A 230,686-nucleotide genomic window follows, 5' to 3' on the forward strand; every position below is an offset into this window, starting at 1 on the left:
TTCCGTTTTACAACGTGCTCTCGCGTCACTCGGGAACCCCTCCTGCGGTCCAGTTATTGACCGTACAACAGAATCGTACGCCTACATCCTGTGTTTTGTCACTGTTTTTTATCTGATTAAATTTAAATGAAATCGGAAAGTGAGTCTTTTCAGAGATTTATGCCGCATCTGCGAGATAACTTTTTTCTAATGCAGTGCTTCGGGCGTCCCGGATTGGTGTTTTGGCAGGCCAAAACTGATTATCCAGCCGATCAGAAGGAAGGCGGCCGAGACGGCCAGACAGCCAACCAGACCGCCATACATATAGGCCAGTCCCGACAGGATGGTGCCAGTCAGTCGCCCGACGGCATTGGACATGTAATAGAACCCGACATTCATCGCGACCCTGTCACCATCGGCATAGGCAAGGATCAGATAGGAATGCAGCGATGAATTGACCGCAAAGACCAGCCCGAAGACCATCAAACCGCCCAGAACGGCAATTTCGGGCGAGATATCAAATTGCACGGCGGCCGCAATGCCCGCGGTCACGATGATCAGGGCGAAAATCCACAGGCGCGCACTTTGTCCGTCCGGGGCATGGGTGCCTGCGCGCAGGATTTTGGGCGCAATCGTCTGGATGAAGCCATAGCCGATCACCCACAGCGCCATATAGGTGCCGACCTCGATATGGCCCCAGCCAAGATGGGTTGCCAGAAAGACCGGCAATCCGACGACAAACCAGATATCGCGCGATCCGAACAGGAACATGCGGGCGGCTGACAGGATATTGATCTTGCGATCCTTGGAGAAGACTTCGCGGAATTTGGGTTTCGGTTTGTTGGCCGGGGCGGCCATTTCGGGACCGATGGACAGGGCCACCGCAATCAGGATGACGGTCAGCCCGGTTGCCATCGCGAGCAACGCCCCGCCAAAACCAAGCCAGGCCAGAAGCGCACCGCCCATGAAAAAACCGGCCCCTTTGAGCGCGTTTTTCGATCCGGTCAGTAGGGCCACCCAGCGAAACAATGCCCCGTCGGCATTTTCGGGCACCAGAACCTTGATGGCCGACTTGCTGGACATTTTGGTCAGGTCCTTGGCGACACCCGATGCGGCCTGCAGGCCCATGACATAGGCAACCGATATCCACGGCAGCCAGTTTTCATTGGTCAGGGACAGGGCGGAAAGGGCGGCGATCTGGGTGATCAGCCCGGCAAACAGGGTAAAGCGGAGCCCGCGCGCCTGTGCCAGCCAGCCACCGACCAGATTGGTGATGACCCCGGCACATTCATAAAGGACAAACAGAAGGGCGATTTCAAAGGCCGAATATCCAAGGTCATTGAAATGCAGCAGAACCAGCATGCGCAAAGCCCCGTCCGTCAGGGTAAATCCCCAATAGGCGGATGTGACAAGGGCATAATTGCGAATGGCCGATGACATGAAAATGATCCTAAAGGCTTTGGGCGACTTTGGCGGCCAGATCAACCATCCGGCAGACATAGCCCCATTCATTGTCATACCAGGCGAATATTTTGACCTGCCGTTTGTCGATCACCATGGTTGATCCGGCATCGATGATCGAAGATCTGGGATCGTTCAGATAATCGCAACTGACCAGCGGGCGTTCCTCGTATCCGAGAATCCCGGCAAGATAGGTTTCCGAGGCGGTGTGCAGCAGGTTATTGACCGTTTCGACATCGGTGTCGCAGGCGACTTCGAACACGCAATCGGTCAGGGATGCGTTCAGCAGCGGCACGCGCACGGCAATGCCGTTCAGCTTTCCGGCCAGTTCCGGGTAGATCATGGTGATGGCGGTGGCCGAGCCGGTGCTGGTGGGGATCAGCGATTGCAGGCTGGACCGTGCGCGGCGCAGGTCCTTGTGCGGCAGGTCAACCACGGTTTGGGTGTTGGTCACATCATGGATGGTGGTGATGGCACCATGCACGATACCCAGGTTTTCGTGGATGACCTTGACCACCGGGGCCAGACAGTTTGTCGTGCAGCTTGCCGCGGTCAGAAGGTGATGGATTGCCGGATCATAGAGATCGTCATTGACGCCATAAACGATGTTAAGCGCGCCTTCCTTGACCGGGGCGGCGACGATGACTTTTTTCACCCCCTGATCAAAATAGGGCTGAAGCGTTTCGGGGGTTTTGAATTTGCCGGTACATTCGAAAACGATATCGCAGCCCTGCCCGACCCAGTCGGTATCGCCCGGTGTGGCATTTTCCGAAAAGGTCAGGACGGCTTGGCCATCAATGACAACCGTATCATCGATGCAGGTTACCGGATGATCCCAACGCCCATGCACGGAATCGAATTCCAGCAGGTGGGCGGCGGTTTTCGCCCCGCCGCTGATTTCGTTGATATGGACGAATTCAAGGCCGGGATGGCCCCAGCCTGCACGCAAGGCAAGACGCCCCATGCGGCCAAAGCCGTTGATGCCGATACGGATTTTGCGGCTCATTTCGAGGACTCCTGAATATCAGGTCACTAACGGGGGCCGTTAGTGACCGTTTCGCGTTTTATGCGCTTTCGTTCGCGGGCATTCCGGTTTTGCCAATGTCGTCGAGCTTCTGTTGCAGCGACATCCGGTCAAGGGATGCGAAAGGCAGGCTCATGAAAATTGAAATCCGGTTGCGCAGCATGCGATAGGCATCGGCGAAGGCAAGGCGGATTTCGGCCTCGGTTCCGGTGGCACTTGCCGGATCGGGTACGCCCCAATGGGCGGTCATCGGGGAGCCGGGGAAAATCGGGCAGCTTTCCTTTGCCGTCTGGTCGCAGACCGTAAAGATGAAGTCGAATTTGATTTCGTCCTGCGCGGAATAGACTTCCATCGGCTTGGAGGAAAAGACAGACGGATCATCGCCCAGACTTTTGAGAAGGTCGATTGTATAGGGATGCAGATTGCCGCGCGGATGTGCCCCGGCGCTATAGGCATGAAAATGCCCTGCGCCTTCACGGTTCATGATGGCCTCGGCCATGATGGAACGTGCGGAATTCCCCTGACACAGGAACAGGATGTTATAGGTACCGCCAGTCATGATGATGTCTCCGTCCGGTTATGCCGGTTTGGCGTTTCAACAGCAGGTCGAGGTCGATGTTTCGCCGGAAACCGCGATACCGCAAAGTTCCGGGCGGCCCTGACAGCAATCATCGGCAAGAAATCCCAAAAGATCACGCATAACATCGGGGACGATCCGATAGATGATCGACCGGCCGTTGCGTTGCGATGTGATCAGTCCGGCCTGGCTTAGAACCGACAGATGGGTGGACATGGTGTTGTGCGGGACCACAAGGCTGCGTGCGAGGTCGCCTGCGGCCATGCCGTCTTCGCCCACGCGCACCAGAATCCTGAATGCTGCCAGACGGTGTTCCTGTGCCAGTGCGCCAAGGGCGCTGATTGCTGTGATTATTTCCATATGTCGGGAAATATTGACATAATGAAATGATGGCAAGTGACATTTTTGTTTCCACCTGCCGCGTCGTTAGGCTTGAAAGAGATTCGAAATGTTTTTCAATGGTTTATCAGGACATAATAAAAATATACCAAATAACCGGTTTTTTAGTTATGATGGCGCCATGAAAGAAAAAGACATCGCACCCGCATTCGCCGCATTGGGCCACGAAGCCCGTTTGAAAATCTATCGCCAGCTGATCAAGGCAGGCGACGGGGGGCTTAATATTGGTGATATCGGGCGGCTGATCGGATTGCCGGCATCGACCCTTGCCCATCATCTGGGGGCGCTGGTGCAGGCAGGACTGGTGCATCAGGAAAAGCAGGGGCGTGAAGTGATCAACCGTGCGGATTACGACGTGATGCAACGGGTTGTCGGTTTCATGATGGATGAATGTTGTGCGGGGGTTGATCTGGATGGTGAAAATCCGGCCCGTGCTGACGGAAATCTGGAAACGACCTGACAGGCGGTTCTTTTTGTTTGGTTCAATATAACTATTATTCTAGGGATATAGATATGACCGAAATTTCCCTTCAACTCAGACGCCTTGGGCAGACTGCCTTCCGGATTGACCGTGTGGTCGTGGCCTTCGCGATTGTTGTTGTTCTTGTTGCCCTGCTTGATCCGGCGCAATTGCGGGCGAGCCTTGAATTTACGGCACTTTCTTTGCGTGATACCGCGCCGTTTCTGTTTCTGTCGATCGGCATTGCTGCCTATGCCGGTGCCAGTGGGGCGGACAGCATCATATCGCGGGCCTTTTCCGGGCATCCGGTCAAAATGGTTTTCACCGCCGCGGCGTTCGGGGCGCTGTCGCCGTTCTGTTCCTGCGGGGTCATTCCCCTGATTGCGGCGTTGCTCAGCATGGGGGTGCCGCTGGCACCGGTCATGGCGTTCTGGCTGGCATCGCCGGTGATTGATCCGGCGATGTTTGTTCTGACGGCGGGGACGATCAGCTACGAATTTGCGATCTTCAAGCTGGGGGCGGCCATATTCCTGGGGCTGTCTGGCGGTTTCGTGACCATGTGGCTTGCATCCGCCGGATTGCTGTCAGAGCCGCTGCGCGATGGTGTTGGCAATGGCGGATGCGGCGGGGCAAAAATACGCAGCCCCAAATCCCCGGTCTGGGCGTTCTGGCGGGAACGGGACCGCATTGCGAAGTTTCGCAAAACCGCGATTTCGACCACCCTGTTTCTGGGTAAATGGCTGGCTTTTGCCTTTTTGCTTGAAAGCCTGATGATGGCCTATGTCCCTGCGGACCGGATCAGTGCCCTGTTGGGCGGGGCCGGGATGCTGCCGATTTTGACCGCAACGCTTGTCGGGGTTCCGGCTTATCTGAATGGCTATGCGGCCCTGCCGCTGGTGTCGGGCCTGATGGAACAGGGCATGCAGACCGGGGCGGGAATGGCGTTTCTGGTGGCGGGGGGTGTTTCATCCATTCCGGCGGCGATTGCGGTTTTTGCCTTGGTAAAGCGCCAGATTTTCGTGCTTTATCTGGCCTATGCGCTGATCGGGTCGTTTGTGGTGGGGATATTTGCCCAGATCGGGTTGGGCTGATTGCCCGATCACATGCCCGATATGACGATTTCGGGATGGCACGCGCGCCAAAAATCAGTACAGTGCGCGCCAACCCGAAATCATGATCAATGGATGAACCATGCCGACGATCGACGAGCAGGTATCGCGCCGCCGTACCTTTGCCATCATTGCCCACCCGGATGCGGGTAAAACGACACTGACTGAAAAGCTGCTGCTTTTCGGGGGTGCCATTCAGATGGCCGGTGCGGTGAAGGCGAAAAAGGAACAGCGTGGCGCACGTTCGGACTTCATGAAGATCGAACAGGATCGCGGTATTTCGGTGTCATCCGCCGTCATGACGTTCGAGTTTGAAAAGAACATCTTCAACCTGCTTGATACGCCGGGCCACGAAGACTTTTCCGAAGATACATACCGCGTTCTGACCGCAGTTGATTCCGCCGTCATGGTGATTGATGGTGCCAAGGGGATCGAGGCCCAGACGCGCAAGCTGTTTGAGGTCTGCCGCCTGCGCGATGTGCCGATCACGACATTTGTTAACAAGCTTGACCGTGAATCACGTGATTTCTTTGAACTGATCGATCAGATCGAACGTGACCTTGCGCTTGATGTGTCGCCGGTGACATGGCCGATTGGATCGGGCCGGGATTTCCATGGCTGTTACGATCTGGTCAATGATCAGCTTCTGTTCATGGAAAAAGGCGGCAATGTCGTCAAGGAAGCCATTCCGATCAAGGGGCTTGATGATCCGAAGCTTGATGAACTGATCCCGGATTATCTTCTGGAGAAATTGCGCGAAGAAGTCGAAATGGTGCGCGAAATCTGCCCGCCATTTGATTTGCAAAGCTACCGCGAGGGGCATCTGACGCCGGTTTTCTTTGGCTCGGCGGTCAATAACTTTGGTGTGCGTGAATTGCTGCGCGGACTTGGCGATATCGCACCGACCCCGCGCCCGCAGGAAGCGGCAACGCGGCTTGTTGAGGCCAACGAGACAAAGGTTTCGGGCTTTGTGTTCAAGGTGCAGGCCAATATCGACCCGAACCATCGTGACCGCATTGCGTTCATTCGCCTGTGTTCCGGCCATTTCAAACGCGGCATGAAATTGAAGCACGTGCGCGCGGGCAAACAGATGGCGGTGCATAACCCGATGCTGTTCTTTGCCAATGAACGCGACATTGCCGAAGAAGCCTGGCCGGGCGATATCATCGGCATTCCGAACCACGGCACATTGCGCATCGGCGATACCCTGACCGAAGGCGAAGACCTTCGTTTCCGGGGTGTTCCGGCCTTTGCCCCGGAATTGTTGCAGAAGGTGCGCCTTGATGATCCGCTGAAGGGCAAACATCTTCAGCGCGCGCTTGAACAGCTTGCCGAAGAAGGCGCATCACAGGTGTTCAAGCCGATGATGGGGGCTGACTGGATCGTTGGTGTGGTCGGGCAGCTTCAGTTCGAGGTTCTCAAAGAACGCATCGCGGCCGAATACGGCATCAAGGTGCATTTCGAACCGACACCGGCCTATGCCGCGCGCTGGGTGATGGGCAGCGATCCGCTGGAAATCAAGAAATTCCGCGATGCCAACCAGTCGGCCCTGTTCGAGGATCACGACGAAACGCTGGTGTTTATCGCGCGCAATGCCTGGCATCTTGAAACCACGCAACGCGATTGGCCGAACCTGAAATTCGAAGCCACGCGTGAGCAGAATATGGTTGCGGCTTGACGCGGGACGCAATCGGGATAGCAAAAAGGCCGCCCTGAAAATTTCGGGCGGCCTTTTTGTTTGTCTATTGTTGTGTGTGGTCAGCCGAGGAAATACCGCCCCGCCGCGACAAGCACCATGCCCGCGACCATCGCGGCAAACAGGTTGCGCACGACAATCATCGTAATCACGGTGGCGGCGGCACCGGCGATGCCGATGGGCCCGGCGGACAGGGCGCTTGGCACCCAGACGGAAATCAGGACCGCACCCGGAAGGCGTTCAAGCACATGTGCCCAGCGACCGTGTTGCGGCAGGCGGTCGGCCATCAGAAGGCCGCCAAGGCGCATGCCGTAAGTCACGGCGGCCATGCCAAGGATGGTCAGGACCGAGGCGGTGCTGAAGGTGGTCAGATCAGGGAAACTCATCATTTGCCGGCCTCCGTCGAATAGGTGCCTTCGGGGGCGCCATAAGCATCTGCTGCTATTTCAGTTTCGGGTGCTGTATCGTCCATGTCCTCGCGCCATGTCAGGGCGGCGACAATCACCCCGGCCCCGGCCCCGGCAAGGATCGACCATGTGCCGGGCAAGGTGTAATGCCCGATCAAAGATCCGATAGCGGCGGCCAGCCACGGCAGAAGATCAACCCGGCCCTTCCACATGCCGACCGTGAGTGCGGCAAAGACCGCGGTAAAGGCGAAATCAAGCGCATAGACATTCGGGTCGGGTATGCCCCCGCCCAGCAGATATCCGATGGTGTTGCCCGCCGCCCAGACAACGCCAAGAAAGATCCCGCCGCCCAGCAGGAAGCCCGGATTGGCAAGGTTTTCCTGGGTCATGGTCACCGCCCAGTTTTCATCGGCGACCATATGCATGCCGCAGATTTTGACCCAGAGCGGACGGCCACGAAACACCGGGCGCAGCGACGCGCCAATCAGGACATAGCGCAGATTGATCACCGCAGTGGCGACAATGATCGTCACACTGGGGATGGTTTCGCGCCACAGATCGACCGAAACGAATTGCGCCGATCCGGCAAAGACCGTGAGGCTCATGAACAGAAGTTCACCCAGCGACAGACCGCGCTGGGTGGCAAGCACGCCAAGCACCGCGCCAAAGATCATGGTGCTGGGCAGCAGGGGCAGACAGGCGATGGCACCGCGTCTAATGGTGTCGGCATCGAAATGCCGGGTCGGGGCAGATCCGGGGCGAGACATCTTGTGCGTTTCCGTTTTTTATCGCTGGTGGCGACTTATGACTATTGGTGGTGGGCGAGGAGCCTGCCCTTAATCTAGGGAAGTTCCAAACAGGAATATTGGATAATATTGCTATTGCGATTTAACGGATTTCATCGCCAGCGTGGCCAAAATCATCGATCAGCATGTCGAGAAACAGCTTGGTGATCGGATCGGTCTGTTTGCTGTCATCAAAGCATGCCTGAAAGGTGACTTTGACCGTGAACTGGTCGCGTTGGATCATGCGCATGCGTCCGTCGTCGACGAATTGCCGGGCATAGTGTTCGGGCAGATACCCCAGATACGCCCCTGACAGGATCAGGCGGGCTTCGGCCTCCATATCGGATACGGTTGCATGTGGCCGGGCGATTGCGAATTCCTTTAAATCACGCCCCAGCCAAGGTTTGCGCCCGATCAGGCGATAACGCCGTATTTCATCAATATCGATTTCGGGGTCGGGCCGCGCAAACAGCGGATGCGCCGACCCGCAGTAAAAGCGATGGATTTCGGTATAAAGCGGGATATAGCGCAGGCCGAGAACCGTTTTGGGAAAACTGCAAATCCCGATCTGGATATTGTCGGTCACCACCTCGCGCAGCAGATCATTGGGCGGGAGGGTTTCCACATTCAGTGTGACATCGGGGGCGCGTTCGATGAACCGGGCGATGGTTTTTTCAAATCGGCGCGTGCCAGGATCGGTGATGGTGTTATCGGTCAACCCGATGGTCAGCGTGCCACTTAGCTTGTCACGCAGGGCACGCATCTTGGTTTCATATTGTGCAATAGATTTGAAAATCCGGTGGGCTTCGTCAAATACGACCTGACCCTCGGCAGTCAGGGCAAAGCCGCTGCGCCCGCGTTTGCACAGCGTAAATCCCAAGCGGGTTTCAAGGGCAGTGACATAGCTTGAGATTGTTGAAAGTGAAAGGTTCAGATCGCTTTGCGCGGCGGCAAATCCCCCGGCCTCTACAATGGTTGCGAAGATGCGCAACAGTTTCAGATCGGCCTGTTCTGTGATCACCGGGCGGTTTCCCCACGCAAATGAAATTACTTTGATGGTTACCAAAGTAAAGTTCAGGAATATGTGATTTTTTTAGAGCGTGCAATTTGATCTGATGGCCCGATCAGACAAATTCTGCGGTCCTGCCTGTTTGTGCGGGGTAAAGGGCGTGCAGTGATCAGGAGGTTCCATGTTCACAGATGACAAGCTTGCCAGGCTGCGCGAAAAATATGGCAATGCCAAAGGGGCGGATGTGTTCGATCCGCATTTCAGCGAGGTTGCCCGGTCGCAGTTTTCTGAAAGTGGCGGGCGGAAATGGCCGTTTGCCGGGGTGCCGACCTTTCTGGATGCGCAATATGCCGTCGATGCGGCACAAAACAACTTTGCCGGTCTGGATGTCGTGCTTGTTGGTGTCCCGATGGATTTGGGGGTTAGTAACCGCGCAGGCGCACGCCTTGGCCCGCGCGCCGTGCGCAATATTGAACGGATTGGCCCATATGAACATGTGATGCGCATGGTGCCGGGGGCGATTGCCCGTATTGCCGATATCGGCGATGTGCCATTTCGCAGCCGTTATTCGCTGGAAAAATGTCACGAGGATATCGAGGCCTATTTCAACAGGATTGTTGATGCGGGGGTGATCCCGATTGCAGTCGGCGGCGATCATTCGATCAGCTATTCGATCCTGAAGGCGATTGGCCGGGATCGTCCGGTTGGCATGATCCATCTTGATGCCCATTGTGATACCTGTGGGGCATATGATGGTTCGAAATTCCATCACGGCGGGCCGTTCCGTGAGGCGGTGATGGATGGCGTTCTGGACCCCGAACGCACCATTCAGATCGGTATTCGTGGGCCGTCGGAATATGTCTGGGAGTTTTCCTATGACAGCGGCATGACCGTGATCCATGCCGAAGACGTGCCCCAGATGGGCGTGGAAGCCGTCATTTCCAGGGCTTGCGAAGTTATTGGCGATGGTCCGGTTTACCTGTCGTTTGATGTGGACTGCCTTGATCCGTCCTTTGCGCCGGGTACGGGGACACCCGAAATCGGCGGCCTGACTTCGCGCGAGGCATTGGCGATTTTGCGGGGGTTGCGCGGTCTTGATTTTGTTGGTGCGGATGTTGTCGAAGTTGCCCCGCAATATGACGCGACAAGCAACACGGCCCATGTCGGGGCACAGATTTTGTTCGAGGAACTTTGCCTGATTGCAGACAGCCTGAAGACCCGCGCGGCAAGGTCGGAAGCCTGACGCGGAACATTCCCGGTGCGGTTTAACCCGGTTTGTGGCCCAGATTAGCTATGAAGGCGCCGGGGCTGACACCCCACATGGTTTTGAAATGACGGTTGAGGTGGCTTTGATCGGCATAGCCGGTGGCCGCCGCGACATCGGCGATGCCAAAGCCGTCAAACAGCATCCGTTTTGCCCGGCGCAGACGCATGTGATTGAAATAGGTGTGCGGTGGCAGGCCGGTGGCGTGGCGGAAGACACGCAGCAGGTGAAAGCGGCTGAGCCCGGTCAGGCTTGCCAGTTCATCAAGCGATATGTTGGCATCAAGGTGGTCGGCCATATAGTCGATGACCGCACGCACACGTTTGTCTTCGGAGCCCGGTTGATAGGAAAAGGGCGGCGCATCGGCATGGCGAAGGGCGAGGCGGGCGGCACTGTATAGAAGCTGGCTGTCACGTTCGAGCAGGGTTGTTGTCTGATCAAGGTCGGGGCGGAACATGCGGTGCAGGGATTGCAGTTGCAGATGCAGTTCCGGGTCATCGACCACATGATTGCCAAAAAACGGCAGCCCGGTACTGTTGGGGGAGAGTTCGGCCACCAGATCGCCAAAGATTTCAGGCGCGATAAACATGATCTGATACTGGTAACCGTCATCGGATGCCGGGCCGCCGTCATGAACCTGCATCGGGTTCATCATCAGCAACTGCCCGCGTCTGGCGACATAGTTGGTACCGCCGGTCATGAATTGTTCGGCTCCGTTCAGGATGGTGCCGAACGCATAATAATCATGACTGTGTTTGGGAAAGGAAAACCGTTTGTAATCGGCTTCGAACAAATCAATGCCGTCTGCCGCCCGCCAGTGACGGGCGACTTCGCGGGAGGGATTTGATTTCCGTGCGCCGCGCGACGGATCATGTCGAAGTGAATGCGCCATGGCGCAAGTATAAACATCCGATGGCCTTTCGGCTTGGACAATATTGTCACCGATACATTTGCCGGTTTTGCCAGTTTGATCGATCAGAAACGAATCGGTAAACAGAGTGTAAATTTTGCCCGAAAGGGCCGCGGACATACGGATATGGTGCGCCTGAACGATGGTATAGAGTGCTTTCGTGTCGGGGATTTTGCGGCGCGGCAAATGTTCGAATGAACATTCAAAAGTCCCCATCTGTCCGTGTTGGCATAGACAAATGCGGATTTCATCTAACTGTTACAAAAACGACGGGAAACTCGGGTTAGAGACACGGGAAATATGTCCCCCATTCCGGATCATTGGAGATCCCATGTTTCTTGACCGTATTCGTATCGGTTACCGCATTTTTGCGGGGTTTCTTGCGCTTGTCATCATGCTGATCGGGTTAAGCGCCCTTTCATCATGGTATCTGCTGGGTTTTGGTGGTCATGCGGACCGTATTGCCAAAAGCACCCAGCTTGTCGGGCTTGCAAACGAATATGCGTTGAAGCTTGAACGGTTGTCGAACCAGGTTCTGCTGTTTGCCCAGACGGTTGATCCGCTGGACCGCGAAGGTATTGCGACAATTCGTGAAAGTGCAGAAGCCAGCGGTGCCGCGCTGATTGGTCAGCTTCGCGCCGAGGGCGATACCGAAAAAGCCGACGCGCTTGAAAGTCTGAATGCGGAATATATCGCAACCCTGGAGCCGCTTGTCCTGCGTGCCGAGAATTTGACGGCGGCGTCCGATACCATGCTGCTTGGTGCGCATCAGCTTGGCAAGTCGGCAGGCGAGCTGGTGGATTTCATCAGCAAACGTGATCCGGCACTGGCGGAAAAATATGCTGATAAACTTGGTGCCGCCAACCTGAGCGCAATTGTGAACAATCTGCAATATGCGATCCTGCGGACACCTGAATCGCTTGATACGGCGCGTACGCAAACCTCGGCGTTGACCGATCTTCAGGAAGAAATCAAAGGCTCGGTCGATGGGTTGAAACGCGCGGATAAAAAGCTGTTTTCCTATGCGATCCGCGATAATGACCTTTTAAAGCAGGGTGCGAACCAGCTTGAAGGGTCGATCGCGGGGTTCCGTCAGTCGATGGATGACTTCAAATCCGCCGTTCGCGAAGTTCAGGCAATTACCCAGAATATCCGCGAGGAAGCGGTTGCCGGTCAGAACATGCTGGTCGAGGCGGCGCATAGCGAGTCCGAAAGCAAGGCGATCACCAATATGGTGGTGGCCGGGATCGGGGCGCTGATTGCCTTTGGTCTGGCGATTGGCATCGCACTTAGCATTCTGCGTCCATTGGGACGTGTGAATGGCGATATGACGCGGTTGAGCGAAAACAACACCGATATCGACCTGATTGATTTCAATCGTGGTGATGAATTTGGCGCGATGTCACGCACGGTGGCGATTTTCCGCGAAAATGCCCTTAAGATCGAACAGATGGCCGAGGAACGCATCGCCCTTCAGCGCGAGGAAGAGGAAAAACGCCGGGCGTCGCTGGGTGCGATGGCCGAAACCATCGAAGGCGAAACCGCGGGGCTTGTCCAATCCGTCACCCATCAGGTCACAAGGATGCGGGACGCGGTTGGCGAAGTGGCCGCCGCCGCAGAACGTGTGACAGGCCAGACCGAAATGGCAACCAGTGCGGCCACGCAAAGCCAGTCGCACGCCCATTCGATCAGCGAGGCGGCGACACGGTTGTCCGATGCCATCGGATCGATTGCCAACCGGGTGGATCGGCAGCGCGCCATTGCGCAGAATGCGGTTAGTTCGACCAAGCAATCCGCCGAGGCGGTCGATGACCTTCGCGAAGTGGCAACCAGTATCGAGCAGATTGTCGATCTGATCCGCGGGATTGCCGGGCAGACCAACCTTCTGGCGCTGAACGCGACCATCGAGGCCGCACGCGCGGGCGAAGCGGGCAAAGGATTTGCCGTGGTGGCCGCCGAGGTCAAGAACCTTGCAGGCCAGACGGCACAGGCAACCGAACAGATCACCGCCCATGTCAGTGCGATGGGCAATGTGACGGATCGTTGTGTGCGGTCGATGGAAGATGTCGGTGTGACCGTGCGCGACATGATGTCGATTTCCGAAGAAGTGGCAGGTGACGTCGAACATCAGCGCCGCGAGACAGAGGAAATCAGCCTTGCGATTGCATCAGCGAGCGATGCGGCCCTTCATGTCAGCAACGCCATCCAGGAGGTATCGCGCGATATCGAGGTCACGCGGAAACTGAGCGTTGATCTGACCCGTCGCGCCGATGAGGTTGACCGTAATGTGACGGAACTTTCGGGGTCCCTTGACCGGGCGGTGGAATCGGCTGCCAGCGACGAAAGCCGCGATGATGGCAGCGATGCCAATGATGCCGACATCGTCGAAAAGGACGCGCAATCCAATCTTGTTGATTTTCCGGCGCAGTATATGCGCGGGGCGGCCTGAACCAGACGGTTTTCGCCGTTTTTGACAACGGATTTCATGGTTGATGAGCCAAAAGCCTGTGCAGATCATGCACGGGCTTTTGTGCTTTTGGGACGGCGGGAGTGATCCGGATCGGTTGAAGGAGCCTATTACCTGATGAGTACAAGTTGCGACATTTCTGATACAATTTTACGGTCGCTGCCCCTAGGGTAACTAAAGTAAGTTCTATAGTCTTGAATTTAAGACATATTCAGCGATGTCTTTGTATCTTTCCAGAACAGACAAGAACGGGCATTTGATGTCACGCACAGGTAGGCTAGCCGTATTTCTGTTGATTATTGCCGCAGTCGGGGGCGGCTGGTTTGCCTATGACAAAGGGATGCTGCCCTTTGTTGCGTCAAAAAGCCAAACCGAAGGCGATGCTGCAAAGCGCACCGGCAACCCGGCGCTGCCGGTGATTGCCGAATATGCCAGCATCATGGAAGAAAAGACGGTTGTTGAAGCCGTTGGAACCGGCCGGTCGACACTGGGCGTTTCGATTTATCCGGCGGTTTCGGGCGAAGTCGATGATGTTCTGTTTCATGCCGGTGAAAATGTATCGCGCGGGCAGGTTTTGCTGATCCTTGATTCGGATCGCGAACGGCTGGCGCGGGATCTGGCGTCCGTGCAGGTCAAGGATGCCAAGCAGCTTCTGGATCGTTACGAGCAGGCAAGGCCGCTTGGCGCGGTATCGGCAAGCGAGGTTGATGCGGCACGCACCGCCCTTGCCGAGGCGCGCATCCGTCTGGAACAGGCGGAAGTGGACCTGGCCGACCGGACCATTCTGGCACCGTTCAACGGCACGGTTGGTATTCCGCAGGTGGAGCCGGGCGACCGGGTGGACAGTTCCACATTGATTGCGACACTGGATAACGTTGAAAGTGTTCTGGTGGATTTCGAGGTTCCCGAAACCCGGTTTGACAATGTGAAGATCGGCCAGTCGCTTCGGGTTGAGACTTGGAGCCTTCCGGGGGAGTGGTTTGAAGGCACGGTCGATTCCATCGCCAGCCGTATTGATGCGGAAAGCCGCACCTTCAAGGTGCGTGCACGCATTCCGAACCCGACCGGGCGGCTTTTGTCGGGCATGTCCTTTGCGGTTTATGTAGATATCGAAGGTAAAACCTATCCGTCGGTGCCGGAAATTTCCGTCCTGTGGGGTGATGGCGGCACCTATATCTGGCGGATCAAGGATGACAAGGTCGAACGTGTTCCGGTCCGCGTCGTAAAGCGGACACAGGGGCGTATCCTGCTTGAGGGGCCGATTGCCAAGGGTGATCTGATTGTGGTCGAAGGCGTGCTTCGCCTGCGGCCCGGCCGGGATGTGGCGGCAACCATCCGTGGTGGCGATGAAACCGGCGTTGCGCAGCGCAACGGCACCGGCGAAGGGTCGTAACATGCAGGACGGAAATCAGAACGAAAACCAGAATGATCTGGCGTCACTCAGCATCCGTCGCCCTGTTCTTATTTCCGTGGTGTCGCTTCTGATCATTCTGGCGGGCCTTGCGGCGATGCTCGGCGTTGAAATTCGTGAACTGCCCAACGTCGATCAGCCGACCGTGACGGTTTATGCGACCTATGACGGGGCTTCGCCGGAAACGGTTGATGCCGAGGTGACCAGTATCCTAGAAGGGGCGGCATCGCGGGTCAGCGGTGTCAAACGCATCAGTTCCAACAGCGAAGAAGCCACGTCGCGGGTTCGGGTTGAATTTTACCCCGATGTTGAAATCAATGACGCCGCCAATGACATCCGCGAGGCGGTCAGCCGCGCGTCAAGAAGCCTTCCGGACGAGGTCGAGGATGTCCGCGTGGTCAAGGCCGATGCCGATGCCAGCGCGATCATGCGCCTTGCCGTGGTCAGCAACCGCCTGACCGAGGAAGAGCTTGCCAATATCGTGGATGACCAGATCAGCCCGGCGCTGCTTTCGGTGCCCGGTGTGGCCGAAATCACCGTCAATGGCGAACGCGAGAAGGTTTTGCATGTCCGGGTCGATCCGCTGCGTCTGGCCAGTTACGGTTTTTCGGTTCAGGACGTTGCGGATGTCCTGAAAACCGCCAAGTTCGACATTCCCGCCGGCAGTTTTGATTCCAGTGATCAGAAGCTTTTTGTCCGTGCCGATGCGTCGGTCTGGGAGGTCGAAGACGTCAAACAGATGTTTATCCGCAATCAGGTCCGGCTGGGCGATGTGGCGGATGTCTATTACGGGCCCGATGATGCAACGTCCTATGTGCGTCTGGATGGCCGGACCGTGATCGGGCTTGGCGTCGTGCGCCAGGCGCAATCGAACACGATTGCGATATCGGACGGCATTCGGGACGTAGCCGAACGCCTGAACAATCAGTACGACGATATCAATGTTTTCGTGAATTCCGACGATGCGGTGTTTATCGAAGGCGCGCTTTGGGAAGTTCTGAACAGTCTGGCGCTGGCGATTATCATCGTGATCGGCGTGCTTTATCTGTTCCTGCGGTCCTTTACCGCGACGCTGATTCCGACGGTGACCATTCCGATTGCGCTGGTCGGGACGGTGGCCGCGATCTGGATGATGGGCTTTTCGATCAATATCCTGACATTGCTGGCCCTTGTTCTGGCAACGGGGATGATTGTCGATGATGCGATTGTGGTTCTGGAAAATATCCAGCGCCGCCGTCATCAGGGATTGGGATCGATGGCGGCCGCGGTTCTGGGCACGCGGCAGGTGTTTTTTGCGGTGATTGCCACCACCCTGACGCTGGTATCGGTGTTCGTGCCGATTTCGTTTTTGCCGAGCACGGCGGGGCGGCTTTTCAGGGAATTCGGGTTCGTACTGGCGTTTTCGGTGGCGGTGTCGTCGTTTGTGGCACTTTCGCTGTGTCCGATGCTGGCGTCGCGCTTAAAGCATATTGACCCGCATGACGGGGACAAGGATGCCAAGCCGAATTTTCTGGAACGGGTCGGGTTTTACTGTTCGGGGATTTACAAAAACATTCTTGAATGGGTTTTGCGGTTCCCGCTGATTACCCTGATCGTGTCGATCTTTGCCGGTGTGCTGGCCTTTGGGGTTTATAACAGCGTCACGCAGGAACTTCTGCCCGACGAGGATCGCGGACGTATTCTGGTGTCGCTGCGCGGGCCGGACGGGGTTGGTATTGATTACATGGACCGGCAGGTCGAAACGGTTGAAAACATCCTGCGTCCGATTGTCGAGGCCGGCGATGCCTATAACATCTATACGATTGTCGGTCTTTGGGACCCGAACCGTGCGCTGGTGATTGCGCCCCTGGTGCCGTGGGATGAACGCAGCCGCAGCCAGCAGGAAATCACCGGTTCGATCCGTGGGGCGCTTGATGCACTGCCCGGTGTGCAGGCCTTTGTCTATCAGCCCAACAGCCTTGGGCTTCGCGGCGGGACCGGCGAAGGATTTGAATTTGCCCTGACCGGGACGAATTACCGCACATTGGCGGCGAATGCGCGCGCCATGCAGCAGGAGCTTGAGGCGAATTATCCGCAGTTTGTCGGGCTTCGGGTTTCCTATCAGACGACACAGCCGCAATTGCTGGTCAATATTGACCGGCAGCGGGCATCCGACCTTGGCATTCCGATCGAAAGCCTTGATACGACGCTACGTGCGATGATCGAGGGATATGAAGTTACCGAGATTACGGTCGATGATGAAAACATCCCGGTCAAACTGCGCAGCAGTGCGGGCAGCATCAATGATCCGTCGGATCTGGAGAATCTGTTTGTCAGCAACCGGGATGGTCGTATTTTACCGCTATCTTCGGTGATCAATCTGAGCGAAGAGGCGGTGGCATCGGAACTGGATCGCGAGGGACAGCAGCGCGCAGTCAAGATTTCGGGCAACCTTGCGCCGGGATATACGTTGCAGCAGGCAGTGGTCGATATTGATCAGGTCGGTGACAAGGTCCTGCCGCCCGGGGTGAATGTTCTGTTCCTGGGCGATGCGGCGACACTGGGCGAAACATCGCATGATGTGCAGATCACCTTCCTGATTGCGGTTCTTGTGGTGTTGCTGGTTCTGGCGGCACAGTTTGAAAGCTTCATGTCTGCCCTTGTGGTGGTTCTGACCGTTCCGTTCGGTCTGGCGGCGGCGATTTATGCGCTGGGCATCAGTGGCACGTCGATCAATATCTATAGCCAGATCGGGTTGGTGATGCTGGTCGGGCTTATGGCCAAGAACGGTATTCTTGTTGTCGAATTTGCCGACCAGTTGCGCGATGCCGGGAAATCCGTGCGCGAAGCGGTGCATGATGCGGCGATGATCCGCCTGCGCCCGATCATGATGACAATGATTTCAACCGTTCTGGGCGGGTTGCCGCTTGTGCTCGGCACCGGGGCCGGGGCGGAGGCGCGTGCCGCGATTGGCTGGGTAGTGTTTGGCGGGCTTGGTTTTGCGACGGTCTTTACCCTGTTTTTAACACCGGTTTTATACCTTTTGCTGGCGCCGCTGGTGTCAGCCCGTGCCGATGGCGGCAAGAAACTGCAAAGCCAGTTGCGGGCTGCGGAAAGCATCCCGGACAAGGGCGAGATCGAAGGAAGTGCCAGCTAGAATGTCTGTAAAACGCCTTTCAATCTGTTGTGCCCTGCCGCTTATGATCGGACTTTCCGCCTGTCAGACGGTCGGCCCGGATTATGTTGCGCCGAAATTTGATCTTGTCGGGGCCTATACCCCGCCGGTACCGGTGATCGCCGCCAATCAGGCCGATCATGGCCGTTGGTGGGAAAGTACGCGTGATCCGGTTCTTTCTGAGCTGATTGCACTTGGACTTGCCAATAACCTTGATTTGCGGATCGCGGCCAGCCGGATCGAAGAAGCCCGGGCGGTGGCGCGCGGTATTTCGGGGGCAAATGGCATCGAGGTCGGTGCCAGTGTTAACGGCGATGCCGAACGCGGCACATCGTCGCGCGAACGTGGCAGCCAGACCACCGATATCGGATACCGGGCCGGGATTGATTTTTCATGGACGGCGGATGTCTGGGGCGGGCAGCAGCGCGAGGACGAAGTCGCGTTGGCGGATTATCTGGAACAGGTTTATCTGCGCGAAGACGTTTACCTGACGGTGATTGCCGATATCGTACGCAACTATATCGAGCTGCGCGGCACGCAGAAACGGCAGGAATTGCTGCGCAGTTCGCTTGATCTGCAACGTCAGACCAGCAACATCGTTGAGGTCCGGATGCAGACGGGGCTGGCGTCCGAACTTGATCTTTCGCGCGCGCGCGCCGAGGTTTCCGATATCGAGGCGACATTGCCGACATTGCAGACCGATATTGATCGGTCTATCAATGCGATTGGAATCCTTCTGGGGGCGCAGCCGGGAAGCTATCGCGACCGTCTGGTCGATGTGCAGCCCCTGCCGGAATTTGACAGTGCGCCGCCGATTGGCATTCCAGCCGACCTTTTGCGCCGTCGCCCCGATGTCCGCGCGGCCGAGCTTTCATTGATTTCCGCGACCGCCGAAATCGGGGTTCAGACCGCCGATCTTTATCCTGAATTGACGCTGGACGGGTCACTTGCCCTTGGGGCGACGGGGTATGGCACCGGGCCGATTGTCCGTACCGCAATGGCCGCCATCGGGGCGCTGATTGATGCGACGCTTTATGATGGCGGTGCCAGACAGGCCGATATCGATGTTGCCGAACAACAGGCGCAGCAGGCATTTTATGGCTATCAGCAGACGCTTCTGGTCGCCATTCAGGATGTTGAAAGTGCGATTTACGGCTATGTCGGGGCGGTCCAGCAGCGCGATTCCCTGATTTCATCGGTGCAGTATCACCGTCAGGCGTTCGAGCAGTCCCGCGTGCGATATGTTCAGGGGCTTTCAAACTTCCTTGATGTTCTTGATTCTCAGCGCACCCTGACGCAGTCGCAGCAGGACCTGGCGGATGCGGAAACCGATCTGGAACTGGAAACCATCAATCTTTATGCCGCGGTCGGACTTAGCGTTGATGATGTCGAACGTTATGCCGACAAGGCCGGGATTGACATGAATAATGGCTAGCGCCGCCAAACATCTGTAATAACGCTGATTTCCATAAGCTGTTGCTTGTTTTCGCCGCCAGTTCGGCCTAGGTCTTGGGTATCGTGAACCGGGGAAGAAAATGACGGGCGATCTGTTTGCCAATGAGCCACCACACAATCTGCTGCCCTTTGATGGGGAGGCATTGCTGCTGCGTGAGGTTATGGCCGCAGGCGACGCGGATCGAACGTTTGAGCGGCTTTTAAGCGGCATTGTCTGGCAGCAGGAAGTTGCCAGATTGATGGGGCGCGAAATTGCCGTGCCGCGATTGACGGCGTGGTATGGCGATGTGGCCTATCGTTATAGCGGTGTCTATCACCCGGCATCACCATTTCCGAAAATTGTCGTGCCACTTCGTGAACTGGTCGAAGAAAAATCCGATGCGTCGTTCAACACGGTTCTGCTGAACCAGTATCGCGACGGGCGCGACAGCGTTGCATGGCATGCCGATGACGAGGATGTGCTGGGCGAAAATCCGATTATTGCCAGTCTGTCGTTTGGTGAGGAACGCCGGTTCCATTTCCGGCACAAGAAAACCGGTGATCGGGTCAGTGTCGATCTGCCGCATAATTCGCTGCTGATCATGCGGGGCGCGACACAGCATCACTGGTTACATCAGATTCCCAAAACCGCGCGCCAGATCGGGCCCCGGATCAACCTGACATTCCGTCATACCGCACCGGAAAACAAGGTGCGCGGCCGATGAGTTCGGGGGGCTCCGAAAAAAGCCGCCCCGGTCAGGGCGGCTTGAAGTCAGCAATTCGAGATTGCCGGGAAAACCGTCAACACCGGGGTGCAAACGGACAAACATATCGGTGGTTGCGCAATCGGCGCACACAATAATGAATCGATTCAATGAATGCAGTGTGGCGGTCCGAAAGGGGTTCTGTCAATATCGGGATGAAACGATTCAAAAAAATGTCACGTGATTGCCGGTTAATCCGTAAGCCGGGTGAATGAAGGGGAGACATCGCAAGCATGGCAGAACGGGTACGTCTTCTGGATGTGGCCAAGGCGGCCGGGGTATCGCAAGGCACGGCATCGAATGCCTTTGGCAAGCCCGATCTGGTCCGCAAGGAAGTCCGGGAACGCATTCTGGAAGTTGCCAGAGAGCTTGGCTATCGCGGGCCGCATGTGATGGCGCGGATGCTGCGTACCGGCAAGGCCGGGGCGCTTGGCGTGGTGTTTCCCGATAACCTTGAATATGCGTTCAGTGATCCGGTGGCGATTGAGCTTCTGCGCGGTGTCGGGCGGGAATGTGCCCGTCAGGCGGTCAATATGATGATCATTTCCGCCGAAAACCCCGAACAGGCAATTACCGCGATCAACAATGCCGCTGTTGATGCCTTTCTGGTGCATTGCTATTCCGATGACAATGACATCATTTCCGCCATTCAGCGCCGCAACCAGCCGCTGGTCTGCATTGATACCGATATTGCCGGGGCGGCGGGCACCGTGGTGCTGGATGATTTTGCCGGGGCGGAAATGGCGGCCCAGCATTTGATTGATTGCGGCGCGCGCAGGTTTGCCATCCTGTCATTACAGGCCAACAAGGCGGAAAATTTCGGCCCGATGAATGCCAAGCGCCGCGGGGCGGTCAGCCATCGTGTGGTGCGCGAACGGCTTGGCGGATATCACGCCAGCCTTAAAAAGGCGGGAATCGCGATTGAGGATATCGTCCATATCGAATGCGAAAACATGTCATCGCACAGTGCCGAAATGGTCGAAACCATGTTACGCGACCACCCGGAAATCGACGGCATTCTGGCGATGTCCGATGTGATTGCCATCGGGGCACTTGATGGTGCACGCGCAAGTGGCCGCAAAATCCCCGATGATCTTAAGGTGATCGGCTTTGACGGGATCGCGGAGGGCGAACGCACCGACCCGCCATTATCGAGCATCCGTCAGGATTCCGTTGAAAAGGGGCGTCTGGCCGCCGAAATGGCGCTTGGCGAAACGCAAGGCGACAACAACCGCGTGCTTGAAACCAGTCTGCTTGTCAGGGGATCAACGCGTTAAGCCGAAAGTGCCGGGTAGCAGTGGCAATCGGTGGTGTGGTCCATCACAAGGCCAGTGGCCTGCATGAAGGAATAGATGATTGTCGTGCCGACAAACTTCATGCCGCGTTTTTTGAGGTCCTTGGACAGGGCGTCGCTGAGTTCCGTCGATACGGGCACTTCGGACATGGCTTTCCAGTGGTTGATGATGGGTTTGCCGCCGATGAAGCCCCAGATATAGGCATCGAAGCTGCCAAATTCCTTCTGGATTTCGATGAAGGCCCTGGCGTTCAGGATGCTTGCCGCGACCTTGGCCCGGTTGCGGATGATGCCGGGATCGGCCAGAAGTGTTTGTTGTTTGGCCTCGTCATATTTCGCGATCTTATGGACATCAAAATTGTCATAGGCCGCGCGATAGGTATCGCGCCGCGCAAGGATCGTCAGCCAGCTTAAACCGGCCTGCGCGCCTTCGAGGATCAGCATTTCGAAAAAATGCCGGTCATCATGAACCGGAACGCCCCATTCCTGATCGTGGTAATCGACGTAAAACGGCTTGTCGAGATGGGTTTCGGCCCATTTGCAACGGGGGAATGTGTTTGCCGACATGGTCGATCCTTCTTTGTCATTTGATGGCGGGGCATTGTTGGATGGGATCACGGGGACTGGCAAGCCTGATGACTTTGTCCTGACATTTCTCCTGACAGAAACTGTCGGGGCGGGGATGTTCTTGAACCATTTTGGCGAAAAGGTCGTGCCAAAATCGCGCAATGTCTGGTGAAGCATGTCACATCAGGTGGAAAACTTGATGAAAGCATCGGAAAATAGGTGCTCTGTGCTTGCGCCCGGAGCCAAGGCCGACTAGGTTTTGCAGCGTGTTAACACAATTCCGATCAGATCGGCCCGATCTGGACCGACTGCTACAAGGAGCGGCGATGCTGGCGATTTTTTGGCTTATTGACACCGTTATTGGTATCTACATTTTCATGCTGATTGCGTCGGCAATCCTGTCATGGCTTGTGGCATTTGACGTGATCAATTCCAGCAACCGGTTCGTTTATATGGTTGGCGATTTCCTCTATCGGATTACCGAACCGGCATTGCGACCGATCCGCCGGATCATTCCGAATCTGGGCGGCATTGATATTTCGCCGATCATCCTGATCCTGATCCTGCAGTTTGCCAATATGCTGATCCAGACAGACGTGCGTGCGGCGTTGCTGGGTTACTAAGCCCGTAGATGGGTAAACCGTTCTGCGAGAAGCTTTCAGATGGCACCGGCATCAAGGTGTTTTTGCGACTGACGCCAAAGGCTTCGCGCAATGCGATTGCCGGGGTGGGCGTTGATGGCAACGGGCAGCAGCAGGTCAGGGCGACGGTTACGGCGGTGCCTGAAAATGGCAAGGCGAATACAGCCCTGATAAAGCTTTTGGCAAAAACGGCCAAATGGCCTAAATCGTCAGTCGAAATTGTTGCCGGGCATACGGACCGCAACAAGGTGCTGGAAATTTCAGGCGATCCGGACGCACTGATTGCGCAACTTCATGAATTGACGGGCGGACAAGACATATGAGCGACGCAAAAATCATCGACGGCAAAGCATTCGCAGCCAAATTGCGCGGCGACATCGCAGCAGAAGTGGCCAAGATCAAAGATGCGCACGGCATCACGCCGGGCCTTGCGGTTATTCTGGTCGGTGAAGACCCGGCAAGCCAGGTTTATGTCCGTAACAAGGGCAAGCAGACCCTTGAATGCGGCATGAATTCGTATGAGCACAAGCTTTCCGCCGATACGTCGCAGGAAGATCTTCTGGCGCTGATTGCGAAGCTGAATGCCGATCCGAATGTGCATGGCATTCTGTGCCAGTTGCCGGTGCCCAAACATATCGACGATCAGGCGATCCTTGCCGCGATTGATCCGGCCAAGGATGTTGACGGCTTCCATGTCGTCAATGCCGGTGCACTGGCAACCGGGGGCGAGGGATTTGCGCCCTGCACGCCTTATGGCTGCCTGATGCTGCTTAAGGACACGCTTGGCGATCTTTCGGGGATGCGCGCGGTGGTTGTTGGCCGGTCCAACATCGTCGGCAAGCCGATGGCGCAGTTGCTTCTGAAAGAAAGCTGCACGGTGACCATCGCGCATTCGCGCACCCGTGACCTGCCCGAAGAAGTCCGCCGTGCCGACATCGTCGTTGCTGCCGTCGGCCGCCCCAACATGATCAAGGGCGACTGGATTGCGCCCGGTGCCACCGTGATTGATGTTGGCATCAACCGCGTCGAAGGGGCCGAGGGCAAGATGAAGCTGGTTGGCGATGTCGAATTTGAAACCGCATCCAAAGTCGCCGGTGCCATCACCCCGGTTCCGGGCGGTGTCGGCCCGATGACGATTGCGTGTTTGCTCAACAACACCCTGATTTCGGCGTGTCGTGCCAACGGCCTTGCGGTGCCGAACCTTGGCTTTGACAGCTAAGTCGTCATCAAATCGAATTTTAAAAGGGCAGCTTCGGGCTGCCCTTTCTCGTTACAGCGGCCAAACCCACAACAACATTGGTACCCCAACCGCCACCACGATGATTTCAATCGGCAGGCCTAGCCGCCAGTAATCGCCGAAGCGGAAGCCGCCGGGGCCGAGGATGAGCGTGTTGTTCTGATGGCCGATCGGGGTCAGGAAGGCGCAGGATGCGCCGATAGCGACCGCCATCAGGAAGGCGTCGGGATTGGCGTCGAGTTGCGCGGCACTGCCAATTGCAATCGGGCACATGACGGCCGCCGTGGCGGCATTGTTCATGAAATCCGAGAGCGTCATGGTGATGATCAGGATCAGGCCAAGGGCAATGATGGCATTCCCCTGTGCGACCCAGTTTAGCAGGAAGCGGGCAATCAGATCGGCCGTGCCGGTGGTTTCCATGGCAGTTGCCACCGGGATCAGGGCGGCAAGCAGGACAATTACCGGCCAGTCCACTGCGTCATAGACATTGCGCGGGGCGACCACGCGCGTCACCATCGCGATCAGAACCCCGATGGCAAAGGCAACGGCAGCGGGCATGACGCCAAAGGCGGCGGCACCAATGGCCGCGGCCATGATGCCCGTGGCCTTTAGCGCCTGAGCATTGTCGGGGATGCGAAGCGCGCGTTGCGCCAGCGGCACACAGCCAAGGCGCGATGCAAAATCATGAATGGCTTCGGGCGGACCTTGCATCAAAAGCACGTCGCCGGCCTTCATTGACATGGTACGCAACCGCGCCATCGAGCGTTGCCCCTGCCGCGACACCGCCAAAAGGTTTACGCCATACCGGGTGCGCAGATGGATATCGGTGGCGGACCGGCCGATAAAGCCGGAGTTCGGCAAAATCGCCAGTTCCATAAGCGCAATGTCATCGGACTGGATCGCGCCGCGACGGCCATCATCGGGCTTTTGCGTATCGGTTTCGGGCGTGTCAGCTTTCTTTTCGGCCTTTGCTGATTTGGTGGCAATTGTCTTTGTATTTTTGGCTTCCGGGGCTTCCGGTGCATCCGTATCGCCTTTATCTTCCGGTTGTTCGGCCGCCTTTGCCTGTGCCTCCAGATCGCGTAATTCTTCCTCAAGCTTCAAATCAAGGGCGGACAGGGCAATGGCCAGTGCTTCGGGATCGGCTTCGATGATCAGGATGTCGTTTTCGTATAGTTCGCGAAACGGGTTTGGGGCAGGGATGCGTTTTTCGTTGCGGATCAGGCCGATGACCTGCGCGTCGCCCTTTTCCAGTTCGCGGTTCACATCGCGCAGCATCATGCCAATCGCCTTGCTGCCCGCGGCAATGCGTGCCTCGGTCAGGTAGGAGCCGGTTTCAAAGCCCTCCGCCCCGGCGCGTTCGCGGGTGGGGACAAGCCAGCGGCCAAACACCATGACGAAAATCAGACCGGCGGCGGCAACAACAATCCCGACCGGGGTATAATCAAACATCGTAAAGCCGCCATCCCCGGCCTCGGCCCGGAAACCGGCGACAATCAGGTTGGGCGGGGTGCCGATCAGGGTGGTCATGCCGCCTAGGATCGATCCGAAGGCGAGCGGCATAAGGATTTTGCCCGGTGGCAGGTTCTGTTTGGTTGCGATCTGAAGGGCGACGGGCATCAGAAGGGCCAGTGCGCCGACATTGTTCATGAAGGCCGACAGGATGGCCGCCAGCAGGCTGAGGGCAGCCATAGTGACGACTGGCCCGGCGGATTGCGGTAGAACCATGCGGGTCAGGTTATCGACCGCGCCCGATTGCTGAAGTGCCGATGACAGGATCAGGATACAGGCAACCGTGATCACCGCCGGATGACCGAAACCCTGAAAGGCCCCATCAACAGGCACCAGCCCCGCGACCACGCAACATAGCAGGGATGCCATCGCAACCATGTCATGACGCCAGCGGCCCCACAGGAACATGACGACCGTTCCGACAAGAATGGCAAGGATCAGGATTTGTTTGAGTTCCATGGATGCCTGTCTGGTTGCTTCATCGGGTTGAGAACATGGTCAGCACGGACTGACCGGGAGCGAAGAACGATCCGACCTATCGAAATGTTCCTGCAACCTACTGACATAATTGTCAGGAGGGTATGATACCATCACACTGTTTTTCTTTGCGATTTTTCAAAGGCCACCATGATTAACGACAAAGCCGCGATTTCCGTATCCGCCCGGCAGGCGCGCAATCTGGCCCTTGCCGCACAGGGGTTTGATCAGGACGAAAGCCGCCCGGTGACGAAGCGCCGGATCATGAAAGCCATCCGCCAGACCGGCATGTTACAGGTCGACAGTGTCAATGTTCTGACGCGTGCGCATTACATGCCGGTCTTTTCGCGGCTTGGCGTTTATGACCCGGCGGACCTTGATCAACTGAGCTGGGGCAACGCCCGGCAGCGGCGATTGTTTGAATATTGGGGCCACGAGGCATCGATGATTCCGGTCGAGGATTACGGGCTTTATCGATGGCGCATGGCGGATGCCGCCGAGGGCAAGGGCACCTGGGGGCAGATCGCCAAAATGATCCGTGATCATCCTGAATTTGTGCGCAGTATTCTGGACCGGATCGAAAAGGAAGGGGCACTTGCCGCCAGTGATCTGGAACAGGAAGGCGCATCAAGTTCGAAATGGTGGGGATGGTCAAAGACCAAAACCGCGATGGAATTCCTGTTCTGGAGCGGGCAGGTGATGGCGCGCAAACGGCGCACCAGTTTCGAGCGGGTTTATGACCTGCCCGAACGGATCATCGGCCCGGAGGCGCTTGAACCAGCCATGCCGCGTGCCGAGGCCCAGCGTGCCCTGATCCGCAACGGGATAGCCGCGATGGGGATCGCGACGGAGGCCGACCTTCGGAAGTATTTCCGCCTGCCGACCGACGATGCCAAGGCGCGCGTTGCCGAAATGGTCGAGGACGGTACGTTGTTGCAGGCGAATGTCGAGGGTTGGAAACAGCCGGGATATTTGTGCCCGCATGTCAACCCGCGGTGCCGTGCCAAACCGACCGCCTTGATGGTACCATTCGATCCGATCATGTGGGAACGCGACCGGGTGGAACGGATATTCGGCTTCAATTACCGCATCGAAATCTATGTCCCGGCGGAAAAGCGGCAATATGGTTATTACGTTCTGCCGTTCATGAAGGATGGGGAATTTGTTGCGCGTGTCGATCTGAAAGCCGACCGACAGGAAGGGGTTCTTCGGGTGCAGAGCGCACATCTGGAAGACGGGTGTGATGGGGCAGCCGTTGCGGGCGATCTGATGGTGAATCTGTCACGACTGGCGCGGTTTCTGGGGCTTCAAGGCGTTGTCGTGATGCCGTGCAATCCGTTTTCGGTGTATCTTGGCCGACAAATTCAAGGCTGAAAAGGTGAACGGGGCGAAGGTCCCACAACCACGCCCCGTTCTACCACAGTCCTGACCTGATCGCAGAAGCTTCAGGACAATGCGATCAACAGTTTTACCTGTGCCTTACCAGCAGGTATAACCCCCATCAGCCAGGACAATGGAGCCGGTCATCAGGCTGGACGCGTCGGATGCCAGGAACAGCACAACCGATCCGATTTCCTCGGTCAGGCCAAGGCGGGCCATCGGGGTGCCATTGATCCAGGCGTCATACATGTCCGGCTTGGATTTCACGAATTCATTTAGCGGTGTTGCGATATAGGTCGGTGCAACCGCATTGACGCGCACGCCACGCCCGCCCCATTCGGCAGCCAGCGATTTGGTCAGATGATGCACGGCGGCCTTGGATGCGTTGTAATAGGCCTGTTCCTGCGGTTTGTTGACGATGAAGCCCGACATGGAGCCGACATTGACGATCACGCCGTTTTTCTTGGCCAGCATCTGTTTGCCAAATTCGCGGCAGCACCAGAATGTGCCGTTCAGGTTGACGTCAATGACGTTAAGCCAATGTTCATCGGTGACGGTTTCGGCCGGGGTTTCGGAACGTGCGATACCGGCATTGTTGACCAGAATGTCAACGCCGCCTTCACGGCCCATTTTTTCGGCACTGGTGCGAACCTGATCGGTGTTGGTGACGTCCATGATGTCGATATCGGCGGTGTAACCCTTTGATTTCAGGTAATCACGGCCTTCTTCGGCGACGCCTTCGCTGATGTCACCGATAATGACATGCGCGCCTGCTTCTGCCAGTGCCTCGCAGCATGACAGGCCAATTGCGCGACCGCCCCCGGTGACATAGGCGCGGCGTCCGGTAAGATCGAACTTTTTGAGGTACATTTTGGTCTCACATTCTTGTGGTGGTCAGGCTGGGTCGCATGGCGTGTGGGGCAATGCGATCCGGTTTTTTGAAAGTCTCAGGGGTTTCCAAGAGCGATACCGTTCGCATCAAAACGATGGATGCGGTCCTGTTCCGGGGTCAGCCAGATCTTGTCATGTTCGCCCAGCGGGACTTCGCCGGTTGCGCGCACCGTCATCGGGCCAAAGCCGTCGGCATTGACGTGCAGATAGGTTTCGGCACCAAGATGTTCGGCAATCTTGACGGTTGCGGGAAGATCGCCGCTTTCGGTACTGACGGCGACATGTTCGGGGCGAATGCCGACTTCGTGGCAGTCATATTTTCGGGCGTAGTCGCCACCGAGGAAGTTCATTTTCGGCGACCCGATAAAGCCCGCGACAAACTTGTTGGTGGGATTGTTATACAGTTCCATCGGTTTGCCGACCTGTTCGACCCGGCCGGCCTGCAACACGACGATCTTGTCGGCCATGGTCATGGCTTCGACCTGATCATGGGTCACATAGATCATCGTGGTTTTCAGTTCCTGATGAAGGCCGGTGATTTCAAGGCGCATATTGACGCGAAGGGCGGCATCAAGGTTTGACAACGGTTCGTCAAACAGGAAGGCCGCCGGGTTACGCACAATCGCACGACCGATTGCGACACGCTGGCGCTGCCCCCCGGAAAGCGCGCCGGGGCGGCGTTCCAGATAATCGGTCAGGTTAAGGATTTTGGCCGCGTTCTGAACTTTTTCTTCAATCACGGCCTTGCTTTCCCCGGCCATTTTCAGGCCAAAGGCGATGTTGTTATAGACCGTCATATGCGGATAAAGCGCATATGACTGAAACACCATCGAAAGACCGCGTTTTGCCGGTGCCTCGTTGGCGACGTCGGTACCGTTGATCAGGATTTTGCCATCAGTGACGTCTTCAAGACCGGCGATCAGGCGCAGCAAAGTGGATTTGCCACAGCCTGACGGGCCGACAAAGACAACAAATTCACCATCATTGATATCAAGGTCCACACCCGGAATAACATCCAGCGTTCCGAAGGTTTTCTTGACTTTTTCCAGTCGGATAGCACCCATTTCGGTGTTCCTTCTTGTTGAATTTCGATCAGGCGGCGGTTACTTGACCGCGCCAAATGTCAGGCCACGAACAAGCTGTTTCTGCGAGAACCAGCCGATGATAAGGATCGGTGCAACCGCCATCGTCGATGCGGCTGAAAGCTTTGCCCAGAACAGCCCTTCGGGGCTGGAATAGGAGGCGATGAAAGCGGTCAGCGGGGCAGCATCGGCGGTGGTCAGGTTCAGGGTCCAGAAAGCTTCGTTCCAGGCCAGGATGATGTTGAGCAGCATGGTCGATGCGATGCCCGGAACCGCCATTGGCAACAGCACAAAGATGATTTCCTTGGGCAAAGTGGCCCCATCCATGCGGGCGGCTTCAAGGATGTCGGCCGGGATTTCCTTGAAATAGGTGTAAAGCATCCAGACCATGATCGGCAGGTTCATCAGGAACAGAACCATGATCAGACCGAACCGGGTATCGAGCAGGCCCCAGTCGCGAAACACCAGATAGATCGGGACCAATACCCCGACTGGCGGCATCATCTTGGTCGACAGCATCCAAAGAAGCGCATCCTTGGTCCGTTTGGTCGGATTGAAGGCCATCGCCCATGCACAGGGCACGGCAAAAAGCAGACCCACCAGGGTAGAGCCAACCGACAGGATGACCGAATTCATGGCGAACCGGAAATAATCGGACCGTGCCTGTACTTCGGCGTAGTTTTCCAGCGTCCAGTCAAACGACATGAAGCTTGGCGGGATCGATACGGCTTCAAGCTCGGTCTTGAAGCTGGTCAGGACCATCCAGAAAATCGGGAAGAAAATCAGAAGTCCGACAATCCAGGCAAAGATCGAAAAACCGATATGGCCAAGGGCTGTTTGTTTGTTTTCCATCTCGTGTCCCCTACCTGTCCAGGTTCTTGCCAATGAGGCGGATCAGGAAGATCGCCACGATATTTGCCAGAACGACCGCAACGATACCGCCCGCCGATGCCCCGCCAATGTCGTATTGCAGCAGGGCCTGCGTATAGACGAGGAAGGCGATATTGGTGGTTGCAAGGCCGGGACCGCCGCCGGTTGTCACGAAAATCTCGGCAAACACGGTCAGCAGGAAGATCGTTTCGATCAGCACGACCACCGTGATCGCGCGGCTGAGATGGGGCAGCGTGATATAGAAGAAAATCGAAACCGGGCCGGCACCATCCATCTGGGCGGCTTCCTTCTGATCGCGGTCAAGCGATTGAAGGGCAGTCAGCAGGATCAGCACGGCAAAAGGCAGCCATTGCCACGATACCATGATGATGATGGCCGTTAGCGGGGCTTCGGAAAACCAGTCGATTGACTGGAAGCCAAGCGAATTGGCAATCCAGGCAAACATGCCCGACACCGGATGCATCAGAAGGTTTTTCCAAACCAGCGCATTCACGGTCGGCATGATGAAGAAGGGGGCAATCACCAGCAGGCGCAGGATGCCACGGCCGAAAATCGGCTGATCCAGCATCAGGCCCAGCAGAACACCGCCGACCACCGTGATCACAAGTACCGATCCGACGAGCAGAAGCGTATTCGCCAGCGACGCAAAGAAGGCCGGGTCGGTCAGGAAGAATTCATAGTTCAGCGTACCAACCCATTCTTCCATACCGGGCGAAAGAAGGTTGTAACGCAGGAACGAAAAATAAATTGTCATGCCCAACGGCACGATCATCCACAAAAACAAGGCGATGATCGACGGTGCAGACATAATGCGCCCGGTCAGGGTAGAGGACCGTGTCGACATGATGTGCTCCCTGTTTGAAGTCCCTGTTGCCTCGATCCGGATGGAAAGAGGGTGGCGGTCAGAAGTGCCGCCACCCCAAGTTCATCAGGTCAAGGAGGCACAGGCCAGAATTCATTGCACTAGGTGCGGCATCCTGGCCCGTCATGCATCAGTAGTAACCAGCCTTGCGCATGGTGCGGTCGGTGCTTGACTGTGCGGATGCAAGTGCATCTTCAACAGTCGAGGAACCGGCCAATGCGGCAGAGAACTGCTGGCCTACCGTGGTGCCGATACCCTGGAATTCAGGGATCGCGGCAAACTGAACACCGACATAGGGCTTCGGCTTCATGGTCGAATTGATCGGATCGGCACTGTCGATGGCGAGAAGGGTTTCGTCAGCGAACGGTGCGGCTTCCAGATATTTCGGGTTTTCGTACAGGGACATACGGGTACCCGGCGGAACGTTGGCCCAGCCTTCTTTGGAGGCTACGAGTTCCAGATAGTCTTTGGAGGTTGCCCAGGCGATGAATTTCTGGGCGGCTTCGACTTTCTGGGAGCCGGTCGGAATGCCAAGGTTCCATGCCCAGAGCCAGTTTGCACCAGTGCAGGTTTCGGCACAGGGGGCTTCGGTGAAGCCGACCTTGTCGGCAACGGTCGATTCTTTGGGGTTGCTGACAAAGGACGCTGCAACGGTTGCATCGATCCACATGCCGCATTTGCCCGAGTTGAACAGCGAAAGGTTTTCGTTGAAGCCGTTCGACGTTGCCCCCGGAGGACCATATTTGCCGAGGATTTCGACATACATGTCGAGGGCGTTTTTCCATTCGGCACTGTCGAAGGTCGGGTTCCAGTTCTCGTCAAACAGGCGCGCGCCATAGGCATTGCCCATGGTGGTGATCAGCGCCATGTTTTCGCCCCAGCCAGCCTTGCCGCGCAGGCAGATGCCATAAACACCGTTATCCGGATCATGGAGCTTTTTGGCAATGTCGAGCGTCTGGTCCCAGGTCAGGCGACCATTGATGGTGATGCCTGCTTTTTCAAACAGATCGGTGCGGTACATCATCATCGAGCTTTCGGCATAGAAAGGTGCCGCATAAAGCTTGCCATCGTTGCTTACGGCGGAACGGATGGCGGGCATGATGTCATCGGTATCGTAATCGGCACCAAGGTTATCGAGCGGTGCCAGCCAGCCCTTTTCCGCCCAGATCGGAACCTCGTAGGTGCCAATCGTCATGATGTCATACTGACCGCCCTTGGTGGCGATGTCGGTGGTGACACGCTGACGCAGGGTGTTTTCTTCGAGCGTAACCCATTCAAGGGAAATGTCGGGGTTTTTGGAGGTGAAGTCATCCGTCAGCTTCTGCATGCGGATCATGTCACCGTTGTTCACGGTAGCAATGGTAAGTTTTGTTTCGGCATTGGCGGAGAATGCGACACCGCCTGCCAACAGCGCGCAAAGCGCTGCTCCCGTTACGCGTTTCATAGTTCCTCCCAAAGGACTGTGTACCCGATGGGCAAATTATCTTGCCCGTTTGATCATTTGTTCAGGTAATGAGCATTCACTCAATTTAAGGATGCCTTGTCAAACGAAATCGTTTTTGCGCTGCAACAAGAAAACCCCGCCAAAAGCTTTGGCGGGGTTGATTTCTGTATTGATTCAAAACGTGTTTTGCGGTGCCTAGCTTTGCAGCAAAGCTTCGGCGGTGGCTTCGTCGGTGATCAGTGTGGTGATCAGTTTGCCGCGCATTGCCCCGCGAATCGCGGCGACCTTTTTGGCCCCCTTGGCGACAGCAATCGTGTTTTGCGCGGGAATATGGATTGGCGCACTGGTGACGCGGTGATTGACATCGTGATCAAGGATCGCGCCGTTTTCATCAAATGACCAGCTGACGACTTCGCCGATACCGCCGTTTTTTTGCAGGGATTGCAATTCATCCCTGCTGATGAAGCCATCGATATAAAGCGGTGCATCGGCGCCAAGATCACCCACCCCGACAAAACGCACATCGGCCTTGGCGGCAAGATGCATGATATTGTCCATCGGCGGCTGTTGCTGCATCTGGGCGCGCACCTCGGCACTTTCGACAATTACCGGGATCGGCAATGGATAGTGAGGCGCGCGCGTGCGATCCGCCAGATCGGTGACCGCATCATAGAAACTTGCAGCCCCGTCATGGGCAATGGTCCCGACAAGGGATACGATCTTGTGATGGCGGGCATCGACGCGTTGAACTTCATCGACCATGCCGCGCATCGCACGCCCGGTGCCAATCGCAATGATCTTGGGATCGGGGGATTGCAGAACGCGTTCAAGATAGGTCGCGGCCGTCTGCGCCATGCCAAACATGGCATCGGGGGCGGCGGGATCGGTCGGCACCACTTCGCAGTTGGCTAGGCCAAATTGCTCGCACAGCGATGCAGCCAGTTCCATGCAGCGCGCAATCGGATGATCAAGGCGGACTTTGACCAGACCTTCGCTAATGGCGGCCGATACCAGACGCTGTGCGGTCGGACGCGAAACGCCAAGTTTGGTGGCGATTTCGTCCTGGGTGTTGCCGGCGCAATAATAAAGCCAACCCGCGCGGGCGGCTTCGTCAAGCCTTGCAGCTTCTTTGCGTGTTCGTTTTACCATCCCTGTCCTCGATTTATTTTTCTTTATGGATCGCAGCGCTGATGGCGGGAGCGCCGGTTAATCGATATAAATTCCCTATCGTTTTTTTGCGGTTCTGACCAGCGGGAATGATCCGGGCAAAAAGAAACCCGCCGATCCCGGCGGGTTTCAAAGACGTTTATTAGGGGCGCGATTATTTCTTTGGCAGATATTCCGCAACCAGCATTTCGGCGATCTGAACCGCGTTAAGGGCGGCCCCTTTGCGCAGGTTGTCGCCAACACACCAAAGCGAAAGCCCGTTTTCAACCGTCGGGTCCTTACGCACGCGCGAAACGAAAACATTGTCTTCGCCCTGGACTTCCTGCGGCGTGACATATCCCTCGTCCTGGCGATAATCCACCACGGAAACGCCGGGGAAAGCTTTCATTGCCTTGCGGGCTTCTTCGACGGTGACCGGCTGTTCGAATTCGATATTGATGGCTTCGGCATGACCGACAAAGACCGGCACCCGCACGCAGGTCGCATGGACCGCGATATCCGGATCAAGGATCTTGCGGGTTTCGGCGGTCATTTTCCACTCTTCGCGGGTAGCACCATCATCCATGAATTCGTCGATATGCGGGATGACGTTAAAGGCGATCTGTTTGGTGAACTGTTCTTTGACCGGCAGATCGTTGACGTAAATGCCTTTGGTCTGATTGAACAGTTCATCCATCGCCAACCGACCGGCACCGGAAACCGACTGATAGGTTGCAACGACAACGCGTTTGATCGGTTGCAGGTCATGCAGGGGTTTAAGCGCCATGACCATCTGAATGGTCGAGCAGTTCGGATTGGCGATGATGTTTTTCTTGGCGTAACCGGCCAGCGCGGCACCATTTACCTCTGGCACGACCAGCGGTACACCGGGCTCCATCCGCCAGTAGCTGGAATTGTCGATGACAACGCAACCCGCAGCAGCAGCCTTGGGCGCAAGCGTTTTGGCCGTTGTGCCACCGGCAGAGAACAGCGCGATATCGACCTTGGAAAAATCGAAGGTTGCGGCATCTACGACCTTGATTTCCTTGTCACCGTAATCCAGTTCGCGGCCAACCGAACGCGAGGAGGCGAGTGCGAAAATTTCATCGGCCGGAAATTGGCGTTCTTCAAGCGTATTGAGCATCTCGCGCCCGACATTTCCGGTCGCGCCGACAACGGCGATTTTATAGCCCATCAGGAGCCTCTTTCAGTCTTTCTGGCATTGCTTATACGCGTTGCCCCTCTTTGGTATGGGGCGTCGTGATTTGCATATGCCTGTGGATAATCGTCTGTACAGTATGGGGCGAGATGTAAGGTTTTATCGAGTACCACGCAAGGAGTTCGTTGGCTTTTACCTCTTGAGATTGCAAAAAATTCTGGCAGAATTACCCACGGGGTTCGAGTACCGAACCCTAAATCAGAATCGTTCGGCCCCGGCTTTGAGTTTTCTGTTTTCAATGTCTGTGGGTAAGTTGCCTGCGACTGTGCTGTTTCCGCATTTCCTTTTTCGAACGATTGACCAGACGATCCTGATTTAGGGTCCGGTGCTTATGTGAAATCCGGAAACGGGTTTTATGTGGGGCGATGGCATTTCCGGCTTAAAAAGGACGGCAGATGACGTACCCGATGACATTGGACTGGACACAGAAAAAGGTTCTCGATTTTTTCCGGGAACATGTCACGCGCGGAACACTGGTATTCCGGGCGGACGATAGACACGAGATTGTTCTGGGGGATGGCAGCGATCCCAGGGCAACAATGACTGTACCGAACTGGACCGACACATTGAAAATGGCGCTAAGTCCCGACCCGGGATTTGGCGAGTCTTATATGCGTGGCGGTTTTGAAGTGATATCGGGCGAGATGGAAGACCTGATCAGGGTCTTGCGGCTTAATTTCGAAGGCGGCCATTCAGCAAACGGATTTGGCCTGTTTATCGAAAAGCTGCAATCGCTTAAATTCCAGATCGCGCAATTTACCTCGGTCAAGGCCGCGTCCCGGCGCGTGCGCCATCATTATGATATCGGCAATGACCTTTATACCCGTTTCCTTGATCCGGAAATGCAGTATTCCTGCGCCTTCTGGGACGATGGTGCCCAGACGCTGGAAGAGGCGCAGAACCGCAAAATGACTTTGACCACCCAGCGGCTGAAGATTGACCAGCCGGGCCTTCGGGTGGTTGATGTCGGGTGCGGCTGGGGCGGGTTGAGCCGCTTTATCCGGCGGACCACCGGGGCCGAGGTGCACGGGATTACGCTTTCGACCGAGCAATATAACTGGGCGCTGGAACGCAAAGAGGAACTGCCCGATAACTTCCACGAAGGTCTTGGATATCATCTTCTGGATTACCGGCTGTTTGCCGATGCGAATGAAGGGAAATACGACCGGGTTGTTTCGGTTGGCATGTTTGAACATGTCGGGCGGCCACAGTTCAAAACCTATTTCGAGAAGGTCGGCAAATTGCTGAAAGCCGGGGGGCGGGCGGTGATCCATACGATCATCAAGCCGCGCCCGGAATTCACATCGCCGTGGATTGATCGCTATATTTTCCCCGGTGGTTATATTCCGGCGGTGCATGAAGTGATCGAGGCCGCGGAAAACGCCGACCTTAAAGTCGAAGCATCGCATTTCCATGCCGGACTGAACTATGCCCGAACTTTGGTTGCGTGGCGCGACCGGTTCCGCGAGATTGCCGATCAGCTTGACCCGGAAAAATACGACACCGAATTCAAACGGATGTGGGAGTTTTATCTGGCGGGCTGCATCAATGCCTTTGACGAGCGTGAAGGCGGTGGCGGGATGCGGGTCGGGCAGTTTGTTTTCACCAAACCCGGTTATCGTTTTACGTAAAAACGCATCGGTCGGGCTGTCGTTTTGCGGCAGTCCGACCCATATAGCATTATTAACGGGCCAAAGAGCCCGGACAGCGTGAACCGTGAAACAACCGGCACGGTGTAGAACGCGACCAACCGGTTGTTCCTTCGGGAGGAAACAACATGCAGAACATGACACACCGGGAAACCCCGGGCGCACGTGCATATTCCACCCAGATCACCCATCGTACCGGCCCCCATATCGGCCGCGTTGAGGACTATGTCCGGGCGCTTCGATCCATTGATATGTCAAGTTGCGAACGCGACATGCTGCGCGCCCATGCCAAGGCACCGGGGCGCGAAATTACCGGTAATCAACTGGCAAATACGATTGGTCATTTCGGGTCCCGGATCGGGAACAGGAAATACGGCAAACTGGCGCAAAAAATCGCCCTCGCGGCCGAATTGCCGATGTGCAAATCCGATGTCAGCGATTATCTGGCGGCGGTCTTTACGCTGGCAGATGGTGAACAGCAAAATAGCGAAGACTGGCATTGGGTCATGCATGACGAGGTGGTCGAGGCGCTTAAAAAGGCGCGGATCGTATAGTTTTTTGCGGGCGACCAAAGTTTTGTCCATGTGTGTAACACGGGGCTAAGCTGTCTCGTCCTGATTGCAAAGGGGGATTTTCCCCGGTTTGCAACAAGGACGAAACATGATGAGCCGTTTTGACTTTCCGAAATCCAGCCCTAAACTTTTCGAAGCTATGCTTGGACTGGCTGGCAAGCTTGACGACAACCCGAGAATCCCGCGTGCTTTGCGCGATCTGGTGGAATGCCGGGTGTCGCAGATCAATGGATGTTCGCATTGCCTGCGGATGCATGCCAAAAGCCATGCCGATCACGGTGGGGACGCCATCAAGGTAACCATGCTGGCGGTCTGGCGCGCGGCCAAGGGATATGACGAGGCCGAACGTGCCGCACTTGATTGGGCCGAATGCCTGACCGAAGCGGTTGATCAGGACCGCATTTCGCAAAGCTATCGCAATCTTGTCGATCATTTCGAAGCAGACGCCATTTCCGAACTGACCTGCATCATTTCAACGATGAATGCATGGAACCGTCTTGGTATTGCGCAGCATGAGCTTGCCTGATCGCAAACCCCCATCCAATAGGCTCTTTGCTTCAACGGACCTATCGGGCAGGATGACCACCCAATCGGCGATACGGGCCTGTCCCGTATCGCTTCATGTGTTTGACGGGGATCGCATGGCGGATCAGGTTTTCGAAACCCATCGCGGGCGGCTGCATGCCCTTGCCTATCGCATGCTGGGCAGCCATGCCGATGCCGAAGATGCCGTGCAGGATGTCTGGTTACGCTGGCGGGCGGCGGCAAAGGATGACATCCGCGATGCGACCGGCTGGCTGGTGCGGGTCTGCAGCAATATCTGCCTTGATGTTCTGAAATCGGCACGTCGCAGGCGTGAACATTATGTTGGGCAATGGTTGCCCGAACCCTGGGTGCCGCCAGTTTTTCCTGAAGCGGAAAACAACCTGATCGAACGGGATGGCCTGGGGCAGGCCTATGTCATGATGCTGGAACGGTTGGGGCCGGTTGAACGGGTGGCACTTGTTCTGCATGACGTTTTTGACTGGTCACACGAAGATATCGCCCCGGTGATCGAGCGGACCGAAAACAATACCCGCCAGATCCTGTTTCGCGCACGCCGCAAGGTGAACCGCGAAGACGACCGTGATCCAACCCCCGTTCCAGACAGCGAGACCGCAAACAGGGAACAGGTCACAGCCTTTGTCGATGCCCTGATCCACGGTGATCTGAACGCGTTGATCGGGCAACTGGCCCCGAACGTGATCATGCATTCCGATGGCGGAGGCAAGGCAAGTGCGGCGGTTAATCCGATATTCGGTGCAGATAAGGTTGCGCGGTTCTTTGTCGGTATCTGGCGCAAGAATCCGGTGTACGACATTGAATTCACGGCCGTTGACGGGCGGGAATACTGGGTGCTTGTGCGTGAAGGCGACCGGGTGGCGACCGCCATCAGTATGGCCATGCACCAAAACGCAATAACGGATGTTTTCATCCACCGAAACCCGGACAAACTGGCGCGTTTCGATGAGCTTGGATCGCGAACATGAAAACGGGCCGGATCATCACGATCCGGCCCGTTATTTTTATTCTGCGGCTGTCATTGGCCGTTGGCGGTGATACGAAGGCCCAGCATTTGCGCCCCCATCTGCGGGAACATCAGGCCACCGGCCGCCATGCCCATCGCAACCGGTTCCTGCGGTGCCAGTTCGATCAGCAGGTGGCGCGGATCATCAACCCATGCCAGCAATTCGCCGAACGCATCATAAAGCGTTGCGTCATCGGCAAATTGTTCCTGCGCCTGCATCAGGTTCATGGTGACCAGCATTTTCATGTCTTCGGCGGTGTTGCCATTAAGCAGAGAGGCAACGCCCAGGGCAAAAGGCAACATTTTCTCACCTGAAATTTCAAGGCGTGCACCGCGGAAGGCCGCGTCGACCGTCAGGGCCTGTTCGAGTGCCGCGTCATCGCCGATCCGGGTTTTCAGAAGACGGGTCATGACGTCATCGTTGATCCCGGTGACCGTGACCGAAAGGCCGATCTGGCCGATATCGCGCAGGGCAACCTTGTCGATGCTGTAAACAAAATCGCCAGCCGTCTCATCCCAGATAATGCTGTTGGAGACATCCAGCACAAGATCATCGAAGCTGTTGATACCAAGGTAGATTGCGGTATCGTTGCCACCGGTAATGCTGTCATCAAGGGTGGCATGCAGCCCTTCGAGGGTGCTGTTGTTGATTTTGACAAATGTCAGTGCGCTGTTTTCAGGGGTGAAAGGCTTTTCAAGGGTGCTTTTGAAGCTGTCGAGCCGGATTTCGACCTTTTCACCGTCCGGCGCGCCCGAGAATGAGAGGCCATTTATGGAAAACGCACCGTAAAGCGCCTGACTGAGCGGCAGGTTCATCTGACCCAGTGTGAAATCTTCGAACTGGTCGATATGTTGACCAACCATTTCATCGGCAACGTCGTAAATTTCGCCAAAGCCGGTGATTGCCATTAAATCCAGATCGGTGACGGAAAGTCCGTCCAGACCGAAATTGGCGGGGCCGTCCGGGGTTTTCTGTGTGATGTGGCTTCCGGTGATGTCGATCCCGGCAAGCCTGCCATCACGCATGTCGCGCAATGTGACATTATCGAGCGCGATTTCGACTTCCTCGTCGGAAATTACCGGATTTTTGACGATGATTGTCTGGAAGGAGGTGTTTTCGACCATCTTCCTGGCGTCCGCCATGCTGAGCCTTGTATCAAGATCAATCATGTCACCCGTCAGATCGACGCGGAAATCAGCAAGCGAGATTTCTCCAATGGCAAGCCTGGCAGGATTGTCTGGCTGCTGCATCGACAGACCGGTCAGCGTGCCGGATTTGATCACCCGGGATTCCAGACCCGACAGGGCAATTGCATCAACCGACATTTCCAGGCCTGCGTCATCGGCAAACGACAAGGTGGTGGCCGCAATATCGTCACAGATGGCGAAATCGCGGGCAATGTCGGGATCGAAACTGGCGATCAGATCGGCCGGTCCGGCACAGCCGGCAAAGGACATATTGTCGATGCTGCTGGTGATTTTTGTTTCCTGATCATCCATTTTCCAACCGGTAATGTTCAGGGCATCGATATTGGCCGAACCGGCATTTTCCGCCAGCAGGTGATCAATATTGATGCGGCGGATGTCGCCATCCGAAATGGTCAGGTTTTGCAGATCAGCACGACCGGTGGTGATGTCGAAATTGCGCGAAGCCAGGTCCATCGCAAGATCGCCAAGTTCCGCCTTCGGGGTGGTGATGCCATAGGCATCATGGGCAATTGCCAGTTCTTCGAGATCGGCCTGACCGGCAATGCCGTTGCCAAACGGGTTTGCCCCGATCAGGGTCAGCCAGTTGACCTGATTGAGATGCATTGATCCGATGGTGTAGGTCACACCGTTAGGATCGATCAGTTTGACGTTCCTGGCGGCCAATGTGCGGCCCAGAAGCGACATTTCGAAATCGGAAAATTCACCGCGAAGGTCTGAGTCCGGGCTGCTGAGGATCGTGCGGAACCGGTTTTCGAGATAGGCCGGTGCCTTGTAGTGAAGACCGGCACCCGCGGCGGCCAGAACGGCAAGGCCACCGACAAGAAGAACTGTTTTTTTGCTCATGTTATCCAGCTTTTATTATGTTTCTGCACGTATGGGATGCAGACAGTAGTTGCCTGGGCAACATCTTTGTTGTCGCGCAACAAGTCAAGGAAACGTGCTTATGGCAAAGGCCGGATCATTGACCCGGCCTTTGTTTTTTTGAAGCGTGATCGGAAAGATCAGGCGATCTTGTCGAGTTCGTTGATCAGGGATTCGCCCATGACGGTGGTCGAAACCTTTGCCATGCCCGGCTGCATGATATCAGCGGTGCGAAGCCCGCCTTTCAGAACGTTCTGAACGGCGGTTTCGATCATGGTCGCATCATCGCCCATGTCGAACGAATAACGCAGCATCATGGCAAACGACAGGATGGTTGCCAGCGGGTTTGCGATGTCCTGACCGGCGATGTCCGGGGCGGAGCCGTGCACCGGCTCGTAAAGCGCCTTGCGGGCACCGCTTGCATCGGCAGCACCCAGCGATGCGGACGGCAGCATGCCAAGCGATCCGGTCAGCATGGCGGCACAATCGGAAAGGATGTCGCCAAACATGTTGGTGGTGACCATCACGTCGAACTGTTTCGGGTTACGGACCAACTGCATGGATGCGTTATCGACATACATGTGGCTGACCTCGACTTCCGGGAAGTCCTTGGCAACGCGTTCAACAACTTCGCGCCACAGAACGGTCGATTCCAGAACGTTGGCCTTATCGACCGAACACAGGCGTTTGTTGCGTTTCATGGCCATGTCAAAGGCGACACGGGCAATACGTTCAACTTCCGGCTCGGAATAAACCAGCGTGTTGAAGCCAAAACGCACACCGTCGCGTTCTTCGATGCCGCGCGGCTGACCGAAATAGATGCCGCCGGTCAATTCGCGCAGGATCATGATATCCAGACCCTTGACGATGTCTTCCTTCAGCGTCGAGGCACCTACAAGCGCATCAAACACAAGGGCCGGACGGAGGTTGGCAAACAGGCCCATTTCCTTGCGGATTTTAAGCAACCCGCGTTCCGGTTTGATATCGAAGGGAAGGTTGTCCCATTTCGGGCCACCGACAGCACCAAGCAGAACCGCATCGGCCGCCATGGCATCGGCAAGCGTTTCGTCGGTCAGCGGGTTGTTATGCGCATCAATTGATGCGCCGCCGATCAGACCTTCGGTGATTTCGAAATTGACGTTACGCTTTTTGGCCATCCAGTCCATGACGCGCTGAACCTGGCGCATGACTTCGGGGCCAATGCCGTCGCCGGGCAGCATCAGAACTTTTTTGGTGGTGCTCATCAAACAATCCTTCCCAGATATTATCGGGGTCGTTCACCCCGTATCGACAAAAAGGGCGGCAGACCGGTCTGGACTGCCGCCACTTTGAATTACAGCGACAGCCAGGGCTGCGACGCAGCGCGCTTGGCTTCGAAATCGTTGATCGCGTCGCCCTTCTGCAGGGTCAGGCCAATGTCATCGAGGCCGTTCAACAGGCAATGTTTGCGGAACGGTTCGACATCAAACGTGATGCAACCGCCATCCGGACCATGGATTTCCTGTTTTTCAAGATCAATGGTGATGGTGGCGTTTTCGCCGCGTTCGGCATCATCCATCAGCTTGTCGACATCTTCCTGCGGCAGACGGATCGGCAGAATGCCGTTCTTGAAGCAGTTGTTATAGAAAATGTCGGCAAAGCTTGGCGCGATGATGCAGCGAATGCCGAAATCAAGCAGCGACCACGGCGCATGTTCGCGCGATGAACCACAGCCGAAGTTGTCACCTGATACGATGATCTTGGCATTGCGATAGGCCGGTTTGTTCAGAACGAAATCCGGGATTTCGTTGCCCTTGTCGTCATAGCGCATTTCATCAAACAGGTTCTTGCCAAGGCCCGAACGTTTGATGGTTTTCAGGAACTGTTTCGGGATGATCATGTCGGTATCGACATTGATCATCGGCAGCGGTGCTGCCACACCGGTGAGGGTCGTGAACTTATCCATTAATCTTATCCCTTGCTTCCAGTTTCCCAGGCAAGACCGAGGGCCTCGATCAGTTCCTCGGTTGCGTCGATATCCTTCGCTACGAATTCGGGCAGGTTGATCCCGGTCAGCTGCGGGAGCAGCTGTTCAAGGATCGGTGCCCGGCCGCAGCGCGCTGCGCCGTCACGGAAACTGATGAATGCTCGTTCTGCCATGGGTTTCTGCCTTAACCGAGTTTGCGGACGTCAGTCAGATGACCGGTGACTGCTGCGGCCACGGCCATCGCCGGGCTGAGCAGGTGGGTACGGCCACCACGGCCCTGACGGCCTTCGAAGTTACGGTTGGAGGTCGATGCGCAACGCTCGCCCGGCTCCAGTCGGTCCGGGTTCATCGCCAGACACATCGAGCAGCCCGGTTCACGCCATTCAAAACCGGCTTCGAGGAAAATCTCGTGCAGGCCTTCGGCCTCGGCCTGTTCCTTGACCAGACCGGAACCCGGAACGACCATGGCACTGACGTGATCGGCAACCTTGCGACCCTTGGCGATAACCGCCGCGGCGCGCAGGTCTTCGATACGACCATTGGTGCAGGAACCGATAAAGACGCGATCAATCCTGATGTCTTCGATATTGGTGCCAGCCGTCAGGCCCATATATTCGAGCGAACGGGCGATGGCTTTCTGTTTGCCGGGATCCTTGGCGTCGGACGGTGCCGGGACTTTGCCGTTAACCGGTACGACGTCTTCCGGGCTGGTGCCCCAGGTGACCTGCGGGATGATGTCGGCAGCATCGATTTCGACGATCTTGTCGTAATGCGCGCCTTCGTCAGACGGAAGGGTCTTCCAGTATTCGACAGCCTGTTCGAATGCGGCCCCTTTGGGTGCCATCGGGCGGCCCTTGATATATTCAAAGGTTTTTTCGTCCGGTGCGATCAGGCCTGCGCGTGCGCCGCCTTCGATCGACATGTTGCAGACGGTCATGCGGCCTTCCATGGATAGCGACCGAATGGCCGAACCAGCATATTCGATCACATAACCGGTGCCGCCAGCCGTGCCGATGCGTCCGATGATGGCAAGGGTGATGTCCTTGGCGGTAACGCCCGGATGCAGATCGCCTTCGACCTTGACCAGCATGTTTTTTGCCGGTTTCTGAACCAGCGTCTGGGTGGCCAGAACATGTTCGACTTCGGACGTGCCGATGCCGAATGCCAGGGTGCCGAATGCACCGTGGGTCGAGGTGTGCGAGTCGCCGCAGACCATGGTGACACCTGGCAGGGTGAAACCTTCTTCCGGGCCGACAATATGGACGATGCCCTGACGCAGGTCATTCATCGGGAAGTAATGGATACCGGTATCCTTGGCGTTCTGGTCAAGAGTGTTGACCTGAATACGGCTGTCTTCTTCCTTGATGCCTTCGGAACGGTCCGTGGTCGGAACGTTGTGATCCGGAACGGCAAGGGTCAGTTCCGGGTGGCGCACTTTGCGGCCGGCATTGCGAAGGCCTTCGAAAGCCTGCGGGCTGGTCACTTCATGAACGAGATGGCGGTCAATATAAATCAGGCAGGTACCATCATCCTGCGTATCGACCACGTGACTTTCCCAAATCTTGTCAAAAAGGGTTTTAGGCGCACCCATCTCGACCTCCTCTTAAAATCGATCTTTTATGCAGCGACGACCAGACAGTAGTGCCGGCAAAGGACATTAAACCGGGGATGTTTTTTACGACGGCAATCCTGGGATTGCGATGTCATGTGGCGCACGGCGTCGCCTGTTCCTCCGGGCATCCGGGTTTGTCCCGATATGCGAAATTTTATTATCCAGAACCGCACGGACTTGATCGTTTTTGCCGCGGGAGTGCCTTTATACACTCAAGCTTCCAAATCGCAAGCAACCCGGCGCGTGTTTTTTTACGCTACTGCATCTCAAAGTAGATTCAGGGAAAATTGAGCATCTTGAGGTAGCTAAAACTACCAGATTCCGGGGTGAGGCAGCCAAAGCAGGGATAGCTGATATAAAATAAAGTTATATGTTATTCGCAAGGTTTCTGCGCGTTACATTGATCAGGCATGAAAACCGGCGATTCGATATGATGCACGCATAAAGTGTATTTATCGGTTGTTTGTCGCTCAAAACCACAGGCAATGAAAACAGCCCAAAAGAAACGGGCCCACCCGAAGGTGAGCCCGCCAATCATTCCGACAATGCGGAACGCAGATTATTTCTTGCGTTCTGCAGCCGTCAGTTTGCCTTTGTGACCGGTGGTCTGTTCGGCGATACGCGCCGATTTACCGGTACGGCCACGCAGGTAGTAAAGTTTTGCGCGACGAACGTCACCGCGACGGACGACTTCGATTTTGTCGATCGCCGGGGAGTAGTTCTGGAAGATACGTTCGACACCTTCGCCCGATGCGATTTTACGCAGGGTGAAGGACGAGTTCAGGCCGCGGTTTTTCTTGGCGATGCAGACGCCTTCGAACTGCTGGATACGTTCGCGGGTACCTTCAACGACTTTCAGGTGAACACGGACGGTGTCGCCTGCGTCGAATTCCGGAACTTCGCGTTTTGCAGCGATTTTATCGAGCTGATCTTTTTCGATCTGCTGGATGATTGCGTTGGTCATGGTTTAACCCTCTTTGATGTGCCCGCGTGCGACATACTGATCCCAAAGGTCAGGACGCCGAGCACGGGTAATTTCTTCTGCCTGAGCATGCCGCCAGGCTTGTACCTTGGCATGATGTCCGGAAAGCAAGATCTCCGGCACGTCACGCCCGTTCCAATTGGCCGGGCGCGTGTAATGCGGATATTCAAGCAACCCGGTTTCAAAGCTTTCCTCGTCGACGGATTCGGTCTTGTTGACCACACCTTCGATAAGGCGAATGCACGATTCAATCAGGACCATGGCCGGCAGTTCGCCGCCCATGAGGATGTAGTCGCCAATGCTGATTTCTTCGACCTGATGTTCATCAAGTACGCGCTGGTCGATACCTTCGTAGCGACCACACAACAGGATGGCACCCGGTCCCGCTGCCAGTTCGCGGCAACGTTTCTGGTTCAGCATTTTCCCGCGCGGGCTGAGATAAATCAGCGGCAATTGCGGAGCTTCCGCACGCAATTCACGCAGGGTGGCGTCGACAATATCCGGGCGCATGACCATACCGGCCCCACCCCCGAAAGGATTGTCGTCAACAGTGCGGTGACGGTCGGTTGCATGATCACGGATGTCTTTGACATCCAGCGACCAGATCCCGTTTTCCAGTGCCCGTCCGGCCAGAGACTGACCGAGCGCGCCCGGGAACATTTCCGGGAACAGGGTTGCAACCTTGGCCTGCCACACAGACATCGATCAGGCCTCCTTTCCGCTGCCGGTCGCATTTTCTGCGCCTACTGCATCGGCAGTGACGGCATCAGAATCGCGGTCGGCCTGAGAGTCCTTGCGGGAGCTGCCCGGACGGCGGGTACGATTTCCCGGTCCTTCTTCTTCCTGCAAAAGCCCCTCGGGCGGATTTACCACCAGCTTGCGTTCCGAAAGCACCACATCGGGCACGACTTCCTTGGTAAACGGCAGGACGACGACTTTGCCACGGACTTCTTCCAGCGCGATTTCGATCACATCGCCCGCGCCAAAATCAGCCACACCCCGTACGGTCCCGAACAGCGAACCATCAACATGATGGGCTTTCAGGCCGACAAGATCGGCAAGATAGAATTCGTCTTCGTCTTCCGTTTCCGGCAGGGCCGTCCGCGGTACGTAAAGCTTGGTTCCCCGCAGCCGTTCGGCGGCGTCCCGGTCGTTCACACCATCGATCTTGGCGATCAGCTGGTCGCGAACATGTCCGACAGGAGACAGTTTGAATTTCGCCTGTCCCTTGGCGTCGAACAACGGGCCGTAACCGACAAGGTTATCCGGATCGACGGTATAGCTTTTGACGCGCACGGCACCACGCACCCCGTGCGGGGCGGTGATCATGCCGACGCAGACAAATGCATCGTCGGTTTTGGATTTGCGGGTATCAGCCATTTCGGTTCACAAATTTCCGGTATCTGATCAAAGCGTGCGAAAAGCTTATTCTTCGCTGGCAGCTTCTTCAGCAGGAGCCGCAGCAGCTTCGGCAGCTGCAGCAGCAGCGGCTTCGGCTTTTTCAGCTTTCTCACGAAGACGTTCCTGGGCTTTCGCTTTCGGAGCCGACTTCTTCGGCTGTTCGGTCGGTTTGAACGCGTCAGCCAGGCCAGCTTTGCCCAGGAAACGTGCAACACGATCGGTCGGCTGTGCGCCAACGCCCAGCCAATATTTGATGCGCTCTTCTTTGAAGGTCACGCGGTTGTCAGCATCCTTCGGGAGCATCGGATCATAGGTACCGACTTTCTCGATGAAGCTGCCGTCACGCGGGGCACGGGCATCTGCAACTACGATACGGTAGTACGGACGCTTTTTGGCACCGCCACGGGAAAGACGAATCTTGACAGCCATTCGGATAAGTTCCTTTCAGCTTGGGTTTGTAGTCTTCAAGTTACGATCCCGGAGGATCAATTTATTCCGGTTCAGGGAACCGGGGTGTTTGGTTCTTTCGAAAAATCTTGAGAACCGGGGGCTTGGCTATTTCTTTTTACCGAACCCCGGAAATCCCGGCGGCAAACCGCCGCCGCCCAATCCCGGGAACCCGGGCGGTAATCCGCCCCCGGCACCGGGAAATCCTTTTGGCAACTTGCTCATATCGGGCATGTCGCCGCCTTCGAGCATCGAGGGATCCATTTTCGGCATACCGCCAAACAGTCCCTTTTTGCCCATCTTGCCCATCTTTTTGATCATGGTGGACATGGTCTGATACTGTTTGAGCAGCTTGTTCACATCCTGAACCGAAAGACCGCAACCTGCGGCAATACGCTTTTTGCGCGATGCCTTGATCAGGGCCGGGTTTTCTCGTTCCTTGGGCGTCATCGACAGGATGATCGCCTCCTGATGGGTCAGAAGTTTGGGATCAAGCTTGGTCTGCGACATCTGTTTTTTCAGCGCGCCCATGCCCGGCAGCATCCCCATGATGCCGGAAAGATCACCCATTTTCTGAAGCTGCTTGAGCTGGGAAAGAAGATCGTTCAGGTCAAACTGACCCTTTGCGAGCTTCTTCGCCATTTTCTCGGCGTCTTCCTGCTTGATCGTTTCGGCAGCCTTTTCGACAAGGCTGACGACATCGCCCATCCCGAGGATGCGGTTGGCGATACGATCCGGATGGAAGGCTTCCATCTCGTCGATTTTTTCACCGGTACCGAGCATCTTGATCGGGCAGCCGGTGATCTGGCGCATCGACAGGGCCGCACCACCACGTGCATCACCGTCGATACGGGTCAGAACGATACCGGTGATGCCGACCTTGTCGGCGAATTCCTTGGCCACATTGACCGAGTCCTGACCGGTCATCGCATCGGTGACCAGAAGGGTCTCGGCCGGGTTGACCGCGTCACGGACCTGGGCGACTTCGCTCATCAGTTCCATATCGATATGCAGGCGCCCTGCGGTATCGAGGATGACGGCGTCATAGCCTTCCTTGCGGCCCATATCCATTGCGCGTTTTGCGATCGATACCGGCTTTTCGCCCATAATGATCGGCAGAACGTTCAGGCCGTTATTGTCGGCCAGAATTTTCAACTGCTGCTGGGCGGCCGGGCGATAGATATCAAGCGACGCCAGCAGGACTTTCTTGTTGCGCTTTTTGGTCAGATGCAGCGCGATCTTGGCCGAGCTCGTGGTTTTACCCGAACCCTGCAAACCGACCATCAGGATCGGAACCGGCGGGGTGGCCGCAAGGTTGATATCCTCGCCTTCACCCAGCATGTTTTTCAGTTCGTCATGAACGATCTTGACGACCATCTGGCCCGGTGTGACCGAACGCAGAACGTCCTGACCAACCGCACGCTCGGTTGCATTGGTGATGAATGATTTGACGACCGGCAGCGCCACGTCAGCCTCAAGCAGGGCGACGCGTACTTCGCGCATGGCTTCCTTGACGTCGGATTCTTTCAGCGCGCCACGTCTGCGCAGCTTATCAAGAACCCCGCCAAGGCGATCGCTTAGTCCTTCAAACATTCCAAATCCCGTCTGTGTTTCCGGTGTTTCCACCGTGTGCGCACAAAAAACTAAAACCCAGTGCTCGACAACTCGAGGACTGGGGGAGTCACCCCTTGGGCGACCTTTGTTGCGCAGGGTTTATGCGATAGGGGGGATAGAGTCAAGCGCAATCAGGCGCAAAAGCGCGATGTTCTGCGCTTTTGATGCCAATCGCATCGCAATCCGCGATTCATCGCGGCCAAGCCGCTGTTTAACCCGTGATGTTGATCGGGTCGATGGCGTGATTGTCGATCAGGCGGGCTTTGCCAAGATGGGCGGCGACAAAGACGCGGCTACTTTTGCGCACCCGGTCTTCGACCCGTTCAAGCGTGTCTGCGTCGCGGATTTCAAGGTAATCAATCGATTTGAAACCGGCGTTCAGAATATCTTCGCGTCCCTTGGCCAGAAGCGGGGCGATTTCAGCACCCCTTGCCGCGGCTTTGGTGATTTCGCCCAAAACCCGGTCAAGTGTCGGGGCAATCGCGCGTTCTTCCGGTGTCAGATAGCGGTTGCGCGATGACATCGCCAGACCGTCATCTTCGCGCAGGATCGGTGCGCCGATAATTTCGACCGGGATGTTCAGGTCGGTGGTGAAACGGCGGATGACCATCAGCTGCTGATAGTCTTTCTGGCCGAATATCGCGCAATCGGGCAGGGCTTGCAGCAGAAGTTTGGTGACGATCTGGGCAACGCCGTCGAAATGGCCGGGGCGGGAAGCACCGCACAGGACGTTGGTAAATGATCCATCGACGCTGACACGGGTGGCAAAGCCATCGGGATACATTTCTTCGACCGAGGGGGCAAAGCACAGCTCCACCCCGGCGGCATCGAGCATTTTCTGATCGTCTGGCAATGTACGGGGATAGGCACCGAAATCCTCGTTCGGGCCGAACTGCGTCGGATTGACGAAGATGCTGACAATGACGCGGTCGGCGTGATTGCGGACATGATCGGTCAGGCTGATATGACCGGCATGAAGAGCACCCATCGTCGGGACCAGTGCCACACGCAATCCTCGCGCGCGCCACCCGGCAACAACCGCGCGCAGTTCTGCAACGCTGTGAACGGTTTTAAGCGTCATGTTCGTCTTGTCGATCGTCTGTTGGGCAAAAAGGTGGCACCGTTATTTTACGGCGCGCAATTTGCCGGGTTTGGTCACGCCAAAGCAATGATCGTCGGTCGGGAACTGACGGTTCCGGACTTCGGTGGCATAGCTTTCAACCGCTTTGGAGACCTGATCGCCCAGATCGGCATAGCGTTTGACGAATTTCGGGGTGAAATCGGAAAACAGGCCAAGGATATCCTCGGTCACCAGCACCTGCCCGTCGCAGGCAACAGATGCACCGATGCCAATCGTCGGAATGTCGATTTCCGTGGTGATAAGCCGTGCAACGGCCTCGACCGTGCCTTCGACAACCACTGAAAATGCACCGGCTTTGGCCACGGCCTTGGCATCGGCAATCACCTTGGCAGCAGCTTCTTCGCCGCGGCCCTGGCTTTTGAAGCCGCCCATGGTGTTGACCTGCTGGGGCATCAGGCCGATATGGGCCATGACGGGAATGCCCCGCTGGCTGAGGAATTCGACGGTGTCAGCCAGTTCGGCACCACCTTCGAGTTTCACCCCCGCGCATCCGGTTTCGGCAAGAATGCGCGATGCCGTGCGAAAAGCCTGTTCTTTGGATTCCTGATAGCTGCCAAACGGCAGATCGACGATCACGCAGGCGTTGGAACTGCCGCGCATGACGGCCTTGCCGTGGTTGATCATCATGTCGACGGTGACGGCAAGCGTGCTTTCCATGCCGTAAACAACCATGCCCAGTGAATCCCCGACCAGCAGAAGATCGCAATGCGGGTCAAGGCGTTGCGCCATCGGCGTGGTATAGGCCGTCAGGCAGACAATCGGTTCTGCACCCTTGCGGGCGCGAATGGCAGGAACCGTGATGCGGCCCTGTTTTCTGGTGGTGGCACTCATGACGTTTCTCCCCCGGTGTTACCGGATTTGGCTGCCCGATCTGTGTCAGGCGTGCCGTCATGTTTACAATATGATGACCATTTGCGGGAACTGTTTTTTCGCAATCGCGAAACAGGCTTTTGGTCGAATAGCCTTTAACAGGAAGGGTTCCCTATTGTTGCCGCAGGATATTCCGTCCATTTCGGGATTTGTTGTGCAATTGCACAACGCAATCACAAACCTTCGGCAAGATCTTCAAGCATATCAATGCCGACGGCTTCGATATGGCGATTATCCTTAAGCGTGATCGTTGCTTCCTTGCGCAGCTGCGTCAGGGTGCGTGAAACCGTTTCGATGGTCAGGCCAAGGTAATCGGCGATGTCCGAGCGGCTCATCGGGACCTGGATCGTGTCGCTTTCCTCGCCGCGATGTTCCTGACGGCGGGCCAGCATCAAAAGGAAGGACGCAACCTTTTCCTTGGCCGTCTTGCGACCCAGCAGCAGCATCTGATCCTGTGCGGCGGCAAGTTCGTCAACCGCCATGCCCAGCATGCGTTTTTCAAGACGCGGGAATTCGTCAAACAGCTTTTCAAGCTTTTCGCGCGGGAAACGGCAGGCAGTTACCGGCTCGATTGCCTCGGCGGTGTAGCTGTATGTGGTGTTCAGCGCCAGACCAAGGAAATCACCAGGGAACAGGAAACCGGTGATCTGGCGGCGGCCGTCGCCCAGAAGTTTGTATAGTTTTACCGAACCCGACGTGACGTTAAACACGTAATCGGCATCTTCGGCTTCGTGGAAAATCGTGCTGTGCGGATCGAACTGAACATGGGTCAGCATCTGGCGCAAACGATCATGCTCCGTGCCCTGCAAAGAAGAGCAGAAGGTCAGGTCCTTGATTCCGCAGGCCTCACAAAGCTGGGAACGGACAGACATGGCAAACTCCGGAGCTACATGTACTTAAGATGTCAGATTGGAATTAATCTATGCGATCTGACTGCATCAGTTCAAGCGATACTAACGTTTGTCTCCGTTGTTTTTCGTATGGCTGTCCTGCGGTTGCTGTTCATCGTCATCAAAGAGGATGCGATTGGCGGCTCCTTCCATGTCATCGAACTGCCCCGATTTAAGCGACCACAGAAATGCTGCCAATCCGAGAAGCCCCAGAAACAGGGCGATTGGTATCAGAAGTAATAGGTTGCTCATACTGACGGCGCTCCTGCCTCTTGGGCATGTACGGGGAGGGCGGAAGGATCTTCGGCCCGCTGTTTGTCTGTTCCAGATCGCAGGCGCAATGCGTTGGCAATCACAATCAAAGAGGATGAAGACATCGCAATGGCGGCAATCAGTGGTGTGACCATACCCGATACCGCCAATGGAATCGTGATCAGGTTATAGGCAAATGACAGGGTGAAATTCTGTCGGACAAGCCGGTCGGATTTCCTGGCAACGTCGATGGCCTCGATCACGGCCGAAAGGCGGTCGCCCTGAAACACGATATCGGCGACATTCTGGCTGATTTCGGCTGCACTTGCAGGTGACATGGATGCATAAGCTGCGGCAAGGGCCGGCGCATCATTAATACCGTCACCGACCATCAGGTCACATTTGCCATTTTCGGCGCGACGGGCGATTTCGTTTGCCTTGTCCGCCGGTGAAAGCTGCGCCTTCCAATCGCGAATGCCCAGTGTTTCCGCAAGTCGAGCAACCGTCACGGCCCGGTCCCCCGATAGCAGCGATATGTCAAAACCACGCGAAGACAGGGTTTCGATGACCTGTTCGGCATCATGACGCGGGGCATCGCGGAAAACAAAACGGGTTGCGGCCCGGCCCGGTTCCTGCAACCACATTTCGGGGCCTGCAATGTGGCTGGACAGGTCGGCATTTTCTGCAATACCGCAAAATGCACGGCTGCCCAATCGGACCGTGCCGCCGGGCAATTCTGCTGAGAGTCCCTGGCCGGGATGTTCCGAAACATTGGCGATTGGCGTTACATTTCCGGCGGCCCGCACAAGGGCGCGCGACAGTGGGTGGGTGCTATTGGCCGCGATGGATGCGGCCAGTTCAAGCGCAGTGTCATCGTCCGGATTGGAGATCAATTCGGGCTTGCCGGTGGTCAATGTGCCGGTCTTATCAAAAATGACACCGCGAATACGGGTCAGTCTTTCAAGGGCCGTGGCTGATTTGACCAAGATACCAGCGCGCAACAGCCGTCCGGTCGCAATCACCTGAACAACCGGCACGGCAAGGGCAAGGGCACAGGGGCAGGTGATGATCAGAACGGCAATCGCATTCATCAGGGCATCCTGCCAGCCAATCCCGCCAATCAGCCACCAGCCGAGAAATGTCGTGCCCGAAAGAAGATGGACCACAGGGGCATAGGATTTGGCGACACGGTCGGCAAGGGCGACATATCGGGCGCGTCCCTGTTCGGCGTTTTCCATCAACCGGACAATTTCAGCCAGAAGCGTTGTTTGACCGGTCGCAGTAACGCGGATGCGCAACGGGGCCGATATATTGGTTGTTCCGGCGAAAACGGTTGTGCCTGGTTTGGCGGTGTTCGGGATGCTTTCCCCCGTTATCAGGCTGGTATCGATATCCGATTGACCATCAAGGATTTCACCATCAATGCCGATCCGCTCCCCCGCTGCCACCAGAACGATCATGCCCGGTTTGGCCTTGTCCGGTGCGATCAGTCGGCGGGTGCCATCGTCAGCCAGAACCGTGACCGAGCGCGCATTCAGCGATAGCAGATGTTCGGCGGCTGATCGGGCCTGACCACGGGCGCGGCTGTCAAGATATCGGCCAACCAGCAGGAAAAACAAAAGCGTTATGGCAGAATCGAAATAGGCATGGGGGCCGCCGCGCATGGTTTCAGCCAGGCTCATGCCAAGGGCAAGAATGACCCCCAGGCTGATCGGCACATCCATATTGACCCGGCGATTGCGGATCGCACCCCATGCGGAGCGGTAAAACGGCATTCCGGCATAGATGGCTGCCGGAAGGGCAATCAGGGCCGATATCCAATGGAAAAGATCGCGGGTTGCCCCGCCCATTCCCTGAAAATATCCGGCCCAGACAGAAACCGACAGCAGCATGACGTTGCCCGCGGCAAATCCGGCAACCGCCAGACAGCGCAGCAATTCGCTGTTGCGGGCCTGTGTTGCCTGTTCTAGCGCTGCGGGATCGAACGGGATCAGCCGGTATCCCATCTGCAGAACCGGTTTAACCAGTTCATCCACATCGGCAATGTCACCGTTCCATGTCAGCCGTAACCGGCGGGTAGTCATATTGACGCGCGCATGCAGGACAGACGGATTTTTTTGCAGCAGGGATTCGATCAGCCAGACACAGGCCGCACAATGTATGCCATCCACCATCAGGTTAAGATGATGAACGCCTTCGTCGTCAGTGCTGACAAGATCGGTGAAATTAACCGCAGCGATTTCATCGCTATCAGGGCGCAATGGCCGGGCTTTGGGATCGATGCTTCGGCGGCTGTAATAGGATTTAAGACCCAGATCGCCCAGAAGTTCAAACGCACCTGCACATCCCCGACAGCAAAAATCAGGCCCGACCGATGACATCGAGGTCACCGGATCTCCACAATGGCGGCAGGTGGTTTGGGGGGTCATGGTTTTACGACAACGGTCTCGACAGTCTGATAATCATCACCAAGGGCGTGCGCAATGGTCCGGATTTCCCAACGGCCATAAACCGGGAACGCGGCACTTGCCCGATATTCCCCGGGCGCGATTTCCGCCATTCGCACGGTCTGGTCAAGATCGTCACGGTCCGAACGCCGCAAAACGATTTCCATTTTGGCACCGCTGATCGGTTGGGAATCGCGATCCCGGAACAGGACAGTAACCGTCGCAGACTGATTGATCAGCCCCTCGACCGACAGTTTGCTGCGCCATCCCAATTCGGCCTGACGCTGCGCGCCCGACATTGCGGCGTTATAATTGTTGCCTTCTTCGAAGGCGTGTTTGGTGACAAGCCCGTTCCAGCTTGTCATTGAAAACGTGATCAGCGAGATGTTGGCGATCAGCATGATCGCGAAACCGCCAACAAAGTACCACGGGATCAGGCGATCCGATTTGCGCGGACCCTCAACAGAGGATGGTGAGGTTGTGGTCTGGGTCGTCATCTTTCTATCTCCTGTCCGGCGCAATAGGGTCGGTGGCCGGATCGTCAGGCGGGTGGCGGTTATTTAGGACCGGCAAACACGGTATCATAAGTTTCGCGAATATTGTCCTTTGGATCGGTCACGCTGAACTCGAACGGTGTGGCTTCGCCGTCCAGTGCTTCTGGATCGGCCGCAACAAAGACACGGAAACTGCCAACGCGGTCCGGGGCAACATCCAGGCTGAATGTGCCATCCTGGTTAGGTGTCAGACCGATAACCTGAAAATCGGTGGCAACAAGCCCTTCGATTGTAAGGATATAGGTTTTGGCAGCCTGTTCCTTGTTCAGGACCTTTAAGGTGTAGCCATTTCGGACATCACCATCGGACAGTCGGACGAATATCGGGTTGCGATCCCGCAAAACGTTGACTTCAAGTGTCGTGCGATTGAACAGGCCAAAGGCCATCACGCCTGCGACCAGCATCACGATGATCGAATAGAAAATGGTACGCGGCCGGACAATGCGGATTTTGGTCGCCTTGCCATGCGCACGCAACTGGCTGTTTTGCACCGAATCAAACCGGACCAGATCGCGCGGGAAGCCGACCTTGTCCATCATTTCGTTACACGCATCGATACACAGGCCACAGCCGATGCATTCCATCTGTAATCCGTTACGGATATCGATCCCCGTCGGGCAGACGTTAAAGCAGGCATAGCAATCAATGCAGTGGCCGACTTCCGGGACTTCGCCGCGGACAAGGTTCTTGCGCTTGATCGGACCACGCGGTTCGCCGCGCCAGCCTTCATAGGTGACGATCATCGACTCGTCATCAAGCATCGCCGATTGGAAACGCGGCCACGGGCACATATAGGTGCAAACCTGTTCGCGCGCCCACCCGGCCAGCAGATAGGTGGAAAAAGTCAGGAACGCGATGGTGACATAAACACCCAGTGACGCATCGCCGGTAAAGATATCGGCCATGACCGTCGGCGCATCGTGGAAATAAAGCACAAATGCACCGCCGGTTGCCGCGGCAATCACCAGCCATGAAAGATGGGTTGCGCCGATTTTCCAGATTTTTTCGAATGTCCAGGGCGATTTGTCCAGACGCATGCGCGCATTGCGATCCCCCTGGATATGACGTTCGACCAGCATGAAAAGATCGGTCCACACCGTTTGCGGACAGCCATAACCGCACCAGATACGGCCAAACAGCGACGTTGCCAGAAACAGACCGATCGCGGCAAGGATCAGAAGGCCGGTGATGTAATAGACTTCCTGCGGCCAGATCTCGATAAAGAAGAAATAGGCGCGGCCAAGATCCATGTCGATCAGCACGGCCTGATCCGGTGCCGAAGGTCCGCGGTCCCAGCGCAGCCAAGGCACAATCCAGTAAATGGCAAGCAGAGCGACCAGTGCAAACCATTTCAGGTTACGGAAACGGCCCGAGACCCGTTTCGGATAGACCTTGTCGCGGGTTTTATAAAGTGGCTGGTCGCGGTCATCTTCCGGCAGTGTATCGTTTTGCGGGATCGGATGTGCGGGATCGGGCTGTTGCAAATGGGGCATGGCCATTGTCGCTACCTGACTGTTGGGCCGCATCGCCGATAACTGCTCTCTTGTGGCTTTGGGGCCACCAGTTATCTGCATGGTGCACAACATGGCATGCGGCATGCCATGTCGGATTAGGATTATTCAAATTGCAGTGCCAACATACGAAAAACCCGCCGCACCCCACCATGACACAAATCAATTTTTGATCAGATCACAGTGTATAAAGGTGCGGCGGGCCGAAGATTTTAAAGGTTACTGACCGCCACCAAGCGAGTGGACATAAACCGTCAGCATCTTGATGGTTTCTTCGTCAAGACGACCACCCCATGCCGGCATGACGCCGCCACGCGAATTGGTCACGGTTTCGGTAATGGCCGCGGCATCACCACCATACAGCCAGATCGCATCCGTCAGGTTCGGTGCCCCCAATTCCTGAACACCCTTGGCGTCTTCGCCATGACAGGATGCGCAGTTATCAGCGAAGACTTCCATGCCGCGGGCTGCTGCGGCCTTGTCGGTTTCGCGTCCGTTAAAGGACAGGACATACTGAACAACATCATTGATGCCATCGCGTTCCAGTATCTCGTCACGACCAAAGGCAGGCATATCGTTGAAACGCGTATCATCATTGGCATCCCAGCGGATACCGACATGCAGCGTTTCATTGATGGTTTCAAGCGAACCACCCCACAGCCAGTCATCGTCCTGAAGGGATGGGAAGCCCGGGTTGCCCGAACCGCCCGTGCCATGACACGGTGCGCAGTTTTCTGCAAACACGGCCTTGCCACCTGCCATCGAGAAGTTCAGCAATTCGCTGTCATTAACGATTTCATCCAGATCCAGTGCTGCCAGACGCTCCATATACGGTGCGCGTTCGGCGGCAACATTGGCCATGGTTTCATGCAGTTGGGTCCGGTTGGTGGTTTCGAACATACCGGTAAGGTAGCTCGTTGCCGTCGGCCAGGACGGATAAACCACCCAATAGCCGACCGACCAGACGATTGTGGCCCAGAAAACATAGACCCACCAGGACGGCAGCGGTGTATTCAGCTCTTTGATGCCATCCCATTCATGACCGGTGGTTTCGTGACCCGAAACCTGGTCTTTTTCGACATGTGTCGACATAGCTCGGTTCTCCCCCTATTCCTCATCCCGAAACGGAATCCGGGCATGCTCTTCCATGTCTTTCCGGCGCTTTTTGCTGGGCCACATGACCCAGGCAATGATCGCCCCGAAAAGCAGCATCAGCCACAGACCCCACAAGGGTCGGAAAAAGTCAGCGAGTTGCGTAAAGAATTCCATGACGTTCCCCTTCGCCTTAGCGCAGGTTCAGTTGCGGGTTGTAGGTGGTGAAATCGACCATGCGACCCAAGACCTGCAGATACGCGACCAGCGCATCCATTTCGGTCAGTTTCGCGGGGTTTCCGTCAAAGTCACCGGTTGCCGCATTCGGATAACGTGCAAGGAGTTCATCGTAATCCTCGTCCGCCATCGCCTGCAGATACAGGTCGGCCTTGGCATTCTCGATCTGCTCGTCGGTATAAGGAACACCAACCATTTTAAGCGTTTCAAGATGGGCCTGGGCGTCATCGAACTTCAATTCGCGTTCCGCCAGGAACGGATAGCCCGGCATGATCGATTCCGGCACGACAGAGCGCGGATCTTTCAGGTGGGCAACATGCCAGTCGTTGGAATATTTGGCACCAACGCGGGCAAGGTCCGGTCCGGTACGTTTCGATCCCCACTGGAACGGATGGTCATACATCGATTCCGCGGCAAGGCTGTAATGGCCATAACGTTCGACCTCGTCACGGAACGGACGGATCTGCTGGGAATGACAGTTATAGCACCCTTCGCGGAGATAGATGTTGCGACCCGCCTGTTCGAGCGGTGAATAGGGACGGACCCCTTCGACCTTCTCGATGGTCTGTTCCATCGTGAACAACGGCACGATTTCGACGATACCACCGATGATGATGGTCAGGAAAATCCCGAGGATGAGAACAAAGACGTTCTTCTCAACAATGTGGTGTTTTTTCAGAAGCATTTTTCACATCCCCCTTATTCGGCTGCTACGGTAGCAGGTGTGCCGATCGGTGCTTCGCGACGCAGATCACCCTTGATCGTCTTGTAGACGTTCCAGACCATGATCAGCGATCCGAGCAGGAAGAGCAGGCCACCGGTTGCACGAATGATGTAGTAGGGGTGCATTGCCTCAACGGTTTCGATGAAGGAATACTGCAGGAAGCCAAGATCGTCGTAGGCACGCCACATCAGGCCCTGCATGATCCCCGAAACCCACATCGACGTGATGTAAAGAACGATACCGATGGTACCCAGCCAGAAGTGATAGGCAACCAGACGCATCGAATAGAGGCGTTCACGATGCCACAGGACCGGGATCAGGTGATAGATCGCACCGAAGGAAACGAAAGCCACCCAGCCAAGCGCGCCGGAATGAACATGTCCGATGGTCCAGTCGGTATAGTGCGACAGGCCGTTGACGGCCTTGATCGACATGACCGGGCCTTCGAAGGTCGACATGCCATAGAAACCGACGGCAGCAACCATGAAGCGCAGGACCGGGTCGGTACGCAGTTTGTCCCAGGCACCCGAAAGCGTCATCAGGCCGTTGATCATCCCGCCCCAGGACGGCATCCACAACATGATCGAGAAGGTCATGCCAAGGGTCTGCGCCCAGTCAGGAAGCGCCGTGTAGTGAAGGTGGTGCGGACCAGCCCAGATATAAAGGAAGATCAGCGCCCAGAAGTGAATGATCGACAGGCGATAGGAATAAACCGGACGTTCGGCCCGTTTCGGAATGAAATAGTACATCATCCCAAGGAAGCCAGCCGTCAGGAAGAAGCCCACCGCGTTATGGCCATACCACCACTGCGTCAGCGCATCCTGCACACCCGAGAACAGCGAGTAGGATTTGGTCCCCATGAAGGAAACCGGAATCGCCAGGTTGTTGCCCAGATGCAGCATTGCGATCGTCACGATGAAGGCCAGATAGAACCAGTTCGCAACATAGATATGCGGCTCATGACGTTTCAGCAGGGTTCCGACGAACATCGCCAGATACGCAACCCACACCACGGTGATCCAGATATCAACAAACCATTCCGGTTCGGCATATTCGCGACCCTGGGTAACCCCCATCACATAGCCGAGTGCGGCCATGACGATGAACAGCTGATAGCCCCAGAAAACGAACGCCGGAAGCGCCTTGCCGCCATAAAGCGGCGTGCGGCAGGTCCGTTGCACGACATAGAACGACGTTGCCAGAAGGGCGTTACCGCCAAAGGCAAAAATCACCGCCGAAGTATGCAACGGCCGCAGGCGACCGAAATTCAGAAATTCATTATCGAAATTAAGCGCCGGAAATGCGAGCTGCCAGGCGATGAAATCGCCCGCCAGAAATCCGACGACGCCCCAAAATACGGTCGCCAGTGCGCCCCAGCGCACAACGTCCATATTATAATTAACAGCAACTGGCGTTGATGCTGTCTGTGCCATGCTCCCCTGGCTCATGCTTGACTCCCGTTCAAGGTGTTCGGGTGAGTTGTCCCCAATCCGATCGGTCAACTCCATCAGTCCCGGCGGTGACCGGGTGCGACACATGTCATTCCCTTGCCACCTGCACCAAAAGCCCCACCGCTGCCGTGATGCGCTTTTGGCAGCATCACATGCAAAACGGACGAGGCTTTCGATTGTCAGGTGATTATGCGGGTTGAAGCCTTACGCGCCATTGATCCACGTCAATATTGGCTCGTAAAACCGCAGAACCCCTCAATCTCAAGACAAAGCTCGCCCGCATTGCGGGACAATTGATTGCTAAGCGTGTTTATGCGCGTTTGGGTCTGTAAAGGTGTTGATACAGGTCAAGGTCAACACGAAATCTTTGCGCCATGATTGCTGAAAATCGTGGGAAGAGTAGCAATCATGTCAACAACCTATCAGGCAAGACCCCTAACACATCACACGGCGGATATGACTTTTCCGCTCGTGCAGATGATGCAGACCGGTCTTACGTTTGAGCGCTGGCGTGAATTTGTTGCCGAATTCTGCACTGATCGCGCCAATAGCATGATCGGGGCCGGATGCGACGATATCCTGTGGCAACGCCCGCGTGGCATCATCGTGATCGCCAATGAACGGGGGTATATCCACGGTCTGTTTTCCTATCAGGTGCGTGACGACATGTCCGAGGGACTTGTCCTGCATGTCGACAACATCATGGCCGTAGAGATTGTTTCACGACCTTATGTGCTTGATGCGATGCGCGACGCGATGAACCGGCTGGTTCTGGATCATCATTGCGCGGCGGTTCATGTTTCGGTCGGTGAAATGGAAGAACGCCTGCGCGACTATTTCAGCGGGGCCGGCTTTGTGCCGCGCAAAATCCGTTATTGTGCCCCGGCTGCCCAGCACTGACGGCGCTGACTTTGGTGGACGATATCCGCTGACACCGTTATAAGGCGGTTATGAACGGTATTCCTTTTGTCAAAATGCATGGTCTGGGAAATGATTTCGTTGTCTTTGACGGACGACGCGATCCCGCCGTGCTTGATCTTGATAACGCAACTGCGGCCCGCATCGCCGACCGCAAAACCGGAGTCGGTTGTGATCAGCTGATCGTGATCGAACCCGCCCGCGATGATCTTGCCGATGCCTTCATGCGCATTCGCAACAATGACGGGGGCGAGGTCCAGGCCTGTGGCAATGCCACGCGCTGTGTGGCGAGCATCGTCATGGGCGAACTTGGCCGCAAGGATGTCATTATCCAGACCGTCGTCGGATTGCTTGATGCCAATGGTCTGGCCGATGGTCGTGTCACCGTCGATATGGGGCAGGTCAAGCTGGACTGGCGCGATATCCCGCTGGGTCAGGCGGTTGATACCAACCATATTCCGCTGTCCTTGGGCGGTTTGTCGGATGCGGTCGGTGTCAATGTCGGCAATCCGCATGCGGTGTTCTTTGTTGACGATGCCGAGTCGATTGATATCGAAAAGCTTGGCCCTGTCCTTGAACATCATGAAATGTTTCCCGAACGCGCCAATATTGAGGTTTGCAGCATCATTGGCGAAGACCGGATTCGCATGCGGGTCTGGGAACGTGGTGTGGGGGTGACGCGGGCCTGTGGCACGGGTGCCTGTGCGGTCGGTGTTGCCGCTGCGCGCCGCGGTTTGACGGGGCGGAAAACCGAAATCATTCTGGATGGTGGTCCGCTGACCATCGAATGGCTGCCCGACGATCATGTTCTGATGACCGGGCCGGTCGCGACCAGTTTCTCGGGCTTTTTGCACGGATCCCTTCTGGGACAGCATTGATTGAATTTCTGGTGCCGACCCGCGGTCACCCTGATGGGTCGGTATCGTTCTGAATGGTTTCCCCGGTTGCACAATGCCTGTTCGTCGGGCAAAAGGGCGCAAACGGGTTCTTCGTTCAACCCATGTCGGGACGCCCCCTCCCGTCTTCTGTGAAACTCAAAAGCAGGTTCAGATAATGGCTGACTTCAATACGCTTGACGGTGTCAATGTCGCTGGCAAGCGCGTTTTGCTGCGCGCTGATCTTAACGTTCCAATGAAAGACGGCGTTGTGGGTGATACCACCCGCATCGAACGGACGGTTCCGGGGTTGATCGAACTGGCGGATGCCGGTGCGAAACTTGTCGTGATCACCCATTTTGGCCGTCCCAAGGGCGAACGCATTGCCGAAATGTCGCTTAAACCGGTTGCCGATGCGCTTGCCAAGCAGCTTGGTCGTCCGGTGAAATTCGCCGATGATTGCATTGGTGCGGCCGCAGCAGACGTCGTGAACAGCCTTAAGGACGGTGAAATCGCGGTTCTGGAAAACCTTCGTTACCACGCCGCAGAGGAAAAGAACGATCCGGCCTTTGTCGCCGAACTGGCAAAGCTTGGCGACATTTACGTCAATGATGCGTTTTCGTGCGCGCACCGTGCCCATGCCTCGACCGAGGGGCTGGCCCACAAACTTCCGGCCTATGCCGGTCGTCTGATGCAGGCCGAACTTGAAGCCCTTGGCAATGCGCTTGAAGCGCCGAAACATCCGGTGATGGCTATCGTCGGCGGTGCCAAGATTTCAACCAAGCTCGATTTGCTTGGCAATCTGGTTGCCAAGGTCGATCAGCTGGTGATCGGCGGCGGCATGGCCAATACCTTCCTTGCGGCCAAGGGTGTCAATGTTGGTAAATCGCTGTGCGAACATGACCTTCTGGCAACGGCGCGCGAAATTTTTGCCAAGGCCGAAGCCGCCAATTGCGAAATCGTTCTGCCGGTCGATGGTCTGGTCGCCAAGGAATTCAAAGCGCATGCCGATCACACCGTATCTGACATCAACGATGTCGATGCCGATGGCATGATCCTTGATGCCGGGCCGAAAACCATTGTCGATCTGAACAAACGTCTCGAGTCCTGTGAAACGCTGGTCTGGAACGGTCCGCTGGGTGCGTTTGAAATCGCACCGTTCGATACGGCAACCGTTTCCGTCGCCCGGCAGGCGGCAAAACTGACCAAGGCCGGTAAACTTCTGTCGGTCGCGGGTGGTGGCGATACGGTTGCGGCCCTGCGTCACGCCGATGCCGATCAGGATTTCTCCTATGTCTCAACTGCGGGCGGTGCCTTCCTTGAATGGCTTGAAGGCAAGGAATTGCCGGGCGTTGCAGCCCTGCGTGGCTGATCCGCAAACTGCTGATTGTTAAATGCAAGACCCCGCCAATCGGCGGGGTCTTGCTGCTGACAAAGCATTCCCAATCATCCGAAATAAACCACGACGGCGGGAATCCCGTCTCTTTCAATGGGCCATGGATTCCGGGTCTGCACTCCGCTTAGCCCGGCATGACGATTTTGATCAACCGCCAAGCCACTCCAGCTCAAACCAAGCCAACCACCCCCGCTGCCCCCGGCATCGCCAAACGCCACCGACCGGACGGACCACACCCCGGACCCTGCTGTCCCGAACAAACACCCGCCGCCCTCGGTTGCCCCAAAACGCACCTCACCCCAAGGGCAACAGCGTTGCTGCATGGCAGGCACACGTCCCGCCCATGATGACCGACCTTTCGGCATCTCCAAACGGATCCATCGGCCCGCTGGCAACCGATCCTGCCAGCCGATCCCCACCAGCCAATCCCCGCCAGCCAATCCCGGCAACCCGGCCAGCCGACCCCGTGCCGATCCAATCCGGGCGCAATTCGGGCCCGCTGATTCTCGGCATTGTCACGCTTCACCGACCGGACTAGCCCCGGACTGAACTGGACCGAACCAAATTGGCCCCGGCTCTCGCTGCCCCGTTCAAACGCCCTTGCCCCAAGGGCACAACTCTCCCGTCATGATAAACCACAGTTTTTCGCAAATATCCGACGGCCTTACGGCCTGATCGCACCACCGCCGTAATGGCTTTTCCATGCGCCATGAACGTCCTTTTGGCGATACCGCACCCGCCATTTCATCCCGTCAGATGGCTGCCCTGTCATCGTCTCATTCCTGTTTTTGCCGCCCGAAACGCAAAAAACCCGCAAAAGCGAATCACGCTTTGCGGGTTTTGTCTCCGGACCCATTTGTCCTGTTGACTTTATCTTTATGCCACAACATAAAGAACAAATCAAGAACTTTTTCCAAAAACCCGGAAAAAGTTCCCGGAAAAAGCTCAGCACGGCAAGAAAGGTATATTTTTTAATACCTTGGGTAAGACCATCTTACTCCGCCGCATCGACTTTCAGAACGCCGCGACGGATCTGGTCTTCTTCGATCTGGCTTTGGTCATCGGTTGATTCGTTCAGCGGAATATGGATTTTGCCGCACGCGATGTGATCGCCAGGGCCCCGCCAATCGGCGGGGTCTTTGCTATCCGGGAAGGCTGTTGTTGGCGGTTTGCGCGATGATTGTGTCGCGGTCCTTCAGGAATGCCGCATATCCGTTATCCATCATCGCACTGGCCAGTTCGATATAGACGGCAAACAGGCGTGACAGGGTGTCGGTTTCTTCCGCATCAAGGATCGCCAGAAGTTCAGCCGACCGGGCCTGCCCGGTTTCAAAATGTTCCCACGCGCGTTCCAGCAGAATGGTGCCCAGGCGGTCCAGTTCGTCATATTTCTTCTGCCCGATGGCGTTGCGGATTTCGCCAAGCGTGATATCGGCGGCAATCAGGATTTCGGCTGGTATCGTCACCAGCCTGTCCGGGCCTTTGATATCGTCTGGAAGGTCGCGCAGGATATGCACCACGTAACAGAAAATCGCCATGTCGCGCGCATGATAAAGCGGTGGGTTGGTCAGGGGGGATGTATATCCGATTTCGTTATCGAATCGTGCCGATAGCAGATAAACAAAAATTGATGCCGGGGCGGCGGTTGCCCCCTCGCAATAGGCGATGAAATCGTCCCATTCATCCATCGGGTCTTCGGCAACATCGCGGCGCAATGCATCGGCCAGATCAACCCACGGATCAACTTCCAGGTCGCTTCGGCCCAAAGTCAGACGCAGGGCATCAAATACCTGCTGGCTGAGCGGGCCGCTTTCGGGATGGGGGTTATCGGCATCGATCTTGGCAGCCTGGATTTGCTGCTGCCAGTGATCAATTGCAATCAGGGTGTCTTCGCGGGCATAGTCGCGTTCATGATCGGTCAGTTCAAGGAACCCGTCATCGACAATATCGTCGATCACCCGCATCGATGCATAGGCCGCCAGAAAGAAACGCTGCCGCTCCGGGCCAAGGCGCATGGCCGCACGGTAAAGATTGGCATTTTTTGCCGCGGCAAGGTCGTTGCAGGCGGAAAAGGCATCGGCATTCGGCCCGTCTATCGGTGCTGGCATTCTTGTCATGCGGCGTTTCGTCTTTTCCTGATGATCCTTCTAGGAGTCATACAGCCTCGTTCGGGCAGGCAAAAGGGGAATTGAGCATTTCGTAAAAGATCACGGCCAAATTAAGGGGGCCTGATCCTAGAATTCCAGGCGATATCCGGCTGTCAGACCCAGCATCGCGTCAAAGCGATCAAGCGCACCGGTATTCGGATCAGGGGCAAGATCACTGGTCAATCGACCATGTAACCCGATCCAGATATCCTGAAACGGCATATAGGACAGGCTGGCGGCAATGCCCGCATCATCCGTGCCCGAAGGGTTGCCGGGATTGCCCGAAAAGTTATGGCGGTAAAAGCCACCGGGGTGGTGCGTGGGGGTGACATCAAAATCATTGCGTTGGTCGGTGCCAATGCTTTGCCCGATCGGGCCATTCAGTTCGAAAACCGGGCCAAAGGCAAAGCCCAGATCCGGGCGTGGGGCGTAGCCAATTCCGAACTGGGCCGCAATGCCGTTGTTTGTCGTTGGCTGGCTGTCGATTTCAAACCACAGAAGCGATGGGTCACTTTCCCCATCGGTGGATGGATTGTTCAGGACAATGCCGTGATTTCGACGAGGGGCGAAATAATTGCTCATCCCGCCAGGCAGCGCGGGGGGCAGTATTCCGGGGACCAGTGAATTTGGCGAACTGTCAGTCTGGGGCATGCCAATTGTCACACCGGTTTCATCTGGCGTGGCGGGCTGGATCGACTGGGCACGGGCCGCGTACGAAAAACCGCCCGTTGTCGCGGCAACGGCAAGAATCGCAACAGACCACGCAATTGGACTTGATACATGCATATCTCGTGTTCCGACAACCTGATCGCAACTGGTGCACATCCCCTTGTGCAAACAAATTCTGGATGTTTCCGGCCCCGGTTTGTCAGTCGGCAAGGAACGCCTTGATGGCTTTTATCTGTTCCTCGTCATTCAAATGGGGTGCATGTCCGCAATTTGCTACAGTTAAAATCGGCATTTCCGGTTTTTGTTCCCGCATTTTTTCGACAATGGCGGGGGGAATCAGATCAGATTTCGCACCGCTGATCAGCATCACCGGACAAGAAATAGCGTTGAATTGATCCCATGCATCAAAAGAATCAATATGTTCGGCAAAGACGCGCATGACTTCGGGATCATAATGCATCATGAAATTTCCGTTCGGCAGACGTCGCACCGAGCGCGCGGAAATAAATGACCAGGTGGCTTCGTCGGTGATGCCAAACGGCGCATAGATCAGTTTGACGATTTCTTCGACATCATGGATCGTTTCAAATTCGGGGGTGGCCCCGACATAGGATTTGATCCGTGCGACTGCCGCAGTGTCAAGTTCCGGTCCGATGTCATTTAAAACCAGCTTTTCGATCCATCCGGCGGCTTCGGCGGTCATGGCAAGCCCGATCAACCCGCCCATTGACGTTCCGATCCACTTGCAGCTTGAAATCCTGAAATGTTCAAGCATTTCGAAGGTCTGTGCGACATAGAAGGGCAGGGTATATTCCCGGTCGGGATTCTTGGCCCATCCCGAAAGCCCGCGGCCGATCATGGACGGGCACAGGACAAAATACGTATCAGTGAAATGCGGCGCGACATGATCAAAATCATCGGCCAGTCGCGCCAGACCGTGGCTCATGACAAGGGCCGGTTTTTGGGGATCGCCCCACGTCCTGACATGAACTTCATAGCCGCAACAGGGAATAAAATGGTCACGAAAGGCGGGCATGGGGTGCTCCGTTTGTAATGCCCGCCAATAGAGACTTTAGCGTCGAATTTATGCGTCGCGTTTGCGGGCGATCATGAATAACCGGTTGAATGGAAACAGTGTGACGCCATCATCACGCGGCGGATAGACCTGTTTCAAGCGGGTTTTGTATTTTTCACAAAATGCGGCGCGCGCATCATCATCGGGCAGGGCGGCAAGAACCGGGCGCAAGGCGGTCGATGATGTCCAGTCGAAAACGGGGTCTTCCCCATGCAGGACATGGCAATACTGGGTCTGCCAAAGGTCAATGGCATCGCAATCGGCGGACAGGACATCAAAATAGTCGCCCGGTCGCATGATCCGTATTTGCTGGGTCGCCCCGGCAACCGCATCGCGCCATTCAATTCCGGCTTCGCCAATCAACTGATGACTGGGTGCCAGGAAATTGTTCGGCACCTGAATGGCCAACAGTCCGCCGGGACGCAAAAACCGTGTCAGGCGGGGGAACAGTTTGGCATGTTCGGGAATCCATTGCAGGGCGGCATTGGAAAACAGGATATCAACCGGGCTATCCGGTTCCCATTGCGCGATATCGGCCTGTTGCCATTCGATATTCTCGTCGCGCTTGGCGGCTGTTTCCAACATTTCTGCCGAAGAATCGATCCCGACAATCTGGACATCGGGATTTTCCGGTGTGCGATACGCCTGATCAAGCAACGCGGTGATGGATCCGGGCCCGCAGCCAAGATCGACAATGTGACGTGGCAAAAAGCCATCCGCCGGTTTGGGCAGACGGGCAATCAGGTCTTTTGCCGGGCGACGACGTTCATCGCCAAAAAGACCGTAACGAACAGGATCCCAGTGTGTATTGCTCATACTCTGATCCATAACGTGCCCGGTCCCGAAAGAAAACCTCAAAGGCGATATCTACCGATATCTCGGCGGCAGACCTTATTTATGCCCGTCTTTTTCCAGCTGGTCATAATGTCCCTTGATCAGTGCGAACATGAACAGCACCGCACCAAAGAACAATGCCAGGCCCACAAAATAGGAATATCCATCATGTGATCCCGAAGCATAGAACAGGCCGAAAATCCCCACCACAATCGTCAGGACACCGAAGATCAAGCGATCCGCACCCATCTTAGAACTCCTCTAAACTTCTGATGTATCTTGATTTTCTGCAATCTATCGATTTGAGCGTATTGATCAAGAAATAACGTGGCGTCTTATGCCGTCCCCAAATTTCGAATTCTTTGAGGTACATCACGAAAGATTTCGACAAGTTGCAAATAAACCGGTCTTTTGAACGGGACAATCAGATCGGGCAAAGTTCCGAAATCGGTCCAGCGCCATGCATCAAATTCAGGATGGGGAACATCAATTTTGATATGTTTTTCCTTGCCCGTAAAGTGCATGGCAAACCATTTCTGTTTCTGGCCGCGATACTTGCCACCAAATGCCTTGCCAATCAGGTGATCGGGTAAATCATAGGTCAGCCAGTCGGGTGTTTCGGCAACGATTTCCGCCTTGTCGGTGCCGATTTCTTCGGACAATTCGCGAAGCGCTGCCTGTTCGGCGGTTTCGCCATCATCTATCCCGCCCTGTGGCAATTGCCATGCGCCTTCAAACCCGATCCGGTTGCCGATCCAGACCTGTCCCTCATCGTTGAAAAGCGCGATCCCGACACAGGGGCGATAAGGCAGGTCTTCTGCGGTCAGCGTTGATTTGTCCGTGCTGCCGGTTTTTATCTTCTGATCCCCGGCCTTCTGATCCCCGGCCTTCTGATCCCCGGCCTTCTGATCATCGTCGGCTTTGGCTGCCTTCTTTGATTTGCCGCCCGATTTCTTCGCCATCAATACCCCCCTGACAAACCGCATACGGTGGCGGTGTCATCAATTTTCGATTGTTTCACTTTCGCCGTCACCAGTATCGGACGGGGCGGCATCCTTTTGGGCGCGTTCCTCGGCCAGTGCGGCGTCACGCCGGGCGGCTTCCGCCTCGTCCGCAGACTGCGGTGTGACCTGCAATTTTGCAAGCGCCGAAACCGGTGCAAGCTGAACGCCCTGGCGGGCAAGTCGTGACGACCAGTTCCGAAGGCGCTGTATGGTCACCGGATAGGATTGCGCAATTCCGACGGCAACGCCGTTGCTTTTTGCCAGCTCGACCAGATCGTTAAGCCGGGCGTCGATTTGTCGGCGACTTGGAATTTCGTCGATCATGATGTTGCCAACGGCATTCGGACTATCGGCATTCGATGCCAATTGCGCGCCAAGGCTCACGGACCCGGAATTGGTACCTTCAACATACATAAGACCGGTCCGGTCGACGAATTCGATCACCGGACGGATGGCGCTATCGAGGCTTCCGAACTTCGACCCAAGATAACTGACGACACCCGCGTAGCCCGGGAACCGTGCGAGCAACCATTCAAGTCGCACAAGGTTTTCCCCTTCCGGCAGGCTGGTCAAAAGCGCGCGCGGACCGGGATCAGATAGCGGGAAGTCGATCGGCTCCATCGGCAACTGCAAGAATATCTCGTGGCCCATGGCGCGCGCATCGGAGGCGACCTGTTGCAGATTGTTGGCATAGGGCGAAAGCGCCAGCGAAATGTTCAGTGGCAAATCTTCGATTGCCGCCTTCGTTCTGGTGCTGTTCAGGCCTATACCGGTCACGATGATCGCGACATAGGGCTGGCCTTCAACCCGTTCGAAGGGCCGTTTATAGGCATCAAACGGCGTCGTGCCATCATCGGCAATCCGCGGAATACGACCGAAACTGCCTTCTTCATCCAGACCAGGAAGCGGAGCCGGGCGCAGGGGATCGGGTTCTATCGGCTGATCAAGTGCGCCTTCTTCGGCAAGGGCGGCGAGTTCTTCCGGGGTTGGTGTTGTCGTGCCATCCACTGCGCCCTCCTGACCGGGGGTGCCAACCAGATCTGAAACGCCTTCAAGCTGTCTGGCGATGTCTTCGGCACTTTGCGGATTGTTGGGATCACTAGCGGCTTTGGCCAGTGCTTCCTGCTCGGCGCGCGTGCGTTCTTCGACGTCGCGCACACCTTTGGCGATTTCTTCCTGAAGCTCGCGTTCGGTCCCGGGAACGGCGACGATGGTTTTGGGTGATCCTAGATGAAACAGCCGCCAGCCGGTTTCAGGATCAAGGATCGGGATAAGTCCGACACCCGCCGCGGCAATCGGGCTTAAAAACAGCGCAATGATCAGGAGTTTTGACAGCCACCAGCGCCGTGATGGCGGATGCTTGGGCAGACGTTCCCATTGAACCTCGATTGGCAGCTCGTTAAAGGGAAGATCCTCGTCCGACAGAGCGTCTGAAACATCATCTGTTTCAGGATTGCCCATGTCATCAAGAGGATCCCGTTCCTTCTTTCGGCCAAACCGTAAGGATTTTATGAGTTTCCTGATCACGAAAGGTCAGTCTCTTTCGGTCTGCGGATCGCACCTCACCCTTGCGGGCGGGGTGCGAACAGGGCGATGCCCCGGATCATATCAAGTGCACGGGACAGCTGATAATCTTCCAGCGCTATTTCCTCGGCAGCATTGCGGCGATCATTGGCATCGCTTTCGGCGTTGCTGATGGTTTCATCCTCGTTGCGCAATGCACCATTCAGATCGGCTTCGGATCGGCGCTGGGCGGCTTCGATGCTTTCGACACGGGCCTGCGGGACGATGATGTCAGGCACGATGCCGACTTCCTGGATCGATTTGCCCGACGGCGTGTAATAGCGTGCCGTGGTCAGACGCAGTGCCACATTGCCGGGCATCGGAAGGATTGTCTGAACCGATCCCTTGCCGAAACTGCGTGTTCCCATGATGACCGCGCGGCGGTGATCCTGAAGGGCACCGGCAACGATTTCGGATGCGGATGCCGAACCGTCATTGATCAGAACGATCATGGGAAGTCCGTCGGCAAGATCGCCCGGACGGGCATTGTAACGTTCGGTATTTTCGGTATCGCGCGGGCGGGTTGATACGATTTCACCCTTATCAAGGAATGCGTCCGAAACCGAAATCGCCTGATCGAGCAAACCACCAGGATTGTTGCGCATGTCAATCACAAGGCCCTTGATTTCCGGGCCGATCTGATCGCGCAACTCGGTGAGCGCACGTTGCAGGCCGCTAAAGGTCTGCTCGTTGAATTTGGTGATACGGATATATCCGACATCATCCTTTGCTTCGGATCTAACCGACTGGATCTTGATCACGGCCCGGGTCAGGGTGACATCAAACGGTGCGGTTTCACCCTTGCGCATGATGGTCAGGATAATGTCCGTATTGACCTTGCCGCGCATCATTTCAACCGCTTCGTTCAGGCCAAGACCACGGATCGGTTTGCCATCGATATGGGTGATGAAGTCACCAGGTTGCAAACCGGCCTTTTCGGCGGGCGTGTCATAAATCGGGGAAATGACTTTGACAAAGCCTTCTTCCATCGTGACTTCGATACCAAGCCCGCCGAACTCGCCGCGGGTATCGACCTGCATTTCCTCGAAATTATCCATATTCAGATAGGAGGAATGCGGATCAAGCGATGTCAGCATGCCGTTGATGGCTGCTTCGATCAGCTGCTTGTCATCTACTTCTTCGACATATTTCGATTTCACCTGTTCAAACACATCGCCAAACAGGTTCAGCAGCCGATAGGTTTCGGCTGATGTTGTTGGTGAAGATTGCGCCAGCGCGGGCGAAGCAAGGCCCAAAGTCATGCCGGTAGCGAGTGCGAATACTGCCAATCGAGAGGTTTTCATCCACTTACCTTGCCGTTTTTCGAGGCCAGCCAGGGAAGCGGATTGATCGCTTCACCGTCATGGCGCATCTCCAGATAGAGTTTAGGCGATAATTCACCCATTATTCCAACAGGTTCACCCGCCAACAGATATTGTCCTACCACACTGTCGAGCCGATCAAAACCAGCGATAAGGCTATGGTATCCTTCGCCGTGTTCGATAATCAAGAGGCGGCCATAGCCACGGAAGGGCCCGGCGAATACAACTTTGCCGTCAAAGGGCGATACGACCTGCGCGTTTGGGCGTGTGTCGATCTCGATCCCTTTGGAATGTGTAACCGCCAGTCCGTCCGGTCCGCGGGACCGTTCACCAAACAATGTAACGACCTTTCCGCTTGCGGGCATACGCAATTGTCCGTGTGCCAGCGTGATCGAACTGCCGACAGAAAGCTCTTCATCATTTGCCGATGGTGCCTTGCTGGCAGGGGCTGTTTTTTCCGCAGGGGTGGCGGGCGGCTCGTTTCTGGCAATTGTCGATGGGGCCGGGGCCGGTTTGGGTTCTGTGCGCTTGGCGATCTGGCGTTCCGGTTTCATGCGGGGTTCGGGAACGCCTTCCGCCCGCTTTTTCAGGCTTTCCAGAAGATCGCCCAATGATTTTGCCTCGGTCGCCAGTTCATTGACGGCGCGCGATGCCATTTTGGCCTCGGCCTCGGTTTCCGAACGCAGTTTGCGCTTTTCGTTAAGCAGGGCGGCCAGTGACTGGCGCTCTGCCTGTAATTCTTTGGTGGCGGCTGCCATTTCGCTGCGGCGCGTTCGGATGTCTTCGCGAAGGGTGCCAATTTCTTCAAGCTCGGCGCGCAAATCGCGCGCATGCTGTTCAACACCGGGTAGGGCGGCCTTTAACAGGATGGCTGACCGCAATGTATCCTGCGGGCTGGTCGGAAGGGCGATCACAGCTTCGGGCGGGGTGGTCGACAAACGCTGCAAGGCCATAAGGATGCGGGCATATTGCCCGGCTTTGTCTTCAAGGCTGGTGGCGGCCCGCTTTTCGCGCACTTCAAGTTCGGCAAGCTGATCTTCAAGATCGGTCAGGGTTGTTTCAAGGCGCTGGGCGCGTCTGGCGACCGAAATGGCTTCGGATTGAAGCGCCTGTTCCTCGGTCCAGAGTTCGCGCGATTTGCGCGCCAGGAATTCTTCCTGCTTTTGCTGCTCTGACAACTGGCTTTCAAGTTTATCAAGCTGACTGTCGACCTTGCGTAGCGACTGGGCAAAAGACGGCGTTGCCCCGCCCGCGATCATGGCTGCAATCACAGCCAGCGCAGGCAGGGCGGTCTTGGAACGCAGATCAGTTCGCAAGAAGCGCATCATTCCCTTTCAAACCCTTGATCAACGGTTTGCCGGTCATTTCCGCCGGTTGCGGTAGCCCGAGAAGCTGCAACAAAGTCGGTGCCACGTCGGCCAGGCGACCATTTTCCAGTGTCGCGCCTTCGGGTCCATTCACCAGAATGGTCGGCACCAGATTAAGCGTATGCGCGGTGTGCGGCTCGCCGGTTTCCGGATCCACCATCATCTCACAGTTCCCGTGATCGGCGGTAACGAACATCACGCCGCCCACCGATTTAACCGCATCAACAACCTGCCCAAGGCAGGTATCGACCGCTTCGGCGGCCTTCATCGCGGCGGACAAAATGCCGCTATGGCCGACCATGTCGGGGTTGGCAAAGTTCAGAATGATCGCGTCATAGGTTTCAGCCCTGATCGCTGCCACCAGCTTTTCAGTCACTTCCGGGGCCGACATTTCCGGCTGCAAATCATAGGTCGCGACCTTGGGCGATGGCACCAGAATACGGTCTTCGCCCTCGAAAACCTGTTCTTCGCCGCCGTTAAAGAAGAAGGACACATGCGGATATTTTTCGGTTTCCGCGATGCGCAACTGCTTCATGCCAGCCCTGGAAACGACTTCACCAAAGATATTTGGCAACACCTGCGGCGGATAGATCGCATCCATATATTTTGCATGGTCGGATGAATATTCAACCATACCGGCCTGCACGGCAAATCTGATCGGGGTGCCACGGTCAAACCCGTCAAAGTCCGGTGCGCAGATCGCGGCCAGAATTTCACGCGCGCGGTCGGCCCGGAAATTGGTCATCAAAAGTCCGTCGCCGTCTTTCATGCCGGCATAATCGCCAATCACGGTCGGCAGAACGAATTCATCCGTGGTGTCGGCATCATAGGCTGCCCTGATTGCGCCTTCGGCACTTTCAGCGGTGCGGCCATCGGCGTAATTCTTGCCCTTTACCATCGTGAAATAGGCCTGGCTGACGCGTTCCCAGCGATTGTCGCGGTCCATCGCGTAATAGCGCCCGGTGACGGTCACGATTTCAACATTGGCATCACCAATCTGTGCGCGGAATTTTTCAAGGAATTTGGCGGCACTTTTGGGGGCGGTATCGCGGCCATCCAGATAGGCATGGATTTTTACCGGCACACCGGCCGATGCGATGATTTTGGCAAGGGCCGCCATATGGGCCTGATGGGAATGCACCCCGCCTTCGGACAGAAGCCCCGCGATATGACAGACACCCCCGCTTTCTTTCAGCTTGGCGATAACCTTTTTGACGGTATCGGTATCGGCGATCGAACCGGTTTTGACAGCCTCGTCAATTTTTGGCAGTTCCTGCATCACAACCCGGCCGGCACCAAGATTCATATGGCCGACTTCGGAATTGCCCATCTGCCCTTCGGGCAGGCCGACATCAAGACCGCAGGCTTTCAGAAAGCCGGTCGGATTGTTGGCATAAAGCGCGTCCCAAACAGGGGTGTTGGCCAATGCAACCGCATTGTCCTTGCTTTCCTCGCGATAACCCCAGCCATCCAGAATGCACAGCACCACCGGACGCGGGCGCTTTACGGTATTTGATACAGTCACAATCATAATCCCACGAAGTAAAGTACACGAAATAAGGTAAAAGGCTGAATTACCGGTAAAGATGGTTATTTTCCGGTAATTTTGCCATCCGTACAAAGACGCCGGGCGCGGTGGGTCCGCCATCAGACGCTGCCAATCATAGCATTTTCAACGCGCAATCTATCATGAATGCCGGTATTGAACAGCCTTCCGACCGGGTATTTTTTGTGCGCTTGCAAAGTCGCTTTTTGACAAGGATCATCACCTGCCTGTAATCTCGGGCGTTACGGTGATACCTCGAATAACCGCGATGGGAGAGCCCGCTTTGATCCCGCGATCAGATCGGCGCCGAAGGAGCAATAGCCCCGAAAACTCTCAGGCAGATGGACCGTTGCGGATTGAGGCTCTGGAGAGAGAAAGCGGTACGGGGCCAATGCCCGGCACCATATTTCCACCGAAGGATGAAGCCATGGCGTCAAAGACTTCTTTGTTTTTGGCAACAGGGCGCACAATCTCAGGTCAAGGGACAGAGGGGGCAAGACACCGGTTCTATAACGTCATGTGGCATTGATCCGCATGACAAAGAGCCGTGGGAGGCCCATTTGACCGAAGAAAATAAGCAGCGTCCGCAAGACGTTAATCTTTCCGTTGTCGATCTTTATACCATCGGCATCGGCCCATCGAGTTCGCATACGGTCGGCCCGATGCGCGCGGGCTATCGGTTCTGTCTGGAACTCGAAGCCCGGAATCTTTTGGAAAAAATCGGCTCGGTAATTGTCGATCTTTACGGATCGCTTGCCCTGACTGGCAAGGGCCATGCCACCGATACCGCGGTGATCATGGGGCTTTCGGGGGAACGACCGCGTTCGGTTGATCCCGACCGGATCGCACCGACGATGGATGCGATTGATAAAGATCACGCATTACAGCTTTACGGCGCGTATCCGGTTGCCTTTAACCGCGAAACCAATCTTGTGTTTCACATGACCGAAAGCCTGCCCGAACATCCCAACGGCATGCGGATCACCGCCTTTGACCGTGACGGTGTTGTTCTGCACAAACAGGAATATTTTTCGGTTGGGGGTGGGTTTATCGTCTCGGGCGATGATCGCGGGGCGGAATATTCCGGCGATAATATCACGCTGCCTTATCCCTTTTCCTCGGCCGATGAACTGATGGCGATCTGTAAAAAGGAAAAGCTGTCGATTGCCGAAGTCATGGCCGAAAACGAAAAAAGCTGGCGTGAACCTGCCGAGACAGAGGAATTTGTCGACCGCGTGCATCGCGCGATGATGGATTGTATTGAGCGTGGCTGCAAAACCGATGGCATCCTGCCCGGCGGGTTGAATGTCAAACGGCGTGCGCGCAAACTTTACCTTGAGCTGACGGAACGGCCAGAAGCGGGGCTTAAGGACCCGTTGACCGTGATCGACTGGGTCAATCTTTATGCCCTTGCGGTTAACGAAGAAAATGCTGCTGGTTCGCGCGTCGTGACCGCCCCGACCAACGGGGCGGCGGGTGTTATTCCCGCCGTGCTGCGCTATTATGAACGGTTCGGGGCCAATGTGACACAGGGCAAAATACGCGAATTCCTGTTAACGGCGGCGGCCATTGGTTCGATCTATAAAAAGCGTGCGTCGATCTCGGCCGCCGAAGTCGGTTGTCAGGGTGAGGTCGGTGTGGCCTGCTCAATGGCGGCAGGCGCGCTTTGTGCCGTCATGGGCGGTACGCCCGAACAGGTTGAAAACGCCGCCGAAATTGGCATGGAACACAACCTTGGCCTGACCTGTGATCCGATTGGCGGTCTGGTGCAGGTACCCTGCATCGAACGCAACACCATGGGGGCGGTCAAGGCGATCAATGCTGCCCGTCTGGCAATGCGCGGTGATGGTCAGCATACCGTGTCACTCGACAAGGTGATCGAAACCATGCGCCAGACCGGCATTGATATGCAAAGCAAATACAAGGAAACCAGCCAGGGCGGGCTGGCGGTCAATGTCAACGTGGTCGAATGTTGAGCTGACAGTTTGAAATACCGACCAAACACCCTCGAAGCCGCCGTTTCGGGGGTGTTTTTCATCCGGCCCGATTCTTGCCACCTTGCGCCTGCAATCTGATATCATTGAGAAATCAAAAACGGGGCAAAGACCTCGAACAGGTTGGGCAAAGCATGAAAAAGAAACTGTTCCGCATCTATATCGCGGTCAGTCTGGATGGCTATATCGCGCGCGCCAATGGCGCGGTTGACTGGCTTGATCAATTCGATCCGGCCGAGTTCAATTTCGAGGGCTTTCTGGGCACCGTGGGAACACTGATCATCGGGCGAAAAACCTTTGATCAGGTGATGGAATTTGGCGACTGGCCCTATGAAGATCGCCGCACGATTGTGCTGACATCGCGCGATTTGCCCGATAACCGCCCGGCCAATACAGAGGCCTATGGCGGTAGTCTTGTGGAACTGGCAAGCCAGCTTCGCGATGACAGGTCCGATACCGGTGATATCTGGATCGTCGGTGGGGCCAGTGTTGTGACCCAATTCCTGTTTGGCGGCCTTGTCGATCAGCTTGAAATGTTCATCATCCCCGAAATTCTGGGAGATGGCATCCGGCTGTTTGGCCGGGATGCTGTGGGCACGACACCGAAACTGGTGGCATCGGAGCACTACAAGTCCGGTGTCGTGCGCATGCAGTATGATTTGCGTTAAAGCCGGTTACTTAAGCGTTTCCAGTTTTTCGGCAATCTTTGATGAAAGTTCGCGTAGGGCATTAACAGCACTGCTTTGCCAGTCGCTGTCGAGGACCATCTGCATCTTTTCCTGATAGCTGTCGGTGACTGTAACCGGTTCGCCCTTGTTCAGTTCGTTGCCCTTCAACGTCACTTCGGACTTGTTATGCACCGTGACCTGCCAGAAACCGGGTTCGAACCATGACCAGAACTTAATCAGGTCGGCATCGACGGCGTCGGCGCTGTCATATTCGGCGTCCCCCGGTTCAAGAACACGGTATCCGGCCAGTTTGAAGCCGTTGGAGATTGCCTTGTTGACGGCATCGGCAACAGTTTTGCCTTCGGGCAGCAAAACATCCCCCAGTGCCATTCCATAGGTGTTGCGTTTGCGGGCATAGGCACGCGATGTAAAGGTGACATCATCAATCTCGTCATTCGACAGCGACGGGATATCCGGTGTTGATGGATCAATCTCGAATTGGCGTTTGTCTTCGACCGAAACGATTTTAACGGCCGGCCCAGTCGCCGGGTTCTCAATTTTGGCCGGTTCCTGAATTTCGACAACGCTACGCGAAGCTGCGCACGCGCCGGTCAGCATTGCCAAACCTATAACGGCGGCAATCTTTAAGTATCTGTTTTGCATTGTTAATTCCCCTACTCAAACAGATAGAGAAATACCCATGGACAAATTTTGAAACAACTTATCCAAGAGTGGGGGAACCAATGCTTTTGGTGACTTTGGGGATTATTCCCGGTGATAGGGGTGATTGGTCTGGATGGCGTGGGCGCGGAAAAGCTGTTCGGCAATCAGGGCGCGCACCAGCATATGGGGCCATGTCGCCTTGCCAAGTGACCAAAGCGTATTGGCGCGTGTTTTGATGGCGTCCCCATGCCCGTCGGCCCCGCCAATGGCAAAGGCGATATTTCCGGCATATTGATCGATCCAGCCTTCAAGCTTTGCGGCAAAATCGATGGAGCCATATTCGCGGCCATGCTCGTCAAGTGCGATCAAAAAGGCATTTTCGGGGATGACGCCCAGTAAAAGCTCCGCCTCGCGGTCTTTGAGCTGATTGGGGGGCAGCTTTTTCTTCTCTTCGACTTCCCGCACGGCAAAGGGCCAGCGCAGGCGGGCTGCGTAATGGTCAAAAAGATCTTTCTCGGGGCCGTTCTTCATCCGGCCCACTGTCGCAAGGGTAATTTGCATCTTTCCGATCTGGCTCCGCCCGCATGGGGACCACCGATGGCCAATCCCCGCGGTGGTCAGGGCAAACCGGGGCGGACTGTATTAATACAGTCGCGCCGCCTGCTGTTTAAGCGCCGGATTTTCAACGCCCCACATCTGTTCTATGTTGTAGAAAGCGCGAACTTCCGGGCGGAACAGATGGACGATGACATCGCCGGCATCAACCAGAACCCAGTCGCCCTGTTCCTTGCCTTCGGCCTGGGCACGGCCCTGACCTGCTTCTTTCAGCTTTTCGACAATATGCTCTGCCATCGACGCCACCCGTCTGGAGGATGACCCGGTTGCAATGATCATATGATCGGCAAGGGAGGTTTTATCGATCAGATTAATGGTGACAAGGTCTTCGGCCTTGTCGTCTTCGAGCGTGCTCTGGATAAGGGCAAGAAGCTCGCCCGGGGTCAGAGTCTTTTTTGCGGTACCTATGGTCGCCACCTCAATTTACGCAAGAGAGCCCGATCCGTTTTGGATCCGGGGAACTCCCGCCGGTCAAACCTGCCATCTGCCTTCGGCGCGGATTGCGGTCGAAGAAGCCGGATGGCGCTTTATTGGCAGGTAAACCCAGGCCGGAACATCGAGATCGGCCAGCAAACCCGCCCTGTCCGATGGGATGCGCCAGCGTTCCATACGCTTGGCTGCCGTCCCGGACAATGCCTTGTTAGAATACCCCTCGCGGTCAAGAACCGCAATGGGAGCGCGCAAAATCAACCTGTCCCACCATTTCCATTTATGAAACTGGGCCAGATTGTCCGCCCCCATCAGCCATACGAACCGCGTTCGGGTAAAACGACGCTGCAAAGCTGCGAGAGTGTCGGCCGTATAACGGGTTCCCAGTTCTGATTCAATTGCAGAAACAACAATGCGGGGATGCTTTGCCATCATCAGCGCCGAATCGAACCGGTCGGCAAGGTCGGCCATACCCTGGGCGGGCTTGAGCGGGTTTTGCGGCGACACCAGCCACCAGACTGCATCAAGTTGCAGGGTTTTCAAGGCTTCCAGCGATATATGCAGATGTCCTTCATGGGCCGGGTTAAACGACCCGCCCAGCAATCCGACGCGGGGCGGGGCGCTATGACTTCTGGGCGTCGAAAAACTCATGGGCGGGTCTGGCCGGTGCCGCGCACAATGTATTTATAGCTGGTCAGCTGTTCGACTCCGACCGGGCCGCGTGCATGCAGCTTGCCCGTCGAAATGCCAATCTCGGCCCCCATGCCAAATTCGCCACCATCAGCAAACTGTGTCGATGCATTGACGATCACGATGCCGGAATCAACACCATTGAGGAACGTCGCGGTCGCATCGGTATCCTCGGCCAAAATGGCGTCGGTGTGATGCGATCCATATGTGTTGATATGGTTGACCGCTTCTTCGACGCCATTGATGACCTTGATCGACACAATGGCATCAAGATATTCGGTGATCCAATCATCGTCCGTGGCAGGCAGGATGCGGGTGTCTGCCTTTTGCGCGCTGGCATCGCCACGCATTTCACATCCCTTGTCGGCAAGGGCCGCGGCAATTTTCGGCAACAGATCATCGGCAACCACCTGATCAATCAGGATGGTTTCGGTCGCACCGCAAATGCCGGTCCGGCGCATCTTGGCATTCACCACGATATCGACGACTTTGGTCACATCCGCACTGGTATGGACATAGGTATGGCAAAGCCCTTCCAGATGCTTGAACAGGGGAATCCGGCTTTCATCGGTAATGCGCGATATCAGCGACTTGCCGCCGCGCGGGACGATGACGTCGATGTAATCGGACAGTTTCAGCATCTCGCCAACGGCGGCGCGATCCGTCACCGGGATCATCTGAAGCGCATGTTCGGGCAAACCGGCATCGAGAATACCGGCAAGCATGCAGTCAAAAATCGCGTGGGATGAATGGAAGCTTTCCGAACCACCGCGCAGGATGGCGGCATTGCCCGATTTGATGCACATGGCACCGGCATCGGCCGTCACATTCGGGCGGCTTTCATAAATGATGCCGATCACGCCAAGCGGCACAGACACGCGCGCGATATCGAGCCCGTTGCGTTCGGGGCTCCAGCGGGCAAGTTCGCGACCAACCGGATCGGGAAGGTCGGCAACTGCTTCGACCCCGGACGCCATGCTTTCGATGCGTGCAGGGTCAAGCGCAAGACGATCAAGCAATGCCGGCGTCAGGCCCTTTGCACGGCCTGCTTCCATGTCGCGTGCATTGGCGGCCAGTATGATATCGGCATTTTCGCGCAATTTGCGTGCGGCTGCTTTAAGGGCGTTGGTTTTTGGTTCGGACGGGACCTGCGCCAGTTTCAGCGAAGCTTCACGGGCATTGATGCCCATGTCGTGCATCAGTGCTGCGATGTCCTGGGTTTCGATGCTGGCAAGTGCCGTCATGGTCCTGGTTCCGTTCCTTGAAGATGTCCCGCAGGCCGGAATTCCCGGGGCGGGCTTATCGCAATTTTATCGACAATTTGACAAAATATCCCTCTGACCGCGTAACTGCAATCATCTAGGAACGATAAATCAATGTTTTGCGAACTATTCCGTAGACGGCAAGACATGCTTTCTTGTCCGACTTGCTTGCCAAATCATTGATTACGGGCCATCTGTTGTTTTGGGAAAGCTGGACGTCAATCGGAAAGTCGGGGCTGTGTCGGACACGTCCACATGGTACCCACCAGGGGATAAAAACTTGAAAAATATGGGTGATAGCCAGCCAACAGCCCGCGCTGAATTTGGTGTTGTTAAAACTTTTCTGCCGTATCTTTGGCCGCGTGGCGAGTTCGAGCTCAAGGTCCGTGTGGTTATCGCCCTGCTGTTTCTGGTCGGGGCGAAGGTCGCCAACGTTTATGTCCCGGTTTTGTATAAATACGCCGTCGATGCGCTTGACGGCGGTGGCAAGGCCGGTGCTTCGTCCGGTGGTGCCGATGCGACATCCCTGATTGTTGTGCCGGTGGGGATGATTGTCGCCTATGGGCTGGTGCGGGTTTTATCCTCGGCCTTCGGGGAATTGCGCGATGCCGTCTTTGCCAAGGTCGCGCAACGTGCCATCCGGACATCCGCCCTTGGCGTTTTTGAACATTTGCATGCCCTGTCGCTGCGCTTTCATCTGGATCGTCAGATGGGCGGGCTTTCGCGCGCGATTGAACGCGGGGTCAAGGGGATTGAATTCCTTTTGTCCTTCATGCTGTTCAACATTCTGCCGACCCTGCTTGAAATCTTCATGGTGTCGGGCATTCTGTGGGTGCTTTATGATTTCTGGTTCGCGCTGATCACGTTTGTCACCATCGTGATCTATATCGCGTTCACCCTGATCGTGACCGAATGGCGCATGAAGTTCCGCCGCGAAATGAACCAGCGCGATGACGAAGCCAACACCAAGGCCATCGACAGTCTGATCAATTATGAAACGGTCAAGTATTTCAATAACGAGGATCACGAATCCCGGCGTTACGACAATGCCTTGCGCGGTTACGAAACGGCGGCGGTGAAGTCACAGGAATCCCTGTCCAAGCTCAATATCGGGCAGGGTGCCATCATTGCGGTTGGTCTGGTTCTGAACATGCTTCTGGCGGCCAAGGGCGTTCAGGATGGCAACATGACCATTGGCGACTTTGTGCTGGTGAATACCTATTTGTTGCAGCTTTACATGCCGCTGAACTTCCTTGGTTTTGTCTATCGGCAGATCAAACAGTCGCTGACCGACATGGAACGCATGTTTTCGTTACTCGACGTCGAAAAGGAAGTCGAAGACAAGGACGGGGCACCTGCGTTGGTTTGTGCGGATGCGGCAATCCGGTTCGAGGATGTCAAATTCGCCTATAACCCGGATCGTCAGATTCTGAAGGGTGTCAGTTTCGAAGTTCCGGCGGGCAAAACCGTTGCTGTTGTCGGGCCAAGCGGGGCGGGCAAATCGACCCTGACCCGCCTGATGTTCCGTTTCTATGACGTCTCGAGCGGTCGGATCACGATTGACGGGCAGGATATCCGCGATGTGTCGCAGACATCCCTGCGCCGTTCTATCGGTATCGTGCCGCAGGATACGGTCCTGTTTAACGATACGATTGCCTATAACATCGCTTATGGTCGCCCCGGCGCGGAAGAGGCGGAAATCACCAATGCCGCCAAACTCGCCAGCATCGATGGCTTCATCGCCGCCCTGCCACAGGGCTTTAAAACCATGGTCGGCGAACGCGGGCTTAAACTTTCCGGCGGCGAAAAACAGCGTGTGTCGATTGCGCGCATGTTGCTCAAACGCCCGAAAGTCATGATCTTTGACGAGGCAACATCGGCCCTTGATACCCGTACCGAAAAGGATATCCAGCAGGCGCTTCGCGATGTGTCACGCGGGCATACGACGCTTGTGATCGCGCACCGGCTTTCGACCGTGATTGATGCCGATGAAATCATCGTGCTGCGCGACGGGCAGGTCGCCGAACGCGGCCGCCATCAGGACCTTCTGGCACAGGACGGGCTTTATGCCGAAATGTGGGCCCAGCAGCAGGAAATCCGCGAGGCTGAAGAAATCCTTGCCCATGCCGGGGATGTCAAGGCATAGGTCCAAAAACCTGCGTGGTGTCAAGCAGCCAAAGGGCGGTTGATATGGTGATGAAGGATAGAGACGTCGCGATCATAAGCGATGCGGCACAGAGTCCTTCATGGCCATAACGTTGTCCAAAGACCGCATAGATGCTCAGCATCGGCGAACAGGCAAAACTGACCGCGGCAATTTGCAGGACCGGCTCCATCGGCGGCATCAGCCAGACAAGGGAAAATACGATCAGCGGATGCAGGATCAGTTTGCCAGTAACGATCCGCGCCATATCAACGCGCATACCCCGGATTTTAAGCCCGACAAGACCCGCTCCAATCACAAACAGCGCCACCGGTCCCGATGACATTGCCAGCATGTCGATGGCTTTCAGTGCCGGGGCGGGTAATTCAATCCCGGTCAGCGAAAGACAAAGGCCTGCAAAAATCGCGATGATGATAGGTGTTTTGCACAGGTTTTTTAGTGCCTTGCCAAAAACCTGAAGCCGTCCCTGTCCGTTATTGTTCGCACTGTCGCCCAGCACAAGAACCAGCGGCATCATCACCAGCGTTTCGATCATCACGCACAGTGTTAATGCTATCGCTGCCGGTGGCCCCAGCACCTGAAGTGCGATCGGATAGCCGATAAATCCGCTATTGGAGAATGACATGCCCAAGCCCTGCAGGGTCGCATTGGCAAAGGATTTCCGGGCGATAAAGCGCGTATAGGCAATCCCGATTGTCAGAATGATTAACGAGCCGCCGCCATAGGCAATCAGAAATTCGCCGTGAATGATGTCGGCAATCGGCCGCCCTGAAAGCGTTTTGACCAGAAGGGCCGGTAGGGCAAAATTCATCACGAACGCCCCCATGCCGCGCGCCACATCCTGCGCGATGATATTTTGCCTGACCGCGACATAACCCAGTGCGATAATCAGGAAGATGGGGCTGGTGATCGCCAGAATATCAAGCATATTGGGGCATATTCCGAAACCGGCGCGGATGATCTGATCGACAGACCGCGGTTGTGCCAAAAATATTTGATTTTATTACATATCCCGTGCAATGCCGGGCGGGTCAAGAAATGGAATGGATTTATCAATGAACCAGACCGGAATGGATTGGCCCGAAAGCCTGATGCCCAATGCCTTTCGCGGTCTTGATTTGTTGCGATCCGTTTCCGTGCGTGGTCAAAAGGCGGCCGGTCTGATTTCAGGACATGGTGTATGGGATGGGCTTGCCGGGTTTGATCCGATTGTCGCCGGAACTTTTCCGATCAATCTTGATATTGATGGATCGGATATCGACATCCTTTGCCATTGCCCGGATTTTGATGGTTTCGAAGCCCACGTACAGGCTGTCTTTGGTCATCATGATGATTTTGGATTGCATCGCCGCCCGGCAACGCAACATGTCGGGCAGGCCATTGTCGTGCGGTTTGTTCTGGATGATTTGCCGGTCGAAATTTTTGCCACCGGCACGCCATCGCAATGCCAGTTCGGCTTCCGCCATATGCTGGTCGAGGCACGGTTGATATATCTTCTGGGGTCGCAGCTTTCCGAAGAAATCCGGAAAATGAAACGGGCCGGTTTCAAAACCGAACCTGCCTTCGCCATCCTTCTTGAGCTGGGCGCCGATCCCTATCTCGTGCTGGACGAAATGTATGATCTGGGGCCGCTTGCATTAAAAAGCAGGGTGGGGCGGTTCATCCTTTAAGGTCGTCAAGGCTGCCATGGCTGTCCAGCGCGCGATAGCGGACCGTATCGCGCCCGCTTTCCTTGGCTTCATAAAGGGCCTCGTCGGCAATCCGCAGTACATCGAGCGGTTCATAAAGATCAGTCGTTTCACTGGAAATCCAGGTCGCCCCGACGCTGACCGTGATCGAAACCGCATTGCCGTCCATATCGCTGACCCGGCATTGATCACGCACCGCATTGCACAACTTGTAACCAAGATACATCGTCTGTTCGAGGCGAATGCCTGGCAGGACACAAACGAATTCCTCTCCCCCGAAACGTCCGACGATGTCATGATCGCGAAGGCAAGATGACATGATGGCGGCAATGTTCTGTAATACCTTGTCGCCGATCAGATGGCCATGTGTATCATTGACCTGCTTGAAATGGTCGATATCAAGCATGAATACCCCGGCCGAGCCACCTTTGATCCGGGAACTCGTCATTTCGCGCGCCAGCAATTCTTCAAGTCCGCGCCGGTTCCAGACCCCGGTCAGGCTGTCGATCATCATGTCGCGATGTGCTGCATCCAGATCGGCCAGAAGCTGTCTCTGGCTGCGTTCGCTATAGCGAAGGGCAAGAACCGTTTCGACCCAATGGGCAAGGTCCTTGAGCGTTTCGATCTCGCTTTCGGAAAAATTGCGGGTTTTTGAATCAATAATGCACAGCGTGCCAAGCTTGTAGCCTTCGCGATTGGAAAGCGGCACACCGGCATAGGACCGGATATGGGGTGCCCCCACCACCAGCGGATTGTCGCTGAAACGTTCGTCATCGATGGCATTGCCAACAACAAGCGGCGCGTCATGCATGATCGCATGCCCGCAAAACGAAATGTCACGCGGCGTTTCGGGAACGCCCAGATTGATCCGGGATTTGAAAAACTGCCGGTCGCCATCAATCAGGGAAATGGCGACGATTTCGGTGTTGAAAATGCGTTCGGCAAGGCGCGTGATCCGGTCAAGTTCAGGGTCGCGCGGTGTTGACAGAATACCCATGCTTTCAAGCGATTTCTGCCGCTCGTTCTCGCTATCCGGCGTGGGCGCGATTTTCAAGACGGTTCTCCCGTTACAGCATGTTGTTGTTCCAGGTTGATTTTAATGCTGTTCAAATAGTCCTTCGTTGTGCTGTTCATTGGCGTTGGGTGTGAACAGCACCCGGTCGCGCCCGCTTTGTTTCGCGCGATATAGTGCGGCATCGGCAATTTCGAAGATGGCCTTGCGGTTGTCGTTGCTGCAACCTGCCGCAATCCATGTGGCCCCGATGGAAATAGTCACGCCAAGGGTTTTGCCCTCGCTGGTGTTGATCGGCGTATTGCGCAGGATATTGCAAAGTTTTTCAGCAATTTTCGGGGTCGTTTCGCGCGTGATACCGGGAATGACACAGACAAATTCCTCGCCGCCGACACGTGCAATGATGTCATTTTCGCGCAAATGATTTTTGAGCATTCCGGCAATGCTGATGATGACCTCATCGCCAATCAGATGTCCGTGCGTGTCATTGACGCATTTGAAATGATCGATATCACATAACAAAATCCCGCAGGGTTCGGTCAATGGCACGCCTTCGGGGGCGAGTTCACGATCAAGTATTTCATCAAGCCCGCGCCGGTTCCAAAGTCCGGTCATCGGATCGATCATGCTTTGACGAACCGCTTCATCAAGGCTTTGCATCAACCGTCTCTGGCTGAATTGTGCAAACCGCAGCAACAGAACCATATCGACCAGATAGGCAAGGTCCTTGAGGTTATCGGTATCGCGCTGGCTCATTTCGCGCGGTTTGTCGTCAAAAATGCAAAGTGTCCCGACCGGTTGTCCTTCGTGATGATGCACTGGCATCCCGGCGTAAAAAATCACTGGCGTATCGCAGATCACCAACGGATTGTCGGAAAAACGGGGATCGATCCGGGCATCCTTGATCACCATCGGCTCGGTCTGGGTGATCGCATGCCCGCAGAACGAAATATCGCGGCGGCTTTCCAGCTTTTCGAAATTGGCACGGGATTTGAAAATCTGTCGGTCATGATCGATTACCGTCATCGTGGCCGATTTGACGTCAAAGATCCGTTTGGCAAGTGACGTGATTCGGTCAAGTTCGGGTTCGGCATCAAAAGTCGCGATACGCATGCGCGTGATGATGCCCTGACGTTCGGCTTCGTTATGCGGTATTGGTGCATGTTCCATCCTGATCCCCGACCATGCTGCTGCCTTTTAAGTGGGAAGCCGACAGGGGATTTCCAGATGGGCCAGTCCCGATTAACCAGGATAATCAGTCAACAATAACCGTATCGCCCACCCGGATCGCACCGGGTTCAATCGCACGGCATGTAACCCCGCCCCGCCAGTCCGGTGTCAGGGCCTTTTCAAGGCCCGGTGCTGCGGCTTCCATCCGGTTGCACGGATCGGTTTCGCCGGTGATTTCAAGGACCAGTTCCCCTATCCGGATGCGGGCACCGGGCGTTTGCGGCAATTTCACACCTCGTACCAGCAGATTGGCGCGCCGCGTGGTCCAGGGCAAATCCATACGGTCAATTTCACCGCAGGCCGCTTGCCAGTCTTCCTCAGTCAAGACCGTGATCTGGCGTTTGCGTAGCTTGCCGCGATAATCGCCATCAACCCCAAAATCAAGACTGACAGAAACACCATCAAGCGTTTCCATTGGCGCACGTGAACGGGCCTTTCGCGCGATACCAATCAGGGTGGCGGTCATGACAATCTCCGTCTTTGATCCGATTAACGTGGGGTAATGATGTCTTCGCCGATCAGGTCTTCCATTGGCCCGATACAACCCAGCGACCGGCAAAGTTTTCCGGCACAAGAATGGTCTGGCGGGGCGTCGCGCTGTCATCACGTTCCGGATAATCGGTGGTGTAATGCAGGCCGCGGCTTTCATGGCGCCAAAGGGCCGACTGGATGATCAGTTTGGCAACCACCGAAAGGTTACGCAATTCAAGCAAGTCATTGGTCACACGGAAATTGCCGTAATATTCGTCAATCTCCGACAGCAACAGATCAATGCGATGCTGTGCGCGTTGCAGACGTTTGGTCGTGCGCACGATGCCGACAAAGTCCCACATCACGTTGCGCAACTGTTCCCAGTTATGGGCAACAATGACTTCCTCGTCGGAATCGGTGATCCCGGTTTCGTCCCAGTCCGGCAGGTCCTTGAACCGGTCATCAACCGGGAGTGCTTCGACAATGTCGCGTGCTGCGGCCTCGCCAAATACCAGGCATTCCAGAAGCGAGTTCGACGCCAGCCGGTTCGCCCCGTGAAGGCCCGTGCCCGCGCATTCACCAATCGCATAAAGCCCGGTCAGATCGGTGCGCCCGCGAAGATCGGTCAAAACCCCGCCGCATGTATAATGTGCTGCCGGAACAACCGGGATCGGCTGTTTGGTCATGTCGATGCCGTACGACAGGCAGGTTTCATGGATGGTCGGGAAATGCTCCCGGATGAAATCCTCGCCCTTGTGCGTGATATCAAGGTATACGCAATCCGCACCCAGCCGTTTCATTTCATGGTCAATCGCGCGCGCGACAATATCGCGCGGTGCCAGTTCGCCGCGTTCGTCAAACCGGTCCATGAAACGCGTGCCATCGGCCAGCAGCAATTTGCCGCCTTCGCCGCGCACGGCCTCGGTAATCAGGAATGATTTGGCCTGCGGATGATACAGGCAGGTCGGGTGAAACTGGCTGAATTCCATATTCATCACCCGGCAACCCGCACGCCATGCCATGGCAATGCCATCGCCCGTCGATCCGTCCGGGTTGGACGTAAACCGGTACACCTTGCTGGCCCCCCCGGTGGCAAGCACCACGGTACGCGCATTGAACGACCGGACCTTGCCCGTTGTCAGATCAAGCGCATAGGCCCCGATGCATCGGCGGCCTTCACCGCCAAGCTTACGGTCGGTCACCAGATCAATCGCAAGGTAATTTTCAAAAATCTTGATGTTCGGATGTTTGACGGCCTCGCCCTGCAAGGTGGTTTGTACCGCCCGCCCGGTGGCATCGGCGGCATGAACAATGCGGCGATGGCTATGCCCGCCTTCCCGTGTCAGGTGAAACGGCTGATCATTGCCGCCTTCCGGATCACGCGTCAGCTGAATGCCAAGTTCATCAAGCCATTTGATGGCATTGGGCGCGTTGCGTGCGACAAATTCAACAGTGTCGCGTTTGCACAATCCGGCACCGGCAACAAGTGTGTCTTCGACATGGTTTTCGATGCTGTCGGCGGCATCAAGCACGGCGGCAATTCCGCCCTGTGCCCAGTTGGTCGAACCGTCATCGATCTTGCCCTTCGACAGGACGGCAACCTTGACATGCGGAGCAAGCTTGAGTGCGGTGGACAAACCGGCAGCGCCACTGCCGATGACAAGCACATCATAATGGAAGGACAGATCGGTCATGATATCCCATCGCTTGTGAAGCAAGGCGACGGATGGCATCTGGCGCGGTGGCGTCATCATCCGGGGCCCGAACAGAAGCGGCAGAATAGGACTGCTTTGGGCGAAGCTCAAACATTATCGTCGCAATATTGCCCGCAATAACATCGATATTGCCACAAGCCATGCTTGCATGATGCCCGAATTGGTCCAGATACTGTTTAACAAGACAGCATCTGTAACCAGGCTGCGTTCCACCTGCCCGATCAGAAGAGGAAGGTTTGATGAGCACATCGACACCAGCGCTAAACACGATGACTGGCGGTTGCCATTGCGGCGAAGTTCGTTATGAAGTGCGCGGCAAACTGCATGACGCCAAAATGTGCCATTGTGGCCTGTGCCGCAAACTGCACGGTCATGTCAGTTCCTATGCCCGGGTTGAAAAGGATGCTCTGCATCTAACCCGTGACGAAGGATTGCGCTGGTATCGCCTTTCTGATCAAAGCGACCGGGGCTTTTGCAAGGAATGCGGATCATCGCTGTTCTGGCGTCCCGTCCGGTCGCAGGAAGTCGCAATCACCCCTGGCACGCTTGACGGCGCATCAGGCATATCGACATCCGCCCAGATGTTTTGCAAGGACAAGGGCGATTATTACCCGATTGATGCGGCTATCCCCGCCTATGACGGGGATGATCAGGACTGATTGACTTGCAATCAGTCCTGATCTGTAACACCGGGGACCTTCATCCAGGTCAGTTCGTGCTTGTTGTTGTATAGATGCACGACCTTTGACCCGGGAATATCGGCAAACTGGGTAATGGCGGCGTAATCTGTGTCGCCCTGCAGCTTGATGGTGCAGATGAAATTGGTTGCCATACCTGCATCCATCCACTGATTGACCAGTTGGAACAGCCGGTCCGGATAGCAGATCACGTCCGAGCACAGCCAGTCGATATAACCGATTTCATCGGGGTTCAGCCCGAACGCGCTTTCCTGCCGGAAATCAACACGCGGCAGGGTGGCGATTTTCGGATCAAGACGGGCCTTGTCGATGCTGATCACATCGGTGCCAAATTCATGCAAAACCCATGTCCATCCGCCGGGGCTGCCGCCCAGATCCATGGTGCGGTCGCCAACTTCGGGTCCAACACCAAGACGGGTGAAGGCTTCCCAAAGTTTCAGATAGGCGCGGTTGGGCGGGGTGGTCTTGTCTTCTTCAAACTCGACCTCGCCATTTTTCCACGGGCTTGAACAATCCATCGATGCGATGATCGTATCGGGATCGATCAATGTCCACGATCCTAGCGGGGCGGTCGGGGCCGGTTCGCCAAAGACCTGTCGTTTGGCTGATACATGCGGCAAGTTGGCTTCGATCAGTTTCGCGCGCGAAAAATGATCAAACTTGAACATGGCCCAGTTGCGCTGATTGAATTTCAGGATTTTGGCCGCACCCTTGATCGACGGGATCGCCATTCGGACCGGATTGCGCCAGACATTCTGCGCCCAGAAGACACGGCGTTCGGGGCCGGGTGCGAACATCAGCCGGTCATGGCTTTCGATCACGTCACCAAGTTCGGCACGCAGCTGATCTTCAAAGCCGACAGGGGCCAGATAGCCGGTCGCATCCATCGGCTCGATGACCGCATCAATGCCATCGGGGATGTCAAAAGTCCGGGTGGTGTATGTCTGATCGTTTTTCATGGGCCGCTTTTACGCTGATTTCGCCCAATAAAAAAGCGGGAAAGCCGCATAACAGCTTTCCCGCAATGTCAGATGATCCAGCGAGAGATCAGAATTTGTCTGCCTGAACCAGACCGTCGATCAGAAGCACCTTGGTGGCATCCCCATTGATGCCGAAATCGTTATCATTGATCAGGGCCAGCGCACCGTCACCCATCACCGCAAGACCTTCGATCTTGGTCGGAGCCATCGGGTAATCGGCACTGTCAAAACGAAGCGTTTTGGCAACTGCCTTCAGGTCAAGCTTCGACAGGTCGTTTTCCTGTTCAAGCGACGGGCTGGTCGACATATCGTCCCAGCGCGATGCCAGAATATTTGATGCACCATCCAGTTTGACTTCATGCAGCTTGGTGGTGCCATCGGTCCGTTCCAGAACCAGCAGGCGGTCATCGCCAAGTGCCATGACTTCGGAAATGCGAGGTGCGTTCTGTTTGTCGGATGGATCGTTGCGGAAGGTCTGCGGATCATCCAGCTGATAGATATATTCGCCGGCAAGTTCGCCCTTCACGCGGTCATACACGAACAGGCGGGTGTTCTTTGCCTTTTTGTAGGCATCTGCATTCGGGTTGGCCAGCGGGTTCTGAACCATGAAATACAGTTTGCTTTCATCGGGCGATACGGCCATCGATTCAATGCCGCGGTTGGTCTGGCGGGTCACAAGGATTGCCGGAAGACCACCGGTGATCTTATAGGCCGCACCTTCGAAATCCTTTTCCGAACCGGCTGGAACGATACGTTCATTGACCGTACCGTCGGCGGCAACATGCAGGATCGACGGACCGTTTTCTTCACCGATCCAGTACGAACCATCCGACAGGCGAATGATGCCTTCGGCGTCAATTGCCGACACCGACTGTGCCAGTTCCTTGCCATTGGCATCGACCGGCTTTTCGGTTTTGGCAACCGACAGCTTGTTGGTCAACCCGGTGAGGGGCACGCCATTCTGGTCCTTAAGCGCGATAACGTCCTTGACGTCAAAGCTGCCGTTATCGTTCAGGAAAATGGTATAGATAGACGGCGAATAATCAGGCGTCGGATAGACGCGCACCTTGCGGCCCTGACAAACGACGTCTTCGGAGACGCCAAGAACGTCCTGCACATCACCGCAAACAAAGTTCGGACCACGGTCGGAAACGGCATAGAACATATTGGATGGATCACCCGGACGGCGATAGGCCCCCGAACCGAAACCAACCGTCAGGTCGCGTGCCTTGCCGCCATCCACCATGACGGTCGACAGATTGTTAATCGCACTTTTGGTTTCGAAAACCTTGACGTCACCCGCCATTGCCGTTGTCGCAAGAAGCATGGCCGCAATACCGGCGAAACCGGCTGCAATCGTCCGTTTCATGGTGTGATCCCCCACATCGTGTAATGCATAAGAAGAAACGCCCGAACCCGGTTATGCATCGGTTCAGGCGCAGGTGATGAGGATCACATTAGAATTTTACTGTGACAGTTTGTTTGCGGTTGCGGGTCGTTTACGTGAAACAACAGAAAGTCATAACCTATCGCCGCAAACCGGCAGGCTGTTTACCAGAAATCCTCGCGCCGGACGGTAAATGTTTCCGCGACACTGGCATATTCGTGATAGCCCAGACGTGCCAGCGGCTCGAACAGGGTGACATCGACCATGCCGTCACGGATGATTGCATCATCAATATGGAGACCGACCACTGTACCGATCACCATCGCGTTTTTGCTTTGCGGGGTGGGGCCGGGCAGATCGACAATCTGGAATACCTTGCATTCCATATGGATTGGCACTCCCTTGATCCGATGGGCGGCGACCGTTTGACCCGGTTCCTTTTCTAGACCGGCATAATCAAATTCGTCCTGTTCGGGCGGAAGCGGTGCCGAACAGAAATTGATTTCGCGCAGCATAGCGCGTGGGGCGACGGCGGCAATAAATTCACCGGTTTCACGCGCGTTGTTCAGACTGTCAATTGAGCCGCCAGATGCAAACATGACCATCGGCGGATTGCCGCAGACTGCATTGAAAAACGAATAGGGGGCCAGATTGGCGCACCCCTGTTTATCGACCGTCGAAATCCAGCCAATCGGGCGTGGGGCCACACAGGCCTTGAACGGATCATGTGGCAGGTTATGTGGCGTTTTGCCCGGTTCGTAAAACATGGTGGTTCTCGATAATGTGCGTTGACCCCCATCATATGGGGTGTAACGGCGAATGGATCACGTGACGAAATCGTTTCACGTGTGCGATTTGCTATTTCCCCGGAGCATAATCATCGCCGCGCACCGTTTCCGGTCGTTCCGAAAGATGCAGGCGGGTTTGCTGTAACGGGGTTTCGGCGATGATGTTGCCGCGCCTGATGACATAAAGCCGGTTGGCGCGAAGCCGGATGGCTTCGATCGTATCGCGGGCCTGTAACACGACGAAATCGGCATTGTTGCCAACCGCAATCCCGTATCCTTCAAGCCCCATGATTTTTGCCGGTTCGGTTGTCACCGCGTCAAAACAGGCTCGGATATCATCGCGTGACGTCATCTGTGCGACATGAAGCCCCATCGATGCGACTTCAAGCATATCGCCCGATCCCATCGAATACCACGGGTCCATCACGCAATCATGACCAAACGCCACGGTCAGCCCCGCCTTGCGCAATTCCGGCACGCGCGTCATGCCGCGACGCTTGGGATAGGTATCGTGACGACCCTGAAGGGTGATATTGATCAATGGGTTGGCAATCACGCTGACCTCGGCCTCGGTCATCAGGGCGATCAGCTTCGATACGTAATAATTATCCATCGAATGCATCGATGTCAGATGCGATCCGGCCACCTGTCCCTGAAGGTCAAGGCGCTGCGTTTCATAAGCCAGCATTTCGATATGACGCGATAGCGGGTCATCGGTTTCATCGCAATGCATATCAACCCGAAGGCCGCGTTTGGCCGCCATTTCGCAAAGTTCGGTAATGCTTTGCGCGCCGTCTGCCATGGTGCGTTCGAAATGCGGGATGCCGCCGACAACATCGACGCCTTTATCAAGTGCGCGAATGACATTCTGCTTTGCCGTCGGGCTGCGCAGATAGCCATCCTGGGGAAACGCCACCAGTTGCAGGTCGATATAGGGTGCGATCTGTTTTTTGACCTCAAGCAACGCATCGACCGCAAGCAGACGGTCATCGCAGACATCAACATGCGTTCGGATGGCAAGCAGGCCCTTCGATACGGCCAGATCGCAGTAACGAAGTGCGCGTTCAATCACCGCCTCGATGGTCAAAATCGGCTTAAGTTCGCCCCAAAGCGCGATGCCTTCCAGCAACGTACCCGACTCATTCATCCTTGGCAGGCCCAGTGACAGGGTGGCATCCATGTGGAAATGGCTATCGACGAAGGGCGGGCTGACCAGCATCCCGTCGCAATCGATTTCCTCGGCCGCCAGGATCGGCAATTGCGGGCCGATTTCGATGATCTTGCCATTCTTGCAGGCGATATCAACACCGGTGCGGCCATCAGGCAGATTGGCATTTTTAAGGATCAGATCGGCTTGCATGGCGGCGTCCTTCGGTAATGGGATATTTTAATCATCAGGCTATTTGTTTCGGGTCGAAAATCAACGCTGTCCCTTGAACCACGGCACCAGCAATGCCTTGGGATAATCGGCCTTGCGCGCCACAATGATCAGGGCGGCAATCGATAGCAGATAGGGCATCATCAGGAAAACCTGCGATGGCAGAAACGCGCCAACTTCGGTTTGCAGGCGGACCTGAAACGCATCAAACGCACCAAAAAGCAACGCGCCCAGCAATGCCTTGCCCGGTCGCCAGCTTGCAAACACCGTAAGCGCAATGCAAACCCAGCCACGGCCATTGATCATGCCAAAGAAAAACGCATCAAACGCCGACATGGTCAGAAACGCTCCGCCCAGCGCCATCAGACTCGATCCGGCAACCACGGCCCCGATGCGCAGCGCATAAACCGATAACCCTTGCGCCTCGACCGAGGACGGATTATCGCCAACCGCCCGGATCGCAAGGCCAAGCGGGGTGCGATACAAGACCCAGCCGGTGACAAACACCATGACAAGCGCCAGCATTGTAAGAGCCGTTTGGGAAAACAGCGCCGGGCCGATAAACGGCAAATCCGACAGGATCGGAATATCAAGCGGCTGGAACGGAATGATCCGCGGCGGTGACGACACATCGGGCAATGCCGTGCGATAGGTAAAATACGACAGGCTGGTCGCCAGCAGCGTCACCCCGATCCCCGACACATGCTGCGACAGGCCAAGCGGTACGGTCAGGATTGCGTGGATCAGGCCGAAAAACCCACCGGCCAGGGCGGCAACCAGAACGCCGCCCCACAATCCGGCACCCAGCCAGACCGCCATCCATCCGGCCATCGCCCCGGCTGTAAAAATCCCCTCGATGCCAAGGTTAAGAACTCCGGCGCGCTCACAAATCAGCGCGCCGAGCACCCCGAAAATCAGCGGGGTGGCAATACGAAGCGCTGCGGCCCAGAAATTTGCGGTCAAAAGGATGTCGATGATTTCCATTTTCTTTCCCCTTAACCTGCTGATTTCTGGCGTTCGAAATGGACCTTGAACCGGGTCAGAAACCCGCCAATCAGAACGCATAACAACGACATCGCGACAATCAGATCGGCCAGATAACTTGAAACGCCGATCGCGCGGCTCATGGAATCGGCACCAACAAAAACCGATGCCACAAACACGGCGGATATGATCACGCCAACCGGTGAAAGGCGGGCCAGCATTGCAACCACGATCCCCGCATAGCCATAACCCGGCGACAGATCGGTCGCCAGATATCCAAGGGTTCCCGCGACTTCGGAAACACCGGCAAGTCCGGCCAAACCACCCGACAGCATCGCGACCAGTACCATGGTTTTGGTTGCCGAAATTCCGGAAAATCTGGCTGCGGCGGCATTTTCACCGATCGCACGAATTTCAAATCCCCAGACGGTGCGTTTAACGAAAATCGCCAGCGCCACGGCACAGATCAGCGCGATCACCAATCCAAGATGCACCCGCATCCGTTCGATCAGCGGCGGCAGGACGGCGCTATCGATTACCGGTTCGGACTGTGGCCAACCCATCGACATCGGGTCTTTTAGCGCACCTTCCAGCATCATCTGCACAAACAGAATGACAATGAAGTTCAAAAGCAGAGTGGTGACAACCTCGTCCACCCCTAACCGCGTTTTCAAAAGCGTAGGGCCGATCAGCATTACCGCCCCGGCGAGCGCCCCGGCAATCAGCACCACCGGGATCATGATATAGCTTGGCCCGTCAATCACGCCCGATCCGATGGCAACGGCGGCCATGGCCCCCATATAAAGCTGTCCCTCGGCCCCGATATTCCAAAGTTTGGCCCGAAACGCGATGGCGGCCGCCAATCCGGTCAGGATCAGCGGGGTGGCACGCGTCAGCATTTCCGAAATCGAAAACATCGATCCAAACGCGCCGCTTATCATCAGGCCATAGGCGTTTATGATCGGTGCTCCGGCAAGGGCAAGCGGGATCGCTGCCAGAAGAATGGCGATAGTTGCCGCCATGACGGGGACGCCATAAACCATGATTGCGGATGGATTGATGCGGGGTTCAAACCGGATCACGCCGGGTCTCCTGATTTTGGGGCATTTTCATCGGTTTTTGCGCTGACCTTTGTGCTGGGCTCAAATTTACCGGACCCGAAATCGGCATCGCTTTTTTTCTGTCCGGCCATCATCAGGCCAAGCTCTGATCGGTCAATATCGTTTGCAGCAATCGCGGCCGATACATGACCGGCATGGATCACCGCAATCTGATCGGACAGGGTCAGCAATTCATCGAGATCCTCGGATATCAGAACCACCGCTGCCCCGCCTTCGCGCGCCTCAAGAAGCCGCCTGTGGACTTCTGACTGCGCGCCAACGTCAAGCCCGCGGGATGGCTGGTTGGCAAGGATTAGTTTTGGTGATTTTTCAAGAACACGTGCAAGGATGAGTTTTTGAATATTCCCGCCAGATAGCAGACATGCGGGGGCGTCCGGGCCGGGGCAGCGCACATCGTAATCGGCAATGGCATGTTCGGCACGCTTGCGGATTGCCTCGAAGTCAAGGAAGCCGAACTTCTGATAATCGCGGGATCGGACATCTTCGATGGCGATGTTTTCCGCCACCGTCATCGACCCCACCATACCATCATGATGGCGGTCTTCGGGGATACGCGCGATGCCGTTCTGGGCGAACTTGTGAGCATCGAATTTGGTAACTTTTTCACCAAAAATCTCGACCGAGCCACCATCGGGCCTATCCAGCCCGGCAATCAGTTGCGCCAACGCCGCCTGCCCGTTACCCGATACCCCGGCAATGCCAAGAATTTCGCCTTCTCGCGCCAGAAGGTTCACCCCATGCAGGGAGCGTCTGGCATCGCCACGATCAATCGTGACATCCCGAAGCTCGATGACCGGCTTGCCCGGTACGCGTTCGCTTCGGCGGCTGACCGGCACATCGCGGCCAACGATCAGTTCGGCAATCGAACGTCTGTCGGCCTGATCGGTTGCCATTTCGCCGACTTTTTTGCCGCCGCGCAGCACCGCGATGCGATGGGAAACTGCTAGAACCTCGGCCAGTTTATGGGCAATGATAATGACCGAAAGCCCGGCCGTGGCAAGCTTGCGAAGGATCGCAAAAAGGCTGTCTGCTTCCCGCGGTGTCAGAACCGCAGTTGGTTCATCCAGCACCAGCAAACGGGCATCGCGATAAAGGGCCTTGAGGATTTCAACGCGCTGCTTTTCGCCGACGGTCAGTTTATGAACCGGCTGATCCAGATCGACATTAAGACCCGATCCCGCCATCAGTTTTGACAGTTTGGCGCGTGCCTTGGTCCGGTCGCGGCGTAGGCGAAAAATCGGTTCTGTGCCAAGGACGATATTATCAAGGCCGCTTAGATTTTCGGCCAGTGTGAAATGCTGATGAACCATGCCGATCCCGGCATCAAGGGCCGCCTGCGGTGCGCCGTGTTCAAGCGGGGCAAGGATACCATCCGCACCCGCGACCATCACGGTCCCCGTATCCGCAACATAATGGCCAAACAGAATGTTCATCAGGGTGGTTTTGCCCGCACCGTTTTCGCCAAGCAGTGCAACGATTTCGCCCTTGTGCACATCAAGGTCGATGGCGTCATTGGCGATCAGCGGGCCGAATTTCTTGGTGATTGCAGCCAGTTGCAGCAGCAATTGCGGGGACGTTTCCAAAGATGGGGTGGCAGCAGATGACATCCGGCTGATCCGTTAATTTTTATGTGTCACGCCTTGGGCCATATTGGCGTATCGAGTGCATGTCGGGATCGCCCCGAAAAACGAAAGGCAGTCCGATGTTTAAACCGGACTGCCTGCAAAGTGGAAGAAATCTTACATGGAAGATTTCGGTTCTTCGTCATTCACCTTGACGGTAAAGCTGCCATCCAGAATTTCTGCCTGTTTGGTGTCAACTTCGGCAACAGTACCTTCGGGCAGAAGGGAGCTATCAAGAACGACGGTGCCGCCGCCCGGTGCCATATAGCTGAGTTTGCCGTAATCTTCGGCCTTGAATTCACCAGCTTTGACCGCTGCAATCGCATGATCCACCGTCGGCTCCATGTGCCAAAGGGCCGAACCCAGAATGGTGCCCGGATAGTCTGCCGCGGTATCGATCACGTTGCCAACAGCCAGAACGCCGCGTTCCTTCGCGGCATCCGAAACGCCAAAGCGTTCGGCATACATGACATCCGCACCCTTATCGATCATCGCAAAGGCGGCTTCTTTGGCTTTGGGCGGATCGTACCAGCTGTTGATGAAGGTCACGGTAAATTCGACATCAGGATTGACCGATTTGGCACCTTCCATGAAGGCATTCATCAGGCGGTTGACTTCCGGAATGGCAAAACCGCCAACCATGCCGATTTTGTTCGATTTGGTCGCCTTGCCAGCTGCCATGCCAACAAGATAGCTTGGTTCATGGATATAGTTGTCAAAGACCGAGAAATTGTCGCCTTCGGGGCCGAAGCTTGAGCCCATCAGAAACGCGGTTTCGGGATAATCGGCGGCAACCTTGCGGGCCGCGCGTTCTACACCGAAAACTTCGCCCAGAATAAGGGCCGAGCCATTTTCGGCATATTCACGCATCACGCGTTCATAGTCGGTATTGGCGACGTTTTCGGAAAATTCATAGGTGATGTCGCCGCGTTCCTGAGCGGCATTCAGCGCCTTGTGGATACGCGAAACCCACTGCTGTTCGACCGGAACGGTGTAAATCGCCGAAACCTTGATCGGGTCGGCTGCCATTGCCGGTGCCGGCACGCCAAGGCCAAAAGATACCACCGCGGCTGCTGCGGCCATGGCCGATAGCATTGCGCGACGGGAAAGACGGAAAGTGCCAGACTTCATGATGTCCCCCTGCAGGTTATTGCCAATCTTGAAAATTCTATTTTTCTGCGTATTTGATATGCAGATTGTATACATGATCATAAGAAGGGCAAATGCAGAGTTGTCCAAACGGTCAAATTACCGTTTTCGGCTAAATTGCTGTAACGCAATTCACATCAGGATGTATTGAACTACGTGAATATACGGATGCGCGCGTTAGCTATCTGCGAATTCACATTTGAATTCTTGCCGCACATACCCGGTCAGACCAGAACGAAGTCAAGGAGTCCGATGAAGATATGCGGGGTTTTTGACCGCTATTGTCCGGGATGAAAATCTTCCTGTTTTTGGGCCGAACCGGTTAAGATTGTCTAAACGGCTGAAATTACTTTGAAACTGTGGCGACTCCTTGGAAATTTTCGGAGTCTATTAACTTTTTGCGGTGATGCTTTCCTCAAGAAATATGGGGGAACCTGGAACGCATCATGACAAAGAAAACATCCTTACCGCTTGATCAGGTTATGGTCGGGGACTGCATCGAACTGATGAACAGCCTGCCGGAAAAGTCGGTCGATCTGATTTTCGCCGATCCGCCCTATAACCTGCAGCTGGGTGGTGATCTGCTGCGCCCTAATAATTCCAAGGTCGACGCGGTTGACGATCATTGGGACCAGTTTGACAGTTTCCGTCACTATGACGATTTCACCCGTGACTGGCTGACCGCCGCGCGCCGTGTCCTTAAGGATACCGGTGCGATCTGGGTGATCGGTTCGTATCACAACATTTATCGCGTCGGCACGGTGATGCAGGATATCGGTTACTGGATCCTGAACGACATCGTGTGGCGCAAAACCAACCCGATGCCGAATTTCCGTGGCAAACGTTTCTGCAATGCGCATGAAACCCTGCTGTGGTGTTCGAAAAATGCCGAGCAGAAAGCGATCACGTTCAATTACGAAGCGATGAAGCAGCTCAACGAAGGATTGCAGATGCGGTCCGACTGGTTGCTGCCGATCTGTTCCGGGTCCGAGCGCCTGAAGAATGAAAAGGGTAAAAAGGTCCATCCGACCCAGAAACCCGAAGCATTGTTGCAGCGTGTTCTGCTGGCGACGACCCGTCAGGGCGACGTTGTACTTGATCCGTTCTTTGGTACCGGCACCACCGGTGCGGCAGCGCGCCGCCTTGGCCGTCACTTCATCGGGCTTGAGCGCGAGGAAGAATATGCAAAGGCCGCCAAGGAACGCATTGCCAAGGTCCAGATGCTTGATGGTGAAAGCCTTGAGATGACGGAGTCGAAGCGATCACTTCCGCGTATTCCGTTCGGTGCGGTCATTGAACGCGGTCTTCTGGCGCCGGGCGACAAGATTTATGACAACCGCGGCAATGTTGCAGCGCTTGTTCGTGCCGATGGCTCAATCAGTCACAAGGACAATGCCGGTTCGATTCACCAGATCGGTGCCCATGTTCAGGGTGCACAGGCTTGTAATGGCTGGACTTATTGGCATTACAAGTGTGACGGGCGATTGGTTGTGATCGACAATCTGCGCAGTCAGCTTCGCAAGGAAATGGGGCAGGTTTCCGCCTGATTTCGTGCGGTGCAGCACGCTTAAAATGATCTGATCTGGAAGGCCGGGATGGTTGTGAAACCTTCCGGCCTTTTGCATTCGGGCGCAATTCTTGCTATATCTTGAATCTTGGAATTATCCGTAAGGATAGATGGAGAGCCCCATGCAGGTTGGCGCAACAGGTAGTGCCGCTTACGCACCGAACCCGGTCCAGATCCAGCAGGCAGCTGCACCGATCGCCGAAACCGGTGGTAACGATCTTCAGTCACCGTCGGCCCAGCGGGTCGATCAGGTGGCAGAAGCCGACACGTCACAACAATCGGCCCCGCCGAGCAGCACGGGCCGTGGGCAGGTTATTGATATATACGCCTGACCACCTTATTAACGATTTAAAAGGCCCGCGCCGGAATGGCAACGGGCCTTCTTTTTGTGTTTTGAACGGTCGGTTGACGCCGACCTAGCGGTATTTCAGCGCGTGACGCACGATTTTTTTCATCACCGTCGGCAGAGCGAATTCAGATAACCCGTCAATCGTTGTCCAGCTGCCATCAAGTTTTGCCGCGTCGCTTTCAGCTATATTGGCGGCAAGGACCGTCACATCGAGATGGAAATGGGTGAAAGTGTGCCCGACAGTACCATCTAGTTCCGTCCAACTTGCCTTGATCGGGGCTTCGGACAACATCACATCATCCGGGGCCTCAATCGCGCGCCAGTCACTGCCCGGCACTTCGTAAAGTCCACCCAGCAGACCCTTTTCCGGGCGGCGCCGGACCAGAATTTTACCGTCTTCGCGCCGTATCCAGAAGGCATAGCCAACCCGGGTTGGTTTGGCGGGTTTCTTACGTTTTTTGGGTAGTTCCGGGGCAATGCCCGATTTGCGGCCTTCGCAGGAAGCCTGCCACGGGCAAATGCCACATGCCGGATTGCGTGGCGTGCAGATCGTTGCGCCCAAATCCATCAGCGCCTGCGCATAGTCGCCCGGCCGGTCGGACGGGGTCAGGGCCGCCGACTTTTCCTTGATTTCGGGTTTGACGTCGGGCAGTGGGGTTTCAAGCGCAAAAAGACGGGATATGACCCGTTCGATATTGCCATCGACCGGGCTTGAATGACGGTTAAAGGCGATGGCTGCAACGGCGGCGGCGGTATAGGGACCGATGCCGGGCAGCTTCAGAAGGCCTTCTTCGGTATCGGGGAACCGGCCGCCATATTCATCGGCAACAACCTTGGCGCATTTGTGCAGGTTGCGTGCGCGTGCATAATATCCCAGACCTTGCCAGGCATGCAGAACTTCATCGAGATCGGCATTGGCAAGATCGTTGACAGTCGGCCAGCGTTGCAGGAATGCCGCGAAATAGGGACCGACCGTAATCACGGTGGTCTGTTGCAGCATGATTTCGCTAAGCCAGACGCGGTAAGGGTCCTGTGCGTCGCCCGGTTCGGCACGCCATGGAAGGGTGCGATGATGACGGTCATACCAGTCCAACATGGTCCGACCGAGGTGATGGATTTCGTCGTTGGTGAAATGCACGGCGTTCCCGTGTTATGTTGCGGGGATGAAAACGGGTAATTACGTTTAGGTCAGATTCAGACCCTACGAAAGAAGCGGGCGTGAGCAAGCAAAAAGATATGACCGATACGCCGACACATAGCACGCCAGATCAGCGTGCCGATATGGTTGCTGCAAAAAATGCGGTCAAAAAGAAACAAAAGATTACCCCGATGGGCAGTTCGGAGCGCCGCATGGGCCTGCGCAATATTGCCGCCATGGTTGGCAATCTGACACGTCCGCTGGTCCGCAAACGCGGTTTCTTTCAGGCCGAAATCATTTTGCACTGGTCCGAAATTGTCGGTCGCGATCTTGAACAATTCACCATGCCGGTCAAATACAATCCGCCTCGCGGCGAAAATGCCGGGGGCGGAACCCTTGTGATCCGGGTGATGGGACCGGTGGCGATTGAATTACAGCACCGCATGCCGCAGATCATCGACCGGGTGAATACCTATTTCGGATATCGCGCGGTTGAACGCATCAAGATGATGCAGGGCGATATTTCCCGCCCGGAGCGCACCGTCAAACGGCCGGAAAATGTGCCCGAAGGTCCGATCCGCGAAACCAGCGAGATCGATATCGCCAAAATCGAAGACCCGCATCTGCGCGAAGTGCTGACCCGGCTTGGACGCCGCATTTCGGGGGACGTTCACGCGCGGGGGCAACCGGGACAGAAGAAATAGCCGGTGAAATTGCGTTTAAAATCACGTGTAAGTCATTTGCCAATCGGTGGCCCAAAGCCTTATTCCGATGCGGGCCGGATCGAATCATTTTCCCATGATGTTTGATCACGGAGTTGCCGCATTTCCAAACGATGTTGGCGACTCGTTGGCTCATTAGCGCTTTTGGGGGGCGTGTTGACTCCCGCGCTGCAACAGGCTTGTAATCACAAAATATTGTTTTAACGGAGGTTTCCTTGCTGAAGGCAGTTAAGTTTTTTGCGGTCGCATGTGCATTTGCGATTGGTGTTGTCGGGGCGCAGCAGGCCGAGGCTGTAGAATATAAGGAACATGTGCTTGGCAATCCGGATGCGCCGGTGACGATCATCGAATATGCGTCGCTGACCTGCCCGCATTGCGCCACGTTCCATAATGAAACCCTGCCGGAGATCAAGAAATCGTTGATCGATACCGGCAAGGCCAAGCTGATCTTCCGCGATTATCCGCTTGATGGTGTTGCGGTTCGCGCGGCGGCTGTTGCGCAATGTGCCGGTGATGACCGTTATTTCGGTGTTCTGGGCATGCTGTTCAAATCGCAGATGACCTGGGCACGGGCCGCGGACCCGATTGAAGGCATCAAACAGGTGGTTCGTTTTGCCGGTATGGATGGCGATGCGGTTGATGCCTGCATGGCGGACGAGGCCCTGATCGACGGGATCGTTGCATCGCGCATGCGCGGCGAACAGGAATTCAAGGTCAATTCAACGCCGAGCTTTGTGATTGATGGTGAAACCTTTGCCGGTTCGCGCGATCTGAAGTTCTTTGAAGACAAAGTCGAAGATCTGACCAACTGATAAATATGATCCTGCCGGATGCTGCAGATGCGACATCCGGCAATCAGGGGAAGGGACGGATCGGGGGCATGATTGGTCCAGTTTAAATCGCTACGGCTGACGGGGTTCAAATCCTTCGTCGATTCAACCGAATTGCTGGTTGAAGACGGGTTGACAGGTGTTGTCGGCCCGAATGGCTGTGGCAAATCCAATCTTGTCGAAGCCCTGCGCTGGGTCATGGGTGAAACCTCTGCCAAGCAGATGCGCGGCTCGGACATGTCCGACGTTATTTTTGGCGGGACATCGTCGCGTCCTGCGCGGAACGTGGCCGAAGTTACCGTCGTTCTGGATAATGCCGAACGCAAAGCACCGGCGATGTTCAACGATCACGAAACGCTTGAGGTCGTGCGACGTATCGAACGCAGCGGCGGGTCGAATTATCGGGTCAATGGCAAGGATGTCCGTGCGCGTGACGTCCAATTGCTGTTTGCCGATGCCGCGACCGGGGCACGGTCAAACGCGATGGTGTCACAGGGCAAGATCGGTGCGCTGATCGGAGCGAAGCCAAGTCAGCGCAGACTGGTTCTGGAGGAAGCCGCCGGTATTACCGGCCTGCATTCACGCCGTCACGAGGCCGAGCTTCGACTTAAAAATGCCGAACAGAATATGGAACGCCTTGAAGACGTTCTGGTCACACTCGATAGCCAGATCGCGTCTCTGCAAAAGCAGGCGCGACAGGCCGAACGGTATCGCAAACTTTCCGAAAGCATCCGCCAGACGGAGGCTCTGCTATTCCACATCCGCTGGACCGATGCCGAAAAACGGCAAGCAGATGCCCGTGAATTGCTGGTGCTGGGCGAAAGTGCCGTGCGTGACCTGACCGGTCAGGTGACCGAGGCAACGACCATTCAGGCCCATATTGCGGCAAGCCTTCCGGATCTTCGCAAAAAGGAAAGCGATGCGGCAGCGGCCTTGCAGCGCATGCTGATCGAGCGTGAGGGACTGGACAAGGACAAGTCACAGATCGAAACCCAAATGTCGCAGCTTCGTGCGCGCATCCAGCAGATTGATGCCGACCTTGCGCGTGAAGCCGAACTGGCAAGCGACGCCGAAGGGGCGTTGAACAAGCTTAAGGCAGAACGCGAAGAGCTGGGTCAAGCCCAGGACGGCGAGGATGACGAGCTTGACGAGGCAAAGGAACGCGCCGTCGCGCAGGCCGCAAGGGTTGAAACGCTGGAAGGGCAGGTTGACGAACTGACCAACCGGGCAGCCGCCGAAGAAGCCCGGCTTAAAAGCGTTCAGCAGCGGTTAGGCGAGCTTTCCGCCCGCCGGTCACGTTTGACCGAACGCTATGACGAGGCCGTTGCCCGCCTTGATGATATCCGGGTTGAAGCCGATTTTACCGACGCCCTCGAAGAGGCCGGTCTGGCGCTTGAGGAATGCGAAGAACTTTGCGAGCAGCGCAAGCTTGCCATCGAAGATGCCGAAATGCGTCTTGCCGAATTGCGCGACCGTGAAGACAGCCTGAAAACGGCGGAAACCGAATCGCGCGATGCCCTGCGTGATGTCGAAAGCCGCAAGGCACGGCTTGTCGCCGAGATCGAGGCGCTTGAAAGTCTGGTCAAGGGCAATGCAGATCAGCAGTTCCCGGCGGTGATCGAAAAGCTTTCGGTGACCAGCGGCCTTGAAATGGCGATGGCGGCGGCACTTGGCGAGGACCTTGACGCGCCCGATGCCGAAGATGCCCCGATGCACTGGTCGGCGGTTGACCCCGACGCAGATGACCCTGACCTGCCCGAAGGGGTCCAGGCACTGGCGAAATTTGTTGACGGTCCGGCATTGCTGAACCGACGCCTTTGGCAGATCGGGGTTGTTGATGACGAGGCAACCGGTAACTGGCTGGCCAAGACGTTGAAAACCGGGCAGCGGTTGGTGTCGCGTGAAGGTGCGCTTTGGCGTTGGGACGGGTATCGGATCAAGGTTGGCGCGGAGCTTCCGGCAGCCGCACGTTTGCGACAGCGTAATCGACTTGAAGAATTACGCCTTGAGCTCGAGGAGATCGACGACGCGGTCGAGCTTGCAGCGGAAAAGGCCGATACAACGCGGGAAAATGTTGAACGTCTTGAAGAAGATGTTGAAGCCGCACGCAACGGCGAACAGGAAGCCCACCGTGCCCTTCGCGAGGCAGAGGGATCATTGGCCCGCGCGCGAGAAGAAATTGCCAATATCAAACGTGACGCCAGTGCCATTGAAGGACGCCTGCAAAACGCAGAAGAAGCAGAAAAGCGTGCCAAGCAGGACCTTGATGAACTGATCGCCGAGCAGGAAGAACTGGCGGCAACGCCCGAGGAATCGAGCGAAGGCCTGATGGAAATCAAGGCTGAGCTGATTGAAAAACGTGCCGAGCTTTCGGATGCGCGCGCCGATCAGATGGAAGCGCGCAGCCAGCTTGAACGCATGCAGCGTGATGCATCGGGGCGTCGCAAGCGACTTGAATTTGTTGAAAGCGAAATCGCATCCTGGAATGATCGCGCATCGGGGGCAGGCGAACGTGTGGCCCAGCTTCGTGAACGTCAGGAAGAAGCGCGCATGGAGATCGAGGAGCTTGAACTTAAGCCCGACGAGATCGAAGAGCGCCGCGCGATCCTTTCCGACCGTATCGAGATTGCCGATCAGGCACGCAAGGACGCGGCGGATGAACTGGTGCGTGCCGAAAATGCGCAGCGCGAAGCAGATCACAACCTGAAAGAAGCGGAACAGAAACTGGCCGAGGCCCGCGAAGGCCGGGTTAGGTGTGAAGCCCTTCTGGAGCAGGCAGAACAGCACCGCCGAGATTTGATTGAACGCATTCGCGAACGGGTTAATGCCACGCCTGATCAGCTTGTAGAGCTGGCCGAAATCGATCAGACCAAGGAATTGCCATCCGAAGACGATATCGAGGCCCGTTTGCAGCGTCAGTCGCGCGAACGCGAAAACCTTGGTGCGGTTAACCTGAGGGCCGAGGTCGAACTGGCCGAGATGGAAGAACAGAAAGACACACTGGTTTCCGAACGCGATGACCTGATCGCCGCCATTGATAAATTACGCAATGGTATCAACCAGCTGAACCGCGAAGCACGCAACCGCCTGAAAGCGGCATTTGACGAAGTCGACAAACATTTCCAGCAGTTGTTTGTCCGCCTGTTTGGCGGTGGCGGGGCGCATCTGATGCTGACCGATGCGGACGATCCGCTGGAAGCCGGGCTTGAGATCATGGCATCCCCGCCGGGCAAGAAATTGCAGCACCTTTCATTGCTGTCTGGTGGCGAGCAGGCATTGACCGCTGTTGCGCTTCTGTTTGCGGTGTTCCTGACCAACCCGGCACCGATTTGCGTGCTCGACGAAGTTGACGCACCACTTGATGACGCCAACGTCGACCGGTTCTGTAAATTGCTTGAAGCGATTGGTCGTCACGCCAATACGCGTTTCCTTGTGATTACCCACCATCGCATGACCATGGCCCGCATGAACCGCCTGTTCGGGGTGACGATGGCGGAACGTGGTGTTTCCTCGCTGGTGTCGGTCGATTTGCGCCAGGCCGAGGTCTATTCCCAGAAAGAGCAAAAAGAGCTCGATTTTACCAATTGATGATTTTTCCGGTATTTGGGTTTCGTTCGTCTCTGCCTTTGGGTTAAGAGGGAGGCTTGGCGAGATACTCCAACCGGGAAAATTGCGAAAATGTCCAAAGAAGTCCGTGCGTTATACGAGCAATTTCCTTATCCCATGCGTGACCCGCAGGAGGAAAAGGAACGGTTGCTGATGCCGCCGATGGACACCCTTTCGCGGGTCAATCATTACGGTTTCGGCGGACGCAAGAAGATTGATGCGAGATTTCGTGCGCTTGTTGCCGGGGGCGGTACAGGTGACAGTCTTGTCTGGCTGGCCGAACAACTGCGCGATTGCGGCGGGCAGGTTACATATCTGGAACCATCAAGTGCGAGCAGCAAGGTGGCGCGTGCCCGCGCCGAAGCACGTGGGTTGACCAATATTACCTATGTGAATGCAACGATTGGCGAGTTTGCCGCGACCGTACCGGAAAAGTTCGATTACATCAATTGTGCCGGTGTGCTGCATCACCTTGAGGTTCCCGAACAAGGTCTTCATGATCTGGTGTCGGTTCTGGCCAATGATGGTTGCATCGGTACCATGCTGTATGGGGAACATGGCCGCCTTGCCGTGACCGAGTGGCGCAAGATGGTTGCACCGCTTCTGCCCGGAAAGACGCTTGATGAGCAGCTTGCCATGACCCGAAGCCTTCTTTCGATGCTTCCCGAAGGCAACATGCTGCTTAAAATGGGGGGTGGTCCGGGCTTTATTAAAGGGTTGCTGGAAAACGATCCCGAGATTGTCGATCTGCTGCTGCATCCGGTTGAATGTGCCTATGACGTGCACGGGGTCTATGACTTTGCTGCCTCGGCAGGGCTTGATGTTGCTGCCTTTACCGGCTTTTTCGGTTTTGGCGGCACTGGAAAGGCGCATTACAGCATTGAAAACCATGTTGCGGACCCGAAAATCCTGCGGGATCTGACGGCTTTGCCGCTTCGCGATCAGCAGGCATTTTGTGAACGTTACAGCTGTGCGATGCCGTTGCATGCCTTTTATCTTACACGTTCTGATGCCAAACGTGCGGCGGGAACAACGACAATGCCGGATCGTGATTTGTGCCCGTGGTTCTTTGTCGCCCCTTCTGACGGTTTCTTTGACGATATGCTGACCAATGCAGGCAAACCGATTATCCTTGCGGATGGAACCGGTAACGCGGTCGATCTGACCGGTGGACCCGACCTGGCCAGACTTTTAGCGCTGTTTGATGGCAAGACGTCCTTTGGCGATATATCAGCCCGGTTGCGTGACGAAATCCTGCACAAACAGCCCATCGATATGAACCAGATTGCAGACAATACATTGGCCGCTGTCTGGGCGCTGTTTCACAAGTTCGACTGGATGCTGGCATCGTCATCCGAAAGCGGCTGGCAGCAGCAGGATGGACAACGCCGTTTGTCGGTTAATTTGCCGAAGTGATCCTTGATCGGTGTTTTTGCGGCTAACGGCGCGGGCGGATTTGTGATGAATCGGCATGGCTGATGACTGCGTGTTCCAGCCCGTATCGGACCTTGGGCGGGATACCGGTGCCAAAACACGGTACAAAAGGCGGAAATCAATAAAAAGCGATTGAATTCACAATGGTTACTCAGAAGCCCAATTCAGCGGTTCAACGGGCCAGGAACCAAGGGAAACCGCCGGTTGCAAGCGGTTGTTTATGGAAAAGTGTGATAAATGCGGCTGCGACTATCGCCTAACGTCAAATGTGAATGATCACACATTTCGACGGTAAAATTGTTATAAAACAGATGTTTAATGTCAATTTTGTGCCCCCGGCAAGGTGGGGTTTTACGGCTTGACAGCCTATGGGGCGCTAAGTATGTTGCCCGCGCATTTCCTTGCGACGTTTGCAAGGCTGCCACAGCGGGGTTCACGACAATGAGCGATGATAAAGATCGCGCTTCATTAGCAGAGCTTGAAAGCAAGTTGGTGGCCGTAGCAAGCAAGCGTGAAGAAACGCACAGCCCGAACCGGGCGACCGGCAAACCATCCCAAGGGATGGCATTAGGAATGAGAATTTCGGCGGAAATGATCGCTGCTGTTCTTGTTGGACTATTGATTGGCTGGGCGCTGGATCGGGTGCTTGGTACGACGCCCTGGCTGCTTGTTCTGTTTGTATTTCTCGGAGCAGGTGCTGGTGGTCTTAACGCTTATCGGGTGGCCAAAGGATTCGACAGTGCAGTCGGACTTGGACGCGCGATGGGGGAGCGCAAGCAGGGGGACAAGGATTAGCCTTGGCCCTCAAAAGATTGAGCGAGGATTACGGTGGCTGGACCGCTAGAGCAGTTTGAAATCAAGCCCTTGGCCGAGCTTTCGGTTGCCGGCATTGATGTTTCCTTCACCAACTCCGCACTTTGGATGGTGATCGCAGCCGTTCTCGTAACGGGCTTCATGACGCTCAGCATGCGTCGTGGGGCATTGGTACCTGGCCGTTGGCAGGGTGCCGCCGAGGTGATGTATGAATTCGTCGCCAATATGTTGAAAGATAACGTGGGGACCGCGGGGCGCAAGTATTTCCCGTTCGTTTTCACCCTGTTTATGTTTGTTCTGTTCGGGAACCTGCTTGGCATGATCCCGCACAGCTTTACTTTTACGAGCCATATCGCTGTGACTTTTGCGATGGCTCTGGTGATCTTTATCGGTGTGACCATTATCGGCTTCGTTCGCCACGGCACGCATTACTTCCGGATGTTCTTCCCGGCAGGTGCGCCGATTGCAACGGCCTTCATTCTGATCCCGATTGAAATCATCTCCTATTTCTCTCGTCCGTTCAGCCTGGCGATCCGACTGTTTGCGAACATGACCGTCGGACACATCATGCTGAAAGTGATTGGCGGGTTCGTCGGCCTGATCGGCATCTTCGGCGTCCTTCCGTTTGCTCTTCTGACGGGGATTACGGTTCTGGAGTTCGGCATTGCTGCGCTTCAGGCTTATGTCTACACCATTCTCACCTGCATCTATCTCCATGATGCAATCCACATGCACTAATGCTAGTGGACCGGTGTGATCTCTTCTGATTGCCTTTAAGAAATTCGAAAGGGTGAAGTTATGGAACTCGATGCTGCTAAGATGATCGGTGCTGGCCTGGCTGCTATTGGCATGATTGGTGCCGGTATCGGGGTTGGTAACATCTGGTCGAGCCTGATTGCGACTGTTGGCCGTAACCCGGCTGCAAAAGGCGACGTTGAACTGTATGGCTGGATCGGCTTTGCCGTTACCGAAGCTATTGCACTGTTCGCACTCGTCGTTGCGCTGATCGTTCTGTTCGGCTAATCGGCGCCTTTTGCGCGAATACTCGGCCCGGCGAGGATACCCCTCGCCGGTGTCGTTGAATTCGGGAGTAGGCTATGCCGCAGTTTGATATTGCGACGTTCTCGGAACAGATTTTCTGGCTGTTCGTTATTTTTGGCATCCTGTATTTCCTGATGTCGAAAATCGCGCTGCCGAAGGTTGGCGAAGTTCTGGAACGCCGTCACAAGACCATTGAAGACAATCTTGGCAAGGCTCGGGCGTTGAAAGACGAAACCGATGCCGCCATCGCGAAGTACGAGGCTGCCTTGGCAGAAGCTCGTGATGCCGCACAGGCAGATATTCGCGAAGCAACGGAGAAAGCAGCTGCAGAGCAAGCTGCGAAAACCGAAGCGCTGGTCAAGAAACTGTCGAAAAAGACCGCTGATGCCGAAAAGGCAATTGCCGGTGCGAAAGACGACGCAATGAAAGGTGTGGCCGAAGCTGCATCCGAAATCGCCCGTGAAGCAACCGACAAGCTTATCGGTGTCAAGGTTCAGGCCAAAACTGCCGACAAGGCCGTTTCGGCGATTGTAGGAGAGTAAGAAGATGGCAACCCCGCACGAGGTTACGTTCCTTACCGATCCTTACACCTGGACCACGCTTTCTTTCTTGCTGGTTGCCGGTTTCGGCGGCTTCAAGGCTGTTAAGGGTATTTCCGGTGCACTCGACAAGCGTGCGCAGAAAATCTCGGAAGAGCTGGATGAAGCACAGCGCCTGCGTGAAGAAGCTCAGGAGCTTCTGGCCAAATATCAGGCCAAACAGCGCGAAGCATTGAAGGAAGCGGATGAAATCCGCGCCCATGCCAAGGTGGAAGCCGACCGCATGCTGGAGAACGCCCAGGCTGAACTGAAAGCGTCGCTCAAGCGTCGTGAACAGCAGGCCATGGACCGTATTGCCAATCTCGAAACCCAGGCCATTGCCGAAGTTCGTGCCCGTGTGGCCGAAATCGCGGCACAGGCCACATTTGCACTGGTTTCCGAAAAGGTTACTGCTGCAAAGGCAGACGAGCTTGTCGATAGCGCAATTGCGGAAATCAAAGGTCGCCTGAATTAATAGTTTCCGGTTTTCGGAATGCAAAACCCCCGCAGAACTTCTGCGGGGGTTTTTGTTTGGGCGTGGTGTTGTCAGCCAACAAATCGTATCTATCCGGCGAACTGTTTGTCCCGGCCATGTGGCATATCAAGATCGAGAACAGGTCCCTTGGGCACGATGCCCGTCGGGTTGATCATCAGGTGGCTTTCATAATAGTGGCCCTTGATATGTTCAAAGAACACGGTCTGTTTGATGCCGGGCACCTGATAAAGTTCGCGCGTATAGGCCCAAAGATTGGGATAGTCCTTCAGCATTTTCAGGTTGCATTTGAAATGCCCGTGATAGACCGGATCAAACCGGATCAGGGTGGTGAATAGCCGCCAGTCGGCCTCTGTCAGACGATCACCCGCCAGATAGCGATGGGTCGACAGATGGTCTTCCAGCCAGTCCAGCGTGCCAAAAAGCGTTGTCACAGCGTCTTCATAGGCATCCTGAGCGGTCGCAAAGCCGGATTTGTAGACACCATTATTCACATCGTCATAGACCCGGCCATTGATCGCATCGATTTCGCTGCGCAGATCTTCGGGATAGTAATCGCCGGGTTTGGCTCCCAGATCATCAAAGGCAGAGTTGAGCATCCGGATGATTTCGGCAGATTCGTTGCTGACAATCCGGTTGGTTTTCTTGTCCCAAAGAACCGGCACCGTAACCCGTCCAGTATAATCAGGTTTTGCCGCAGTATAAATCTGATGCATGAAACGGTGATTGCCAAGATGGTCGGGCAGCCGCTCATCAGGGGAAAATTCCCAGCCATTTTCAAGCATGCGCCAATGCACGACCGAAACTGAAATCATGTCTTCCAGTCCCTTGAGGGCGCGGAAGATCAGCGTGCGATGTGCCCACGGGCAGGCATAGGAAACATACAGGTGATAACGACCAGCTTCGGCAGGAAATTCGGCGTCCTTGTCTTTCGACAGCCAGTTCCGAAAAGCGGCGTCCTGACGTTTGAACTTACCACCGGTCGATTTCGTGTCGTACCATTGGTCTTTCCATTCTCCATCGACCAAAAGGCCCATAATCGTATCCTCCGGTTTTTTGTGGTCCCGTGATATGCCGATTACGCGCGGCCGGGGTCGTTGTTCCCATCATCGTCATTTCCCCGTTGAATGCAATCGGGCGATATGACATTAATTTGTTTCCAAATGAGCAACAATTATTCGATACTCGGACAGGGGCAAAGCAATGCTGATCGGCAATCTGGATGGAATGACGGTTTTTGCTCGTGTCGTCGAGGAGCAAAGCTTTTCCGGTGCCGCGCGCAAACTTGCCATGTCAAAATCCGCGGTGAGCAAGCATGTCACCAAGCTTGAAGACAGTCTTGGCATTCGTTTGCTTAATCGCACGACACGCCGTTTGAGCCTGACCGACGCGGGTGCAACTTTTTATCAGCACTGCGCGCGCGTGGTTGAGGAAATCGAAACAGCCGAACATGCCCTGACCGATTTACGGGGCACGCCGCGGGGTACGCTCCGGATTTCGGCTCCGCTGACATTTGGCCAGCGGTATATGCCCGATCTGGTGTCTGAATTCATGGGCCTGCATCCGGGGTTGCATGTCGATATTCATCTGGCCGATCACATGGTTGATCTGGTTGCCGAAGGGTTCGATATGGCCATCCGCATCACTCGGTTAAAGGATTCCAGCCTGATTGCCCGCAAGCTTGCCGACTTTAACGGTTACGTCGTGGCATCGCCGGGCTACATCGCCGAACATGGTGAACCCAAACACCCGACCGAACTGGCCAATCACCGGACACTTGCCTATACCAACCTTCCCAGCCCGAATGTCTGGGAATTTGAAGGAGCCGAAGGCCAGATTAATGTCCGCGTCAATCCGGTCATGTCGTGTAACAATGGTGATTTTACCTCGTTCGCAGCGATCCGGGGCCTTGGTATCGCGCGTGAACCGGAATTCATCGTTGCCGAGGCGCTTCAAAAAGGGTCGCTGGTCGAAATCCTTAAGGAATATAATTCGCTGGCCAGTGGCGGGATTTATGCCGTATATCCGGAACGACGCCATCTTCCGACCAAGGTACGTATTTTCATTGATTTTCTAGTGGAAAAGTTTCGCGGTGGATTATGTAATTTCCACAAAACGATGTATCCGGTCGACTAAGGCTATTTGCTTTCGATCCGCCAGCCGATCAGACACATCAACCCCAGAAGAATAGCAACGACCGGAAGAGGCAACAGATTGGTAATGCCGCCAATCACTGTGCGATAGCTTTCCGTTTCCATCAAGCCTGCCCAGTTTGTGCCAAACCAGACACGTTCCTCTTTCACCCGGCGGAAATCGGGAAGCCCTTTTTCGATGCGATCAACATATCCGCCATTGGCCAGAACCAGTTCGCGTAAAAGGTCCGATGTCGAGTTGGTGTTGCGACGTTCACTGGTCAGAACATCGCGGTCGACATGCAATGCTGACTGGGTAACGCCGTCGCGATCAAGGGCCTGAACACGGATCAGGCCGCGCTCTGCGATGGGCAGGGTGGCCTGCCATGTCTGATCCGATGTTCGTTCAAATGTTGTGCGCACGACTTCGCCGGTTTCCGGATCGGCACCGGTTGCGGTTGTCGGTTCAGCCCCGATCTTGCGCCAGCTCAGGGTCAGACTTTTACCATCGGCACTGCGTTCGGTGGCAATGGTGTTTTCGTCAAGGGCCGGTTCCTTCATCAGCCAGTGCGACAATCGGCGTAGTAATTCGGCAATCGGTCCGCCACCATCATGGCCGCGCTGCCACAACCACATCTGATCCGAACTCAGCATAGCTGCCCGGCCTTCTTCAACACGCCGCAAGGACAATAGGGGTAATTGATCCACACCGGTCAAAAGCGTCATGACGTCATTGTCAGTTTCCCGGGTTTCGATTTGCCGATACCAGCGGCCCCATTTTGGCGGGGTATTGATTGAACCGGCAATCGGGGCTGTCACCGGATGAATGCGTCCGGCTGTGTTCACGCGCGGCGCAAAAGGTTGTTCAATGACACGGCCCGTTGCCCGAACCGGCATCAAATCACCCAGAACCGTGTTTGAAAGCCCATCAGGTCCAAGATATTCCGGCCCGGCGACGACAAGGGCGGCACCACCCCATCGGACATAATCCACCACCTTTTCCAGATAGTGGGCAGGCAAAACCCCGCGCATCTGATAGCGATCAAAAATGATCAGATCGAACTGCCGCAGGCGCACTTCAAACAGATCACGGATCGGAAATGGGATCAGAGCCAATTCGTTGATCGGGGTATCGTCGCCTTTTTCCGGTGGGCGCAGGATCGTGAAATGCACCAGATCAACACCGGGATCGGCACGCAGAAGGTTCCGCCATGCCCGTTCGCCGGGATGCGGTTCGCCCGAAAGCAGCAGGACACGGAGCCGATCACGAACGCCGGTCGTTTCAAGGATCAGCCGGTTGTTGGTCTGATCTGTTTCGTCAGGATTTTCATCCATGCGCAATTCGGCGATCACCGGCCCGGCATGGGGCACAGGAATGGTAACCCGGTGCGGTTCGTTGGCCGGAAGTGTCAGGTTCTGTTCGGTGCCATCTTCATGCAGCATGCGGACCGATACCGGACTTCCTGTCTCAAGGTTGCGATCAATGGCTTCGACCATGAAATCCGCGTTCTTGCCAACGATACCGTAATCGGCGGTCTGGCGAATTTGCAAACGCCGGTCATGTTCATCTTCGCGCCCGGTAATGAGCGCATGCAGGGGCGCACCCAGATCCAGACTGGTGGGAATATCGTGAATTTGCCCATCGGTAATCATGACGACACCACCCAGTCGTTCGCGCGGGATTCCGCCAAGAAGCCGGTCAAGGGCGGCAAACATCAGGGTGTCGGTTTCGCCCGGCACTTCTTCGATACGCAGTTCGATACTTTGATCATCGGCAAAGCGGTTGCGTATCTGCGAGATCGCGGCATCCGTCTGGTCGGTGCGGCTGCCGATATTCTGGCTATTGGAACGATCCACCAGCACAAGGACGATGTCGCTTAGTTTTTCACGGTTCTGATCGGTAAATTGCGGCGCAATCAGTGCAAGCAGCATGACCGCCATCGCGATTGTCCGCCAGATCGTGCCCCGCAGGCGAAATACCGCAAAAAGCAGGATGGCGGCTACACAGGCGATGGCAAGTATTTGCAGCAGCCCGATATCAAGTAATGGTGCGATCTGAAAATCCTGCCAGCTTCTGTTCATCGGCCAAGCCTTTCAAGGATTGCCGGCAAATGAACCTGATCCCCCTTATAACTGCCGGTAAGCGCATACATCACCAGGTTGACCCCGAACCGCCAGGCCATTTCGCGCTGGCGCGGGGAAATGTCATCGGTGCGGCTCTCTGTCTGGATGCCTTCGTTCAGCATCCAGGCCGATGCCCAGTCATTCCCGCCAAACAGAACAGACGCAACACCGTCCAACCGTTGATCGGGCCGTGCATCAAGCCAAAGCGGCGCGGCAAAGCGGCCATAGGCATGGTCCAGCAGATAGAAACTGCGAAACAGGATATGATCCCCCGGCGCCTTATCAAGGATCGGGATTTCCAGCCCGGCCAGTAATCGGCGCAGGCGGGCGGGTTCGACTTCCTGATCACGGCTGTCAATCAGGATCATGCCGCCGCTATCAAGATATCGGTTGATACGCGTCCGGGCAAAGTCCGAAAAAGGTTGTTGTCCGTCAACCAGCGGCCAATAGATCAGCGGATAAAAGCTGAGATCGTCGGCTTCGGGGTCAATGGCATCCGGGGCGGCCAGGTCAGCGGCCGTTCGCCGACGCAGGATTTCGGTCAAGCCGGCAAGTCCCGACTGGCTGAGACGGTCAATCGGGGCAACATCCGTCTTGAGATAGGCGAGACGCGGTTGCAAGGCAGCTGCCTGTGTTTCGACCGCCCTGGCGTCGCGGCCACCCAGCAGCATCGTTGCCGAAGCACCGATAAATGCCAGCAGAAGGAAAGATGTCAGCGCATCTTTATGCCGGGCGCGTCTCAGACTGACGTGATGGACGAGTATCAGGGCAACCCCGTCAAGGATCAGAAGCAGCATCGCAGCCATCAGGCACATCGCGGCAAGATCGATTTGGTCCTGATCGGTGATTTCGCGTATGACCGTGCCGGACGGCCAGCGGACCTGACTGTCAAGATTTTCAAGGAATGAGCCAAGGTTAAGCGCAACGGCCTGACCATTTTTGCCGTATATCCCCGGCGGATGCCGTGGATCGGGCATCGGCAACGGTGTGCGCAAGGGCAGGGTCGTTGCATCAGGTTGATGAGCACGGCCAAAGCCATCAAGCACGGATTGGGGCGGCAGGCTTGTTTGCAGTTCGGCCTCAGACCGGTCACTTGGGCTTGCAAGGGGTAAAAGGCGTTGCCAGATTTCGACAAACAGGCCCGACATCGGAAGGTTCGACCAATCAGCCCACGGGGTCACATGGAAAAGAACAATTCGCCCGGCATTGCGCGGGGCACTTGTAATCAGCGGGGTGCCATCAGTCAGACGGGCCCATGTTTTGGCAACAATATCCGGATCGGGTTCGGCAAGAAGTTGCCGATTGATGGTGATTTCCTCGGGAATCAGGACGCCGAAAAATGGACTGGTTTCCGGAAATGCCAAAAGTCGTTTCGGTTTTTCCCATGACATCGATCCGCCGAAATCCCGATTGCCAAGACGCAGCGTCACAGGCAGGAATTCCGGTTCGACCTCGGTCGTGCTGTCCCCTGCGAAACGCACCAGCATACCGCCATCGCGGACCCAGCGTTCAAGGGCTGAATATTGGCTGCCAAGGCCGGAAATCGGCCCTGTGGCGACAAGGATATCCATCCCGCTTTCAAGCAGCTTTCCAAGTGGTGCATAGGTCACGTCGGCATAGGGGGAAATTGCCCGGTCCAGAAAGAAATACCGATCCGACAGCAGCACCGGACTATCTCCGGAACTGACAATCACGCCGACTTTTCGCTGTTGCCAGCGGGCACCGGTTTGAAAGACCGTGGCAGCGGATTCTATACCTTCTATTCCTAAGGACTGTATCGAATTGGTGATGTCGCTGGGTAGTGGGATTTGGGTTCTGGTCTGATGGGTTGCTGGTTCAATTTTTACAGTGTGACGCAACAGGACCTGACCACGTTCATTGCGCGCAAGAAGGGCAAATTCGCCTGGCGCATTCATATTCTGATGGGCCAGGGTGATATCAAGTCCGGTACGGTTGCGTGTCAGCGATTGAACCGCGATGCGGTTTTCACGTTTGGGACCAAGTACGGTAATCGGTGCAATGGTACCAAGTTCGTTGGCAAGATCCGCCTTTGCGGGGTGTTCCATATTATCCGTCAGCCACATAATGCTGCCGATGGAATTTGCCATATGCTGGTGATCGGCAATCCGGTTTGACAGAGCCGTATAATCGGGGGCCCATGGGCGCGGATGCAGTCGATCAATAAAACGGTCAGCTTCGTGCGGCGATATCGGGCCGATAATATCGGGTAATCTTGTTGTTGTTGCGCCGGATGCCTCGGGTGCGGTTTGTGCGATATAGATGCTGCGCAAATCCAGCCGTGCCTGATTGATGATCTGGCTAAGGCCGGTGCGATATTCCTGCCAGTTTGCTGCTGATGACCAGCTGTTTTCGGCAATGATCAGAATAGCGCCCTCGTCGCGCGAGAATTCTGTTCTGTTAAGGACTGGTCGCGCGGCGGCGAGGATCAGCAAGGTCAGGATCAGGCAGCGTAAAAGCGTTTGCCAGATTGGTGCACGTTGCATGTCACGCCGGTTGGCACGAAGCCCCCGCAACAACCGGGCCGCCGGAAACACGACTTGTTTGGGCGACCTTGGTGCGGATCTGATGATCAGCCAGACAATCGGCAGAACCAGAAGACCGGCCAGCATCGCAGGATATAAAAAGGTGATGGCCGCAAGGTTCATCGCGGCCTCGTCGGGCTGTTGCGGTTCATTGCCGGACGACCACGTCCGTTAGAGCCACTTTGGCTTTGGCGTTCGCTTAGATGCTGATAAAGCGCAAGCAGGGTCGGGCTTGCACTTTCCGAAGTCACATGCTGGTCACACAGCCAGTCGTTTTCACGCGCGGCGTCGCGGATGTCGGCACGCCAGGTTTTGGCCCGCTGCCGGAAACCTTCCCGAAGGTCTTCAAACCGTTCGCTGCGGTAAATCATCTGATCGTCGGTATCCATGAAATTGACCCGACCGGTAAAGGGGGGCTCGATTTCAGCGGGATCAAGAACATGCACCAGCGCACCGTCATTCTGATACTGGCCAAGGGTCTTGATCGCGCGGACCGGCGACTGCTTGCTATCGACGAATTCCAGGAAATCACCCAGCACCAGAACGGAATGTTTGCGACCGGCATGCATCGAACCGGCATGGTCGGTGATGTTGCCCGGGCTTGCCAGCATGGCGTGGGCCAGTTTTTCAAGATGTTCGGCAGATGTGATGCGGGTCCGTTCGGCATCGAATGTTCCGACCGTTTCCCCGTTGCGCAGCAGCAGATCGGCAAGTGCGATGGAAATGACAAGGGTGCGTTCGGCCTTGAAAGGGATGTCTCGTGCCGATGACCAATACATGGATGGCGATAGAACCGGCCAGAGCCAGTAATTGTGGCTGGCCTGCCATTCGGTCTGACGGATAAAGGTATGATCGCTACGCGCGGAACGACGCCAGTCGATCTGGTTGGTCGGGTCGCCAGTGATGTAGGGGCGGAACTGCCAGAAATCGCTGCCAGGGCCGACTTTGCGGTTGCCGTGAAGGCCGCTTCGCAAGCTGATCGCCATGCGTCGGCTTTCATCGATCAGTTGCGGCAATCGGGCCGCCAGTGCACGTGCGGCTGCAACATGATCGTGGACCGCGGCCAATGCCAATTCTTATTTCTCCTGCAGATATTCCAACGCGTTGGTGATCAGGCCTCTGGCGGTGAAACCCTCGGCACGTGCCCCATAGGTCAAGCCGAAACGATGGCGAAGCACCGGAACGGCAAGGGCTTCGATATCTTCGATTGACGGGGCGAAGCGGCCAAACAGCATGGCACGGGCACGACAGGCAAGCGACAGGGCCTGTGCCGCACGTGTGCCGGGACCCCAGGCAACATTATCGCGGATATCGGCCATATGCGTGCTTTCCGGTCGGCATTCGCGGCAAAGTGCAATGATGGTATCCAGCACCCGGTCGGGCATCGGCAGACGCCGGACGAAATCCTGTGCTTCGGCCAGATCGTCGGCCTGAAGCACCTGCCGTGGGCGCACAGGATAGCGGCCAGTGGTTTCGGTTACGATGCGTCTTTCTTCATCCTGATCGGGATAGCCCAGCCGGACTTCCAGAAGGAAACGATCAAGCTGTGCCTCGGGCAGGGGATAGGTGCCTTCCTGTTCCAGCGGGTTCTGGGTTGCCAGAACGTGGAACGGCTCCGGAAGCTTGTGGCTGTAACCGGCGACGGATACTTCGCGTTCCTGCATGGCCTGCAACAGGGCGGACTGGGTGCGCGGGCTGGCGCGGTTGATTTCATCGGCCAGAAGCAACTGACAGAAAACCGGGCCCTTGATGAAACGAAATGCGCGTTTGCCGTCTGCCCCTTCTTCCAGAACTTCGGAGCCAAGGATATCGGCCGGCATCAGGTCGGGTGTGAACTGGATACGCTTATCAAGCAGGCCAAGGACTTTTCCCAATGTATGGGCCAGTAATGACTTGCCAAGTCCGGGCGCACCGACCATCAGGACATGTCCGCCGGATAAAATGCCGATAAGTGTTTGCTCTATGGCTTCATTCTGCCCAAATATAACAGATGAAACCATCTTGCGGGCTTCGTCCAACCGGCCAACACAGGCGTCAAGCCGCCCTGCGTCGCGTTCAAGGCTGCTGTCTTGTGAAAGACCCATTTCTTCGGGAAAACGTGGCGCGTTTGTCATGACAGGAAACTTTGCTTCCTCTGTTGTGCCGGTAATCGAAGCCGGTTACCCAATAAGGATGGTATCAGCGTTATAAAAGCGCGCAATCTTTTGGTTTCGGACCTAAGTGTATAGCATGAGCAGTAACGAAAACCGTCGATCTTGCCGAAAAGCTCTGGACCCGCCTTCGCGCCGGAAAACCGGCAGGCGGACGCCATCCACAGATCTGTGGCGACATTCCCATGTCTATAGGTCGTGATGGAACCTGGTTCTATCAAGGTGGGCCGATTGGCCGTATCGAACTTGTCAAACTTTTCGCATCTGTCCTGCAACGCGACGAGGAAGGCGGGCACTGGCTGGTGACCCCCGGCCGAGATGGCGCGCATTGAGGTCGAAGATGTTGCTTTCATTGCGGTCGAACTGGAAAAAACCGGCGAGGGCGCGGCATCGGTCATCCGTTTTCGCACCAATATTGATCAGTGGGTCGAGCTTGATGAAAATCATGGTTTAAGGGTTGAACACGATCCCGAAACTGGTGAACCGTCGCCCTATGTGAAGCTTGATCGCGGTCTTGAGGCCCGACTGAACCGGGCTGTATTTTATCAGCTGGTCGATATGGCTGACGAGCTTAAAGAACCGGAGACCGGCAAAATGCGTATTGGTGTTTACAGTCACAATCAGTTCTTCGAGATCGGAACGCTGGAGGCTGGCGAATGACACCGGCCCAGATCATTGCCGCATTGAATGCGCCGCGTGATGATATTCTTCAACGGCGTGGGGACCATGCGGTTGACTATCCGGGATCAGAATCACGCGCGCGCGACTTTGCCGAGGGGGAACTGATTGCGCGTCCGGCAGCCGTTCTTGTGCCGCTTGTGCGTCGCGACGAAGGCCTGCATGTGATTTTTTGACGCGCCGCACCGATCATCTGAGCGATCATGCCGGTCAGATCAGTTTTCCCGGCGGTCGTCAGGAAGACCATGACAATACGCTTGAGGAAACCGCCCTGCGAGAGACCGAGGAAGAAATTGGGCTGTCGCGCACGCATATCGAACTGGTTGGTCGTCTGGACGATTATTACACTGTAACCGGATATCGGGTGACGCCGGTTGTTGGGCTGATCACACCGCCTTTCGACCTTGCACCCGATGCACATGAAGTGGCAGAAGTATTTGAAGTACCGTTGGAATTCATTGTTGAACCGCAGAACCAGAAACTTCAGACCGTGACCTTCGAAGGGGGCAAAGCGCCGCTATTTTGCCATCCCGTATCAGGAATATTACATCTGGGGGGCAACGGCTGGAATGCTGGTGAATTTCAGCGAGGTTCTTAAGGCGAGTACTGAACGGTAATGATTGGAGACTATCGGTAATGCTGCGACAGATTATTCAGATTGCCATTCCCGTAATCCTGCCGTTTCTTGTTTACGGTCTTTGGCTTAAATGGGCACGTGCAAAGGCGATTCGGGAAGGGCATGATGTTATTCCGCCCTGGGACAAAGGGCCGTGGCTTTTGCTGCTTGGTATTGGTGTGGCGCTGGCGGCGGCAATCCTGATTGTAACGGCACTCGGGACTGGTGCATCACCTGATTCCATTTATCATCCGCCGGTATTAAAGGATGGTGTCGTTCAGCCAGGATTTTTCGAACCCAAGGAATAACCCGGAAAAAAGACATCCGCCTGCAAGGTTTCAGGCCAGCAAAGATTTACCGATGACCGAACTGACAGCAACCGGGCATCTGCAGCCCTACGGGGTGATGACGCATCCCGATACAGCACGTGTATTTGATGCGATTGCAGCACATGGTGGCACGGCCCGCTTTGTTGGCGGGATCGTACGCGATGCGCTTTTGAAACGTGATCTGATCGATGTGGATATCGCGTGCGACCTGAAACCGGAAGAAACGGTTATTGCCCTTGAAAAGGCGGGGCTCAAAGTTATCCCCACCGGGCTTAAACACGGCACGGTGACGGCGATAACCGATGCATCGGCCTATGAAATCACGACGCTGCGCATTGATGTCACGACCGATGGCCGTCATGCAGAAGTCGCCTTTACTGATAGCTGGCTTGGCGATGCCAGACGTCGTGATTTTACATTCAATGCGCTTTATTGCGATCTGGACGGGACGATCTATGATCCGTTTGACGGTGAAACGGATTTGCGCGAAGGCCGGGTACGTTTCATCGGTATTGCCGAAGACCGGATTGAAGAAGACTACCTTCGTATTCTGCGATTTTTCCGGTTTCAGGCATGGTTTGGTCGACCACCACTTGACCCGATTGGTGCGGAAGCATGCCGCAAGGGGGCGCAAGGGCTTCGGGATATTTCACCCGAACGTATTCGCGATGAGATGTTTAAGTTGCTGCGTTCACGCAGCCCGGCAGCCACGATTAAGGAGATGATCGGCTTTAATGTGTTGCCGGTTATCTTGCCGGATTTGGCAGATACACCGAGACTTCGCATGATGGAATGGCTTGATAGTACGGCTCTTGCCGATTCTGCAATCAAGCCCGATCCGTTGCGCCGTCTGGCGGCCTTGTACCGTGCGCCGGAAAATGCTGATGACGATTTGCAGGCGGCAACCGAATTTGGCAGGGCATTGCGATTGTCCAACGACGAAGCCGACCGTTTCGCGGCAATGATTTCCAATGCCAATCTTATCAGTGCCGATTTGTCCGAGGATACGATCCGGCGTGATCTTTATCGCATCGGGCCGGATGCCTTTCGCGATGCGGTTTTGATTGCCTGGGCGGCGCGTGCGGCGATCCCGCCACGGGCCAGCAGTGCCGAAAACCGCGATTGGCAGGCTTTGTTGCAGGCGGCAACAGACTGGGTCGATGTTAAAATGCCAATTCAGGGGCGGGATCTTCTCGCAGCGGGTCTTGTGACCGCCGGGCCGACAATGGGCTGGTTATTGAAGATGGCGGAAGAATACTGGATTGCAAATGCCTTTGCGCCCGGTCGCGAGGAACTGATGAATTATTTGGCGGTGCAGAATGCCGCAAAGTTGCAGGAGTAATCATGGCCGAAGGCGTTATAGGTCATCGCATTTGCTGTTTTGGGGACAGTCTGGTCAATGGCGTGCGCGACGGGGATAAAGGCGGTTGGCCAATACGGCTAGGCCGCCGGTTGCTGGACGAGGCCAAGCGCGAAACGACGATCTATAATCTGGGCATTCGTGCCGAAACCAGCGAGGGCTTGAAAGCCCGTTGGAAGTTTGAGGCCGAACTTCGCATGGTGCCGGAATTCCCGACGGTTTTGATGTTCAGTTTTGGTGTGAATGATGCCAATCATGCCGAAGACCGTGGCGAGGAAACCACCATGCGGGTTTCCCCCGCCAAATCGGCGGCAAATGCAGCAGAGATCATAGGCGAGGCATCCAAATTGGCACCGACCTTGTGGATCGGACCTCAGGCAGTCATTGACGGCGGCAAGTCCAGTAAGGAAATCAACGAACGCCTTGAAGGGCTTAACCAGATATATGCCGAAACGGCGCGGGGGTTTGACGTGCCTTATCTTGATCTGCATGCAACCACGCTTGCCGATCAGGATTGGCAGCGCGCGCTTCGTCGTGGAGATGGCTATCACCCGGACCGGGCCGGTTATGACCGGATTGCCGAACTGATCTGGAACTGGGATGGGTGGAAACGTACCCTTGGGCTTTAAGGCCGGGTTATCGCTGCTGTCAGGTTAGACGTAGAAATCAACAAGGCTGCCACGGTTGTTGGCACCGCTGGCGAAGGTGTGACTGGACTTCCCGTTGGCCCCGTAGCTGTTGGCGGCATCATCGGTCTGATTATTTTCAAGTGTCAGGGCAGTTTGACCATCCTGAAACCGGCGTTCATTGCGTGCCGTTTCCGCAGCACGCTGAACGCGTTCGATTTCTTCGTCAGAAAGCTGGATCGAGTTTGCGACCTGCTCGACGGATTGCTTCTGTTCCTGCTGCGTCTGGGATGCACGTGGCGATACCGGACTTGCCGGGCGGACCGGAATCGGCGGCAGAATTTCAGAAGTGCTGGTAACGCTGACCATGATGGCAGGACGGCTCGCTACATTTGTTATGACGGGCAGCAAAACAGGTATGCTGCATTTTCCGGATTTTAGCGCCAGTGATTTTAAAGAAAAGCGTTATTTGCAACGATAACGCGTATCGCCTGTTATCCGGGTTCCTGTATCATCGGCGCGATATTGTCCGGCGCGTCATAATGGCCCGCGGCAAAGCGGGTCACGCTATTTTTGGCAATCGTTTTGAGTTTCGCGGCCTCGATCGAGATATGGTCAAGCGTAATGTCTGTGCGTTCCGGCGGGATACGTACCAATGCCGCACTAACCGTCATCAAAGGAAATTCGCTGCTTTCACCGTTGCGCCCCTTGCCGATCAGGTAACCCTGATCGCGGGTTTGGGCGTCATAGAAGCTTTTGATCTGTTCATCGAACATGGATTGGGCACGTTGAACCGCACTTACGGCATCCTCGAAGTCAATTGACTGGACATAGGCAAAGAAATCATCGCCGCCGATGTGACCAACAAACCAGTCATTCTGGCTTAGCGCTTTGCCCAATATATCCTTGAAAAGCAGTATGGCGCGATCCCCTTGCCGGAAACCGTAAAGGTCGTTGAAGGGTTTGAAATTGTCGAAATCAAAGTAAACGGCAAAGCGACGGCGGCGCGGTTTGGCAAGTGCGTTGGCCGCATAGCGATAAATCGCACTGTTTCCCGGAAGACGGGTCAGCGGATTTTCATCGCGTGCATTTAGCGTATTGCGTTCATTAACCGCGCGCAGCAGGGCACTTTGATCAAGCACGCCAAGGTAAACCCCCTTTTCAGTCAGGATCACACCATCAAGCGAGTTTGCCGCGACAAAGGTTTCAAGCAGTTCTGACAGACTGGTATTGATATCGGCAATCGGGCAGCGGCGCAGAAAACGGCTGATATTTGTGCGGTTGGCCGGGTTTTGCAAAAGCTCGCGACCAAATGGCGTGTATATGAAAGCCTTGAAATCCGAATCCCGGATCACGCCAAGCGGTTCGCCCTGCCTGTTGATAACCGGTGCAATGGCGATGTCGGTATTTTTCTGGAAATAGGACAGGATTTCCACCGGATTGATGTTGTTTTCGATCGGTGGCGTCTCGAGCAAATAGGACCGCAAAACATCGCCGTCGCGTTCTACCCCGCGCCGGTTTTCTATCGCAACCCCGGAAATGGCAGGGACGATATCTGTACGTTCCGGCAGGTCGACCGATGGCCGTGCAATGAAAAATCCCTGCACCAGATCGCATCCGATCCGTCGACAGCACAAAAACTCTTCGCGGGTTTCAACGCCTTCGGCCACGACCTGTGCGGCAATCATATGCGCGAAAGCCGTGATTTGGGATACAAACAGTTCCTTGCGCCGGTCGCGATCAATCCCGTCGATAAAGAACCGGTCAATCTTGATGATGTCTGGTTCGCATTCGTAAAGCGCGCGAAGCTGGGCAAAGCCGCTGCCATAGTCGTCGATCGCAACCTTGAAACCCTGACTGCGATATCGCGTCAGAATATCCTGAAGGTATTGGGCGTTGCTGATGTCGTGACGTTCTGAAATTTCAAGAAAGATGGTGTCGCGTTCAAGACCGGCCTTACGCAGCAATTCGGCGGTGCGGCCCGGCTGATAATCCGGGGTACGGACAACACGACTGTCAAAATTGTAAAACAGTTTCAATCGGCGTGCTTCGGGCAGGCGGGCAAACTTTGCAATCGCCTTTTCGCGCAGCATCATGTCAACGCCGTGCAGATTGCCGGTTTCCCAAGCCGTATCGAAAAGGGACTGGATCGAGTCAAAGCCGCTGTCTTCCCAGCGACGCAAAAGCGCTTCGTAGCCAAATATGTGGCCGGTATGCGGGTTGACGATCGGTTGAAAGGCAAAGTCGACTTTTTCGACGATCTGCTTCCAGTTCCGAAGGCGGAGTGCCGAGCCGGCAGCTCTGTCCGCGGTCAGTTCATCCTCCGCATCAAATGCCAAGGCTATTCCCCGATCTTGAAAAATTTACTGAATCCTCTGAGCGGCAGGAGCATCACGGTACATGCAAAGCTCCTAACGCAGGATCGGCAACAACCTGATGACAGTACAGTTACGAATATATGACATCCGCAGAAAACCGACACTTTTCACAGCATTTGGTCGAGGTTTCTTATACAGAGAGCTAGACAAATTTTGTGATTCCGGCGGGAGAAGTCAGCCACGTTGCAGTTGAACAAGTGGATGGTGTTCCTGCACAAGGCCGCGTAAACGCGATTCGAGGACGTGGGTATAGATTTGTGTCGTTGAAATATCCGAATGGCCTAGCATCTGTTGCAGGCTGCGCAAATCGGCCCCGTTTGCCAGAAGGTGGCTGGCAAAGGAATGACGCAAGACGTGCGGGGAAACCCGTGACGGGGCAATTCCGGCTTCGGCGGCAAGGTCCTTGACCATATTGAGGAACATCTGGCGCGTCAGATGACCCGATTTGCCGCGCGACGGAAACAGATAGGGTGATTGGCCGGGCTGGTTTGCCTTGGTGACCGGAATAAACGATGCCCGGACTTCAAGATAATCCCTTAAGGCATCACAGGCAGGATCGGACAGCGGAACGAGCCGCTCCTTGTTTCCCTTGCCCCGAACGATCAGCATTTGCGGGTCACGCGCCGCAGCGGCAAAAGGCAGTTCAACCAGTTCGGAGACGCGCATGCCGGTGGCATACATCAGTTCTACCATCGCCAGAAGGCGTTTGCCCTTGATGCCGTCATGATTGGTGGCGGTGACAATCAGTCGATCAATTTCATCAATGGTCAGGAATTTTGGCAATGTATTGCCCTGCCTGGGGCTGTCGATATGGGCAGATGGATCGTCATTGCGATATCCATCGGCATAAAGGAATTTGTGGAACTGCCGGACGGCGGACAGCCGACGGGCCTGGGTTCGCGGCGCCAAACCGGCATCGCCAAGCGATGCCATATATTTCCGGACATGGATGTCCTGCGCACCGATCAGATCCGATTTTTGCGTTTTCAGGCTTGCAACATAATCTTCCAGATCACGGCGATACGCGTCGAGCGTATGAATGCTTGCCCCACGTTCTGCTGCCATCATTTCCAGAAAGGCCGCGACAAGATTGCTATTAAGCGGCTGTGCCACGATATCTGTCCGTTATTGGCTTCGAGCCATCAGGATTTCGACGGCAAGACGGCGCGCCTCGCGGTTAAGCCCGATATGGTTGAGTGCGGCAACCGCGTCCGAAAGATCCTTCGGATCACCGTTAGGAACCCCTGCAACCTGCTGCGCATGAATGGCAAGGGCGACGGTTTTGCCGCGCTGCATATTCATTGCTGCGGTTTCCAGATGATGGTTGACTGCCGTGCTTACGGTTTGGCGTTCATCAAGATAGGGCGCGGTCAAAAGCGCATCCCAAAGTGCAATCGGGACTTCAATGCCAAAGCCGTCAAACAGGCTAAAGATCAGTTCTGAATCACGTTTTGCCTGAATCTGATCGCCGCGGGCGGCGTCCATTTCCTGCCATTCGGTCATACGGGCGCGGTGTTTGGCCTGTGCGTCGTTCATCGGTGCAGAAGTTTTGGCAGGTGGCGTAAGAGTTACAGCACCGCCCAGTCCATAACGGACAGGCGTTGTTGCCCCATCGTCGGGCAGATTAACCGTGACACTGCCATTCGACCCGTCGGCCATTTCGGTGGCGGTTGGTGTTCCGGTATCTTCAAGTCCGGCAAGTGCCAGAACCGGATAAAGAAGGATCAGACGGGATTCGATATCGTTGCCCGGATTGGAACTGTTTTTGGCGGTTTGCAGCCAACCGGACGCACGTTCCATATTGTTTGCCGCAATCGAGGATTTTAGCGCATCAATCGCAAACCACGAAAAATCACTATTCACCGGGATATCGGTCAGCAGATCGGACGTCAGGCGTGATACCTGAACGAAATCGCCATTGATGGTTGCAGATTCATAAAGGGCAGCGAGGATTTCCGCACGGACTGCTGCAACGTCACTTTTGGCGGCCGCCTGATACAGTTTGGCATATTGGCGGGCCTGCACCCCTTCGGGGGCATCGTCAAGCGCATTGGTTATCGCATCTGCGTCAAAAGAGACGTCGCTATAAATCTTGCGCAACTGCGCGGCTTCGATCAGGCCAAGTTTTTCAGCTTTGCGGGCGGCTTCAAGGCGCACATCGGTCGACGTTGCACGCGCATTGATCATGCCCAGAATGGCGGCGGCATTACCGGTTTCAAGCTGATTGGTCGGAATGCTTTGCTTGGCGATTTCAAGAAGCGCAATATCGATCGGGCGCAACGTGTTCAGCGAGTTCAGAATGTCTTGCGACGGGGCCGATCCATTCCGGATGGCTGATACCAGACTAAAGAAGGTTTTGTCGGTTTCGCCTTCCATTTCGCGGACCAGATCTGTCGAAAACGATGCCGATGTCCGGTCATTGGCATGAAGCGCGCACATGACAGCGGCTTTGAGCCAGAAAATATCGTCGAAGTTGTTGCTGTAACCATCGATTGCCGCACAGGCATCATCAAGTTTTCCAGCAATCATCAAAGCATTCACTTCGGCCTGTGCCAGCAGCGAGCCCCGTGCCCCTTGTGGTGTGGCGCGGACCAGATCAATCGCACCGTCCAGTTCACCCATATTGATCAGCTTGGCAGCACGCGTTTCAAGCATGCTGATTTCCTTGTGATCATCGGGAACGGCCGCGATGCTTAACAACAGGCGACGTGCAAGGTCGCGGCCCGTATGCGTTGCGGGCATTGCCGGAAGATCTGTCAGAAGACGTGCCGCCGTTTCCCGGCTTGTGCCGTTCCACATATCGGCACCAAATCCGCCACGTTCACGTCCCAGTGTGCCAACGGCCTCAGCATCAACAGCTTGCAACGTAACCGTCTGGACCGCGTCGGGGTCGCTTGGGAATGTATCTGGTAGTGTACCGGTACCCTGACCAAAATTGCTGTTTGGGCCCGAATTGCCGCCTGTTGCAGGGGCGGTCGCATCCGGTTGCGAATTTGCGTTCTGTTCTGCTTCCTGTTTCAAAAACAGCGGAACCGGTGCCTGCGCGTTGGCAAAAGCCACGGGCAAGGTGATTCCTGTCCCTGCCATCATTGTGACGAAACAGGATTGCATCAGCAGGCGAGAACGCAAGCGCATGTCAGTTGAACCTCGAATTCGGGATGGTTTCTTCCATCTGGGTCGTTGGCGATGGAATATCCCAAGTGACCAAAAATGTTGCGCCACCAGCGATGACAGCAATGATCAGCAATAAAATGAGACGCGAAATTATCTTCATGGTTATCCAGACTTCGGTGCGTTGGTTCTATATGCGCAAAGATCAGTATGCGGGGCCCGGTAAAAGATGCAAGACAGAGCCGAACCGCTTTGGCACAAAGCCATGAATTCAGCCTGTGATTTCTCCAACCCCGTTCCCCGAACCTTTTCCCTGACATTCCAATTCGGCGATATAAAGGCAGTTTAGGGTCCGGGTCCTCACAGAGGGTTAACGCGATGGCCAAAAGTTTTTGGCGGGTGCACAAATCTCGCTGCGTACCGGAATTGCTCAGATCCCTTGTTTAGCGAAGGAATTTGTCGGTGAACAGCGCGGTTTGCTTGCGTTCAGGCCGCAGCTGGCCTAAAGAAATGGGTAAATTGTGTGATAACCGGATTAAAGACAGGACTGCAAACCGATCATGGAGAGCAATATTGCCGAGTCGGGTTTGCGCGATGACGTGATTGCAAATATCCGGACAGGGCTGAAAGGCCGACCGCTGGTGTTTATTGGTCTGATGGGGGCCGGGAAAAGCTGCATCGGACGTATGGTCGCCAAGGCACTTGATCTGGATTTTGTTGATGCTGATCGTGAAATCGAGGAAGCCGCAGGCTGTTCGATTGCCGACATCTTCAAGCTATACGGCGAAGAGGCATTTCGCGAAGGTGAAGAACGCGTAATCGCGCGTCTGCTGGATGGCGAGCCGCTTGTGCTTGCGACCGGTGGTGGTGCGTTTATTCGCGAAAAAACCCGGGAACTTATTCTGGAAAAATCGGTCTCGGTCTGGCTGCGTGCCGACCTTGATCTGTTGCTGCAACGTACCAGCGGGCGAACGCATCGTCCGCTGCTCAATAATGGCGATCCGCGTCAGATTCTTGGCGATCTGATCGAGGCGCGCTATCCGGTCTATGCCGGCGCAGATATCATTTTTGACTGTGACGAATCCTCCAAGGAAGAAACGCGCGACGGGGTTATTGCCCTGCTTGGCCGTTCATTTGATAAAGACGGGAATATAATCCGGTGAGCAATCAGACGTCTCCTCTTGCGGCAAATCATGACGTTTTGCGCGTCGAACTTGGTGCGCGCAGCTATGATATTCTGGTCGGAAGCAATCTTTTAGCGGATACCGCAAGCCATATCGCGCCGTTCGTCAGAAAGGCCGGTGTCGTCGTTATCAGTGACGCGACGGTGGCGGAACGCCATCTTCCGGTGGTTCTGGCATCACTTGACGGGGCGGGTATCGCGCATCGCGAAGTGATCGTCCCTGCCGGTGAAAAATCCAAAAGCTTTGCCGTATTTGAAGATGTTATCGAACAGATTCTGGCGATGGGGATCGAACGTTCGACCCTGATCATGGCACTTGGCGGTGGGGTGGTTGGCGATCTTGCGGGTTATGTTGCAGCGTCGCTTTTGCGTGGTCTTGATTTCGTTCAAATTCCGACAACCCTGCTTTCACAAGTCGACAGTTCGGTTGGTGGCAAAACAGGCATCAATTCGAAATCGGGCAAAAACCTTGTCGGTGCATTCCATCAGCCGCGCCTTGTTTTGGCAGACACGGCGGTCCTTGATACATTGCCGCGCCGCGAAATGCTTGCCGGGTACGCCGAGGTTGTTAAATACGGCCTGATTGATGATCCGGAATTCTTTGACTGGCTTGAACAGAACGCCGAAGCCGTTTTGAGCAACGATGGTGCGGAGCGCCGAGAAGCCGTGATGCGCAGTTGTGCGGCCAAGGCGCGGATCGTGTCTCAGGATGAACGCGAGTCCGGGAAACGTGCTCTATTGAATTTGGGTCACACATTTGGGCATGCGCTGGAAGCGGAAACCGGATACGGCGCAAAGCTTCTGCATGGCGAAGCCGTCGCGATGGGGATGGTCATCGCCCATGACGTTTGCGCGGCAATGGGCATGGCCCCGGCTGGCGAAAAAGAACGGATTGCAAGTCATCTGAAATCGGTTGGTTTGCCGGTATGTGCGTCCGAAGTTCCGGGCATGCATTGGGATATTGATCGTTTGATCGGCCATATGTCGCGCGATAAAAAAGTTCGTGACGGTGAAATCACGTTTGTCATGACGCGTGGTATCGGCAAGGCTTTTACATCCAAGGCGATGGACATTCAGAAAATGCGTGCTGCCATTACCCGTTCCTGCCACGGCTAAGACAGAAGTTCGGGGTAATAGCGACTGTGAACTTGATGACTTGCCCGATCAGAGATTGACCTGATACGCCGCAACAGCACAAAGTAAATATCTGTTGCGTACACTCATTGGAGACGAACCTGAATGACAATCACGATTGTCGTGATTTTTATCCTGCTGATGCTTTCGGCGTTCTTTTCTGGCTCGGAGACTGCGCTGACAGCAGCATCAAAGCCAGTCATGCATCACAAGGAACAGGATGGAGATCAGCGGGCAGGGATCGTCAACCGGTTGCGCCAGTATCAGGAGCGGTTGATCGGTGCCATTCTGCTGGGTAACAACCTTGTCAACATTCTGGCATCTGCCTTGGCAACGTCTGTCATGATCGAGCTTTTTGGTGAACGCGGTGTCGTTTATGCGACCGCGGCCATGACGGCACTTGTGCTTATATTTTCTGAAATTCTGCCAAAGACCTATGCGCTTCAGCATGCAGACAGCATGGCGCTGCGCGTTGCCCGGCCGATGAGTATTCTGGTTGTTGTTTTTGCGCCGGTTACCCAGACCATTCAGGTGCTGGTACGTGCCACCCTGCATCTTTTTGGCAGCGGCGACGGCCCGGGAACCGACCGCGAGCGTGAATTGCGCGGTGCCATTGAATTGCATGCGGATGACGTCGTTGTTGGTGATCATCATGCCGAACGCACGATGTTGCATGGGGTTCTTGACCTTGAGGATGTCGGGGTCTGGGAAATCATGGTGCACCGTCGCAAGGTGCAGATGATTGATATCACGCGCCCGATGGAAGAAATCCTTGATACGGTATTGGCAAGCCCGCATACGCGTATTCCGATCTATGACAAGGATCCGGATAACATCGTTGGCGTTTTGCATGCGCGTGAGGCGCTGAAAGCGATCGTCCGCGGGGCAAAGCCTGAAACGGCAGAAGATGTTCGCATGCTGAGTTCCGAACCCTGGTTCATCCCCGATAGCACCACGCTTGCCGATCAGCTTAAGGCGTTCAAGGAACGTCACGAGCATTTCGCGATTGTCGTCGATGAATATGGGGCGTTCGAAGGCGTCGTGTCGCTTGAAGATATCCTTGAAGAAATTGTTGGCGATATCGCCGATGAAACCGACGTCGAGGTTGTTGGTGTTCAGCCGCAAACCGATGGATCGGTCATTGTGCGCGGTGATGTGACCATTCGTGACCTTAATCGTCGTTTTGGCTGGCGTTTGCCCGACGAAGAGGCCGCAACCGTTGCCGGGTTGTTGCTTTATGAAACCCGCCGTATTCCCGATGTCGGACAGCAGTTCCGATTCCATGGACTGGAATTCGAAGTCCTGCGTCGCATTCGAAATCAGATAACCCGCATCAAATTACGTGAAGTGCGCGAAGTCGCAACCGACGATACGAACTAGCATTGATTGCACCAAAACAAACGGGCTGCACGGGAAACCGGGCGGCCCGTTTTGTTTGCTGGGTGTAAATATGTTCTTTTAAATCTACTTATCGGTTAAAATGATCGGCAAAGGTCTTGATCGATGTGATTGCAGGGCCAATTGCAAATAAGGGCCCCGGACGCATTTGATGCGTTGTTTTCAGCAATCTGATCGGGGCAGGGCACGTGGCAACAGCAACCCGCAGAGGGAAAAACATGGATACGAAAATCGTACCTGGTGTGGTCAAAGAGCAGTCGATCGCAACCTTGAACCCAGCAGACTCGGTCATGGACGCCGTTAATATGATGACCGAACGCAAGATCGGTGCTGTGATCATTGTCGATAACAATGCCAGGCTTGCCGGCATCTTTACAGAGCGTGACCTTGTAAACCGGGTTGTCGCAAAGGGTCTTGATGCGGCTTCTACCCCCCTTAAACAGGTTATGACGACCAATCCCGATACACTTGCACCCGGCGATACGGCGATGAATGCCCTTGAATTGATGAGTGCGCGCCGCTACCGACATCTTCCGGTGCTTGATGGGGAAAATGTCGTCGGCATGGTGTCGATCCGCGATCTGTTCAATGTCGTGAAGGCACAGCTTGAAGAAGATTTGCGCGAACGCGAAAAGTTTATTTTCGGGTCCGATTACGGCGTCGCGTAAATCAGGTTTAGTCCATGAAATATGCTTTGGACGGCTGATGCGGAGGTTTCGCATCAGCCGTTCTGCGTTTTTGAAGGTTGACAACGTGCCAGTTACTGTCTTTACGTTTACGTAAAGGAGATATACGCCATGCCTTTATCCAACCCTTCGGAACGTGACCATATCCATACCCGCAACGTTACCTGCACCGGATATCGTCGCAAGGACGGTCTTTGGGATATCGAAGGCCATATCACCGATACCAAGACATACGGGTTTGAAAATAACGACCGCGGCGAAATTCCCGCCGGTGTACCGATCCATGAAATGTGGCTGCGCATTACTGTGGGGGATGACATGGTGATAAGTGCGGTTGAAGCCGTCACTGATCATGCCCCGTTCAATGCCTGTGATGAAATTGCCCCGAACTACGCAGCACTGGTCGGACTTCGGATCGGGCCGGGGTTGAAACAGCAGATTCGCGAACGGGTTGGAGGCATTCACGGATGCACGCATCTGACCGAACTGATGGGACCGGTGGCAACGACTGCGTTTCAGACAATCTTTCCGATCCGCGCCCGCGAGGCCGAAGAACGCCGAAAGCAGGCGGAAAAGGATGGCACGGTGCCAAACCCGCCGAAAAAGCGCCGATCTCCATTGGTGAATAGCTGCCACGGGTGGCGAAGTGACGGTGCGGCGGTCAAACGCATTGCGCCCGATATGTATACCGGTGACTAAGCGGTCAGTCTTGTAACGCTGTTATTACACACAATATCACCGGTGACGGGGTTTGGTGAATGTCAGGTGTTGCATGAGACGCCATACACAGCCATCAGGACAAAATCTTTCGGGGCGATTTGCGTCGGCCTATAGCTGTATTTTGCTGCTTGGCCTGATGGCATGCGTGTTTGTGATTACGCTCAGAGGCCTTCCCGCACAGGGGCAGGAACAAGCACAGGATTCTACCGGCTCATCGGACGAGAACGCATTCCTCATCCTTCAAACCAATCTTCAGCCTCCCTATCAGCAATTGCAGAACGGCATTTTGCGAGGCTATTCCATCGCAGTATTGAATTGCGCGTTTGAACGGATCGGGGTTGGGTACGGGATCGCGATTGCACCCCGCCAGCGCAATCGGGAAATGGTGCGAAACGGGCAGGCGGACGGGTTCTTTCTGGCGCGGATCAGCTCCTTCATGGACCAATACGCCGAGCCGACCTTGCCGCTAGCACTTGAAAAATGGGTCTGGATTTCAGCTGCCGGACAACAGGGCAGTTTCGCGTCAAGCCCGACACCCGACAGTCTGCTTTCTGTTGGTGCCATCCTTGGCTCCAACGAAGCAGAATGGCTGGCAGAGCAAGGGTATCAGGAAATTGTCAAGGCACCGTCCATCAACTCCCTGATTTCGCAGGTCCTGGCCGGGCGCGTTGAATACGCCTTGGTCGACAAACAGACTTTCGAGGCCGCGCGCGACAGCATGGGCCACCATGAAGCTCAGTTCAACGTCCAGTTCGAACGATATGCCCCGCTTGTTGTTTATATTGGGCGGGAATATACCCGCCTTAATCCCGGGCTGATTGCGTCGCTGAATACGGCGCTGGGTGCATGCGAAACCTTACCCATGCAGCTTGAGGATTGGGAACGTGATCTGATTACTCGTCAGCAATTACCGGCGATCCGCGCCATGGCGGCGAATGCGGAACTTGTTGGTGCGGTACGGTCCGCAATGGGTGGAGCACAAATTCAGCCTGATGCGATTGTCGAAATCGATCGCGAATGGCGTCAGGGCAGCGAAGGCGGGATTGCCAGCCCGAAGGCAACCGAAATCCTTGAAAATCCGCTTTCCGATATCTTGCGGGCCTTTCAGGAAAGCGACGCCGACAATATTGCCGAAATATTCGTATTCGATACCAACGGCGCGGTTATCGGCATGAACCGGTTGACGACCGATTTCGATCAATCAGATGAGCAGAAATTCGAGGTCACCATTAGCCATGACCCGGATATAAGTCAGATCGCCGACATCTATTTTGATGGATCAACCCGTGCCTTTCTGTCGCAGATCACGGTTCCGATCATTAATCCGGAAACCGGAGATGTTATCGCGGCAATGACGGTTGGCCTTGATGTTTCAGGGGCACTGCGACCCGACAGCTGATTTCGGTTTCAGTTCGGTTTGGTCGGATCGGTGATGTTGATCGTAATCGCACTGTACCAGTCTGCTGCGGTCTGCATTCCTTTATCGTCAAGCTCGGTTGCAATTGGCGACATGATGTCATGATTGCGCTTGCCGTTTCGGAACGCTTTTAACTGTGTTTCGAGATAGATATTGGTTTCACCGGCAAGGTTGGGAACGTCCGGCATTTCCGAAATCCCGTTTGAACCATGGCAGGTGCTGCATAGTTCCGGGGCATCATCAGGGTTTTCCCCGGCTGGCAGTGTGGCAGTCACATCAAAATGGTTATACCAGGCCGCGGCGTCGGCGATCTGCTGGTCGGATAAACTGCTGGCAACCACGGTCATCATTTCATGTTCCCGGCTGCCATCGCGAAACGCGCGCAATTGGGTTTCAATATATGCCGCGGGTTCGCCGCCGATATGCGGGGCAATCGGGATGCGGGCAAATCCGTCCAGACCATGACAGGTTCGACATATGCCCGCAACTTTCCGACCGGCATCAATGTCCTGTGCCAAGGAAGCCCCGGCGGGCAAAAGCCCGCCGAGAATCACGATAAGCAATATCCGCATTATTTCCCCTCGTACCAGATGCGGTACAGGGCACCGGCAAGGTCATCCGATACAATCAGGGACCCGTCGCGCAGCTGGGCGACATCAACCGGGCGGCCAAGATATTCCCCGTTTTCATCGATCCAGCCTTCGGCGAAGGGCTCTATGCGGGCCGTGCCGTCACTGTCGATAAAGGTTACCATCACGCGCGCGCCGACCGGCGTGGTGCGGTTCCACGATCCGTGCTGGGCCGAGAAAATCGCATTCTTGTATTTGGCCGGGAACATCTTGCCCGTGTAGAAGGACATGCCAAGGTCGGCAGCATGTGCAATGGTTTCGACCGCGGGCATCACGACATCATAGGGAACTTCTTCACCGGCATATTCATTTGTGCGAACGTTGCCGCCGCCATACCAGGGATGGCCGAAATGCTGACCGGCTGCTGTCTGGTGATTGATTTCGCCGGGCGGAATGTCATCGCCCATGCCGTCAACCTGATTGTCCGTCCACCATAGTTCGCCGGTTTCCGGATGGAAGTCATGACCGACGGAGTTCCGGACCCCGTATGTGTATACTTCACGGCCGGTTCCATCGATGTTGATGCGTATAATACCGCCTATCCCGTGTTGGCGATAAAGATCAAGCTTGTCCTTGGGTGAAACGTTAAAGGGTTGTCCAAGCGAGATATAAAGTTTGCCATCCGGGCCGATTTTGCAAACACGTGCGGTGTGATTGTAGCTTTCTTCGGACGTTGGAATCAACTCACCCTGTTTAACGACATTGAATGCCGCGACATCGGGGCTTTCATAGAAAAATTCGGCGGCGGGGAAGGTCAGAACCCTGTTTTGCTCTGCGATATAGAGCATGCCATCGGGAGAGAAGCACGGACCGTTGGGAATGGAGAACCGCAAGGACGGGGCGAAGTCCTTGACCTCGTCTGCAACACGGTCCTTGTTGCGGTCGGTTACCGACCAGACCTTGTCCTTGCGCGTGCCGACAAATGTCACAACCCCTTGCGGGCCAACGGCGATATGGCGGGCATCGGGAACAACGGCATAAAGGGCAATCTTGAAACCGTCCGGCAGAGTAATGCGTTCAAGCGTTTTCTTGATGCCATCAGCATAGTCACCGCTTTGCTCGATTCTTGTGAACTCGCTGGTGCCTGTTGACTGGAAATTGGAGAGTTTTTCAAGATTGTCCGGGGCGGGGGCCTGTGCGTAGGCCGTTCCAGACATAAACAGGGCGACGCTTGCCCCGATAAGGCGCGTTCTCATAACCTAGTCCTCCCGTTTGTATCGGGCGCAGATTTGACCGGCGCCCGTGCCCCATATGCAGGAGACTGCGCATCGGGCTTCTGGGCTATTATTGCGCCGAAAAACAACGGTCGTCTAAGTTGATTTCACGATGCGGAATAAACGCTTTGGTTATTTTTAGGTCGCAGCCGCTGCATATTCGGAAGGTGTCATGGTTTTCAAAGCCAGCGCGTGAACGCGATCTTTCAGAAGCTGATCAAGGGCTGCGTAAACCAGCCGCTGGCGATTGACGCGGTTCTCGCCATCAAATTTTTGGGAAACGACCAGTATGGAAAAATGCGACTCTCCGCGTGGGTCGGCGCCTGAATGACCGGCATGTTTTGACGAATCATCGATGATTTCGAGTTTCTCGGGGGCGAATTCCGCGGTCAGGATATCGCTAATCTGTTGGGCTACCTGCATGACAATGGCCTCATGTTTCGGTGTGTTTCGCATGAATTAATGCGAAAATCTGACTGTTGGCACCGTTGTGGCACGCGATGGCAGTTTTTCAAGCCTTTTATCGCATTAAAACGGCTCGTATGATATTGCGAAGCTTGATGATCAGAACATATAAACGCAGATGAACCGCGGCCAACGCAACAAACGCAAAACCCTTTACCATGAAGAACCAGACCTGCCCGTATGTGAATGGCCGGGATGTGAAGGTCATGGGGAATTTCGTGCGCCCAAGGACCGCAAACTTCGCGAGTACTATAAGTTCTGTCTCGACCATGTCCGGGAATACAACAAGTCCTGGAACTATTACGAGGGCATGAAAGCCGAAGACATCGAAAACGATGTCCGGCGTGATACCCATTGGCAACGCCCGACATGGCGGTTCGGGCATATTCGCGGTGCCAAGAAACCGTTCAACTTCAAATTCAGCGACGGTTTCGGCTTCTTTAATGAAGATGGTGATCCGACCCATCATGGCCCAGGGGGTGACCCCGCGGGGGATCGCCGACGCAAAAGCGAAGATGCCCAGCGTCGCGCGGGGGCTATGGGCATGCCATCCGAACAGCAACAGGCCATGGCAACGCTTGATCTTCCTTGGCCGTTTTCCAAGGACGAGCTTAAGTCAAAATACAAGGCGCTGTCGAAAAAATACCATCCCGACGCCAATGGCGGCGACAAGGTTGCCGAAGAACGCTTTAAGAAAATCAGTGCAGCCTATTCGTCGCTGATGAGATACATCCGTGATCTGGAAGCACGTGTTTCCACGTAATCAGAGACTGGTATCGGGCGAAATTTGATAAAATCTGCCTTGCAATTCGTGCCGCGGACCTTTTCATTGTTCGATCCATTGGCGGCGATAGATTTTTTTTGCGCATCTTCCCTTTGTCACGCGCATCTTAGCCGCTATTAATGAGCTAGTTTTCAAACGAGACCGCGTCACCGGTCCGACAAATGCGCGAGTACTTATGAGCCAAGGTTACGAAGCGACAGGTGCAGCCGCCGAACATCCGCTGGATGCACCAGACATCAAAATCTCCGTTCGTGAAGCGTTCGGGATTGATTCCGACATGAAGGTTCCGGCATTCAGCCAGGGCAGCGAACATGTTCCCATGATTGATCCGACCTATCGGTTTGATCGCGATACGACGTTGGCCATTCTGGCGGGCTTCGCCCATAACCGCCGCGTGATGATCCAAGGGTATCACGGTACGGGTAAGTCGACCCATATCGAACAGGTTGCTGCACGTCTGAACTGGCCTTGTGTTCGTGTAAACCTTGATAGCCACATTTCGCGTATCGACCTGATCGGCAAAGATGCCATCGTGTTGCGCGATGGCAAACAGATCACGGAATTCCGCGAAGGCATTTTGCCCTGGGCGCTTAAACGTCCGGTCGCGATGGTCTTTGATGAATATGATGCCGGTCGCCCCGATGTGATGTTCGTTATCCAGCGTGTTCTGGAAGTCGATGGCAAGCTGACCCTGCTTGATCAGAACAAGGTCATCCATCCGCATCCGAATTTCCGCCTGTTTGCGACGTCAAACACGGTCGGCCTTGGCGATACCACGGGCCTATATCACGGGACCCAGCAGATCAACCAGGCCCAGATGGACCGTTGGTCGATTGTTGCGACCCTTAACTATCTGTCGGTTGCCGATGAAACCAACATTGTGACCGCCAAGGTGCCGTCGTTCGACAATGCCGAAGGCCGCAAGAAGATCGAGGCCATGGTTGCCCTTGCCAACCTGACCCGCCAGGGATTTGTCGCAGGCGATATTTCGACTGTCATGAGCCCGCGTACCGTTATTACGCTTGCTGAAAACGCCGAGATTTTCGGGGAAATTTCCTATGCGTTTCGCGTGACGTTCCTGAACCGTTGCGACGAGGTCGAACGCCCGATCCTGGCTGAATATTATCAGCGGTGCTTTGGCGAGGAACTTCCCGAAGAAGCCATCAATGTGATGGTCCGTTAGGATCATTCATTGTTAAAGCAAATCGGCGACCTGATTCCAGAAGCGAGTAGAGCAATGAAAAATGATGAAGCGCTTTCCGGATTTTTGCGCGGCACAGCGGCGACATTTCGCGCGCTTGCCGGACGCAATGATCTTGAAGTCGGCTTTGTCAAAGGCGGTCGGGCAGGTGGCTATGGCGAACATGTGCGCCTGCCGATGCCCAAACAGGCGCTGCCGAAGGACGAGGTTGCCGACCTGCGCGGGGTTGCCGATGGCTGGGCGTTGAAACTGCGTCACCATGATGTGGCCCTTCATGCCCGCCGTATGCCCGAAACCGCCGAGGCACAGGCCGTTTACGACGCGCTGGAAACGGCGCGTTGCGAGGCGGTCGGTTCGCGTTATTTCCCGGGGGTCCGCAAGAACCTGCGTGAACATGCCGAACAGGATTGCCGTGCCAAAAACTTCCATCGGTTGACGGCGCGCGAAGATGCCCCGTTTGCTGATGCAATCGGGATGCTGGCGCGCGAGATTTTTACTGGCGAACCCGCCCCGTCATCGGCCCGCCCGCTGATCGATCTGTGGCGTGCCCATATCGAAGAAAATGCCGGTACAGACCTGAACGATCTGCGCGATCTGATTGACGATCAGGATGCGTTTGCGCGGGGATTGCGCCGCCTGCTTGATCATTTGTCTCTTGAAGATGATATCGACGAAGCCCCGCCTGAAAATGACGGCGAGGATGAGGACGAAAAAGAAGGCGAAACCGACCCGGACGAGGAACTTGACAGTCAGGGTGGCCAGCAGGGGCAGGCTGACGAGTCCGAACCTGATGGTGATGATCAGCAGCAGGATGCCGGTACCGAAGAAGCCGAAGCCGGTGAAGGCGATATCGATGACCAGCAGCTTGAAGCCATGTCGCAGGAAGAACAGCCTGCCGGACCGGGCGAACAGCCGGAATTTGACGGTCGGAACGAACCGATTGAACGCGGCTATGAACCCTTTACGCGTGAATTTGATGAAATCGTAACTGCCGACGAGCTTTGCGAAGGCCTGGAGCTTTCGCGTCTGCGCGCCATGCTCGATAAGCAGCTTGCGAATTTGCAGAATGTCGTTTCGCGCCTTGCCAACCGGTTGCAACGCCGCCTGATGGCGCAGCAAAATCGTGGCTGGGACTTTGACCTTGAAGAAGGCATCCTTGATGCGGCGAAGCTGGCGCGTATTGTTTCAACACCTTCGACCTCGCTGTCCTTCAAACAGGAACAAGATACAGATTTCCGGGATACGGTCGTGACGCTGCTGATCGATAATTCCGGTTCCATGCGCGGGCGCCCGATCACGATTGCCGCACTATCTGCCGACATTCTGGCACGTACCCTTGAACGGTGCGGGGTGAAGGTCGAAATCCTTGGTTTTACCACCCGGCAGTGGAAAGGTGGCCAATCGCGCGAAAAATGGGTTGAAAGTGGCAAGCCGCCAAAACCGGGCCGTCTCAACGACCTGCGCCACATCATCTATAAAGCGGCCGATACCCCGTGGCGGCGCGCGCGCAAGAATCTTGGCCTGATGCTGCGCGAAGGACTGCTTAAGGAAAATATCGACGGCGAAGCTCTGCTTTGGGCGCACGAACGCCTTCTGGGCCGTTCGGAACAACGCCGGATTTTGATGGTGATTTCCGACGGCGCGCCGGTCGATGATTCGACCCTGTCGGTAAATTCCGGAAATTACCTTGAACGGCACCTGCGCGAGGTCATCGACTGGATTCAGACCCGTTCGCCAGTTGAACTGCTTGCGATCGGGATCGGACATGATGTGACCCGCTATTACCAGCGTGCGGTAACGATCAACGACCCCGAAGAGCTTGGCGGGACGATGTTGCGTGAATTGTCCGATCTGTTCGATGAACAGGGGGGCCGTCAGCCCAAACGTCCGATGCGTCATGTGCCTGCGGATACCGCCAAGGACAAGGCGACCGGTGATCGTGACCGCTGGTAGGTCATGGGGATAGGGCCGTTATGACAGCCATTACCCGCTTTGCCCCCAGTCCGACCGGGTTTCTTCATATTGGTCATGCGGCCTCGGCCCTGTTTTCCGCAAAACAGGCCGGTCCGAATGGTCGTTTCCTTTTGCGGATCGAAGATATAGATCAAACCCGCTGTCGCCCGGAATATGTTGATGCGATCTTTGAGGACCTTGCTTGGCTGGGGCTTCGATGGGAAGAACCTGTTCGCATTCAGTCGCAGCATTTCCGTGATTATGAGAAGGTCCTGGATCGTTTGACCGATGCCGGGCTGCTTTATCCGTGCTTTTGTACGCGAAAAGACATTCAGGAAGAAATCGCGCGGATTGGAAATGCGCCGCATGGGCCGGATGGTGTGCTTTACCCGGGGACCTGTCGTAATCTTAGTGCTTCCGAGCGCGCAGATCGTGTTGCGACGGGGGAAAGCTATGCGCTGCGTCTGGATATGGTGCGTGCCCTTAGACAGGTCGCCAGCCCGTTATCGTGGTATGACCGCAAGGTTGGCAAACAGGATGCAACGCCAGAAATATTTGGCGATGTTGTTCTGGCGCGCAAGGACACGCCGACAAGCTACCATCTATCGGTAACCCATGATGATCATTTGCAGGGCATCAACCTTGTCACCCGCGGCGAAGACCTGTTTTTTGCAAGCCACCTGCATCGCCTGTTACAGGAATTGCTGGGGTATGATGTTCCTGAATATCATCATCATGGCCTGCTTACGGGCCCGGATGGCAAACGGTTTGCCAAGCGCGACAAATCAAAAACACTGCGATCCATGCGTGACGAGGGTATGAGCGCCCAAGAGGTCATTGCGCTAAGCGGATATGTCTAGGCGACGTCGTTCTGGTTTCCAGAAGGTCAGGGCGTTCGACGAACCAGCTGCGAATAAAATCAATCATCAACCGGTTTTTGGCCGGCAGGTTTTCCTGATAGGGGTAAACCAGATAGATCGGTCGTAACGGCGATGAATAGCCATCCAGTGCCGTTTCAAGCAATCCGTCGAAGATTGCCGGAAGGGCAACATACCGGGGCAGCCGGGCAACGCCCAATCCGCGGATCGCGGCATTGCGCAACAGCGGATAATGATTAAGGCGCAGATTGCCCTGTGCCGGAACTGATTGTGCGCCATCATCGGAAAAGAAAACCCAGTTGCCGTCCTTGTAGTACTGAAAATTCAGCAGGCAATTGTGATTTCCCAGATCGGCGGGTGTTTCGGGCTTTGGGTGCTTTGCCCAGTAGGTAGGGCTTGCGCAGATCAGTTCGGACAATTGACCCAGCGGAATGGCAACCTGTTCTGGGTCGTCGGTCAATCCGACGCGAATGGCGATATCGATATGGGCAGATTGCAGCGCGCGGAAGGTGTTTTCCAGTTCCATTTCGATCTGTATGCGCGGATGTGCTTTTTGAAATGCGACGATGATGTCATCAAGAAACATCTCGCCAAAGGAAACGGGAACCGTAATGCGAACGGTGCCGACCGGCTCGCCGCGCAGAGCCTCGACGGCTTCGAATGCGGCGGCGGCACTTTGGGTGATGTTTTGGCAATAACCCAGAAATGTGATCCCGATTTCGGTTGGTTCTACCTTGCGGGTTGACCGGAACAGCAATTGCGCCCCCAGCTCTGATTCCAGTCTTTTGACATGTTGGCTGATCAGGCCCTTGGACACGCCAAGTGCCTTGGCGGCGTGGGTAAAGCCACCGTTTTCCATGACGGCCGCAAAGCTGCGCATTTCATTCAGATAATCTTTCATTGTTTAGAATATTAAACAAAATGTTTGGAAATAACCAGATTATCCTTGCAATTGTCTCATGAGACAATCCTTCCATCGAAGCACTTCCAAGGATGGAGGATCAGATGAAAGTTCTTTTGGTAGGCGCATCGGGGATTGTCGGGCGCGGGATTGATTCCGAGTTGTCCCAACGCCACGACATCATCCGTGCGTCCCGCGCAAGTGGAGACGTTAATGTTGACCTGACGGATATCGCATCAATCCGTGCGATGTTTGAAAAGGTCGGCAAAGTCGATGCGGTTGTTTCTGCGACCGGAAAGGTTCATTTCGGTGATTTCGCCGAAATGGACGATGACAAATACCGCATCGGGATCAATGACAAACTGATGGGGCAGGTCAATCTGGTGTTGGTTGGGCGTGATCACGTGGCAGACAATGCATCATTCACGCTGACCACTGGTATCCTGTCCAAAGATCCGATCCGTTACGGTAGCTCGGCCTCGATGGTGAATGGCGCAATCGAGTCTTTTGTGCGGGCTGCTGCAATCGAAATCAAACCGGGGCTTCGCATCAACGCGGTCAGCCCCGGTGTGATCCTTGAGGCCATGGAAGGCTACGCACCGTATTTCCGCGGGCATGATCCCGTTCCGGCGGCACGTGCGGCCCTTGGCTATGCCAAATCGGTCGAGGGTCTTCAGACCGGGCAAGTCTTCGAGATATTCTGAGGGTATATTCTGACGATCTGGCATCGAAAGCCGACCGGGGCAAAACCGGGTCCCGTTCGGCTTTGGGGCCTACAAGGGGCATTGCTTCAAAAAAACCGCACTTTCTATCTGGAATTATTTAGGGTGACTGCTTACCATTCAAATAGCTAATGTTGCGCATCCGATTGTTAAGCGTGTAAACGGCTATAACGGAATTTCCGGATGGGGCAGTTCACAGCCAGGATGGCTGACACCTTGAAACGGCTGCTTTTGGAACCCGGACACGGGACCGAAGCAGGGCCGAAACTGCAAAAGAAGGTTCGCGCGGACCTTCTTGATCTTGCCTATCGCAACAACTGGGCGAACGTCCTTGTCAATCTGTCGGCCGGAAGTGGTCTTGTCGGGACGCTTTGGTTTCAATCCGAACTATCATTTGGCATGACCGTCTGGATTTGCGTGATTTTTGCAACGACGGTGATCCGGCTTTTTATCGGGTATCGCTATCATGTCGAACGACGGCTGGTTTCGGCATTTGATGATGCGGAATTCCATAGATGGTTTATGCGATATGCCTGTGGTGTTTGTTCCGGCGCTATCCTTTGGGCGTTGGCGTCAATCTTTGACTTGCCAACGCAAAGTAATGAAAGCCGGTTCGTAACTCTGATCATATTGGCGGGGCTTGCCGGTGGCGCGACCGGAATTCTTGCACCTGTTTTCAGGGTCGGCCGGTTCTATCTTCTGATGTTGCTACTGCCTGCCTGTATTGTTCTGATTGTCATGCCGGAACCGAATTACGTTCTGTCGGGGCTGGGCTTCATCTTTGTAACCGTCATGATGATCACCCATCGCAATAATCACGGTATTCTGTATCGGTCGCTTGTGCTGAAGCACGAAAATGACTCTCTGGTTGACGACCTGCGCGAGAAAAACCGGATAACCGAGAACTGGAATGCGACACTTGAAGCTCGGGTGGCGAAACGAACCCGTGAACTTCGCAATCTTCTGGTGCGCGACACCCTGACAGGATTGCTGAACCGTGATGGCATCGTTTCCTGGTTTGAAGAGGCGCGTGCAAGCTGGGGCAATCGTGCCTATGCCGTTCTGTTCATTGATCTTGATCATTTCAAACAGATCAATGACGGGCTCAGTCATGCGATCGGTGATCTGGTGCTTAAGGAAGTTTCGCACCGTTTACGGGAATATGTCGATGATCGTCATGCTGTCGGGCGGTGGGGTGGTGATGAATTCATCATGATTCTGACTGATCAGCCGGAAAATCTGCATCAGCTGGTGGACCAAACCATCGCCGAGGTCCGGGCGGCGGTTAACCGGCCAATCCATATCGCACGGCAGACATTGCATGTCGGTTTCAGCACTGGTGTCGCATTTGGTATGGACGAGAACCCGCAGATTGCGGAATTGATCCATTGGGCCGATCTGGCCGCAGCCGAGGTTAAGCGGTCCGGGCGTGGCAGCGTGCAAAGTTATGACAGCAAGTTGCTTGTTGAGCAGGAACGTCGATTGGCGATCAATCAGGCCCTGCGTCAGGCTTTGTCCGCCAATGAGCTTTTTCTTGAATATCAGCCGGTCGTCAGTGCGAAGACGGGCGACATTACCGCCTATGAGGTGTTGTTGCGCTGGGAAAGTGCAGAGCTAGGCCGTGTAGCACCAGACGAGTTTATTCCGATTGCTGAGGAATCGGCGCTGATTGTCGATATCGGCGAATGGGTGATGCGCGAAGCCTGCAAAACGATCCTGGACTGGTCCGGCTTTGCCGGTGGTCCCAAGATTGCGGTTAACGTATCGGTGCGTCAGATTGTTGTGCCGCGTTTTGCCCGTATGGTGGAAAATCTGCTGCTTGAAACGGGTCTGCCAGCCAACCGTCTGACTATTGAAGTGACAGAATCGATCTTTGATATCCGGCGCACACAACTGATTTCAGAAGTCCTGTCTGATCTGCATGATCAGGGAGTGGAAGTTCATATTGATGATTTCGGTACCGGCTATTCATCGCTTTCCCGCCTGCACCAGATCCGCGTTGATGCGGTCAAAATCGATAAATCTTTCATCCTGAAAATGGATGTCAATTCACGCGCGGTGATCGAAGGCGCCATTCTGATTGCGCATCGGTTCGGTCTTGATGTTATTGCCGAGGGTATTGAGACCGAGCAGCAACGCAGCGAACTTGCGGCGATGGGGGTTGATGCCTATCAGGGATATTTCTTTGCCCGCCCGTCGGCGGGGCCTTGTGAAAATCCCCATTGGCAACAAAGAAGTTCAGCCGTCTGATGGTGATTTTTCAGGTGAAAGCCCCCCAAACAATAAAACGGCCCGCCGAAACTGGCAGGCCGTTTTATTGTTTGCAGACAGCGCGCAGGATTAGCGACTGAAATCCAGAAGCACGAGGAAGACGACCGGGACCAGTGCGAGTGCGACGTAAATCCAGACCGATGCAATCGGCACACCGAAATGCGCAAGCACATAGCCGGCCAGATACAAAACAAGGCCGATCACAGCGACCAGCAGAATGCCCAAAAGGGGCAAGGATACCTTGGAATCGGTTTTCATCATGCGCAGTGCTCCCCAAGCGTGTGCGGAATAACTATGACGGCACGCTAACACCGAATGCGCGATGATGTTTTGACAAGGATCAATCTGGGTGACCTTGGGTGTTCTGACCTCTACCTTCTGAATCCTTATAAAGAACGTAACGTCAAAGAGCCAATATGGGCAGCGAGAAGGCCTGAACCCGACTTTATATATGTTTGTCTTTGCCGGATGCCGTCCTGAATCGGGTCGCATCATCGTTATGTAATTGCTAAACCGAACCGGGGGTATGGCTGTGTGCCGGGGAAAATCGCTTGATTGCGTGTGGTTGAGATGGGAAAAGCCGTCCTTGCGTGATGCAATATGAACGGATTGCGCAAAACAGGTGTTTTTGTCGCGTAAAAGCGTGGATGAAGGCTTGACGGCATCTGTCAGAGACGGTAATAACCCGGCTCCAAGCGCGGGCCTGCCTGTCAGGCCAAGCGTCCTTTTGCGAATTATAGACCAGGAGATCAGGTCATGGCACGTCGCTGCCCGGTATCCGGCAAAGGCGTTTTGGTCGGCATGAATGTGAGCCACGCCCACAACCGCACCAAACGTCGTTTCCTTCCGAACCTTCAGCCGGCTTCGCTGCTGAGCGAAGCGCTGGGTCGTTCGGTGCGTCTGCGTCTGACCACCAATGCGATCCGCACCATTGAAAAACGTGGTGGTCTGGATGCATATGTGCTCGGCACAGCAGCTTCCAAGCTGTCGGCAGAGCTGGTGAAAGTCAAACGCCAGATCGCCAAAGCTGTTGAAGCGAAAGCTGCCTAAGGCAGACTTTTGCTTTAAGAATTACGAAGGCTCGCGATTGCGGGCCTTTCGTTTTTCAAAGATTTCAGATCGCCCTGTTCCGGGGCCATAAAAGGGTCGTGCATCATCGATGCGCGGCCTTTTTGTTTGTCCGGATGTTGATGTGCCTGATTGCGAGTCGTACCTGGTGCCGCCGGTTTTGCGTAAATGTTTGCGACTCGGCCTCAAGCGGGATTTGCGCTTTGCGAAAATTGGTCTATACTTTTCTCTATCAGTGATTTACGTGACCGCGTCGCATGGATTGATGAAACGTCATGATATGTTCATCACCCGCGATTCGCGAACCTGCTAAATAGTGGGTGCGACTCGGTAAACACGGTGGAGCGGATGATATGCATTTATCGCCCAATGCGTGTCCGGCACTTGTCCTTAACGCCGATTTCCGGCCGTTAAGCTATTTCCCGCTGTCCTTGTGGTCCTGGCAGGATACGCTTAAGGCAGTGTTTCTGGAACGCGTTGATGTTCTCTCGGAATATGATCGCGAAGTCCATTCCCCGTCTTTCAAAATGAAACTGCCGAGTGTCATATCGCTCAAGGAATATGTATCGCTCAAAAGCAGCCCGGCCTTTACCCGGTTCAACGTTTTCCTGCGCGACCAGTTTTCCTGCCAGTATTGCGGGGATCGTCTGCCGACCAGTGACCTGACATTCGATCACGTCATTCCGAGGTCGCGGGGCGGGCGAACGAACTGGTCCAATATTGTGACTGCCTGTTCGGACTGTAACCTTTTCAAGGGTAGCCGATCGATCAGGGAAGCCGGACTCCGGCTGCGCAGGATCCCCGAACAGCCGAGCATGCACGAACTCCAGACCATCGGACGCCGCTTCCCGCCAAACTATCTTCACGAAAGTTGGCGGGATTTTTTGTATTGGGATACCGAACTGGAATACGACTTCTGATCCGGGTCCGGTATATGTGGACAAAGTAAAAGCACCGTCGTTTCCGGCGGTGCTTTTATGTTTTACGAAGTCTTTCGCAATCTGACTACCAGCGATATTTGACCGTGGCGAGAATCGTGCGTCCCTGACCGTAGTAGCAGGCATTTGTTCCCGAGCAACTTGCGACCCAACGTTCATCCGTCAGGTTGGTCGCATTCAATGCCAGAAGGTAGCCTTCAATCTCATAGTGGATGCCGGCATCGAACAGAGTGGTTGACGGGACTTCAACGGTGTTTGACTGATCAGCGTACTGTTTACCGAGATAGCGAACGCCACCATTGAACCCAAAGCCGCTCATTGCGCCGGACTGTAAGGTATAATCAGCCCAAAGAGATGCTGTATGTTCCGGAACGCCGACCGGGGCTTTGCCCTGATAGCCATCGTTGTCTTTGGTGACTTCGGCATCGTTGAAACTGTATGCAGCTTTGCCAACCAACCCTTCAAAAGGCTCAATGGTTGCTTCCAGTTCGATACCGCGCGAGCGGACCTCGCCTGACTGGATTTTACGTGCTGTATCGTCAGGGTCGGTTGTCGTGACATTTTGACGGCGCAGATCATATAAGGCAGCGGTTAACAGGCCATCGAAGCTTTCAGGTTCGTATTTGGCACCAATTTCGTATTGCTGACCTGTTTCAGGATCAAAGTTTTGTGTTCCCTGACTGGCGACGGGGGTAAAGGATTCCGAGTAGCTGATATATGGCGTAAGGCCGAGTTCGGTTTTGTAAACGAGCCCGGCCTGACCGGAAAAGGCATGATCGTTTTTGCTGCTCTCTGCACCGTTATTGGCGTTGTCGTATTTTTTCTCGTCTGACCAGTCCTGGCGACCGCCAAGGGTCAATACCCAATGTTCATCAAACTCGATCTGATCTTGTGCATAAACACCAAGCTGGCGAAGCGTTACATCGTCATCGTACCAAGTCGTCAGGGCAGACAGAGTTCCGCCGTAGGACGGGTTATAGACGTTTAGCGACGACGCACTGCCGAACGCCGCATAACGATCATAGATGTAATGCTGATAATCCAGCCCGGTCAGAAGGGTGTGATTGACGGTTCCGGTTTCAAACCGGGTTTCCAGCTGGTTATCAATTGTAATGGCATGTGCATTCTGGTCGGTGCGCAGGAGACTACGATTTAGCGTGCCAGCATTTACATCTGCCCAGCCGTTTCCGTAGATTGTTTTGTAATCGACATCAACAAAGGCATATCGCGCGTTCTGGCGGAATGTAAGATCATTCGTGAAGTCATGGCTTAGCTCGTAACCGAGTGAATACTGAATGCGCTTGTAGCCCTCAAACGCCGGTTCCCCGGTAAAGACATCAACCGGAATTGCACCATTGGGGGTGCCAAAGATTGTTCCGACGGCGGGCAGCCAGTTGTTTGCCGAGCCGGTATCGTCTTCCTGATAATGGGTGAGAAGGGTCAAGGAAGTGTCGTCATTTTCCCATTTCAGCGATGGCGCAAGATAAATCCTTTTGTCATCGACCATATCGGTCTGGGTGCCGGAATCTTTGACGAGGCCTGCAACGCGGTAAAGAACGCTTCCGTCTTCAACCAGCTTGTCGCCGATGTCAAAGGCCCCTTGTTTGTGATCGAAACTGCCGGTTTGCAGTTCTACTTCGTTCAGCATGTCTGCATGAGGGCGCTTGGAAACGACGTTGACGATACCGCCCGGCGCATTCTGACCATAAAGAACCGATGTCGGGCCACGCAGGAGTTCAATGCGTTCTGCCCCATATGCCTCTTGCTTGAATGACGCATAACCCGATGAGCGAAGCTGCATACCATCGCGGTAAAGGCCTATGTCCTGTTGGGCGAAGCCCCGGACCTTGAACCAGTCATAGCGGGTGTCGTAACCATACAAATCCGGTTGAATGCCCGGCGAATATTTAAGGGCATCCATAACGGTCTGGGCTTGGCGTGTTTCGATCTCTTTTTTTGAGACGACCGATATGGCGCGGGGCGTTTCCGAGATCGCGGTACCGGTTTTGGTTGCTGTTGCGCTTTGCTTTGCAACATATCCCTTAACAGGTGACGTTGCTGTTTCACTTTGTTGGTCGGCTTCTATCACGATGGGATCAACAAGGATTTCGTCTTTGGCCTGTTGTGCGAAAGCCTGCATTGGTGATGTTGCGAAAATCATTGCAACACTGCCAAGAAGGGCGGTTCTTAAGTTCTTGTCTCTGAAGGACTTCATTGGGTCTGTTCCCTGCGCCAGTTGTCACGTGTGACGTCCCGATAGCACGCAGCGAAAGGGGAAATATTGAACCCTATTTGGCTATATTGAACGGTTTTTGGTTTAATTTACGATAGCCTGTTCGCGGCGCCATGCGCCGGGTGTGGTGCCTGTGATGCGGCGGAATACCCGTGTGAGATGGGCCTGATCTGCAAAGCCGATTTGGGTTGCGATGGATGCCAAAGGAGTATCGCATTTACGCAGCATGGTTTTGGCGCGTTCTATTCTGGCTTTCATCTGCCACTGGTGGGGCGGCATGCCTGTGCTCTCGCGAAAAGCCGAGCAGAAATAAGATTGAGACAGTCCTGCAAGTTCGGCTAATTCATCCAGCCGAATGACGCGACCGCAATTTTGTTCAATATAATCGACAGTCCTGCGTAGCTGGAACGGGGCGAGCCTGCCGCGTTTGCGTGTCGTATCGGTTTCTGGCATCGGTGCCAGAAGGGCGCTGGTCAGTGCGGTCAAAAGTCCTTCACCATATAGCGCCGGTGATGGGCTATCGGTTGCGATGTCGTCGGCAATCATGCGCACAAGCGCATTGATGCGCTGATCATAAAAGCCGATCCGCGGCATTTCGAGGACGCTGGAATCTGCCTTGTAGCCAAGACATTGTTCAAGCCGTTGTGTATCAAGATGGATGTCAAGATGGCGCAGCCGGCATGAGCCCTGTACCTCAGAGGTGACATGCATGCCGGCTGGAATATAGAACAGGCACCCCTGATCACCGCGGCCTTCACCAGTATGGTTTTTGTTCGCGCGAATGCAAAATTGCGCATCCCCGGCACATTCCAGAATGGCAACCAGTCGCGGCGCTTCCGAGACATAACTGCCACCCGAGGTTTCTGCACATTGCACATGCCATAGATCGGTAATCCCTGTGTTCCAGCGTCTGAAACGAAGTTCTTCCAGGAATGTGATTCCTTCGATCTTGGTTGTCATATGGGGATGGAATGTCTGGTCTGGCATTCCTGCCTATATCCTCGCTGGGTATATTTGCTCTTCGGTCGTGCTCGATCAGCGCAGACCTATCTGGTTCGGTATTCCTTAAGGCCGCGGATATTATAAGAAGAATTTTATGCAAACAAGAATAATTCGCATTATTATTTAACGGAGGGAAAAAGAATATCTCGTGTCCGCAATCTGGTGTGTTTTTCGCAAAAAAAAGCCTGCCAGCAAAACGTCTGGCAGGCCGGATTTCGGGTTTGACTTTGATCGTTCTAGCGTTTCATCCACCGTGATGGAGCGATCAGGCAAAGGATCGTCAGCGCGGCCGAGAAGAAGACATTGACTGTCGGCATAGTGATGCCAAACAGGGCCCAGTCGATCTTGTCACAGCGGACAATCGGCTGGGCCATCAGTTGCGCTTTCAGGTCGGCGACCGATGCCGCGCCGCTGGTAAGGCCGCCACACATGGCCGGACCTTCCCACCAGAGTTCCTGAACGCCGACATGATAGAGCGCAATTCCGGTACCAATGGCAAAGGCAACACCGCATAGATAAACAAGAACCCGCGAAGCACCCGGTATGCGCAGCAGCAAAAGGGCAAGAATGGCAAGGCCACCGGCAACATAAAACGGTACGCGTTGATAAAGGCATAACACACAGGGCAAAAGCTTCTGCACATACTGCGCATAGAAGGCAAAGCCGAGGCTTCCGGCAGAAATCAGGAAAATGGCAACAGGTGGCAGGGCTGGGGCATAATGTGCGCGAAGCAATTTGATCATCGGATTGTTCCGTTATCGTTTTTCGGTGTTAACCGTGCGGGATCAGTTTGATGGCGGCAAATCCACCGACAAGAACCACGACAAATATGGTAAAAACGAGGCCAAGCCGCCTTTCGATAAAGTCGCGAATGACCGGGCCAAACTTCCAGATCAGGGCTGCAATAATGAAGAAGCGCAAACCACGCGCCAGAACCGATGCGACCATGAATATTGCCGGATCAAGTGCTGTCACACCCGACAGGATGGTAATGACCTTGTAGGGGAACGGGCTTATCCCGGCGATGAACACAGCCCAGGCACCCCATTCGTTATAATAATCGCGGAATACATCGAACTTGGCGCTATAGCCGTAAAGTTGCAATACCGGTTGGCCGATGCTTTCAAAAAGGAAGTAGCCGATGCCATAACCGGCAATGCCGCCAAGAACAGACCCGACAAGGCAGATTAACGCATAGCGCCATGCGCGTGTTGGCGCGGCAATGATCATCGGGATCAGAAGAACGTCCGGCGGGATTGGAAAAACCGAACTTTCGACAAAGGCGATAATGAAAAGTGCAATGGCAGCGTGGCGATGGGCGGCCAGGCCAAGGGTCCAGTCATAAAGGCTGCGCAGCACGGAAACGCCCTTTGCATTTAAGACGATAAAAACAATACGGCACTATGGCCCAGGAACGGCTGATGTAACCGCATTTGGGGCCGTCTCGCAATGCCGTTTTCCCGAGAAAAGTCCGCTGCGGCCAAAGATGTAATTTTTGCGCAAAGCCCCATTGACCGGACGAAAATTACAGCTATTATCCGCCCCCACGATGGCGGGTGCGCTAATGCACCCATATGTGCCTGCCCCTGTGGCGGAATTGGTAGACGCGGCAGACTCAAAATCTGTTTCTCTTTGAGAGTGGGAGTTCGATTCTCCCCGGGGGCACCATCGATTTCTCAAAATCAATCTCCAAGAAATGCTCGTGGTATCCCGTGTCGTGTTTGCGGGCTGTTGCGCGCTAACCGATCATTCTAAGTTTTGAGTTGATCGGTATCCGCTCCCTTTTTCGGTGGAAATGCTGATTTGCGTCACCTTTTTGTTGGCACGACAATTGCCACTCTCTGAGTGCTTATCAACTTAGGGAGGAATAAATGCAAAAAGCAAAAATCCTGATTTCTGCATCAATAATATTGGGTTTCATCGGAGCTGTCGGCAGTGCATCGGCAGATGACAGGTTCATCTCGCGGTTTGGTCCGGATGATCAGATCGGAGCCGCAAACTATCTTTCATCAGATGTAACCCTTGCGGCAAGCAAGCTGATTTCCGAGGGAAAAGTCTACTCACTGGGTATGGAAATTTCGCGCGATACGCCTGCATTCGCACCGCGTGGTGTGGCTGTAACGGTTTTCTCGCCCGGGCAAAGTGGCAACAAGACCATCGGCAGTAATGCCGGAACGTATAATGACGACATGTTTACCGGCTGGCTCGGCGTGGGAACCCAGATTGATGGCCTTGGTCATCTTGGCGATCACCACACTTACTATAACAATAATCACGCCGAAGACATGGTCGCTGCCACCGGATTGACCAAGCTGGGTATTGAAAATGTTCCGCCAATGGCAACCCGTGGTGTGCTGCTGAACGTTGCCGCGATAAAGGGAGCCGCCCGGTTGGATGGTGGATATGTCATTACCCTGGATGATATCATGGCCGCCCAAAAGGCGGCTGGGACTGAAATCCGCAAAGGTGACGTTGTTCTGATCCATACCGGCTGGCTTGATCTGGTGGGTAAGGATAATGCGCTTTATGGCAAGACGGAACCCGGTATCGGGCTGGAAGCAGCGGAATGGCTGGCTGGGCGGGGTGTGGTCGCGGTTGGCGGAGATACATGGGGCCTCGAAGCGGTTCCTCACGAGGACCCGAATGCCTTCTTCCCGGTTCATGTGAAGCTTCTGGCAGAAAACGGCGTTTATATCCTTGAAAACATCGTCACCAAGGATCTGGCAGCAGACCGCGCCCACGAGTTTCTTTTTGTTCTGGGGCAGGCAAAGTTAAAAGGCGCAGTCCAGATGATCATCAACCCGGTTGCCATTCGGTAATCCGGGATCGCCTCGATTGATTTTAAGAACCGGCGGCCAAGCGACCAAACAGGCCGCCGGTTCTTTGCCACTGTATAAATCGGAGTTCACAAGCGGCTAAATCAGAAAACGCTGCGGTAAATGGCTTCAATATCGTTTATCGTCATATCGCGCGGATTGCTCTCGATCAGGCGATGGATTTTGGTAAAGACCTCCTCGGCCATTTCAGGCAGAGAGTCTTCGGTGATCCCCAGTTCATGCAATCGTGTTTCAAGGCCGCTGGCAAGGACCATTGCCTCAATCCGGCGAACAAAGGCCTCTGCGGCATCTTCATCGGATGAGAAATCGGCATCTTCGATCAGACAGGGCGCAAGTTCGGCATAGAGTTTACTTGCGGCGGGCAGGTTGAAGCGCAAAACTTGCGCCATTACCAGTGCATTGGCGTGTCCGTGCGGAATATGGAACCGTGCGCCCAACGGATAAGCCAGCCCATGGACGGCTGCGACTGACGCATTGGCAAGGGCCATCCCGGCAATCAGTGAGCCCTGAAGCATTGCCGATCGGGCTTCCTTGTCGCCGGGGTTCTCTATCACCTTCATCAGGTTCTTGCCAAGCAGCGACAATGCTGTGACCGCCATGCCATCGGCAATCGGGTTTTTACGTGTGCGGCTGGTGTATCCTTCGATGGCATGAACCATCGCATCAAGACCGGTTGCCGCGGTGACTTTCTGTGGCAACCCATAGGTCAGTTCAGCATCCAGAAGCGCGATATCGGGCATCAGTTGCGGGGTATAAACAACCTGTTTCAGATTATTGTTATCGGTGATGACCGACACCCAGGTGACTTCCGATCCGGTGCCAGCGGTTGTCGGGATCTGGATCAGGGGCAAACGGTCGCCGGTTGCCTTGTCGATCCCGTAAATGCCTTCGATTGTCTGATCGCTATTGGCAAGCAGCGCGACAAGTTTGGCACTATCAAGAGAACTGCCACCCCCAATACCAACCACACCATCAGCCTGCCACTCCTTGGCACCATCAATGGCCTGCTGAACGATATTCTGGGGGGGATCAGCTTTAACATCGGAGAATATCTGAACGGCAATACCAGCCGCTTCCAACGATTTTTGCACCTGATCGGCAAAGCCAAGTGTGACAATGCCCGGATCGCAAACAACAGTGACGCGGGTTGCGCCAAGTTCTTTCATCAGGGTGCCGGTTCTGGCAATGCCGCCCGCCTCGCATACGATGCGCGGGACACTACGAAACATGAAACTCATGGTGGGCTCCTTGTTGCCGGTCAGTTGGCTTTCCCGGCAAGACCGCCGAGACACATATATTTGATTTCGACAAAATCATCGATGCCGTATTTCGATCCTTCGCGGCCGATACCGGATTCTTTCACACCGCCAAACGGGGCTGATTCTGTGGAAATGATCCCTTCATTGATGCCGACAATGCCGTATTCCAGTGCTTCGCCAACCCGCCAGATACGACCGATATCACGGGCATAGAAATAGGCCGCCAGTCCAAAGGGCGTATCATTGGCCATACGAATGGCGTCTGCCTCGTCGCGGAACCTGAACAGGGGGGCAACCGGGCCAAAAATTTCCTCGGAGAAAATCCGCATGTCGGCGGTAACACCGGTCAGGATGGTCGGGCTGAAGAAATTGCTACCCGGTTTGGCGCGTGCGCCACCCAATACTGCTTTTGCGCCACAACTGATCGCGTCATTGACAAGGGTTTCGACCTTCTCAATGGCCTTGGTATTGATCAGCGGCCCCTGGGTTACACCCTCCTCGGTGCCGGGACCGACACGCAGCCTGGCAACGGCGGCGGCAAGTTTTTCGGCAAAGGCGTCATAGACACCTTCCTGCACCAGAATGCGGTTGGCACAAACGCAAGTCTGTCCGGCATTGCGGTATTTCGATGCGATGGCACCGGCAACGGCCTCGTCAAGATCGGCATCATCAAAGACAATAAATGGCGCATTCCCACCAAGTTCCAGACTGACCTTTTTGACGGTGTCGGCGCATTGCCGCATCAAAAGTTTGCCGACCTGGGTTGAACCGGTAAAGGACAGTTTGCGCACAATCGGATTGCCGGTCAGTTCATTGCCGATATCCGCCCCGTGCGATGCGGTCACCACATTGATCACGCCATCGGGGAAACCCGCACGCTTTGCGAGTTCGGCAAGGGCAAGGGCGGTCAAGGGCGTGTCTTCGGCAGGTTTGATGACAACGGTACAGCCCGCGGCAAGTGCCGGGGCACATTTGCGGGTGATCATGGCCATCGGGAAATTCCAGGGCGTGATCGCAGCAACAACGCCAATCGGTTGTTTGACCGTGATGATGCGTTTATCCGCACCGTGCGAGGGAATGACATCGCCATAAATGCGTTTACCTTCTTCGGCAAACCATTCAAGGAATGACGCGCCATAGGCCACTTCGCCACGGGCCTCGGCAAGGGGTTTTCCCTGTTCGCGAGTCATCAGCAAGGCAAGATCTTCCTGTGCGGCCATGCACATGTCAAACCATTTGCGAAGGATGTTTGCCCGTTCCTTGGCAGTCTTTGTCCGCCATGCCGGAAGGGCGGCATTGGCGGCATCAATCGCCAGCCGGGTTTCGGATGCCCCCATATCGGGAACATCGGCAAGATGTGCGCCGGTTGCCGGATCTGTCACTGAAAAGGTTATACCATTTTCAGCCGACACCCATTTGCCATTGATATGACCAAGGGTTTGCCAAAGACCGGTATCATTGAGTTCAATCGTCATGGGGCTATCCTGCGGTTAAAGCACGGAGGCATAAATGTTGCGGGCGGCTTCAAAGGTCATCTCGCGCGGATTATTGATCAAAAGACGTTCGACCTTCATCGCGTCCGTCGCCAACATGTCGAGATCGGACTCGGTCACGCCGACATCGCGCAGCTGTCGGGTAAACGGCATGCGTTCGACCATGTCGGTCATGTAGCTGATAAAGCGATCACAGGCGGCATTATCATCGGCAAACCGTTCACCCGGCAGAACAGCACGGGCCAGTTCCGCATATTGTACGTGGGCGGCATCGCGGTTGAATTTAAGAACCTCGATCAGGACAAGCGCATTACTGTGACCATGCGGCACATGAAAATGCCCACCCAGCGGATAGGCCAGCGCATGAACTGCGGCGACCGGGGCATTGGCGAATGCCATGCCGGCCATCATTGATCCTTGCAACATGGCTTCGCGGGCTTCGCGTGATGGTGTTGCCGATACCGCATCATCAATATGGGCGGTCATCAGCTGCATCGCGCGAATGGCCAAACCATCAGACAGCGCGTTTTTCTTGTGCTTGGTTGTATAGGCCTCTATTGCATGAACCATCGCATCAATACCGGTCATTGCCGTAATCGATGCAGGAAGACCCATCGTCAGTTTGGCATCAAGCAATGCGACATCCGGATAAAGAAGCGGCGATACAACGCCCTTTTTCTCCTGGGTCGGAGTGGTAACGATGGAAATGGGCGTGACTTCGGAACCGGTGCCTGCGGTGGTTGGAACCTGAATAAGCGGTAGTCTCGGTCCTTTTGCCAGACCGATCCCATAGATCGCATCAAGTTGCTGCGGGTTGCCACACAGCAAGGCCACCAGCTTGGCTGTATCCATTGATGATCCACCACCCAGGCCGATAATGATGTCGGCCGCGAAATCCATCGCGCCCTTTACGGCATCAAGGATGGTGCTTTCAGGCGGGTCGGCTTCAACACGTGTCCACAGAAGAGTATCGATCCCGTCATCAATAAGGGCCTGATAGGGGGCATCAATCAATCCGGCTTTCTGCAGGCCCGGATCGGTGATGAGGATGGCGCGTTTTGCGCCGAACTCGTTACACAGGCTGCCCAACTGAAGTGCGCCATCAAACTCGCAGATGACGCGGGGCGTGGTTTCAAATGTAAAATCTGACATGGGGGTCCTCGCGTTGGCCGGTTCAGGCGAACTGGGTTGCTGATGGGGAAACTGTGCCGCGTTCGATGCGGTAGCTCCCTGTCACCAGATCGGCGGAATGGGTGTCATCTGACTCGGAAATCAGGACGCACAAACCGCTGCTGCCAAGGTTGGAAATGACTTCGGACAGGCGGCGTGACAGAACCGGGGCAACACCTTCGAACGGTTCATCAAGCAGCAACAACTTCCGGCCCGGCATAAGGGCGCGGCCAAGTGCGACCAGCTTTTGCTGTCCCCCCGAAAGCTGTAAGGCGCGGCGCGCCCGGAACTGCGCAATTTCCGGAAGCAGGTCATAAACCCATTCCAGACGTTCCCTGGCATCGGCAATGCCGTTGGCCCATGCAGGCAGAAGAATATTTTCCTCAACCGTAAGTGACGGGATCAGGCGGCGGTCTTCGGGCATGTAACTGATACCGCCTTTTGCCCGACCAAAATCAGCCGTTTTGCGCAGATCCTTGCCATCAAAGGTAATGGAACCATCGTCGGCCTCAAGCAATCCCATGATGGCACGCATCAATGTGGTTTTGCCTGCACCATTATGACCGATCAGACCAAACATCTGCCCGGACGGAACGGTCAGAGAAACATCACGCAGGATCGGAATGTTGCCGATTGAAACATTCAGGTTCTTGATTTCAAGCGTCATGATGCGCCATTCCCCTTTTTGTGGGTGGGACGATGGCCGGTCACGAGATCACGCACGCGTTCTTCGGCAAGAACCGCCGACGGGTTGCCGTCGGCGATGATTTCACCGCTATAGAAGGCCAGAACACGCGAAACGTAACGTTCGACCACATCCATGTCATGTTCAACAAACAGCACTGTCACACCATGCTGGCGGACGGCATTCATCACGGTGTCCATCAGGGCGGTTTTCTCGTCCATGCTGACGCCACTGGTCGGTTCATCCAGCAAAAGCATCTGCGGATTACCAATCAGGGCCATGGCGATATCCACCAGTTTGCGTGCACCTTGCGGAACTGCCGTCACCAATGAATCACGATAATTTTCGACACCGAATTCACGCAGGATGTCTTCGGCCCGTGCGATGCGTTTGTCGCTGCGAAGCGGGCTCAGGAAGCTTGGGCGTGGACTTTCGGCAGCGGCAAGGGCAACGATCAGATTGTCGATTACCGTCATTTCAGGAAATAGTTGTGCAACCTGAAATGAACGTGCCATGCCAGCACGGGTGATGGCACGTGGCGAACGGCCAAGAATAGACTTGCCGTTAAACTGTATTTCACCACGGGTCGGCTTAAGATAACCGGTCACCATATTGATGAAGGTTGTCTTGCCCGCGCCGTTGGACCCGATGACGCCAACGATTTCACCTTTGGAAATCCGGACATCAAGGTCCTTTGCGGCGATGACCGCCCCAAATTCCTTGTTTAGCGATCTGGTTTCAAGAATGACAGTCATGCACGTTCTCCTGACTTTTTCCGTGATACCAGGCTCCAGAGCCCTTTAGGCAGGAAGACGATGACACCCAAAAGGGTAAATCCGAGGATCATCTGCCAGGTATGGGGAACCAGTTCGATTGCATAGGTCCGCACGACCGAGAAAACCACGGCAGCAATGAACGGAGCGGCGACATGACCCAGCCCGCCGAGAAGAGCGATAAAGATGAATTCGCCCGATGTGGTCCAATAGGCCATTTCAGGGTCGACATGCCCGGTGGCCAGGGCAGTCAATCCACCGCCAAGTGCGGAAACTGCTGCGGCACAGACATAGTTGCCGTACAGTAGCCAGCGCGGCGAGAGACCAAGATATTCTACGCGGACTTCGTTTTCGCGAACGGCTTCGCAGATCACGCCGATCCCGGCCTTGGTATAACGGTGGATCAGAACGGCAATGACCAGACCTGCCAGAACGGTCAGGGTGAATACAGTAAGCTGACTGCCTTCGCCGCCTTCTGGTGCCCAGCCAAAGACGGTCCAGTTATGCACGTTAAATCCGTCCGTACTGCCCAGTTCAGGGCTTTTGACAAGGATGCCGAACAGGATCATCGAAAAGGCCAGCGACAGCATCGCAAAGAAGATGTCCCGATATCGGGTCAGCAACAGCCCCAGCAACATGGCAACCGCAATTGCCACCAGCATGCCAAGGGTCAGGGCAGCAATTGCATCATGGATGCCAAAGAACTGGCCACCCATGCCGACGGTATATCCACCAATGCAGTAAAATAGGCCCTGGCCAAACGATACCAGGCCGGAGCGCATCTGCATGACAACGCCTTGCACAACGAGGGCTTTGGCAAAGGCGATGGTCAAAAGGAAGATCAGCCAGCCGGGCGATACAAACCCGAACAGCACGCAGGCAATCGCAATTGCAGCAAGCGAGATTTCAGTTTTATCGAAGCGCATGTCAGATTTTCCTCGCCAAAGTACGGCCAAAAAGGCCTTCAGGGCGGAACGCCAGAACCAGCGACATCACGCCGTAAATGACGAAAAGTTCGAATTCAGGGGCATAATGAACGGCAGCGGCGCGGCTCAATCCAACCAGAAGGGCACCAACCGCGGCACCGCCGATGCTGCCAAGTCCACCAATCACGACCACGGCAAAGGCCAGAACGATGACTTCAATCCCGATACCCGGCACAACCGAGATGGCAGGTGCGGTCAGCGCACCGGCAAGTGCACCAAGGATGGTACCGATGACAAAGGTGATGGTGAACATGAGGCGGACATTAACGCCCATCGCCACCGCGATCTCGCGGTCATGGATCACCGCGCGCAATACCTTGCCGGTATTGGTGCGTTCGAGCAGTCCCCACAAAACAAGGCCAATGACGGCCGAAACCCCGACCAGCGACAGGTCGTAATTCGAAACCTTAAGCAGTCCAAAAGACGTTCGGCCGAGTTCGGAATAGGGCTGATAGGCGAAATACGGATTGACCCCCCAGACGATTTTCATCGTGTCTTCAAGGATAAGCAAAAGCGCATAGGTAATGATCACCATCAGGATTTCGTCGCGGCCGTACATCAGGCGCAGCAATCCGCGTTCAATGATCACGCCGACAATCAGTCCGGCAACCAGTGCCGCACCAACCAGCAAAAGATAACTGATCCAGGCCGGGCCGATACCGTTGTTGAAATACCAGCCAACAAGGGATGCTGCCGAATAGGCGCCAATGGCATAGAAGCTGCCGTGCGCCATGTTCAGGATGCGCATCACCCCGTAAATCACGGTCAGGCCAGCGGCCACGAGAAACAGCCACGATGCATAGATCGAGCCATCAATCAGGACGGCAAGAAGACTTGTCATCACAAATATCCAGTGTGCAGGGAAAAGGGCGGGCATCCCCCAAAAGAGATGCCCGCATCGCAGGAAGATTGCGTTTAGTTACACTGAGCGCCCGGGAAGCCCTGGGCAATCCAGTCTGCGGCAGAAACACCTTCTGGCGGAGTTACGCATTCGCCTGAGAATGAAACGGTATTGACGATGGACGCCTTGCCGTCTTCATAGTGATATTCGCCATAGGTGATGCCCTGCATCGCCTGATGACCATTGCCGCGCGCCATTTCGACAGTACCCGAAACGGATTCAAAGGTTGCCCCCTTGAGGCCCGTCGCAAGCTGATCTGCGGTCGGGATTTCCTTGTCGGCAAGGCCGGCATTTTCAGCGGCAAATTTCAGGCCGAGGATCGCTTGTGCCATCTTGGTTGCCGGGTAAACCGGATCAAGATCATAGGCGGCGTTATAAGCACCCTTGAACCAGGTGTTCAGGGCGTTGTCCGGCGCAAATGCACCGAACGGACCGCGCGCACCAATGATCATGCCATTTGGTGCCTGATCTTTATAGGTGGCAAGGCTCGCTTCACCGCAGGTTAGCAAACCGGTGGCGTCTTCAAGAAGGCCACGGGCATTTGCCTGAAGAACCAGGGCTTCCATGTCGCCACCCCAGAAGGAACTGTGGACGATTTCCGGACGTTTGACCGACAGGGCAGAGATTTCTGCGCCATACTGGCCCTGATAGATTTTTGGGAACTGTTCTTCGACGATTTCTGATTCCGGCAGCAGTTTTGCCGCTGCAGCGGTAAAGTCAGCCCAGCTGTCCTGACCCCAGGAATAGTTCTGCTGAATACCTGACAGACGGGTTACGTCCGGACGGGTTGCTTTGAGATAGCGAACGGCACCGATATTGTCGACCGATGCATCAAGGCCGGTACGGAACATATATTGTGCATCGGGGTTATCCGCAAACAGGCGGGGAGTGCCGCAATCATACGCAATAGTGAAGGTTTTCAGTTCTTCTGCTACAGGAGCAACTGCGAGGCAATCACCCGAAGACACATAGCCGATCACGGCATCAACTTTTTGGCGCTGGACAAGGTTGCGGTATTCTTCAACCTGCTTGGTTGCACCACCAGCCTCATCAATAATAACTGCTTCGATTTCCGCCCCATTGATGCCAAGCTTGTTATAAGGTGCCGGTACTTCTCCCTTGTTAAGCGCTTCGACAAGAATTTTGGCGGCATTCGCAGAAGGAACGCCAAACGGACCAGCAGCCGGGCCAGACAGGAAGGTGACGATGCCGACGCGGAATTTGCCGTTTTCGGCAGCCGATGCAGCTGATGCAAGGCCGACCGTCAAGGCAAGGGCAGCGACGCCCGAAACCAGATAATTGCTGAAAGTTGTTTTATTATTCTTCACTTTTTTCCTCCCTTGGGAAAGGTCTATGGAGATGGCGGTGGAACAGCCTCAGACCCACCGGCCACGGCATCGCGGCGGCGTTTGACCATCTCTTTTGACGGTTTGAGGTCTTCGGCGTCATAGATCGCCCAATTTCCCACCATCAGTTTCGATGGCGGAAAATCTTCGTTGTGGACGACCGTGCCCACGGCTTGCGCCTGGACAATCTGGTGGGTGTCGGGATCGATATAGGATGCAAAGCCCGGCGGGTCTTCGGGCAGGGCCAGTTGCAACCCTTCGAGTGCGGTGATCAGTGCCCTGTCATCGTCTGAGCCGCCCGCCTTTTCGATGGCACGCGCAATTGCAATAATGCCGGTATAGGCACCCTCGGCGGCATAAGTCGGATAACGACCGGTCAGGTCATGGAATTGCGCGACAAATCGTTTGTTACGTCCGGTTTCTGGCCAATTATTGTGATGACGAGCCGAAAGGATCAGACCGGGATAGGGCTGATTACCCAGCGCCATCATCACATCGTAATTGGCACCGGTATCAAAATTGGCCAGACGGGTGGTTTCAAAGAAACGGGTCGTTGATGCCTGTTTGATGAAGGCAATGAAATCTCCACCCCAAAGTGCGGTGACAACGACGTCCGGCTTCGCCGATTGCAGGGCATTGATATAGATCGAATAGTCCGGCTCATAGAGCTTGGGCCATAATGCGCTGACGGTTTCATATTCAACACCAAGGCCATCGAGTGCCAGTTGCAAGTCTGTCCAGGAAACATGCCCATAATCATAGTCGGGCCCCACAAAGGCCAGCCGTTTCCAGCCAGTTTCCTTTTGAATGTCGCGTAGATAGCGCGCCCCTGCGGCCATGCTGGTCCAGCTGTCATTTGTGACCCGGAAATAATAATCATGACCGGCTTCGATGCTGAGCCGAGAAGATGCATGATCGGTTCCGATCATGATGACTTTTTCCTGACGGGCAAGGTCGCTTACTGCGTGGGCAACGCCTGATGATACGATCCCGCAGAAAAACCGGGCTTTATCCTTGGCGATGAAGTCCTGTGCCAAACGCACGGCATAAGACGCCTTTGATCGCGGATCATCGGCAATGATGCGAAGTTTTGGTGGGGTTAGTCCTGCCTTGGTTTCAGCGGCAAGGTCATCAAGTGCGATTTGAATGCCGACGATGCTGTCTCGACCATAGGTCGCTGATCGACCGGTCATGGGGTACAAACAGCCGATCACCGCATCCGCTTCTTTGGCTGATGCGCCCAGCTCAAAACGTTCGGCTTGTGCGCTATTGGCGACAAGCATTGTGAACGTGGCAATAATTATGGTGATGCACCCGGAAACCGGGCGTTTGAGCATCTCCATGATGTATCCTCCCTACGAATGGTTGTTCCATTCGTGTTTGTACCTTTGTCCCACTGATTGGCAAAGGCTGTGCCAACTGATCACTAAAAGGAAAAAGGCAGGGAGATTGCGGTTTTGTGCGATGGATGTGCGGGCGCTCACAAACAATGCGCGCGGGTATGAGCGGTTGGCGCTCCGAACGGAAAAAGCCATTGAGCGGTTTTCGCTCAATGGCTTTTGATTTCGTGAATGGCCGGAACCGCCCTTTTTGTTATTGCAGTCCCAGTCTTTGCAACCTTCGCTTTAAGGCGTGTCGTGAAATGCCAAGGATTTCTGCCGCCCGGCCCTTGTGCCCGTTTGCCTGATCAAGCGCGTCCCGCACCAGAGTGCGTTCCGTGGTATCAAGGCGATCCTGCAATTGCGGCGCGTTAGAGCTTGCGGGCTGATGGGGTTCCCGTTCGTCATGCAACTCGTCTTCATGAAATTCGGCAGGCAGGAGTTCCGGGTAAATCATCTTTGCCGGATACAAAATGGTCAGCCGTTCGATCAGGTTCTTGAGTTCGCGTACATTCCCGCGCCAGTGATGTGCAAGCAAAATATCAACCGTTTCCAGTGCAAACTTGATCGGTTGGCATCCCTCGGCCTTTGCCTGTTTATCGGCAAAATGTTCGACCAGTTTGATGATGTCGTCCCCCCGTTCCCGAAGGGCCGGGATATCAATGGTAATGACATTCAACCGATAGAACAGGTCTTCGCGGAAATTGCCTAGACGGACTTCTTCGGCAAGGTCGCGGTTGGTTGCCGCAATCACACGTACATCGGCCGATGCCGAATGCTCGCTGCCAACCGGGCGATAAGCACCATTTTCCAGGAAGTGCAGGAATTTAGCCTGCAGAGCCAGTGGAAGTTCGCCGATCTCGTCGAGAAACAGGCTGCCACCATCTGCGAGCTTTACCAGACCGGTACGTTTCTGATGGGCACCTGTATAGGAGCCTTTTTCCGCGCCAAAGAGTTCGGACTCAATCAGTTGCTCGGGCAATGCTGCGCAGTTCACCTCGATGAAGGCGCGCGATGATCGTGGGCTTTCGCCATGGATTGCCCGTGCGACCAATGCCTTGCCAGTGCCGGACTCTCCCAGCAAAAGAATACGGCTGGCACTACTTTTGGCGACGCGTTCAATAGTGGTGCGCAGGTTGTTCATGACTGTGCAATCGCCGATCAGGCCGTTGGCCGGAACATCGCGTTTACGATGATATTCCAGTTCCAGTGCCGTCTGATTTTGATCCAGAACGGTATTGATCGTGTGGATCAGCTCATCAAGTTCGAACGGCTTGCTAAGATAGTCTGCGGCCCCAAGCTTGACGGCCTTGACTGCCGCACGGGTATCGCCATGCGCCGAGATCATGATCGCAGGTATATCAATGTCAAGATTACGGATACTGTTCAGGACCTCCATGCCATCGGCGCCGGGCAGGCGCAGATCAAGCAGGATAATGTCGAACTGGTTCTTCCGAACTTCGAGAAAGGCATCTTCGCCGGAATGAACGCCCGTGACGTCCATACCTTCTGTTCTTAGTGCAAAACTCAAAGAACGAACGAACGATTCCTCATCGTCGACGATCAGTATTCTGATCTTCTGGGACATTTTCGGGATATTCCTCCTCGGAAGTTCCTACTTTTGCGGCGAGGAACTTCAATGTAATTGTCGTGCCCTCTTGCGGGGCGCTTTCAATATGAATGGTACCTTGATTGGCCTCGACGAGCTGCTGGCTGATCGTCAGGCCAAGACCGGTCCCTTTGCTTTTCATGGTAAAAAATGGTTGTACCACATCAAGCAAATGCTGTTTGGGGATGCCCGCGCCATCGTCTGTGACGCGGATTTCTACCCACTCTTCGTTCTGTTCTGCCCGCAAACCGACGGTGCCGCCGACCTTACAGGCCTGAATGGCATTGATGCCAAGATTAAGCAGAACCTGCAAAACCTGATCCGGGTCGATATGAAGCTTCAGCCCGGAATCGCCGCTGGTGTAAAACCGGACATTCGCTTCTTTGGCAATCGGTTCAAGAACTCGGGAAGACTGACGAAACAGCTCGCGAACTTCGGCATTTTGCAGATTGGCCTCTCCCGGGCGTCCATAAGCCAGAAGATCGTTCACCACGCGTGAAAGGCGATCAATCTGATGGCCCATGTCGTCAAGCAAGACCTTGCGTTCACCATCCTGTTCCTTGCGGGTGAGGGCCTGAACGGTGGTTTTCATCGTGGCCAATGGATTGCGAACTTCGTGGGCAACGCCCGTTGCAAACTGTCCAAGTACTGCAAGTTTTTCGGCGCGAACGGTTCGGTCAATCAGGTCTTTAAGCTGCCATGCCATGGTGTTGAATGCTTTGGCAACCGTGCTGATTTCATCACGGCGGCGGCCTTCGGGCAGACGGTAATATAGATCGCCCGATGCAATGCTGTGCGCGCCCTGAACCAGTGTATCAACCCTTCGCCGCAGGCTGCGCGATAGGGCAAAAAAGATTGCCAGAATGACCAGGATTATAAGGGTCGCTGTGACATAAAGCCAAAACCGGGTCTGATCAATCGGTTGCAAAATGGTGCCTGGATGAACACTCATGACGATATTCCAGCCCGGAAGAATGCTGGGGCCTTCAATCAGTTCACCGGTGACTTCGGCCGGACGGCCCGTTGGGTCCAGAACAACACCACCTGGCGTTCGCAAAAGCGGTTCAATCACCCCGGCAACACCAGCACTGACAAGGAGTTCGGTCAGGGATGCAAGACGCATATGAAGCGCAACAGACGTATTCTGGCCGAGCCCGTTATCGCGAATATGCTGACGCATCAAAATCCAGCCGGAATTCCCATTTTCGGGCAGTTGCGGCCCGATGAATTCGATACCTTCATGTTCGACGCGGGGAAGACCCCGGATATCCCAACCGGTTTTGGACCAATATGGCGGGCCGGACGCGGCTTGCCCGGCAACCAGTCTGTCCAGATTATCATTCCAGTCAAAAAATAGCACGCCATACAAATCAGGTGAATCCGCCTCGACCCGCAGCAATGCAAGCGCCTCTTCTGCCTGCGGTGAATTTGGCGCATCAATGAAGGCCGGTAACGCCGGGTGGTTTGACAGGGTCACCAATTGATAAATGCGGGCGTCCAGAAATGCGGAAAGTTTGTTTGATGTTGCTGCAACCTGCGCGCTCAGGCGCTCACCCGTCAGGCGGTCAATCAGTTCATTGGAAAAACGCTGATAAAAGAAGCTCAGTGCGACAAGCGCACATATGACAACGCCGACCGATAAAAGCGTGTATCGGCCAACCAAACTCATACGCTGATTGCGCGACCAATGGAAACCGGACACTTAGCGCCTCCCATGCGCTGGTTTTACCAACGCGCATTGTTCATTTGCTTAGTTCTGTCGGAATTGTCTTCATCCGGCAAGTCAAACGTCTCTTTTGCCCAAGGACGACAATTTAACAAGTCGTCCTAGAATGTGACGCACATCAATCTTCAGCCGCGTGCCGGTGTTTGACAAGATGGCTAACCTGCCAGACGTTTCATCACGGCCTAACTAGGGGGCCTCATGAAGAAGGCTGTGACATGAATAATGCCACAGCCTTCTTGGTATTCGGATAAACAGGAAGCAAATTCAATTGGCGAAAGACAATTGAACTTTAACCGATTTGCTTCGATCTCGTGCGACTTCAAACGCTTCTTGTGCGGTTTCAATCGGATAGGTTTGGGTGATGATTGGGGTGACATTTATGTCGCCACTGTCAATCAGGCGCACAGCATCGGCAAATTCCGCGTGGAATCTGAAGGTTCCGGTGATCGTGATTTCCTTGGCGACCAGCGGGTTGAAGGGGACAGGGATTTCACCTGCAACCCCGACCTGAACCAGAATACCCTGCGGCCGCAAAACACTGATTGCAGACCGCAATGCCGCCGGGGCTGCCGAACATTCCAGACAAACGTCAAACTGACCTTTGTCCTGTTCATAGGCTTTCAGGTCGTCCGCGGCATTGGCGATATTGATGGTGCGGGTTGCACCCATTTGCTGCGCAACATTCAGCGCGAAATCCTGCAAATCGGTAACAACAATTTCACTGGCCCCGGCACGTTTGGCCGCGGCGGCACAAAGGCTTCCAATCGGGCCAGCCCCGGTAATCAGAACCTTTTTCCCCGAAAGGTCGCCAGCACGCGCCACGGCATGCAGACAGACTGCCAGTGGTTCTGCACAGGCGGCATGGCCGATATCTGTTTGATTGCTGATCGCAAAGCACTGGTCTTGCCGGACATTGACCAGATCACGGAATGCTCCCTGAATATGGGGCATTGGCATTGCAGAGCCGAAGAACTTCATGTTCAGGCAATGCTGCTGCAGGTTTTTCTTGCAATAGCAGCAAGTGCCGCATGGGTGACTTGGATTGATCGCGACCTTTTGTCCGATGGCAAACCCGGTAACATCGGAGCCAAGTGCAACAATCGTCCCAGCAGCTTCGTGGCCCAGAATGATCGGTTCGCGCACGCGGATCTGGCCGATACCGCCTTCGAAATAATAATGCATATCCGAACCACACACACCGCCGGCCCCGACGCGGATAAGAACTTCGTCATGGGCGGAAGCAGGGGCGTTTTCAGTTTCGATCCGCAGATCGTCTTGGCCATACAGACGGCAAACACGTGTTTGCATAGATTACTCCATCAGGGACGGCAGCCAGGTTGACAGCGCCGGGATATAGGAAACAAGAAACAGGATCAGGATGTTCGTCAGAAGGAACGGCATCAGGGCTCGGATCACCGTGGTGACCGGTGCCTTGGCAATGTTTGCGCAGATAAACATGCAAATCCCGACCGGCGGAGTTGTCAGACCGATCATCAGGTTGAGAACGGCAAAAACCGCAAAATGGATCGGATCAACGCCGACATTGGTCGCCAGTGTCAGAAGCGGCACAAACAGGATGATCAGGGCTGCGATGGTTTCCATGAACATGCCGACAACAAGCAGCACCAAATTGATCAGTAGAATGACGACATATTTATTGTCGGTCACGGACAAGACCGCATTCGAGATCATCTGGGGAATGCGTTCAGAAACCAAAATCCAGCCAAACACGTTGGCCAAACCTACAAGGGCCAGAATGGCCGCCGCAGTGACGGCACTATCGACAATGATTTTTGGAACCTTGCGCAGTGGCAGTTCACGATAAATGAAGCAGCCAACAATCAGGGCATAGAGGCTTGCGATGACGGCGGTTTCTGTAGGCGTGACTATGCCGCTTAGCAGACCGCCAACGATTAGTGCCGTCATGGCAAGAGCCCAGAAGGCCCCTATGAAGGAGCGAAGCAGTTCGCCAAAGCCCTGCCATGGCTGATGGGGGAATTTGCGACGAACAGCGATGATGTAGCAGGTAATCATCATGGCAATGCCCATCAGGATGCCCGGGATGGCTCCGGCGATGAACATTTTGCCAACAGAGATACCCGAAAGTGCGCCGACGATGATCATTGGCATACTTGGCGGGATGATCGGGCCAACCGTAGATGAGGCCGCGGTCACCGCAGCAGAAAAGGCAGGGGTATAACCGGCGCGCACCATGCCGGGAATCATCATGCCACCGATGGAAGCAGCATCGGCAACCGCAGTACCAGAAATGCCACCAAACAGCATGGAGCCGGTAACGTTGGTAAGGCCCAGCCCACCGCGCATCCAGCCCACCATTGCATTGGCGAACCGGACGATGCGCGGCGTGATGCCACCCCCATTCATCAGGTTCCCGGCAAGGATGAAGCCAGGGATGCAAAGCAGAACAAAGACGTCCATCCCAGCGAACATTTTTTGCGGGATGACGACGAGCGGAATGCCTTCAATGAGCAGATAACAAAGCGAAGACAGGCCCAAAGTAACGGCAACGGGAAGCCCGATAACAAGGCCGAGGGCGAAAACGCCAAGTAAGATTGCAAGGCTCATGGAAAGTCCTTTGTCGTGTCTTCGGGTTTTCCGTCAGATACACCGGCGATAACACGGATCATACGCAAGGTTGCGAAAAGGCTAAGCAGCACGAGAAGGATGAATACCGTCGCGTGGATAAAGTCCATTCGGACCCCGAGTGCAGGCGAGGTTTGCATGACACCGATGGAAACGAACCTCCATGCGGGGGATACCAGAATCAGGCAGAAGCCAGTGGTTAGTGCGGCTGAAACGAACATGAGCGCTCGCTGTATGCGCAGGGGTAGCATTTCGCATACGATATCAACATTGACCAATTCACCATTGCGGAACGAGAGACCAACGCCGAAAGCGGCGAGAAATAGCAGGGCATAGCGCGTTAGTTCTTCTGTCCAGACCGGAGAGCTGGGCATGAAGGTGCGCGAAAAGACCTGTATCAGAACCGTGCACATCAGGATGCTGAAGGCAGCCCCCGTTGCGATGCGACACAGTGCGATAATGAACGCGTATAATCTGGCAAAAAACACGTTGCTTCCCCGTCGGAAAGAGATCGGTCACGCGAAGTGACCGATCCCGCACATTTTATTTTGTGAAGAGTTCTTCGACGAACGGACGAATTTCGTCGGAAACATTGGCGAGAACTGCATCTTTAGCTTTTGCAGCAAAGGCCTTTTTGTCGACTTCAACAAAGGTCATGCCTTTTTCCTGAAGTTCTTTGGTCAGGCGTTCTTCGTCCGCGGCGAACAGGTCGCGTTCGTAAGCTTGTGCGCGTTTTGCGGCCTCGGTCACTGCAGCCTTGTCTTCGTCAGACAGGTTGTTCCAGGTGATTTCCGAAATGGTCAGGTAGATCCATGAACGAACATGCTCGGTTTTGTTCACGAATTTCTGAACTTCATTGAAGCTGGCGGAATCGATGAGCGCAAGCGGGTTTTCCTGCGCGTCAATTGTGCCAGCCTGAAGCGAGGTAAAGACTTCGGAGAACGCCATCGGTGTCGGCTGTGCGCCAAGCGCCTTCCAGACATCGAGGAACAGCGGCACGTTCGGAACGCGCATTTTCAGACCATTGAGATCATCCGGGCTTTTGATTTCACGGTTCGAGGTCAGGTTACGCGGACCACGTGCAAAATAGGCGATCGGACGAATCTGTGCCTTTTCGACGATCTGATCTTCAATTTTTGAACCGATTTCGCCGCTGGCAACCGCATCCATGTCTTCTAGCGTGGGATAGGCGTAAGGCACAGCCAGAAGGGCCGCCATCGGAGCCCAGTTCTGAAGGCTTTCACCGGTAATGGTCATATCGACCGAACCAAGCTGCATGCCGTTGATCAGGTCGATTTCCTTGCCGAGCGTTTCGTTCGGGAAGACCTGAACATCAATGCGGCCGTCGGTAAGGCTTGAGAGTTCTTCGCCGAATTTGACCGCAGCCTTGTGCCAGGAATTCTGTTCATTGGCGAGATGGCCAAGTTTGAGGGTCATTTCAGCCGCAATCGCAGAACTGCTCATCATCATGGCTGCGACACCAGCGATCATAAGTTTTTTGGTCGTTTTTTTAAGCATATTTTCCTCCCAGTTCGGTTGACGTCTCAGGATGACAACGCAGAATTGGCGTCATCAAAAAGCTCCGTTTTGGAGCGGGCAATATCAGGCAGCGTATGCAGGATTTCACGGAGGTGTTCACGCATGGCTGCGCTGGCTGTTTCGGGATCACGGGCTGTGATCGCCGCAACAATTCGGACATGCTGTTCGATGATTTCGTCCATCGGAAACTGGAAGTAGCTCAGATACCGTACCCGGTCGAGTTGGGCGCGGACATCTTCAACGACCTTCCACGCATATGTTCTTCCTGCGGCCTCCGCCAGGCAGTGATGAAAATCATGATCCAGTTTCAGAAACGACCGTGCATCGCCTTTCATTGCTTTGCGCTGATCGGAAATCAGTTGTTCGAGGCGGGCAAGAAACGCATCGTCAGGTTCTTTTGCAACAAAGCGTGCAATGTCGGCTTCAATGGCTTCGCGGACAAATCGTGCGTCAAGAACAGCGGCAACAGAAATTTTCCGCACATAGGTTCCGCGCTGCGGACGAACTTCCAAAAGACCTTCGTCGGCAAGCTTGATGAAAGCTTCGCGGACCGGTTGGCGGCTGACATTAAAATGTTTTGCAAGTTCTGCTTCGGACAGGCGCACACCGGGAAGCAGGTCCGTACACACGATCCGTTCGCGTATGATGCGATGGATCTGTGGGCCGACAGCCTGATCGTGCGTGATTTCCCAGTCGTTTTGTTCGGGATCGCCCATCAATCTCTCCTTGCTTTTCTGAGTCATGATGCATACTACCATACTAGTCAACAAAATTATGTCGTGATACTGTTCACAACCGTTATAGTCGGTGTTGAAGACACCACGCCAATACAGAGAGAAACACATGAAACAAACCTGGAGATGGTTCGGCCCGAGTGACCTGGTCAGCATTGACGATATTTGTCAGGCCGGTGCACATGGTGTGGTTTCCGCCCTTCATCATGTGCCGAGTGGCGCTGTCTGGACTTCCGATGAAATTGCCAGGCGTCATGCCGAAATCGCGACCATGAAAGATGGTGCGCCGTCGGGGCTGACCTGGGATGTTGTTGAAAGTCTCCCGGTTTCCGAATCGATCAAACGTCAGGTTGGTCCGTGGCGTAATCACATCGAAGCTTACAAGCAAAGCCTTCGCAACCTTGCCGATTCCGGCATCCGTATTGTCTGTTACAACTTCATGCCGGTTCTTGACTGGACACGCACGCATCTGAATTGGCGACTAGCCAACGGTGCGACCTGCATGCGTTTTGACCTGACCGATTTCGTCGCGTTTGACCTGTTCATCCTGAACCGTGCCGGTGCGGAAAATGACTATCCCGCCGGAATCGTTGCCGAAGCCAAAAACCGTTTTGCCGAAATGACGGACAAACGCCGTGCCGAGCTGGAACGAACGGTTGCCTTTGGTTTGCCGGGGTCGGTTGAAAACCTCTCTCTGGATGATCTGCGTGCCCTGCTTGAAACCTACGCCGCGATCGACGCCGATACGCTGCGGGCCAATCTGGTCGCGTTTCTCGAAGAAGTTGTTCCGGTCGCGCGCGAGGTTGGTATTCGTATGTGTTGCCATCCCGATGATCCCCCCTTCGCGCTTCTGGGGTTGCCGCGGATCATGTCGACCGAAGACGATTACGCCTTTATCATGCGTGCTATCGATATCGCGGAGAACGGTATTACGTTGTGTTCCGGCTCGCTTGGTGTCCGTCCTGAAAATGACCTGCCGGGGATGATGAGGCGCTGGGGGGATCGCGTGCATTTCATCCATTTGCGCAATACCAAACGCGAAAGCGAAGGCTTGCCGTGCAGTTTCCACGAGGCAGAGCACTTGGACGGTGACACCAATATGGTCGATCTGATCGAGGAAATCCTGCGAGAGGAAGCACGCCGGAAGGCTGCGGGACGTGCGGACTGGAACATCCCCATGCGTCCGGATCACGGGCAGGATATTCTTGATGACCTGAACCGGAAGGGACAGCCGGGTTATCCGGCGATCGGGCGTCTCAAGGGCCTTGCCGAGTTGCGGGGGGTAATGACGGCACTTTCTGCAAGGTTTGATTTGCTTGGGGCCCAAAAATGACACCTTCGGATAATTCCGCTGCTGCCCCTCATGCAGATATGGCAACGGCCGGTATCGTGCATATCGGTATTGGTGCTTTTCACCGCGCCCATCAGGCGGTTTATACCGACTTGGCGATGCAGGCCAAAGGCGGGAACTGGCGCATCATCGGTGTCAGTCTGCGCAGCACTGATATTGTCGACGCCCTGAATGCCCAGGACTGCGCCTTTACGGTGATTGAACGTCATCCGGATGGCCCCAAGGCCCGCAGGATCACCAGCCTGTCAAAGGCAATAGCGGCTTCGCGTGATGTTGCACCGGTTTTGGATGCGCTTGCCGATCCGGAAATCCGGATTGTTACCATCACGGTCACCGAAAAGGCATATGGCATTGATCGGGTGTCGGGGACGGTTCAGGCGGAACATCCGGCTGTAAAACATGATCTGGTAAATCCCGCCACGCCAACCGGGCTTCTCGGGATATTGGTTGCCGGGCTGAAGCGCCGCAAACAGGCCGGCATTCGTCCATTTACAATCGTTTCTTGTGACAACCTGCCATCGAACGGGGTGTTGTTGCGCAACGGTGTGATTGATTTTGCCAAGCGGAGCGACCCGGACCTTGCAGGCTGGATCAAGGATAATGTGTCCTTCCCTTCGACGATGGTTGACCGGATTACCCCGGCTGCGACAGCGACAACGCTTTCGGATGCCAGGCGTTTAACCGGGATGGACGACCCGGCGGCAATTGAAACCGAACCCTTTTCACAATGGGTTATCGAGGATGATTTCCCCGATGGCAGGCCCGCCTGGGAAGAAGCAGGTGCAATTCTGGTTCACGATGTAGAGCCATACGAGCTTATGAAGCTTCGTATGCTTAACGGCAGCCATTCCCTGATCGCCTATTTGGGGCAAGTCGGTGATTATCGCTATGTCCGCGACGCCATGGCGAACGAGGCTTTCTCGCAGCTTGTTGCGCAGCATATGGAAAATGCTGCTGCAACAATGGCACCGCTTGCCGGGATTGATTTTTCGAATTACGGGGCCGAACTGGTCGCGCGTTTCCGTAACCCGGAAATCGCACATGAAACCCGCCAGATCTCCATGGATGGCACCGAAAAACTCCCGCAGCGGATTTTTGCCCCGGCCTGCGACCTGCCACAGGACAGCAAGAAGATCGGCACATTTGCCCTTTGTTTTGCAGCCTGGATGGCTGTGATGCGCCAGCGAGTCAACACTGCGCCAGGCGCAGCTGCCGAACTTCTAAATGACCCGCGTGCGGACGAAATAATAGAAGCATTGGCCGGTTATCAGGATGCAGCAGATATATATGAAAATCTTGCGAAGCTTCCCGGCTGGATGCCCAGACAGTTGCAGGATAGTACGTTCTGGCGTGAAGCCGTAATTGAACGTTTGGCCATGTTATTGTCGGACGGCGCCGATGCTGCCATTACCCACGAGATCAATGCGTGACTTTGCCCTGATTAATTGTGGTCGGTGAATGGGCGATCGAAAGGGCATCTGATCAGCTAAGGCGTCGCCACTTATCGATGCTTCGCATGTTTTGATTGGTGTGGTTACAAAAAGCATCAACAATATTGAAAATGATTATCATTACTGATACTTTCCGCTCGTCACCGTTGTGGGGGCTGTCTGTCCGGGCGCGCGAAACGGGCCATAGGGCAGAGTTTCATAGGTAATGATAGAACATACGCATGAGTTTCTGGCGGAACACACTTGCAAAGCTGTTCGAAGACCATCGGCGTCAGCTTGTCGCGATGGTTGTTCGGCGGATACGTGATCGTGAAGTTGCGGCCGAACTTGTGCAGGATGTCTATGCGCGTCTGATGCAGTCCGGTGATTGCGGCGAGCCGGAAGCCAATACCAAGATGCTTTATGCGTCAGTACGCAATGCCGTCATTGATCATCACCGCATCACCTTTGGCCGCGCGAAGGCCATGAACGGGGTCCTTCCGGATCAGATATGGCAGTGTGAAACGACGTCTCCTTACGATCATGCCGAAGCCCGTCAAGCGCTTTCCGCGCTTGACCGTGCCTTGCTGGAACTTTCGCCAAAGGCGCGCGAGATGTTCATCCTTCATCGTGTCGATGGCATATCCAACGCAAAATTGGCGAAAAAGTATGGCATTTCCGTCAGTGCGGTGGAAAAACAACTGGCCCGGACCATGCGCCATTGCCAGGAACGGCTGGCAGCCTATCGCGACGACGTCTGATAAATCCCATACGTGCTATGAGGATATTTTATCGTCATCCGTTATTGTTTATAGAAAGGGAATTTGGCGGATCACATCATTTACTGATATGAACGCCAGATCATGACGGGCGAAACGGGAACCTATGCAAGGCGCTTTTGAACCGACTGAACAGCAAAAGGACGAAGCTGCACTCTGGCACGCAAGACGGGCAGGTGGTTCGCTGTCGGCTGAGCAGGAATACGAGTTCGAACAATGGCTGAATGCAGACCGCAATAACCGGCTGGCCTTCGATCAGATGCGCGTGCTTTGGGGCCGGATCGAGGAGCCGGCAAGACGTCTTTCTGAAACCCAAAGGAAGCCAGCACTTTCCGGTTTCCTCTCATGGTTCCGCCCGCGGCGCTCTTTTGCCGCCCTTGCGGGAATGGCATTTGTCGCCGGCGCGGTCTTTTTCCTTCATCCCGATTTCATTGATAACATCCAGGCCGATATCGTTACCGGTCAGTCAAATGTCACTGCAATTGAATTGCCCGATGGTTCGGTTGTGCGGCTTGCGGCCAACAGTGCGTTATCGACCGACTTCAATGAAGGCCACCGGGAAATACAATTATTGCGGGGACAGGCATTTTTTGAAGTTGTCCACCGTAATGGCGATCCGTTCCGGGTGCGGACCGGCGATGCCACGGTACAGGTCGTTGGCACCCGATTCAATGTGGATCGCCTTTCACAACAGACTGTTGTGGTTGTCGAGGATGGGGCTGTTCGCGTATCAAGCGGGCTGAATGAAAACGGTGTTCTGCTGGGACCGGGGCAGCAAGTTGTTGTCAATGACGGAACCCTCTCGCCATCTGAAATCGGCGATGTCGGACTCTCACTATCCTGGATGAAGGGGCGGCTTAGTGTGCACAACATGTCCGTTTCAGAGCTGACCGCCCGGTTGGAAAACTTTGATGAAGGCCGCATCGTTGTGATTGGCGATGTAGGAACGCGCAGCATTTCCGGCAGTTTCCCGACGACCGATATTCCCGGATCGCTTGAAACTGTTGCCGATGCGATTGGAGCAAAGGTCGTCAGAACCTCGCCCTGGTTGACTGTTGTTTACTGAGATTGCGAAAAATTCGCAAAAAATCATTCTCCGATGTGAGGACTCTTATTTCCCGTTCGTTTGTCCTTTTAGATGCAGGGGGGACCTGCCTGAAAGAAAAGACGTTTATGGAGCGGGAAGTTGGAATTCAAACAAGCAAGAACAAGAACATACTCTCTGATTTCGGCATTGCTGGTTTCCACGGCAATGGTCGTTCCAGCGACATCGGGGGCGCTGGCGGCAAATGTGCAGACCGAAATTGCACAGGCGACCTATTCATTTGATATCTCGGTTTCCTCCCTTGCCGAAGGGATTGCTGAAATCGGCGCCTCTTCGGGATGGCGGATTGCCTATACGATTGATCTGCCGTCTATCGATGGTGCGCGCGCAATCCGCGGGGATATGACGGTTCCCGCCGCAATTGATACATTGCTACGCGGTACCGGGCTTTCCTATCGTGAAACTGGCGAAAATTCCCTGATCCTGATCGACCCTGCGGCGGAAGCAGGGCAAAGCGGTGCTGCGGTTGTTGATCCGATCCGGGTTGAAGCCAACAGCACGCAATCCGATCTGCCACCTGCCTATGCCGGTGGCCAGATCGCGACCGGTGGCCGTCTTGGCATGCTGGGCAATACGGACATCATGGATGCACCCGTCAGCATCACCAGTTACACCAGCGAAAAGATTGCCGATCAGCAGGCTCAGACGATTGCCGATGTCTTAAAGCATGATCCATCCGTTCGGTCGCCAAACAGTAGTGGCGGGATGCTTGATACCTATCAAATCCGTGGTTTCAACATGAATACCGGTAACTCTGGCGAAGTTTCCTTCAATGGGGTTTACGGTGTTGCACCAACATATCGTGCGCAGACTGGTTATGCCGAGCGTATCGAAGTTCTTAAAGGCCCCGCTGCGCTTCTGGGAGGGATGGCACCTAATAGTGGTGTTGGTGGTGTGATCAATATCGTTCCCAAACGTGCCGGAGACGAAGACCTGAACCGGGTCAGTACCGATTACGGACTTGGCGAGCAGGTAGGGGGTAACGTTGATTTCGGTCGTCGCTTTGGCGACGAGAATCAGGTGGGCGTCCGCTTCAATGGTGGCTACCACAACGGCGATACGTACCTTGATCATCAGGAACGAGAAGCATCGTTAGGGGCGCTTGCCCTTGATTATCGTGGTGATGATTTCAGAGCAACACTTGACCTGATTGATCAACGTGAAAACCTGAATGCGCCATTCCGGGAATTTCTGGTGGATGGAGCTGTTACCTCGATGCCAAATGCGCCAGATGGAAATAGAAACGTTGCCAACAAGTGGGAATGGTCCGAGGTGGCCGATCAGTCAGCTCTTCTTGGGGCCGAATATGACCTTACCGAAACAATGACCGTGTTTGGCAGTTTCGGTGGCGGGAAAACCCAGGTAGAGCGTCTGTTCGGCTATCCTGAAATCCAGAATTCTGCCGGTGATACAACCGACACCGTTTCGTACGCAAAGTTCCAAACCAAGCGCTGGACTGCGGATGCGGGAGTTCGTGGGGAGTTTGAAACAGGTTTTGTCGGACATCAGGCAACTTTGCAAGTCAGCCGTTATTCCGATGAATTTAGCCGGGGATTGCGGAACGGCGATGATACTCTGAATTCCAACATATATTCACCTGTTGCCAATCCGATGGATGCTGTCGCGGTTCCGGCAGGCCGCCCAAAACTCTCAGAAACCGATCTGAGCGGGATTGCCATCGCAGATACCCTGTCGATGTGGGATGATTTCATGCAAGTGACAGTGGGCGCTCGTCACCAGCGCATTGAGACAGACAACTTCAATGCCTCGACCGGGGCGATAACTTCAAGTTATGACGATAGCGTCGTGACCCCGATGGTTGGTGTTGTCGTGAAACCAAACAATTCGCTGTCGGTCTATGCCAACTATCTTGAAGGGCTCAGCCGCGGCAGCATTGCACCAAATACAGCGACCAATGCCGGCGAAGCAATGGCACCATACGTTGCCAAGCAGATCGAGACAGGTGTGAAGCTTGATTACGGTAACTTCGGTGCTACGGCGGCGATATTCCAGATCACGAAACCATCGGGACAGTTGGTAAATAACGTTTATAACTCCGACGCAGAGCAGCGAAATCGCGGTATTGAGCTTGGTGTTTTCGGTGAAGTTATGCCCAATGTGCGGTTGCTTGGCGGCGTCATGTTCCTGGATGCGGAACTGACCAAAACCAATAGTGCGACAACAAAGGGAAATCAGGCTGTTGGTGCACCGGAAATGTCAATCAACCTGACGGCCGAGTGGGATACACCATTTGCGCCGGGGCTGACACTGAGTGGCACGGTCAACCACGTTTCCGAGCAATATGTCAACACAACGAATACGTTGGATATCCCGGATTCTACGACGCTTGATCTGGGGCTTCGTTACAAAACAATCTTCGCAGAAACACCAGTTACCTTCCGGGCAACGATCCAGAATGTAATGGACGAGGACTATTGGGCGGGGGTCAACGAATTCAGCATGGTCTCTGTCGGAGCACCTCGTACGGCTCTGCTGTCTGTAACGGCTGATTTCTAGTCGGATGTCCGTTCGCTGGCAGATACATCTTCTGTTTATCATCCAGCTGGTCTCGATGGGGGCGATGGAGATGAGCGGGCCGTTCTGGCCCGTTCATTTGCATTCATTAAGCCATTCGGACGACCTGTTCACATTTGCCAGTATTGCGGTCTATGTCGGGCCGATGCTGGGCATCATGCTGACCAGCACGTTATGGGGGCGGCTTGGGGATCGGTTCGGTCATAAGGCGATGATGATGCGCGCCCTTTTCGGGCTTGCGATTACCCAGCTTGCGCTCGCCTATGCCAATGACGTTTGGTTGATCCTGATGCTGCGGTTTCTGCAAGGGGCTTGTGCTGGGTATATTGCACCGGCACAGGCTTATGGCGTCAGTATCGAAAGTCCGGCAAGACGGGCAAAGCTGTTTGCCTATCTTCAGGTCTCAACCAATGTCGGCTCGCTTGGCGGTGCGTTGGTGGGGGGCGTGATCCTTGATCATGCGGCTTTCTTCTGGATCAACTTTTCCGCGGCCATTCTTTGCACGATCTGTTTGATCTCGGTTTGGGTATTGCTGCCGGTTGTAACGCCAAAAGGTACAAACCGTGATGCTGCCCCGGATGCAACGCCCGTCGCAAAGATCAGTATTTTGCGATCACCACAGATCATCCCCATTCTGACCATTCTCGGCATTTTGCTACTCGGCAGAATGGTAACCCAATCGCCGTTTTCGATTTATGTGCTGAACATCTTTGATGTTGGCAACTGGGTCGTCGGTTTTTGCTATGGCTTGCTGGCACTTGGTTTTGTTGTTTCGGCATCCCTTTGGGCGCGCTATTTCGAAGGGCGTGCGGCGCGCGATATTCTGGGCGGCATGTGTCTGGTGATTGCCGGATGTGTGGTGGTGACCGGGCTTACCGGTGCCACCCGGTCGATCTTTGTTTTTACCACGATGTATTTTATCTGGGGTGTGTTGCTTGGTGCGACGACGCCGGTACTGACCGCCCTTGTGTCACGTGCGGTGGGCGACCACAGCCAGGGTCATGTCCTTGGTCTTGCGCAAAGTACGGCACAATTTGCCTCCATCGCGGGTATCGCCCTTGGCGGCTGGTTCAGTCAGGCCGCCGGACTTTCAAATATCTATTTCCTTGTCGGATTTGTTTACGCCATCGGGTTTGTCCTGACCGTTTTTGCGCGCGCGCGTGCAGACACGATTGCCCGACCATCAGAAATTCCCGGAGAATAATAATGATCGTAAAAGCGATATCACGCCTGATTACCGCCGCAGGTTTAAGCCTGCTTTGTATCCAGGTAGCACAGGCCGAAATGATCACCGTCACCGACATTGCCGGACGCGAGGTCGGGGTTAATATGCCGATCCAAAGGGCTGTCTTGGGTGAAGGGCGGCAGCTTTATATCATCGCCGCATTGGATCGTGAAAATCCGACGAAACGGATTGTTGGCTGGCGCAAGGACCTGATTGAGGCAGACCCGGCTACTTATCAGGCCTATCTGGCGAAGTTCCCGGCATTTGGCGATATTCCGGCTTTTGCCGGGCTGGAACTAAGCCTGATTGATATCGAAACCACGATTGCGCAAAAGCCTGACGTCGTGTTCCTGAACTTTGAAACACAACAGGCCGTTGACGAGGCGAACTATGTTGAGAAGCTTGGTGCGCTTGGCATTCCGGTAATCTATGTCGATTTCCGGCATGACCCGGAACGCAATACGGAGCCATCAATCAGGCTGTTTGGCAAACTGTTCGATCAGGAAGCCCGTGCAGAAGAGTTCATCACATTCCGCGCCGCCGAAATTGCCCGCGTGACCGATAAACTGGCGGAAGCCAATCCGGCGCGCCCCAAAGTCTTTATCGATCGGGCCGCCGGTTTTTACGAGGATTGCTGCCATTCGTTTGGCGACGGCAATTTCGGTGCGATGGTTGAAATGGCGGGGGGGGATAACATTGCCAAGGACCTGATCCCCGGAACGTTCGGGCAAATCAATGCCGAACAGGTTCTGGTTTCAAGTCCCGATCATGTGATTGTCACCAGTGCCGCGTGGGATGCCTATGTGCCGGGCGGGAAATGGGTGCCGGTCGGGCCGGGGGCGGATGCGCAACTGGTTGAGAAGAAGCTGGAATATTATCCGGCACGTTCGGCCTATCTTGGAATTGCGGCGCAAAAAACGCAAGCATTCCATGCTGTCTGGCACCAATTTTATAATAGCCCCTATCAGTTCGTTGCGATCCAGCAGATGGCAAAATGGTTCCATCCTGACCTGTTTGCCGATCTTGATCCCGATGAAACGTTCCGCCAACTGCATGACCGGTTCCTGCCGATCAATTATCAGCCGGGTTATTTTGCGTCACTGGACGCGGCGAAGTAATAGGCGATTCCCCGCGATAACATGATGGATATCGCGGGGTATTTGGCGATCTATAAGCCTTCGAGAACCGGCGTGGTTAGAAGTTGACCGGTAGTAACATCGCCGATCCCGCGGTCGGTTTGATGTGGGCCGGGATTGCAGGCCAACGTTGCGCCAAACAGGGCCTTGAAAACCAGATAGGGCGGTTGCCAGTCGACAATCGCATCCGTGGCGGTTCGGATATCGGCAAATTGCTGCGCAACATGATCCATGGGGGCGTCCGAAACCAGCCCGCAAAGCGGCAGGGGAAGAAGCGCATCAAGCTTGCCGTTTGATGCCACCGCCATACCGCCACCGGCACGGATGACGGCATTGGCCGCCAACATCATGTCGCGCGGGTTACCGCCAAACACGGTGACATTGTGGCTGTCATGCGAGACGGTGGTGCAAACAGCACCTTTCCAGTCACCCCATCCGGTCAGGAAGCCGACGCGTGGTTTGCTGTCTGCCTTTCCGTGGCGATGGGCAACCGCGATCATGGTCGTGCCCGAAGGTGGCACAACATAGCCGTCTTTTACATCGGTGTCAGCCGTCGCCCAGCGGGTAAAGCGCGGTCGGTCGATGATGGCAATCCGGACGCGATCCCCGGACGCAGGCACGCGAAAATCATCAATGCTCAGGACATCCATCTTCATTGTGTCGGAAAGGGAGGCGGGATCAATCGAAACGGCTTTCGCCGTCATTTCACCTGCCTCGGAAACAATCTCGCCATTTGCGATGACATGGCGCGCCTGAAAATCGGTCAGGTCGTCAAAGACGACAATATCGGCACGCCGCCCGGCCGCAATCAGACCAAGATCGGAACGGCCAAGGCGCATCGCAGCATTCAGGGTTGCCGCCCGCAACGCCCATTCCGGTTTCATGCCATAACGGACCAGACGACGCACCACATCATCAAGCCCGCCAGCATTGAACAGGTCGTCGGGGAAGACGTCATCGGTACAAAGCGTGACGGTTTGTGGCAGGAAACCCAATTCATTAAGCGTTTCGACAAAACCCGGCAGCAGATGGTCGTGCGATCCGCGCATTTCAATCGCAAGACCGGCACGCAGTTTTGCCATCAGATCATCGTTTGAAACCAGTTCATGATCAGAACTGACCCCGGCCGTCATAAAGGCGGCAAGATCAGGTCCTTCAAGGCCGCGTGCATGACCGCAGACAAGTTTCCCCGATGCAAGCCCTGCCTGCATGATATTGGTCATGCGCGGATCGCGATCAATCACACCGCGCATATTCATGACTTCGGCAACCCCGGCGATTTCGGGCCAGGACAGCATTTCGGCCATGGCATCACCGTCAAAATCAGCACCGGACATTTCAAGGCCGGGCGCAGCAGGAACGCAGGACGGTGCCAGAACAAGTACGCGCAATGGCAGGTCACGTGTTGCTTCAATCGCCCAGCGGACACCGCCAAGCCCCCGCACATTGCCAAATTCATGCGGATCCCAGACGATTGTGGTGACGCCGCGGGCAACGACCGTTTCGGCATAGATCGCCGGTGTGACCATCGAGCTTTCGATATGCATGTGTGTATCGATCAGGCCGGGGCTGACATAACCGCCCCGGGCGCTGATGATTTTGCGGGCGTCGCTTCTGGTTGCCGGTTCATGGACGCTTGCGATCATTGGCCCGATCAGGCCAATATCGGCCTTGCGAATTTCACCGGTCACCATATCGACGAGCTTGCCACCAGTAATCAGGATATCGAACGGTTCATCGCCGCGTGCGGCGGCGACGGCACGTGTGCGCAATTTATGGCAGGTCAGATCACCGGGTTCTGTCGTGCGGTTATTCATTTCGCTGCTTCCGCCTTGAGGGCTGAAAAGATCAGGTCGCGCGCGCGTTTTGTATCAACAGAAACGGCATATTGCGCGTTTTTGATCGCGGTCGGGTGTGGGTCAACAATGGTTTGCCCACGCGAAGGACCCTGGCTGGTATCAATTTCGATATGTGCATCGGCAAAGCTGATCGCATCCTGATCAATTACCGCGACCGCCGCGCAAGGATCGAAAATCGCCATCGCATCGCGCCCGCGTGATAGGGCAATATTGATATATCCTTCGGTCAAGTCCGCCAGAAGACCGGCATTTTTTCCGCCAGCATTGAGGATAGGTGTCACATCATTCGGGGTGGCCAGTACCTGCCGACAGAGATCAAGATCCACCATGCGCAGGGGCACCTGATGGGACAGGGTAATGGCAACAGCTTCGGGGTCGGCAAAGGCATTATATTCGGCGAGTGCGGTATGATTGCCGCGCGTTACGGCACCCCCCATCCATGTCACGCGGTCGATTTTGCGCGCCAGATCAGGCCGGGCCAGAACCAGGGATGCAATATTGCCAAGCGGGCCAAGGGCCAGAATATGGCGTTCATCATCCGGTCCGGATTTGCCTTCAAGCCAGTTGCAAATACCGTCGAACGCGCTGCTTTCGGCAACCGGACGGCAATCGGGCAGGTGTGCGCCGCTTGATTGCATGCCAAGGGGGCCAAGAATCCGTTCGGCGGTTTCAAGTCCACCCATAACCGCCGTTTCCCGGCCGGTATAGATTTTGAAACCCCAGCCAAACTGGCGTGCGGCACTGGCTGCATTGATCCGCACGCGTTCAAGCGGGGAATTCCCGGCAATCAGGGACATTCCGTCGATCCGCTTTCCGGCATGGATGACAATCAGCACCGCGGCCAGATCGTCAAAGCCCATATCGGTGTCAATCCACAGTCCCATCAAAGGCTCCCGACGCGCGATAGGGGTGCGGCCTGCGATACAGGCAGATCGAATTTCAGGACAGAACCGAATTCATGGGCCGGAAGGCTGGCATCGCATTCCGCCTTGATCGGGCCAAGTGGGGTATCAAGCAGGTATTCCCGTGTGCCCCCGGCAAATGACGTACCGCGTATCGTGCCCTCGAACGGTCCGCTGCCAAGGGAGACCATCGACGGTCGCCAGGCAAGGCCTTTGGTATCAAGCGGGGGCGTGCCCGAAAGTTCGACAGTTCCGGTTGCGGTTTTGAGTTTGCCGTCTTCAAGCGCGAAGACATTTTCAAACCCGACGAAGTCCGCAACAAAATCGGAAACCGGGCGGTTATAGATATCTTCGGGTGTGCCGATCTGTTCGATATGACCATCAAGCATCACGATAATCCGGTCGGCCATGGCAAGGGCTTCGACCTGATCGTGAGTAACAAAGATCATCGTGACACCGCTTTCCTTTTGTACGCGCTGTAATTCGGTGCGCATTTCAAGGCGGAGCCGTGCATCAAGGTTTGAGAGCGGTTCGTCAAGCAACAGCACCTTGGGTTCCATCACCATCGAACGCGCCAGCGAGACGCGCTGCTGCTGGCCGCCGGAAAGCTCGGCGGGTTTGCGGGTGGCGAATTTGGACAGGCCGACAGTCCGAAGGCCTTCCTGCACCTTGTCGTCCAGTTCCTTGCCGCGAACTCCCATCAGCTTCAGGCCAAAGGCAACGTTTTCATAGACGTTAAGGTGCGGGAACAGAGCATAGGACTGGAACACCAGCCCGACCGGCCGTTTATTGGCGGGGGTTCGGGTGATGTCGACATTATCAAGGATGATCTTGCCCGATGACGGCTCCATCAGCCCGGCAATTGCGCGCATGGTTGTGGTTTTGCCACAACCCGACGGGCCAAGCAGGGCAACCAGTTCACCCTTGCCGATATCTAGATCCATTTCCGGCACGGCAACATTTTTGCCGTAGGACAGGGTCAGTTTTTCAAGGCAGAGAAAGCGGGCATCAGACATAGCGGGAAAATCCTAGGAAACGTTCGGCCAGAAAGACAATGCCCAGCGACATGAAGGCCAGCAGCGCGGACAGGGCTGCGACCGACGGGTCATAGGTGATTTCCATATAGGCGAGCATGTCGATGGGAAGGGTTCGGACGCCGGGTCCCGACAAAAACAGGGAAACCGGAACCTGATTGAAGCTGGTGACAAAGCCCAGAATGAAGGCAGCAAGAATACCGCCACGGATATTGGGCATCACCACGCGGAAAAAAGCGCCAATCCGCGATGACCCCAAAAGCACGGCGGCTTCTTCGATGTCAGATCGCAAATTGTTCAGGCTGGCCGACACCACGCGCACCGCATAGGGCAGGATCAGTGCGGTATGCGCCAGAAACAGCGCAAACAGAATGCCGAAATTGAAAGGTACAACGAAATAACGCAGCAGTGCCAAACCGACGATGATACCCGGCACAATGATCGGCGACGATACGATGGTCCGGATGGTTTCCGCACCGGGAACCTTGTAGCGCGACAGCGCATAACTTGCCGGAATGCCAAGGATCAGGGCGGCAAGCGTGCCGCCGATGGCAAGAAACATCGAGATGCCGAAACTCGCACGGAAGCTTTCGACTTCGAAGACTTTCAGCACCCAGCGCAGGGACAGCCCCTGAGGCGGGAAGGCAAGCGTTTCGCCCGCCGACAGCGATGCCGCGATAATGATCAGGAACGGGCCGATCAGAAAGGCCAGTACCAGCAAAAGAATGATCGGGGAAAACAGCTTGTTGGTCATCGCTTGTTCCTCGCGGTGGCAAGGCGTTTGAGCAGAAGGTTGGCTGCAAACGCCATAACGATCAGGATCAGGGCGATCACACTGGCCGATACGAAATCATTGGCCACGGTCACGCGCTGATACAGCAGGGTTTCAAGCATCAGGACCTTGGACCCGCCGAGAATGGCCGGGGTGATATAGGCGGTCATGGATCCGGTAAAGACCAGTGTGCCACCGATCACAAGGCCTTCTTTGGTTAGTGGCAGGATGACTTTGGTGAAAACCTGTAACCAGTTGGCACCAAGAACACGAGCAGCCGGCACCGCATCGCGCGGCATGTTTTCAAGCGCACTGATCAGTGAAATGATCATGAGTGGCAGGAACAGTTGCAGCAAGCCGATGAAAACGGCGGTTTCGGTGAACAGGAAGCGGATCGGTTCATCCGATAGCCCGACGGCAACCAGTGCCTTGTTCACAAATCCGGTCCGGCCAAGGATCACCAGCCACGCATAGGTCCGGGCCACCGGTGAAATCATCAGCGGCAACACAACAAGCCCGGTGATCCGGCCCTTGCCCTTTGGCGGCAGGTTCACGATTGCAAAGGCCGCAGCATAGCCGATGACGGCCGAGGCGGCCGTGACCAGCGCTGCCAGTTTAAGCGTGCGCAAAAAGACGGTCTGATTAAGCGACTGGGAAAAGAAATCGATATAGGCCTGTATCGTCCAGCTATCGCCCGATCGAAAACCTTCGGACAGAAGAATCAGAACCGGGGCCAGAAAGACCACAGCGGCAAAGATCGCGGCAGGGAGGACCAGCGCAAAGGCTTCGGCCCGGTTCTGAAACATCTCGGCAACCTTGTCTTAGGTTAAAGTCAATAAGTGATGGCGCGAGCAAGGCCCGCCGGATCGGGGCAAATGGGAGGAGGCCCCGATCCGATAATGATCATGGTGGCGATTACTGGCCGACCTTGTTGTTCCATTCCGACAGCCAGGTTTCCTGATTGTCGATGGCAACCTGTGACGGGATCAGATGCAGATTGGCAACGGTATCTGCCCCATAGGTCAGGTTTTCGGCAATCTCGTCGGAAACCTTGGCATCCTTGTTGGCCGGACTGTCGACAAGGTTTTCCGCCAATGCCGTCTGGATTTCGGTCGAAAGCCAGAAATCCATGAATTCAAGTGCAAGATCGCGGTTCTTGCTGCCTTTGGTCAGGACCATGACATTCATGCCGCCGGACTGGCCTTCTTTCGGGGTTGCCCATTTGATCGGCAAATCCATTTTCGAGAAGCCGGACCATGCAAAACGCCCGATGGGTGCGGCCCAGATTTCTTCCTGCTGCATCAACTGCACCAGTTGGGAAGAACGGACATAGAAGGTGACGATCTCGTCCTTCTTTTCGCCAACGGCGGCAATCGGGGTTTTGAGCGACGGGTCTTCATCGCCAAGGGCCTTGCCGAGCATATAAAGCGTCAGCGGACCCTGTGTGGTGGTGACGTTCGGAAGGGCAACATGATCGACGACATCATCGGCCAGAAGGTCTGACCAGCTTTCGACTGTCATCTTGTCAGAACGATAGGCAATCGAGCTGGCATAGAAGGTGTAACCGATGCTCATGCCATCACCATTCGGGTCTTTGGCAATGTCATAAAGCTTGTCAAAGTTCGACAGTTTTGATGTATCGACCTTGTCGGTCAGGCCATCCTTGGCAGCAGCCAGTGCATCGCGCATGGAAATAACCGCAAGGTCGATGACCGGATCGGCTTTGTTGGCTTCGATTTTGGCAAGACGTTCGACCGAATTGCCGGTTTCAACAACCAGTTCGCAACCGCATTTTTCTTCGAACGGGTCATACAGGATTTTCTTGAATTCATCCTGTGCAAAACCATAGACCGAAATGGTCAGGGTCTTTTCCTGAGCCTTTGCCGCACTTAAGGACAGCAAAAGGGCAGCAGAAGCCATAAGCAGTTTTTTCATCGGCATCACAGCGTTTCTCCGGTTGGGAAGGGTGCGTCAGGGGAAACCGCCGGTCCGCTTGACGCGCGGACCATCAGTTCCATCGAAACCTTGGATATGTCGGCATTGACGGTACGTTTTAACGTCTTGCCGGTTGGGGCAGTGGATTTGGCCTGCTCGATTTCGCACACAAGGGCGGCAATCGCCAATTCGGCAATTCGGGCCATATCCATATGCACCGTGGTCAACGAAGGGGTCACCACGGGCGAGAAAATAAGATCGTCAAAGCCGGTCACGCTGACCTGTTGCGGGACCTTGATCCCGGCGGTCTGCAATTCGGTCAGAACGCGAAGGGCGTGCAAATCCGAAACGGCTGCAATTGCTGTGACCCCGTTTTGAACGTGGTCAATCAGGCCAAGCGATGCCCCTTCGCCACGTTCGCGCATCAATGTTTCAAGCCAGATCGTCGTATGACGGATATTGCGGCCAAATGCCGATTTCATGCCGCCGATGCGGTCATTTTGTACATTCGATGCCGGATCATGCCCGATCAGAAGAAAGTTCTTATGACCCAGATCGACCAGATGACGCGCGACCTTGGCCCCGCCTTCCCAATGGTCCGCCGAAACGGTGTTGCCCGGTGTCGACGGGGTATCGACCATTGCAACAGGGCATCCAACATCGCCGATCCGTGTGCCACGACGCGGAATGACGACCAAGCCATCAACGCCACGTTCGATCAGGCGACTGATGGCCTGTGTCTGGGTGGTGACATTGCCACGCGAGTCCGCAATCAGAACCCCGTAACCGGCATTTGACGCAGCCGTTTCCATCGCCTGCGCGATTTGCGGGAACAGCGGGTTGGAAATATCGGGAAGGACAAGGCCCAGAACATTTGATCGACCCGTGCGCAGTGCCCGGCCCGCATTGCTGGGGACATAACCAAGTTCGTCGGCTTTTTTGCGGATTTTATCGACCAGATCGGCCGATACCCGGCCCTTTCCCGACAGCGCGTTCGATACGGTTGCCGAAGACACCCCAAGGGCGTCGGCAATCATGCTCATATTCGGTCCGGAACGCGGTGAAGCCACTTAATACCCCCGTCAAACATCCAAAAGATGTGATCTGGCATCATTGATTAGCTGGTTAATCGATTAATCATACGCTACCGGACTCTTTTTGAAGAGTCGAGGGTAAATTTATACAATATCCTGTCCGCCGCGTTCTGCGCGGACTTGTTGTTCGTCGATTTTGAAGTTGTTCAGGAAATAGCTGCTCTATAACGGCATTTCTTTTTCCATACCGGGTCCTGGCGTGCCGTGGGGCCTCAGGTGTGGTTGCTGACTGTGAAGATTGCGCGCATACCGCCCGCGGCAAGGAAGGTTGTATCGCAATGCCAGTTGCAGCGTTCGCAAATCCGGCGCACCAGATGCAGGCCGATGCCTTCGCCCTGATCGCGGACATAATCGCCGGCACAGGTCATCAGGTTGTTTTCGACAATCAGTCTGTTGGCTTCAAGCCGGACAGTCACCTGCCCCTTGGGGGTGTGTTCGAACGCATTGCGGATCAGGTTGGATACGACAATCATCAGGGCGGCAGGCGATGCAATGATCTCGCCGCTTTGATCGTCGGCACTGAATTCACATGTCAGGTTCTTGCCGTCTGTCAGATAGGCAAGATCGACGATGGCTTCGCGCACGAAAGCCGGATAGTCGATCTTTTCCCGAATACCGTTTGGCGTTGCTTCGCGTCCCAGCCAAAGCAGGGTTTCAATCAATTGCTGCATGTTGCGGTTGGCGCGTTTGATGCGCGCGGCCAGCCGGACCTGAATTTCGTTTAACGGTGTTTTATCGAGCAATTCGACATTGCCGCTGACAATCGTTACCGGGGTTCGCAATTCATGGCTGGCCTGACGCAGGAATTCGCGTTCACGTGTCACGAACTTATCGACCCTTACCAATGACTGATGCAGTTCCTTGGCGACGTCATTGAGTTCGGTAAAGCCGAAATCGGGGACCGGTTGATCGAGATTTTCCGTCGACAGGGTTTTAGCCCAGCTTTGCAGGTTTTCCGATGGCTGCGTCATACGTTTGCCGATCAGCCAAAGCACATAGGCAAATATCGCAACAACACCAAGCGCAAACGGGATGGAAAGAAGAGCCAGTTTGTGCAATCGCGAAAAATAGACGCTGTCCTCATCACCCGCGTGATAGGTCTGCAGCAGCAGGATTTGCGTGCCGTTGGCAAGAATATGGGGAAACACCAGAAAGACCGGGTTGTCGGGGTCTTTTTGCGCGGCATATTTATCGGTGTTCAGATAGTAAAGCTCGCCCGGGTCGATATCGTTGGGCTTGTAGCTGTCGCGCAGCAGTTTCGGCAAAGCGTCATAATCCGTGAAGGTCTGGATGTTAAAGCCGTTGGGAAGCGGTGTCGTTGGGTCTTTGGCGCGCATTTCATCATATTGTTCCGCGATGGTTTGCAACTGGAAACTCGCAACCATCCACTTGCCATACAGCATGTAGAAATTAACCACACCGGTATAGATCACCAGCGTAATGACAAGTGCCAGCAAAACGTAATTCCGCACAAAGCGGGAAAATGTTTTCTGGATCGGTGCGCAGGAATGCATGTCTTTTTTACTCGCGAAGGGCCACGCCCTGGCCGGCAATTGTATGGATCAGGTTTTGATTGAATGGTTTGTCGATGCGCATCCGCAATTTGTAAAGATGTGTCTTGAGCGCATTGGTATCTGGCGGGTCTCCCTGCCACAGCGCCATCGACAGTCGTGATCGTGTCACAACATGCGGGCTGTTTTGCGCGAGAACTTCCAGAATGGTCCAGCTTGTTGGCGAAAGACTGATTGCCTGCCCGGACCGTGCGACATGCCTGTTTTCAAAATCAACAATCAGATCGCCAAGTGAAAACCGCCGGATTTCACCACTGCGGCGGCGCGACAGAACCCTTGTGCGCATCAGCAGTTCTTCAAGCGCAAAGGGTTTGACCAGATAGTCATCGGCCCCGGCACCGAAACCTTCAAGCTTGTCGGCAAGTGTATCGCGCGCCGTCAGCATCAGAACCGGGGTGTCGATCCCTTCGTTGCGCAATGCGTTGCAGATGCTGATGCCATCGCGAAACGGCAGCATGATATCAAGTAATATCACATCATATTCGCCGGTAAGTGCGCGCTGAAAACCCGTTTCACCGTCAAAGGCATGATCGCATTCGATGCCTTCAATCGTCAGGTAGTCGCTGATTGTTCCGGCAATATCCATGTTGTCCTCGACCAGAAGGACCATGATGTTGGCGGTTGATTTCATAAATGCGCGGTTCCGGTTGCGGCGTTTTTCGCCAGATGCTGAAGATATCCAGATTGCCTTAAAATCGGTTGCAGGTCAGCTTGCTTCGAAAAGCTGGCTGGAAAACAGTTTCAGATCTTCCGGGGTATCGATATCGAATTCTGCATTCGGGATTGCAATCGCACTGATATTGTAACTGCTGTTGTTAAGCACCTGTTGTGCACCGCGCGCGCCACCCATCATGGAAAGTTCCGGAAAATAGGCGGCCGGAAACAGTGCAGGAACGCCGTTCATATCCTTGTAGCGCGACGCAATGATGTGGCTTCCGTCAAAGGCATTGAGAAGTTTCTGATAGTCGCTGCCGGTCAAGCCGACCTGATCACCAAGGGCGATCAGAACACCGTCATACTTACCAGCCGCACAAATTCCGGCAATCCCGGCTGCAATCGACGATCCCATGCCGGATTGCCAGTTATCGTTGGCGATGGTTTTTGCGCGATTACCGATCACCGAGAGGATTTCGTCACGAAAGGCACCGAGCACGACATAAAGGTTATCTTCGAAGATCGGGCGAAGCTGATCAATTGCGTGTTCAAGCATCGGCTTGCCATCAATATCGGCAAGCTGTTTGCGTCCGCCAAATCGCGTGCTTTCACCCGCAGCAAGGATAAGAGCGGCAATTTTCATCATTCTGCCGCCTGTGCCAGTGCTGGGGCGGCGCAATGTTTGTAAAGTGCCGCGTGAATGCCCGATAACATCGAAAGTGCTATGCTTTCGGGCAGTTGTCCGCCGATATCAATCCCGGCCGGGCTTGCCACCGGGAAGGGAAGGGCAGGTTCGGCAAGGTCCGCACGTTCAAGAACGTCGGCGAAACGATGGCGTGGACCCAGCATGGAAACATGACGCAGCTGGCTGGATTTCAGAATTTGAAGCGCCTTGGCATCGATATCAATGCTGTGTGACATCAGGATTGCGGCATCAACACGATGTTGCGCAACATAATCAGCAAGGGTCGCGTCTATCTGACGCAGGATCGCGTCTGCCTTGGCGAAATGTTCCGGGCGGGCATTTGCGGGGCGCGGATCAACCAATGTGGTTTCCCAACCCATTTCATGCGCGATGGAAACCACAGGCCGGGCATCCAGTCCGCCACCGACGATCAGGATATGCGGTTCGGGTACAATCGGGGTGACAAGCCAGTCACCATCAATGCGGTCCTCGACATAGGCGGAGCGCTGACCGGTGTGGTCGGTGCGTTTGAAATATCCGCGCGTGTCGCCGATTTTCTGGAAATACAGACCGCTTTGGCGCACTGCCAAAGCATCGCAAAGGTCGGAAAGCCCAAGGTCGTTTGCGGGGTCAAGCGGTTGCAGCATGATAAATACCTTACCGCCGCAGCCGACACCAAGCCGGAAGGACAGATCGTCTTCGTCATTGCCGTCATAAACCAGCATGACTGTTTTGCCGGTTATCATGGCACGTCGGGCATTGCGGATGATGTCGGCTTCAAGGCAGCCGCCGCTAAGCAGCCCGAATTGTTGCCCGTGCCCGTTGATCAGCATCATTGCCCCGGCCTTGCGATAGGCCGAACCCTCGGTGCGATAAACCGTACCCAGAACCCATTCGGTATCTGTTTTGCCTTCCTGCCAGGCGCGTAGCATGGCCGATAACTGGTTACTCATGATCTGCTCCCGCAAAAGGGACTGCCCGGGGAATGGGTGGGGGACCCGAAAGTGATCCCCCGGGCAGCATGCCTTACACGAAGTCGAAACCGGCTTTGGTCATCGGAAGATCCGTGATCCGTTTTCCGGTTTTGGCAAAAATGGCGTTGGCAACGGCCGGGGCGGTCGGGGGGACGCCCGGTTCACCAACGCCCGTAGGGGCATTGTTCGATTGAACAATCGCCACTTCGATAGCAGGCATTTCGGCATTTCGAAGCAGTTCATAGTCCGGGAAGTTGGACTGGTCGACTTCACCATCGGTCAGGGTGATTTCGTTGCGGAAGGCAGCACATAATGCATAGCCCGCACCACCTTCCATCTGTGCCCGGATGACATCGGGGTTAACAGCTACCCCGCATTCAACCGCCATGAACAGTTTGTTCACATGCACACTGGTGTCTTCGACCGTGACGTCAGCAACAACCGCAACGCAGGTATTGAACGAAATATGTGCGGCAAAACCGCGTTTGTCGCCCTTTTCCCATCCGGATATTTCGCGGACAAGCTTGATGGCCTCGATCATGCGGGCCTGATTGGCCCCGGCCGGGTCAAGCATCGCAAGGCGCATTTCGATCGGATCCTGCCCGGTTTCGGTGGCAAGCATATCCATCAGTGTTTCCATGACATATCCGGTGTGGGTATGTCCCACCGAACGCCACCACAATATGGGGGTCGGGGTCTGGAAATCGCTTAATCCGATGCCATGATTAGGGATGGTATAAAGACTTTCGGTGACACCTTCGACCGAGGTCGGATCAATGCCATCTTGTACCATGCCTTCCATCGGGCCGCCCTTCATGATGGATTTGACGGCCAGCCGGTGATCCCAGCCAACAATCTTGCCATCGCTATCCAGACCGATTTTTGCCCGGTGTGCCGCCATCGGGCGGTAATAGCCACCGCGAATATCGTCTTCGCGGCTCCAGACCAGTTTGACCGGAACTTTGCGGCCTGAAACGGCAAAGGCCATGGCGGCTTCGACATTATAGTCGGAGGCGCCGTTGGCACGACGACCGAACGAACCACCGGCATAAAGCGTTCTGATCTCGACCTGTGACGGTTCCAGCCCAAGGGCGGCTGCGACCATCGGCCGGGTCAGGGTCGGGAACTGGCAGCCATCATGGACGCGAACGCCATTTTCGGTCGGCTCGATGATGCAGTTTTCCGGTTCCAGCGGGGCGTGAGCCAGGAACGGGAAGGTGAATTCTGCGTCAATGGTTTTGGCGGCATTGGCCAGAAGCGGTTCAACGGATGCCAGCGGTACTTCATGATTGGCGTCAAACTGCGGCGCATCAAGCAGTGCCTTGTGATCGGCAATCATGGCATCCGTGCTGCGTGTTTCGGCCTGGCTGAAATCCCATTCGACAGACAGGGCATCGCGTGCCTGAAAGGCCGACCAGGTGTTTTTGCCAAAGGCCACAACCCCCGCCTTGTTTGGCAGAACCTGTGCGGCAATAAAACCTGCAACGTCTTTGGCACCGCTGTCATCAAACGAAACGACGGTGCCGCCGAATTTTGGACTGCGCATGATCGCGGCATAGATCATGCCCGGCAGATTGACATCCATGGCAAACATTGCCGTACCGTTGATTTTGCCGGAATTGTCCTTGCGGTGGAGTTTTTCGCTGCCGATCAGTTTGAACTGATCCGGGGTTTTGATGGTTGGCTTTTCAAGTGCTTCAAGGGTTGATGCAATCGCAACAAATTCCCCGAAATGGCCGGAATTGCCACCGGATTTCAGCACGCCGTTGTCAACGGTGATGCTGCTGGCATCGACACCCCAGCTTTGAGCAGCCGCACGGACCATAAGATCGCGCGCAGCAGCACCAGCTTCGCGGTATTGCATGAAGGAATTGGCGATGGATGTTGAGCCACCGGTTCCCTGCGCATGGAAGAACAAATTGGCATAACGTTCATTATCGGCAGGGGCGAATGCCGTCTGAACCGTGTCCCAGTCAGCGTCGAGTTCGTCGGCCACCAGAGTGGTCAGGCCGGTTGTCGTGCCCTGGCCCATTTCGAAATGTTTGATAATGACGGTGACGGTGCCGTCCGCATCGATTTTGACAAACGGGTTAAGGTCGGTTGCCGCAGCCACACTGCCGCCCGAGGCAAGAGCACCTTTGGCATTGACGCCGACCAGTAGGGCAGCGGTACCGGCGGCTGATCCGATCATGAAGCCGCGACGTGATACATTGATTGTCATGACTTATGCCTCCAGCTTTTCAGACGCCAGTTTGATGGCTTCGTTGATCCGAACATAGGTCACACAACGACACGCATTGCCGTACATGTATTCCTTGATTTCGTCGTCGGTCGGTTTCGGGTTTTCAGTCAGAAGGCCGATGGCCGACATGATCTGGCCGGATTGGCACCAGCCACATTGCACAACGTCCTTTTCCTGCCATGCGGCCTGAACGGCTTGGGCGATTTTATCGGTTGCGCCTTCGATGGTGGTGATTTCGCTGTCGACAGCGTCTTCAATGAAAGTCTGGCAGGAACGGGTCGGGTACCCATCGATATGAACGGTGCACGCGCCGCAATAGGCAACGCCACATCCGAATTTGGTGCCGGTAAGTTCCAGTCCGTCACGCAGAACCCATAATAGCGGGGTGCCGGGTTCTGCTTCGACGGTGCGGGATTCTCCGTTTATTTTCAGCTGATACTGCATGGCCGCCTCATCTCTCTCGATAAACTGTGATTTATCTTCGGATGAGTTGGGGTAACCGATGGGTAAACGCCCCTGAGGAGCGGCCTGCCATCGGGCTTATTGCGGATTGACGGCCAGTCCCTCAAAGTCCTTGAGCACGTTTAGCACAATCGAGGTTTTGACATGCTGCACGGAATCGTGCGGCAGCAAAACCTCGTTTACGAAATGCGAAAGGGCGGCAAGGTCTTTGGTTACGACCTTCAGGTGATAATCCATTTCCCCGGTCAGGGAATAGGCTTCCAGTACTTCGGGAAGGTCTGCGAGCAATTCGGCAAACCGTTTGGCATTGTCGCGATTATGGGTGGCCAGGGTTACGGAAATCACCACCATCAGGCCAAGACCCATTTTTTGCCGGTCAATATCGGCGCGGTATCCGCGAATGAAACCTTCGGCCTCAAGCCGGGCGCGGCGGCGCGAACATTGCGATGGCGATAGGGCGATCCGTTCTGACAGATCATTGTTGGTCAGGCGTCCGTCGCGCTGCAATTCGGCAAGCAGTTTCAGATCAAGTTTATCAAGTTGCGTCATTCATGCACCATTTCGATGATTGATGCATGATATGTGTATGAAATGGCGAAAATCAACCGGGAATGCACGCACATTGCGGGCGATCTGGCGCAAGATGGGTCCATAACAAGAACCATTCCAATTCCAGATCAAGGAGCCTTCGATGGGACCGTTTCCACATGATGCCCCCCGCGCAACAATCACGGCCGATAACCCGGCCGGAACCGATGGCTTTGAGTTTGTCGAATTTGCCCATGAAGAGGCTGAAAAGCTTGAAACCCTGTTTGCGCGCATGGGCTATACGCCGGTTGCCAAGCACAAATCAAAAAACATCACCGTCTGGCGTCAGGGTGACATCAACTACATCCTGAATGCCGAGCCCGGTTCGCATGGTATGAAGTTTGTTGAAAAGCATGGCCCCTGTGCGCCGTCGATGGCTTGGCGGGTGGTGGATGCCAAGCATGCCTTTGATCACGCGGTTTCCAAGGGGGCGGAGCCGTATACGGGCGACGACAAAACCCTTGATGTCCCGGCGATTGTCGGCATTGGCGGATCGATTTTGTATTTCATCGATGCGTATGGTGAAACCGGTTCGGCCTATGACGCGGAATTTGACTGGCTTGGCGAACGTGACCCGAAACCCGAAGGGGTCGGTTTCTATTATCTCGACCATCTGACGCATAATGTCTATCGCGGCAATATGGATAAATGGTGGGATTTCTATCGGGAGCTTTTCAATTTCAAACAGATCCACTTCTTTGATATTGCGGGTAAAATCACCGGTCTGGTCAGCCGCGCGATTACATCGCCGTGCGGCAAAATCCGTATTCCGCTAAACGAATCAACCGATGACAAAAGCCAGATCGAAGAATACCTCAAAAAATACAACGGCGAAGGTATTCAGCATATCGCGGTCGGGACGGATGGCATTTATGACGCCACCGACAGGCTTGCGGCCAATGACCTTAAATTCATGCCCGGTCCGCCCGATACCTATTACGAACAATCCCATGATCGCGTGCAGGGCCATGACGAGCCGATTGAGCGCATGAAAAAACACGGCATCCTGATCGATGGCGAGGGTGTTGTGGATGGTGGCATGACCAAAATCCTGTTGCAGATTTTCTCGAAAACCGTGATCGGCCCGATCTTCTTTGAATTCATCCAGCGCAAAGGCGATGAAGGCTTTGGCGAGGGGAATTTCCGTGCCCTGTTTGAAAGCATCGAAGAAGACCAGATCCGTCGCGGCGTTCTGAAAGTCGATGCGGCGGAATAGGGTGGCGGAGCGGGGCAGGCGGATTACAGTACGCCTGCCCAAACTATTGAAAAATATAAATTTATCGTCGCATTGAGCTTTTCCCGGGAACTTTTTCCGGGGTTTTTAGAAAAAGTTCTTGATTTGTTCTTTATGTTGTGGCATAAAGATAAAGTCAACAGGACAAATGGGTCCGGAGACAAAACCCGCAAAGCGTGATTCGCTTTTGCGGGTTTTTTGCGTTTCGGGCGGCAAAAACAGGAATGGGATGATGGGACAGCGATCTGACGGGATGACATGGCGGGGACGGCGTCGCCAAAGGAGCATCACTGGCGCATGGAAAAGCCATTACGGCGGTGGTGTGTTCGTGCCGTAAGGCCACGCGAAATTTGCGAAAAACGGGTGTTTATCATGACGGGAGAAATGTGTCCTTGGGGCAAGGGCGTTTGTTCGGGGCTGGGATAGCCGGGGCGAGGTGAAGCTGGTTAGGTCCAGCTCAGTGCAGTCCGGGCCCAGTTCGGGGCCAGTCCGGTCAGTGAAGCGTGACAATGCCGAGAATCAGCGGGCCCGAATTGCGCCCGGATTGGATCGGCACGGGATCGACTGGCCGGGGTGCTGGGGTGCCGGGGTGGCAGGCAGGATCGGTTGCCAGCGGGCCGATGGTGCGTTCGGAGGTGCCGAAAGGTTGGTCATCGATGGTGGGATTTGTGCCAGCCATGCGACAACGCGGTTGCCCTTTGGGGGGAGGTGCGTTTTCGGTGTTCATCGAAAGCCAGAGGTGTTTGTTTGGGGCAGCGGGGACTGGGGGAGGCCGGTTTGGTGCTGCCTGGTTGAGTTCATCCCCGTCTCGTCCTGTTCGCTTTCGTCTGGCCCACCCGGTCGGTGGCGTTTGGCGATTCCGGGGGCTGCGGGGTGGCTGGATTGGTTTGGTGGCTGATCAAATCGTCATTCCGGGCGCAGTGGAGCGCAGACCCGGAATCCGTGCCCGATTGAAAGAGACTGGATTCCCGCCTTCGCGGGAATGACGATCAGGTTGGGAATGCTTTGTCAGCGGTCTGAGGTTGGATGGGGGCGGGATCGTCGTTGCCTGGCGTTGTTGGTGATTGGGCCGATGGAGCGTTCGGACATGCCGAAAGGCTGATCATCGATGGCGGGGTGTGTGTCCTGCCATCGATGATGCTGTTGCCCTTGTCCGGGGTTGGGGCGGGTTTCCGGCATGGGTCGAAAACGGTTACACCGGGGCCTGATCGCTAGTAGGCGCCAAAACCCAGAAGATGCGGCAGCCAGAGGACCAGACCGGGGATGGCGACCATCAGGATCACGCGGATGAAATCGGCGGCGAGGAAGGGCAGGATGCCGCGTGACAGGGTGGTGATTGTCATGTCCGATGACACGCCCTGAATGATGAACAGGTTCATGCCAATCGGCGGCGTGATCAGGCCGATTTCAACGACCGATACCAGAACAACCCCGAACCAGATCGGATCATAACCAACCCCGGTAATCACGCCATATGCCGGGACCACGGTGAGGAGGATCATGGAAAGGCTGTCCATGAAGCAGCCGAGCACGACATAGAACACCAGAAGCGCGATCAGCACGACAAGCGGTGAATAGCCTTGGGTGGTGATCCAGTCGACGAGGGTTTGGGTCAGGCCGCTGGTTTCGATGAAGAAGTTGAACAGCGCCGCGCCGATCAGGATCAGGAAAATCATCCCGGTCATGCCAGCGGTTTCGCGAATGCCGGTGCGCAAAACTGACCAGTTCAGGCGTTTGCGCAGGAACGCGAACAGCAGGGCGCCACCGGCACCAACCGCCGCGGCTTCTGTGGGGGAAAACAGGCCGGCATAAATGCCACCGATCACCAGAACGATCAAGACGATGGCATCCCACATGCGCAGCAAGGCGCCCCAGCGCTGGGGCCAGGGGACATAGTCACTGACCGGGGCGAGGGAAGGATTTCGCATGACCTGAATGCGGATGGAGACGATGTAAAGTACTGTCGCCAGAAGGCCCGGGATCATCGCACCGGCAAACAGCGCACCGATGGATTGTTCGGTCATCAGCGCGTAAATCACCAGCAGGATCGATGGCGGGATCAGAACGCCAAGCGTGCCGCCTGCGGCAATCGATGCCCCGGCGAGGCTTTTGGCATAGCCGCGTTCGCGCATTTCAGGAAGGGCGACGCGGCCCATGGTCGCACAGGTCGCAAGGGACGATCCGCAAATTGCGCCAAATACCGCGCTGGCCCCGATGCTGGACGCGGCCAGGCCGCCCGGACGATGGCCGGAAAATGCGGTGATGCCGCGAAACAGATTGTTTGATAGCCCGGAATGGGAGGCAAACACGCCCATGAAAATGAAGAGCGGCACCACCGAAAGGCCATAGGGGAATATCGCCTCGAACGGGAGGCTTGCCATGACGTAGCTTGCCGACATCCAGTCGGTCAGAAGCAGGGTGCCGATGATGCCGACAACCGCCATTGCGACCGCGACCGGCACCCGCAAAAGGGCCAGTGCGAGTGCGGCCACAAACCCGATCAATCCCGCCCATTCCGTCGCCATCAGTTCTTCTCGTCCGTTAAAAGCAGTTTTAGAAATTGCACAAGACATACCAGTGTCGAGATCGCCATGCCGGTCAGAAGGAAGGCCCAGAACAGGATCATCGGGATCGCAAGATTTTGCGATACATCGCCATAGGTCCATTGTTCCATCGCGCGGCCCCATGACAGATAAAGCAGGAAGGCCATCAGCCCGGCGCATAAAAGCGGGATCAATCGATCAATGGTTTTAAACAGGATGCGAAGGCGGTTCTTGCCGATCAGATCGACGGTGACATGGGCATGGGCGCTAAAGGCATAGGGGATGGCCCATGAGGCGGCGGCCATGACGCAGAACTGGGTCAGGTCGACTGCCCCGACCAGCGATTGCCCGCCAATGCGCCGCCAGATGATATCGACAACCACAATGGCAATCGCCCCGATCAAGGCCGCCATGCCGACAAAGGCCAGCATATCGGTCAGCCGGTTCATCAAGTGATCCATTTGGTGAACCGCGGCATAAAGCCGCGATCCACCGGATTTTTCAGCCCGTTCGGTCATTTGTCGCCAGCGTGATATTTGGCGTCAAATTCCGCGATCAGAGCTTGCGCGCGCTGATAGATGGCGTCGGGGTCGGAGACGCCCTTTTCCTTCAGCCCGGCCAGATATTCCTTGATCATCGGCTGGGATGCTTCCTGCCATTTGGCGCGGGTGGCGTCATCAATCGTGATGATTTCATTGCCGTGTTTTTCCGCATCGGCCTTGCCGACGGCTTCCCATTTGTTCCACCAGTCACCAAATTTGCCGACAAGGACATCGCCCGAAATTTCGTCAATCGCGGCACGGACATCATCGGGCAGGCTGTCATATTTTTTCTGGTTCATCACGAAATAGAACCCGGCGGTATAGGCCGCGGCATCGGTGTGATATTTCAGAAGTTCGTTGGCCTTGACCGCGTTGACCAGATCCCAGGTGGCAACCAGACCTTCGATATTGCCCTTTTGCAGGTTTTCGTAGATCGCTGCTGGCGGCAGGCCGACCGGGGATGCGCCAAAGGATTCCAGCATGGCCGAAATCGCCGGGCTTGGCGTTCTGAGGCGCAGGCCCTTGAGATCGTCAAGGGTGCGAACCGGGTTATCAAGGGTGTGGATCAGGCCGCCCGGGTGGGTGAACAGGCCGAGCACCTTGAAATCATTATAATCGGTGCCAAGCAGGCCTTCCTTGTAAAGCGTCCAAAGGGTTTCAGACCCGGAATCGGCATATTTCACCAGAAATGGCAGTTCAATGATCGAGGCCGCCGGATAGCGGTCACGCGGAATGCCGTTCAGGCCGACGGCCATATCCATCACACCTGCGCGGACCTGATCGGCCTGACGGTCGACTTTGCCAAAGGCGGATGTCGCGTCATAGATTTTGACGTCGACCTTGCCGTTGGTTTTTTCCGACAGTTCCTTGCCCCAGCTTTCGAGGAAGTCTTTCTGGAAGCCGTGGCTTGGCGGCAGATAGTGGCTGACCTTTAGCGTGATGTCGGCGGCATGGGCCATGCCCGCGCTGGCAAGGATCGTTGCCCCGGCCAGAAGCCCCAGCAATGTGTTGCGAAGTTTCATCGGTTTCATGTTCCTCTCCCTGTTTTTTTGATCGTGTGTTTGGTCGGGCTTTTGATCGGGCGGGTGCCAAGGGCGCATCGGTTGCTGATGGGTTTTCCGCGTCCTGATCATCGGTATCTGATCTGTTGTGGTCTGTATGGAATGCTGTTTTTTCTTTGAATTGGAATTATGATATATATAATCAATTACGCAATATGAAATTTATGCAGGTAAATTTTGACCAAAGCCCCATCGAAAAACATCCCGGTTGCCGATAGCGACATCGATATTTCGGACGCGGTTGATGCTGTTGATGCTGCGGATACGCGCAAGGGCATTCAGTCGGTCGAGGTCAGCGGCGTGATCATTGCCGCATTGTGCGATTTCAAATTCCCGGTGCCGTTAAAGGATCTGGCCGCGGCGGTGGATATGCCACCGGCCAAGGTTCATCGCTATCTGGCCAGCCTGGTTCGGATCGGTCTTGCCTGGCAGGATGATCTGACCGGGCTTTACGGACTTGGGCCGATGGCGTTGCGGATGGGGATTTCGGCGATTGAACGCAATGACGTGGTCATGCGGGCTGGGCGGCTTTTGCGCAATCTGGCGATTGATTTGCGGTCGTCCGGGCATCTGGCGATCTGGGGCGAACGGGGGCCGGTCCTGATCCGGACCGAGCATGGCGGGCCGCCGATCATATCGACCATGGGGCTTGGCACGGTGATGCCGTTATTGCGATCCGCCACCGGGCAGGCGTTTTTATCGACCATGCCACGTGGGGCGATTGAGCATGTCATTCGCGCCGAGCAGGATATCCTGCATTGGGATGATGCGACGGTGGATCGGCTGATTGTCGAAACACGCGAACGCGGTGCGGCGGTGATCGAGGGCGATATCGTGCCGGGTTTATCGGCGATCAGTGCGCCGGTCTATAATCTGGACGGGGCGGTGGCCTGTTGCGTGACCCTGATGAACCCGAAGGCCAATTATTTCCAGCCGGGACAACCGGCCTTTGACGTGTTTTTGCGCGCGATTGCCGATTTCACCCAAAGCTGGGGCGGGAAGCCGCGCGATGAGGCCGAGGACATTCAAACAGCAATTATCAAAGATCATTCAGCTTTGTCAGGAGGTCGGAAAGGCGTTTGAAATCCGCATCGCCCAGAAAATCGCGGACCTTTTTGTCATAGGCCACGCCCGCCTCGCACAGCGACTGAAAGGCCGATTGGCCCTGCGAGGTCAGTTCAAGGCGATGAACGCGACGATCATTTTCGTTCTGGACGCGTCGGAGCCAGCGGCGTTGTTCGATGGAAAAAACGGCACGGGATACCTTGGTTTTGTGAAGGCCCGTATGGGTGACGATTTCGGTCGCGGTAAGCGCGCCATATTGCCCAAGGGTTGCCAGAACCCGCCATTCGGATCGCGTCATCCGGTATCGGTCGCGATAGATATCGCGGAAGCCAAGACTGACCTTTTCGCTGGCGTGGTGCATCAGGAACGGCAGAAAGCGGTGCAGATCGAATTCGGATTTCTCGGATTTCATGGCTTCAAAAGGCTGTTTGATAGTTACAAAAATTACAGTTACGGATGTAACTATATCGAAGATTGGTAGGAAAAAGGCAATGACGGATCACAACGTTACCAATGGAACCGCCGGAAGTGCTGAAAACGGCGTTGCGAACGATCTGCGTTACATGCCCGGTTTTGGCAATGATTTCGAAACCGAAAGTCTGCCCGGTGCCTTGCCGCAGGGGCAGAACAGCCCGCAAAAATGCGCCTATGGCCTTTATGCCGAACAGCTTTCGGGGTCGCCCTTTACCGCGCCGCGCGGCACCAATGAACGGTCGTGGCTGTATCGGATGCGGCCCAGCGTGCGCCATAACGGGCGGTTCAAATCCTTTGCCCTGCCGGAATGGAAAACCGCCCCGTGTGTGAATGACCATAGCCTTGCGCTTGGTCAGTTGCGCTGGGACCCGGTGCCGATGCCAAGCAAACCCACCGATTTCATTTCCGGCATGCGCACGGTGACCACGGCCGGGGACGCCATGACCCAGACCGGCATGGCAAGCCACGTTTATGTGTGCAACACCGATATGGTGGATGATTATTTTTTCAATGCGGATGGCGAATTGCTGGTGGTGCCCGAAAGCGGCACGCTTCGCATCTTTACCGAACTTGGCATCATGGATGTTGCGCCGCTTGAAATCGCGCTGATCCCGCGCGGTATGATGTTCAAGGTGGCGATCCTGACGCCGGGGATTGATGGCGGGGCGCGCGGTTATGTCTGTGAAAACTATGGTGCGAAATTCACCCTGCCGGAACGCGGGCCGATTGGGGCGAACTGCCTTGCCAATCCGCGTGATTTCAAAACACCCGTGGCGGCCTATGAGGATAAGGAAACGCCGTGTCGTATCCTGATCAAATGGTGCGGGCAGTTTCATGAAACCGGGATCGGGCATTCGCCGCTGGATGTGGTGGCGTGGCATGGCAATTACACGCCGTTCAAATATGATCTTCGGACGTTTTCGCCGGTCGGCGCGATCCTGTTTGATCATCCTGATCCGTCGATCTTTACCGTTTTGACCGCGCCATCGGGCGAGGCAGGAACGGCGAATATCGATTTTGTCATCTTCCCGCCGCGCTGGATGGTGGCGGAACATACCTTCCGCCCGCCATGGTATCATCGCAATATCATGTCGGAATTCATGGGGCTGATTTGCGGGCAATATGATGCCAAGGAAAAGGGGTTCGTTCCCGGTGGCATGAGCCTGCATAACATGATGCTGGCCCATGGGCCCGATACGTTCGGGTTTGAAAAGGCATCAAACGGGGAGCTTGGCCCGCAGAAGCTTGAGGGCACGATGGCCTTCATGTTTGAAACCCGTTTTCCGCAGCAATTGACCAAATTTGCCGCCGAGCTTGAAACGCTTCAGGATGATTATCTTGAATGCTGGGACGGGCTGGAGCGCAAATTTGATGGCACGCCGGAAGGCCGCCCCTAATCGATAAAAAGAACATCACAGGACTTAACGACAGGAATGCCGGAGGCATAAAACCGATGAAACTCGCAACCCTTAAAAACGGCACCCGTGACGGCCAGCTTGTTCTGGTGACCAAAGACCTTGGCGAATATGTCGATGCCAGTGCGATTGCGCCGACATTGCAGGCAGCGCTTGATAACTGGGACGATGTTGCGCCGCGCCTGAAAGAACTTGCCGATGAAATCGCCGCCGGATCGACGATTGCCAAACGTTTCGCGCTTGATGAAACCAAGCTGCATTCACCGTTGCCGCGTGCGTTTCAGTGGGCGGATGGGTCGGCCTATGTCAATCATGTCGAACTGGTGCGCAAGGCGCGCGGGGCGGAAATGCCCGAAACTTTCTGGACCGATCCGCTTATGTATCAGGGCGGTTCGGACAGTTTCCTGGGACCGCGTGATGATATCGCCATGGCCGATACGGCATGGGGCATTGATATGGAAGGCGAGATTGCGGTCATCACGGGTGACGTGCCGATGGGCGCATCGATTGATCAGGCGCGCGATGCGATCCGTTTGATCATGCTGGTTAACGATGTGTCGTTGCGGGGTCTGATCCCCGGTGAGCTTGCCAAGGGGTTTGGTTTCTTCCAGTCCAAGCCGTCCTCGGCCTTTTCGCCGGTGGCGGTGACACCGGACGAGCTTGGCGATGCGTGGGATGGTGGCAAGGTTCACCTGCCGCTTTGCGTTGATCTGAATGGCAAGCCGTTTGGCCGGGCCAATGCCGGGGTCGATATGACCTTTGATTTTGCCCAACTGATTGCGCATGCCGCGAAAACCCGCCCGCTTTGTGCGGGCACCATCATCGGGTCGGGTACGGTTTCGAACAAGCTTGACGGCGGGCCGGGCAAGCCGGTGGCACAGGGCGGGGCGGGATATTCCTGCATTGCCGAAATCCGCATGATCGAAACCATCGAAAACGGCAAACCGGAAACGCCGTTCATGCAGTTTGGCGACCGGGTGCGGATCGAGATGCTTGATGCCAGCGGCCAGTCGATCTTTGGCGCGATTGACCAGAGCGTTGTGAAGTACGAAGCATGAGCGACGTCATCCTGTATGATTATTGGCGGTCTTCGGCCAGCTATCGGGTCCGGATTGCGCTTTCGCTGATGGATATGGCGTATCAGACCGTTGCGGTTGACCTTCTGGCGGGGGCGCATAGATCGCCTGATTTCCGCAAGCGTAATCCGCAGGGGTTGGTGCCGGCCCTTGAGGTCGACGGGTTGGTGCTGACCCAGTCCCTCGCAATCATCGAATATCTTGATGAAACCCGAAAGAATGCGGGGTTCCTGCCGAAGGACGCGGTGGGGCGGCAACGCGTTCGCGCGCTTTCGCATGCGATTGCCATGGATATTCACCCGGTTTGTAATCTGGGCGTTGTCGGCACTGTCATGAAGCAGGCCGAAGCCCACGGCGAAGACCCGGCCAAGGTGCGGCTGGCATGGATGGGGAAATATATCGGCGCGGGGCTTGAAGCGTTTGAACGGCTTCTGGACCATCCGGGGACGGGCAGCTTTTGCCACGGTGATCGGCCTTCGATGGCCGATATCTGTTTGATCCCGCAGATTTATAATGCGCGTCGGTGGGAAGTTGATTTACGCCACCTTCCGATGGTCAACCAGATTGCCGAGCGGTGCCTTGCGATGGACGCGTTTGCACGCGCCCATCCTGATCTTTGTCCGCGTTAATTGCTGCTGGCCGGTTTGCCGGTCTGGCAGGCCTGTTCAATAGTGCTGCGGTCAAGTCCGATATCGCGCAGCATGAAATCGGGATAGTCGCGCAACAATGCGGCATCGCGCGCAATTTTGCGACGTTTCGCAATGTGGCGGATCGAAAGGACGAGCCAGCGCCAGACAAATGTGCCGAACGACGCGTGCGCGGTCGGCCCGGCATGGGGGGCGGTGGCGACGAGGGAGTTTGTCGTGATCTGTGCTGGCATGATGCTGGCTCGCTAGTTTGCTTTGCTAATGAGTTCGAGATCGGTTTCGAACACAGGTAAAAATTAGCCTGCCTTGTGCGAGTTCGGTGCGCAAAGATCGCAAAAGCGTGCGAAATTTCCGCAAATTTTACGTAAAAACGATTTTTCTTATCGGCCCGGTTCGGTCATTGTTTCGGGCGTATTGACGACCATGGGTTTGGGGCAGGGGAATTTTGACCGAACTTGATAAATTCGACTATCGCCTGCTGGAACTGTTGCAGCAGAACAGTCGCCTGACGGGAAATGAATTGTCGGCACAGGTGGGATTGTCATCGGCGGCGTGTCTTCGCCGGGTGCAGCGTTTGCGCGAAAGCGGCGTGATCGAGCGCGACGTTGCGATTGTGTCCCCCAAGGTATTTGGCAAACGGATGATGATCATCGTTCTGCTGACCATGGATCGTGATCGGCCGGATCGCTATATGCTGATGCGCGAGGAATTCGGCAAAATGCCCGAAGTCGTGCAATGCCATCACGTGACCGGGGCGCATGATTTCGTGTTGCGCATTCAGGTGGCCGATATGGATGAATATAGCGCGTTCGTGGATCGGGTTTTTCATCAGCCCTATATCAAGCGCTATGAAAGCCTCGCGGTTCTGGGGTCGCTTAAATAAAAACGGCGGGCATCAAAGCCCGCCGTTCGCATTTTGGATCATCAGGATTATGGCTCAGGCGAAATCAAGCGCCCGATCACCATTGGCATCCTTGATGCGGGTCGGAAGACCCATGTTGTTCAGAAGGTTCAGGAACGGTTTGGACGGCAGTTCTTCGACATTGGCCATCTTTTTCACATCCCATTCGCCGGTGGCGATCAGCATGGCGGCTGCGACGGGCGGCACGCCAGCGGTATAGGAAATGCCCTGGCTTCCGACTTCCTCGTACGCGTCCTTGTGGTCGGCGACGTTATAGATCAGGACTTCGGTTTCCTTGCCGTCCTTGCTGCCCTTCACCAGATCACCGATACAGGTTTTGCCGGTATAGTCGGGGGCCAGCGAGCTTGGATCGGGCAGGCAGGCCTTGACGACCTTGAGCGGCACGACTTCGAGGCCCTCGGCCGTCGTCACCGGTTTTTCCGAGAGCAGGCCGATATTGTTCAGGACCGTGAAGACATTGACGTAATGATCGCCAAAGCCCATCCAGAAACGGACATTGGGGACGTCCAGATTTTGTGACAGGGAATGGACTTCGTCATGGCCGGTCATGAAGGTCTGGCTTTCGCCGACGACCGGCATGTCCCAGATTTTCTTGACCTCGAACATCCTGTTTTCCTGCCAGGCGTTGTTCTGCCAGGAATAGACCGTGCCGGTGAATTCGCGGAAATTGATTTCCGGGTCGAAATTGGTGGCAAAATATTTGCCGTGGCTGCCGGCATTGATGTCGATGATGTCAATCGAGTCAATCTTGTCGAAGTAATCCTCAACCGCGAGTTTGGCATAGGCATTGACCACGCCCGGATCGAAACCGACGCCAAGGATCGCGGTGACACCGGCCTTTTCGCATTCTTCACGGCGTTTCCACTCGTAATTTGCGTACCAGGGCGGGGTTTCGCAGATTTTGTCCTGTTCTTCGTGGATGGCGGTATCAAGATAGGCAACGCCCGCCTTGATGCAGGCCGACATGACCGGCATGTTGATGAAGGCAGAGCCGACATTGATGACGATTTCGCAGCCGGTTTTTTTGATCAGGGCGACGGTGGCATCGATATCGGTTGCGTCAAGCGCATGCCCTTCGAGGACGCCGGCATTCTTCAGGTTTTTCTTTTCATGAATGCTGTCGATGATTTTCTGGCATTTTTCCGCCGTGCGCGACGCAATATGGATATCGCCAAGCACATCATTATGCTGTGCACATTTGTGCGCGACGACCTGTGCGACGCCACCTGCGCCGATAATCAGAACATTCTTCTTCATTTCGGGCCAAAAACTCCCTTTTTCGAATAGATGAAACCCAAAGCGCCTTTTTACGAAAGGCTCGAAACATAATCATCGAAGGTGAATTCGCGTATAACGCGTTCGCTGCCGTCGAGTTCCTTGATCACGATGGACGGCATGCCGACACCGTTGAACCAGTTCTTTTTGACCATGGTGTAACCGGCGGCATCCTGTACCGAGATACGGTCGCCGACCCTGATCTCGTTTTCGAAATTGAATTCGCCAAAAACGTCACCGGCAAGGCAGGATTTGCCGCAGATCATATAGGTATGATCGCCTGTGTTCGGCTCGATCTTGGCGGTTTCGCGATAGATCAGAAGATCGAGCATGTGGGCTTCGATCGAGCTATCGACAATCGCAAGGTTTTTGCCGTTAAACAGCGTATCGAGCACGGTGACTTCAAGGGTGGTGCTTTTGGTGATCGAGGCTTCGCCGGGTTCGAGATAAACCTGAACGCCGTATTTTTGCGAAAAGGCTTTCAGCCGGGCGCAGAATTTATCGAGCGGGTAATTGTCACCGGTGAAGTGAATGCCGCCGCCGAGGCTGACCCATTCGACGCGCGACAGAAGCGAGCCAAATTTGGTTTCGATATCGCCCAGCATTTTGTCGAACAGATCGAAATCGGCGTTTTCACAGTTATTGTGGATCATGAAGCCGGAAATGCGGTCCATGACGGCCTCGACCTTGGTGACGTCCCATTCGCCAAGGCGCGAAAACGGGCGGGCCGGATCGGCGAGATCGAAGCTGGAACTTGAAACCTGCGGGTTCAGGCGAAGGCCGCGCACGATGCCCGATGCAGCATCGGCAAAGCGGTTAAGCTGGCTGATCGAATTGAAGATGATCTTGTCGGCGTTTTCGATGACTTCGTCGATTTCGGAATCGGCATAGGCCACGCTGTAGGCATGGGTTTCCTTGCCGAATTTCTTGCGGCCCAGTTTGACTTCGTGCAGCGACGAGGATGTCGTGCCATCCATATAGTCCGACATGAAATCGAAGACCGACCAGGTTGCAAAGCATTTCAATGCCAGCAACGCCTTTGCGCCGGAATGTTCGCGCACATAGGCGATCTTTTCCATGTTGCGCAGCAGTTTCGATTTATCGATCAGATAATAAGGCGTATGCGGCATCGTATTCTGGTTCCTCGACCGAAGGCCCTGTTTTCAGGGACCCAAAAGACAACACGGAAAACGTCCGTCGACCGGCAAACATTCCCCGCAAGGTTCGGCATTCAAGCCCGGTTTGCGCCAACGAATTTCATACCATCGATGCGAAGGCGTTCTGTGCCTGTATCGCATGCGCCGCGACCCAATAGCAGCGGCGCGCACATGGGTCAACAGTATGACCGCATTGTATGATCGCATGGCCTGTTGATCGGCGCGGTTGGTAGGGCGTTTAAAGCAGGGTTTGCGGCATTAACCGTCTGATTCCATAGGGAAACCGGCAGCGATCACATGCAGGTTTCCGTTTCGTGAAACTTGGCGCGGTCCGGCGGGGCTTTGCGCATGTCCGATTTCCGACAATATCACCAAATCGCGGATTTTGCATGGCCGGGGGGCAAAAAGCCCGAACGGGATTTTGGCGATTGCTTTTTTGTACCGTTTGGAACATAGTTTACCGATTGGTACAAAACGAAGGAGAAAATCATGTCAGAGCTACGTCAACCCTTGCCGCCCTTTACGCGGGAAACCGCAATCCAGAAAGTCCGCATGGCCGAAGATGGCTGGAACAGTTGTGATCCGGCGCGGGTGTCGCTGGCCTATACGGTCGATACGATCTGGCGGAACCGTGCGGAATTTGCCAATGGCCGTGACGAGGTCATTGCCTTTCTGACCCGCAAATGGAACAAGGAGCTTGAATATCGATTGATCAAAGAGTTGTGGGCGCATGACGGCAACCGGATCGCGGTGCGTTTTGCCTATGAGTATCGCGATGATTCGGGGAACTGGTATCGGGCCTATGGCAACGAGAATTGGGAATTTGCCGACAATGGCCAGATGCATCGCCGGTTTGCCTGCATCAATGACATGCCGATCCGCGAAGAAGATCGCAAATTCTCCTGGGACCGTTCGGGGCCGCGCCCGGCGGATCATCCGGGCCTGTCCGATCTGGGATTATAAGTAAGCCATGCCAAAGATTATCGCGGAGCGTTCCGATGTTATTCCCGTCCTTGCGGAGATTTTCCGCGAGTATGGCTATGAAGGGGCGAGCCTTTCACTGATCGGGAGCCGGACGGGTCTGGGAAAGGGCAGCCTTTATCATTTCTTTCCCGGTGGCAAAGAGCAGATGGCATCCGAAGTGCTTCGCGAAATCGATGGCTGGTTCGAGGACGCGGTTTACAAGCCGCTGCGTGACGGGGATGACCCACGGGCGGCGATTTTGGAAATGTGCCGTTCGGTCGCGACCTATTTCTGGTCGGGCAAGCGGGTGTGCCTGATCGGGGCGTTTGCGCTTGATAATGTGCGTGACCGTTTTTCAGACGCAATCCGTGATTATTTTGCGGTCTGGCAGCGTTCGTTGCAGCAGGCGCTTGTGCGGGTCGGGCATGATGCGGACCGGGCATCGGACATTGCCGAAGATGCGATTTTATCGATCCAGGGGGCGCTGGTTTTATCGCGCGCGCTGGACGATACGGCGGTGTTTGAGCGCGCCATGGCGCGGGTTGAAAGCGGGTTGCTGGCGGGGCCGGATCAGAGGGGCTGAGGCACAGCGTCAAATGGCGGCCGATACCATTGAGGGTGTCGAAAATGACAGGTTGCCAGACGTTTGACCCTTGATCATCGGGATCGGATGACTAAGTTTTATAATGATTTAGGGGCCTGACCCCAATCACCCAAGCGACAAATGAGGAGGCGTCCATGCCTGCACCCGTCAGTGTCGATCACTTGGCCTTTCCGACCCGCGATCTTGCGGCGACGGATGATTTTTATTCCCGTGTTCTGAAGGCCCGACTGGTTCATGCCGAAAGCGGTTACAGTCCGTCGTGGAAAAGCGATTATCTGCTGATTACCTTTGCGCTTTCTGATGGGACGCGGCTGTCATTCTTTGATTGGCCAGCCGATACCGGGCCGTATCCCGATGATCCCGATATGCCAGATGACGTGTTTCATATCGGGTTGCGCTGCGATGCGCCGCGCGATGTGATTGCCTGGCAGAACCATTTGTTCCAGCACAAGGTGGTTTATCACAACGAGGATGACGGGAAATCGCGGCGGTTGTTCATTCGTGATCCGAACGGCATCCGGTTTGAAATCTTTGCCGCCGATCAGCCGAAATACAGTGGCGACCACGAAGATCGGGCACGGGCCGTTTACGAGGAATGGCAGAAGATTGCCAATCGCTGATCGCTGACTAAGTTGGGCAGGGGCCGGTGCTTTGGCGGATGATCAGTTCGGTCGGCACAATGACCGGATTTTCCGCCGGTTCGGGAATGGTTCCGGTTTTATCGAGCCGTGCGAGAAGCAGCGAAATCGCCTGTTCGCCCAGACGTCGGCGCGGTTGACGCACGGTTGTCAGGGGCGGGTCGTAATTGGCGGCGAGATGGATATCATCGAAGCCAACCACGGAAACATCGTGCGGCACGCGAAGCCCAAGTTCCTTGGCCGCGACAATGACGCCGATTGCCATGCCGTCCGACGCGCAGAAAAACGCCGTCGGGCGGTTTTTGATGTCTTTGAGCAAGGCGCGGGCCGCCGAGATACCCGATTCAATCGAAAAATCGCCGCTATAGATCAGGGACGGGTTGGCTTCGATGCCGCTGCTTGATAGTGCGCGGCGATATCCGGCGACGCGATCCGTCGTCAGGATGTTGCTGGCGGGGCCGGCGATATGGGCGATGCGGCTGTGGCCGAGGTCGAGCAGATGTTTGGTCGCGCTAAAGGCGGCCTTTTCATTGTCGATGATCACGGTCGGCAGGTTGCAGCCCGGAATGCGTTCGCAGGCAATGACCACGGGCGGGATGATCCCGCGCGGGGTGTTGGCCAGCGGTGCGGGCAGGCGACCATTGAGCAGGATCATCGCATCGGCCTGATTGCTGCGCAGATAGGCGGCATAGGTGGCCTCGCGTTCGGGTTCGTTCTGGGTGTCGCCGATCAGGACGTTATATCCGGCCTTGCTGGCACCCTGTTCGATTCCCGATAGAATTTCCGAAAAGAAGGGGTTGCCGATATCGGGTACGAGCAAAAGGATCATGCCCGACCGGTTCAGGCGGAGGTTTCGGGCCATGACATTGGCGGTATAGCCGGTCGCGGCGATGGCTGCTTGCACCTTTTCGCGGGTGGTTTCGGAAACCACATGGGGTTTGTGCAAGGCGCGGCTGACGGTGGCAATGGATACCCCGGCATGTTCGGCAACATCTTCAATCGTCGCGATTTTTTCGATCATGCTTCTTCCTACTCTGCCGCTGATACGCTGTCCAGCGGCATTGATGCCCGTGCGAAGGCCGGATTTCCGACGTGATTTTCATCACAATGCGGTAAATGTAAAGGTTTACATAAATAATGAAAACGTTTACACAAGAGGCAATCAAAAGTTGATCGCATCAATGCGACGCTAGGGAGGTTACATAGATGACGGATGCGGCTGTTCATGCCGTTAATCCCGGCACGGAGGGCAAAATTCGCCTGTCCGGTCGGAAGATTTGCAAGTCCTTTGGCCCGGCCCAGGTGCTTTTCGATGTTTCCATCGATCTGTATGCGGGGGAAGTGCATGCGCTTTTGGGCGAAAACGGTGCCGGCAAATCAACGCTGGTTAAAATCCTGTCGGGCTATCACGAACCGACCGAGGGCGGGCTTGTCCTTGACGGGGCGGAGGTCAGCTTTGCCGATAGCGAGGCGGGCGAGGGGCATGGGGTTATCCTGATCCATCAGGAGCTTAACCTTGCCGAACAGCTTAGCGTTGAAGAAAACATCTTTCTGGGTCGTGAGATCAAGCGGGGATGGTTCCTTGATAAAACCGCGATGCGCGCAGAGGCCAAGCGGCTTCTGGATCAGCTTCAATGCGATGTCGATCCGCGTACCCGTATTCGCGATCTTTCGGTTTCGGATCGCCAGATGGTGGAAATTGCCAAGGCGCTGAGCAAAAAGGCCGATATCCTGATTCTGGATGAACCGACGGCGGTTCTGACCGGGCGGGAGGTTGAAATCCTGTTTGATCAGATCCGGCGTCTGCGCGCGCAGGGTGTCGCGATCCTTTATATTTCCCATAAGCTTGATGAAATCAAGGCGATTGCCGACCGTGTGACCGTGTTGCGCGATGGCCGCCATATCGTGACCGAACCGGTGGTGGGGCTTAGCAAGGATGACATGGCGCGGCTTATGGTCGGGCGCGATATCAAACAGATGTTCCCGCACCGGGTTTCCGATACCAGCGCGCCGATTGTTTTATCGGTGCGTGATCTTTCGGTTTCGGGGCAGGTGCGCGATGCCAGTTTCGATCTGCATAAGGGCGAGGTCCTTGGTTTTGCCGGGATTGTCGGGGCGGGGCGGACGGCGTTGATGGAGGCGATCATCGGCCTTCGGGAGCGGTCATCGGGCACGATAGAGCGCAATGGTGCGCCGGTTCGCATCACCAGTTTGCAGGATGCCAAAAACAGCGGCATTGCCTATCTGACCAAGGATCGCAAGGGCAGCGGGTTGTTGCTGAATATGGATATGCGGCCCAATCTGACATTGCTGGCGCTGGAAAAATTCGGGCGCGTGATTGTTGATCGCAAGGCGGAAGAAGCCGCCCTTGAAAAAGCAATCGAGGCGTTTGATATCCGGGCGGCGGACCGCAAGGCCAAGGTCGGTGATTTTTCCGGGGGCAATCAGCAAAAGCTGTTGCTGGCGAAGGTCATGGAAACCGACCCGGATATCGTGATCATCGACGAGCCGACACGCGGCATCGATATCGGCACCAAAAGCCAGATTTACCATTTTATCGGCGATCTGACCGATCGCGGAAAATCCGTCATTCTCCTGTCGTCGGAAATGCCGGAAATGCTGGGCCTGTCAGATCGCATCGCGGTCATGGCGGCAGGCCGCATTACCGGCATTCTCGAAGGAAACGACCGCAACGAACATGAAATCATGCGGCACGCGACAGGAATTTCAGGCCAGGAGGGAGTGTCTGTTCATGAGTAGCCTTGAGCGCCGCGAGGCAAGTGCCTCGCCCCGTTTTTCCATCGATTTCAAGGCGCTTGGCCCGTTTATGGCCCTTGTTGTGTTGTTTGTTCTGGGAACGGCGATCAATGATGCCTTTCTGAGTGGCGGCAACCTTTCGAATATTTTCACCCGTGCGGCCTTTATCGGCATTATTGCGGTGGGTGCGACCTTTGTGATTACGGCAGGCGGGATTGACCTTTCGGTTGGTTCGATGGCGGCGTTCATATCCGGTGCGATGATCGTGGTCATGAATACGCTGGTCGAAACACTCGGACCGGGGCTTGAGACCGTTCTGATCGGGATCGTGGTAAGCATCATTCTTGGTATCGGGGCCGGGGCGGTGAATGGCCTGGTCAGTACCAAGGGCAAGATCGAGGCCTTTATCGTCACCCTTGGCACGATGGGGATTTATCGGTCGCTTGTGACCTATATGGCCGATGGCGGGACGCTATCGCTGGACTTCGAAATTCGCGGGACCTATCGCCCGGTTTATTACGGCGAGTTGCTGGGTATTCCGGTGCCGGTTCTGGTGTTCCTTGCCGTGGCGGTGGCGGGTTATGTGTTGCTCAACATGACGCCGTTCGGTCGGAAATGTTTTGCCATCGGATCGAACGAGCAGGTTGCGCGCTATTCGGCGATCCATGTCGACCGGGTCAAGACGATGACCTATGTCATTCAGGGGCTTTGTGTGTCGATTGCGACCATCATTTATGTGCCCCGCCTTGGGTCGGCATCGAGTTCGACCGGTGTTCTTTGGGAACTTGAAGCCATTGCAGCGGTGATCATCGGCGGCACGATGCTTAAGGGCGGTTATGGCCGTATCTGGGGCACGGTGGTCGGGGCGATCATGCTGACCACGATTGGCAATATCCTTAACCTTACCGACGCGATCAGCAATTACCTGAACGGGGCTGTTCAGGGCTTGATCATTATCGTTGCCGTGTTTCTGCAACGCGGGGACTGGCGACGCAAGAAAAGCAAATAACCGGCGATCAACGTCCGGTTCAAGATGACGTACAGAATCATTTTTTGATCAGGAGGAAGCTTGAATGAAAACGATTACAAAGTTTCTTGGGGCGGCCTGTGTTGTGGGCCTTGGTCTTGCATCGACCTTGGCATCGACCACGGCACTGGCACAGGAAAAAATCAAGATCGGGGTTTCGATCCCGGCGGCGACCCATGGCTGGGCTGGTGGTCTGAACTATCACGCCGAACAGGCCGAAAAGCGCCTTGAGGCGACCTATCCGAACCTTGATGTCATTGTTGTGACCGCCAATGGCGCGGGCGAACAGGCCAACGATCTTGAAGATCTGGTATCGGTTCAGAATATCGATGCGCTGGTGGTTCTGCCGTTTGAATCCGATCCGCTGACCGTGCCGGTCCAGCAGGTCAAGGAAGCGGGCAAGTTTGTTACCGTGGTTGACCGTGGCCTTTCGCTGCCGGGGATCGAGGATGTTTATGTTGCGGGTAACAACCCGGAACTGGGCCGTGTATCGGGCGAATACATCAAGGATCGTTTGGACGGCAAAGGCAAGATCGTCATCCTGCGTGGCATCCCGACCGTGATTGACGAAGAACGCGTCGAAGGTTTCATGACGGCAATCGAAGGATCGGATATCGAGGTCCTTGATATGAAGCACGCCAACTGGAACCGTGATGACGGGTATGAAGTCATGCAGGATTTCCTGTCGCGCTTCCCGGAAATCGATGCTGTCTGGGCACAGGATGATGACATCGCGCTTGGCGTGATCGAAGCCGTCAAGCAGGCCGACCGGACCGATGAACTGTTCATCGTTGGCGGGGCTGGCATGAAGGACATCATCAAACGCGTGATGGATGGTGATGAACTGACCCCGATTGACGTTCTGTATCCGCCATCAATGATCGCAACCGCGATGGATATTACGGCGATGAAGTTCGTTTCCAATGCGGCGGTCGAAGGCCGTTACATTCTGGGTGCGACGGTTGTGACCCAGGAAAATGCCGAGAACTTCTATTTCCCGGATAGCCCGTTCTGATCGGGCTGTTCTGATGCGAATTGGCGTTGTTGAATAAACGCGAGCAGGCAGAAGGAACCCCGCCCTGTCACGACAGGCCGGGCGGGGTTTGATTTTACATCACTTTCGTCACCAGATGACATCCGGGCCACCCGGAAAAAAACCACACGAGGTCAGTATGAAAACGCTTAAGGGACCGGCGATTTTCCTTGCCCAGTTTGCCGGGGACGAGGCCCCGTTTGACAGCCTTTCCAATATCGGACGCTGGGCGGCGTCGCTTGGCTATAAGGGGGTGCAGATCCCGAGCTGGGACAAGCGCCTGTTCGATGTTGAGAAGGCTGCCCAAAGCAAGGATTACTGTGACGAGGCCAAGGGCATTCTGGCCGAACATGGTGTCGAGATCACCGAGCTTTCGACCCATCTGCAGGGGCAGCTTGTGGCGGTGCATCCGGCCTATGACGAGATGTTTGACGGGTTTGCCGTCCCCGAAGTGCGCGGCAATCCGAAGGCGCGTCAGGAATGGGCGGTCAATCAGGTGAAGGACGCGATCAGGGCATCACGCCATTTGGGCATTGGCGATCATGCGACATTTTCCGGTGCGCTTGCCTGGCCCTATGTCTATCCGTGGCCGCAACGCCCGGCGGGATTGATTGAAACCGCGTTTGACGAACTGGCGAAACGCTGGTTGCCGATCCTTGATGTGGCCGAGGAAAATGGCGTCAATGTCTGTTATGAAATTCATCCGGGCGAGGACCTGTTTGATGGTGTGACGTTCGAGATGTTCCTTGAGCGGGTTAAAAACCACGCGCGGTGCAACATCCTTTATGATCCGAGCCACTTTGTGTTGCAGCAGCTCGATTACCTTGATTTCATCGATATCTATGCCGACCGGATCAAGATGTTCCACGTCAAGGATGCGGAGTTCAATCCGACCGGGCGGCAGGGCGTTTATTCCGGGTATCAGGGCTGGGTCGGGCGTGCCGGGCGGTTCCGGTCGCTTGGCGATGGGCAGGTTGATTTTGGCGCGATCTTTTCGAAGCTTGCGGCGATTGATTTTGATGGCTGGGCCGTGCTGGAATGGGAATGCGCGCTTAAACATCCCGAAGACGGCGCGCGCGAAGGGGCCGATTTCATTCGCAATCACATTATCCGGGTGACCGAAAAGGCGTTTGACGATTTTGCCGATGGCGGTGCGGACGAGGCCACCAATCGGCGTCTGCTGGGGCTTGATTAAGTCGGCGGCACAAAACCATTCAGGACGGAGATTGACATGACTGAGACGAAAAATCCGGCGCGGCGCATCCGCCTTGGCATGGTTGGCGGCGGGCAGGGGGCGTTTATCGGGGCGGTGCATCGCATTGCCGCCCGTCTGGATGATCGCTACGAACTGGTTGCCGGTGCGTTGTCGTCCAAGCCCGATGTGGCGCGTGCGTCGGCGGCGAAATTGTTTATTGCGCCGGATCGGTCCTATGACAGTTTTGCCGAGATGGCCAAACAGGAAGCGGCGCGCGCGGACGGCATTGATGCCTGTGCGATTGTCACGCCAAACCACCTGCATTTTCCAGCCGCCATGGCGATGCTGGATGCCGGTATTCACGTGATTTGTGACAAGCCGCTTTGCCTGAATGTCGAGGAAGCCGAATTACTGGCAGCCAAGGTGCGCGAAACCGGCCTTCTGTTCGCATTGACACACAATTACACCGCCTATCCGATGGTGCGCGAAGCCCGTCAGATGGTTCGTGACGGGAAGCTTGGCGATATCCGGTTAGTACAGGTTGAATATCCGCAGGGCTGGATGGCAACGCGCGTCGAGGATACCGACAACAAGCAGGCCCATTGGCGTGCCGATCCGGCCAAGGCCGGGATGGGCGGGGCGTTAGGCGATATCGGAACACATGCCCATAACCTTGCCGATTTTGTCACCGGGCTTGAGATTTCGGAGCTGTGCGCGGATATCGATGCCATCGTGCCGGGCCGCAAGCTTGACGATAATGTCCAGATCCTGATGCGCTACGATAATGGCGCGCGCGGGATGCTGTGGGCAAGTCAGGTGGCGATTGGCCATGAAAATGGCCTTCGGCTTCGGGTTTATGGTGACAAGGGCGGCATTGAATGGGCGCAGGAACATCCCAACCATCTGCATTACCGCCCGCTTGACGGTCGCCCGGAATTGATGACCCGCGGCGGGGCGGGGATCGGATCGGCCGGTTTGCGCGGCGTGCGCGTGCCGCCGGGCCACCCGGAAGGTTATCTTGAAGGCTTTGCCAATCTTTATACCGATTTCGCCGATCAACTGATCGCGCGGATTACCAATGGCAAGGCCGATCCGGCATCGATGCTGATCCCGGGGATCGATGAAGGCGTCAAAGGCATGAAATTTGTCGAGGCAGTGGTCCGTTCCAGCCAGCGTGGCGCTGTGTGGGTCAGCTTCTAGGGTCAGGACCTATTAATTTGATTGTAATGGCAGGTGTTATATTTGCGAAATCCAAGGAAAAGCCCGCCGTGCGGGTCGGCATCCCGGACAAGGGATTTGACGCCGGAGTTCGCAAATATAACACCTGCCATTACAATCAAATTAATAGGTCCTGACCCTAGTTCCGGCGACGGAACCACCACGCAAATCGGAACATCCGGGGGGAGACAGGCGGCGGTCCTTGTGATCGGCCGCCTGTTTTTTATCTGCATTGCTATGCCGTTACGGAAAGGGCGATTCGGGCGGCTTTGGCGTGAAGCGTATCACTATCTGGTATTCCATCTGGTGGAAAAAACACCCCGATGAGTTGATCGTCTATTGCCCTGTTTGTCGCAAAGGTGTTTCATTGCATTATAAATAAAACTGCAATCCATGCAGGAAACAGGGAGTAGACGATGGCGGGAAAGCCGGTGCTACTGATCACCCGGCGTTTGACCGATGCGGTGCAGGCGCGCGCGGCGCGTGATTATCAGGTCATTCTGAACGACGCGGATCATGTGTTTTCACGTGAGGAGCTGCTTGCGCGCTGTCAGGATGTTGACGCGGTTCTTCCCTGTCATTCCGAACATTTCAGTGCCGATGTCATTGCCGATCTTGGTGACCGGTTACGGATCATTGCCAATCATTCGGTCGGTGTTGACCATGTTGATCTGGAGGCGGCGAAAAAGGCCGGTATCGTGGTCACCAACACCCCCGATGTGCTTTCCGATGCCACGGCCGAAATCGCCATGTTGTGCATGCTGGGTGCGGCCCGGCGTGGGGCCGAGGGCGATGCGATGGTGCGGGCCGGCAAATGGGATTTCTGGTCGCCGGCCTTTATGGTCGGGCGGCAGGTAACCGGCAAGCGGTTTGGTGTTCTTGGCATGGGCCGTGTCGGGCAGGTGGCCGCCGAACGCGCACGCGGTTTTGGCATGGAAGTGCATTACCACAATCGGACCCGTTTGCCCGACCCCCTTGAAAAAGGGGCCGTTTTCCACGACACGGTCGAAGGGCTTCTGGCGGTATCGGATGTTTTGTCGCTGCATTGTCCGGCAACGCCGGACACGACCGGCATCATCAATGAGAAAACCATCGCAATGCTGCCCGATCGGGCGATCCTGATCAATACGGCGCGCGGCAATCTTGTTGACGAGGCGGCACTGGTCAAGGCGCTTCAAAGTGGCAAACTGTTTGCCGCGGGGCTGGATGTTTTCCGCAATGAACCGGGCGGAAACCCGGATCTGGCCGCTCTTAGAAACGTGTTCCTGTTACCGCATATCGGCTCCGCAACCGAAGAGACGCGTGATGCCATGGGGTTTCGGGCACTTGATAATCTTGATGCCTTCTTTTCCGGTGGGCAACCACGGGATCGCGTTGCCTGATCGCGACGCCAAAAACAAAAACATGCTGCATCCCGGAATTCATCAGGGTCCGGGAAATAACAATCGAAGAAAGTTTTCCACATGGTGGAAGGCCAAATATTCGATGTTCCTTGTATCGGGTCTGTCCCTATGTAAGGCTTAAAATCATCGCCAGTTTTCCGCCAATTAGTTGTCGGTTGCGGCGATAATTCTGGGAGGAAGTAATGAAAAAGATACCTACGCCTGAAGACGTGAAGTCCAAGCAAGTGTCCCGCCGTTCGTTCCTTACCAAGGGTGCGACCGGTGTTGTTGCCGGTGGTGCTGCTGCTTCGGGGCTGTTTGCCGCCCCGGCAGTTCATGCACAACCGGCACCTTTGGTCGTCAAAATGCAGACGTCCTGGCCGTCATCCGATATCTGGATGACGTTTGCCAAGCAATATGCCGATCGTGTCGAAGCCATGTCGGGTGGTCGCCTCAAGGTTGACCTTCTGCCGGCTGGTGCCGTTATCGGCGCGTTCCAGGTTCTCGATGGCGTCAATGACGGCGTGATCGATATCGCCCATTCCGTGCCGGTTTACTGGTACGGCAAGAACAAGGCGGCGTCGCTGTTTGGCACCGGCCCGGTGTTTGGTGGTTCTGCCACCACCATGCTGAGCTGGTTCTATGCCGGTGGCGGTGAAGAATTCTATCGCGAGCTGACCCAGGACGTTATGGGGCTTAACGTGATTGGTCTTCTTGGCTTCCCGATGCCAGCCCAGCCGTTCGGCTGGTTCAAGGGGCAGGTCAATTCTGTCGCCGATATCCAGGGCTTCAAATATCGTACCGTTGGTCTGGCGGCTGATCTTCTGCAATCGATGGGCATGTCGGTTGCACAGTTGCCGGGTGGCGAGATCGTCCCGGCGATGGAACGCGGTGTGATTGACGCGTTCGAATTCAACAACCCGTCATCGGACATGCGTTTCGGTGCGCAGGATGTGGCGAAGAACTACTATCTGTCGTCCTATCATCAGGCGTCCGAAAGCTTCGAGTTCATCTTCAACCGTGATTTCTATGAAGATCTCGAACCTGATCTACAGGCGATCCTGCGCTATGGCGTAGAGGCTGCTTCGACGTCGAACACGGCACTGGCGATGGATAATTATTCGTCCGATCTTCAGAAACTTGCGGACGAAGGCGTTACCATCCATCGTACATCGAAGGAAATTCTGGCCGCACAGCTTGAAGCTTGGGACAAACTGATCCCGCAGCTTGAAGAAGATCCGTTCATGAAAAAGGTTCTTGATAGCCAGCGTGCCTGGGTTGAGCGCGTGACCTATTATGAACTGATGAACTCGCCAGATTATCAGCTGGCCTATGATCACTACTTCCCGGGCAAACTGAAACTGTAATGAAACCGGCCGGTTTCATACGGTTTGTCTGACCCAAAGGCTGCCCCGGGGACCAGTGGTTTCCGGGGCGGTTGCGACGGTAACGGAAAAGACTTCATGATCAGTTTTATTGAATTCGCGGACAAGCTTTCGGCCTGGTTTGGCAAGGCTTTCGGGTGGCTCATCATCCTGATGACATTGGGAATGAGTTACGAAGTGATGGCGCGTTATGTTTTCAACGCACCGACGACATGGTCACTTGATGTGTCCTTCATCATGTATGGTTCGTTATTCATGATGGGCGGGGCCTATACGCTTTCACGCGGCGGCCATGTGCGGGGTGATTTCCTTTATCGTCTCTGGAAGCCAAGGACACAGGCGAGTGTCGATCTTGTGCTTTACATCTTCTTTTTCTTTCCCGGTATCACCGCCCTGATCCTGTCGGGCTGGAAATATTCGTCACGGTCGTGGGGATACGGGGAAGTCAGCGTGAACAGCCCGGCGGGTGTTCCGATTTTCCAGTTCAAGTCGATCATGGTGGCCGCAGGCATTCTTCTGTTCATTCAGGGGATCGCACAGGTCATGCGCTGCATCATGTGTATCCGTGAAGGATACTGGCGGGGTGCTGATGACGATGTCCAAGAAACCGAAGAATTGCTGATGAAGCAGCATGTCGCAAAAGACAATTAACCAAATCGAATTCCGCGATAACCGGTCCGAACGGAGCTGCAAACGTGATTGACGCACATGTCGCCCTGATGATGCTTGGCATCTTCATTATGCTTGTTTTCCTTGGCTTTCCCGTTGCGTTTACGCTGATGGCGCTGGGGATCGGTTTTGGTTACTACGCCTATTTTGACGCAGGACGCATGTGGCGTGCCTTTAACCGTCTGGCCGAGGACAGCGATAGTCTGACATCGGCGATCACCTGGGTCGAAGGGGCGGTGAATAACCGGATATTCGATCTGTTCATCAACCAGACATATACGGTGATGTCCAACGAGGTCCTGACCGCGGTTCCGCTGTTCCTGTTCATGGGCTACATCGTTGAACGCGCCAATATCGTCAACCGGTTGTTTTCGACACTTAATATTGCGGCCAAAAATGTGCCCGGTTCGTTGGGGGTTGCGGCCCTTGTGACCTGCGCGCTGTTTGCCACCGCGACCGGGATTGTCGGTGCGGTGGTGACCCTGATGGGGATGCTGGCACTGCCCGCGATGCTGAAAGCACGTTACGACAAAAGCTTTGCCACCGGCATCATCTGTGCTGGCGGGACGCTGGGTATTCTGATCCCGCCATCGATCATGCTGATTGTTTATGCCGCGGCGTCGGGGGTATCGATCGTGCGGCTTTATGCCGGTGCATTGTTGCCGGGACTGACACTTGTCGGGTTGTATCTGGTTTATGTCATGGGGCGTGCCCTGTTGCAGCCCAAAGCCGCGCCGCGTCCGACATCGGATGAAATTCCCGATGTTCCCCTGCTCAAGGTTCTCTGGTTGCTGGCGACATCGTTCTTCCCGCTGGCATTCCTTATTCTGGCGGTTCTGGGATCGATCCTGTTTGGTCTGGCAACCCCGACCGAGGCGGCATCCATCGGGGCGCTGGGCGGGATGGTTCTGGCGCTGGCGTATCGTGCGCTGACCTTTGACCGGTTGCGGGAATCTGTTTATCTGACGGTGCGGACATCGGCGATGGTGTGCTGGCTGTTTGTCGGTTCCTATACGTTCTCGTCGGTGTTCTCGTATCTGGGGGGCGAGCATGTCATTGCCGAATTCGTTGGCGGACTTGATCTGACGCCGCTTCAGTTTCTGCTGCTGGCGCAGTTGATCATCTTCCTGCTGGGCTGGCCGCTGGAATGGTCGGAGATCATCATCATCTTCGTGCCGATCTTCCTGCCGCTGCTGCCGCTGTTTGATATTGATCCGCTGTTCTTTGGCATTCTGGTTGCGCTGAACCTTCAGACATCCTTCCTGACGCCGCCAATGGCAATGTCGGCCTATTACCTCAAGGGGGTTTCGCCTCCGGGTGTTTTGCTGACGGATATTTTCAAGGGAATCATGCCATTCCTGTTCATGGTGATTGTCAGCATGGTGCTGATGTATACCTTCCCCCAGATCGTGTTCCATCTGCCTGATCTGTTCTATGGTGCACGATAGGAGGATGTGGTCATGACCCTTAATCCGTTGCTTAATCTTGATGTTGTTGAATTGCGCGACCGTCTGGCAAGTGGGGCGGTGCGCGCCGTGGAATATGCCGAAGCCTGCCTTGAGCGGATTGCGGCCCTTGAACCTGAAATTCAGGCATGGGCCTATCTGGATGGTGATTACGTGATGGCGCAGGCCCGTGCACTTGATGCGCGCCGCCAGTCTGGCATGCCCATCGGGCCGTTGCATGGGCTGCCGGTCGGGTTGAAGGATGTGATTGATACCGCCCGGATGCCGACCGAAAACGGTACCCCGCTTGATGCCGGGCGGGTGCCGACCGAGGATGCGGTGCTTGTCGAACGGCTGCGTGCGGCGGGTGCGATTATCATGGGGAAAACCGTTTCGACCGAAATGGCCTTCATGTGCCCGTCGAAAACCCGAAATCCGCACAACACATCCCATACACCGGGGGGATCATCGGCCGGATCGGCGGCGGCGGTGGCCGCGGCGATGGTGCCGCTTGCCGTGGGGACGCAAACCGGCGGGTCGGTGATCCGACCAGCATCCTTTTGCGGGGTGGTCGGGTTAAAGCCGACCTTTGGCGCGATTGCCCGCACGGGGGTTCTGACCCAGTCGCCGACACTTGATACCATTGGTGTTTTTGCCCGGTCGGTTGAAGGGGCGGCATTGATTGCCGAAATCCTGTTTGGTCATGATGCCCGTGACCCCGCGACCATGCCGCAGCCGGTGCCAAGGTTGCTTCAAACGGCCCGGACCGAGCCGCTGGTGACGCCGACACTGGCTTTTGTTCGTCCGCCGCAATTTGACACCGTGGCCGACGACGACACCGTGATGGCGTTTCGCGAATTGACCAGTATGCTTGGCGAACAGTGTTTCGAAGCCCCGTTGCCCAAGGCATTTGATGATGCGGCGGATTTGCGCGCCAAGATCAATTTTGCCGAAATGGCGAAATGTTATTACAGCTATGAAAAGCGCGGGCGCGATCAATTGTCCCCGCAGATGACAGAGGCGCTTGATGCCGGGAACAGGGTAACGGCGCGGGATTATCTTGCGGCACTTGATTGGCGCGATCTTTACAATGTTGCGCTTGATGAAGTGTTCCAGCGTTGCGATGCGATCATTACCCCGGCAGCGCCGGGACCGGCACCCGGAAACCTTGATACGACCGGGAATGCCATTTTTAACGGTCTTTGGACGTTGTGCGGCACGCCTGCGATTACGGTGCCGTTGCTTTGGGCGGAAAACGGATTGCCGATGGGCGTGCAGCTTGTCGGGCGGCGCGGCGATGATGCGCGGTTGCTTCGAACGGCGCGCTGGCTTGTTGAATTTTTGTCGAATTCGGAAAATGAAGGAGCATTGTCATGACCACGTCACGTCTTGATCAGGCAATGGCGATCCTGGCCTTTATCGTGTTTGCCGGTTTTCTTGGCATTCTGTTTGGCTATGTCACGCGCTGGGATCTTGGCATTATGGTCGGGATTACGCTGGCGCTTTGTGGCTGGGATTTCTGGCATATGGCAACAGGGCGCAAAAGCGACCATCACTGATCGCTTTTGCCAGATATCGGATATCGGATATCGATTAATTCAGGACGCGCCGGGGATTTGAAAATCCCTAGGCGCGCTTTGTTTTTGCGACACCTGCACCGTCCTGCTGTGTGCCGTCATAGCCGAAACGGGCGGCGGCAATCGCGGTGACATCGCGGATCAGATCAATTTCATCATCGCTGAATTTCGGGCGGTAATAGGTTGGGGCGTGAATGGTCGGGGCGACTTCACTGATGATCGGTTCGGCGTCGGGCAGATCAACATGGTCAAACAGGCGGCGCAACTGATTTGCCGGGTCGGCGACGAAATCCTCGTACCGGACCACCAGTGTTGCATCTTTAAGCGCCTTGTTCACGGTCATGCGGTCAGCGATGTAATGGTGCAGGTCGGTCCAGTAATGAGCCCAGCCGGCGACTTCTTCGCCGTCTTTCCAGTGTTTCATGATCTGGCGGGTGGCATGCAGATCGCCGGTATTGATCGGACGACGATCAAGGCCGAACTCGTAATGACCGACACGCTGCATATGGGCGACCGCACGCGGGTTATCCTGTTCGCCCTTGCAGAACAGGTCGTGCTGTTTGGCAAGGGATGCGATATGCCATAACGGGTCACGCACCGGCAGAACGAACCGGGCATCGGGGAAGAGCGAGAGCAGATATTCCATCCGGGTGACCAGATAGTTTGCCTTCGATATGTAACGCTTGCCGCCGCGAATATGGATCAGTTTGCGGATGTGATCGCGATAGAACTTCTCGAACGCCGGGTTGCTGATCTGACCGTCAAGGACGTTGCTTTCATTGACGTCATGCAGATGGCGGAAAAACGCCATCCAGATCATTTCCTCGAACGCTTCGGGGCTTTCGGGGGTGATGTTGATGCCGTCCGCATGGGTGCGTTCAACCGCGACTTCCTTGCCCTTGGGGGCAAGATCGACAAACTTGTTCCAAAGATAGGGCGTGAAAACCGGCGGATAATCGCGGTAACGATGGGTTGCCGCATCGGAATGGCGGGCAAGCGTTTCGAGAAGGATCGTGCTGCCGGATCGGGCGAGCCCTGCGACAAAGACCGGCTTTTCTATTTGGACATCTTCAATCGCATCACCGGCAAGTTTCGTTTCGAAATTGCCAAGTCTGATCCATTGCATCGGATGGCGGGCAATCAGGCCGCTTAGCCAGTTATCCCAGCCCGATACATGGAAGGCTGCGCCATTAGACGCAGACGCGGTGGATTTTTCGGATGTCGTTTGGCCAGTCATTCGATGCGAAATCCTTTTTTGATCGCCAGCGACCCCAATATGAGGGCAAGGAAGAAAGTCAGTTCCCAGCCACGCGCCCAGTCGGGGCCGGCGCTGATGATTTGTTGGGTTGGCAATTCGAAACGAAGCTGTGTTACCGGGCTGTCGTCGGGCAGATAGCCCGCCGGGTTGCCGATGATGAAATTCCACCACTGTTTTTGATGGATCACGGGAATGGCGGCGGCCGGTGCCACCAGATAGGTTTCGCCGTCATTGGCACCGGGCACCTGAACGACGGGGCAGGCACCGTCTTCCAATCCGGTCGGATTGATGCCGACCTGTTCGATGGTGGCATTTTCCGGCTGGGTGGTGATCGAAACCTGCTGTCCGGGGGGCGGGCAGCTATACCCATATTGCCCGTCCAGCCAGACAATCAGGGCAAGGGCCGGCAGGGATGCGACAACCGCCGGGCCGATGACAAAACCGACCAGCTTCAGGGATTGGGCCAACTGCGCCTTGGCCAGTTTCATGCCTTCGGCAAAGTCTTCGCCGTCGTCTTCGGCCATGGCCTGACGGGCTTCTTTCAGCCGTTCCTTGATCGCCTTGATGCGGGTTTGCGGTGACAGCCATTTATAGAGCAGCATCGATATCACGGCACAGATCAACGCCCAGATCAGGACGCGACCAAACGGCCCAAGGGCATCTGCCATCAGGGTATCAAATGCACCAAAGGCGGGGGCGGGCCAATCGAGTATTCCCATGCTTTATCGTTCCTGCTGATCGTCTGCGGCTTAGACTTTTGGCTGTTCGGATGGTGCCGAATGCGTGGTGCTGGCGGTGTTTTGCTGCGCACGTTTGCGGTTGCGCATCATCTTGCGGATCGGCCACAGCAGGACAAAGCCGACCGCGACAAACACGGCGGCCAGAACGGCCCACAAGGCCGACAGCAAGCTAAGCCCGGCACCCGGCCCGACATAGGCCTGTGCGGGCAGGGCGGTCAGAAGGGTGGTAGCCGCAAGGGTCGCGGTGCCGATGGAAAGCAGTTTCATGTTCTGTTTCATTGGATGTCTCCATTCGTGGAGGTCGGGGTGAAGTCGGTGTCGCGATAAAGGGCCGCGCGTTCGTCGCTGATGCGCTCGGCCTGCGACACAACGGGGATCAGTTTTTGGCCGGGGTTATCGGGATCATCGCGGCGGATCGGATTGTGGTATTCCCAGACGATCTCGCCCTCCGGGGTGACTTCGAGCAGTCGTCCGCCGCTTGATTCGGTAATCAGGGTATTGCCATTGGCAAGGCGTTGCTGATCAGCGCGGATGTTGCTGTCGAATTTCTGTTCGGCTGTGCCCTTGTATTCCCAGGTGATGCCGTTGGTTTCGGGATCGATTTGCAGGATGCGCGATTGTCCGGCTTCCGGATCGGCAAGCTGGCCCTGATTGTCAAACAGCAGGATATCGCCATTGGGCAGGACATCCGGGTCATGTTGGCCCAGCCACGGGCCGCGTGTGGCCCAGACGATTTTTTCCGCATCCATATCAAGCACGGCAATGATGCCAAGGTCGCGGAAGGACAGAACAACATCGCCCGCCTTGCCCTGAGCAAAGTTTTGCGCGGTTTCTTCGGTAATCAACTGGATGGTGTTGGTGTGCAGCACGTCCTCGTTCGAGAAATAGGGCGTGAAATCGACCATGTTGGCAAAGCTTGAATTGATCAGCGCATCAAGGATCGAGACACGTTTGATTTCCTTGCCTTCGGGTGACAGGATCACCGCGAAATCATCAAGTCGCGGCGGGGTCAGCTGTTTGCGGTTGGCATATGTGTTAAAGCGGAATTCCTGTGTCAGGGCATAAATCCGGCCATCGGGCGCAATCGAAAAATCGTGATGCGCGGTCCCCAGATATTTCCAGACCGGTTTGGAATTGCGGTCGATCTTGGCCATGCCATAGCCATAGGG

Annotated in this window: 217 protein-coding genes, 1 tRNA gene and 2 riboswitches (1 of these 220 only partly in view); of the genes, 90 read left to right on the forward strand and 128 right to left on the reverse strand. The window is 55.4% G+C overall.

Annotated elements, in window-relative coordinates:
- Positions 1 to 186 precede the first annotated feature (186 nt).
- Genes arsJ through IT971_RS01255 form a run of 4 tightly spaced genes read right to left on the reverse strand, consistent with a single transcriptional unit; the run spans position 187 to position 3,401 of the window.
- Positions 187 to 1,419 (reverse strand): organoarsenical effux MFS transporter ArsJ, encoded by a 1,233-nt coding sequence (gene arsJ / locus IT971_RS01240; protein ID WP_082822616.1) that lies wholly within the window; start codon positions 1,417 to 1,419, stop codon positions 187 to 189.
- A gap of 10 nt (positions 1,420 to 1,429) precedes the next feature.
- Complete coding sequence (locus IT971_RS01245; protein WP_063093657.1) at positions 1,430 to 2,446, reverse strand: ArsJ-associated glyceraldehyde-3-phosphate dehydrogenase; 1,017 nt, start codon at positions 2,444 to 2,446, stop codon at positions 1,430 to 1,432.
- Positions 2,447 to 2,504: 58 nt separating this feature from the next.
- On the reverse strand, positions 2,505 to 3,023 hold the full coding sequence (locus IT971_RS01250; RefSeq protein WP_007089168.1) for an arsenate reductase ArsC: 519 nt from the start codon (positions 3,021 to 3,023) through the stop codon (positions 2,505 to 2,507).
- A 36-nt stretch (positions 3,024 to 3,059) separates the two neighbouring features.
- The gene (locus IT971_RS01255) at positions 3,060 to 3,401 is read right to left on the reverse strand and encodes a helix-turn-helix transcriptional regulator (RefSeq protein WP_063093710.1); all 342 of its coding nucleotides are present in this window, start codon (positions 3,399 to 3,401) and stop codon (positions 3,060 to 3,062) included.
- A gap of 160 nt (positions 3,402 to 3,561) precedes the next feature.
- On the opposite strand from IT971_RS01255, the gene IT971_RS01260 reads away from it, so the two are divergent.
- The 3 genes from IT971_RS01260 (at position 3,562) to IT971_RS01270 (ending at position 6,687) form a co-directional block, all read left to right on the forward strand.
- Positions 3,562 to 3,900 carry a helix-turn-helix transcriptional regulator gene (locus IT971_RS01260; RefSeq protein WP_063093712.1) on the forward strand — a complete coding sequence of 113 codons (339 nt, stop codon included), beginning with the start codon at positions 3,562 to 3,564 and terminating at the stop codon, positions 3,898 to 3,900.
- Between the two features lie 53 nt (positions 3,901 to 3,953).
- Positions 3,954 to 4,991 (forward strand): permease, encoded by a 1,038-nt coding sequence (locus IT971_RS01265; protein WP_175494874.1) that lies wholly within the window; start codon positions 3,954 to 3,956, stop codon positions 4,989 to 4,991.
- Between the two features lie 100 nt (positions 4,992 to 5,091).
- Entirely contained in the window at positions 5,092 to 6,687 is a 1,596-nt protein-coding gene (locus tag IT971_RS01270) for a peptide chain release factor 3 (protein ID WP_007089166.1), read from the forward strand.
- Between the two features lie 80 nt (positions 6,688 to 6,767).
- Here IT971_RS01270 and IT971_RS01275 read toward each other — a convergent pair whose 3' ends face one another.
- From IT971_RS01275 to IT971_RS01285, 3 genes are all read right to left on the reverse strand, one after another.
- On the reverse strand, positions 6,768 to 7,094 hold the full coding sequence (locus IT971_RS01275) for an AzlD family protein (protein ID WP_007089165.1): 327 nt from the start codon (positions 7,092 to 7,094) through the stop codon (positions 6,768 to 6,770).
- Entirely contained in the window at positions 7,091 to 7,879 is a 789-nt protein-coding gene (locus IT971_RS01280; protein ID WP_007089164.1) for an AzlC family ABC transporter permease, read from the reverse strand. The genes IT971_RS01275 and IT971_RS01280 overlap by 4 nt, the downstream gene beginning before the upstream one ends.
- 121 nt (positions 7,880 to 8,000) lie before the next feature.
- Complete coding sequence (locus tag IT971_RS01285; protein WP_063093716.1) at positions 8,001 to 8,918, reverse strand: LysR family transcriptional regulator; 918 nt, start codon at positions 8,916 to 8,918, stop codon at positions 8,001 to 8,003.
- Between the two features lie 169 nt (positions 8,919 to 9,087).
- Between IT971_RS01285 and speB the strand changes: the two genes are divergently transcribed.
- Positions 9,088 to 10,149, forward strand: a complete 1,062-nt coding sequence (gene speB, locus IT971_RS01290) for an agmatinase (protein ID WP_063093658.1) — start codon at positions 9,088 to 9,090, stop codon at positions 10,147 to 10,149.
- A gap of 22 nt (positions 10,150 to 10,171) precedes the next feature.
- On the opposite strand, the gene IT971_RS01295 is transcribed toward speB, so the two are convergent.
- Positions 10,172 to 11,062, reverse strand: a complete 891-nt coding sequence (locus IT971_RS01295) for an AraC family transcriptional regulator (protein ID WP_230729428.1) — start codon at positions 11,060 to 11,062, stop codon at positions 10,172 to 10,174.
- A gap of 349 nt (positions 11,063 to 11,411) precedes the next feature.
- On the opposite strand from IT971_RS01295, the gene IT971_RS01300 reads away from it, so the two are divergent.
- The 6 genes from IT971_RS01300 (at position 11,412) to IT971_RS01325 (ending at position 21,587) form a co-directional block, all read left to right on the forward strand.
- On the forward strand, positions 11,412 to 13,529 hold the full coding sequence (locus tag IT971_RS01300; RefSeq protein ID WP_063093660.1) for a methyl-accepting chemotaxis protein: 2,118 nt from the start codon (positions 11,412 to 11,414) through the stop codon (positions 13,527 to 13,529).
- 277 nt (positions 13,530 to 13,806) lie between these two features.
- The gene (locus IT971_RS01305) at positions 13,807 to 14,940 is read left to right on the forward strand and encodes an efflux RND transporter periplasmic adaptor subunit (protein ID WP_063093661.1); all 1,134 of its coding nucleotides are present in this window, start codon (positions 13,807 to 13,809) and stop codon (positions 14,938 to 14,940) included.
- A gap of 1 nt (position 14,941) precedes the next feature.
- The gene (locus IT971_RS01310; RefSeq protein WP_063093718.1) at positions 14,942 to 18,094 is read left to right on the forward strand and encodes an efflux RND transporter permease subunit; all 3,153 of its coding nucleotides are present in this window, start codon (positions 14,942 to 14,944) and stop codon (positions 18,092 to 18,094) included.
- A 1-nt stretch (position 18,095) separates the two neighbouring features.
- On the forward strand, positions 18,096 to 19,547 hold the full coding sequence (locus IT971_RS01315; RefSeq protein WP_063093662.1) for an efflux transporter outer membrane subunit: 1,452 nt from the start codon (positions 18,096 to 18,098) through the stop codon (positions 19,545 to 19,547).
- Positions 19,548 to 19,647: 100 nt separating this feature from the next.
- The gene (locus tag IT971_RS01320) at positions 19,648 to 20,271 is read left to right on the forward strand and encodes an alpha-ketoglutarate-dependent dioxygenase AlkB (RefSeq protein WP_063093663.1); all 624 of its coding nucleotides are present in this window, start codon (positions 19,648 to 19,650) and stop codon (positions 20,269 to 20,271) included.
- 272 nt (positions 20,272 to 20,543) lie between these two features.
- Positions 20,544 to 21,587, forward strand: coding sequence for a LacI family DNA-binding transcriptional regulator (locus tag IT971_RS01325; protein ID WP_063093664.1), 1,044 nt, complete (start codon positions 20,544 to 20,546; stop codon positions 21,585 to 21,587).
- On the opposite strand, the gene IT971_RS01330 is transcribed toward IT971_RS01325, so the two are convergent.
- The gene (locus tag IT971_RS01330; RefSeq protein WP_063093665.1) at positions 21,584 to 22,171 is read right to left on the reverse strand and encodes a DNA-3-methyladenine glycosylase I; all 588 of its coding nucleotides are present in this window, start codon (positions 22,169 to 22,171) and stop codon (positions 21,584 to 21,586) included. The two genes, IT971_RS01325 and IT971_RS01330, sit on opposite strands and share 4 nt — an antisense overlap.
- Here IT971_RS01330 and IT971_RS01335 point away from each other — a divergent pair.
- The 4 genes from IT971_RS01335 (at position 22,170) to folD (ending at position 24,031) form a co-directional block, all read left to right on the forward strand.
- Positions 22,170 to 22,343, forward strand: a complete 174-nt coding sequence (locus IT971_RS01335; protein ID WP_156487987.1) for a hypothetical protein — start codon at positions 22,170 to 22,172, stop codon at positions 22,341 to 22,343. The genes IT971_RS01330 and IT971_RS01335 overlap by 2 nt on opposite strands.
- A gap of 154 nt (positions 22,344 to 22,497) precedes the next feature.
- Positions 22,498 to 22,794, forward strand: a complete 297-nt coding sequence (locus IT971_RS01340) for a YggT family protein (protein ID WP_007089155.1) — start codon at positions 22,498 to 22,500, stop codon at positions 22,792 to 22,794.
- Positions 22,795 to 22,802: 8 nt separating this feature from the next.
- The gene (locus tag IT971_RS01345; RefSeq protein WP_063093666.1) at positions 22,803 to 23,135 is read left to right on the forward strand and encodes a DUF167 family protein; all 333 of its coding nucleotides are present in this window, start codon (positions 22,803 to 22,805) and stop codon (positions 23,133 to 23,135) included.
- Positions 23,132 to 24,031 carry a bifunctional methylenetetrahydrofolate dehydrogenase/methenyltetrahydrofolate cyclohydrolase FolD gene (folD, locus tag IT971_RS01350; RefSeq protein ID WP_063093667.1) on the forward strand — a complete coding sequence of 300 codons (900 nt, stop codon included), beginning with the start codon at positions 23,132 to 23,134 and terminating at the stop codon, positions 24,029 to 24,031. The genes IT971_RS01345 and folD overlap by 4 nt, the downstream gene beginning before the upstream one ends.
- A gap of 51 nt (positions 24,032 to 24,082) precedes the next feature.
- On the opposite strand, the gene IT971_RS01355 is transcribed toward folD, so the two are convergent.
- Positions 24,083 to 26,020 carry an SLC13 family permease gene (locus tag IT971_RS01355; RefSeq protein ID WP_063093668.1) on the reverse strand — a complete coding sequence of 646 codons (1,938 nt, stop codon included), beginning with the start codon at positions 26,018 to 26,020 and terminating at the stop codon, positions 24,083 to 24,085.
- 168 nt (positions 26,021 to 26,188) lie between these two features.
- Here IT971_RS01355 and IT971_RS01360 point away from each other — a divergent pair, with 168 nt between their 5' ends.
- The gene (locus tag IT971_RS01360) at positions 26,189 to 27,412 is read left to right on the forward strand and encodes a winged helix-turn-helix domain-containing protein (RefSeq protein WP_063093669.1); all 1,224 of its coding nucleotides are present in this window, start codon (positions 26,189 to 26,191) and stop codon (positions 27,410 to 27,412) included.
- 105 nt (positions 27,413 to 27,517) lie between these two features.
- Here IT971_RS01360 and IT971_RS01365 read toward each other — a convergent pair whose 3' ends face one another.
- The 7 genes from IT971_RS01365 to IT971_RS01395 all read right to left on the reverse strand — a co-directional run bounded on the left by IT971_RS01365 (position 27,518) and on the right by IT971_RS01395 (position 34,929).
- Positions 27,518 to 28,288 (reverse strand): SDR family NAD(P)-dependent oxidoreductase, encoded by a 771-nt coding sequence (locus IT971_RS01365; protein ID WP_007089149.1) that lies wholly within the window; start codon positions 28,286 to 28,288, stop codon positions 27,518 to 27,520.
- A gap of 77 nt (positions 28,289 to 28,365) precedes the next feature.
- On the reverse strand, positions 28,366 to 29,373 hold the full coding sequence (locus IT971_RS01370; RefSeq protein WP_063093670.1) for an ABC transporter ATP-binding protein: 1,008 nt from the start codon (positions 29,371 to 29,373) through the stop codon (positions 28,366 to 28,368).
- Positions 29,374 to 29,412: 39 nt separating this feature from the next.
- Positions 29,413 to 30,243, reverse strand: a complete 831-nt coding sequence (locus tag IT971_RS01375; protein WP_063093671.1) for a carbohydrate ABC transporter permease — start codon at positions 30,241 to 30,243, stop codon at positions 29,413 to 29,415.
- Positions 30,244 to 30,253: 10 nt separating this feature from the next.
- The gene (locus IT971_RS01380; RefSeq protein WP_007089146.1) at positions 30,254 to 31,126 is read right to left on the reverse strand and encodes a carbohydrate ABC transporter permease; all 873 of its coding nucleotides are present in this window, start codon (positions 31,124 to 31,126) and stop codon (positions 30,254 to 30,256) included.
- 148 nt (positions 31,127 to 31,274) lie between these two features.
- A complete protein-coding gene (locus tag IT971_RS01385) occupies positions 31,275 to 32,588 on the reverse strand; it encodes a sugar ABC transporter substrate-binding protein (RefSeq protein ID WP_007089145.1) in 1,314 nt (437 codons plus the stop codon).
- A 195-nt stretch (positions 32,589 to 32,783) separates the two neighbouring features.
- Entirely contained in the window at positions 32,784 to 33,737 is a 954-nt protein-coding gene (locus IT971_RS01390) for a sugar-binding transcriptional regulator (RefSeq protein ID WP_063093672.1), read from the reverse strand.
- 172 nt (positions 33,738 to 33,909) lie between these two features.
- Complete coding sequence (locus IT971_RS01395; RefSeq protein WP_037990495.1) at positions 33,910 to 34,929, reverse strand: aspartate-semialdehyde dehydrogenase; 1,020 nt, start codon at positions 34,927 to 34,929, stop codon at positions 33,910 to 33,912.
- Between the two features lie 419 nt (positions 34,930 to 35,348).
- On the opposite strand from IT971_RS01395, the gene IT971_RS01400 reads away from it, so the two are divergent.
- The 4 genes from IT971_RS01400 to sigJ all read left to right on the forward strand — a co-directional run bounded on the left by IT971_RS01400 (position 35,349) and on the right by sigJ (position 38,703).
- Positions 35,349 to 36,584: a cyclopropane-fatty-acyl-phospholipid synthase family protein gene (locus tag IT971_RS01400; RefSeq protein WP_223304973.1), complete on the forward strand. Its 1,236-nt coding sequence runs from the start codon at positions 35,349 to 35,351 to the stop codon at positions 36,582 to 36,584.
- A gap of 146 nt (positions 36,585 to 36,730) precedes the next feature.
- A complete protein-coding gene (locus IT971_RS01405) occupies positions 36,731 to 37,156 on the forward strand; it encodes a hypothetical protein (protein ID WP_063093675.1) in 426 nt (141 codons plus the stop codon).
- 106 nt (positions 37,157 to 37,262) lie between these two features.
- Entirely contained in the window at positions 37,263 to 37,700 is a 438-nt protein-coding gene (locus IT971_RS01410; protein WP_231885398.1) for a carboxymuconolactone decarboxylase family protein, read from the forward strand.
- A gap of 52 nt (positions 37,701 to 37,752) precedes the next feature.
- Complete coding sequence (gene sigJ / locus IT971_RS01415) at positions 37,753 to 38,703, forward strand: RNA polymerase sigma factor SigJ (RefSeq protein WP_063093678.1); 951 nt, start codon at positions 37,753 to 37,755, stop codon at positions 38,701 to 38,703.
- A gap of 50 nt (positions 38,704 to 38,753) precedes the next feature.
- Here the strand turns inward: sigJ and IT971_RS01420 are convergent, their stop codons facing one another.
- The 21 genes from IT971_RS01420 to ccoN form a co-directional block, all read right to left on the reverse strand.
- On the reverse strand, positions 38,754 to 40,793 hold the full coding sequence (locus tag IT971_RS01420; protein ID WP_063093679.1) for a hypothetical protein: 2,040 nt from the start codon (positions 40,791 to 40,793) through the stop codon (positions 38,754 to 38,756).
- 158 nt (positions 40,794 to 40,951) lie between these two features.
- Complete coding sequence (gene leuB, locus IT971_RS01425; protein ID WP_007089131.1) at positions 40,952 to 42,055, reverse strand: 3-isopropylmalate dehydrogenase; 1,104 nt, start codon at positions 42,053 to 42,055, stop codon at positions 40,952 to 40,954.
- Between the two features lie 89 nt (positions 42,056 to 42,144).
- Positions 42,145 to 42,756 carry a 3-isopropylmalate dehydratase small subunit gene (leuD, locus tag IT971_RS01430; RefSeq protein ID WP_007089130.1) on the reverse strand — a complete coding sequence of 204 codons (612 nt, stop codon included), beginning with the start codon at positions 42,754 to 42,756 and terminating at the stop codon, positions 42,145 to 42,147.
- Between the two features lie 5 nt (positions 42,757 to 42,761).
- Positions 42,762 to 42,950, reverse strand: a complete 189-nt coding sequence (locus tag IT971_RS01435) for a hypothetical protein (RefSeq protein ID WP_007089129.1) — start codon at positions 42,948 to 42,950, stop codon at positions 42,762 to 42,764.
- Positions 42,951 to 42,961: 11 nt separating this feature from the next.
- Positions 42,962 to 44,368, reverse strand: coding sequence for a 3-isopropylmalate dehydratase large subunit (gene leuC / locus IT971_RS01440; protein ID WP_007089128.1), 1,407 nt, complete (start codon positions 44,366 to 44,368; stop codon positions 42,962 to 42,964).
- A gap of 580 nt (positions 44,369 to 44,948) precedes the next feature.
- Positions 44,949 to 45,353: a 50S ribosomal protein L19 gene (gene rplS / locus IT971_RS01445; RefSeq protein ID WP_007089127.1), complete on the reverse strand. Its 405-nt coding sequence runs from the start codon at positions 45,351 to 45,353 to the stop codon at positions 44,949 to 44,951.
- A 3-nt stretch (positions 45,354 to 45,356) separates the two neighbouring features.
- Complete coding sequence (gene trmD / locus IT971_RS01450) at positions 45,357 to 46,073, reverse strand: tRNA (guanosine(37)-N1)-methyltransferase TrmD (protein ID WP_007089126.1); 717 nt, start codon at positions 46,071 to 46,073, stop codon at positions 45,357 to 45,359.
- A gap of 3 nt (positions 46,074 to 46,076) precedes the next feature.
- The gene (gene rimM, locus IT971_RS01455; protein WP_062951619.1) at positions 46,077 to 46,751 is read right to left on the reverse strand and encodes a ribosome maturation factor RimM; all 675 of its coding nucleotides are present in this window, start codon (positions 46,749 to 46,751) and stop codon (positions 46,077 to 46,079) included.
- A 45-nt stretch (positions 46,752 to 46,796) separates the two neighbouring features.
- Positions 46,797 to 47,201: a 30S ribosomal protein S16 gene (gene rpsP / locus IT971_RS01460; RefSeq protein WP_063093682.1), complete on the reverse strand. Its 405-nt coding sequence runs from the start codon at positions 47,199 to 47,201 to the stop codon at positions 46,797 to 46,799.
- 126 nt (positions 47,202 to 47,327) lie between these two features.
- Positions 47,328 to 48,812 carry a signal recognition particle protein gene (gene ffh / locus IT971_RS01465; RefSeq protein WP_037990688.1) on the reverse strand — a complete coding sequence of 495 codons (1,485 nt, stop codon included), beginning with the start codon at positions 48,810 to 48,812 and terminating at the stop codon, positions 47,328 to 47,330.
- Positions 48,813 to 49,044: 232 nt separating this feature from the next.
- Positions 49,045 to 49,914, reverse strand: coding sequence for a pantoate--beta-alanine ligase (gene panC, locus IT971_RS01470; RefSeq protein ID WP_063093683.1), 870 nt, complete (start codon positions 49,912 to 49,914; stop codon positions 49,045 to 49,047).
- Between the two features lie 42 nt (positions 49,915 to 49,956).
- The gene (panB, locus tag IT971_RS01475) at positions 49,957 to 50,805 is read right to left on the reverse strand and encodes a 3-methyl-2-oxobutanoate hydroxymethyltransferase (protein ID WP_007089121.1); all 849 of its coding nucleotides are present in this window, start codon (positions 50,803 to 50,805) and stop codon (positions 49,957 to 49,959) included.
- 212 nt (positions 50,806 to 51,017) lie between these two features.
- On the reverse strand, positions 51,018 to 51,716 hold the full coding sequence (locus tag IT971_RS01480) for a cyclic nucleotide-binding domain-containing protein (protein ID WP_007089120.1): 699 nt from the start codon (positions 51,714 to 51,716) through the stop codon (positions 51,018 to 51,020).
- 81 nt (positions 51,717 to 51,797) lie between these two features.
- Positions 51,798 to 51,986, reverse strand: coding sequence for a cbb3-type cytochrome oxidase assembly protein CcoS (gene ccoS, locus IT971_RS01485; protein WP_007089119.1), 189 nt, complete (start codon positions 51,984 to 51,986; stop codon positions 51,798 to 51,800).
- Entirely contained in the window at positions 51,983 to 54,367 is a 2,385-nt protein-coding gene (locus tag IT971_RS01490; RefSeq protein ID WP_196871228.1) for a heavy metal translocating P-type ATPase, read from the reverse strand. Before IT971_RS01490 ends, ccoS begins: the two co-directional genes overlap by 4 nt.
- A gap of 44 nt (positions 54,368 to 54,411) precedes the next feature.
- Positions 54,412 to 54,930 (reverse strand): FixH family protein, encoded by a 519-nt coding sequence (locus IT971_RS01495; RefSeq protein WP_063093687.1) that lies wholly within the window; start codon positions 54,928 to 54,930, stop codon positions 54,412 to 54,414.
- A gap of 59 nt (positions 54,931 to 54,989) precedes the next feature.
- The gene (gene ccoG / locus IT971_RS01500; RefSeq protein ID WP_063093689.1) at positions 54,990 to 56,486 is read right to left on the reverse strand and encodes a cytochrome c oxidase accessory protein CcoG; all 1,497 of its coding nucleotides are present in this window, start codon (positions 56,484 to 56,486) and stop codon (positions 54,990 to 54,992) included.
- Between the two features lie 231 nt (positions 56,487 to 56,717).
- Positions 56,718 to 57,590 carry a cytochrome-c oxidase, cbb3-type subunit III gene (gene ccoP, locus IT971_RS01505; protein WP_007089115.1) on the reverse strand — a complete coding sequence of 291 codons (873 nt, stop codon included), beginning with the start codon at positions 57,588 to 57,590 and terminating at the stop codon, positions 56,718 to 56,720.
- Between the two features lie 15 nt (positions 57,591 to 57,605).
- Positions 57,606 to 57,767 (reverse strand): cbb3-type cytochrome c oxidase subunit 3, encoded by a 162-nt coding sequence (locus IT971_RS01510; RefSeq protein ID WP_007089114.1) that lies wholly within the window; start codon positions 57,765 to 57,767, stop codon positions 57,606 to 57,608.
- Positions 57,768 to 57,783: 16 nt separating this feature from the next.
- On the reverse strand, positions 57,784 to 58,512 hold the full coding sequence (gene ccoO, locus IT971_RS01515; protein ID WP_007089113.1) for a cytochrome-c oxidase, cbb3-type subunit II: 729 nt from the start codon (positions 58,510 to 58,512) through the stop codon (positions 57,784 to 57,786).
- A gap of 14 nt (positions 58,513 to 58,526) precedes the next feature.
- Positions 58,527 to 59,984 (reverse strand): cytochrome-c oxidase, cbb3-type subunit I, encoded by a 1,458-nt coding sequence (gene ccoN / locus IT971_RS01520; RefSeq protein ID WP_037990692.1) that lies wholly within the window; start codon positions 59,982 to 59,984, stop codon positions 58,527 to 58,529.
- A gap of 474 nt (positions 59,985 to 60,458) precedes the next feature.
- Here ccoN and IT971_RS01525 point away from each other — a divergent pair, with 474 nt between their 5' ends.
- From IT971_RS01525 to pgk, 3 genes are all read left to right on the forward strand, one after another.
- Positions 60,459 to 60,902 (forward strand): hypothetical protein, encoded by a 444-nt coding sequence (locus IT971_RS01525; RefSeq protein WP_051682292.1) that lies wholly within the window; start codon positions 60,459 to 60,461, stop codon positions 60,900 to 60,902.
- Between the two features lie 50 nt (positions 60,903 to 60,952).
- Complete coding sequence (gene dapF / locus IT971_RS01530; protein WP_063093691.1) at positions 60,953 to 61,798, forward strand: diaminopimelate epimerase; 846 nt, start codon at positions 60,953 to 60,955, stop codon at positions 61,796 to 61,798.
- 175 nt (positions 61,799 to 61,973) lie between these two features.
- Positions 61,974 to 63,167: a phosphoglycerate kinase gene (pgk, locus tag IT971_RS01535; RefSeq protein ID WP_063093693.1), complete on the forward strand. Its 1,194-nt coding sequence runs from the start codon at positions 61,974 to 61,976 to the stop codon at positions 63,165 to 63,167.
- A 318-nt stretch (positions 63,168 to 63,485) separates the two neighbouring features.
- On the opposite strand, the gene IT971_RS01540 is transcribed toward pgk, so the two are convergent.
- From IT971_RS01540 to gpmI, 11 genes are all read right to left on the reverse strand, one after another.
- Entirely contained in the window at positions 63,486 to 63,704 is a 219-nt protein-coding gene (locus IT971_RS01540; RefSeq protein WP_063093696.1) for a hypothetical protein, read from the reverse strand.
- A 629-nt stretch (positions 63,705 to 64,333) separates the two neighbouring features.
- Complete coding sequence (locus IT971_RS01545; RefSeq protein ID WP_007089107.1) at positions 64,334 to 65,308, reverse strand: squalene/phytoene synthase family protein; 975 nt, start codon at positions 65,306 to 65,308, stop codon at positions 64,334 to 64,336.
- Positions 65,309 to 65,425: 117 nt separating this feature from the next.
- The gene (locus tag IT971_RS01550) at positions 65,426 to 66,124 is read right to left on the reverse strand and encodes a hypothetical protein (protein ID WP_139189998.1); all 699 of its coding nucleotides are present in this window, start codon (positions 66,122 to 66,124) and stop codon (positions 65,426 to 65,428) included.
- Between the two features lie 82 nt (positions 66,125 to 66,206).
- Positions 66,207 to 67,043 carry an alpha/beta fold hydrolase gene (locus IT971_RS01555; protein WP_063095359.1) on the reverse strand — a complete coding sequence of 279 codons (837 nt, stop codon included), beginning with the start codon at positions 67,041 to 67,043 and terminating at the stop codon, positions 66,207 to 66,209.
- A gap of 48 nt (positions 67,044 to 67,091) precedes the next feature.
- Complete coding sequence (locus tag IT971_RS01560; RefSeq protein ID WP_007089104.1) at positions 67,092 to 67,898, reverse strand: methyltransferase domain-containing protein; 807 nt, start codon at positions 67,896 to 67,898, stop codon at positions 67,092 to 67,094.
- A 75-nt stretch (positions 67,899 to 67,973) separates the two neighbouring features.
- On the reverse strand, positions 67,974 to 68,165 hold the full coding sequence (locus tag IT971_RS01565; protein WP_007089103.1) for a hypothetical protein: 192 nt from the start codon (positions 68,163 to 68,165) through the stop codon (positions 67,974 to 67,976).
- Positions 68,166 to 68,251: 86 nt separating this feature from the next.
- Complete coding sequence (locus IT971_RS01570; RefSeq protein ID WP_082822597.1) at positions 68,252 to 68,878, reverse strand: RNA pyrophosphohydrolase; 627 nt, start codon at positions 68,876 to 68,878, stop codon at positions 68,252 to 68,254.
- A gap of 39 nt (positions 68,879 to 68,917) precedes the next feature.
- Positions 68,918 to 70,381, reverse strand: coding sequence for a divergent polysaccharide deacetylase family protein (locus tag IT971_RS01575; RefSeq protein WP_063095357.1), 1,464 nt, complete (start codon positions 70,379 to 70,381; stop codon positions 68,918 to 68,920).
- Positions 70,382 to 70,482: 101 nt separating this feature from the next.
- A complete protein-coding gene (locus IT971_RS01580; protein ID WP_196871103.1) occupies positions 70,483 to 71,787 on the reverse strand; it encodes a S41 family peptidase in 1,305 nt (434 codons plus the stop codon).
- Positions 71,784 to 73,133 (reverse strand): murein hydrolase activator EnvC, encoded by a 1,350-nt coding sequence (locus tag IT971_RS01585; protein ID WP_223304975.1) that lies wholly within the window; start codon positions 73,131 to 73,133, stop codon positions 71,784 to 71,786. Before IT971_RS01585 ends, IT971_RS01580 begins: the two co-directional genes overlap by 4 nt.
- Positions 73,111 to 74,703: a 2,3-bisphosphoglycerate-independent phosphoglycerate mutase gene (gene gpmI, locus IT971_RS01590; protein WP_063095355.1), complete on the reverse strand. Its 1,593-nt coding sequence runs from the start codon at positions 74,701 to 74,703 to the stop codon at positions 73,111 to 73,113. Before gpmI ends, IT971_RS01585 begins: the two co-directional genes overlap by 23 nt.
- Before the next feature lie 274 nt (positions 74,704 to 74,977).
- Positions 74,978 to 75,077: riboswitch (glycine riboswitch) on the forward strand.
- A gap of 3 nt (positions 75,078 to 75,080) precedes the next feature.
- A riboswitch (glycine riboswitch) is annotated at positions 75,081 to 75,208 on the forward strand.
- Positions 75,209 to 75,278: 70 nt separating this feature from the next.
- Here gpmI and IT971_RS01595 point away from each other — a divergent pair.
- Together IT971_RS01595 and IT971_RS01600 are read left to right on the forward strand one after the other, a co-directional pair.
- Positions 75,279 to 76,694, forward strand: a complete 1,416-nt coding sequence (locus IT971_RS01595; RefSeq protein ID WP_063095353.1) for an L-serine ammonia-lyase — start codon at positions 75,279 to 75,281, stop codon at positions 76,692 to 76,694.
- A gap of 152 nt (positions 76,695 to 76,846) precedes the next feature.
- Positions 76,847 to 77,380, forward strand: a complete 534-nt coding sequence (locus IT971_RS01600) for a dihydrofolate reductase family protein (RefSeq protein ID WP_063095351.1) — start codon at positions 76,847 to 76,849, stop codon at positions 77,378 to 77,380.
- 6 nt (positions 77,381 to 77,386) lie between these two features.
- On the opposite strand, the gene IT971_RS01605 is transcribed toward IT971_RS01600, so the two are convergent.
- From IT971_RS01605 to IT971_RS01625, 5 genes are all read right to left on the reverse strand, one after another.
- Complete coding sequence (locus tag IT971_RS01605) at positions 77,387 to 78,043, reverse strand: hypothetical protein (RefSeq protein WP_063095348.1); 657 nt, start codon at positions 78,041 to 78,043, stop codon at positions 77,387 to 77,389.
- 102 nt (positions 78,044 to 78,145) lie between these two features.
- A complete protein-coding gene (gene rlmH, locus IT971_RS01610) occupies positions 78,146 to 78,604 on the reverse strand; it encodes a 23S rRNA (pseudouridine(1915)-N(3))-methyltransferase RlmH (protein WP_063095346.1) in 459 nt (152 codons plus the stop codon).
- An 81-nt stretch (positions 78,605 to 78,685) separates the two neighbouring features.
- Positions 78,686 to 79,075: a ribosome silencing factor gene (rsfS, locus tag IT971_RS01615; RefSeq protein ID WP_007089093.1), complete on the reverse strand. Its 390-nt coding sequence runs from the start codon at positions 79,073 to 79,075 to the stop codon at positions 78,686 to 78,688.
- 54 nt (positions 79,076 to 79,129) lie between these two features.
- Positions 79,130 to 79,738 (reverse strand): nicotinate-nucleotide adenylyltransferase, encoded by a 609-nt coding sequence (locus IT971_RS01620; RefSeq protein WP_007089092.1) that lies wholly within the window; start codon positions 79,736 to 79,738, stop codon positions 79,130 to 79,132.
- A complete protein-coding gene (locus IT971_RS01625; protein WP_063095344.1) occupies positions 79,735 to 81,021 on the reverse strand; it encodes a glutamate-5-semialdehyde dehydrogenase in 1,287 nt (428 codons plus the stop codon). Before IT971_RS01625 ends, IT971_RS01620 begins: the two co-directional genes overlap by 4 nt.
- 307 nt (positions 81,022 to 81,328) lie before the next feature.
- On the opposite strand from IT971_RS01625, the gene IT971_RS01630 reads away from it, so the two are divergent.
- Complete coding sequence (locus IT971_RS01630) at positions 81,329 to 83,185, forward strand: ABC transporter ATP-binding protein/permease (RefSeq protein ID WP_063095371.1); 1,857 nt, start codon at positions 81,329 to 81,331, stop codon at positions 83,183 to 83,185.
- Here IT971_RS01630 and IT971_RS01635 read toward each other — a convergent pair.
- On the reverse strand, positions 83,175 to 84,131 hold the full coding sequence (locus tag IT971_RS01635) for an AEC family transporter (protein WP_063095372.1): 957 nt from the start codon (positions 84,129 to 84,131) through the stop codon (positions 83,175 to 83,177). The two genes, IT971_RS01630 and IT971_RS01635, sit on opposite strands and share 11 nt — an antisense overlap.
- 127 nt (positions 84,132 to 84,258) lie before the next feature.
- On the opposite strand from IT971_RS01635, the gene IT971_RS01640 reads away from it, so the two are divergent.
- Positions 84,259 to 84,873, forward strand: a complete 615-nt coding sequence (locus IT971_RS01640; protein WP_158526670.1) for a DUF4269 domain-containing protein — start codon at positions 84,259 to 84,261, stop codon at positions 84,871 to 84,873.
- Here IT971_RS01640 and IT971_RS01645 read toward each other — a convergent pair.
- From IT971_RS01645 to nadB, 4 genes are all read right to left on the reverse strand, one after another.
- A complete protein-coding gene (locus tag IT971_RS01645; RefSeq protein WP_063095341.1) occupies positions 84,863 to 85,945 on the reverse strand; it encodes a sensor domain-containing diguanylate cyclase in 1,083 nt (360 codons plus the stop codon). The two genes, IT971_RS01640 and IT971_RS01645, sit on opposite strands and share 11 nt — an antisense overlap.
- Positions 85,946 to 85,987: 42 nt before the next feature.
- Positions 85,988 to 87,073 (reverse strand): sensor domain-containing diguanylate cyclase, encoded by a 1,086-nt coding sequence (locus IT971_RS01650; RefSeq protein WP_063095339.1) that lies wholly within the window; start codon positions 87,071 to 87,073, stop codon positions 85,988 to 85,990.
- A gap of 85 nt (positions 87,074 to 87,158) precedes the next feature.
- Positions 87,159 to 87,599, reverse strand: a complete 441-nt coding sequence (locus IT971_RS01655; protein ID WP_063095337.1) for an MOSC domain-containing protein — start codon at positions 87,597 to 87,599, stop codon at positions 87,159 to 87,161.
- Between the two features lie 52 nt (positions 87,600 to 87,651).
- The gene (nadB, locus tag IT971_RS01660) at positions 87,652 to 89,298 is read right to left on the reverse strand and encodes an L-aspartate oxidase (protein WP_063095370.1); all 1,647 of its coding nucleotides are present in this window, start codon (positions 89,296 to 89,298) and stop codon (positions 87,652 to 87,654) included.
- Positions 89,299 to 89,558: 260 nt separating this feature from the next.
- Here nadB and IT971_RS01665 point away from each other — a divergent pair, with 260 nt between their 5' ends.
- Positions 89,559 to 89,978 carry a GFA family protein gene (locus IT971_RS01665; RefSeq protein WP_007089083.1) on the forward strand — a complete coding sequence of 140 codons (420 nt, stop codon included), beginning with the start codon at positions 89,559 to 89,561 and terminating at the stop codon, positions 89,976 to 89,978.
- Positions 89,979 to 89,989: 11 nt separating this feature from the next.
- On the opposite strand, the gene IT971_RS01670 is transcribed toward IT971_RS01665, so the two are convergent.
- The 8 genes from IT971_RS01670 to IT971_RS01705 all read right to left on the reverse strand — a co-directional run bounded on the left by IT971_RS01670 (position 89,990) and on the right by IT971_RS01705 (position 99,408).
- Positions 89,990 to 90,976: an SAM-dependent methyltransferase gene (locus IT971_RS01670; protein ID WP_007089082.1), complete on the reverse strand. Its 987-nt coding sequence runs from the start codon at positions 90,974 to 90,976 to the stop codon at positions 89,990 to 89,992.
- 88 nt (positions 90,977 to 91,064) lie between these two features.
- A complete protein-coding gene (locus IT971_RS01675) occupies positions 91,065 to 92,366 on the reverse strand; it encodes an esterase-like activity of phytase family protein (protein WP_063095335.1) in 1,302 nt (433 codons plus the stop codon).
- A 182-nt stretch (positions 92,367 to 92,548) separates the two neighbouring features.
- Positions 92,549 to 93,151 (reverse strand): flavin reductase family protein, encoded by a 603-nt coding sequence (locus IT971_RS01680; protein WP_063095333.1) that lies wholly within the window; start codon positions 93,149 to 93,151, stop codon positions 92,549 to 92,551.
- A 91-nt stretch (positions 93,152 to 93,242) separates the two neighbouring features.
- Positions 93,243 to 94,532, reverse strand: a complete 1,290-nt coding sequence (locus tag IT971_RS01685; RefSeq protein WP_063095331.1) for an amidohydrolase family protein — start codon at positions 94,530 to 94,532, stop codon at positions 93,243 to 93,245.
- Positions 94,533 to 94,592: 60 nt separating this feature from the next.
- Positions 94,593 to 95,534, reverse strand: a complete 942-nt coding sequence (locus tag IT971_RS01690) for an ABC transporter permease (RefSeq protein ID WP_037990534.1) — start codon at positions 95,532 to 95,534, stop codon at positions 94,593 to 94,595.
- A gap of 11 nt (positions 95,535 to 95,545) precedes the next feature.
- Positions 95,546 to 96,616 carry an ABC transporter permease gene (locus IT971_RS01695; protein ID WP_063095329.1) on the reverse strand — a complete coding sequence of 357 codons (1,071 nt, stop codon included), beginning with the start codon at positions 96,614 to 96,616 and terminating at the stop codon, positions 95,546 to 95,548.
- A complete protein-coding gene (locus IT971_RS01700; RefSeq protein ID WP_082822593.1) occupies positions 96,613 to 98,262 on the reverse strand; it encodes an ABC transporter ATP-binding protein in 1,650 nt (549 codons plus the stop codon). The genes IT971_RS01695 and IT971_RS01700 overlap by 4 nt, the downstream gene beginning before the upstream one ends.
- Positions 98,263 to 98,394: 132 nt before the next feature.
- Positions 98,395 to 99,408 carry a BMP family protein gene (locus tag IT971_RS01705; RefSeq protein WP_063095368.1) on the reverse strand — a complete coding sequence of 338 codons (1,014 nt, stop codon included), beginning with the start codon at positions 99,406 to 99,408 and terminating at the stop codon, positions 98,395 to 98,397.
- 464 nt (positions 99,409 to 99,872) lie between these two features.
- Between IT971_RS01705 and IT971_RS01710 the strand changes: the two genes are divergently transcribed.
- Positions 99,873 to 100,973: a site-specific DNA-methyltransferase gene (locus IT971_RS01710; RefSeq protein WP_037990538.1), complete on the forward strand. Its 1,101-nt coding sequence runs from the start codon at positions 99,873 to 99,875 to the stop codon at positions 100,971 to 100,973.
- A 142-nt stretch (positions 100,974 to 101,115) separates the two neighbouring features.
- Positions 101,116 to 101,325, forward strand: a complete 210-nt coding sequence (locus IT971_RS01715) for a hypothetical protein (protein WP_007089073.1) — start codon at positions 101,116 to 101,118, stop codon at positions 101,323 to 101,325.
- Positions 101,326 to 101,409: 84 nt separating this feature from the next.
- On the opposite strand, the gene mutY is transcribed toward IT971_RS01715, so the two are convergent.
- Complete coding sequence (gene mutY, locus IT971_RS01720; protein WP_007089072.1) at positions 101,410 to 102,480, reverse strand: A/G-specific adenine glycosylase; 1,071 nt, start codon at positions 102,478 to 102,480, stop codon at positions 101,410 to 101,412.
- 80 nt (positions 102,481 to 102,560) lie between these two features.
- Between mutY and IT971_RS01725 the strand changes: the two genes are divergently transcribed.
- The 9 genes from IT971_RS01725 (at position 102,561) to IT971_RS01765 (ending at position 111,979) form a co-directional block, all read left to right on the forward strand.
- Positions 102,561 to 103,184: a DUF721 domain-containing protein gene (locus IT971_RS01725; RefSeq protein WP_007089071.1), complete on the forward strand. Its 624-nt coding sequence runs from the start codon at positions 102,561 to 102,563 to the stop codon at positions 103,182 to 103,184.
- Positions 103,185 to 103,417: 233 nt separating this feature from the next.
- Positions 103,418 to 104,014 carry a thioredoxin domain-containing protein gene (locus IT971_RS01730; protein WP_063095328.1) on the forward strand — a complete coding sequence of 199 codons (597 nt, stop codon included), beginning with the start codon at positions 103,418 to 103,420 and terminating at the stop codon, positions 104,012 to 104,014.
- 72 nt (positions 104,015 to 104,086) lie between these two features.
- Positions 104,087 to 107,620, forward strand: a complete 3,534-nt coding sequence (gene smc / locus IT971_RS01735; RefSeq protein WP_063095325.1) for a chromosome segregation protein SMC — start codon at positions 104,087 to 104,089, stop codon at positions 107,618 to 107,620.
- A gap of 90 nt (positions 107,621 to 107,710) precedes the next feature.
- Positions 107,711 to 109,054 (forward strand): bifunctional 2-polyprenyl-6-hydroxyphenol methylase/3-demethylubiquinol 3-O-methyltransferase UbiG, encoded by a 1,344-nt coding sequence (locus IT971_RS01740; RefSeq protein ID WP_063095322.1) that lies wholly within the window; start codon positions 107,711 to 107,713, stop codon positions 109,052 to 109,054.
- A gap of 459 nt (positions 109,055 to 109,513) precedes the next feature.
- On the forward strand, positions 109,514 to 109,867 hold the full coding sequence (locus IT971_RS22330) for an AtpZ/AtpI family protein (protein WP_007089068.1): 354 nt from the start codon (positions 109,514 to 109,516) through the stop codon (positions 109,865 to 109,867).
- A gap of 33 nt (positions 109,868 to 109,900) precedes the next feature.
- Positions 109,901 to 110,623, forward strand: coding sequence for a F0F1 ATP synthase subunit A (locus IT971_RS01750; protein WP_007089067.1), 723 nt, complete (start codon positions 109,901 to 109,903; stop codon positions 110,621 to 110,623).
- Between the two features lie 60 nt (positions 110,624 to 110,683).
- On the forward strand, positions 110,684 to 110,908 hold the full coding sequence (locus IT971_RS01755; protein ID WP_007089066.1) for an ATP synthase subunit C family protein: 225 nt from the start codon (positions 110,684 to 110,686) through the stop codon (positions 110,906 to 110,908).
- A 74-nt stretch (positions 110,909 to 110,982) separates the two neighbouring features.
- Positions 110,983 to 111,468 carry an ATP synthase subunit B' gene (locus IT971_RS01760; protein WP_007089065.1) on the forward strand — a complete coding sequence of 162 codons (486 nt, stop codon included), beginning with the start codon at positions 110,983 to 110,985 and terminating at the stop codon, positions 111,466 to 111,468.
- Between the two features lie 4 nt (positions 111,469 to 111,472).
- Positions 111,473 to 111,979, forward strand: coding sequence for a F0F1 ATP synthase subunit B (locus IT971_RS01765; protein ID WP_007089064.1), 507 nt, complete (start codon positions 111,473 to 111,475; stop codon positions 111,977 to 111,979).
- Positions 111,980 to 112,068: 89 nt separating this feature from the next.
- On the opposite strand, the gene IT971_RS01770 is transcribed toward IT971_RS01765, so the two are convergent.
- Positions 112,069 to 113,034, reverse strand: coding sequence for a glutathione S-transferase family protein (locus IT971_RS01770; RefSeq protein ID WP_063095318.1), 966 nt, complete (start codon positions 113,032 to 113,034; stop codon positions 112,069 to 112,071).
- Between the two features lie 166 nt (positions 113,035 to 113,200).
- On the opposite strand from IT971_RS01770, the gene IT971_RS01775 reads away from it, so the two are divergent.
- Positions 113,201 to 114,133 (forward strand): LysR family transcriptional regulator, encoded by a 933-nt coding sequence (locus IT971_RS01775; RefSeq protein ID WP_063095313.1) that lies wholly within the window; start codon positions 113,201 to 113,203, stop codon positions 114,131 to 114,133.
- Positions 114,134 to 114,135: 2 nt separating this feature from the next.
- Here IT971_RS01775 and IT971_RS01780 read toward each other — a convergent pair whose 3' ends face one another.
- Genes IT971_RS01780 through IT971_RS01795 form a run of 4 tightly spaced genes read right to left on the reverse strand, consistent with a single transcriptional unit; the run spans position 114,136 to position 120,910 of the window.
- Complete coding sequence (locus IT971_RS01780) at positions 114,136 to 116,211, reverse strand: hypothetical protein (protein ID WP_063095309.1); 2,076 nt, start codon at positions 116,209 to 116,211, stop codon at positions 114,136 to 114,138.
- On the reverse strand, positions 116,208 to 118,919 hold the full coding sequence (locus IT971_RS01785) for a DUF4159 domain-containing protein (RefSeq protein ID WP_063095307.1): 2,712 nt from the start codon (positions 118,917 to 118,919) through the stop codon (positions 116,208 to 116,210). Before IT971_RS01785 ends, IT971_RS01780 begins: the two co-directional genes overlap by 4 nt.
- On the reverse strand, positions 118,916 to 119,869 hold the full coding sequence (locus tag IT971_RS01790; RefSeq protein WP_063095304.1) for a DUF58 domain-containing protein: 954 nt from the start codon (positions 119,867 to 119,869) through the stop codon (positions 118,916 to 118,918). The genes IT971_RS01785 and IT971_RS01790 overlap by 4 nt, the downstream gene beginning before the upstream one ends.
- Before the next feature lie 3 nt (positions 119,870 to 119,872).
- Positions 119,873 to 120,910: a MoxR family ATPase gene (locus tag IT971_RS01795; protein WP_007089058.1), complete on the reverse strand. Its 1,038-nt coding sequence runs from the start codon at positions 120,908 to 120,910 to the stop codon at positions 119,873 to 119,875.
- A 221-nt stretch (positions 120,911 to 121,131) separates the two neighbouring features.
- Here IT971_RS01795 and IT971_RS22335 point away from each other — a divergent pair, with 221 nt between their 5' ends.
- Genes IT971_RS22335 through IT971_RS01820 form a run of 7 tightly spaced genes read left to right on the forward strand, consistent with a single transcriptional unit; the run spans position 121,132 to position 124,558 of the window.
- Complete coding sequence (locus tag IT971_RS22335) at positions 121,132 to 121,278, forward strand: DUF1285 domain-containing protein (protein WP_252724171.1); 147 nt, start codon at positions 121,132 to 121,134, stop codon at positions 121,276 to 121,278.
- Positions 121,265 to 121,606 carry a DUF1285 domain-containing protein gene (locus IT971_RS01800; protein WP_252724172.1) on the forward strand — a complete coding sequence of 114 codons (342 nt, stop codon included), beginning with the start codon at positions 121,265 to 121,267 and terminating at the stop codon, positions 121,604 to 121,606. The genes IT971_RS22335 and IT971_RS01800 overlap by 14 nt, the downstream gene beginning before the upstream one ends.
- On the forward strand, positions 121,603 to 121,800 hold the full coding sequence (locus tag IT971_RS22560; protein ID WP_371734407.1) for a hypothetical protein: 198 nt from the start codon (positions 121,603 to 121,605) through the stop codon (positions 121,798 to 121,800). The genes IT971_RS01800 and IT971_RS22560 overlap by 4 nt, the downstream gene beginning before the upstream one ends.
- Positions 121,797 to 122,222 carry a CoA pyrophosphatase gene (locus tag IT971_RS01805; RefSeq protein ID WP_371734408.1) on the forward strand — a complete coding sequence of 142 codons (426 nt, stop codon included), beginning with the start codon at positions 121,797 to 121,799 and terminating at the stop codon, positions 122,220 to 122,222. Before IT971_RS22560 ends, IT971_RS01805 begins: the two co-directional genes overlap by 4 nt.
- A gap of 38 nt (positions 122,223 to 122,260) precedes the next feature.
- Positions 122,261 to 122,548, forward strand: coding sequence for a hypothetical protein (locus IT971_RS01810; protein ID WP_007089055.1), 288 nt, complete (start codon positions 122,261 to 122,263; stop codon positions 122,546 to 122,548).
- A gap of 52 nt (positions 122,549 to 122,600) precedes the next feature.
- On the forward strand, positions 122,601 to 123,911 hold the full coding sequence (locus tag IT971_RS01815; RefSeq protein WP_063095301.1) for a CCA tRNA nucleotidyltransferase: 1,311 nt from the start codon (positions 122,601 to 122,603) through the stop codon (positions 123,909 to 123,911).
- A 2-nt stretch (positions 123,912 to 123,913) separates the two neighbouring features.
- Entirely contained in the window at positions 123,914 to 124,558 is a 645-nt protein-coding gene (locus IT971_RS01820) for a GDSL-type esterase/lipase family protein (RefSeq protein WP_063095299.1), read from the forward strand.
- A gap of 24 nt (positions 124,559 to 124,582) precedes the next feature.
- On the opposite strand, the gene IT971_RS01825 is transcribed toward IT971_RS01820, so the two are convergent.
- The 4 genes from IT971_RS01825 to IT971_RS01840 all read right to left on the reverse strand — a co-directional run bounded on the left by IT971_RS01825 (position 124,583) and on the right by IT971_RS01840 (position 129,993).
- Positions 124,583 to 124,924, reverse strand: coding sequence for a hypothetical protein (locus tag IT971_RS01825; protein WP_063095297.1), 342 nt, complete (start codon positions 124,922 to 124,924; stop codon positions 124,583 to 124,585).
- 125 nt (positions 124,925 to 125,049) lie between these two features.
- On the reverse strand, positions 125,050 to 126,894 hold the full coding sequence (locus tag IT971_RS01830; RefSeq protein ID WP_007089051.1) for a GGDEF domain-containing protein: 1,845 nt from the start codon (positions 126,892 to 126,894) through the stop codon (positions 125,050 to 125,052).
- 213 nt (positions 126,895 to 127,107) lie between these two features.
- Entirely contained in the window at positions 127,108 to 128,046 is a 939-nt protein-coding gene (xerD, locus tag IT971_RS01835) for a site-specific tyrosine recombinase XerD (protein WP_074624799.1), read from the reverse strand.
- A 12-nt stretch (positions 128,047 to 128,058) separates the two neighbouring features.
- On the reverse strand, positions 128,059 to 129,993 hold the full coding sequence (locus tag IT971_RS01840; protein WP_063095295.1) for a hypothetical protein: 1,935 nt from the start codon (positions 129,991 to 129,993) through the stop codon (positions 128,059 to 128,061).
- Positions 129,994 to 130,604: 611 nt separating this feature from the next.
- Between IT971_RS01840 and IT971_RS01845 the strand changes: the two genes are divergently transcribed.
- From IT971_RS01845 to IT971_RS01870, 6 genes are all read left to right on the forward strand, one after another.
- On the forward strand, positions 130,605 to 131,207 hold the full coding sequence (locus tag IT971_RS01845) for a shikimate kinase (protein ID WP_007089047.1): 603 nt from the start codon (positions 130,605 to 130,607) through the stop codon (positions 131,205 to 131,207).
- A complete protein-coding gene (aroB, locus tag IT971_RS01850; RefSeq protein ID WP_063095291.1) occupies positions 131,204 to 132,343 on the forward strand; it encodes a 3-dehydroquinate synthase in 1,140 nt (379 codons plus the stop codon). Before IT971_RS01845 ends, aroB begins: the two co-directional genes overlap by 4 nt.
- Positions 132,344 to 132,466: 123 nt before the next feature.
- A complete protein-coding gene (locus IT971_RS01855) occupies positions 132,467 to 133,741 on the forward strand; it encodes an HlyC/CorC family transporter (RefSeq protein WP_007089045.1) in 1,275 nt (424 codons plus the stop codon).
- A 236-nt stretch (positions 133,742 to 133,977) separates the two neighbouring features.
- Positions 133,978 to 134,427, forward strand: coding sequence for a CBS domain-containing protein (locus IT971_RS01860; RefSeq protein ID WP_063095289.1), 450 nt, complete (start codon positions 133,978 to 133,980; stop codon positions 134,425 to 134,427).
- 129 nt (positions 134,428 to 134,556) lie between these two features.
- Positions 134,557 to 135,144: a DUF2889 domain-containing protein gene (locus IT971_RS01865; protein WP_063095286.1), complete on the forward strand. Its 588-nt coding sequence runs from the start codon at positions 134,557 to 134,559 to the stop codon at positions 135,142 to 135,144.
- 73 nt (positions 135,145 to 135,217) lie between these two features.
- Entirely contained in the window at positions 135,218 to 136,564 is a 1,347-nt protein-coding gene (locus tag IT971_RS01870) for a hypothetical protein (RefSeq protein ID WP_063095284.1), read from the forward strand.
- An 8-nt stretch (positions 136,565 to 136,572) separates the two neighbouring features.
- Here the strand turns inward: IT971_RS01870 and IT971_RS01875 are convergent, their stop codons facing one another.
- From IT971_RS01875 to IT971_RS01885, 3 genes are all read right to left on the reverse strand, one after another.
- Positions 136,573 to 137,154: a cytochrome c gene (locus IT971_RS01875; protein ID WP_063095282.1), complete on the reverse strand. Its 582-nt coding sequence runs from the start codon at positions 137,152 to 137,154 to the stop codon at positions 136,573 to 136,575.
- Positions 137,154 to 138,407, reverse strand: a complete 1,254-nt coding sequence (locus IT971_RS01880; protein WP_063095281.1) for a sorbosone dehydrogenase family protein — start codon at positions 138,405 to 138,407, stop codon at positions 137,154 to 137,156. The genes IT971_RS01875 and IT971_RS01880 overlap by 1 nt, the downstream gene beginning before the upstream one ends.
- Before the next feature lie 156 nt (positions 138,408 to 138,563).
- A complete protein-coding gene (locus IT971_RS01885; RefSeq protein WP_063095364.1) occupies positions 138,564 to 138,848 on the reverse strand; it encodes a BolA family transcriptional regulator in 285 nt (94 codons plus the stop codon).
- A gap of 160 nt (positions 138,849 to 139,008) precedes the next feature.
- Here IT971_RS01885 and IT971_RS01890 point away from each other — a divergent pair, with 160 nt between their 5' ends.
- The 4 genes from IT971_RS01890 to gluQRS all read left to right on the forward strand — a co-directional run bounded on the left by IT971_RS01890 (position 139,009) and on the right by gluQRS (position 143,688).
- Positions 139,009 to 139,653 (forward strand): J domain-containing protein, encoded by a 645-nt coding sequence (locus IT971_RS01890; RefSeq protein WP_007089038.1) that lies wholly within the window; start codon positions 139,009 to 139,011, stop codon positions 139,651 to 139,653.
- Positions 139,654 to 139,849: 196 nt separating this feature from the next.
- On the forward strand, positions 139,850 to 140,857 hold the full coding sequence (gene cobS / locus IT971_RS01895) for a cobaltochelatase subunit CobS (protein ID WP_007089037.1): 1,008 nt from the start codon (positions 139,850 to 139,852) through the stop codon (positions 140,855 to 140,857).
- A gap of 54 nt (positions 140,858 to 140,911) precedes the next feature.
- Complete coding sequence (cobT, locus tag IT971_RS01900; RefSeq protein WP_037990567.1) at positions 140,912 to 142,828, forward strand: cobaltochelatase subunit CobT; 1,917 nt, start codon at positions 140,912 to 140,914, stop codon at positions 142,826 to 142,828.
- Between the two features lie 20 nt (positions 142,829 to 142,848).
- A complete protein-coding gene (gene gluQRS, locus IT971_RS01905) occupies positions 142,849 to 143,688 on the forward strand; it encodes a tRNA glutamyl-Q(34) synthetase GluQRS (RefSeq protein WP_063095280.1) in 840 nt (279 codons plus the stop codon).
- Here the strand turns inward: gluQRS and IT971_RS01910 are convergent.
- Complete coding sequence (locus tag IT971_RS01910; protein WP_063095277.1) at positions 143,663 to 144,607, reverse strand: LysR family transcriptional regulator; 945 nt, start codon at positions 144,605 to 144,607, stop codon at positions 143,663 to 143,665. The two genes, gluQRS and IT971_RS01910, sit on opposite strands and share 26 nt — an antisense overlap.
- 104 nt (positions 144,608 to 144,711) lie before the next feature.
- Here IT971_RS01910 and IT971_RS01915 point away from each other — a divergent pair, with 104 nt between their 5' ends.
- Together IT971_RS01915 and IT971_RS01920 are read left to right on the forward strand one after the other, a co-directional pair.
- Complete coding sequence (locus IT971_RS01915) at positions 144,712 to 145,311, forward strand: short chain dehydrogenase (protein ID WP_063095276.1); 600 nt, start codon at positions 144,712 to 144,714, stop codon at positions 145,309 to 145,311.
- Positions 145,312 to 145,545: 234 nt separating this feature from the next.
- Entirely contained in the window at positions 145,546 to 147,579 is a 2,034-nt protein-coding gene (locus IT971_RS01920; RefSeq protein WP_223304977.1) for a bifunctional diguanylate cyclase/phosphodiesterase, read from the forward strand.
- Between the two features lie 90 nt (positions 147,580 to 147,669).
- On the opposite strand, the gene IT971_RS01925 is transcribed toward IT971_RS01920, so the two are convergent.
- Positions 147,670 to 147,861: a hypothetical protein gene (locus tag IT971_RS01925; protein ID WP_007089031.1), complete on the reverse strand. Its 192-nt coding sequence runs from the start codon at positions 147,859 to 147,861 to the stop codon at positions 147,670 to 147,672.
- A 495-nt stretch (positions 147,862 to 148,356) separates the two neighbouring features.
- Here IT971_RS01925 and rpmB point away from each other — a divergent pair, with 495 nt between their 5' ends.
- A complete protein-coding gene (gene rpmB / locus IT971_RS01930; protein WP_037990572.1) occupies positions 148,357 to 148,650 on the forward strand; it encodes a 50S ribosomal protein L28 in 294 nt (97 codons plus the stop codon).
- Positions 148,651 to 149,021: 371 nt separating this feature from the next.
- Positions 149,022 to 149,588 (forward strand): HNH endonuclease, encoded by a 567-nt coding sequence (locus IT971_RS01935; RefSeq protein ID WP_063095271.1) that lies wholly within the window; start codon positions 149,022 to 149,024, stop codon positions 149,586 to 149,588.
- A gap of 85 nt (positions 149,589 to 149,673) precedes the next feature.
- On the opposite strand, the gene IT971_RS01940 is transcribed toward IT971_RS01935, so the two are convergent.
- The 4 genes from IT971_RS01940 to IT971_RS01955 all read right to left on the reverse strand — a co-directional run bounded on the left by IT971_RS01940 (position 149,674) and on the right by IT971_RS01955 (position 154,200).
- A complete protein-coding gene (locus IT971_RS01940) occupies positions 149,674 to 151,821 on the reverse strand; it encodes a TonB-dependent siderophore receptor (RefSeq protein ID WP_063095269.1) in 2,148 nt (715 codons plus the stop codon).
- Between the two features lie 102 nt (positions 151,822 to 151,923).
- The gene (locus IT971_RS01945; protein WP_063095267.1) at positions 151,924 to 152,826 is read right to left on the reverse strand and encodes an AraC family transcriptional regulator; all 903 of its coding nucleotides are present in this window, start codon (positions 152,824 to 152,826) and stop codon (positions 151,924 to 151,926) included.
- A gap of 251 nt (positions 152,827 to 153,077) precedes the next feature.
- Entirely contained in the window at positions 153,078 to 153,584 is a 507-nt protein-coding gene (locus IT971_RS01950) for a disulfide bond formation protein B (protein WP_063095265.1), read from the reverse strand.
- Positions 153,585 to 153,612: 28 nt separating this feature from the next.
- Positions 153,613 to 154,200 (reverse strand): YqaA family protein, encoded by a 588-nt coding sequence (locus IT971_RS01955; protein ID WP_037990576.1) that lies wholly within the window; start codon positions 154,198 to 154,200, stop codon positions 153,613 to 153,615.
- A gap of 223 nt (positions 154,201 to 154,423) precedes the next feature.
- Here IT971_RS01955 and IT971_RS01960 point away from each other — a divergent pair.
- A tRNA-Leu gene (locus tag IT971_RS01960) sits at positions 154,424 to 154,509 on the forward strand.
- 203 nt (positions 154,510 to 154,712) lie between these two features.
- A complete protein-coding gene (locus IT971_RS01965; protein WP_063095264.1) occupies positions 154,713 to 155,660 on the forward strand; it encodes a cyclase family protein in 948 nt (315 codons plus the stop codon).
- 101 nt (positions 155,661 to 155,761) lie between these two features.
- Here IT971_RS01965 and IT971_RS01970 read toward each other — a convergent pair whose 3' ends face one another.
- From IT971_RS01970 to IT971_RS02045, 16 genes are all read right to left on the reverse strand, one after another.
- Positions 155,762 to 156,916: an iron-containing alcohol dehydrogenase gene (locus IT971_RS01970; protein ID WP_063095263.1), complete on the reverse strand. Its 1,155-nt coding sequence runs from the start codon at positions 156,914 to 156,916 to the stop codon at positions 155,762 to 155,764.
- Positions 156,917 to 156,936: 20 nt separating this feature from the next.
- The gene (locus tag IT971_RS01975; RefSeq protein WP_167332765.1) at positions 156,937 to 158,412 is read right to left on the reverse strand and encodes an NAD-dependent succinate-semialdehyde dehydrogenase; all 1,476 of its coding nucleotides are present in this window, start codon (positions 158,410 to 158,412) and stop codon (positions 156,937 to 156,939) included.
- 15 nt (positions 158,413 to 158,427) lie between these two features.
- Positions 158,428 to 159,582: an iron-containing alcohol dehydrogenase gene (locus IT971_RS01980; protein WP_063095262.1), complete on the reverse strand. Its 1,155-nt coding sequence runs from the start codon at positions 159,580 to 159,582 to the stop codon at positions 158,428 to 158,430.
- A 22-nt stretch (positions 159,583 to 159,604) separates the two neighbouring features.
- Entirely contained in the window at positions 159,605 to 160,267 is a 663-nt protein-coding gene (locus IT971_RS01985) for an ATP-binding cassette domain-containing protein (protein WP_007089019.1), read from the reverse strand.
- Entirely contained in the window at positions 160,264 to 161,040 is a 777-nt protein-coding gene (locus IT971_RS01990; RefSeq protein WP_007089018.1) for an ABC transporter ATP-binding protein, read from the reverse strand. The genes IT971_RS01985 and IT971_RS01990 overlap by 4 nt, the downstream gene beginning before the upstream one ends.
- Positions 161,037 to 161,984 carry a branched-chain amino acid ABC transporter permease gene (locus IT971_RS01995; RefSeq protein WP_063095261.1) on the reverse strand — a complete coding sequence of 316 codons (948 nt, stop codon included), beginning with the start codon at positions 161,982 to 161,984 and terminating at the stop codon, positions 161,037 to 161,039. Before IT971_RS01995 ends, IT971_RS01990 begins: the two co-directional genes overlap by 4 nt.
- Before the next feature lies 1 nt (position 161,985).
- Positions 161,986 to 162,885 carry a branched-chain amino acid ABC transporter permease gene (locus IT971_RS02000; RefSeq protein WP_063095260.1) on the reverse strand — a complete coding sequence of 300 codons (900 nt, stop codon included), beginning with the start codon at positions 162,883 to 162,885 and terminating at the stop codon, positions 161,986 to 161,988.
- 74 nt (positions 162,886 to 162,959) lie between these two features.
- Positions 162,960 to 164,273, reverse strand: coding sequence for an ABC transporter substrate-binding protein (locus IT971_RS02005; protein WP_007089015.1), 1,314 nt, complete (start codon positions 164,271 to 164,273; stop codon positions 162,960 to 162,962).
- 23 nt (positions 164,274 to 164,296) lie between these two features.
- Positions 164,297 to 165,634, reverse strand: coding sequence for an ABC transporter substrate-binding protein (locus tag IT971_RS02010; protein ID WP_063095258.1), 1,338 nt, complete (start codon positions 165,632 to 165,634; stop codon positions 164,297 to 164,299).
- Between the two features lie 250 nt (positions 165,635 to 165,884).
- Positions 165,885 to 167,258: a sigma-54 dependent transcriptional regulator gene (locus tag IT971_RS02015; protein ID WP_063095254.1), complete on the reverse strand. Its 1,374-nt coding sequence runs from the start codon at positions 167,256 to 167,258 to the stop codon at positions 165,885 to 165,887.
- On the reverse strand, positions 167,221 to 168,981 hold the full coding sequence (locus tag IT971_RS02020) for a PAS domain-containing sensor histidine kinase (RefSeq protein WP_063095252.1): 1,761 nt from the start codon (positions 168,979 to 168,981) through the stop codon (positions 167,221 to 167,223). The genes IT971_RS02015 and IT971_RS02020 overlap by 38 nt, the downstream gene beginning before the upstream one ends.
- 288 nt (positions 168,982 to 169,269) lie before the next feature.
- A complete protein-coding gene (locus IT971_RS02025; RefSeq protein ID WP_007089010.1) occupies positions 169,270 to 170,313 on the reverse strand; it encodes an L-idonate 5-dehydrogenase in 1,044 nt (347 codons plus the stop codon).
- A 3-nt stretch (positions 170,314 to 170,316) separates the two neighbouring features.
- Positions 170,317 to 171,591 carry a TRAP transporter large permease gene (locus IT971_RS02030; protein ID WP_007089009.1) on the reverse strand — a complete coding sequence of 425 codons (1,275 nt, stop codon included), beginning with the start codon at positions 171,589 to 171,591 and terminating at the stop codon, positions 170,317 to 170,319.
- The gene (locus IT971_RS02035) at positions 171,588 to 172,097 is read right to left on the reverse strand and encodes a TRAP transporter small permease (RefSeq protein ID WP_007089008.1); all 510 of its coding nucleotides are present in this window, start codon (positions 172,095 to 172,097) and stop codon (positions 171,588 to 171,590) included. The genes IT971_RS02030 and IT971_RS02035 overlap by 4 nt, the downstream gene beginning before the upstream one ends.
- Before the next feature lie 55 nt (positions 172,098 to 172,152).
- On the reverse strand, positions 172,153 to 173,127 hold the full coding sequence (locus tag IT971_RS02040) for a TRAP transporter substrate-binding protein (RefSeq protein ID WP_063095250.1): 975 nt from the start codon (positions 173,125 to 173,127) through the stop codon (positions 172,153 to 172,155).
- Between the two features lie 26 nt (positions 173,128 to 173,153).
- Positions 173,154 to 173,864 carry a GntR family transcriptional regulator gene (locus IT971_RS02045; RefSeq protein WP_007089006.1) on the reverse strand — a complete coding sequence of 237 codons (711 nt, stop codon included), beginning with the start codon at positions 173,862 to 173,864 and terminating at the stop codon, positions 173,154 to 173,156.
- Between the two features lie 127 nt (positions 173,865 to 173,991).
- Here IT971_RS02045 and uxuA point away from each other — a divergent pair, with 127 nt between their 5' ends.
- From uxuA to IT971_RS02080, 7 genes are all read left to right on the forward strand, one after another.
- Positions 173,992 to 175,215, forward strand: coding sequence for a mannonate dehydratase (gene uxuA, locus IT971_RS02050; protein WP_063095248.1), 1,224 nt, complete (start codon positions 173,992 to 173,994; stop codon positions 175,213 to 175,215).
- The gene (locus IT971_RS02055) at positions 175,212 to 176,663 is read left to right on the forward strand and encodes a mannitol dehydrogenase family protein (protein ID WP_063095246.1); all 1,452 of its coding nucleotides are present in this window, start codon (positions 175,212 to 175,214) and stop codon (positions 176,661 to 176,663) included. The genes uxuA and IT971_RS02055 overlap by 4 nt, the downstream gene beginning before the upstream one ends.
- Positions 176,664 to 176,905: 242 nt before the next feature.
- Entirely contained in the window at positions 176,906 to 177,424 is a 519-nt protein-coding gene (locus IT971_RS02060; protein ID WP_063095244.1) for an RNA polymerase sigma factor, read from the forward strand.
- Positions 177,425 to 177,548: 124 nt separating this feature from the next.
- A complete protein-coding gene (locus IT971_RS02065; protein ID WP_063095242.1) occupies positions 177,549 to 178,508 on the forward strand; it encodes a FecR domain-containing protein in 960 nt (319 codons plus the stop codon).
- A 120-nt stretch (positions 178,509 to 178,628) separates the two neighbouring features.
- Complete coding sequence (locus IT971_RS02070; protein ID WP_063095240.1) at positions 178,629 to 181,064, forward strand: TonB-dependent receptor; 2,436 nt, start codon at positions 178,629 to 178,631, stop codon at positions 181,062 to 181,064.
- Between the two features lie 4 nt (positions 181,065 to 181,068).
- Positions 181,069 to 182,286: an MFS transporter gene (locus tag IT971_RS02075; RefSeq protein ID WP_063095238.1), complete on the forward strand. Its 1,218-nt coding sequence runs from the start codon at positions 181,069 to 181,071 to the stop codon at positions 182,284 to 182,286.
- A gap of 2 nt (positions 182,287 to 182,288) precedes the next feature.
- The gene (locus tag IT971_RS02080; RefSeq protein ID WP_063095232.1) at positions 182,289 to 183,425 is read left to right on the forward strand and encodes an ABC transporter substrate-binding protein; all 1,137 of its coding nucleotides are present in this window, start codon (positions 182,289 to 182,291) and stop codon (positions 183,423 to 183,425) included.
- A 50-nt stretch (positions 183,426 to 183,475) separates the two neighbouring features.
- Here IT971_RS02080 and IT971_RS02085 read toward each other — a convergent pair whose 3' ends face one another.
- The 14 genes from IT971_RS02085 to IT971_RS02150 form a co-directional block, all read right to left on the reverse strand.
- Positions 183,476 to 185,260, reverse strand: coding sequence for an adenine deaminase (locus IT971_RS02085; RefSeq protein ID WP_063095231.1), 1,785 nt, complete (start codon positions 185,258 to 185,260; stop codon positions 183,476 to 183,478).
- Complete coding sequence (locus IT971_RS02090) at positions 185,257 to 186,186, reverse strand: nucleoside hydrolase (RefSeq protein ID WP_063095229.1); 930 nt, start codon at positions 186,184 to 186,186, stop codon at positions 185,257 to 185,259. Before IT971_RS02090 ends, IT971_RS02085 begins: the two co-directional genes overlap by 4 nt.
- The gene (locus tag IT971_RS02095) at positions 186,186 to 187,220 is read right to left on the reverse strand and encodes an ABC transporter ATP-binding protein (RefSeq protein ID WP_063095226.1); all 1,035 of its coding nucleotides are present in this window, start codon (positions 187,218 to 187,220) and stop codon (positions 186,186 to 186,188) included. Before IT971_RS02095 ends, IT971_RS02090 begins: the two co-directional genes overlap by 1 nt.
- Complete coding sequence (locus IT971_RS02100) at positions 187,213 to 187,992, reverse strand: ABC transporter permease (protein WP_037990613.1); 780 nt, start codon at positions 187,990 to 187,992, stop codon at positions 187,213 to 187,215. Before IT971_RS02100 ends, IT971_RS02095 begins: the two co-directional genes overlap by 8 nt.
- Positions 187,989 to 188,816, reverse strand: coding sequence for an ABC transporter permease (locus tag IT971_RS02105; RefSeq protein ID WP_037990615.1), 828 nt, complete (start codon positions 188,814 to 188,816; stop codon positions 187,989 to 187,991). Before IT971_RS02105 ends, IT971_RS02100 begins: the two co-directional genes overlap by 4 nt.
- A gap of 109 nt (positions 188,817 to 188,925) precedes the next feature.
- Positions 188,926 to 189,951, reverse strand: a complete 1,026-nt coding sequence (locus IT971_RS02110) for an ABC transporter substrate-binding protein (RefSeq protein ID WP_223304980.1) — start codon at positions 189,949 to 189,951, stop codon at positions 188,926 to 188,928.
- Positions 189,951 to 190,988 (reverse strand): LacI family DNA-binding transcriptional regulator, encoded by a 1,038-nt coding sequence (locus tag IT971_RS02115; protein WP_063095224.1) that lies wholly within the window; start codon positions 190,986 to 190,988, stop codon positions 189,951 to 189,953. The genes IT971_RS02110 and IT971_RS02115 overlap by 1 nt, the downstream gene beginning before the upstream one ends.
- Positions 190,989 to 191,251: 263 nt before the next feature.
- Positions 191,252 to 192,553: a HAMP domain-containing sensor histidine kinase gene (locus IT971_RS02120; protein WP_223304982.1), complete on the reverse strand. Its 1,302-nt coding sequence runs from the start codon at positions 192,551 to 192,553 to the stop codon at positions 191,252 to 191,254.
- A gap of 7 nt (positions 192,554 to 192,560) precedes the next feature.
- Entirely contained in the window at positions 192,561 to 193,241 is a 681-nt protein-coding gene (locus tag IT971_RS02125; RefSeq protein ID WP_063095222.1) for a response regulator transcription factor, read from the reverse strand.
- 75 nt (positions 193,242 to 193,316) lie between these two features.
- A complete protein-coding gene (locus IT971_RS02130; protein ID WP_063095220.1) occupies positions 193,317 to 193,910 on the reverse strand; it encodes an NTP transferase domain-containing protein in 594 nt (197 codons plus the stop codon).
- A complete protein-coding gene (locus IT971_RS02135; RefSeq protein ID WP_063095218.1) occupies positions 193,907 to 194,902 on the reverse strand; it encodes an XdhC family protein in 996 nt (331 codons plus the stop codon). Before IT971_RS02135 ends, IT971_RS02130 begins: the two co-directional genes overlap by 4 nt.
- A 73-nt stretch (positions 194,903 to 194,975) precedes the next feature.
- The gene (locus IT971_RS02140) at positions 194,976 to 197,144 is read right to left on the reverse strand and encodes a xanthine dehydrogenase family protein molybdopterin-binding subunit (RefSeq protein WP_063095216.1); all 2,169 of its coding nucleotides are present in this window, start codon (positions 197,142 to 197,144) and stop codon (positions 194,976 to 194,978) included.
- 3 nt (positions 197,145 to 197,147) lie between these two features.
- A complete protein-coding gene (locus IT971_RS02145; protein WP_007088986.1) occupies positions 197,148 to 197,609 on the reverse strand; it encodes a (2Fe-2S)-binding protein in 462 nt (153 codons plus the stop codon).
- Positions 197,610 to 197,705: 96 nt separating this feature from the next.
- A complete protein-coding gene (locus IT971_RS02150; RefSeq protein ID WP_063095214.1) occupies positions 197,706 to 198,176 on the reverse strand; it encodes an Lrp/AsnC family transcriptional regulator in 471 nt (156 codons plus the stop codon).
- 142 nt (positions 198,177 to 198,318) lie between these two features.
- On the opposite strand from IT971_RS02150, the gene hppD reads away from it, so the two are divergent.
- Both hppD and IT971_RS02160 read left to right on the forward strand, forming a co-directional pair.
- Complete coding sequence (gene hppD / locus IT971_RS02155) at positions 198,319 to 199,431, forward strand: 4-hydroxyphenylpyruvate dioxygenase (protein ID WP_063095212.1); 1,113 nt, start codon at positions 198,319 to 198,321, stop codon at positions 199,429 to 199,431.
- A gap of 1,062 nt (positions 199,432 to 200,493) precedes the next feature.
- The gene (locus IT971_RS02160; protein ID WP_156487993.1) at positions 200,494 to 200,664 is read left to right on the forward strand and encodes a hypothetical protein; all 171 of its coding nucleotides are present in this window, start codon (positions 200,494 to 200,496) and stop codon (positions 200,662 to 200,664) included.
- Here the strand turns inward: IT971_RS02160 and IT971_RS02165 are convergent.
- The 3 genes from IT971_RS02165 to IT971_RS02175 are packed head-to-tail and all read right to left on the reverse strand — an operon-like array spanning position 200,661 to position 203,565.
- Complete coding sequence (locus IT971_RS02165; protein ID WP_063093110.1) at positions 200,661 to 201,974, reverse strand: TRAP transporter large permease; 1,314 nt, start codon at positions 201,972 to 201,974, stop codon at positions 200,661 to 200,663. The two genes, IT971_RS02160 and IT971_RS02165, sit on opposite strands and share 4 nt — an antisense overlap.
- On the reverse strand, positions 201,974 to 202,510 hold the full coding sequence (locus IT971_RS02170; RefSeq protein WP_063093109.1) for a TRAP transporter small permease: 537 nt from the start codon (positions 202,508 to 202,510) through the stop codon (positions 201,974 to 201,976). The genes IT971_RS02165 and IT971_RS02170 overlap by 1 nt, the downstream gene beginning before the upstream one ends.
- Positions 202,507 to 203,565, reverse strand: coding sequence for a TRAP transporter substrate-binding protein (locus tag IT971_RS02175; protein WP_063093108.1), 1,059 nt, complete (start codon positions 203,563 to 203,565; stop codon positions 202,507 to 202,509). Before IT971_RS02175 ends, IT971_RS02170 begins: the two co-directional genes overlap by 4 nt.
- A gap of 207 nt (positions 203,566 to 203,772) precedes the next feature.
- On the opposite strand from IT971_RS02175, the gene IT971_RS02180 reads away from it, so the two are divergent.
- Positions 203,773 to 204,678: an IclR family transcriptional regulator gene (locus IT971_RS02180; RefSeq protein WP_063093107.1), complete on the forward strand. Its 906-nt coding sequence runs from the start codon at positions 203,773 to 203,775 to the stop codon at positions 204,676 to 204,678.
- Here the strand turns inward: IT971_RS02180 and IT971_RS02185 are convergent.
- Positions 204,635 to 205,072, reverse strand: a complete 438-nt coding sequence (locus IT971_RS02185; RefSeq protein WP_063093106.1) for a MarR family winged helix-turn-helix transcriptional regulator — start codon at positions 205,070 to 205,072, stop codon at positions 204,635 to 204,637. The two genes, IT971_RS02180 and IT971_RS02185, sit on opposite strands and share 44 nt — an antisense overlap.
- 79 nt (positions 205,073 to 205,151) lie before the next feature.
- Here IT971_RS02185 and hmgA point away from each other — a divergent pair, with 79 nt between their 5' ends.
- From hmgA to maiA, 3 genes are read left to right on the forward strand one after another with little or no spacing between them, the layout of a single operon-like run.
- Positions 205,152 to 206,531: a homogentisate 1,2-dioxygenase gene (gene hmgA, locus IT971_RS02190; protein ID WP_063093105.1), complete on the forward strand. Its 1,380-nt coding sequence runs from the start codon at positions 205,152 to 205,154 to the stop codon at positions 206,529 to 206,531.
- A 56-nt stretch (positions 206,532 to 206,587) separates the two neighbouring features.
- Positions 206,588 to 207,607 carry a fumarylacetoacetate hydrolase family protein gene (locus IT971_RS02195; protein ID WP_063093104.1) on the forward strand — a complete coding sequence of 340 codons (1,020 nt, stop codon included), beginning with the start codon at positions 206,588 to 206,590 and terminating at the stop codon, positions 207,605 to 207,607.
- Positions 207,604 to 208,254, forward strand: coding sequence for a maleylacetoacetate isomerase (gene maiA, locus IT971_RS02200; protein ID WP_063093103.1), 651 nt, complete (start codon positions 207,604 to 207,606; stop codon positions 208,252 to 208,254). Before IT971_RS02195 ends, maiA begins: the two co-directional genes overlap by 4 nt.
- Here maiA and IT971_RS02205 read toward each other — a convergent pair.
- Complete coding sequence (locus IT971_RS02205; protein ID WP_063093102.1) at positions 208,251 to 208,505, reverse strand: hypothetical protein; 255 nt, start codon at positions 208,503 to 208,505, stop codon at positions 208,251 to 208,253. The two genes, maiA and IT971_RS02205, sit on opposite strands and share 4 nt — an antisense overlap.
- A 212-nt stretch (positions 208,506 to 208,717) precedes the next feature.
- Between IT971_RS02205 and IT971_RS02210 the strand changes: the two genes are divergently transcribed.
- The gene (locus IT971_RS02210; RefSeq protein ID WP_007088972.1) at positions 208,718 to 209,155 is read left to right on the forward strand and encodes an Lrp/AsnC family transcriptional regulator; all 438 of its coding nucleotides are present in this window, start codon (positions 208,718 to 208,720) and stop codon (positions 209,153 to 209,155) included.
- A gap of 54 nt (positions 209,156 to 209,209) precedes the next feature.
- On the opposite strand, the gene IT971_RS02215 is transcribed toward IT971_RS02210, so the two are convergent.
- Both IT971_RS02215 and IT971_RS02220 read right to left on the reverse strand, forming a co-directional pair.
- Complete coding sequence (locus tag IT971_RS02215; protein ID WP_063093101.1) at positions 209,210 to 210,451, reverse strand: saccharopine dehydrogenase family protein; 1,242 nt, start codon at positions 210,449 to 210,451, stop codon at positions 209,210 to 209,212.
- A gap of 50 nt (positions 210,452 to 210,501) precedes the next feature.
- Positions 210,502 to 211,599 carry a carboxynorspermidine decarboxylase gene (locus IT971_RS02220; protein ID WP_063093100.1) on the reverse strand — a complete coding sequence of 366 codons (1,098 nt, stop codon included), beginning with the start codon at positions 211,597 to 211,599 and terminating at the stop codon, positions 210,502 to 210,504.
- A 516-nt stretch (positions 211,600 to 212,115) separates the two neighbouring features.
- Between IT971_RS02220 and IT971_RS02225 the strand changes: the two genes are divergently transcribed.
- From IT971_RS02225 to IT971_RS02235, 3 genes are all read left to right on the forward strand, one after another.
- Positions 212,116 to 212,589: a nuclear transport factor 2 family protein gene (locus IT971_RS02225; RefSeq protein WP_196871104.1), complete on the forward strand. Its 474-nt coding sequence runs from the start codon at positions 212,116 to 212,118 to the stop codon at positions 212,587 to 212,589.
- 7 nt (positions 212,590 to 212,596) lie between these two features.
- On the forward strand, positions 212,597 to 213,172 hold the full coding sequence (locus tag IT971_RS02230) for a TetR/AcrR family transcriptional regulator (RefSeq protein WP_063093098.1): 576 nt from the start codon (positions 212,597 to 212,599) through the stop codon (positions 213,170 to 213,172).
- 155 nt (positions 213,173 to 213,327) lie between these two features.
- Positions 213,328 to 213,813, forward strand: a complete 486-nt coding sequence (locus tag IT971_RS02235) for a VOC family protein (protein ID WP_063093097.1) — start codon at positions 213,328 to 213,330, stop codon at positions 213,811 to 213,813.
- Between the two features lie 7 nt (positions 213,814 to 213,820).
- On the opposite strand, the gene IT971_RS02240 is transcribed toward IT971_RS02235, so the two are convergent.
- Positions 213,821 to 214,852: a LacI family DNA-binding transcriptional regulator gene (locus tag IT971_RS02240; RefSeq protein ID WP_063093096.1), complete on the reverse strand. Its 1,032-nt coding sequence runs from the start codon at positions 214,850 to 214,852 to the stop codon at positions 213,821 to 213,823.
- Positions 214,853 to 215,037: 185 nt separating this feature from the next.
- Here IT971_RS02240 and IT971_RS02245 point away from each other — a divergent pair, with 185 nt between their 5' ends.
- The 11 genes from IT971_RS02245 (at position 215,038) to IT971_RS02295 (ending at position 227,501) form a co-directional block, all read left to right on the forward strand.
- Positions 215,038 to 216,591, forward strand: a complete 1,554-nt coding sequence (locus IT971_RS02245; RefSeq protein WP_063093095.1) for a sugar ABC transporter ATP-binding protein — start codon at positions 215,038 to 215,040, stop codon at positions 216,589 to 216,591.
- Positions 216,584 to 217,597, forward strand: coding sequence for an ABC transporter permease (locus tag IT971_RS02250; protein WP_063093094.1), 1,014 nt, complete (start codon positions 216,584 to 216,586; stop codon positions 217,595 to 217,597). The genes IT971_RS02245 and IT971_RS02250 overlap by 8 nt, the downstream gene beginning before the upstream one ends.
- Before the next feature lie 64 nt (positions 217,598 to 217,661).
- Positions 217,662 to 218,630 (forward strand): ABC transporter substrate-binding protein, encoded by a 969-nt coding sequence (locus tag IT971_RS02255; RefSeq protein WP_063093093.1) that lies wholly within the window; start codon positions 217,662 to 217,664, stop codon positions 218,628 to 218,630.
- A gap of 157 nt (positions 218,631 to 218,787) precedes the next feature.
- On the forward strand, positions 218,788 to 219,843 hold the full coding sequence (locus IT971_RS02260; protein ID WP_063093092.1) for a sugar phosphate isomerase/epimerase: 1,056 nt from the start codon (positions 218,788 to 218,790) through the stop codon (positions 219,841 to 219,843).
- 36 nt (positions 219,844 to 219,879) lie between these two features.
- Positions 219,880 to 221,043 carry a Gfo/Idh/MocA family protein gene (locus IT971_RS02265; protein ID WP_063093091.1) on the forward strand — a complete coding sequence of 388 codons (1,164 nt, stop codon included), beginning with the start codon at positions 219,880 to 219,882 and terminating at the stop codon, positions 221,041 to 221,043.
- Positions 221,044 to 221,477: 434 nt separating this feature from the next.
- Positions 221,478 to 222,443, forward strand: coding sequence for a D-glycerate dehydrogenase (locus IT971_RS02270; protein ID WP_063093089.1), 966 nt, complete (start codon positions 221,478 to 221,480; stop codon positions 222,441 to 222,443).
- A 203-nt stretch (positions 222,444 to 222,646) separates the two neighbouring features.
- Positions 222,647 to 223,810, forward strand: coding sequence for a TRAP transporter substrate-binding protein (locus tag IT971_RS02275; protein WP_051682137.1), 1,164 nt, complete (start codon positions 222,647 to 222,649; stop codon positions 223,808 to 223,810).
- 96 nt (positions 223,811 to 223,906) lie between these two features.
- Entirely contained in the window at positions 223,907 to 224,479 is a 573-nt protein-coding gene (locus IT971_RS02280) for a TRAP transporter small permease subunit (protein ID WP_007088957.1), read from the forward strand.
- A gap of 44 nt (positions 224,480 to 224,523) precedes the next feature.
- The gene (locus IT971_RS02285; protein WP_007088956.1) at positions 224,524 to 225,945 is read left to right on the forward strand and encodes a TRAP transporter large permease subunit; all 1,422 of its coding nucleotides are present in this window, start codon (positions 224,524 to 224,526) and stop codon (positions 225,943 to 225,945) included.
- 12 nt (positions 225,946 to 225,957) lie between these two features.
- On the forward strand, positions 225,958 to 227,319 hold the full coding sequence (locus IT971_RS02290) for an amidase (protein ID WP_063093088.1): 1,362 nt from the start codon (positions 225,958 to 225,960) through the stop codon (positions 227,317 to 227,319).
- Positions 227,316 to 227,501 carry a hypothetical protein gene (locus IT971_RS02295; RefSeq protein ID WP_037988206.1) on the forward strand — a complete coding sequence of 62 codons (186 nt, stop codon included), beginning with the start codon at positions 227,316 to 227,318 and terminating at the stop codon, positions 227,499 to 227,501. The genes IT971_RS02290 and IT971_RS02295 overlap by 4 nt, the downstream gene beginning before the upstream one ends.
- A gap of 67 nt (positions 227,502 to 227,568) precedes the next feature.
- Here IT971_RS02295 and IT971_RS02300 read toward each other — a convergent pair whose 3' ends face one another.
- The 4 genes in view from IT971_RS02300 to IT971_RS02315 are tightly spaced (at most 30 nt apart) and all read right to left on the reverse strand, a layout consistent with a single transcriptional unit that may run on beyond the window.
- On the reverse strand, positions 227,569 to 228,756 hold the full coding sequence (locus tag IT971_RS02300; RefSeq protein ID WP_063093087.1) for a sulfotransferase: 1,188 nt from the start codon (positions 228,754 to 228,756) through the stop codon (positions 227,569 to 227,571).
- On the reverse strand, positions 228,753 to 229,496 hold the full coding sequence (locus IT971_RS02305; protein WP_063093086.1) for a hypothetical protein: 744 nt from the start codon (positions 229,494 to 229,496) through the stop codon (positions 228,753 to 228,755). Before IT971_RS02305 ends, IT971_RS02300 begins: the two co-directional genes overlap by 4 nt.
- A gap of 30 nt (positions 229,497 to 229,526) precedes the next feature.
- Entirely contained in the window at positions 229,527 to 229,796 is a 270-nt protein-coding gene (locus IT971_RS02310; protein WP_063093085.1) for a hypothetical protein, read from the reverse strand.
- Positions 229,793 to 230,686 carry the 3' portion of an arylsulfotransferase family protein gene (locus tag IT971_RS02315; protein WP_063093084.1) on the reverse strand. Its footprint extends 504 nt past the window's final position, so 894 of the gene's 1,398 nt are visible here — the last part of the coding sequence; its start codon lies off the right edge, out of view; its stop codon occupies positions 229,793 to 229,795. The genes IT971_RS02310 and IT971_RS02315 overlap by 4 nt, the downstream gene beginning before the upstream one ends.

Source organism: Thalassospira sp. B30-1, from assembly GCF_015767575.1.
GTDB lineage: Bacteria > Pseudomonadota > Alphaproteobacteria > Rhodospirillales > Thalassospiraceae > Thalassospira > Thalassospira xiamenensis.

What these genes read in the sequence shown, in the direction of transcription:
- IT971_RS01300 (WP_063093660.1), top strand. Translation starts at nt 11,412, where the DNA reads ATGTTTCTTGACCGTATTCGTATCGGTTACCGCATTTTTGCGGGGTTT.
- IT971_RS01800 (WP_252724172.1), top strand. Translation starts at nt 121,265, where the DNA reads ATGGCGCGCATTGAGGTCGAAGATGTTGCTTTCATTGCGGTCGAACTG.
- IT971_RS02175 (WP_063093108.1), bottom strand. Translation starts at nt 203,565, where the DNA reads ATGAAACCGATGAAACTTCGCAACACATTGCTGGGGCTTCTGGCCGGG.
- IT971_RS01365 (WP_007089149.1), bottom strand. Translation starts at nt 28,288, where the DNA reads ATGTACCTCAAAAAGTTCGATCTTACCGGACGCCGCGCCTATGTCACC.
- IT971_RS01740 (WP_063095322.1), top strand. Translation starts at nt 107,711, where the DNA reads ATGTCCAAAGAAGTCCGTGCGTTATACGAGCAATTTCCTTATCCCATG.
- IT971_RS01250 (WP_007089168.1), bottom strand. Translation starts at nt 3,023, where the DNA reads ATGACTGGCGGTACCTATAACATCCTGTTCCTGTGTCAGGGGAATTCC.
- IT971_RS01305 (WP_063093661.1), top strand. Translation starts at nt 13,807, where the DNA reads ATGTCACGCACAGGTAGGCTAGCCGTATTTCTGTTGATTATTGCCGCA.
- IT971_RS01950 (WP_063095265.1), bottom strand. Translation starts at nt 153,584, where the DNA reads ATGATCAAATTGCTTCGCGCACATTATGCCCCAGCCCTGCCACCTGTT.
- IT971_RS01360 (WP_063093669.1), top strand. Translation starts at nt 26,189, where the DNA reads ATGATTAACGACAAAGCCGCGATTTCCGTATCCGCCCGGCAGGCGCGC.
- IT971_RS01755 (WP_007089066.1), top strand. Translation starts at nt 110,684, where the DNA reads ATGGAACTCGATGCTGCTAAGATGATCGGTGCTGGCCTGGCTGCTATT.
- folD (WP_063093667.1), top strand. Translation starts at nt 23,132, where the DNA reads ATGAGCGACGCAAAAATCATCGACGGCAAAGCATTCGCAGCCAAATTG.
- IT971_RS02115 (WP_063095224.1), bottom strand. Translation starts at nt 190,988, where the DNA reads ATGAGCATGATTGCCGACGCCCTTGGGGTGTCTTCGGCAACCGTATCG.
- panC (WP_063093683.1), bottom strand. Translation starts at nt 49,914, where the DNA reads ATGACGCTTAAAACCGTTCACAGCGTTGCAGAACTGCGCGCGGTTGTT.
- IT971_RS01600 (WP_063095351.1), top strand. Translation starts at nt 76,847, where the DNA reads ATGAAAAAGAAACTGTTCCGCATCTATATCGCGGTCAGTCTGGATGGC.
- IT971_RS01915 (WP_063095276.1), top strand. Translation starts at nt 144,712, where the DNA reads ATGAAAGTTCTTTTGGTAGGCGCATCGGGGATTGTCGGGCGCGGGATT.
- maiA (WP_063093103.1), top strand. Translation starts at nt 207,604, where the DNA reads ATGAGCGACGTCATCCTGTATGATTATTGGCGGTCTTCGGCCAGCTAT.
- IT971_RS02065 (WP_063095242.1), top strand. Translation starts at nt 177,549, where the DNA reads ATGCAAGGCGCTTTTGAACCGACTGAACAGCAAAAGGACGAAGCTGCA.
- IT971_RS02230 (WP_063093098.1), top strand. Translation starts at nt 212,597, where the DNA reads ATGCCAAAGATTATCGCGGAGCGTTCCGATGTTATTCCCGTCCTTGCG.
- IT971_RS02000 (WP_063095260.1), bottom strand. Translation starts at nt 162,885, where the DNA reads ATGACAAGTCTTCTTGCCGTCCTGATTGATGGCTCGATCTATGCATCG.
- IT971_RS02085 (WP_063095231.1), bottom strand. Translation starts at nt 185,260, where the DNA reads ATGAATAACCGCACGACAGAACCCGGTGATCTGACCTGCCATAAATTG.
- IT971_RS01680 (WP_063095333.1), bottom strand. Translation starts at nt 93,151, where the DNA reads ATGTTTTACGAACCGGGCAAAACGCCACATAACCTGCCACATGATCCG.
- IT971_RS01635 (WP_063095372.1), bottom strand. Translation starts at nt 84,131, where the DNA reads ATGCTTGATATTCTGGCGATCACCAGCCCCATCTTCCTGATTATCGCA.
- IT971_RS01340 (WP_007089155.1), top strand. Translation starts at nt 22,498, where the DNA reads ATGCTGGCGATTTTTTGGCTTATTGACACCGTTATTGGTATCTACATT.
- IT971_RS02305 (WP_063093086.1), bottom strand. Translation starts at nt 229,496, where the DNA reads ATGGGAATACTCGATTGGCCCGCCCCCGCCTTTGGTGCATTTGATACC.
- ccoS (WP_007089119.1), bottom strand. Translation starts at nt 51,986, where the DNA reads ATGAGCAACCTATTACTTCTGATACCAATCGCCCTGTTTCTGGGGCTT.
- IT971_RS02025 (WP_007089010.1), bottom strand. Translation starts at nt 170,313, where the DNA reads ATGCAAACACGTGTTTGCCGTCTGTATGGCCAAGACGATCTGCGGATC.
- IT971_RS02185 (WP_063093106.1), bottom strand. Translation starts at nt 205,072, where the DNA reads ATGAAATCCGAGAAATCCGAATTCGATCTGCACCGCTTTCTGCCGTTC.
- IT971_RS02040 (WP_063095250.1), bottom strand. Translation starts at nt 173,127, where the DNA reads ATGCTTAAAAAAACGACCAAAAAACTTATGATCGCTGGTGTCGCAGCC.
- IT971_RS02250 (WP_063093094.1), top strand. Translation starts at nt 216,584, where the DNA reads ATGAGTAGCCTTGAGCGCCGCGAGGCAAGTGCCTCGCCCCGTTTTTCC.
- gluQRS (WP_063095280.1), top strand. Translation starts at nt 142,849, where the DNA reads ATGACAGCCATTACCCGCTTTGCCCCCAGTCCGACCGGGTTTCTTCAT.
- IT971_RS01625 (WP_063095344.1), bottom strand. Translation starts at nt 81,021, where the DNA reads ATGACGGCACTTGCCAGCATCGAAACCCAGGACATCGCAGCACTGATG.
- IT971_RS01380 (WP_007089146.1), bottom strand. Translation starts at nt 31,126, where the DNA reads ATGTCGACACGGTCCTCTACCCTGACCGGGCGCATTATGTCTGCACCG.
- IT971_RS22330 (WP_007089068.1), top strand. Translation starts at nt 109,514, where the DNA reads ATGAGCGATGATAAAGATCGCGCTTCATTAGCAGAGCTTGAAAGCAAG.
- IT971_RS01700 (WP_082822593.1), bottom strand. Translation starts at nt 98,262, where the DNA reads ATGTCATCTGCTGCCACCCCATCTTTGGAAACGTCCCCGCAATTGCTG.
- IT971_RS02310 (WP_063093085.1), bottom strand. Translation starts at nt 229,796, where the DNA reads ATGAAACAGAACATGAAACTGCTTTCCATCGGCACCGCGACCCTTGCG.
- IT971_RS02300 (WP_063093087.1), bottom strand. Translation starts at nt 228,756, where the DNA reads ATGACTGGCCAAACGACATCCGAAAAATCCACCGCGTCTGCGTCTAAT.
- IT971_RS01335 (WP_156487987.1), top strand. Translation starts at nt 22,170, where the DNA reads ATGGTCGATCCTTCTTTGTCATTTGATGGCGGGGCATTGTTGGATGGG.
- IT971_RS01715 (WP_007089073.1), top strand. Translation starts at nt 101,116, where the DNA reads ATGCAGGTTGGCGCAACAGGTAGTGCCGCTTACGCACCGAACCCGGTC.
- IT971_RS01795 (WP_007089058.1), bottom strand. Translation starts at nt 120,910, where the DNA reads ATGACAAACGCGCCACGTTTTCCCGAAGAAATGGGTCTTTCACAAGAC.
- ffh (WP_037990688.1), bottom strand. Translation starts at nt 48,812, where the DNA reads ATGTTTGAAGGACTAAGCGATCGCCTTGGCGGGGTTCTTGATAAGCTG.
- IT971_RS02280 (WP_007088957.1), top strand. Translation starts at nt 223,907, where the DNA reads ATGATCAGTTTTATTGAATTCGCGGACAAGCTTTCGGCCTGGTTTGGC.
- IT971_RS01910 (WP_063095277.1), bottom strand. Translation starts at nt 144,607, where the DNA reads ATGAAAGATTATCTGAATGAAATGCGCAGCTTTGCGGCCGTCATGGAA.
- leuD (WP_007089130.1), bottom strand. Translation starts at nt 42,756, where the DNA reads ATGGATAAGTTCACGACCCTCACCGGTGTGGCAGCACCGCTGCCGATG.
- ccoN (WP_037990692.1), bottom strand. Translation starts at nt 59,984, where the DNA reads ATGGCACAGACAGCATCAACGCCAGTTGCTGTTAATTATAATATGGAC.
- rpsP (WP_063093682.1), bottom strand. Translation starts at nt 47,201, where the DNA reads ATGGCTGTCAAGATTCGTCTTTCCCGTGGCGGTGCCAAAAAGCGTCCG.
- rpmB (WP_037990572.1), top strand. Translation starts at nt 148,357, where the DNA reads ATGGCACGTCGCTGCCCGGTATCCGGCAAAGGCGTTTTGGTCGGCATG.
- IT971_RS01845 (WP_007089047.1), top strand. Translation starts at nt 130,605, where the DNA reads ATGGAGAGCAATATTGCCGAGTCGGGTTTGCGCGATGACGTGATTGCA.
- IT971_RS01785 (WP_063095307.1), bottom strand. Translation starts at nt 118,919, where the DNA reads ATGAACCTTGCGGCCATCACCTTTTTATATCCTGCGATGCTGGCCGGT.
- IT971_RS01275 (WP_007089165.1), bottom strand. Translation starts at nt 7,094, where the DNA reads ATGATGAGTTTCCCTGATCTGACCACCTTCAGCACCGCCTCGGTCCTG.
- IT971_RS01875 (WP_063095282.1), bottom strand. Translation starts at nt 137,154, where the DNA reads ATGCGGATATTGCTTATCGTGATTCTCGGCGGGCTTTTGCCCGCCGGG.
- IT971_RS01825 (WP_063095297.1), bottom strand. Translation starts at nt 124,924, where the DNA reads ATGGTCAGCGTTACCAGCACTTCTGAAATTCTGCCGCCGATTCCGGTC.
- IT971_RS01855 (WP_007089045.1), top strand. Translation starts at nt 132,467, where the DNA reads ATGACAATCACGATTGTCGTGATTTTTATCCTGCTGATGCTTTCGGCG.
- speB (WP_063093658.1), top strand. Translation starts at nt 9,088, where the DNA reads ATGTTCACAGATGACAAGCTTGCCAGGCTGCGCGAAAAATATGGCAAT.
- IT971_RS01775 (WP_063095313.1), top strand. Translation starts at nt 113,201, where the DNA reads ATGCTGATCGGCAATCTGGATGGAATGACGGTTTTTGCTCGTGTCGTC.
- IT971_RS01405 (WP_063093675.1), top strand. Translation starts at nt 36,731, where the DNA reads ATGCAGAACATGACACACCGGGAAACCCCGGGCGCACGTGCATATTCC.
- IT971_RS02010 (WP_063095258.1), bottom strand. Translation starts at nt 165,634, where the DNA reads ATGGAGATGCTCAAACGCCCGGTTTCCGGGTGCATCACCATAATTATT.
- IT971_RS01555 (WP_063095359.1), bottom strand. Translation starts at nt 67,043, where the DNA reads ATGCCCGCCTTTCGTGACCATTTTATTCCCTGTTGCGGCTATGAAGTT.
- IT971_RS01650 (WP_063095339.1), bottom strand. Translation starts at nt 87,073, where the DNA reads ATGGAACATGCACCAATACCGCATAACGAAGCCGAACGTCAGGGCATC.
- IT971_RS01765 (WP_007089064.1), top strand. Translation starts at nt 111,473, where the DNA reads ATGGCAACCCCGCACGAGGTTACGTTCCTTACCGATCCTTACACCTGG.
- IT971_RS01550 (WP_139189998.1), bottom strand. Translation starts at nt 66,124, where the DNA reads ATGCATGTATCAAGTCCAATTGCGTGGTCTGTTGCGATTCTTGCCGTT.
- IT971_RS01640 (WP_158526670.1), top strand. Translation starts at nt 84,259, where the DNA reads ATGAACCAGACCGGAATGGATTGGCCCGAAAGCCTGATGCCCAATGCC.
- dapF (WP_063093691.1), top strand. Translation starts at nt 60,953, where the DNA reads ATGAACGGTATTCCTTTTGTCAAAATGCATGGTCTGGGAAATGATTTC.
- IT971_RS02235 (WP_063093097.1), top strand. Translation starts at nt 213,328, where the DNA reads ATGCCTGCACCCGTCAGTGTCGATCACTTGGCCTTTCCGACCCGCGAT.
- IT971_RS02265 (WP_063093091.1), top strand. Translation starts at nt 219,880, where the DNA reads ATGACTGAGACGAAAAATCCGGCGCGGCGCATCCGCCTTGGCATGGTT.
- IT971_RS01690 (WP_037990534.1), bottom strand. Translation starts at nt 95,534, where the DNA reads ATGGAAATCATCGACATCCTTTTGACCGCAAATTTCTGGGCCGCAGCG.
- cobT (WP_037990567.1), top strand. Translation starts at nt 140,912, where the DNA reads ATGAAAAATGATGAAGCGCTTTCCGGATTTTTGCGCGGCACAGCGGCG.
- IT971_RS02260 (WP_063093092.1), top strand. Translation starts at nt 218,788, where the DNA reads ATGAAAACGCTTAAGGGACCGGCGATTTTCCTTGCCCAGTTTGCCGGG.
- IT971_RS02145 (WP_007088986.1), bottom strand. Translation starts at nt 197,609, where the DNA reads ATGCAGTATCAGCTGAAAATAAACGGAGAATCCCGCACCGTCGAAGCA.
- arsJ (WP_082822616.1), bottom strand. Translation starts at nt 1,419, where the DNA reads ATGTCATCGGCCATTCGCAATTATGCCCTTGTCACATCCGCCTATTGG.
- IT971_RS01670 (WP_007089082.1), bottom strand. Translation starts at nt 90,976, where the DNA reads ATGAAAAACGATCAGACATACACCACCCGGACTTTTGACATCCCCGAT.
- IT971_RS01255 (WP_063093710.1), bottom strand. Translation starts at nt 3,401, where the DNA reads ATGGAAATAATCACAGCAATCAGCGCCCTTGGCGCACTGGCACAGGAA.
- IT971_RS01985 (WP_007089019.1), bottom strand. Translation starts at nt 160,267, where the DNA reads ATGACGCTTGAAATCAAGAACCTGAATGTTTCAATCGGCAACATTCCG.
- IT971_RS01580 (WP_196871103.1), bottom strand. Translation starts at nt 71,787, where the DNA reads ATGAAAACCTCTCGATTGGCAGTATTCGCACTCGCTACCGGCATGACT.
- IT971_RS01525 (WP_051682292.1), top strand. Translation starts at nt 60,459, where the DNA reads ATGACTTTTCCGCTCGTGCAGATGATGCAGACCGGTCTTACGTTTGAG.
- IT971_RS02195 (WP_063093104.1), top strand. Translation starts at nt 206,588, where the DNA reads ATGAAACTCGCAACCCTTAAAAACGGCACCCGTGACGGCCAGCTTGTT.
- IT971_RS01295 (WP_230729428.1), bottom strand. Translation starts at nt 11,062, where the DNA reads ATGGCGCATTCACTTCGACATGATCCGTCGCGCGGCGCACGGAAATCA.
- IT971_RS01410 (WP_231885398.1), top strand. Translation starts at nt 37,263, where the DNA reads ATGATGAGCCGTTTTGACTTTCCGAAATCCAGCCCTAAACTTTTCGAA.
- IT971_RS02220 (WP_063093100.1), bottom strand. Translation starts at nt 211,599, where the DNA reads ATGCCGCATACGCCTTATTATCTGATCGATAAATCGAAACTGCTGCGC.
- IT971_RS02120 (WP_223304982.1), bottom strand. Translation starts at nt 192,553, where the DNA reads ATGCATTCCTGCGCACCGATCCAGAAAACATTTTCCCGCTTTGTGCGG.
- IT971_RS01760 (WP_007089065.1), top strand. Translation starts at nt 110,983, where the DNA reads ATGCCGCAGTTTGATATTGCGACGTTCTCGGAACAGATTTTCTGGCTG.
- rlmH (WP_063095346.1), bottom strand. Translation starts at nt 78,604, where the DNA reads ATGCAAATTACCCTTGCGACAGTGGGCCGGATGAAGAACGGCCCCGAG.
- IT971_RS01480 (WP_007089120.1), bottom strand. Translation starts at nt 51,716, where the DNA reads ATGTCTGTCCGTTCCCAGCTTTGTGAGGCCTGCGGAATCAAGGACCTG.
- sigJ (WP_063093678.1), top strand. Translation starts at nt 37,753, where the DNA reads ATGACCACCCAATCGGCGATACGGGCCTGTCCCGTATCGCTTCATGTG.
- IT971_RS01630 (WP_063095371.1), top strand. Translation starts at nt 81,329, where the DNA reads ATGGGTGATAGCCAGCCAACAGCCCGCGCTGAATTTGGTGTTGTTAAA.
- IT971_RS01870 (WP_063095284.1), top strand. Translation starts at nt 135,218, where the DNA reads ATGAGACGCCATACACAGCCATCAGGACAAAATCTTTCGGGGCGATTT.
- IT971_RS01315 (WP_063093662.1), top strand. Translation starts at nt 18,096, where the DNA reads ATGTCTGTAAAACGCCTTTCAATCTGTTGTGCCCTGCCGCTTATGATC.
- pgk (WP_063093693.1), top strand. Translation starts at nt 61,974, where the DNA reads ATGGCTGACTTCAATACGCTTGACGGTGTCAATGTCGCTGGCAAGCGC.
- IT971_RS01420 (WP_063093679.1), bottom strand. Translation starts at nt 40,793, where the DNA reads ATGAGCAAAAAAACAGTTCTTCTTGTCGGTGGCCTTGCCGTTCTGGCC.
- IT971_RS01575 (WP_063095357.1), bottom strand. Translation starts at nt 70,381, where the DNA reads ATGGGCAATCCTGAAACAGATGATGTTTCAGACGCTCTGTCGGACGAG.
- IT971_RS02110 (WP_223304980.1), bottom strand. Translation starts at nt 189,951, where the DNA reads ATGCCGATGAAAAAACTGCTTATGGCTTCTGCTGCCCTTTTGCTGTCC.
- IT971_RS01370 (WP_063093670.1), bottom strand. Translation starts at nt 29,373, where the DNA reads ATGGGTGCTATCCGACTGGAAAAAGTCAAGAAAACCTTCGGAACGCTG.
- IT971_RS01265 (WP_175494874.1), top strand. Translation starts at nt 3,954, where the DNA reads ATGACCGAAATTTCCCTTCAACTCAGACGCCTTGGGCAGACTGCCTTC.
- IT971_RS01325 (WP_063093664.1), top strand. Translation starts at nt 20,544, where the DNA reads ATGGCAGAACGGGTACGTCTTCTGGATGTGGCCAAGGCGGCCGGGGTA.
- IT971_RS22335 (WP_252724171.1), top strand. Translation starts at nt 121,132, where the DNA reads ATGTCTATAGGTCGTGATGGAACCTGGTTCTATCAAGGTGGGCCGATT.
- cobS (WP_007089037.1), top strand. Translation starts at nt 139,850, where the DNA reads ATGAGCCAAGGTTACGAAGCGACAGGTGCAGCCGCCGAACATCCGCTG.
- IT971_RS01570 (WP_082822597.1), bottom strand. Translation starts at nt 68,878, where the DNA reads ATGGCGAAGAAATCGGGCGGCAAATCAAAGAAGGCAGCCAAAGCCGAC.
- IT971_RS01685 (WP_063095331.1), bottom strand. Translation starts at nt 94,532, where the DNA reads ATGCAAGCCGATCTGATCCTTAAAAATGCCAATCTGCCTGATGGCCGC.
- IT971_RS02090 (WP_063095229.1), bottom strand. Translation starts at nt 186,186, where the DNA reads ATGGGACTGTGGATTGACACCGATATGGGCTTTGACGATCTGGCCGCG.
- leuB (WP_007089131.1), bottom strand. Translation starts at nt 42,055, where the DNA reads ATGAGCACCACCAAAAAAGTTCTGATGCTGCCCGGCGACGGCATTGGC.
- IT971_RS01770 (WP_063095318.1), bottom strand. Translation starts at nt 113,034, where the DNA reads ATGGGCCTTTTGGTCGATGGAGAATGGAAAGACCAATGGTACGACACG.
- IT971_RS01330 (WP_063093665.1), bottom strand. Translation starts at nt 22,171, where the DNA reads ATGTCGGCAAACACATTCCCCCGTTGCAAATGGGCCGAAACCCATCTC.
- IT971_RS01885 (WP_063095364.1), bottom strand. Translation starts at nt 138,848, where the DNA reads ATGCAGGTAGCCCAACAGATTAGCGATATCCTGACCGCGGAATTCGCC.
- IT971_RS02205 (WP_063093102.1), bottom strand. Translation starts at nt 208,505, where the DNA reads ATGCCAGCACAGATCACGACAAACTCCCTCGTCGCCACCGCCCCCCAT.
- IT971_RS01705 (WP_063095368.1), bottom strand. Translation starts at nt 99,408, where the DNA reads ATGAAGTCTGGCACTTTCCGTCTTTCCCGTCGCGCAATGCTATCGGCC.
- IT971_RS02100 (WP_037990613.1), bottom strand. Translation starts at nt 187,992, where the DNA reads ATGACCAACAAGCTGTTTTCCCCGATCATTCTTTTGCTGGTACTGGCC.
- IT971_RS01385 (WP_007089145.1), bottom strand. Translation starts at nt 32,588, where the DNA reads ATGAAACGCGTAACGGGAGCAGCGCTTTGCGCGCTGTTGGCAGGCGGT.
- IT971_RS02275 (WP_051682137.1), top strand. Translation starts at nt 222,647, where the DNA reads ATGAAAAAGATACCTACGCCTGAAGACGTGAAGTCCAAGCAAGTGTCC.
- IT971_RS01345 (WP_063093666.1), top strand. Translation starts at nt 22,803, where the DNA reads ATGGGTAAACCGTTCTGCGAGAAGCTTTCAGATGGCACCGGCATCAAG.
- uxuA (WP_063095248.1), top strand. Translation starts at nt 173,992, where the DNA reads ATGAAACAAACCTGGAGATGGTTCGGCCCGAGTGACCTGGTCAGCATT.
- IT971_RS01925 (WP_007089031.1), bottom strand. Translation starts at nt 147,861, where the DNA reads ATGATGAAAACCGATTCCAAGGTATCCTTGCCCCTTTTGGGCATTCTG.
- IT971_RS01860 (WP_063095289.1), top strand. Translation starts at nt 133,978, where the DNA reads ATGGATACGAAAATCGTACCTGGTGTGGTCAAAGAGCAGTCGATCGCA.
- IT971_RS02165 (WP_063093110.1), bottom strand. Translation starts at nt 201,974, where the DNA reads ATGGCGACGGAATGGGCGGGATTGATCGGGTTTGTGGCCGCACTCGCA.
- leuC (WP_007089128.1), bottom strand. Translation starts at nt 44,368, where the DNA reads ATGGGTGCGCCTAAAACCCTTTTTGACAAGATTTGGGAAAGTCACGTG.
- IT971_RS01390 (WP_063093672.1), bottom strand. Translation starts at nt 33,737, where the DNA reads ATGGTAAAACGAACACGCAAAGAAGCTGCAAGGCTTGACGAAGCCGCC.
- IT971_RS02215 (WP_063093101.1), bottom strand. Translation starts at nt 210,451, where the DNA reads ATGAAGAAGAATGTTCTGATTATCGGCGCAGGTGGCGTCGCACAGGTC.
- IT971_RS02030 (WP_007089009.1), bottom strand. Translation starts at nt 171,591, where the DNA reads ATGAGCCTTGCAATCTTACTTGGCGTTTTCGCCCTCGGCCTTGTTATC.
- IT971_RS01945 (WP_063095267.1), bottom strand. Translation starts at nt 152,826, where the DNA reads ATGCCAGACCAGACATTCCATCCCCATATGACAACCAAGATCGAAGGA.
- IT971_RS02150 (WP_063095214.1), bottom strand. Translation starts at nt 198,176, where the DNA reads ATGACGCAACTTGATAAACTTGATCTGAAACTGCTTGCCGAATTGCAG.
- IT971_RS01355 (WP_063093668.1), bottom strand. Translation starts at nt 26,020, where the DNA reads ATGGAACTCAAACAAATCCTGATCCTTGCCATTCTTGTCGGAACGGTC.
- IT971_RS01435 (WP_007089129.1), bottom strand. Translation starts at nt 42,950, where the DNA reads ATGGCAGAACGAGCATTCATCAGTTTCCGTGACGGCGCAGCGCGCTGC.
- IT971_RS02295 (WP_037988206.1), top strand. Translation starts at nt 227,316, where the DNA reads ATGACCACGTCACGTCTTGATCAGGCAATGGCGATCCTGGCCTTTATC.
- IT971_RS01935 (WP_063095271.1), top strand. Translation starts at nt 149,022, where the DNA reads ATGCATTTATCGCCCAATGCGTGTCCGGCACTTGTCCTTAACGCCGAT.
- gpmI (WP_063095355.1), bottom strand. Translation starts at nt 74,703, where the DNA reads ATGATTGTGACTGTATCAAATACCGTAAAGCGCCCGCGTCCGGTGGTG.
- IT971_RS01605 (WP_063095348.1), bottom strand. Translation starts at nt 78,043, where the DNA reads ATGCAAAACAGATACTTAAAGATTGCCGCCGTTATAGGTTTGGCAATG.
- ccoG (WP_063093689.1), bottom strand. Translation starts at nt 56,486, where the DNA reads ATGGCCATGCCCCATTTGCAACAGCCCGATCCCGCACATCCGATCCCG.
- IT971_RS02240 (WP_063093096.1), bottom strand. Translation starts at nt 214,852, where the DNA reads ATGATCGAAAAAATCGCGACGATTGAAGATGTTGCCGAACATGCCGGG.
- ccoO (WP_007089113.1), bottom strand. Translation starts at nt 58,512, where the DNA reads ATGCTTCTGAAAAAACACCACATTGTTGAGAAGAACGTCTTTGTTCTC.
- IT971_RS01545 (WP_007089107.1), bottom strand. Translation starts at nt 65,308, where the DNA reads ATGACAAGAATGCCAGCACCGATAGACGGGCCGAATGCCGATGCCTTT.
- IT971_RS01490 (WP_196871228.1), bottom strand. Translation starts at nt 54,367, where the DNA reads ATGTCATCGGTCGGGCCTGATTTTTGCTGTCGGGGATGTGCAGGTGCG.
- IT971_RS01975 (WP_167332765.1), bottom strand. Translation starts at nt 158,412, where the DNA reads ATGACGATTGAACTCAATGATACCGGTCTTTGGCAAACCCTTGGTCAT.
- IT971_RS01270 (WP_007089166.1), top strand. Translation starts at nt 5,092, where the DNA reads ATGCCGACGATCGACGAGCAGGTATCGCGCCGCCGTACCTTTGCCATC.
- panB (WP_007089121.1), bottom strand. Translation starts at nt 50,805, where the DNA reads ATGAGTGCCACCACCAGAAAACAGGGCCGCATCACGGTTCCTGCCATT.
- nadB (WP_063095370.1), bottom strand. Translation starts at nt 89,298, where the DNA reads ATGACCGATCTGTCCTTCCATTATGATGTGCTTGTCATCGGCAGTGGC.
- IT971_RS01260 (WP_063093712.1), top strand. Translation starts at nt 3,562, where the DNA reads ATGAAAGAAAAAGACATCGCACCCGCATTCGCCGCATTGGGCCACGAA.
- rimM (WP_062951619.1), bottom strand. Translation starts at nt 46,751, where the DNA reads ATGGCTGATACCCGCAAATCCAAAACCGACGATGCATTTGTCTGCGTC.
- IT971_RS01940 (WP_063095269.1), bottom strand. Translation starts at nt 151,821, where the DNA reads ATGAAGTCCTTCAGAGACAAGAACTTAAGAACCGCCCTTCTTGGCAGT.
- IT971_RS01620 (WP_007089092.1), bottom strand. Translation starts at nt 79,738, where the DNA reads ATGAGTTTTTCGACGCCCAGAAGTCATAGCGCCCCGCCCCGCGTCGGA.
- IT971_RS01665 (WP_007089083.1), top strand. Translation starts at nt 89,559, where the DNA reads ATGAGCACATCGACACCAGCGCTAAACACGATGACTGGCGGTTGCCAT.
- IT971_RS01585 (WP_223304975.1), bottom strand. Translation starts at nt 73,133, where the DNA reads ATGATGCGCTTCTTGCGAACTGATCTGCGTTCCAAGACCGCCCTGCCT.
- IT971_RS02075 (WP_063095238.1), top strand. Translation starts at nt 181,069, where the DNA reads ATGTCCGTTCGCTGGCAGATACATCTTCTGTTTATCATCCAGCTGGTC.
- IT971_RS02055 (WP_063095246.1), top strand. Translation starts at nt 175,212, where the DNA reads ATGACACCTTCGGATAATTCCGCTGCTGCCCCTCATGCAGATATGGCA.
- IT971_RS01970 (WP_063095263.1), bottom strand. Translation starts at nt 156,916, where the DNA reads ATGAGTTTCATGTTTCGTAGTGTCCCGCGCATCGTATGCGAGGCGGGC.
- IT971_RS01310 (WP_063093718.1), top strand. Translation starts at nt 14,942, where the DNA reads ATGCAGGACGGAAATCAGAACGAAAACCAGAATGATCTGGCGTCACTC.
- IT971_RS01280 (WP_007089164.1), bottom strand. Translation starts at nt 7,879, where the DNA reads ATGTCTCGCCCCGGATCTGCCCCGACCCGGCATTTCGATGCCGACACC.
- IT971_RS02080 (WP_063095232.1), top strand. Translation starts at nt 182,289, where the DNA reads ATGATCGTAAAAGCGATATCACGCCTGATTACCGCCGCAGGTTTAAGC.
- IT971_RS01540 (WP_063093696.1), bottom strand. Translation starts at nt 63,704, where the DNA reads ATGCCGAGAATCAGCGGGCCCGAATTGCGCCCGGATTGGATCGGCACG.
- IT971_RS02135 (WP_063095218.1), bottom strand. Translation starts at nt 194,902, where the DNA reads ATGAGTAACCAGTTATCGGCCATGCTACGCGCCTGGCAGGAAGGCAAA.
- IT971_RS01495 (WP_063093687.1), bottom strand. Translation starts at nt 54,930, where the DNA reads ATGACGACCCAGACCACAACCTCACCATCCTCTGTTGAGGGTCCGCGC.
- IT971_RS01560 (WP_007089104.1), bottom strand. Translation starts at nt 67,898, where the DNA reads ATGAGCAATACACACTGGGATCCTGTTCGTTACGGTCTTTTTGGCGAT.
- IT971_RS01655 (WP_063095337.1), bottom strand. Translation starts at nt 87,599, where the DNA reads ATGACCGCCACCCTGATTGGTATCGCGCGAAAGGCCCGTTCACGTGCG.
- IT971_RS01865 (WP_063095286.1), top strand. Translation starts at nt 134,557, where the DNA reads ATGCCTTTATCCAACCCTTCGGAACGTGACCATATCCATACCCGCAAC.
- IT971_RS01890 (WP_007089038.1), top strand. Translation starts at nt 139,009, where the DNA reads ATGAACCGCGGCCAACGCAACAAACGCAAAACCCTTTACCATGAAGAA.
- IT971_RS02255 (WP_063093093.1), top strand. Translation starts at nt 217,662, where the DNA reads ATGAAAACGATTACAAAGTTTCTTGGGGCGGCCTGTGTTGTGGGCCTT.
- hmgA (WP_063093105.1), top strand. Translation starts at nt 205,152, where the DNA reads ATGACGGATCACAACGTTACCAATGGAACCGCCGGAAGTGCTGAAAAC.
- IT971_RS01395 (WP_037990495.1), bottom strand. Translation starts at nt 34,929, where the DNA reads ATGGGCTATAAAATCGCCGTTGTCGGCGCGACCGGAAATGTCGGGCGC.
- IT971_RS01780 (WP_063095309.1), bottom strand. Translation starts at nt 116,211, where the DNA reads ATGAACAGAAGCTGGCAGGATTTTCAGATCGCACCATTACTTGATATC.
- IT971_RS02290 (WP_063093088.1), top strand. Translation starts at nt 225,958, where the DNA reads ATGACCCTTAATCCGTTGCTTAATCTTGATGTTGTTGAATTGCGCGAC.
- IT971_RS02170 (WP_063093109.1), bottom strand. Translation starts at nt 202,510, where the DNA reads ATGACCGAACGGGCTGAAAAATCCGGTGGATCGCGGCTTTATGCCGCG.
- IT971_RS02245 (WP_063093095.1), top strand. Translation starts at nt 215,038, where the DNA reads ATGACGGATGCGGCTGTTCATGCCGTTAATCCCGGCACGGAGGGCAAA.
- IT971_RS02270 (WP_063093089.1), top strand. Translation starts at nt 221,478, where the DNA reads ATGGCGGGAAAGCCGGTGCTACTGATCACCCGGCGTTTGACCGATGCG.
- IT971_RS02225 (WP_196871104.1), top strand. Translation starts at nt 212,116, where the DNA reads ATGTCAGAGCTACGTCAACCCTTGCCGCCCTTTACGCGGGAAACCGCA.
- IT971_RS22560 (WP_371734407.1), top strand. Translation starts at nt 121,603, where the DNA reads ATGACACCGGCCCAGATCATTGCCGCATTGAATGCGCCGCGTGATGAT.
- IT971_RS01565 (WP_007089103.1), bottom strand. Translation starts at nt 68,165, where the DNA reads ATGGGTGCGGATCGCTTGATCTTCGGTGTCCTGACGATTGTGGTGGGG.
- IT971_RS01965 (WP_063095264.1), top strand. Translation starts at nt 154,713, where the DNA reads ATGCAAAAAGCAAAAATCCTGATTTCTGCATCAATAATATTGGGTTTC.
- IT971_RS01810 (WP_007089055.1), top strand. Translation starts at nt 122,261, where the DNA reads ATGCTGCGACAGATTATTCAGATTGCCATTCCCGTAATCCTGCCGTTT.
- IT971_RS01990 (WP_007089018.1), bottom strand. Translation starts at nt 161,040, where the DNA reads ATGACTGTCATTCTTGAAACCAGATCGCTAAACAAGGAATTTGGGGCG.
- IT971_RS02140 (WP_063095216.1), bottom strand. Translation starts at nt 197,144, where the DNA reads ATGACAATCAATGTATCACGTCGCGGCTTCATGATCGGATCAGCCGCC.
- IT971_RS01245 (WP_063093657.1), bottom strand. Translation starts at nt 2,446, where the DNA reads ATGAGCCGCAAAATCCGTATCGGCATCAACGGCTTTGGCCGCATGGGG.
- IT971_RS01675 (WP_063095335.1), bottom strand. Translation starts at nt 92,366, where the DNA reads ATGAAACGGACGATTGCAGCCGGTTTCGCCGGTATTGCGGCCATGCTT.
- IT971_RS01815 (WP_063095301.1), top strand. Translation starts at nt 122,601, where the DNA reads ATGACCGAACTGACAGCAACCGGGCATCTGCAGCCCTACGGGGTGATG.
- ccoP (WP_007089115.1), bottom strand. Translation starts at nt 57,590, where the DNA reads ATGTCGACACATGTCGAAAAAGACCAGGTTTCGGGTCACGAAACCACC.
- IT971_RS01880 (WP_063095281.1), bottom strand. Translation starts at nt 138,407, where the DNA reads ATGAGAACGCGCCTTATCGGGGCAAGCGTCGCCCTGTTTATGTCTGGA.
- IT971_RS02125 (WP_063095222.1), bottom strand. Translation starts at nt 193,241, where the DNA reads ATGAAATCAACCGCCAACATCATGGTCCTTCTGGTCGAGGACAACATG.
- IT971_RS02015 (WP_063095254.1), bottom strand. Translation starts at nt 167,258, where the DNA reads ATGTCCCAGAAGATCAGAATACTGATCGTCGACGATGAGGAATCGTTC.
- IT971_RS01820 (WP_063095299.1), top strand. Translation starts at nt 123,914, where the DNA reads ATGGCCGAAGGCGTTATAGGTCATCGCATTTGCTGTTTTGGGGACAGT.
- IT971_RS02095 (WP_063095226.1), bottom strand. Translation starts at nt 187,220, where the DNA reads ATGTCTGATGCCCGCTTTCTCTGCCTTGAAAAACTGACCCTGTCCTAC.
- IT971_RS01710 (WP_037990538.1), top strand. Translation starts at nt 99,873, where the DNA reads ATGACAAAGAAAACATCCTTACCGCTTGATCAGGTTATGGTCGGGGAC.
- rplS (WP_007089127.1), bottom strand. Translation starts at nt 45,353, where the DNA reads ATGACCAACGCAATCATCCAGCAGATCGAAAAAGATCAGCTCGATAAA.
- IT971_RS01375 (WP_063093671.1), bottom strand. Translation starts at nt 30,243, where the DNA reads ATGGAAAACAAACAAACAGCCCTTGGCCATATCGGTTTTTCGATCTTT.
- IT971_RS01995 (WP_063095261.1), bottom strand. Translation starts at nt 161,984, where the DNA reads ATGCGCTTCGATAAAACTGAAATCTCGCTTGCTGCAATTGCGATTGCC.
- IT971_RS01400 (WP_223304973.1), top strand. Translation starts at nt 35,349, where the DNA reads ATGACGTACCCGATGACATTGGACTGGACACAGAAAAAGGTTCTCGAT.
- IT971_RS01980 (WP_063095262.1), bottom strand. Translation starts at nt 159,582, where the DNA reads ATGTCAGATTTTACATTTGAAACCACGCCCCGCGTCATCTGCGAGTTT.
- IT971_RS02045 (WP_007089006.1), bottom strand. Translation starts at nt 173,864, where the DNA reads ATGGGCGATCCCGAACAAAACGACTGGGAAATCACGCACGATCAGGCT.
- IT971_RS01320 (WP_063093663.1), top strand. Translation starts at nt 19,648, where the DNA reads ATGACGGGCGATCTGTTTGCCAATGAGCCACCACACAATCTGCTGCCC.
- IT971_RS02060 (WP_063095244.1), top strand. Translation starts at nt 176,906, where the DNA reads ATGAGTTTCTGGCGGAACACACTTGCAAAGCTGTTCGAAGACCATCGG.
- hppD (WP_063095212.1), top strand. Translation starts at nt 198,319, where the DNA reads ATGGGACCGTTTCCACATGATGCCCCCCGCGCAACAATCACGGCCGAT.
- trmD (WP_007089126.1), bottom strand. Translation starts at nt 46,073, where the DNA reads ATGTCTGTGTGGCAGGCCAAGGTTGCAACCCTGTTCCCGGAAATGTTC.
- IT971_RS02105 (WP_037990615.1), bottom strand. Translation starts at nt 188,816, where the DNA reads ATGTTTCAGAACCGGGCCGAAGCCTTTGCGCTGGTCCTCCCTGCCGCG.
- IT971_RS01510 (WP_007089114.1), bottom strand. Translation starts at nt 57,767, where the DNA reads ATGGAATTCTTTACGCAACTCGCTGACTTTTTCCGACCCTTGTGGGGT.
- IT971_RS02130 (WP_063095220.1), bottom strand. Translation starts at nt 193,910, where the DNA reads ATGATGAAAATTGCCGCTCTTATCCTTGCTGCGGGTGAAAGCACGCGA.